Origin of the sequence: Pectobacterium jejuense (assembly GCF_026800125.1) — a bacterium.
GTDB lineage: Bacteria > Pseudomonadota > Gammaproteobacteria > Enterobacterales > Enterobacteriaceae > Pectobacterium > Pectobacterium jejuense.
Genome location: NZ_JAPQKX010000001.1, coordinates 285,868 through 516,553 on the forward strand (window position 1 = coordinate 285,868; position 230,686 = coordinate 516,553).

The window sequence follows — 230,686 nt, forward strand, 5'->3', positions numbered from 1 at the left end:
AATGAATTAAGTGTTCGAGATTCTACCGCATTATCTCTCGTTCCTATAATTGTTCAGGCTGAAATAATTAAAAAATATGATGTCAGAGTAACAGTAGTTGGGAAGACCGTTTTCCCTGTAGCTATTTATTCCCAAATTCATAAAGAGACTGAGGTAGATTGGAGAAAAGGTTCTAGAACGGATTTAAAGCATGAACCAGTGGAATTACCTCCTTCATTGAAATCTAAATGTATAGAGTTAGTTGAATCATTAAATCTTCGATTTGGTGCAATAGATTTTATTTGCGACAAAAATGATAAATTTTGGTTTCTGGAAATTAATCCTAATGGGCAGTGGGCATGGATAGAGAATCAGACAAGTCTTCCTATCGCAAGCGCCATTGTTGATGAACTTATAAGGATTAATGAGCATGAAGCGTAAAGATATAAGAGAGCTTTTTTGGCCCATTTTGGTTGAATTAACTGATGAAGAAAAAACAAAAGATCAAGAAAATCTGAAGAAAGACATCTCAAATATTAAAAATACTGATTGGAGTGAAAATAGTGAATTGGCTCTTGATGAAGCTAAAAAACTTAATGAATTAGAACGTCAGAGAAGGGGGAGTGCTGATAGTAAAGCAGCTATATATTTGACAGCGATCACAGCACTTGCGCCTGTTTTAGTTTCTTTAATACCTAGTGTTATTACCAATGGTAAGAACCCTTTCATCATTGATACCGTATCATTTTGTATATTCGTTTATGCAATGATTAATTTACTTAGGGCTGCACTTTGGGCATTTAATACCCTGAAAGTGTCTGCTTCAAACAGAGTTGATGTTACAGATTTGACTAGAATTTGGAGTGTTAAATATTCTCATAAAGAAAAACTGATAAAAGAAAATCTTTATGCTGTAAGAGCTAACAGGGATGGAGTTAATCGTAAGGTAACGTGTATCAAAATGACACACGAATTACTTCTGAGAACATTTTTGTCTTTTTTCATTTTATTGATGATTCAGACTGCATTTCCTTTCATTACTGGGAACAGTTCAGATAATAAAAAAGATAGTAAAGGTCAGGTAAGTATAAAATGTCACTGTGAACATTTTTTTTATAAAAAAGATGACTTGTGGATTTAAATGAAAATATCATATATATGATCGTTTGTTATATTAATAAAATATAAAGGATAAAATAATGGTGTTTAAAATAGGTAATTCCTATTCTTTCCAAGAAGCCATGGAGTTGTATAAAAATGATAATGTTAATCATCCTGGCCTAACTCAAGGTGGATTCTTAAATCCTGCAAAAGGATCTTCATCTACACTTATTCGTGCTATATTTGCACGAGAAAACATTAATGGTCCATTACCGAATTTTCTTTTTGTCTCTGGAGATAATGAAAATAGAAATTATTTTTTTCGTATGAAAAAAATAATGGATGAGGAGGGCGGTTTTTTATATTTTAATAAAGTTGGTGATAGTTGGATATATCGAGGCGAGAGTCGAATAATAAGGTTGTTAGATCCATCATCTTTTGAAGTTATGCAATCCTTGAATGAGGAAGGATATTGCTTAAATGTGGTTGGATATAAAAATAACGAACCATTTTGGCAACTAATTAAAGATGGTGTTTTTTTATTTGAAAAACCGAGAACAATCGAGTTTATAGCGATTATTGACTTTCAATCTTCCCTATCTTTATTTAATAAGAAAGAAGATGCTGTTATCGGTAGAGTTAGGGAAGCTATTATTAGAGTTCGTTTAGATCAGAAAAAATTCTCGGCATCAGTAAGTAAACTATATAAAAATAAATGTATTATAACTCACGCACCTAAAATTAAAGAATCACTCTATGTCCAAGCATGTCATATTTCAAATGAAAAAGACTCTGACTATAATTTCCTAGATAACTCGTCTGATAATGGGATATTATTAAGAGCAGATCTTCATGCTCTTTTTGATAAAGAATTGCTAAATATTGATGCAAACACTGGAGTCGTTACTTTTGCAAGTAATGAATTGCAATCATTTTACTCTGAGTATCATAACAAACCATGTAAATCATGGGATCTTGTTCCAGATAAAGCAAAGGAAAAATTCTCTAAAGTTAAATTTAAGAATTGAGATTTATTTCTCATAATGACTTTTTATTTTTTATAAATAAGATGGTTTTTTACTTTTTACGTTGAATAGAAATCGTCAATGGTGATTTTTTAAATTGCGAATGTAGCTAACATGAATAAATCAGAAAATAAGTAGTGAGGTTTTCTCATAAATTTATCGATCTTATAATAGCCGGATTTATCTCTGGCTATTATAAGATTTACCAGTGTGGTTGTTTCTAATATTAAATCAGTAGTTTTCAAATTTTACTATTAGTTAATAATGAAAAATAGACTTTAAGTCTAGTAAGAAAGTAATGAATTTCTTTGAAAACTCTACTGTGACGAAAGAATATCGTTGTGATAGTTAAATTGTTATTATTTTTCTCTACTCAGAATTTGGTGTGGGGAACTCTTTAGAGAAAAGTGCTATGGTAATCTGTAAAAAATTTAATGCGTTTACAATATAGGAATGCACTTCTTCAGAACTACATCCTTTTATAGCTAAAAGATAAGTGGAATGAGAATATTTCAATGAAAGAAGTCTATAAACCGAATTGTAGAAAATACTGACTTCAGAGGAGTATGCTGCGTTGTAAATGCTATATCCACTACTCTTTGTAGGGGATTGAGTAAAATCTTCAATGACTTTTTTAAATTTTTCCTTTTTATCTTCGTTAATATTTTCGTAACCATTAGGTTCTAAGTCCGCAGCAAGTATTTTTGTTATCTTTTCTAGCTCTACAGAAGAAGAATTTTTTATTATATCTAAAAATCCTTCTTTTCTTATCAGAGCAAAAATATTGAAAAAATGCTCTATAGATAATCTATGGATAGCAATAGCTTCATTGTAAAACTCACCTTCGATAAGAAGGATCATCGATTTGTTATTTTGTATAAACAACTCAAAAAACGAGATTGCTATTTTTTTTCTTTCTTCTGATTCGTTTTTTTTATGTGAGTAATAATTTTATCTGCATCTTCAATAAGCGTTTTTAGCTTGAGTATTTCAGTTTTCATAAACTCTCCCAATAATTAATGTTTCTAGTTAAATAATTAATTATAAAGCGCAGTGATATGAAATTACACGGCTTCCTAATCCCAAAAAAAATAACACATTCATTTTTATGAGGGATTTTTAATGAAATTTATGATGCTAAAGTTTACATGATTTATCCTCGGTGTATTTTCGTATTTTCGTATTTTCGTATTTTCGTATTTTTAGCTAGCTTTATTAATTTTTATAAAATAAAAGAGTAGTTTGATTTTACTTATAACAAAATTATTTATTGGTAAATAATTTAATCTTGTTATAGTCATAATGGGCGCTATACTATCATAGATATTGGCTGGTATATCTAATGTTTGTGGTGCTTTAAATACATTTCAACAAAAACATCACGAGACTCAACTTCACTACCAAGAAGTTGCTTCTTAAACTCGTATATTAGGGTTATTTCGTTATCTGTCAATGGAGAACGACCATCATAGTTTACGAATGAACAAATCGATTCGCTGAGCTCTTTGATATCCATATCATCCTAATCATTATAATTGCATCAATGGTCTTGAGTGTTCATTAACGATAATATACAAAGCGCAAAACCATTGAAAAGGAAATTTATATGGCTAATTATGCATACATGACTATCGAAGGTAAATCACAGGGATTGATTTCTGAGGGTTGCTCCACATTAGAATCTATCGGTAACCGATATCAGGCAGGGCATACGGATGAAATCATGATCTTGGCTTTTAACCATATGATGAGCAATGACGGTCATGCAGTCCATAATCCGATCACCCTGGTAAAACCTATCGATAAGTCAACGCCGTTACTGGCAATGGCATTGAACGAGCAAGAGAAGGTCAAAGTGCTGCTCGACTTTTACCGCACGACGCAACATGCCAAGCAAGAGAAGTTTTTTTCCATTCAGATCAATGATGGACTCATATCAGATATCAACCTCGTCATGCCTAACATTATTGATGATGGGGCTGGTCTGATATTGGAGCATATCTCAATCAGGTATAAAGATGTGACATGGACGCATCATAAAGCCGGAACGTCTGGCTATGCATTGTGGGAAATGACGAAGTTCATGAACTAAACAAGTGCAGGGGAGACCCTGCATTCATTTTTCATCAAGCCATGTGAAGAATTTCCCTAATCCGAAGCAGACTGCAATGGCGATGACGAGATGAATCGTCTTTTCATTCCACGGAGCATATCCAACCAATAAAATATAGATGATACAAAGAAAGGATATGCTGAAAAGAGCAAATATGATGTTTTTAAATAAAAAATACGCCGATTTTTTTAAGAGATTAAGCATATCATTTCATCCGGTATTCAACTTTATCAATCAGATTGTTAAACATGCCTGCGCCATAAGTTCTTCTCATCTTTATCGCTTCAACCAATGGCTCGACTTGATCTTCGAAAAGAAAGAAAAGAAGATCTAAATCATCTCTTCTTAGTTCTGAATAAACTTCAGAGTTCTGTTCTCTCAACGACCGGGATCTATATATTGCTCTATCCATCATTCCACCTAATAGCAATACATAATACACCATCGCGGTAGACACTTTTGGCATATTACCAATGCGCTTGGATGTGATCATAACCGCCTGAGAAACAATAAATCCACCGACCAATCCACCAGCTACTTTATTATAAATTGCCTCTTTTTTAGCTTCGGAAACATTACGGTTGAAGATATTGAATATGCGGGTTATTGCTTCAATGATCTTATCTCTTGAGACAATCCCTTTATGGATCGCTCTGATCAGCCTTTCTACCTCTCTTTCTCTTGATGAGCGAGAGTCGGTATCTATAAAGCCATATGCGAGATAACCGTAGTTCTTGCCTATCTCTGATATTCCAGATCCCATCCCTTCATAAAAATCCGTAGTAGTTAACATTCTAACTATACGATCAGCCAGCTCATCCAGATCTGCTTCGGTCATTGTTATTCCATCCGTGAATGACAAGATTACTTAGCTTAGATTGTAGTGTAATCAGCGAGTGAGCGGAATACATTCTTATTACATTAATAGCCTGCTATTTATTTGGTGAGGATAACCGCTATTTGATTCATCATAGTTGAAGGTATGCTCATGTATCAAAAAACAATGTAAAAGGCGGTTATCAGAGGGGGATGTGTTGGTTTTCAGATATAGATAACCTTTAGATCGTGAATAACTCAATGAATTTTTAACGAAAGACGGTATCATCTATGCCACTGACTCAAAGAATCCACTGGTCAGTAACTGAGCGTAGAAAATGACTGAGTTACAGAAACTATTTTTATGATTGAATTATTATATGAGGGATTATGAACGGAAATATTTTTCCAGATGATTTCCTGGAACAACTTGGCAAAATAGTAAGCCAAGAAAAACCTGAGACCAACTTCTTTGATGTAGGCGGATGTGGTTATTTAGAAAACCCAACATCGGATCTAATGGCATTGTTTATGGGAGGGGATGAAGAAGTTAAGCCTTGGTTGTTACTTGCATTATTGAAAATCCTTAACGAGGTTACTGACAATATAGATTTATCTTCACTCAGGATTGCAAGAGAGGTTTGCTGTGAAAATGGTGAAAGAATTGATATAGTAATAAGTCATGATGAATTTATTATAGGCATTGAAAATAAAGTTAAATCGGTGATTAATAATCCTTTCGAGGCGTATGAAAAACAACTTAACGAGTATGTTGACAATAATCAGCGTGTCTATAAATGCATTATTAAACCTTTGTCTAATAGCTCATCGGTAAATAATAATTGGAAAATGATTACGTATACTGAGTTAGTTAATGTGGCATTTTCTTGTTTAGATGAAGATATCGTTGATGAATCATCAAATAAATGGATGTTTTTTTATAAAGAATTCCTGTCCCATCTATCAACCTTGAGTGAGGGAGAAATGAGTAATTTACTAAATGATGAACAAATTTCCTTTGTTACGGATAACTTTGATAAGCTAATAAAAGCTAAGAACTTATTAGACTCATTTGAGAATGCTGTCTATCTCGAAGGACATGATATTATCTCAAAAATATTGCCTGACAGCCGTATCACAAAGAGTGTTAATAATTGGAAAGAAGATTATAAAGCATTACATTTTATGCCAAGTGAATGGGGGGAGTCATACATGACCTTGGTATATCGTCCTCAAAAAAATGATGGCGGTATTGAATTTTACGTGAATGCAATAATTAGTAGGAGCCAATATGATGATATAGAATCACTTAAAAATGAAGTAAGAAATAACTCAAAAAAAGGTGATTTTATACCAACTGCTAGTAGTGAAGATTCTGAAATAACAATTACAAATAATGGAAATTATCTAACACTCAGTTTCTGGGGACCATCGAAAGATAAGGAAGGGGCAATGACGCTGCTGCATGATATGACTGTGTGGGTGAATGAAAAAATAAAATCTGTTCTGTAAGTGCGATATTTTTTGCACGATATGGGCTACTTTCCTACAAAATGTAGCCCATCTATGGTGAAGCGCGTTGCCCGAAAAGCCCCAACGACCATGAAGGGGCTAAAAGGGCTGTGGTTATTGCTTCCTGTTGGCAAATTTAGCCAGCGACAGAAACGATGCTCGTTTTACCATATGAAGCTGACTCAACATGCTCTCCCCACCACGCCATCATTTCCCTACGTTGTTCCAGATATTGAGCTCGATTGTAGGCTCTCCTGACTTCATTAGTATCGATATGCGCTAACGCTGCTTCGATCACATCAGGGGGAAATCCTTTTTCATTGAGGATGGTCGAAGCAATGGCTCTCATTCCATGAGCTACCAGCATATCTTTGAAGCCCATACGTTTGAGTGCCATGTTCGCGGTCTGGCTGTTCATTGGCTCAAGCGGGTTACGATATCCGGGGAAAACATAATCCCTGTGCTTACTGATGGGCTTCATGACTTCCAGAATCCCCAGCGCTTGCTCTGAGAGCGGGATAATGTGCTCACGTTTCATCTTCATGCGACCGGCAGGAATACGCCATTCTTTTGCGTTAAAATCGATTTCATCCCAGCGCGATTCGGCGGCTTCGGCTGGTCTGGTCATAGTGAGTAATTGCCATTCGATAAGACAACGGGTTTGTCTCCCAATGCTGGCAAATGACAGTGTTTTCATCAGAAGTGGTAATTGCTCTGGCAAGAGGGCAGGGCGATGCTTCACCTTCGGCTTATGAAAAGTGCGTCCGATTCGTGCGGCTGGATTTACGGAGACCAGACCAGAGTTGAGGGCATAATCCATGACTTCATTGATACGCTGACCCAGACGTTTAACAGTTTCAAGTCTGCCTGCGGCATGAGTGGGTTCTAACGCTCCAATAAATCGTTGAGCCGTGATGTTAGCAATAGGCATAGAGCCAATGTGTGGGAACACATACTTGCTCATGGAGCGCCAGATATCGTTCAACGTATGTGTTGCCAAACCTGCTGATTCTTTAGTTTTAAACCATTCGGCAGCAACTTTTTCAAATGTGTTCTCTGTGGCATTTTTTTGCCGTGATTGCTCTGCTTGCTTGTGCTCCTGCGGATCAACGTCTTTGCCAAGAAGAAGGCGTGCATCTTCACGAAGCTTACGCGCTTCGGCAAGCGATACCGAAGGGTAAGCGCCAAGGCTAATCATTGCACGTTTTCGAGTGAAGGGTTTGTAGTAGCGAAAACGCCAGAGTTTTGAACCGCTCGGAGTGACCTGTAATTCTAAACCGTCTCCATCGTAGAGGATGATAGCACGGTCAGTTGCCTTGGCGCTTTTGACCTCAGTATTGTTCAGGGGCTTTGTCTGACGTGCCATATCGCTCTCCAATCAAATCCGCAAAGCTGTTTAGGCATAGGGTTTAGGCTACATGTTGCATCGTATGCCTAAATCTATGCCTAAAAAGTGTGGATTTCAATGTATCAATATGGAATTCAGTAGACAACAGAAAAACAGCAGGTCTATGCAACCTACTGTTTAATCTGTTCTTTATAGTCTTGTCTGGACTTCAGTAGACAAAACGTTGGGGGGAATTTGGTCGGCACGAGAGGATTTGAACCTCCGACCCCCGACACCCCATGACGGTGCGCTACCAGGCTGCGCTACGTGCCGATGCTATGGGCATTTATACTACCTTTTCCTGACCTTATTGCAATAGCCGGATGGAACGACTGCTTTAGATTTAGGCAGTTAGTTAGCAATAAAGCGCCTTTCGTTCGTTAGTACCTGCAAGAGTAGGGCAAGCTGCGGTTTTTCATCATTCAACCGATTTCCTGCCATGTCGTAAGCCCGGTAGTTGCCGTTGCTTTCCAAGACGATGAGCTGATCCTGCGTGGTGATGAGCAGCGTGCCGCCGTTGCCGTTAATCAACCACGGGTAGCGTCGCTGGGCCGAGAACAAGTCTTCGCCCTGTGAATAATCGTCCGTGCTGTTTTTAACGTGGAGCAGGCGCTGCATCAATGTGGTCATGACGTCTTTGTTGTCCGTCATTTTCGTAATGGTTTGCGTAGGCGTATTCGGCCAGTGAACAATGAGCGGCGTTTGCCAATGGGTACGGGCAAAACGTGCCCCGTTGCTGGCATTAGCATTCTGGTTTTGTGCAGTTGTCACGATGACGACCGTGTTATTCAGAATGTTTTTTTCCTGCAGGGTATTAATGATTTGCCCAATCTGGCGATCAACGTCCTGAATATTCATGCGGCCGCTAGGCCCAGCATCTTTGCCATCTGCGGTTTTGGGTGCGCTGCTCAGTTCAACGTAAGAGAACCAAGGAGCCGGATTATTATCGCGGCTGAGCCATTCCTGCCATTGCGTGATGATGGCATCGCCGCTTTGCTGCTGCGGCGCAGGTAAGGAGAAATCAGAAAGCAGCGCCTGACGATAAAGCGGGCTGTTGAAGCCGTTCGCCGAAAATAGCCCGAACTGATAACCCTGCTGGCTTAACGCGGTGATCAAGGCAGAAGGTTTACGCGCGCTCAGAATGCCGTCCATATAGGTCGTCGAGAGGCCGTAAAACAGGTTAAACAAGGCGGCGTCTGGCTGAGATCCTGAATCGTAATGGTCACTGAAGCGCACGTTTTCCGCGGCGAAACGCGACAGATTCGGCATGCGGTTTTGTATGGCATCGGGCTGCGTGTCGTCGATCATCACCATCAGCAGGTTATAGCCGCTGCCGCTATCGCGGAAGGTGATGTTACTGAGCGGATACTCCACCGTCATGGCTTCAGGATTACCCTGCTGCGTCAGGCGACGCTGATATTCCTGTGCATCCAGCAGGCCATGTTTTTCCAGAAAACGACGTGCCGTCATCGGATAAGACAGCGGCAGGTTGGCGCGCTGCATGGTAATCGGGCGATAGAAGTTCGCATCGGCCCAGATGTACATCAGATGCGATGCGAAGAACGCCGAGATGAAAACGCCCGCCAGCGGTTTGCCAAAGTGGCGACGGTTCAGGCTGCGGAGTTTTTGCCAGCACCAGGTGCCGAACAGCATTTCCGCCATGAAAATCAACGGAATGCCGATAAACATCCACTGCCAGTCGCGGGCAATCTCACCCTGTCCGGGGTTGACGACGAGTTCCCAAACGGTGCTGTTAAGATGCAGGTGAAAGCGTGTAAAGACTTCAACATCCACTAACAGTATCGTCAGCCCGGCCGTTGCCAGCGCCGCAGACAGGAACCGCAGCAGGCGCTGCGACATCACAATAAACGTGAGCGGGAAGATGACCAGCAGATAGGCGGCAAAGACGATAAAACTAAAATGACCAAGCCAGCTAACCAGCGCGTAAAGTCGACCGAACAGGGACGTCGGCCAATCGGCAACAAACAGGTAGCGGCTACCCAGCCCCAAAGTGAGCAAAATGTTGAATAAGGCGAACCAGTGTCCCCAACTGATCATCTGGGAGACTTTTTCGCGGTAGCGCTGACGGTTGGTTACCATACGTTGGTCAAAACTTAGTGAGCTTTATCGGCTTTTTTAATCGAAGCCTGCAGGGCTTCAGCGAAAGAACGCGCCAGAACCTGACGTTGTGCAGGCGCGATGCTGGTGTTAATCAGGTTCGTCACCATGTTACCGAGCACCATCAAAGCAAGATCGGTTGGGGCGTGGTGCTTTTCCAGAACATTGACCATCTCAGAAAGCAGTTGTTCAACGTGTTCGTCACTATAACGGGATGATTGTGGCATAAAATGGCGTATCTCAAGCTGGTAAAGTCGCTTATCTTACCGTATAGGCTTATGCTTTTCTGCACTTTTATCATTAACGTACTTTTATCACTGGCGTACTTTTATCAATAAACGGAATTTTATCAATAAGTAGTGTAGACGCTCAGCGCGCGTACAGATGTAAAGAGCCAGCTTTAATGTGTTGCGGGGCGTTCGTATCAGTGTTTGAATACGCGCCTTGCCAAAAGGAGAGTTTATCATGAGTCTGGATATCGCCCAGATTGCCCTGCATCAGCTAATTAAACGTGACGAGCAAACGCTGGAAATGGTGTTGCGTGATTCCCTGCTGTCGACCAATGCGGCAGTAGAAGAGATGATGGCTGAACTGCATCGCGTCTACAGCGCTAAGAGTAAGGCCTATGGGCTGTTTAATGAGCAAAGCGAGCTGGCGGATGCGCTGCGAGCTTGTCGCAAAGGGGATGAGGACTTCCTGAGTTTCTCACGTGCCGCGACCGGGCGTTTGCGTGATGAGCTGGCGAAGTACCCGTTTGCCGAAGGCGGTATCGTGTTGTTCTGCCAGTATCGTTATCTGGCGGTCGAGTATTTATTGATATCGGTGCTCAATAGCTGCAACAGCATGCGCGTTAATGAACAGCTGGATATCAGCACCACGCACTATCTGGATATCAACCATGCCGATATCGTGGCGCGTATCGATTTGACGGAATGGGAAACCAATCCAGAATCTACGCGTTATCTGACCTTCCTTAAAGGCCGCGTTGGGCGCAAAGTGTCTGACTTCTTCATGGATTTTCTGGCCGCGTCAGAAGGGCTGGACACCAAAGCACAAAACCGTGGGTTGCTGAAAGCCGTTGATGAGTATTGTGATGAAGCGCAGTTAGATAAAAACGAGCGCCAGAATTACCGTCAGCAGGTATATAGCTACTGCAATGAACAGTTGCAGTCTGGCGAAGAAATCGAGCTGGCGTCGCTGTCGCAGGAGCTACCACCGCTGGGCGAGAAAACCTTTCAGCAGTTTTCAGCCGATCAGGGCTATGAGTTGGAAGAGAGCTTCCCAGCCGATCGTGGAACACTGCGCCAGTTAACCAAATTTGCTGGCAGCGGCGGCGGTATCAGCCTGAATTTTGATGCGTTATTGCTCGGTGAGCGAATTTTCTGGGATCCGGCGACGGATACGTTGACGATTAAAGGCACGCCACCGAATCTGCGCGATCAGTTACAGCGTCGGACAAGCAGTGGTAAGTCGTAGACATCGCACCAGAAGACGCGGCCCTTTTTCTGACTTCAGGAAAAGGGCTGCGGCTGATTACGGAACGATAGTGATTAGAAGTATTTAAGCCAGCGGATGTCTCTGCGGCGGGCTTTTAAGCGGGCAAACGCGCGAACCGGCGCAAATAACACGACCATCAGCACAAGAGTGCACACCCACAATTGCCAGACGGCGGAAAAGCCGAACCATTCTCCCTGATTTTTTCCCCAGATCGTGACAGCGGTTAAATACATTCCTTTTAAAACATACAGATGCAGTAGGTAGAAAAACATAGGTGCGGCACCGAAACTCGCCAGTATAACGAGCCAGCGCCGTTGCTGCTGACGCTCAAACACGGCAAGCAGACAAAGCCCGATGCTCAGCGTCAGACAGAGGAACTGCAATGATGGCGGGTATTTCGTGATGTTGAAATAACTCATGAGCGTCTGTGTGATGACATCCCCCTGCTGCCAGGGCTTTTCGCCATACAGATTGATGCTACGCAGAACGAAGAACAGTGCTAGCGTGATCCCTGCCAGAGTGAGCAGGGCTTTCTGGCGCTGAAGCGGAAAGACCTCTTTTCGATATAATGCCCCAGCCACGTAGCCAAGTGAAATGACGCCAATCCAAGGCAATACCGGGTATGAAGTACGCATACGGAATGTATCGCCAATGTCTATCCAACCACGATCGTGCAAAATCGCCCAGGGAATAGACCAGATGGAGTCTGCTGAAGCATGCAGAGGGTCCAGCAGGTTGTGTCCGCCCACGATAATGATACCGATTATGAAAACCAGCCCGGCAGGTAACCAGATCAGCGCGCTGAGGGCGAGCATGCTCATGCCGATGGCCCAGATGACCTGTAAGTAAATGACCTGCGGCGGGAACTGGAACGTCCACGCGAAGTTGATTAGCGTGAGCTCAAGAAGAATGAGAATTAAGCCGCGCTGGAACAGGAAGAGGGCGGTTTGTCGGCGATCTTGCACTTTCTGATGATAAAGCGCAGCAGAAAGCCCGGTTAAAAAGACAAACACGGGAGCACACAGATGCGCCAGCGTACGGTTGATGAATAGCATGGGATCGGTACTGGTTACATCAATCGGATCGGCGAGTTGCAGGTGTAGATAAAAAGTTTCCCGCACATGGTCCAGTAGCATAAGTACCATAACCAGACCGCGCAGGGCATCGATAGCGATAAGTCGCTGTGAGATATCACGAGACATGTTCACATTCCTTTGTGAATGAACCAATGTTTATAAAAAAAACGCCGCATAAGCGGCGTTCTTCTTTTCCGGCGTCCCGGAAAACAACTTCAGCGCAAACTAAACGCGAACGAAGTCGATGTGAGTCAGTTTTGGCTTGTAAACGTGACGTTGTACAGCCTGAACTTTAACTTGAACTTCTTTGCCATCGATAGACAGGATCACTGTTTCACCGTAGAAGCCTTCTTTCGCTTCTTGGTTTTTTACTGAGTCGTGATCCAGTTCGATAGATACTGGTGCTTCTGAACCACCGTAAACGATGGCTGGGAATTTACCAGCTGAACGCAGGCGGCGGCTCGCACCCTTACCCTGACCTTGACGTGCTTCTGCTTTGATAGTAATCATTTTCTTCTCTACTTATATAAAGTAATCCTGCTACAGGCGACCCAGCAGCAGGTTGGGTTATTCAGCTTTTGCGAACAAAAGCGGGCTGAATTCTAGCGGAATATGGCTCTGCGGGCAAATGAATCCCAAAATTACTCGTCATACTTCAAGTTTCATGTGCGTTGGCAGCGTTCTGTCACCCGAATCACTTACCTGAGTAAGCTCATCGGGACTCCCTCACTTGCCGCCTGCCTGAAACTCGAATTATTTAGAGTGTACCTTAGCCGCGGAGCTCGTTGGCGCGGCGGAAGCGTCCCTGATAATCAAAGAGCTTTTCGCGTATTTGCCAGAATTTTCCGTGTTTACGGGCGACGACAAAATCAGGTGCGCGTAATAACAGCTGCTGTGCGATGACGTCAGCGGCATTTTGCCAGTTAAACGGGGTTCCCGGTGCGCGTTGGTGAACACGTAAGAACTGTTGCAGGAAAACGTGGCGCTGAGCGGTAGTGTGCAGACGAAAACGTTCGCTAACTTCGGCACCGTCCTCATCGTGGTAGATGATTTTCAGCCATTCTCCTTTCGCATCCTGTCCCTGCTCGAAACTCATGCCGCTACAGCGTAAAACCAATGCATCTTTCAGCTTCAGCGCCGCTTTCAGCATATCGTCAGGATCGACCAATACCTCGTCACACTGGTGGCAGCGCCGCGCGGCAATGTCGTTTTCAGCGCCGCAGTGCGGACAGACTTTAAACCGAAATCGGAAATCACACTGCTGGCGTTGGCCGCTTTCCGCCATTTCCCACCCCTGACAGCGGCGGCCATAGTGTTCAATGATGTCGCCGTCCGGGGTCGTTTTCCCCCAGAACAGATTGGCAAAGCCACATTCGGGACAGAAGACCTGTACCGGCTGGCTGCCGGCATGCGGTTTGCTGTTGCCGACTTCTGGCGTATAGAGATCGTGCGGGTTGCCAGCGTAATCCAGAATCAGGCAGTCCGTTTTCCCCGGATACAAACGTAAACCACGCCCGACGATTTGCTGATACAGGCTGACGGATTCTGTTGGTCGAAGGATAGCAATAAGGTCGACATGCGGGGCATCAAACCCGGTCGTCAGCACCGCCACGTTGACCAGATACCGCAGCGACTGCTGTTTAAAGGCGTCAATCAGCGCATCACGTTCAGCCGCTGGCGTATCGGCGCTAACCAATGCAGCCTGTCCGGCCGGTAGCAAGGCCGTAATTTCTTTGGCATGTTCGACGGTGGACGCAAAAATCATCACGCCGCGCCGCGTTTGCGCATAATCGATGACCTGGCTGATGATGTGCGGCGTAATACGCTGCTGACGTTTGAGTTCGAGGTTCAGGTCGGCTTCGCTGAATAGCCCGTTGCTGCGGGCGACGAGCTTACTGAAATCATATTGCACCACTGGCATGTCTAGTCGGTCTGGCGGAACCAGAAAGCCATGCTTGATCATATAACGCAGCGGTAGCTCATAGATGCAGTCGCGGAACAAACTGCGTTCGTCGCCACGGATCATGCCGTGATAGTGATACTGGTATATCCAACCTTTGCCAAGCCGGTAGGGTGTCGCCGTTAAGCCGAGCAGCCGCAGCTGTGGGTTAGTCTTTTGCAGATGCTGGATGATTTGTTGATATTGGCTGTTATCGTCGTCGCTAATGCGGTGGCATTCATCAATGATCAGCAGGGAGAAGGCACTATCGAACTGGTCGAGATTACGTGCGACGGACTGTACGCTGCCAAAGACCACCTTTCCCTGACTCTCTCGCTGCTGTAGCCCTGCCGCGAAGATATCCGCTTCCAAATCCAAGGCACAGTATTTGGCATGGTTCTGCGCGACCAGTTCCTTGACGTGTGCGAGCACCAGTACACGACCACGGGCAAGCCGCGCCAGTTCGGCGATAACCAGACTTTTCCCCGCACCGGTAGGCAAAACGATAACGGCCGGTTGGGTGTGACGGCGAAAATAGTCGAGTGTGGCGGAAACAGCCTCACGCTGGTAAGGCCGTAGTGTGAACGACATAACTAGTGCTGGCAGATTTTACTGGCGCTGGTGGTAAAGCCTGCATCATGCGGGATGAATTTCCCACGCTCAGACAGAAATTGCACCAGCATTGAAGCCGTCATATTTTCGGCGGAGCAGGTATGAAAGCGCGCTGCGCTGCCGAAGCGATCTTCTATAGTGGTAATCAGCTGTTCAGTGGTAAACGACTCACCGGACGCGAGCATCATTTGCAAAACTTCATGACCGTGAATAGATGACATGCGGTTGCCCTCAAAAGATAAAAAATTGTCCCTATTATGCCTGCTGATAATACCTGGCGCGAGGGCCGAACAGCCTGAAGGCTGACTAAAAAGAGCCACTTATGGACGGTGAATTGCAGGACGAGCGGACAAAGCCCCGTTATACTACGATCTCACAATTCGCGATCTCACGATTTGAGATCGGTAGTTATTTGAGACAGGCAGTGAGTTTTAATGCGATTGGACAAATTTTTATCCCAGCAATTGGAAATTAGCCGCTCACTGGTAGCGCGTGAACTCCATGCAGAGCGTGTTACCGTTGATGGTGAAGTAGTAAAAAGCGGAGCGTTCAAGTTATCCCCTGAGCATAATGTTGAGTTTGACGGCAATCCGCTGAAGCAACAGAATGGCCCGCGCTATTTCATGTTGAATAAGCCGCAGGGCTACGTCTGTTCAACGGACGATCCCGATCATCCCACCATTCTGTATTTCATGGATGTCCCGGTGGCGTACAAACTGCACGCGGCAGGGCGTCTGGATATCGATACCACGGGACTGGTACTGCTAACTGACGACGGGCAATGGTCGCATCGCATTACCTCGCCTAAGCACCAGTGTGAAAAAACCTATCTGGTAACGCTGGAACAGCCGCTGGCCGAAGATACCGCCGCGCAATTTACAGCGGGCGTGCAACTGCATAACGAGAAGAACCTCACCAAACCCGCTACGCTTGAGAAGATAACGGATTATGTCGTTCGACTGACGATTAGCGAAGGTCGCTATCATCAGGTCAAAAGGATGTTTGCGGCAGTGGGGAATCGGGTCGTTGAGCTGCATCGCGAACGTATCGGTGGCATCTATCTGGATAGCGAGCTGGAACCGGGTGAATACCGGGAGTTAAGTGCTGAGGAGATCGCCAGCGTAAAATAATGCTGCATAGCATGACCTTTTTTCTTATCTGGAGTTATTAGTGCAATTACGCCGCTCTTCTCATTTCGGGCTGATCTTTATTCTCGGCCTGATTTCGATGCTAATGCCGTTAGCTATCGATATGTATTTACCTGCGTTACCGACTATTGCTAACGAATTTGGCGTGGGGGACGGGCATGTCCAAATGACGCTCAGTACCTATGTACTGGGCTTTGCGATTGGCCAGATGTTCTACGGGCCGATGGCAGACAGTCTGGGACGTAAGCCTGTGATTCTCGGCGGTACGCTGGTGTTTGCGTTTGCAGGCGTGGCCTGTGCGCTGGCACAAACGGTAGAGCAGCTGATCTACATGCGTTTTCTGCACGGTGTCTCCGCTGCGGCGGCTGCGGTGGTGATTAATGCCCTGATGCGCGATATGTTCTCGCGGGATGATTTTTCTCGCATGATGTCGTTTGTCGTGTTGGTGATGACCGTCGCGCCGCTCATTGCGCCCATTGCCGGTGGCTGGCTGCTGCTGTGGTTTAGCTGGCATTCCATTTTCTGGACGATCTCTGGTGCGGCTTTTCTGGCGTCAGCGTTGATTTTCTTTTTTATCAAAGAAACTTTACCGCCCGCTAAGCGGCAGAAATTTCATCTGCGTACCACCATCGGGAATTTTGCCATCCTGTTCCGTCATAAGCGGGTGTTCAGCTATATGGTGGCAAGCGGGCTGTCGTTTTGCGGCATGTTCTCCTTCCTGAGTGCCGGGCCGTTTGTGTATATCAATCTGTATGGCGTTTCTCCTCAGAATTTTGGCTACTACTTTGCCCTGAACGTCGTCTTTCTCTTTGTGGTGACGTTGTTTAACAGCCGCAATGTACGGCGGTTGGGCGCGCTGGCGATGTTCCGCGCAGGGCTGGTGATCCAGTTTGCGATGGGAATATGGCTGGTGATTGTCTGCCTGTTCGATCTCGGGTTCTTACCGTTGGTGTTTGGTGTGGCACTCTTTGTCGGCTGTATTGCGATGGTGGCGTCGAATGCGATGGCGGTGATTCTCGATGATTTCCCGCATATGGCAGGGACGGCCTCGTCGTTGGCTGGCACGCTACGCTTCGGCCTAGGGGCGATCGTAGGCGTTATCCTATCGCTGGCCTCATTCAATAGCGCCTGGCCGATGGTGCTATCAATGGCACTCTGTTCGATAGGTGCCTTTCTGCTGTATCTGTACGCAGCCCGCTCCCCCGCATCCTGATTTTCCCTTCTTCTCAGATGCAGGAAAGATGTTCCTGCATCTGAGTCTGTTCTCTCTGATTCCTCATTTTCCTTCTTAAGGCGATACCCTGGCATAGTTTTTTGTTTTGTTAATGTAAAATATTTGACCCAAAAGTGAACAAGTGGGCTGAAAAGGGTTGAGATATTAAATGGAAAAGGTTACATATAGCCGGAAAAGAAGAAAAATTCGTGATCAATTTGGCATTAATAGCCCTTGCAATCAGAGCTGTTAACCACTAGAACGATATGAAAAAAGCGTGTTTGTTGTTTTTTTGTTCACTAAAAGTGGCAAGAAATGGTGTGAACACGCTACTATGATAAATATGTTACTATTTTGTGAATTATTACCTGAGGAAAACAGTAGTGGACAGTTTCCAACTTTCGGTAGTTCATCGTTTGCCGCAAAGTTATCGCTGGTTATCGGGTTTTACAGGCATCAATGTTGAACCGATTCCGCTGAGCGGCAGAGAAGAAGATAACAACCTGATTGGTCTCAAGCTGTTGAGCCATGACGGCGATATTGCATGGAAAATCATGCACCATTTGCATCAGTCTCTGTCTGAAATTCAGGTTGAATGCGCCGTTCTGGAATGGGAAGGCGAACCGTGCCTGTTTTTGCATCGCAATGATGAAAGCACGGCAATGTGCCGTCTGAAGAATGTTGGTGTCGCTATCGCTGAGTCCGTATCAGCACAATACCCCTTTTAAACCGCAGCGTCAGCAGACTGGCGCTGCGGTATTCCCTCATTTATTCTGACTGTGTTTCCACCGTATAGGATGAGAACTGTAGCAGTTCCCGCGTGTAATGTTCGGCAGGGTGCGCGAATACCTGTTTGCATTCACCCTGTTCGACCACTTCGCCTTGTCGCAACACAATAACCTGATGGCACAGCGAACGGATAACCTGTAAGTCATGGCTGATAAACAGGTAGGCGATTTTGTGCTTTTCCTGTAACGATTTCAGCAACGCCAGAATTTGCGCCTGCACCGTTCTGTCCAGCGATGATGTTGGTTCATCAAGGATTAGCAGCTCCGGTTGCAGTATCAGGGCGCGCGCGATAGCGATACGCTGACGCTGACCGCCGGAAAACTCGGCGGGATAGCGGTAGCGGGTCGTGGGATCCAGCCCGACTTCCTGCATCGCCTCAACCACACGCTGGTCGAGTTCCTCTTTGCTCAACTTATGATGGACGGTCAATCCCTCAGCAATAATTTGCTCCACATTCAGCCGTGGGTTCAGCGCGGAGTTCGGATCCTGAAAGACAACCTGAATCCGGTGGCGGAAAGGCAGCATTTGCTTACGGGTTAGCCCTTGCAAGGGTTGGCCGTCAAACCAGATATCGCCGCGTGATTGAATCAGTCGCAGCAGCGCGAGTCCGGTCGTGCTTTTTCCTGAACCGGATTCCCCCACCAGACCCAGGCTTTCGCCGCGTCGTAAGGTGAAGTTGATATTGTTCACTACCTGCTTTTCGTCAACGGTACGGCGTAAAAGGCCGCGTTTGATGGGAAACGAAACGTGCAGTTTTTCCACCCGCAAAAGAGGTTCACCGTCATCCGTTACCGGAAGCGGCTCGCCCGACGGTTCTGCATCCAGCAATTGGCGCGTGTAGGGGTGCTGAGGCGCGCTGAAAAGCTGCTGACAGCGATTGTGCTCCACGGCCTGACCGGCTTTCATGACCGACACGTTATCTGCCAACTGGCGGACAATATTCAGGTTATGGGTGATGAACAGTAAACTCATCCCCAGCTCCTGCTTCAGCTCGTTCAGCAATTTCAATATTTGCGCCTGAACGGTCACGTCCAACGCCGTTGTGGGTTCATCGGCAATCAGTAAATCTGGCTGTGTCAGCAGTGCCATCGCAATCATGACACGCTGGCGTTCCCCGCCGGAAAGCTGGTGCGGGAAATCATTCAATCGGCTTTTAGCCTGCCGAATACCCACGCGATCCAGACAGGTGATGACTTCGCTGCGGGCTGCCTCGGTGCGCATGCCGCGATGGAGCGAAAGCACTTCAATCAGCTGTTTTTCGATGCTTTGCAGAGGGTTAAGCGACACCATCGGTTCCTGAAAGATCATCGCGATCCGATTGCCGCGTATCTGGCGCAGTGTTTTTTCATCAGCATGCAGCAGCGATTGCCCTGCGAAGCGGATATCCCCTTGCGGATAAACCACGGGCGGGGAGGGGAGCAAACGCAAAACCGACAGCGCGGTGACGCTTTTCCCCGAACCTGACTCACCGACCAGTGCCAGCGTCTCACCCGCGTTCACCGCCAGTGAAAGCTGGTCGACAACGCGCTGCTCCTGACCGCCTTTGCGGAAGGCAATGCTGAGATTATCTATCTGCAATAAAGGTGAACTGGACATATTAATGCGCCTTGCTGGGGTCAAAGGCGTCGCGCACTGCTTCGCCGATAAAAATGAGTAAGGAAAGCACAATGGAAAGCACCATAAATACGGTAATGCCCAGCCACGGCGCCTGAAGGTTATTTTTCCCTTCCAGCAATAAAGTGCCTAATGATGGCGAGCCCATCGGCAGACCAAAGCCGAGAAAATCCAGCGATGTCAGCGTAGTAATCGAGCCGCAAAGAATAAAGGGCAGATAGGTCAGCGTAGCGACCATCGCGTTTGGTAGCATGCAGCGGAACATAATGGCGCGGTCACTGACGCCCATCGCCTGCGCGGCACGAATATAGTCAAAATTTCGGGTACGCAGAAATTCCGCCCGTACCACGCCAACCAGACTCATCCAGCCGAACAGGACGGTAATGCCTAATAGCCACCAGAAATCCGGCTGAATCACGCTGGACAGCAAGATAATCAGAAACAGCGTCGGCATGCCGGACCAGACTTCGATAAAGCGCTGACCCCATAGGTCGAGACGCCCGCCGTAATAGCCCTGTGTTGCACCGACGGCGATACCAATCACGCTGGACAGGATCGTGAGCGCCAGACCGAACAGCAGTGAGATACGGAAGCCATACAGCACCTGAGCGACCACATCTTTCCCCTGGCTATCCGTGCCCAGCCAGTTCTGCCAGTTTGGTGCAGAGGGGAAGGATGCGGTAGTGGCGTAGTTTATGGTGTCGTAACTGTAGTGAATCAGCGGCCAGATCGCCCAACCGTGGCTGCTGATACGTTCGGCGATATAAGGATCGCGGAAGTCGGCGGTGGTATCCAACTGTCCGCCGAACGTCCTCTCGCTGTGGTCAATGAGCACCGGCGTATAGAGCTGGCCGTCATACTTCACCAGCAGCGGTTTGTCGTTGGCGATCAATTCGGAAAACAGGCTGACGATAAACAGCACCATGAAAATCCACAGCGACCAGTAACCGCGACGATTACTTTTAAAGCGTGCCCAGCGCGCCTGATTAATCGGGCTTAAGCGGCTCATTGGCGTCCCTCAAAATCGATACGCGGATCCACCAGCGTATAGGTTATGTCACTGACAATATTCAGCAATAAGCCGATCAGCGTGAAAATGTACAGCGTGCCAAACATGACGGGATAGTCACGTTGCAGCGTGGCGTCATAGCCCAATAGGCCCAGCCCGTTGAGTGAGAACATCACCTCAATCAGTAGCGAGCCGGTGAAAAACATACTGATAAACGTGGCGGGGAAGCCGGCAATCACCAGCAACATGGCATTACGGAATACGTGGCGGTAGAGAATGCTCTTTTCATCCAGCCCTTTAGCGCGCGCAGTAACCACGTACTGCTTACGAATCTCATCCATAAAGGAGTTCTTGGTGAGCATCGTCAGCGTGGCGAAACCGCCAATCACGGAAGCCAGAACCGGTAGCGCGATATGCCACAAATAGTCGGTAATCTTGCTGTACCAAGGCAGGGTATCAAAATTGCTGGAAACCAGCCCTCGAAGCGGGAACCAGTCCAGGTAACTGCCGCCCGCGAATAGCACAATCAAAATGATCGCAAACAAAAATGCTGGAATGGCATAGCCGATAATGATTAACGTGCTGCTCCAGGTATCGAACGGCGTGCCATTTTTTACGGCCTTCTTAATGCCAAGAGGAATGGAAATCAGGTAGACGATCAGCGTACTCCACAGCCCCAGCGTAATCGAAACCGGCATGCTCTCCTTAATGAGCTGCATCACCGAAGAACCCCGGAACAGGCTGTCGCCGAAGTCAAAACGTACGTAATCCCACAGCAGTTTAAAATAGCGCTCATGGATCGGCTTATCGAAGCCATAGCGTTTGGTGATTTCTTCGATGACTTCCGGGTCAAGCCCGCGTGAACCCCGGTAAGCGTTCTCGATGTTTGGTGCGCCGCTGGTGCCTGTTCGCGCCATTCCGGCATCCATTCCGCTACTGGCGGTATAACCACTACCGTGGCCCATTTCAATTGCCGCGATGGCTTGATCTACCGGGCCGCCGGGGGCAATTTGCACAATAAAGAAATTAATTGTGATGATTGCCCACAGGGTTGGAATAACCAGCAAGAGGCGGCGTAACAGATACGTTCCCATTTTTATTCCTTAACGTCGCTCTGCGGGCAGCGTAGCCGCCTGTTTGGTATCGAACCACCAGCCATCAAAACCCAGTGAATAGGCCGGGCGTACAGCGGGCATGGCGAACTTGTTCCAATAGGCGAAACGGTCATGATTGGAATACCACATTGGGATCATGAGCTGATTCCAGGTCAATACCCTGTCCAGCGCACGACCTAATGACAGCAGGGGGACTTTCTGCCCTTGATGCTTAACGATTTCCGCGATGAGAGAATCAATCGCAGGGTCGCTGACCCCCGGTCTGTTGTAGGTCGAATCGATATACTGTGAGCTCCAGCGGATTTGCAGGTCATCACTAGGGTAAAGGAATGCGCTGTAAACCGTGGCCGTCATATCGAAATCCCGCTTACGGATACGGTTGTTAAACTGCGTGCTGTCGATGTTACGTACGTTCATGGTGATGCCGAGCTTTTTCAGGCTCTGCTGAAAGGGCAGGACATACTGCGAGTTGCCAGCGCTTGGCAATAGCAGTTCAAATGTAAACGGCTGTCCGGTTTTGCTATTGACCAGCTTTTGATCTTTCAATTCCCAGCCAGCCTCTTCCAGCAGTTTGAGTGCCTTCAGCCAGTTTTGTCGATCATAGCCGCTGCCATCGGAGGAGGGTGGTTGATAGCTGGGGCCAAAGACCTCGGCTGGCACCTTGTCCTTCAGCGGTGTCAACCATGCCAGTTCCTCTGCACTGGGTTCGTCTTTAGCGGCATACTCGGTGTTTTGGAAATAGCTATCGGTACGTTGATAGGCGTTGTAATAGAGCGCCTTGTTCATCCAGTTAAAGTCAAATGCCAGCGCTAACGCCTGACGCACGCGTCGATCCTGAAACAGCGGTCGCTGAATATTGAATGCCAGCCAGCGCGTATCCTGAGCGGATTGGTTGACCTGATCCTGTTTGATGATATAGCCGCGCGCAAAGTTGCCGCCCTGATATTGTGTTGCCCAATGCTTTGGTGAGCCTTCTTCACGCAGGTCGAAAGCGCCGGCTTTAAACGCTTCCAGCGCGACGCTGTCGTCGAGATAGTAGTCGTAGCGGATTCTATCGAAATTGTACTGGCCTTTATTGACCGGCAAGTCGGCACCCCAATAGTCTTTCACGCGTGAATAGGTAACATATTGTCCGGTGCGATAGGCGGTGATGCGGTAAGGGCCACTGGCCGGTGGTGGATACGATAGTGGATCGCTGAGTTTATGATTCTTCCAGAATTTCTCCGACATGATGGGCAATGTCATCAGACTGAACATACGGTTTTTGTCGGATACAGGAAAATCGAAACGTACGGTCAATGGTGCAACGGCTTTGGCGGTGACATCTTTAAAATAGATGCGAAACTGCGGCACGCCCTGAGTCATAAACATATTGTAGGTAAACGCGACGTCAGCTGCGGTGATTGGTGAGCCATCATGAAAGCGGGCTTTGGGATTCATCTCGATTTCAATCCAGCGGAAATCCGCCGAATGGCGTGTTGTCAGTGCGACCAGCGGATAATAACTGCCGGGTTCGTCATCAGAGGAGACAAAGAGCGAATCGTAGAGGCGTTCAGTACGTGCTGCTGCCACGCCACGTAGCGCGTAACGGTTGAAATTGTCAAAGGTGCCCAATGCACTGAGGGTTATACTGCCGCCTTTCGGGGCATCAGGGTTGACGTAATCAAAATGACTGAAGTTCTCGGCATATTTGGGTTCACCCAAAAGTGCAAAGCTGGTGCTGTTTTCAATCGTCTCGGCATGCGCCCCAAAATGGGCCGTGCAAAGCAATACGGCAGCGATAACGCGTTTTAACATCTGACGGTGATCTCCTGCGAGTGGACGTTATCTGGCTGGGCGTCGTTTGATATAGACATGCCAGACCGTAACATCAACAATGCCGATTTCCTCGGCATAAAGTTCTTGAAATAATTAACATTCCCATCGGGAAGCTGCGTGTTTTCTTTTTATCATGAAATTAGGTGATAAACCTACCTTAATCACGGCCTGTTAATGTTTCAGGTTGTTGAACAAGTCATATTTTGCGCAGTGTGCCGCAGAAGGGGAGAAACTCGGTGAGATTCGGGGGAAAAGCAGGCATAAAAAAACGTAGGGAAGGTTCTTCAGTGTTGCGTAGCAACGGCCCGTAGGGTGATGGACAAGGATGTCCATCATAAAAAAACGCCGCTTATGGTGATAAGCGGCGTTGATGTCGTCTGGTTTCGTTGGCTAACAGCAAAGTTCTTTCACTAACAAAACAATACCACAGCAAGGGAGCGATATTGCTTAGCTGGTTTTTCCTTTACTCAGGACACGACGTCCTTCCTGATAACGCTTATTCCAGTAGTCTTCTGTCATTTTAGAAATGATAACACCACTGCTGGTTGACGCGTGGACGAACTGATCGTTGCCGAGATAAATGCCAACGTGGCGACCGGTCGAACCTGCACGGAACAGAACAAGATCGCCAACGCGCAGTTTACTACGCTGAATTTGCTGGCCCATCTCTTGCTGTTCATAGGTTGAACGCGGTAAATCCATACCAAATTGTTCGCGGAACGTGCGCTGAACGAAAGCTGAGCAGTCAATGCCACGGCGACTATCACCGCCTAAACGGTAACGAACACCTTTCCAACTGGCATATTGGTTAAGCAACTTGGACTTGATGTCCACGTTACGAACCAGTGCTTCAAATTCATCCTGAGAGGCTTGCAGTAAAAGACCATCTTTGTCATTAACTGCATGCATATCAGTTTGAGCTTTATTGTTGTATGCACTATTAGTTCCACATGCGGAAAGCATCATTGCTACCGCAACGGCAGGCACTGCCCGCCAGATATATCTCAGAATCGGTTGAGACTTGACCATTATTGTTATGTTCCCTTGCTGTCCTTAACGATAAATATCGCTATGTAGTATCCCCATTTCACTGGGGTATAAATGCCAAACGAAAACGAGACTCAGACTAAATCAGAGTTTCTTCTTAGCCAAACACTCATCGGTGAAAGTGTGCCGGAATGCACATTATTTCTCTTGCCGCTGGTAGTTCAGTGTGCGCTAAAAAGCAAACTTGAACGAGACTACCGCAACAGCAGCAGGATTGCGAGAAGTTTTAACCATTTTATTTATAAGATTTAATGATGTGTTCAGCTAAAAAATGTCGATGTCAAAAATCTGAAATCATAGGGATTTATACTGTCGATTTTTTAGGTAATAGCCGATTTAACAGGGCAATAGTGGCATCGCTTGCTGGCGTTAATAACCACCAGCTTAGTCCGACCAGGACAACCGACAGAGAACCGACGGCAATATCGGTAAACCAATGTGCACCAATCATGATGCGAGGTAATGAGAAAATCACCATGATGGCCAGACCGATAGCGAAAGCGGTACGGGTAAAATAGCGCAGCATAAAAGCCGCAAAGATCATCAACATCATGCCGTGGTCGCCGGGGAAGCTGTCCGATGACGCATCTTTGGTCGGTATACCGGTTAGGTCTGAAACGCGGTTGACGTCACTAAAATAGAGCGTCGGGCTGGCGTGTTGCACAGGTAATAAATGTCCTGCCTGATTCAGCACGACGGCAGTTAACAGCATGATAAAACCGAGGACCAACAAACGGCGGCGCTCTGTGGAGGTCGCTTTTAGATAAAACGACAGATACAGCAATCCCATCGCAACGAGCGCAAAACCGTCAAAAGCGCGGTTATTGGTAATGGCAACCAGATGTAAAAACGTCGGGCTATCAACCAAGAGACGGTTGAAATAGAAAAAGATATGGCTGTCGAGCGTGAGCCAAAAACCATGATTTTCCGGTAGATACCAGGATAAAAACAGACCGATGCCCAACACATTGAGCACTACAATAGAAGAAAAACGGGCAAATGACATAAGGCAAACCATCCAAACAAAGACGAAAAAACTCCAGTTTACTCCACGTTAGCTAAACGAGCCTTTAACAATGAGGCTTGTAACGTGTTCCATTCTGCTGGCGTTTCATTAATGACTTCGATACGGCTATCAATCGGTGCTGCCGATCGGGTTTCTATATGCAGATCGTGTCCTTGACGGTTCACGACGAGCGTCCCTTCCTTTATACGCATCACTCCTTTGACCCGACTCACGGGAGAAAGGCGGACCCAGTCCAGCAGGGCAGCGGTATCAAAAGCGGTTTCAGGTGCGAATATCCAGCCACAGGCGTGGTAGCCCTGTCCCTGATTGAGAGAGCGACGCCAGGGTTGCCCACCCGGTAATTGCAGCGCAGCCAAGCCATTTTGGGGCTGATGCGCGTGGTGATGCGCACCGTCCGGCAGTTCACGCATGTTGTGTCGCGGTTGGTCGAGCAGTTGCCAGCCCACATTTCCCTGACTGGCTTCGATAATTTGTCGACCATCACCATTTGCCTGCTGCCACTGCTGTAAGGCCGCGAGATCGTCGGCGGTATAAGTATCACGCTTGTTAGCGATAATCATATCCGCGGCGGCAAGCTGATCGCGGAAGTTCTCATTTTCCGTATAACGAGTTTCACTTAACTGGCGAGCATCCAACAGACACAGCGTAGCCTGTAATGTCAGCCAGGGCTGATAGATATCACTCGTCAGCAAGGAGAGAATTTGTTTCGGGTGGCCGAGTCCCGTAGGTTCGATGAGCAACCGATGGGGCTTCTTCTGTTGCAGCAGCATATTCAGGCCAACCTGCATCGGCAAGCCGTTTACGCAGCACATGCAGCCGCCGGGAATCTCTTTCAACACCGCACCGCTGTCCGCCAGTAGCGCGCCGTCAATGCCCACTTCGCCGAATTCATTGACCAGCACCGCCCAGACTTCGTCTTCAGGCTTTTGCGACAGAAGATGACGGATCGTGGTGGTTTTTCCACTACCGAGAAACCCTGTAATCAAATTGACTTTCGTTAGCATGGCTGGCTCCTAATGCGGGGGAGAGTTGACGTGTGCCGGATAGATCATCCGGCGACAAGTATTGCGCGGGAAGCACAATGTAGAATGTTAGTCTGCACGACCCATGTAGCGACGTTCTGGAATATGAATACGGATCTTTTCACCCGCGCTCAGATATTCTGGAACGGGGATAACCAGACCGGTGCTCATGGTCGCAGGTTTGTTGCGTGAACTGGCGGAGGCGCCTTTAATGCCCGGTGCCGTCTCAACAATTTCCAGATCGACCGTTTGCGGCAGTTCCAGCGCGATGATTTGGCCGTCCCAGCTCAATACCTGAATCCCTGGCATACCGCCTTCAGGGATAAACAGCAGTTCTTCTTCTATTTGATCTTTTTTGAAGAGGTAAGGGGTGTAATCCTCATCATCCATAAAGACGTACTCGTCGCCGTCAATATAGGAGAAAGTCACCGTGCGGCGCGTCAGCGTGATGGTATCGATAATGTCGTCGCCTTTAAAACGCTCTTCCACTTTCAATCCCGTGCGGACATCAGAAAAACGCATTTTGTACAGCGTGCTGGCACCGCGGGCGCTGGGACTCTGGACGTCGATGTCCTTTACCAGCAATAACTTGTCGTTATAGTTAACGACCATTCCGCGTTTAATCTCGTTCGCTCTTGCCATAAAAATTACCTGCTATAAGGAGTGTGATTTTTGTGGCGACACGTTACTCGCGCCGAAGAGTTCAGGCAAGTATATACTCGTCATCCTTCAAATTTCATGTACGTTGGCTACGCTCACTCACCCGAATCACTTACTTGTGTAAGCTCATCGGGATGCCTTCGCTTGCCGCCTGCCTGAAATTCGAATTATTTAGAGTATAAGGAAAAAGGGCTGATATTGGTTTTTGACGATGAGGCTGCTATCGTGGCGCTCTCTACTTCTTGTCAGCCCACCGGAGAGTTTGCTGATGGACTGTCGCTCCCATTGCGGTGCCTGTTGTACCGCGCCATCGATTTCAACCCCCATGCCGGGGCTGCCGCACGGTAAGCCTGCCAACACACCTTGTATTCATCTTGATGAGGCGATGCGCTGCGGGTTGTTCCATTCTCCACTGCGGCCTGCGGTTTGCGCGGGGCTAAAGCCGCGCGCGGATATGTGTTTCAGCCATCGTGATGAAGCGCTGATTTACCTACTGAAACTGGAAGCCGACACCGCCCCTTAATGTGCAGCGATCAGGCGTCTTTGATGCGCCACATACAATAGATGGAGCCGGCGATCATCAGCAGCGCGAAGAAGAAGACGGCGTGATAGTTCCAGATTTCAGCAACAATCCCAGCCAGTGAACCGGAGATGATCCAGCCAACGCGTGTGGTATTGGTAAACAGCGTGGTTGCTGCGCCTGCCTGTCCGGGCATCAAGTCCTGAAAGTAAAGCATGCCGATTCCTGCCAGAATACCGATGAAAACGGCGTTCAACGCTTGTAACGCCAGCAGCGCTATTTCGCCATCAAGAACCAGTAAGCCGCCGAAGAACAGCAAACCGGAAGCAACGGCAAGCCGCATCAGGAAACGTTTACCGAAGCGTTTAGCAACGTAGCCAGCAATCAGCATCACCGGAATTTCCAGCCCGGCGGCCACCCCCATCATGATACCCGCCAGCTTTTCCGGCAGATGCAGCTCATGCACCAGATACAGCGGCATATTAATGAGGTAAATACCGTTGCAGGTCCACATCAAGGTACAGGCTACGAACAGCAAGAGCGTGTCCCGGCGGTTGCGGCGCGGTGATTCCAGCGTAGAGGTGGTCTTTTCCACGGCTTTGGGCATGGAAGGCAGAAAGAGTTTTACCAGAATGCCGCACAGGATAAAGACGACTGCGGCGGTCAGGTACATCGCCGTGAAGCCGAATCCCAGTGCCAGCGCAAAGGCGATGGGCGGGCCGACAACCCAGGCGAGGGAAATTTGCGCGCGGAGGATGGAGCTGAACATCGCCGCTTCACGACCGGTTTTATCCGCATGCTCCCGCGCCAGCGCAAAAAGCTGTGGGTTCGCGGTCGAGCCAAAGCTGCTCAGCAACACGCCGATAAAGAGCAGAATAAAGTAGTTACGGTTCCAGGCAAACAGCATGCAGGCCAGTGCGCCTAGCAGGCAGCAGACGAAAATCAGCGATTTGCGATCGCCCTGACGATCCGAGCGCGTGGCCAGCATTTGGCTGACGACAATACCGATAACGGCGCTACCGGTATAAAACATCCCGACTAAGAAAGGACGAGCCTGTACTTCGCTGGAAAGAAAGAGGCTGAGCGTAGGCAGCTGTAGGGCGCCAGCCGTTCCGGTCAGGAAGGCAATAACTAAAAATGCTGACGATGTCAGATCGAGCGGACGTCGCGTTGTGTTTGCAGGAGTGAACATAAATTGATGGCGCTTGGAAAATAGGCAGAGGCTGTCGAGCGCGACATACTACTCGGGTTTATAATGAAACAGAAATCTTGTTTCATTATTTTTCGTCAGCACGGCTTCAGCCTTTTGCGGATTTTTGTTGGCGGGCAGCGCGTCATCCACGGTAAAATGTGCGTGATGTCAAAATTCTGTTACGTCAGCAGCGTAGAAAGCTTGCATAAATGGTGTAATAGAATGAGACTTTTGAAACGTTTCAGCGGAATTTTTTTTGAAACGCCCTAACAATCGACACATTTTTTTCTCATAAAAGCTGAAACGATTCAACTTTCAGCAAGAGAGGAGTGCCATGTTCCAGTTGTCACAGCAAGATATTCATTTGGGCGCAGCGGCCAGTACTAAGCAGGAAGCTATCCAGCTTGTTGCTTCAGCACTGACCGAGGCCGGGTGCGTTAACGCAGGGTATGTCGACGGCATGCTCCAGCGTGAACAGCAAACATCCACCTATTTGGGAAGCGGCATTGCTATCCCTCACGGCACAACCGATACCCGCGATCTGGTACTGAAGACCGGGGTTCAAGTATTTCAATTTCCTCAGGGTATTTCCTGGGGTGAAGATCAAACCGCCTACGTGGTGTTGGGGATTGCAGCCCGTTCTGATGAACACCTTGCGTTGCTGCGTCAGCTGACCCACGTCCTGAGCGACGATCGCGTAGCGGCACGTTTGGCAAGTACAACTTCAGCAGAAGAACTGCGTAGCCTGTTGATGGGTGAGCAGCAACTGGCGGAGTTCCGCTTTGATACCTCGCTGATTGCGCTGGATGTGGCGACCGATAATCTGTTGACGCTTCAGGCGCTGAACGCCGGTCGTCTTCAGCAGATCGGTGCAGCAGACGCCAGCTTCGTCAGCACCGCAGTCAGCAACAAGCCGCTGAATCTGGGGCAAGGTGTGTGGTTCAGCGATAGCGCTGTCGGTAACCTCAGCAGCGCGGCTGCGGTGGCACGTCCGGCTACGCCTTTCAGCGTTGATGGCGAAAACGTGGCCTTACTGGTGACAGTAGCCGCGGCTGACGATCAGGCTTTTGCCCCGATCGATTACCTGAGCAACTTACTGATTGCGCAAAAAGCGGAACGTCTGCTGACGGCTGACGCACCGACCCTGCTGGCACTCTTGACCAGCGACGTACCAGAAGAAAGCGAAGTGCTGACGGCAGAGTTCACTATTCGCAACGAACACGGTCTGCACGCGCGTCCGGGCACCATGCTGGTGAACGTGATCAAGCAGTTCAGCAGTGACATCACCGTCACCAATCTGGATGGCACAGGTAAACCGGCAAATGGCCGCAGCCTGATGAAAGTCGTCGCGCTAGGCGTGAAGAAAGGTCACAAATTGCGTTTCACCGCGAGCGGTAGCGATGCAGAACAAGCACTGGCCGCTATTGGCGACGCGATTACGTCCGGTTTGGGCGAGGGGGCAGCATGAGCAGGAGAGTAGCCACAATCACCCTGAATCCAGCTTATGACCTGGTTGGCTATTGCCCGGAAGTTGAGAAAGGCGAAGTCAATCTGGTTCAGACAGCGGGTCTGCACGCCGCAGGCAAAGGTATTAACGTTGCCAAGGTGCTGAAAGATCTCGGGATTGATGTCACGGTAGGTGGCTTTCTGGGTAAAGACAATCAGGATGGTTTTCAGCAATTGTTCAGCGAGCTGGGCATTGCCAACCGTTTCCAGGTTGTGCCAGGACGTACGCGTATTAATGTCAAATTAACCGAAAAAGATGGCGACGTAACCGACTTCAACTTTTCCGGTTTTGAAGTGACACAGCAGGACTGGCAGCGTTTCGTCAATGACTCGCTGAGTTGGCTGGGGCAGTTCGACATGGTCGCGGTGAGCGGCAGTCTGCCTGCTGGCGTTGATCCTGATGCATTTACCGACTGGATGTCGCGTCTGCGCACGCAGTGTCCTTGCATTATTTTCGACAGCAGCCGTGAAGCGCTGGTGGCGGGACTGAAAGCCTCTCCTTGGTTGGTGAAACCAAACCGCCGGGAGCTGGAGATATGGGCTGGGCGTAAATTACCTACGCTGGCTGATGTGGTGGATGCCGCCCACGCGCTGCGTGAACAGGGTATCGCGCATGTTGTGATCTCACTAGGTGCGGAAGGCGCGCTGTGGGTGAATGCATCAGGTGCCTGGCTGGCAAAACCACCGGCTTGTGATGTGGTAAGTACGGTAGGTGCGGGCGACTCCATGGTTGGGGGGTTGATTTATGGCTTATTAATGCGTGAGTCCAGTGAGCACACTCTGCGTTTGGCTACGGCGGTTTCAGCGCTGGCCGTCAGCCAAAGTAATGTTGGTATTACCGATCGTCCTCAGTTGGCCGCAATGATGGCGCGTGTCGACCTCAAACCCTTTAACTGATACAGCAGGAGATAAACAATGAAAACGCTGCTGATTTTGGATAAATCACTGGGCCTGGCGAGAAGCCAACTGGTGAAGAACCTACTCGGCGCTGCCGCTGCGAAAGCAGGGGTGACGTTTACAGAACAGGTTAACGACGCTGAACTGGCGATCGTTCTGGGTGCATCCGCTGCGGCGGACAGCGCACTGAATGGCAAGCGGGTTTATGTCGGTGACATCGAACTGGCAGTTTCGCAGCCGGAAGCCTTTTTGGCGAAAGCACAGGCTGAAGCGACGGTCTATCAGGCCGCTGCGTCAGCACCTGTTCAGCAGCCCGCAGCTGCCAAGCGTATTGTGGCGATAACGGCGTGCCCGACGGGCGTCGCGCACACGTTTATGGCAGCAGAAGCGATTGAAAGCGAAGCGAAAAAACGCGGCTGGTGGGTAAAAGTAGAAACGCGCGGCTCTGTTGGCGCGGGCAACGCGATTACCCCTGAAGAAGTGGAACAGGCCGATCTGGTGATCGTTGCTGCGGACATTGAAGTCGATCTGGCGAAATTTGCTGGTAAGAAGATGTATCGCACGTCGACCGGGCTGGCACTGAAGAAGACGGCGCAGGAGTTAGATAAAGCGCAGGCTGAAGCGAAAGTGTATCAGCCATCTGGGCAAGCCAGTGCGTCAAGTGCTAGCGAGTCTGGCCAGAAAGGCGGAGCAGGCCCGTATCGTCACCTGTTGACCGGCGTGTCTTACATGCTGCCGATGGTTGTCGCGGGTGGTTTGTGTATCGCACTGTCGTTTGTCTTTGGTATTGAAGCCTTTAAACAAGAAGGTACGCTGGCAGCGGCGCTGATGAAGATCGGCGGCGGTTCTGCTTTTGCGCTGATGGTGCCGGTGCTGGCGGGCTATATCGCGTTCTCCATTGCAGATCGTCCGGGCTTAACGCCAGGTCTGGTTGGCGGGATGTTGGCGGTGAGTACGGGAGCAGGCTTCCTCGGTGGGATCATTGCCGGTTTCCTGGCGGGCTATATTGCCAGAGCGATCAACAATAAACTGATTCTGCCGCAAAGTTTGACTGCGCTAAAACCGATCTTGATTATTCCGCTGTTTGCTACGTTGATCACCGGTCTAATCATGATTTACGTCGTTGGCACGCCAGTGGCGAAAATCCTGACTGGCCTGACAGGCTGGCTGCAATCCATGGGCACGGCGAATGCGGTGATTCTGGGTGCGATCCTGGGTGCGATGATGTGTACGGATATGGGCGGGCCAGTTAACAAAGTGGCTTACGTCTTCGGTACGACCTTACTCAGTAGCCAGATTTACGCGCCGATGGCCGCCGTTATGGCAGCCGGTATGGTGCCACCGTTGGCAATGGGTCTGGCGACTGTACTGGCAAGCAAAAAATTCAACCCGACCGAGCGTGAAGGGGGCAAAGCGGCGTTTGTACTGGGCCTGTGCTTTATCTCCGAAGGGGCGATTCCTTACGCGGCGCGTGACCCGATGCGCGTTCTGCCTTGCTGCATCATCGGTGGGGCACTGACGGGTGCGCTGTCAATGGCGGTGGGCGCTAAGTTGATGGCACCACACGGCGGTCTGTTCGTGTTGTTGATTCCTGGCGCGATTACCCCGGTTATCGGCTACCTGTTAGCGATCGTTGCAGGTACTGTCGTCGCTGGCGTGCTGTACGCACTGCTGAAACGCTCTGATGAACAACTGGCGAAAGTTGCGTAAGTTTGATCATCGTCGTGAATAAAAAGTAATGCCATAACACAAGGATGTGGATGAGATAGCGCCAGTTGGTATTTGCCGACTGGCGCTTTTTTACGGGATAAAAACTAGCTAGTGCTGGGCTTCAGATTTGAGCCAGGCGATTTCGTCGGCCCAAATATCGGGGTTGATCGTTTCCAGAATCATCGGGATACCGTCAAAGCGAGCATCTTTCATGATATAGCTGAAAGCGGTTTTGCCGATATTGCCTTCCCCCAGACTATGGTGTCGGTCAACGCGACTAGCGAACGCGCTTTTGGCATCATTCAAATGCATTCCGCGCAGATAGCGAAACCCAACAATGCGATCGAATTCAGCGAAGGTGGCTTCGCAATCTGCTTCCGTCCGCAGATCGTAGCCACCAGCGAAGGCGTGGCAGGTATCGATACAGACGCCGACGCGGCTTTTATCTTCTACGCCATCGATGATGGCCGCCAGATGTTCAAAGCGGAAACCCAAATTACTGCCTTGCCCGGCGGTGTTTTCAATCACCGCGGTGACCCCGTCCGTTTCCGCCAGCGCAATGTTGATGGACTCGGCGATACGTGCCAGACAGTCAGCTTCCTCTATCTGCTTTAGATGGCTGCCGGGGTGAAAATTCAGCAGGCTCAGCCCAAGCTGCTGGCAGCGGGACATTTCATCAATAAACGCGAGGCGTGACTTATCCAGCGCCTCGGCGTCCGGGTGGCCCAGATTAATCAGGTAGCTATCGTGGGGCAGAATCTGTGCTGACGTATACGCGTATTGCTCACAGGCGGTTTTAAAACGCTCGATGACCTCGGCGCTGAGCGGTGCAGCCTGCCATTGGCGCTGGTTCTTGGTAAATAAAGCGAAGGCCGTCGCCTTTATCTCATGTGCGCGAATCACGGCCTGATCGACCCCGCCAGATGCGCTAACGTGCGCCCCGATGTATTTCATGTTGGTCTCCTTTGGTAACGGAGACATTATGGCATCGACCTGCATACCCGTCATACTTCAAGTTGCATGTGCGAAATGCTCGAAGAACAGATTGATGCCCGCACCGCCAACCACCAGCCAGAGAAACAGAACGAGTGCCAGCAGCAGCGGTTTTGCTCCGGCCTGGCGGATGGCGCTGAATCGGGTTGTGAGCCCCAGCGCAACCATCGCCATGGTCAACAGTACATTATCGAGCTGTACCAGATGTGTGACGAGCGCAGGAGAAAGTAGCTGAAAAGAATTGAAGGCAGCTACGGCGATAAACCCCAGTGCAAACCACGGGAACATCAGTGGAATCGCGTCTTGCGCGTCACTTTTGTGCGTCGTTTTTTTCAGGTAAAACCCAAGAATGAGAAGAAAAGGGGCCAGCATCATCACGCGCAGCATCTTGCTGATGACGGCGATGTTTTCCGTCGCGCCATCAATGGCATGTCCGGCAGCAACGACCTGAGCGACTTCGTGTATCGTTGAGCCGAAGTACAGACCGACGATCTGGGGGGGGACGTCAATCCAGTGATGTTCGAGATTGAGCTGATAGATCCACGGATACAAAAACATCGCCGTTGTACCGAAAATCACCACGGTGGAAACGGAGACGGCAATCGCATTGCTGGACGCTTTGACAACGGGTGCGGTTGCCATGATCGCCGCGGCGCCGCAGATGCTGCTGCCAGCGCCGATGAGAATCACGGTTTCATTGTCGAGTTTCAGCCAGCGTTTGCCGACCCAGCAGGCGAGTAAAAACGTCAGCGTGACGACGGTAAGATCGACCGCGACACCGGTAAAGCCAACGGCAGCAACCTGCTGAAAGCTGAGACGAAAACCATAAAGTATGATGCCCCAGCGAAGTAAATGCTGTTTGGCCCACTGCACGCCCGGATCGCACAGCGGATGAAGACGTGGATAAACGCTATTTCCGAGCACGATCCCAATCAAAATCGCCAATGTCAGTGAACCCGGTCCCCAGTGGGCGATTTTCGGAATATTTGCCAGCCAGAGGAGCGAAAAAGTCATTAAACTTACTAACAACAGGCCGGGTAATCGCGCTTTTGCTCCATCGGGCGGGGCTATCGTGTGTAATGTCGCAGGAAGAGCCATGGATTAGGTGCCTATTCTGACCGTACCGAAAATTGAAAGCCAGCTTATAATCCACGAGATTAAAAGAGAAATTGATTATATATTTATAACCTATAAGTATTTCAGATAAAGAGCGCACTATGCATATCACGTTACGTCAACTGGAAGTCTTTGCCGAAGTCCTGAAAAGTGGTTCAACGACACAGGCCTCCGTTGTGCTTGCCCTGTCTCAATCGGCTGTCAGCGCGGCTCTGGCGGATTTAGAAGGGCAGTTGGGGGTTCAACTTTTCGACCGCGTGGGTAAACGTCTGGTGGTTAATGAGCATGGCCGCCTGCTGTATCCCAAAGCACTGGCACTGCTTGAACAGTCGATGGAAATTGAGCAACTGTTCCGACGTGATAATGGGGCTCTGCGGGTGTATGCCAGCAGCACCATTGGCAACTATTTATTGCCTGCGATGATTGCCCGCTATCGTCATGACTACCCTGATATTCCGCTGGAACTGCATGTTGGCAATACGAAAGATGTGATCACGCGCGTATCTGAATTCAGTGTCGACTTGGGCTTGATCGAAGGGCCTTGCCATCACCCTGATTTGATTACGCAGCCCTGGCTGGAAGATGAGCTGGTGGTGTTCTGCTCTCCCGAACATCCGCTCAGCCGGGGTTCTGTTTCATTAACCGCGCTGGCAGATGCGCACTGGATCCTGCGTGAACGTGGCTCAGGCACGCGCGAAGTGCTGGATCATCTGCTGCTGACGCACCTGTCGCATTTTCATCTGGTGATGGAATTGGGTAATTCAGAGGCGATCAAACATGCGGTTCGCCACGGAATTGGCATCAGCTGCCTGTCGCGGCATGTCATTGCCGAGCAGCTGGCGTCAGGTTCGCTGGTGGAGCTAAAGGTGCCGCTGCCTAAACTCACGCGGACGCTGTATCTGGTTCATCACCGACAGAAACATCTTTCAAATGTGCTACAGCGTTTCTTGAGTTATTGCTGCGAAGTGCCATAGCGAAAATATTTTCTGCTGCTAATAATCGGACGCGAGTTATTAACCTCTCTTATAACTCGACGATCTTAACTATTCAGCACAACGCTATTTGCTACAATCCCGCCTCGATTTTTAGCACGAGCATGCAGGATAACAATGGCTCAGCACGATATTCAACAAACTACACAGGGCGCACCGACCCTGCGCCGTGAACTGAAAGCACGGCATTTAACGATGATCGCCATTGGCGGATCGATTGGTACCGGATTATTTGTCGCGTCTGGTGCGACGGTTTCACAAGCAGGCCCAGGTGGCGCACTTCTGTCTTATGCCCTGATTGGGCTGATGGTTTACTTCCTGATGACCAGTCTGGGCGAACTGGCGGCGTTTATGCCGGTTTCCGGTTCGTTCTCCAGCTACGGTTCCCGCTATGTAGAAGAAGGGTTCGGCTTCGCGCTGGGCTGGAACTACTGGTACAACTGGGCGGTGACCATCGCGGTCGATCTGGTGGCGGCACAGCTGGTGATGGGATATTGGTTCCCCGATGTCTCCGGCTGGATCTGGAGCGCGCTGTTCCTCGCGCTGATGTTCCTGCTTAACTACATTTCCGTAAAAGGATTTGGCGAAGCGGAATACTGGTTCTCGCTGATTAAAGTGGTCACGGTCGTCGTTTTCATTGCCGTTGGCGTGATGATGATTACGGGCATCATGAGCGGCGCGGAAAATGCCGGATTCCACAACTGGGAAATTGGTGATGCGCCGTTTGCTGGCGGCTTCTCTGCCATGATCGGTGTGGCGATGATCGTCGGCTTCTCTTTTCAGGGAACGGAACTGATCGGCGTGGCGGCTGGCGAATCTCAGGAACCAAGCAAAAACATTCCGCGTGCCATCCGTCAGGTTTTCTGGCGCATTCTGTTGTTCTACATCTTCGCGATTCTGATTATCAGCTTAATCATTCCGTATACCGATCCGAACCTGCTGCGTAATGATGTAAAAGACATTACGGTAAGCCCGTTCACGCTGGTGTTTGAGAACGCGGGCCTGCTGTCTGCAGCGGCGGTCATGAATGCGGTTATCCTGACGGCGGTGCTGTCGGCGGGTAACTCCGGGATGTACGCTTCTACGCGTATGCTGTTTACGCTGGCATCGGAAGGTAAAGCGCCGCGAATTTTCGCCAGACTGTCAAAAGGCGGCGTGCCGCGTAATGCGCTGTACGCTACCACCGTGGTGGCGGCGTTGTGTTTCCTGTCTTCTTTATATGGCAACCAAACGGTTTACCTGTGGCTGTTGAATACTTCCGGCATGACAGGCTTTATTGCCTGGCTGGGGATTGCGATCAGCCATTACCGTTTCCGTCGTGGCTATGTCATGCAAGGGCATGATCTGAATCGTCTGCCTTATCAGTCGAGCTTCTTCCCGCTGGGGCCGATCTTTGCGTTTGTGCTCTGTCTGATCATTACGCTGGGGCAAAACTATCAGGCGTTTCTGGAAGATAAAATCGACTGGTATGGCGTGACAGCGACGTACATCGGTATTCCGCTGTTCCTGCTGATTTGGTTCGGCTATAAGCTGTGCCGTGGAACGCACTTCATCAAGTATCAAGAGATGACGTACCCCGATCACAAAGACTAAATCGTAAAGCGTGGTTAACGGGCGACTCCCTTATGGGTGTCGCCTTTTTTATTGGTTTTCTTCTGTTCTGCCGTTACGTCTCATGTCTTTCTTTACTCTCGCATGTTGATTTAAATCAAATTTATTCACATTGATTTTTTAGGGGTATTTTACATTAACGCGATTTAATGATTGAAAATAACGATTAATTTATTGTTTATTAATGATTTTATATTAATTTCCATTTGTTTTTATTGCGCATGCAAATGATTTTAATTTTCATTTACAATTATTTCCCGATCATTACAATGTGTCCGACAAAAAAACTCAATGTAAAATATTCGTTCTGAGGACACAGACGCATGGCAATAAATATAAGAAAATCGGTCGCATTGGCACTTGCTACAACCGTATCGACACCCGTTATCGCCGCACAGGACGATACGCTAGTTGTAACGGCTTCTGGCTATGAACAAAAAATCACTGAGGCGGCAGCGAGTATTTCCGTTGTCAGTCAGGATGAACTGACGAAGCGTAAATATAACGATCTTGGCGAAGCGCTCAGCGACGTGGAAGGCGTGGATGTGCGTAGTTCAACGGGCAAAACGGGCGGTCTGGACATCAGCATTCGCGGTATGCCAAGTGACTACACGCTGATTCTGGTTGATGGTATTCGCCAGAATGGTTCATCTGATGTCACCCCGAATGGGTTTGGTACGATGAACACCGGTTTCATTCCACCGTTGGCAGCGATCGAACGTATTGAAGTTATCCGTGGGCCGATGTCAACGCTATATGGCTCTGATGCGATGGGCGGTGTGGTAAATATCATCACCAAAAAAGCGTCGAAAGAGTGGGTTGGGAATATCACGCTGGATCATACCTTCCAGGAGGACAGAGACTATGGTGATGCTTCCAAGTTCTCGATTTATTCCAGCGGTGCGCTGATCGAAGACAAACTGGGACTCGCCCTGCGCGGTAATATTTTACGCCGTGATGCGTCAGAGGTAAGTTCATCCTCGACTGGACAGGAACTTAGTACACGCGGCCCGAATCCAGTTAAGTCAGATAATTATCTCCTCGGTGGCAAGCTATCCTGGCTGCTGGATAGCCGTAATACCCTATGGCTCGATGGTGAAGTCTCCAACCAGAAATATGATAACAAGCAAGAACAGCTTGGCGCGCTGGGAGCGGGTGCCGCAACTCGGGGCGGCGGTTATGAAGATACACTGCGTTATGAGCGTCGCAAGATTACGCTGGGTAGCGATAATCAACTCGATTTTGGTACATGGAATTCAAGCTTGTCCTTCAACCAGACTGAAAATAAAGGACGTTTGATCCCTCGCTCTACGGTACCTGCGGGCTCAGCAACGGCAGGGCAAAAGCGCGAGCTTAAAAACACTAACTACATCCTTGATACGAAACTGGTGAGTCCGCTGGGAGACAGTCATTTACTGACGTTAGGTGGGCAATATTGGAATGCCGTCATGAAAGACGGGATTGTTCTGGCGAATACTGGTGAAAAATTCGAACAGAATTCGTGGTCACTTTTTGCTGAAGATGAATGGCGTATTGTTGATTCGCTCGCACTAACGACAGGTGCTCGTTATGAACATCATGAAGCATTTGGTGGCCATGTAAGCCCGCGTGCTTATTTGGTGTGGAATGCGCTGGATGAATTAACGATTAAAGGTGGGGTGAGCACTGGCTACAAGACGCCATCATTGGCTCGGTTACATAATGGGATCAGTGGCGTAACGGGTCAAGGAACGATCAATACGGTCGGTAATCCTAATCTGAAGCCAGAAGAAAGCGTGAATACGGAACTGGGTGCGTACTATGAGCATTTTAGCGGTTTCTCTACTAACGCTACGCTTTTCCATAACCGCTTCCGCAATAAGATCGATAGTTACGACATTGATACAGTAACGTCTAGCTATCGTAATATCGGTAAAGCTAACACGCAAGGTCTGGAACTGGGGTCGACGATCCCGCTCTGGTCGGATAACTGGACGCTGAATGTGAATTACACCTTTACCGACAGCGAACAGAAAGGCGGAGAAAATCCCGGTGCTCGCTTGACCAATACGCCTAAGCACATGGCAAATGCCCGTTTAAACTGGAATGTGAACGAGCAGTTAAGTACCTGGCTTAAAGCTGAATATAGGGGTAAGACGGCACGCTTTACGGAAAATTATTCCACGCTTGCCGCAGCGAACAATCAAGCAAACAGAGTCGTCTATGACAATCTTGGCTCGGATTTCAAATCATTTACCGTCGTAAATCTGGGCGGGTCGTATAAGATCTCTAAAGATGTAACATTGAACGGGTCAGTCAATAACCTGTTAGATAAAGACTTCACTAAAACCTATGTTTTCCCAGTTGGTACGGGTACCACGACGGCTGGTGATTACTTTACGTCAAGCCAGGTGACTACGGGTTCCGTACTGCCGGGTCGTAACTACTGGATGTCAGTAAACATTAATTTCTGATAACCCTTCTTCCCCAAAGCGGGTTTCCATCCGTTTTGGGGAGCTAACCTGCTACGCTCACAGATTCTTTCATCTACCTTTCAGATTCACGCCGTTTACGCAAATTCAGCCCATTCCTCACTGCACATTTATCCTTTCTATTTTGATTATGGCTTGCTGTTATATTTTTGTGATATTTCTGAATATCGACGCTAACAATGTCGATGAGTGAAATTCATTATATTAAGTATTGTTAATTGCTTTAATGCTGACTACGCTTCACGTTACGGAGTGATGGATTTCCGATGAGGCAGGAAGTGTAACGTTATTAATACGTTCGTTGTCTTGTGTCATACAGAGAATTTAATTCATTATTTTTGTATGAGAATACCTGTCGTGATTGCCGACTGCGGAGCCCTTGATATCTGCAAGCGGAATCAGTGTATGAATAGCAACCAGGGCACGATGATGTTAAAAATTACCTTTTTGGATAAAGGCTCACTGCCTGAAACCATTTTCCTGAAAAAGACGAGTTTTAGGCGTCCACAGTGCCGCCATGAATGGATTGAATATAACTATACCTCGCCCGATCACGTTATCGCCCGAGCAAAAGACACCCACGTTATCATCACGAATAAAGCCCTATTAACGCGAGACACTTTGGCCGCGTTACCTGCGTTGAAGCTGATTGCCGTAACGGCAACGGGCACCGACAATATCGATCTTGTTGCTGCCAAAGAACTGGGTATCACAGTCAAAAATGTACCAGGCTACTCGACGCAAGCCGTATCCGAGCACGTGATTGCCATGATTTTTGCGCTGAAGCACAGCCTGATGGCGTGGTATCGCGATCAACTGGGTGACCGCTGGGCCAGCCAATCTCAATTTGCTTATTTTGATCATCCGGTCAAGGACATCGCCGGTGCTACGCTGGGCATCATCGGTGCGGGTACGATTGGGCGGGAAGTCGCACGTCTGGCACAGGCGCTGGGGATGAAGGTGATTTTTGCCGAGCACCGAGGAGCCGCACAGTGTCGCGCGGGGTATCTGCCGTTTGAAGACGTTCTGCGGTTGGCGAATGTGATTTCACTCAACTGCCCGCTCAATGAGAGCACGCAGCATCTGATTAATGCGGAGACGCTCGCACTGTGTAAGCCCACCGCGTTTATTATTAACACTGCCAGAGGCGGGCTGATTGATGAACACGCTCTGGCAGAAGCCTTGCAGCAGCGCGTCATTGCCGGTGCTGCGCTAGACTGCCTGACGCAGGAACCGCCAGCAAAAGACAATCCATTGATGGTCGCGGCGAAAACCCTGCCTAATCTTCTGATTACTCCACATATCTCCTGGACGTCTGCCTCATCGCTGCAATTACTGATGGAAAAGACGATTGAAAATATTGATGAGTATGCTCAGCAGAACGGATACAAATAACGTGTAGTTTGATTTATCTGGATATAGTTTGATTTAGCCGGGTATGACGGAATATTGCCCGGCAGAGGAATGATGATATTCATCAATTTTAATTGATTATCAAAATTGAACGTTTCATCGGATTGAATCTTTCCCTGTCGATTATCTCTGTCGTTCTCGCTATATCCGCAGGGAATGAAATCGGCGCACGTCAGATCTAAAGTGAAAACGTTATTATTTGTGATTATTCTGAGCCACTCTTGATTGTATGAGCGAATATTTATTTCTTAATAATAACGGAAGTAAATAATAGAGCGAGTGCAGCGACATGTGTCGGCGGCAAACGCCGCTTAATCAGGGAAGGCATTGGTGAGCGGTATTGTGAATCCGCCCCGAATTCGGATGAAGGGGGCGGAAGCGAGACGTTACTGAAAATGAGAGAAATTAGCGCTTTTGGATATACGTCATGGCTAGCGCGAGTGCCAGAACCAGCCCTTTGATGATATCCATCGCGTAATAAGGCACGGAGAGCATCACCAGTCCATTCTGCAAGACGCCAAGAATCACGGCACCGAGCAGCGTACCCAGCGCGTTCGGCTTGCCGGATCCCGCCAGCGAGAAGCCGATGTAGGCCGCGGCAACGGCATCCATCAAATAGCCTCCCCCAGCATTGACCTGCGAAGAGCCGATGCGCGATGCCAGTAAGATGCCGCCCAGCGCTGCGAGTAGTGAAGAAAACACATACGCCTGTACCCGATAACGCGCCGTACGAATGCCCGCCAGTCGCGCGGCTTCTGGGTTTCCGCCGATGGCATACATCCGGCGACCGTGCTTGGTGAGGGATAGGTACAGCTGCACCAGTACCGTTACCGCCAGCATGATGACAACAATGACCGGCACCTGGCCCAGCGTGGCAAAGAACTCAGGAATCACGCCTTCCGCCATTTCGCCGCTAGGCAGCACCATGTTCTGCGTGATGGAGCCGCCATAGCTGTAGGTCATCGCCACGCCCTGAATGACGAACAGGCTGGCGAGCGTCGCCAGCATATCGGGAATCTTCAACACGACGATGAGGAAGGCGTTGAATAGCCCGACCAGCGTACACAGCAGCAGCGTCAGGACAATCGCTCCGGTGGTGCCGAATCCATGCCAGACGAAAAGCGAGATGACCAGCGCATTAGCCAGCGAGGCGGTCGATCCTACGGAAAGGTCGAATCCGCCTACGGACAGCGAAATGGAGACGCCAATGGCAATCACCGTCACGATGGCGATAGAACGCAGAATATTGATGATGTTATACGGATCGAGAAAGTTCTCCGACGCAAGCCCGAATAGGGCAATCAGCGCAACAACCGTGATCAGCATGCCCCACTTATAGAGAAACTCGAAAACATGGTGACGGAAGGGGAGCGCCCCGTTAGATGAAAGTGGGTGACTCACGCGGGAGTTCCTCCAGTTGAATATAAAAGTAGGGTTTCTTCGTCAATCTCAGCGGCATTTAACTCTGCGACAATCCGGCCATCCCATAGCACGCAGATGCGATCGCAGAGCCCGACAAGTTCAGAGAACTCGCCCGACGCATAAATAATGCCTTTGCCCTGACGGGCGAGGCCGTCAATCAGGGTGAACAAGTCCTGTTTGGCCTTGATATCCACGCCTTTGGTAGGTTCGTCAAAAATCAGAACCTGTGCTTCACCGCGTAGCCACTTGCCGATAGCCACTTTCTGCTGATTCCCGCCCGACAGACGCGCCAGCTTTTGCGCCGGACCCGTAGTACGAACCGCCAGTCGCTCAACGATCTGTTTTGCCCAGTTCAACGCCTTGCGACGGCTGAACAGTGCCCAGTGGGAAAAGCTATCGGTGGCAGTGATGCTGAGATTCATGGTGACGGATTCATCGATAAAAATGCCTTCTTTGCGCCGCTCTTCAGGAACCAGCGCCAGACCCTGTTCGACGGACTGGTGCGGCGAATGCGGCCGCCAGGGTTTACCTCGATATTCCCCCTGCGCGATCTGGCAGGGTTCCGCGCCGAACAGCGCTTTACACAGCTCGGTTTTCCCCGCGCCAGCCAGTCCGGCAATACCCAGAATTTCCCCTTTGCGCAGCGTGAGAGAAATATTGTGCAACAGCGTTTCGTCGTGCAAACCCGTAACCTGAAGCAGCGTCTCTGCGGCAGGCGTCGTTCGGCGCGGTGGGAAGATATCGTCAAGCCGGTGCCCCAGCATTCTCTCTACGATCTCTTCGCCGCTGAGTCCCTGCATCGCACCGCTGCTGACAAACTCGCCGTCACGCAGAACGGTCAACGTATCGCAGATTTCGCTCAGCTCATGAATACGGTGGGAAATAAATACGATCCCGATGCCATCGGCCTGTAAACGACGTACCACCTCGAAGAGGCGCGCGCTTTCGGCCTGATCCAGCGGGGCGGTAGGTTCATCCAGAATAAGAAAGCGACATTCGTGAGATAACGCGCGGGCGAGCAGAATTTGCTGTTTCTCAGCGAGCGAACAGGTATCCAGCCGTTGACGAACATTGAGGTGAACGCCAAGCTGGTCAAGCAGCGCCTGCGCCTGACGATAGATCTGCGGCCAACTCAGCAGGTGTCCGTCCTGCGCCAGCGTATCCAGCATAATGTTTTCCGCCACGGACAGCGTGGGAACCAGCGCGACATCGACTTCCTGCTGCACCAGATGAATGCCGTACCGCTTGGCATCACGCGGTGAATGGACATCGACCTGCTTACCATTAATCAGAATATCGCCCTGATAGTGATCGTAAGCGCCTGATAAGATCGTCATGAGCGTGGATTTACCCGCGCCGTTTGCGCCAGTCAGGGCATGAATCGAACCACCTTCCAGTGTGAAATTAACCTGCTTGAGGGCGTGGAAGCCAGAAAAGGAGATGGAAATGTTGTGCATTTCCAGTCGGCTTTGGGAGGTAGGAATCATGGTCGGTAACGCTCTTGGCGGTCAAGGTCATGAAATAACGGAAAAGAAAGGTAGCACATATCCCAGAGAATTTAATACAGCTTCAAGTGTTTGAGAGTTATTGGCTATGAACGAAAAGGCATAAATTAAATAAAAAAGTTCTTAAGCTGGCGCAGGCAAGTGAATAAGATGGGTTTATCAATAGGGTAGCGCAGCAGATTCATCTATCAGACAAACATAATATAGAACCGTGTTCAAGAGAGGGCGCGGCGAGGAAGATTCAAACATGCACACAACGACAGTCCGCGTACAGGTTGGCCCTGCTAACTATTTCTCTTTCTCTGGCGCTATCGATAAGCTGCTGGAGTTTTATCCACCGGACGTGCTGAAAAACGCGCTGTGGATCTACGGCGAACGGGCGATTGCCGCTGCTCGACCGTATTTACCGGCCGAGTTCGATGCGCCTTCAGCCCGCCGCGTTCAGTTTGGTGCGCATTGTAGCGAAGGGGAAGTCGCAAAACTGGTGGCGCAGGCGGGCGATGCATGTCAGGTCGTCATTGGCGTCGGCGGCGGGGCGGTGCTGGATACCGCGAAGGTCGCTGCGCGTCATATCGGCGTGCCGCTGGTGGCTATTCCGACTATTGCTGCGACCTGTGCGGCCTGGACGCCGCTGTCCGTGTGGTATAACGATGCCGGACAGGCGCTGCGCTTCGAGATTTTCACTGATGCTAACCATCTGGTGCTGGTGGAACCGCGGATTATGCTGGCGGCACCGGTGGAATATCTGCTGGCTGGCGTCGGTGATACGCTGGCGAAATGGTATGAAGCCGTCGTTCTCAGTCCTCAGCCGGAAACGCTACCGCTTTCTGTTCGGTTGGGCTTACAGGCTGCGCTGGATATCCGCAATGTATTACTGCAACAAAGTGCAGCGGCGCTGGAAGCCGTTGAGCGTGGTGAACTGACGCAGGATTTTCTGGATGTCGTCGATGCGATCATTGCCGGTGGCGGCATGGTTGGCGGATTGGGTGAGCGCTATACCCGCGTGGCGGCGGCGCATGCGGTGCATAACGGTTTAACGGTGTTGCCACAAACTGAACGCTTCCTGCACGGTACCAAGGTGGCTTATGGCATTCTGGTGCAAAGCGCTTTACTGGGCGATAGCGACACGCTGCTCCAGTTGAAGGAAGCGTTTAAGGCGTTTGGTTTGCCGACCTCTCTGGCGGCTCTGGACGTGGATATTCACGATCGCGCCGCGCTTCAGGCCGTTATTGCCCGCACGTTGCAGGCAGGAGAATCCATTCATTATCTGCCGTTGACGCTTAATGAAGAGGTCCTGCTAGCGGCGTTTAACACCGTTGAGTCTGCTGGAAAATAAGCGGGTAGAAAGCGAAGGGCGGAGAACATTCTCTGCCCTAAAGACGATTGTTTATCTCTAAAAATTACTGCTCTGTTGCCTTTAAAAACTACTGCGTTTTCTCATAGGGGAATGAATTTTTGATAAAGCTGGCGTAGTAACGGTACTTCGTTTTGCTTGCCATCAGCTCTTCATAAATCATGCGTGCTACGCCGCTGTAGAGATAGATGCTCCCGTTCAGCAGTTCGACTTCCAACTGGCTTTTTTCTGCATCGTATCCGACTGAAAACAACTCTGTTGATGAAACTCGTTTTCTCTGCAAAATTAATCACTCCCAACGTATCAATGCCGCATCCTGACGGTATACCACCTTTCGAGCTTTCTAACTACAGTGTGTTATAACCTGAAAAATAGTGTTATAGCCTGAAGAACAGTGTTATAGCTCGAAATATATCGCGGGTAAACAGCAGCATATCGTTATCAGCTCATGAATAATCAGTAAACGCTCACAGAATTTTTGCTCTGTCGTCCAGCGACCAACTTTGTTTGTCGTTGTCGATGAGGTGATATTCCAATCGCACCGTTAATCCTGAGCGAGAGCCCGCTGAAACGCTGGCTGGCTTTCTATCCGCTCGATGTATTGCCCGATGTGTGGGTAGAGATTGAAGTCCAGACGTGTTTTCGCCAAAACCAGTGGGACGGCCATTTGTATATCGGCACCGCTGAGCGACTCTCCCGCAAACCACTCTTGTTTACTCAAATGCTGTTCGATGAACTGAAGTTGCGTCGTCAGTCGCGGTACAATAAAGGCCTGCTCGATGCTTTGCACAATTTTGCGTGCGATGGGGCGGATGAAAAACGGCATCGGCGCGGATTCTGTTTTCGCCAAGACTAAACGCATCACCAGCAGCGGCATGAGTGAACCTTCCGCAAAATGCAGCCAGAAGCGATAGTCCAGCAGTGCCTGCCCGCTCTGTGGACGGAGCCTGCCGTTGCCGTAAGTCTCAATCAGGTATTCCACAATGGCCCCGGATTCGGCAATCGTCAGTTCGCCATCGGTAATCACCGGTGATTTCCCTAATGGATGGATTTGTTTGAGTGATGCCGGAGCGCTAAACGTTTTTGGATCACGGGCGTAGCGAATGATTTCATAGTCAACGCCCAGCTCTTCCAGTAGCCAGGTCGCGCGGGTTGAACGGGATTTCTCGAGGTGATGAACGTGTATCATCAAGGTTTCCTTTTTTTCTTTTTTTATCCGTCATGTTGCACGCGGCAGGTGCGCTCATGTCTTTCAGGGGGTATGACGATTGAGTCATTACAGGGAGAGAAAACGCGCTCAGGAGACTCCTGAGCGCGGCGCTCAACAAGGTAAGCATAGCACCATTATTCGAAGCGCTATTCTTCCAACAACTATTCTTCCAACAAATAGCGAGCGTGGAAGCGCAGATGATCTTCGATGAAACTGGCGATGAAGAAATAGCTGTGGTCATAGCCGGACTGGGTCCGCAGCGTCAGCGGCCAGTCATACTGGCTTGCCAGTTCTTCCAGTTTCGCCGGTTGCAGCTGATCGGGAAGGAACTGATCGCAATCGCCCTGATCGACCAGCATTGGCAGCTTCTTCTGGCTATTTGCCAGCAAATGGCAGCTGTCATACTGCAACCACTGCGTTTCATCCTCACCGAGGTAGGCGGTCAGCGCCTTGCGCCCCCAAGGAACCTGACTTGGGTTAACGATCGGTGCGAACGCCGACGCAGACTGGAATTGATCCGGGTTGCGTAGCGCCAGCATCAGCGCGCCGTGGCCGCCCATCGAATGTCCGCTGATGGACTGACGGCGACTCACGTTAAAATGTTGCTGGATCAGCGCCGGCAATTCGCTGCTGATGTAGTCATACATCCGGTAGTGTGCCGCCCAGGGGGCCTGCGTGGCATTCACGTAGAATCCCGCACCCTGACCCAGATCGTATCCCGCGTCGTCTGCTACGTCATCGCCGCGTGGGCTGGTGTCCGGCATGACCAGCACCAGACCCAGCTCGGAGGCAACGCGCTGCGCACCGGCTTTCGTCGTAAAGTTTTCGTCGTTGCAGGTTAACCCAGACAGCCAGTACAGCACGGGCGGCGGTGTGTCATCCTGTGTCGGCGGCAGATAAATGCTGAACGTCATCGCGGTGTTCAGCGTTTCTGACACATGGCGGTAGCGCTGTTGCCAGCCGCCAAACATACGGTGTTCTTCCAGCAGTTCCAGTGATGAGGTCATCGCTGTACAGCCTCCTTTATTCTGTTCCTGACAGTAGCGCAATTAACCGAAATGAATCACAGAGCGAATCGATTTGCCTTCGTGCATTAAATCGAATGCTGTGTTGATTTCGTCCAGCCCCATGGTATGGGTGATGAAGTCATTCAGCGGGAATTCACCTTTCAGGTAACGATCGACAATGCCTGGCAGCTCGCTACGGCCTTTCACGCCACCGAAAGCAGAACCGCGCCATACGCGGCCAGTCACCAGTTGGAACGGACGAGTGGCGATTTCTTCACCTGCACCCGCTACGCCGATGATGATGGATTCACCCCAGCCTTTATGACAGCACTCTAGCGCAGAACGCATGACATTAACGTTACCGATACATTCGAAGGAGAAATCCACGCCGCCATCGGTCAGTTCAACGATGACGTCCTGAATCGGCTTATCGTAATCTTTCGGGTTGATCAGATCGGTCGCCCCCAGTTTACGCGCCAGATCGAATTTGCTGGTGTTGAGATCGATACCGATGATACGTCCGGCACCGGCCATTTGCGCACCGATAATCGCCGACAGACCAATGCCGCCGAGGCCGAAAATCGCAACGGTATCGCCCGCTTTTACTTTGGCGGTATTCAGCACGGCACCCATACCGGTGGTCACGCCACAGCCCAGCAGGCAAACTTCTTCCAGTGGTGCTTCTTTATTCACTTTCGCCAGCGAAATTTCAGGCACAACGGTGTGCTCTGCGAAGGTAGAGGTGCCCATGTAATGGAAAATCGGCTGGCCGTTTTTAGAGAAACGGGTGGTGCCGTCTGGCATCAGGCCTTTACCCTGCGTGGAGCGAATAGCCTGACACAGGTTGGTTTTGCCGGAGCGACAGAATTTACATTCGCCACACTCTGGGGTGTAGAGCGGAATAACGTGATCGCCAACGGCAACGCTGGTCACGCCTTCCCCGATGGCTTCGACAATCCCGCCGCCTTCATGGCCAAGAATCGCCGGGAACACACCTTCAGGATCTTTACCGGACAGCGTGTAGGCATCTGTGTGGCATACGCCGGTTGCGACGATGCGCACCAATACTTCACCTTTCTGCGGTGGCATCAGATCCACTTCTTCAACCGACAGTGGCTGGTTGGGACCCCAGGCGATAGCGGCACGGGTTTTAATCATTTGCATGGTGGAGGCTCCTAATGGCATTCCGTTATGGGTGGTAAATTAAATGACAGGACGTGGCATTACTCACTGTATCGTCCTCTCTTGAAAAGGGGTGCTCAGGAAAATAATGGGCTCATTCCTGCTGAGCGAGTGGTTCAATAATGCTGCCCTGTTCAATAATGAGCTTTTTAAGCGCCTCGACATTCGGGCCGAAGGCGTCGCGTCTCCAGACAAGCCAGGTGGACGCGGCGGCGATGTCTGGCGGTAATTCATGCACCTGAACGCGCGTGCCCGCGGGCAGCGATTCAAGAACGGCATACGGGAGCATGGCGAGTCCGGCACCGCTGGCTACACAGGCAAGCATGGCATGGTATGAGTGGATTTCCATGATAGTACCGGGCACCACGCCATCCTGCCTGAACCAGTTCTCAAGGCGCTTTCTATAGGAACAACTGGGGCGGAAGGCAAACAGCGTATCGTGGCTGGCATCCCGCGCATGGGTAATCGGCGCGTGCGCAGGGTCAGATATCAGCACTAATCGTTCCGCAAAACACGAACACCCATTCAGCTCATCGTAGACGACGGGTCCATCGACTAACGCGGCAGCCAGCGTTCCCGCCCGCACGCGTTCGATGATCTCCCCCGATGTACCGGTATTCAGGGACAGCGAAACATTGGGGTAACGCTGATGGTAAGCCGCTAATAACGTAGGCAAACGGGTTGCTGCAGTGCTTTCCATCGAACCGAGCGCGAAGTTACCGGCGGGTTCACCTGTGCGCGTCATGCTGATTGCTTCCTCACTCAGCGCCAGAATGCGCTGCGCATAACATAAAAAATTGTGACCAATAGGGGACAGGCGCAGGCGCTGCTTCTCACGGATAAACAGATCGGTGCCCAGCTCTTGTTCCAACTGGCGCAGCCGCGTGGTCAGATTTGAGGGTACCCGATGAAGCTGCTCTGCGGCGCGCGCGACGGAGCCCGTTTCGGCAACGAGACAGAACATGCGGAGCTGGGTCAAATCCATATCTTTCTCTTTTTGTAATGAACTGGCATTTGATTATTCATTTTTTGTGAAGTGTAGCGGCAAGTGGAGCATTTCGCAACTGGCTTACGCCACACGGATGTGAACGTAACGTAAACTCAGCGTGATGGGATGTGCTCTGAATGATAAAAATGACGGACGTAATTATCATCAGGATTAATAATGGAGAGATGAAAAAGAGAAGAAAGCGATAAAATGATCGCGGCCGGAATTAATAGCACCACAATCAACTATTATCTCGAATAGGGGCATATTTTCTAATGAATAGGGCAGAATGAAAAAATAAGAATAATCACAGAAAAATAAAACCGTATTTTACCCTGACACAATAGCGGAAGCGCGAAAATAAATAGATAATTAAAATAGACAGTTAAATGTGAAGATAAATTGTTGTATCGGAGCAATAGCCAGAAACTATCGCAATTCTTCATTTTTATCGCATTTATTGATGGGAAAGCGTAAAGTGCCTGCCTAAAGTGCCGATAATGTTAATGTATCGTAGGAATACTTTATCATTATTGTAAGGAAGTGTTTCTTTTTGTCATTAAAGGAAAATAACTCTAACTAATGAGAGCCTCTGCTCTTCATTAAATGACGTAACACCCGGCGTATTTCCAATTAAAAATGTGCGGCTATCTTGCAGAAAGCGCAGAGGAAAATCGCCAGATAATTTATAGGAGTCTTCTGTGAATTTTTTAAAAAATATCACCATCAGGGCAATGCTTTTAACAATATTGGGTCTGTTTCTGGTTGTATGGGGGGGCGCGTCTTTCTTTACTACCACCTCATTAAGCAGCATGACCAAACTATTGGAGTCCGGCGAAACTCAGCGTAAAAACGTAGAGATGCTGGTGAAAGGCAATGACCAGTATTTTCGTACGGTTACTCGCTTGTTGCGTTCTATGGATTTCCAGCAAACAGGTGAAACTGCGGAAGCAGAAAAAGTATTTACGTCAGCAACAACCGCGTTTAAAAACACGTCAGATCAACTGGCTGCGTTCAAAGCCGTTGGGCATGTCGGCGTCGATAAAGAAACGGCAGACAATATGATCGCTGCGTGGACCCAACTACTGGATAACGGGTTGACGCCGATGCTGAATGCCGCGCGTGAGAATCGTCAAGAAGAGTTTCGCCAGCTTTTCCGGAAAACTTACCCGCCACTGAGCGTGGCGTTTGGCGCGAATATGGATAAATACCAGACCGCGATTATGTCGTCGTCAGAGCGATCAATGAGCGAGGTCTACGGCCTGGTTGACTGGAGTAATCGTATTCTGCTGAGCGCAGCGGTTATTGGGCTGCTTATCCTGCTGTTGACGGATCGCTATCTGGTTAACTATCTGGTCAAGCCGTTGAATATGATCAAAGGCTATTTCCAGGTACTGGCCGCCGGGCAGCTTGGTCACCCACTTGAAGAGTTTGGCCGCAACTGTGCCGGACAGTTGATTCCTTATCTGAAAGAGATGCAGGGCAGTCTGGTTAATACCGTTTCCATTATCCGTGACAGTTCTGCATCGATTCATCAGGGCTCGAGCGAAATCAAAAGCGGTAACAACGATCTGTCGGCACGTACAGAGCAGCAGGCCGCGGCACTGGAGCAGACCGCTGCCAGTATGGAAGAGTTGAGCGCGACGGTGAAACAGAATGCCGATAACGTCCATCAGGCTACCAAGCTGGCGCAGGACGCTTCTGTTGCGGCGAAGAAAGGTGGCGACGTCACGGCTGATGTGATGGCGACGATGGCAAGTATTACGACCAGTTCGAAGAAAATTGCCGATATCACCAGCGTGATCAACGGTATTGCCTTCCAGACCAATATTCTGGCGCTGAACGCAGCCGTAGAAGCCGCCAGAGCCGGTGAGCAAGGACGTGGTTTTGCGGTGGTTGCGGGTGAAGTTCGCAATCTGGCGCAGCGCAGTGCGCAGGCGGCGAAAGAAATTGAAAGTCTGATTACGGAATCGGTTGAACGTATCAACGTGGGTTCGAATCAGGTCACCCAAACCGGCGATGCGATGGATTCCATCATTTCCGCCATTACCCGAGTGAATGATCTGATGGGTGAAATTGCATCAGCATCGGATGAACAGAGTCGTGGGATTACCCAGATTGGTCAGGCTGTTACCGAGATGGATGGCGTCACACAGCAGAACTCCGCACTGGTACAGGAATCTGCCGCCGCCGCTGCATCGCTGGAAGATCAGGCACGTCAGTTAACTGAAGCAGTATCGGTATTCCAGCTGTCGGCCGCAGATGCTCCGCGTCGTTCTCAGCAGCGTTTGGCAGAGAAAGCGCCAGCAGCGCAGAAGCCGATGTTATTAGCAGCCGCTGGTGGTAAGAAAGGCAACGCCAACGATAACTGGGAAACCTTCTGATAACCCGACAACACGCGGTGTTAGGGCACTGACAGCCGCAAAAATCAGGTGATTTATCGTTAAAAGCACTGGGATAGCCTCCTGGTGCTTTTTTATTTATCACTGACTTTTTTGTTTATCACTGAATAGTTAAGACTGAACAGGCGTTTTTTTATGCATATGATTCGGCCTTGTTACTGCGTACGGGCATATCCGCCACGCTTGATAACTTGAATCTATTTCAACAATCATGACATACAATCGCTGGATAATCGTGACTCTCTCAACTAGAGTGTTGACGGCGCTAGGGTCTGACCAAGGCCGTGATAGTGCGATAGGCATAGTTACACCTGCAGGAGAATAATAATGTCATCACTAAGTAAAGAAGCCGTTATGGTGCACGAAGCACTGCTGGCACGCGGTCTGGAAACGCCGCTGCGCGGGGCGTTGTTGGATCGGGATACGCGTAAGCAACGTATTGCCGAGCATATGACGGAAATTATGAATTTGCTGAGTCTCGATCTGAGCGATGACAGCCTGGCTGAAACACCGACTCGTATCGCTAAAATGTACGTTGATGAAATATTCTCCGGCTTGGACTACGCCAATTTCCCCAAAATCACCATCATTGAAAACAAAATGAAGGTCGATGAAATGGTTACCGTGCGGGATATCACGCTGACCAGCACCTGCGAACACCATTTCGTGACGATCGATGGGAAAGCGACGGTGGCGTATATTCCGAAAGATGGCGTCATCGGCTTGTCGAAACTTAACCGAATCGTCCAGTTTTTCTCTCAGCGCCCTCAGGTGCAGGAGCGCTTAACGCAGCAGATTCTGGTTGCGCTACAAACGCTGTTGGGAACCAATAACGTTGCGGTCTCGATTGATGCGGTGCACTACTGTGTGAAGGCACGCGGCATTCGTGATGCGACCAGCGCCACGACCACAACATCGCTCGGTGGTCTGTTTAAATCCAGCCAAAATACGCGTCAGGAATTCTTGCGCGCGGTACGTCACCACAATTAATCCTTCTTATTGACGATGATGAAGAAAATACGCTTTGTCATCGTCAAATCGGTCATCGTCAAATCAGCAAGCATCTTCGCTTTTTCTCTGTATGTGCATACAATCGCTACTTCGATGATTTGAAAATGTAATTTGTATGCCTTCTCACTCTATACCGTCACCTCATTCGCCACCCTCGCGGATCGTTGCGCTGGATTTCGCGCGCGGCATCGCCATCTTGGGCATTTTACTGCTGAATATTACGGCGTTTGGTTTACCGCATGCGGCCTATCTGAATCCCGCCTGGCAAGGGGAACCCACGCTGTCTGATGTCTTAACCTGGGCGGCGATGGATCTGCTTGCGCAGGCGAAATTTCTGACGCTGTTTTCTCTTCTTTTTGGTGCGGGGCTACAGCTGCTGCTGTCGCGGGGGAAACGCTGGGTACATGCACGCCTGTTCTGGTTGATGATCATCGGTCTGATTCATGCCATTTTCCTGTGGGATGGCGACATATTGCTCGACTATGCGCTGATTGGGCTGGTGTGTTACGGCATGATTCGTCATGCGGAAAGCAGCCGATTGCTAATGCGGACGGGAGCGGTTCTGTATCTGGTGGGGATCGGCGTACTGTTTGTATTAAGCCAGATTTTGAGCCTGCAACCGGGGCGATTTTGGCTGCCGGGTATGGCGGATATCGCCTATGAATCTTACTGGCGGGCGTTAGGTGGGCCGGAAGCGTGGAGTAATCGCGTCGGTCTGCTCACGGAAAGCCTGTTGTCGCTGGGCGTGCAGTACGGCTGGCTGCTGGCGGGATCGATGCTGCTGGGGGCAGGGTTGATGCGTAGCGGTTGGTTGAAAGGTGAATTCAGCACGGCGCACTATCGTAAGGTTGCACTGTGGTTGATTCCGCTGGGTGTGGCGATTAACAGCGTTGGCGTAGTGGGGCAGTGGCTGGTGGACTGGGAATATCGCTGGAGCGGGCTGTTATTGCAGATTCCGCGCGAGCTGAGTTCACCTTTGCAGGCGATAGGTTATCTGGCGCTGTGTTACGGCTTCTGGGCCACGCTGTGCCAATGGCGCATCACCTACTGGATTACGGATGTTGGGCGCATGGCGTTAACCAACTATTTGCTGCAAACGCTGATTTGCGTCGCGTTGTTTAATCAGCTTGGCCTGTTTATGGCGTTCAACCGCCTGCAACTGCTGGCACTGGTTCCCGCTATTTGGATCGTCAATCTGGTCTTTTCTCACTACTGGCTGCGCTATTTTCGTCAGGGGCCGCTTGAATGGTTATGGCGCACGCTCACCAATGCGATAGGCAAAACGGCGTAGCGATAGACGCTACGGTGCAGCGTGATCGTGGTGCGGTTCGGATTCGGCTTTTGCTGGTTGCTCCGGTTTAGCCTGATGCGCTGGCGCTGGAACCACCTGTTCCGGCAGGACGGCAGGATAATCTGGGGCATCCTCTGGGATGGTATGCTCGGCGGGAATCGGCACCTGCGGCCCTAAAAAGCGTGGTTCGCGTTTGAGGATATACAGATCGAACAGCGCGCCCAAACGAGCGCCAAATTCACGAACCCGTACGGTCATCATGTTTTTCGGGGAGGGCACAGCGTAACACTGTGCCTGAATGCCAAGGTGCAGTGCGATGAATAGCGCGCGCTCACAGTGGAAACGCTGAGTGATGATGGTGAAATCGTTGGTATCAAACACTTTGCGCGTTCTGATGATGGAATCCAGCGTACGGAACCCTGCATAGTCCAGCACGATATCCGAAGGTGGAACGCCTGCGGCGATCAAATCGCGACGCATCGTCATCGGTTCATTGTAACTTTGCAGCGCGTTATCGCCGCTTAATAGCAGATAGCTGACTTTACCGCTGTTGTAAGCGTTAATCGTCCCTTGCATGCGGAACAGGTAATACTGATTGATTACGCCGGTACGGTAGTATTTCGCTGTCCCCAATACGACGCCGACCTGACGTTTCGGCAAGGTCTGAAGCTCATCGTAAATAAATGGCGCGGTTTTCCAGCTGATCCAACGATCGAGGGCAAAAGCAGAGAGCAGCAGCACGCCAATGAGGGCTAACAAACCGAATGTCAGGCGTTTCCACATGCTTATGCCTCAGGTAAGGCGAGTAGACTAATCATGCCCCAAGGCTACTTTACCTGACAGAGGGACGCAAGACGAAGGCGAGGAACGGGCGGTTTATTGATTGAATTTTCAGCGTTCGGGACGTGATGGCGTAAAAATAAAACGCCAGCCTTTCGGGCAGAAAAGCTGGCGTGATGGATAATACTGGTTACTTAGCCCGTTGTTAGGGGAAACACAGGGGGAGGTTCCCGCAGGGAGGCCTCACCCCTGTGGTCGCCCCGTGTATCTCGATCCTTAAACGAGCGGTATTAGGCGTAATGGGCGCGTTAAACTCGGCTACCCCACAGATCGTACTCGTCTGCGTGTTCGACTTTCACTTTAACGATGTCACCGACTTTCACGCCGGTTTCGCCGTTCAGGTAAACCGCGCCGTCGATCTCAGGGGCATCGGCCATGCTGCGGCCAATCGCGCCTTCTTCGTCGATTTCATCGATCAGCACCAGCACTTCACGGCCAATTTTATCCTGCAAACGCTGGGTAGAAATCGCCTGCTGAAGCTGCATGAAGCGGTGGAAACGCTCTTCTTTGATCTCTTCCGGTACCTGATCTGGCAATTCATTTGCCGATGCGCCTTCGACCGGACTGAATTTAAAGCAGCCTACGCGGTCGAGCTTGGCTTCTGTCAGGAAGTCGAGCAGCATCTGGAAATCTTCTTCTGTTTCGCCGGGGAAGCCGACAATAAAGGTAGAACGCAGCGTTAAGTCTGGGCAGATTTCGCGCCAGCGCTTAATGCGCTCCAACGTTCTTTCTACTGCGCCAGGGCGCTTCATCAGCTTGAGAATTTTCGGGCTGGCGTGCTGGAGCGGAATGTCCAGATAAGGCAGGATTTTGCCTTCTGCCATTAACGGGATCACATCGTCTACGTGCGGATACGGGTAGACGTAGTGCAGGCGCACCCACACGCCGAGCGATGCCAGTTGCTCACACAGGCTGACCATGCTGGTTTTGACCGGTTGCCCGTTCCAAAAGCCGGTACGTTGCTTCACATCCGCGCCGTACGCTGAGGTATCCTGAGAAATTACCAGCAGCTCTTTTACCCCGGCATCCACCAGACGTTTTGCTTCATCCAACACCGAACCGATTGGACGGCTGTCCAAATCGCCACGCATAGAAGGGATGATGCAGAACGTGCAGCGGTGGTTACAGCCTTCTGAAATTTTCAGATAGGCGTAATGGCGCGGCGTGAGCTTCACTCCCTGTTCGGGAACTAAACTGGTAAACGGGTTATGCGTCGGTTTCGGGACGTATTGATGCACGTGCGACAGCACCTGCTCGTAGCTGTGCGGACCGGTAATTTCCAGAACCTTGGGGTGCACTTCGCGTATTTGATTTTCTTTGGCACCCAGACAGCCCGTTACGATGACTTTACCGTTCTCATTCAGCGCTTCGCCGATGGCTTCCAGCGACTCTTGTACGGCGCTGTCAATAAAACCACAGGTATTGACGATCACCAGTTCAGCGTCGTCATAACGTGGGACGACCTGATAACCTTCAGTACGCAGTTCGGTCAGAATCCTCTCGGAGTCGACGAGGTTTTTCGGGCAACCGAGGGAAACAAAGCCGATACGTGGTTGTTGCATATTATTCGCTCACAAAATAAACTGAAAATAAAAACCGGAGGATTCTACACCATAGTTGATTATCCTTATAGTCAGTGGTGTAAAACTCAGCATTTTATCGCCGTGGTGGTGACGCTTTTGTGGAAGGCGCTTCGCAAAGAAGGGCTAAATAGTAAATGCGCACAGAACGTTATGGTATACTTTTTCATCATTACCATGATTCTGGAGGCATGATGGTGCAGCGAATTAAAGTCGTGCGTAAGCATCAGCGTAAAAGCAAAATTGATGATAATCGGACCTTAATGCAGATCGGTGCCCGTGCCTCAAAGCAGGCGATCAAAGAAGCGTTGGATTCCGGTGTATCAATCGCTTATATCAAAGATGGCTGGCTGGTCAGCCAAGCACCTGATGGTACGCTCTCAGAAATTAAACCCGTGGACGGCCAACCACCAATTAAGCTTAGGGAGCTGCTTTGCCGAGCTTGAGACTGGTTGCAGGCCCAAATGGATCGGGCAAAACGACGTTGACTAAAGAATTGAGAGAGACATACGCCGTTCCTTTGGGGCAGTACCTTAACCCCGATGATATTGCAAAGCATATTGATCTCCCTGCGTTGCTGGGGGAAACGGTCGATAAAGCACTGTTGTCTGATGAATCAGCCGCCAGGCTGGCACAGAGAATTTCCTTAGGTTTGAGAGAGGACTGGATTCGCGATCGGCTTTCTTTTACCTATGAGTCCGTGATGAGTCACGAAAGTCACCTCGATTTTGTAAAGACGGCAAGAAAAAACGGCTATAAACCCTACCTTTACTATGTTTGTACGTCAGATCCAGAACTCAACGAGGAGCGAATAACTCAGCGTGTCGCATTAGGCGGGCATAGTGTGCCGAAGGATAAGGTCTTTGGGCGTTATCAGCGTAGCTTGATGTATCTCTCCGAGATGATCCGACTCTGCCATCGCGCTTACTTCTTCGATAATTCAACGACTACACTGACGTTTCTTGGTGAGGTTACGCCGGATGGCTTTCTTGATATCGTCGAGGAAGCGTTTGATAACGTGCAGCCTATGTGGTTGTACAAAAATGTGATGATGTCGTGGGATGAAAATAAAATCAGGACGATTCAGCCGAGATAATCCAACTTATCATTTCCGCCGCTTTAGCTTCTGGTTTCTCTGAATTTCTTCAATAAATGTAAACCTTGCCACGTTTTTTTGCACAAACACGGCCTGCCGCCTAAATTTACAGGACTTTTTGTTGGATGGAGACAACGCTATGCCCTATCGCCTGACGCCTCGCAATTCTGCTTCACATACCCTGTTACGACGATTTTCTGCTGCGCCACATTGGCTGCTGCTTAGTGCAACGCTGCTATTTTCCAGCCAGCTCTTGGCGGCGGAACCGAAAGTGACGGAATTGCAGGATAAGCTGGATCACCCGTGGTCATTAGCGTTTTTGCCTGAAGATCAGGGAATTCTGATTACGGAACGCGCCGGGAATTTGCGCTTATGGAAAGCGGGCAGTGCGCTGTCTGCGCCGATAGCCGGCGTACCGAAGGTCTTCGCTAAATCACAGGGCGGATTGCTGGAAGTCGCGCTATCGCCGGACTTTGCGCAGAATCGACGCATCTACCTGAGCTTTGCCGAAGAGGGGAATGATGGTAAAGCGGGAACCGCTGTCGGCTACGGTAAACTCTCCGAGGATAATAAGCGGTTAGAGAATTTCACGGTCTTCTTCCGTCAGGAACCGAAGCTATCGACGGGTAACCATTTCGGCGGCAAGCTGGCCTTTGATCGACAAGGGCATCTGTTTATCGCACTGGGCGAAAACAACGAACGCCCGACCGCACAAGATTTGGATAAATTACAGGGCAAAATTGTTCGCCTGACAGCAGATGGCAAGGTGCCGTCCGATAACCCGTTTGTGAATACACCTAACGCACGACCGGAAATCTGGTCTTATGGACATCGTAATCCGCAGGGATTGGCGATTAATCCGTGGTCTGGCGTGCTGTGGGAAAATGAGCATGGCCCGAAAGGCGGCGATGAAATCAATATTCCCAAAGCGGGCGAAAATTACGGCTGGCCGATTGCAACGCATGGCATTAACTATTCCGGGCTGAAGATTCCAGAAGCGAAAGGAAAAGAGATCGCCGGTATGGTGAATCCCGATTTTTATTGGGAGAAATCACCGGGCATCAGCGGAATGGCTTTCTATAACAGCGACCGTTTCCCGCAGTGGAAAAACTCAGTCTTTATCGGCGCGCTGGCAGAGAAGAACCTGATTCGGTTGACGCTTGATGGCGATAAGGTGGCTTCCCAAGAGCGCCTGCTGGGCGATCGCGGCGAACGCATCCGCGACGTAAGACTGGGGCCAGACGGCTACCTCTATCTGCTGACCGATCACGACAATGGCAAGTTGCTGAAAGTCGGGCTGGAGTAAGAAATCAGGCACCTTATGGTGCCTGTTTCACTTAAGACAGAGGAATCATGACGTGCTTCTGATACGCCGGGCGCTCGGTGAGCTGCTGATACCAGCGTTCCAAATGCGGATGCGACTGTTGTTCAATCGGCATATTCAGCCAGCCGTAAGCAATACAGCCTAGCGGAATATCGCCAACGCCGAATTGATCGCCGGATAGCCACGGCTGATTAGCCAGAACGGTATCCACAATATCGAACAAACGTTCGCATTCGGCGATACCTTTCTGTACTAACGCCATATCGCGTTTTTCTGGCGCGACGCGCACCATATTAATGAACACTGGCCCGAAAGAGACGGCGAAGGAGGTGGCCCAGTCCATCCACTTCTCGGCACTGGCGCGTTTTCCCGCATCGGCAATATACAGCGAATCCTGACCGTACTGTGCCGCCAGATAACGTACGATGGTATTGGATTCCCACAGCACCAGATCGTCGTCACGTAAACAGGGGATGAGGCCATTAGGATTCATCGCCAGATAGTCGGCTTCATGGTTAAGACCGAATTGTCCGCCTGCCACAATATGCTGATAAGGCAGCGCAAGTTCTTCCGCACACCACAGGACTTTCTTTACGTTGGTCGAGTTATCACGACCCCAAATCGTTATCATAATTGCCCCCTTTCTTCGTGAAGCCTGTCCCGGTTATCCGCGACAGTCGATGAGAAATAATGATATGCCTTTTTAGTCTTTATGATTTAACTCGTCATTCTTAATAATGACAGCAAGTTACATTCAGACAGGAAAGTTACACAATGAAATTGACGCATTCTGTTCGCGCCGCGCTGGGCATCACACTGCTTGCCGCCGGTATGCAACTGGCGCTGGCCAGCAGCGATCCACAGACGATCACGTTTGGCGTAGCACCCGGGCCGTATGGCGACATGGTGAATCTGGCCATCAAATCTGAGCTGGTGAAAAAAGGCTACAAGGTCGTCGTGCGTGAATTCAGTGATTACGTTCAGCCCAATCTGGCGCTGGCCAACGGCAGTATTGATGCCAATCTCTTCCAGCATACGCTGTATCTGGAAAAATTCGCCGCTGATAAAGGGTTAAAAATTTCCCCGCTGATTACCGTACCGACAGCCAGCATGGGCTTCTACTCGAAGAAAATCAAATCGCTGGATGAGCTGAAAAAAGGCGATGTAGTCACGCTCTCTAACGACGCCACTAATCTGGCGCGCGGTCTGCGTTTCCTGCAATCGATAGGGTTGGTTACGATCAAGGCCGATATCGATCCGACCAAAGCATCTGAGAAAGATATTCTTGAAAACCCGCGCGGCTTGGTCTTCAAACCGATGGAAGCGGCGCAGTTACCCCGCACGCTGGATAGCGTGACGGCATCGCTGGTGAACGGTAATTTTGCGCTGGCGTCCGGTATGAAACTGTCATCGGCTATCAAGCTGGAAACGCTGGATGAGAACCTGAAAAATATTATTGCCGTGCGTACCGACGATCTCGATAAGCCCTTTGTTAAAGATACCAAAGCGATTGTGGAATCACCGGCGTATGCTGCGGTGATCAACGATCCTGCGTTGATGTATAGCCAGTTCCAGAAACCAGAGTGGATGCAGGCGAAAACGCCAGCGCCCGCACAGTAAGTTTTAGGCTAGACAGAATATCCTTTGGCCGGTCTATGACCGGCTTTCTTCTTTTCCGCTCAGGCCAGGAGTTTGCGGATAATGATTCAGCTAGAAGGGGTAAGCGTTGACTTCTCACAAGGGAAGCAACCAGAAAATCTTGCGGTGGACAACGTGTCGTTGCACATCCAACGTGGTGAGGTCTACGGGATTGTCGGCACCAGCGGCGCGGGGAAAAGCACGCTGCTGCGGACCATTAATCTCTTGCAGCGACCGACGGCTGGCCGCGTGCTCGTCAATGGCGTGCTCATCAGCGAATTAGCGGGGCAGCCGTTGCGGGAACAGCGGCAGAAAATCGGTATGATCTTTCAGCATTTCAACCTGATGCAGACGCGTACCGTGGCGGAAAACGTGGCGTTCAGCCTGAAAGCCGCTGGGAAATCCAGTGCGGATATCGCGGCACGCGTGCCGGAAATCCTGAACGTGGTAGGGCTGACGGATAAAGCATCGTCTTATCCGGCGCAGCTCAGCGGCGGTCAGAAACAGCGTGTGGGTATCGCCAGAGCGATTGCCAACGATCCCGAAGTGTTGCTGTGCGATGAACCGACCTCGGCGCTCGATCTGGAAACCTCAGCCGCTATTCTGGCGCTGCTGAAAGAGATTAACGAGACGCTGGGCATTACCATCGTGCTGATTTCTCATGAGATGAGTGTGATTAAGGCCGTCTGCGATCGGGTGGCGGTAATGACGGGTGGGCGGGTTGTAGAAGAGGGCGATGTTTTTGATATTTTCGCGACGCCGCAGCACGCATTTACGCGTCAACTGGTATCCCACACGCTCGATCTTGCATTGCCGCCTCGCTTGCTGGTGGATTTGCAGGGCACACTACTGAAAATTCTGTTCGTTGGCGAATCGGCGGAGCAACCCGTGCTGTCGGACGTTGCAACGCGCTTTGGCGTGTCTGTTAACATTCTGCACGGCAAGATTGAATACATCGGCAATCGTGCGCTAGGCATCCTCGTCGCGCTACTGACTCATCCATCCGATCCCGGAAAAGTGACCGAAGCAGTGGAACATATTCAGGTAAGAACGGCGAACGTGGAGGTGCTGCATGGCTGATTTATGGATCGATCTGGTCGCGGCGTTTGGCGAAACGTTCCAGATGGTGGGAATCTCCACGCTGCTCGCCGTGATTGGCGGTTTACCGCTGGGGCTGCTGATTTATGTCACCGACAGGAACCTGTTCTGGCAAAACCGCGCCGTTTATCTGTTTGGTACGGTGCTGGTGAATATTATCCGTTCTATTCCCTTCGTGATTCTGCTGGTCTTGCTGTTACCGCTGACGCAGTGTCTCTTAGGCAACACGATTGGACCTGTAGCGGCGGCGGTGCCGATGTCGGTCGCTGCTATCGCGTTTTATGCGCGTTTGGTGGATAGCGCACTGCGTGAAATCGACCCCGGTATCGTGGAAGCGGCCGAAGCATTTGGAGCCAGCCCGATGCGTATTATCGGCACGGTGCTGCTGCCAGAGGCGAAAGCGGGATTATTGCGTGGCCTGACGATCACGCTGGTGAGCCTTATTGGTTATTCGGCGATGGCGGGCATTGTCGGCGGCGGCGGGGTGGGGGATTTGGCGATCCGCTTCGGCTATTACCGCTATGAAACCGAGGTGATGGTGATTACCGTTATTGCGCTGGTTATTCTGGTTCAGGTGGTACAGACGCTGGGCGACTGGCTGTCAAAACGTGCAGATAAGCGCGAACGCCGCTAAGGAAATGTCCATCACTGGCACGAGGGAAGCTACGCTGCTATGTCCCTCGTGCTATCCGCTATTTTTCTGGTAGTCCTGCTGTCTGAATTTTCAGACATTCCTTAATTTCCCCTAAGTCCTTTTTTTATCTGCGTTTTTTTAGAAACTTTCATTTCTTTGACTATCTTTACAGAATGAACGGTTTTCATCCCACAGATGACGCGTTACCTTTGTATGTTACTAAAGTTTTCAAAACATATTGAAAATTAAGAATTTTTAACGACTGATGGATATCGCGGCGAACTCATGAAAACAACTCCTTTCCTGACCAGACTCACATCTTTCTCTGTAGGTACGGTATTGCTTGTTGGTTTAGTGCCATTCACCTATGCCGAACAGTTGCCAGCGGTGCCGCAGATTGATGCTAAAGCCTATATCCTGATCGATCACCACAGCGGTAAAGTGCTGGCGGAAAGCAATGCTGATGAGCGTCTTGACCCTGCCAGCCTGACAAAAATTATGGCGAGCTATGTGATTGGGCAGGCGATCAAATCCGGTAAAATTCGTCCGACGGATGAAGTGACCGTCGGAAAAGATGCCTGGGCAACGGGCAACCCGGCGCTGCGTGGTTCGTCGCTGATGTTCCTTAAGCCGGGCGACCGTATCCCCGTTTCTGAGTTAAATAAAGGCATTGTCATTCAGTCAGGCAATGATGCCAGTATCGCGCTGGCGGATTACGTCGCGGGTAGTCAGGATGCGTTCGTTAGCCTGATGAACAATTATGCGAAGGCTCTTAACCTGACGAATACGAATTTTCTGACCGTGCACGGTCTCGATGCGCCGGGGCAGTACAGCACCGCACGTGATATGGCGCTGTTAGGGCAGGCGCTAATTCGCGATGTGCCGGAAGAATACGCGTTGCATAAGGAAAAAGAGTTCACCTTCAATAACATTCGCCAGCCTAACCGTAACCGTCTGCTCTGGAGCACTAACCTGAATGTAGACGGTGTGAAAACCGGCCATACCAACGGAGCGGGGCACAATCTGGTGGCCTCGGCCACCGAAGGCAATATGCGCCTGATTTCCGTGGTGCTGGGGGCGCAAACGGATGCCATTCGCTTCCGTGAAAGTGAAAAACTGCTCACCTGGGGCTTCCGCTTTTTCGAAACGGTAACGCCTATCAAGACGGATGCGCCTTTTACTACGCAGCGAGTCTGGTTTGGTACTGAGAAAGAGGCACGGCTCGGCGTCGCACAGGATGCTGCGCTGACCATCCCGAAAGGGCAAATGAAGAACCTGAAGGCCAGCTTTACGCTCAATCAGCCGCAACTTTCCGCACCACTGATTAAGAATCAGGTTGTCGGCACTATCGACTTCCAACTGGACGGTAAAAGTATCGGACAGCGCGAACTGGTCGCGATGGATGATATCCCCGAGGCTGGCTTCTTTAGCCGCCTCTGGGATACGGTGGTGATGAAGGTGCAACAGTGGTTCGGTGGGATATTCGGTTAAGAGTCTATCCCATTAGGGCTATTTTATTTGCCATTTTGAACCTGGGCAGTACTCAAACAAACGCAATTGCGTTTGAACGCCCCTTGGGGCGGCCCGTAGGGTGAGCGTAGCGAATAATCCTCACGTACTGCGTGTACGCTCCGGTTTTTGCGCGCTGTCCGTGTCCAAACTGGCTGCACTAATAACGCCTACTCGGACAGACTCTAATTTCCGGGGTGGATTAACTGAATGCCGTTGTTGGAAAAATAGCGTAAGTAGGCGTCGCTCGGGGCGCTGTCGGAAATGACGGTATCAAACAGCGTCATCGGGCCGATGCAGGCGCGTTTAATCTGACCGAACTTGCTGCTGTCCGCCACAATAATGATTCGCTGTGCGGTTGCCATCGCGCGTTGCTTCATGCCCAGTTCGGCAAAGTTAAAGCAGGTGGCACCCGCAGTCAGTTCGATACCCGCCGCAGAGATAAAGGCTTTGTTCGGACAGACGTTGTCCAGCTCGCTTCGCTGGTTGAGTGGGGTAAAAATCGCGTTATCTGGATGGTATTCCCCGCCGCATAAAATTACTCTGCACGCCTTTTTTTCCTGTAGTGCTAAAAAGGTGTTCAGGGAATAGCAAATCGCGGTAAAGGGCAACTCATCAGGAATGGCATCAATGATGAAGGGGATCGTGGTGCCACAGTCGAAAAAAACGGTATCGTTTGCTTCCACCAGATAGGCAGCCGCAGTACCGATAGCCTGCTTCTCTCTTACGTGCTTGGTCTGCTGGTCGGAGACAAAATAGTTCGTGACACCGTTATTCTTCAGGTCGCTAACAACGTAGCCGCCGAGCAGCATGACGCTGGTGGAATCTGCATTCAGATCGCGGCGCACGGTCATCTCGGACACGCCGAGTAGCTGTGCGGCGTCTTTAAGATGGAGTTTATCGGTTTTCTTTAATGCCTGAGCCAGTCTGCCGATTCGTTCGTCGCGCCGCGTTTCCATAAAATTCCCTGCTAGTAAGCTATTTTTGTTGTTAGTAGTTTCCTGCTGCGGCCGTTTCACCTGAAACGATAGCGACGCCTGAACTGGTGCCGATACGTGTGGCGCCTGCTTCAATCATACGCTGTGCCGTTTGGCGATCGCGAACCGCGCCGGATGCTTTGACACCCATCTCGCTGCCGACGGTGCTACGCATCAGTCGAACGTGTTCTTCACGTGCGCCGCCGGTGCTGAAACCGGTAGACGTTTTGACGAACGCGACATCCAACTGACGACACATTTCACACACCAGGACAATCTGTTCGTCATCAAGCAGACAGGTTTCCAATATTACCTTCAACGGTATAGCGGCGCAAACCTCACGCACGGCCTGAATATCCGCTTTGACGGCGGCAACATTCCCGCTTTTCAGCCAGCCGACGTTAATCACCATATCGATTTCTTGCGCACCGGCATCAATCGCCGCTTTCGCTTCAAAAGCTTTGCTGGATGTCAGGCCTGCACCAAGAGGGAAACCGATAACAGAACATACCTGTACTTCAGTACCTTTCAGCTTTTCGGCCACTAAGGGAACGTAACCTGAGTTAACACAGACGGCATAAAAACGGTGAGCGATCGCTTCATCACACAGGGTGGCGATTTGCTGTTCGGTGGCATTGGCTGCCAGCAGTGTGTGGTCGATATAGCGTGCGTAATCAGTCATGGTAAATCCTTGGGGTGTATACCCGTCATACTTCAAGCTGCTTGTGCGTTGGCAATACTCGGCTCATCTCTGAGCCTCGCCCTGAAGGGCCGCCGCAAGCGGCGTTCAAATCAGCTAAGCTGATTTGTCCTTACTTACCCCAGTCACTTACTTGTGTAAGCTCCTGGGGATTAATGAGCCTCATAAATGAAGCTCACCCTTCGGGCCAGCGCTAGCGCTGTTCAAATCGGTAAGACCGATTTGTCGCGCGGTTGCCGCGTTACAAGGCCATGCGGCCTTGTCCTAAAGGACCAACGCAGAGCGTTGTTCAAAACGCTCACGTTTTGTCACGCAACTCAAATTATTTAGGGTAGAGATAAGAAATCAGATAGCGTGATTATGACACTCAATGATTTTTATGTCACAAAAATAACAATAAAATTAATTTTTGTTATTTTAATAACAAAAAATGAAGCGAATGTGATAGTGGATGTGTGGATATCGGGCAATAGGGAAGAGGTATACTCTAAATAATTCAAATTTCAGGAAGGCGGCAAGCGAAGGAATCCCGATGAGCTTACACAGGTAAGTGATTCGGGTGACTGAACGTAGCCAACGCACATGCAATTTGAAGTATGACGAGTATAAGCAGAAAAGAAAACGCCCATCGTTCTTGAACCTGAAAGGCGGGAACGATGGGCTCCTCAATAAGGGGAATCAAAGAAAAGCAGTGGCACTTATTCAGACTGTAGGGCAAAGAAAAAGTTCTGGCGTTTAGAAAATAATATTGACGGTTTTTTACACTTTCTCAGCCGGGCAGTTCAGGCCAGATAACCACGATAAGTGAACCTGCTAAGGTGAGTAGCACGTTAGCGATGGCATAGGTGCCTGCATAGCCGAGCGCAGGGATGTTACTGCGCGCCGTATCGCTGATAATTTCCATCGCAGGGGCGCAGGTTCGTGCTCCCATCATGGCGCCAAACAGCAGCGCACGGTTCATTTTCAGCACATACGCACCAAACAGAAAACAAATCACCACCGGCAGCAGGCTAACAATTAGCCCTGAAGCCAGCATCTGAATACCGACTTCTCCCAGGCTACTGTTGATGGTGCTACCTGCGCTCAGGCCAACGCCGGCCATAAAAACCATCAGGCCGAATTCTTTGACCATGTTAAGTGCGCCTTGCGGAATATAGCCGAAGGTCGGGTGGTTGGCGCGCAGGAACCCGAGCATGATACCGGCGAACAGCAACCCAGCCGCGTTACCGATGCCAAAGGTGAAGTTGCTGAATTGGATGGTGATCAGCCCGACCATCACGCCGATAACGAAAAAGGCGCAGAAGGCCAGCAGGTCGGTGACCTGGCTATGAATAGAAATGAACCCGATTCTGTCAGCAATGCTTTTGACCCGGCGGGCGTCACCGCTGACCTGCAAGACATCGCCTTTATTCAGCACGACGTTATCGTCAATCGGCATTTCAATTTGGCTACGGACAATACGGTTGAGGAAGCAGCCGTGATCGGTCAGTTTCAATTGGCTTAGGCGTTTGCCGACGGCATTGTGGTTCTTGACGACGATCTCTTCCGTTACGATGCGCATATCCAGCAAATCGCGGTCGAAAACCTCTTTGCCATCGCGGAAATTGGAGTTCAGGCGAGAATGGGCGTCGGGATAGCCGACCAGCGCGATCTCATCGCCGATTTGCAAGACGGCGTCACCATCAGGGCTAGCCAAAATCCCGTTGCGTCGGATGCGCTCGATGTAGCAGCCAGTCTGGCGATAAATCCCCAGCTCGCGCAGATTCTTGCCGTCCGCCCAGTCAACCAATTCCGGCCCAACGCGGTAGGCGCGAATCACCGGCAGATACACTTTTCTCTGGCTGTCTGGGTCTAATCCGCGCTCGCGTGCAATCTGCTGAGCGCTGGTAGGCAAATCTTGATGCTGGAGTTTGGGCAGGTAGCGTGCGCCAAAAATGAGGCTGACCAACCCGACCAGATACGTCAGCGCATAGCCCAAACTCAGATGATCTTGCTCAATACCGAGCTGATTACCCAAGCTGGCCGTGTTGCGCAGCGTGTCGCCCGCACCGACCAGCACCGGCGTTGAGGTCATGGACCCGGCCAGCATCCCCGCCGTCAGGCCAATTCCCCAACCAAAGAATTTACCTAAGCCTAACGCCAGTAACATAGCGCTGCCGACCATCACCAGCGCCAGCATGAAATAATTTTTTCCGTCGCGGAAGAAAATAGAAAAGAAATTCGGCCCGGCTTCCACGCCCACGCAAAAAATAAATAACATAAAGCCGAGGCTCAGCGCTTCAGTATTAATCGAAAAATGCTGTTGGCCGAGTAATAAAGAAACAACTAAAACTCCAATAGAATTACCGAGTTGTACTGGCCCAAGGCGCAATTTCCCCAGGCAGAGTCCTAATGAAAGAACCACGAATAAAAGTAGAATGTAATTCCCATTTAACAAATCAGCGACGTTTATATTCATGGAATGTAACTTGTTGTTTACCAGTAAGTTCTTGATGTTATTCATTATAGCGGCTAGATTTAGCCATGAAATTCATGAATTCCCGTGACGGTATCAATACGCGTCAGCTGAAAGGAATCAGCCTCGTTCAGTATAATTTATCCGATAAAAATTGTTCAGTGTAATTATTGTTTAATTTGATGATTGTGGTGCCGCTGTTGAAGAAATGCGTTGGGTTATCGTCTTTTTCTGTAGATGGCCAGCGTGTCGAATAAATCGTAGCGAAGCCTCATGTTTTTCATATCGGGGAATAGATACACCAATCATTTTTACCATGCCGCATATTTTCGGTATCTGGCTGATGTAGGTTGGGAGGCATATTGAGTGGGGGCGATTTATGGCAAGAAATAAAGGCTGGGTTGGTGCGACCTGCTGTTTTTTATTGTTCACCGTCGTGTTTCTGAGCCAAAAGATTGAGGTATCAGAGGTTGCGGTGAGTGATGGGCTACGCGGTAGTCCAGGGATGTTGCTTTTTCTGTTGCCCGGTATGGTGGCCTGTTTTCTTTCCGCGCGCGGTCGCCTGCTTTACCCGCTGTTTGGCGCACTGGCGGCAATGCCCGTGTGTTTGCTGGTGCTCCACCTTTGGAATACCCCAATGCGCTCTTTCTGGCAAGAGCTGGCCTACGTGATGAGTGCGGTCTTTTGGTGCGTGCTGGGGGCGATGGGCGTGTTGTGTTTACGGAGTCTGTATCGACGCTATCTTCGTTGAGAGCCTATCCCATTAGGACTATTTCACTTGCCATTTTGGCCCTGGGCAGTGCTCTAAATCCTCACGTACTACGTGTACGCTCCGGTTTCTGCGCGCTGTCCGTGTCCAAACTAGCTGCGCCAATAACGCCTACTGGAATAGGCTCTAAGTGGTGTTCTATTCCGAACCCATAAAAAAGCGCGGACTGTCGCCGCGCTATTGTTCTGATCAGTTTGATGATTATGACTGGAACAGGGCCAGATGCTCTTTAGCATAGGCTTCAAAGTCGGTGCAGCCGCCGATGTGTTTTTCATCCAGGAAAATCTGCGGTACGGTTTCAACCGGTTTTCCTACCGTCTTGGACAAATCTTCTTTCGAAATGCCTTCTGCGTGGATGTCTACATAGCGGAAGCTGAAGTCATCACGTTGCTCGGCCAATTTCTCTGCCAGTTCTTTCGCACGTACACAATAAGGGCAAGCGGGGCGCCCGAAAATTACAGCGAACATGTAAACTCCTTTGTAAAATTAGAAAAATGTTCTCATTCTTGAAACGCATAGCGTGACGCCTATTACAGACAAGGTCACGGCTAAAAGTGTTACGGTTAATGAGGTTACTGCGAATCGCGCTACTATGCCCGTATTCATTGATGAAAAAAAGTAGTCATTACCTGTTACAACGATTTGCTGAAGCTATTAGGCGGTGGGGTAATGCAGATTCCACCCGAGCTACGATATAATTTCGTCATACTTCAAGCTGCCTATGAGATGTACTTTACCGACTGAAGGATGCCAGTGTGACACCAACGATTGATTTGCTACAGCGCCACCGTTCTATTCGCGCGTTTACGTCTCAGGCCATAACGGATGAGCAACGCCACGCCATCATTACCGCCGCACAAAGTGCGTCCAGCTCCAGTTTTTTACAATGCAGCTCAATTATCCGTATTACCGATCCTGCGGTGCGTGAAACGCTCGTTCACTATACTGGCGAGCAAGGCTATGTGGCGCAGGCGGCAGAATTTTGGGTCTTTTGTGCCGATTTCCATCGGCATGTGGCGATCTTCCCACAGGCAGAAACCGGGCTGGCTGAGCAATTGCTGATTGGCTGCGTCGATACCGCGCTCATGGCGCAGAATGCACTGGTTGCCGCCGAATCGCTGGGGTTGGGTGGGGTATTTATCGGCGGGATCCGCAATCGCATCGCTGACGTGACGCAGTTGTTGCAACTGCCACCGTTAGTTCTGCCGTTGTTTGGTCTGTGCTTAGGGTACCCAGACGCGGAACCCATGCTGAAACCGCGCATGCCAACCGCGATGATGCTGCATGAAAATGTCTATCAGCCGCTTGACCGTGATGTGCTGGCGCAATACGACCAGCAGATGGTGGAATATTATCTGCAACGTACCGGTAGTCGTCGTGAAAGCTGGAGTGAGCACGTGGAACGGACGCTGAAAAAGGAGTTACGTCCATTCATGCTGGACTACTTACATCAACAAGGATGGGCGATACGCTAGTATCCGTAGGATATTTATGAAGATAGCCATTCTGTCTCGTGATGGGGCGTTATATTCCTGCAAACGTCTGCGTGAAGCGGCTGAGGCGCGCCAACACAGCATTGAGATTATCGACCCGCTTTCTTGCTACATGAATATCAATTCGGCGGCGCCATCGGTGCATTACCGCGGGCGTCGGCTGGATAAATTTGATGCGGTTATTCCGCGTATCGGTTCACAGATCACGTTTTATGGTACGGCGGTATTGCGCCAGTTTGAAATGCTGGGCAGCTACCCGCTGAATAATTCTGTCGCCATCATTCGCGCTCGCGACAAGCTGCATTCATTGCAACTGCTTGCACGTGAGGGGATTGACCTGCCGATCACCGGATTTGCCCACTCGCCGGATGATACCGGCGATCTGATTGCGATGGTGGGCGGTGCGCCACTGGTTGTAAAACTAGTGGAAGGCACGCAGGGAATCGGGGTGGTATTGGCCGAAACGCGACAGGCGGCGGAAAGCGTGATTGATGCCTTTCGCGGGCTGAATGCGCACATTCTGGTGCAGGAGTACGTGCATGAAGCGCAGGGTAAAGATATCCGCTGTTTTGTGATCGGCAACCGCGTTGTTGCGGCGATTGAGCGACAGGCGAAAGCGGGGGAATTCCGTTCAAACCTGCATCGCGGCGGATCGGCGAATAAAGTGAAAATTACGGCGAAGGAGCGTGCGATTGCTATCAAGGCGACAAAAACGCTGGGGCTGAATATCGCGGGCGTCGATATCTTGCGTGCCGAACGGGGGCCGTTGGTGATGGAAGTTAACGCCTCGCCGGGGCTGGAAGGGATTGAAACGACGACCGGACTCGATATTGCCGACATGATGATTGAGTTTATTGAGCAAAATACCCAGAGGCGCTTCGCAATATCGGCAACAATAAGCAAAAGTTAGCTTTCTGAAACAGGGACCGCGCCGTAAAATACGGCGTTCCTTATTTTGGCGTGACGTACCGGACAGCGGCGCTATGCGGTACGTTACGTGTCGCGGAACGAGGAAAGCGGCACATGGGGCGCTTTTATCATGGCATCGTCGCGCAATATTCCGTAAGCTATGGGCCGTTTTTAAGGCTGTTTTTGTTTCAACATCGCTTCTGTGTAAACGGTGTTTTCTTTTCAACAACGCTGTCTGTACGGCGGCAGGTATGAGGCAAACATGATGGATTCACTCATCGTCCCGGATTTGGCTATGCTACGGCGGTGGCTGGATCAACTGAACATTCTGTATTTCGAATGTGATTCCTGCCAGGCGCTCCATCTTCCTCATATGCAAAATTTTGATGGCGTGTTCGATGCGAAAGTTGATCTGGTAGATAACGTGATCCTGTTTTCTGCCCTTGCCGAAGTGAAGCCCAGCGCGTTGATTCCTCTGGTTGGCGACCTGAGCCAAATCAATGCCAGCTCGTTGACCGTCAAGGCATTTATCGACGTTCAGGACGATAACCTGCCGAAGCTGATTGTCTGCCAGTCATTCAGCGTGGCCGCTGGCATGACGCTGGAACAGTTCAGACATTTCATGCAGCAGTCCGAAGAACAAATCTCAATGGTGATCCTTGAGGCCGGCGCTAATAATCTGCTGTTTATCGGCGAGGAAGAAGAGGGCTCTGCTGCCAGAGTCAATACCTCTCATCTGCATTGATACGGTTGCTGCCAACGGCAGCAATTGGTTTTACTTATTTTCCTTTCACCGCCATTTATTCTGGTTATTTCGCATTATTGCCAGATATTTCTCTTTGTTTGCCGCTAAACGCCTTCATCACATCGATAAAATGTGAATAAATAATCGTTAAAACCCATTTTTTACGTTCAAGTATGGTGCACACGATGTTGTGGGGTTATGCTTTATTCCTGTAAGACTCAGACAGCGGAATCAGTGCTATGTCTGTGTCTGGGCGAATAAAAATCGGTGCATACTCATTCACCGCTTGGATAGCGCGGCAGGACATATTTTGTATCGGAACGATACATACTACTCCCATGAATCACCCCCTTGAATGGAGGAAGGAACGGATGTTCACCCAACGTAAAAAATGGCTATCGGGTGTTGTTACCGGCTTGCTGATGGCCGCGTCCGTCACCGCATCTGCGGAAGAGAAAACGCTGCATGTTTATAACTGGTCCGACTATATCGCGCCGGACACGTTAGCCAATTTCCAGAAAGAAACCGGCATTAAAGTCGTCTATGACGTGTTTGACTCCAACGAAGTGTTGGAAGGCAAGCTCATGGCGGGCAGCACGGGTTTTGATCTGGTGGTACCTTCTGCCAGCTTCCTGGAGCGCCAGCTCTCTGCGGGAGTTTTTCAGCCATTAGACAAGAGCAAGTTACCGAATTACAAAAATCTGGATCCTGAGCTGATGAAGTTGATTGCACAGCACGATCCAGACAATAAATATGCCCTGCCTTACCTGTGGGCGACCACGGGCATCGGCTATAACGTTGAGAAAGTGAAAGCCGCGCTGGGTGCTGATGCACCGGTTGACAGCTGGGATCTGGTTCTGAAGCCAGAGAATCTGGAAAAACTGAAAAGCTGCGGTGTCTCCTTCCTGGATGCACCGGAAGAGATCTTCGCAACCGTGCTGAACTATCAGGGTAAAGATCCGAACAGTACTAAGCCGGGCGATTACACCACGTCAGCGACCGATCTGCTGCTGAAACTGCGTCCGAGCATTCGCTACTTCCATTCATCACAGTACATCAACGACCTGGCAAACGGCGATATCTGCGTCGCAGTAGGCTGGGCGGGCGATATCCTGCAGGCAGGAAACCGTGCGAAAGAAGCGAAGAACGGGGTGAATATCCAATACAGCATTCCGAAAGAGGGCGCACTGGCATTCTTTGATGTGCTTGCCATTCCAAAAGATGCTAAAAATCTTGATGAAGCTTATGCGTTTCTGGATTACCTGATGAAGCCGGAAGTGATGGCGGGAATCAGTAACCACGTGTATTACGCGAGCGGTAATCTGGCCTCCTTGCCGCTGGTGAACGCAGAGATTCGTAATAACCCAGGCGTTTATCCGCCAGCGGATGTGCGTGCCAAACTGTTTACGCTTAAGGTGCAATCTCCTCAGATTGACCGTACGCGTACGCGTGCATGGACTAAGGTTAAAAGCGGCAAGTAGCCTCTTGGATCTGAACCGTTACCCAAACGCTTGACGGTTGCTGGTTTCGGCAACCTGAGAATAGATGGGTATAAAACGTGGCAAAGAACAGGCGGATAATCCGCCTGTTCGCGCTCTATATTGTGTCACATCGCTGAATGCAAAAAGCGCCGAATGGCGGCATCTGCGGTGTGGCTTGTTCTGCTTTTGCCGGAGAGCAATGCGAAGTGAATGACGCGATCCCCCGCCCTCAATCAAAACCTCAAAAAGCAGCCACACCGCTGCTGGAAGTGCGTAACCTGACGAAGTCGTTCGACGGTCAGGCCGCCGTCGATGATGTCAGTCTGACTATTTATAAAGGCGAAATTTTTGCGCTGCTGGGGGCATCCGGCTGTGGGAAATCCACGCTGCTGCGTATGCTGGCGGGTTTTGAGCTTCCCACGCAAGGGCAGATTGTTCTGGATGGTCAGGATTTGTCATTGGTGCCGCCTTACCAGCGTCCCATCAATATGATGTTCCAGTCTTATGCGCTGTTCCCACACATGACGGTGGAAAAGAATATCGCGTTTGGTCTGAAGCAGGACAAACTGCCGCGTGCAGAAATCAAAGATCGTGTGGAAGAGATGTTGTCGCTGGTGCACATGCAAGAGTTCGCCAATCGTAAACCGCATCAGCTTTCCGGCGGTCAACGTCAGCGTGTTGCGCTGGCTCGCAGTCTGGCGAAGCGTCCCAAATTGCTGTTGCTGGACGAGCCGATGGGGGCGCTGGACAAGAAACTGCGCGACCGCATGCAGCTTGAAGTCGTCGATATTCTGGAACGCGTGGGTGTGACCTGTGTGATGGTGACGCACGATCAGGAAGAAGCCATGACGATGGCGGGCCGTATTGCGATTATGAATCGCGGTAAGTTCGTACAGATTGGCGAGCCGGAAGAGATTTATGAGCACCCGAACACGCGTTTCAGCGCGGAGTTCATCGGCTCGGTCAATATGTTTGAAGGGATCTTGCAGGAGCGTCAGGACGATGCGCTGATCATCAAAAGCCCTGGGCTGGTCCATCCGCTGAAGGTGGATTCGGATGTCTCGGTGATCGATGGCGTTCCGGTCTACATCGCGTTGCGTCCTGAGAAAATCATGCTGTGCGAAGAGGTGCCGGCTGATGGCTGTAACTTCGCGGTAGGGGAAGTGGTCCACATCGCCTATCTGGGCGACCTGTCGATTTACCACGTCAGGCTCAACAGCGGGCAAATCATCAGCGCGCAGTTACAAAATGCCTACCGCTATCGCAAGGGCACGCCGACCTGGGGAGATGAGGTCCGGCTGTGTTGGGATGCGGATAGCTGTGTGGTTCTGACGGTGTAGCGAGGAAGAATGTCATGACTCTATTTCCCGAACATAACACGGCGGAACCACCGGGCAAGGCCAGACTCTGGCTCCGTGTGCTGATGGCGCGCTGGCGTCAAAAACACGGACGCAAGCTGGTCATCGCGCTGCCATATCTGTGGCTGCTGCTGCTGTTCATGCTGCCGTTCCTGATCGTGTTCAAAATCAGTCTTGCAGAGATGGCGAGGGCGATCCCGCCTTATACCGATCTGGTTTCGTGGCTGGACGGCAAGCTGGATATTTCCCTGAACCTTGGGAATTACCTGCATCTGTTGGACGATCCGCTGTATTTCGATGCCTATATGCAATCGCTTCAGGTTGCTGCCGTGTCGACGCTGTGCTGCCTGCTTATCGGCTACCCGTTAGCCTGGGCTGTGGCACACAGTAAACCGTCGACGCGTAATATCCTGTTGTTGCTGGTGATTCTTCCATCGTGGACGTCATTCCTGATTCGCGTCTACGCCTGGATGGGGATTCTGAAAAATAACGGTATCCTGAATAACTTCCTGCTGTGGCTGGGCGTGATCGATGAACCGCTGGTTATTCTGCATACCAATTTGGCGGTGTATATCGGCGTTGTATATTCCTATCTGCCGTTTATGGTGCTGCCGATCTATACCGCGCTGATGCGTCTGGACTATTCGTTAGTGGAAGCGTCGTTGGATCTCGGCGCGCGACCGCTGAAAACCTTTTTCAGCGTGATCGTCCCCTTAACGAAAGGCGGAATTATCGCGGGCTCGATGCTGGTCTTTATCCCCGCGGTGGGGGAGTACGTGATTCCAGAACTGCTCGGCGGGCCGGACAGCATCATGATTGGCCGTATTCTGTGGCAGGAATTCTTCAATAACCGCGATTGGCCAGTGGCATCTGCCGTTGCCGTCGTCATGCTGCTGCTGTTGATTATGCCGATTATCTGGTTCCACAAACATCAGAGTAAAACGGCGGAGGGTGAAGCGTGAATAATTTACCTGTTGTTCGCTCACCGTGGCGTATTGTGATTTTGGTGCTGTGCTTTACGTTCCTCTATGCGCCGATGCTGATGCTGGTGATCTACTCGTTCAACAGCTCCAAGCTGGTGACCGTATGGGCTGGCTGGTCGGCACGTTGGTACGTCGAGCTGTTCCACAATACGGCGATGATCAGCGCAGTGCTCCTGAGCCTGACGATTGCTGCCGCCTCGGCAACGATGGCCGTGATTCTTGGGACGATCGCCGCCGTGGTCATGGTGCGTTTTGGCCGTTTCCGTGGCTCCAATGGGTTTGCCTTTATGCTGACAGCGCCGCTGGTTATGCCAGATGTGATTACCGGCCTGTCGCTGCTATTGCTCTTTGTGGCATTAGGGCATGCCATTGGCTGGCCAGCGGAAAGAGGGATGTTCACCATCTGGCTGGCACACGTCACGTTCTGTACCGCGTATGTCACCGTGGTGATCAGCGCGCGCCTGCGTGAGCTGGACCGTTCAATTGAAGAAGCGGCGATGGATCTGGGGGCGAACCCGCTCAAGGTGTTCTTCATTATCACGGTGCCGATGATTGCTCCTGCGCTACTTTCCGGCTGGCTGCTGGCGTTTACGCTGTCGCTGGACGATCTGGTTATCGCCAGCTTCGTAGCAGGGCCCGGCTCGACAACGCTGCCAATGCTGGTGTTCTCCAGCGTCAGAATGGGCGTTAATCCACAAATTAACGCATTGGCTTCCCTGATATTGTTAGTCGTTGGTATTATTGGGTTTATCGCCTGGTGGTTTATGGCGAGAGCAGAAAAGCAGCGCTATCGCGATATGCAAAAAGCGAGACGCGGCTGATTCGATCTCTCACCGTAATTTATTAGCCTAGCGAAGATGACCAGCAACGCCGCCAGAGTATGGGGGCGTTGCTGTTTTGTATGACAATCAAGTTTTGCATGACTATCAAGTTTTATATTGGCATCAGACTTTATATTGATGCTGTATTTTGGGCGGGTAAATGCCGCATGAAGGGAGAGCGTTGAAATTCTGTATATGAAGAAGGAAATAACACAACGCAAAGTTTATACCCCGGTGCCTGTGATGGTGGCGGGGATTGCGATTATTGCTACCCGCATTTTGGGGATTTTGCTGCTTGTCTGGGAGCTAGGGTTCAGCGATTTGAGCGGCTGGATTGGCAGTAACGCGGAAGCCTGGGATTCAACACTGGTGCTACTGCTGTCGCTGGTTGTCGTCGGCGTTGAAATTCGCTGTGGCTTTGCCGTTTTGGCCGGCGTGAACTGGGGGCGGTGGGGCTATGTGGCCTGTCAGGCCGTCGTGGTGTGTTACCTGCTGCTGGCATCGCTGAGTGAATTTATGCCGGCGATATTTCATATCTCAGGCGAGAACAATGCTGCCGTGCTGCATCAGCTCCTGCTGCAAAAGATCCCCGATCTTCTGGTGATTGTTTTACTGTTTCTGCCACGACGCAGTAAGCGTTTTTTTCTGCGGCAGAAATAGACATTTCTCTCTTATAAGCTACTCTGGCTGCAGGCGTCGCCCATAAATCGGCAAAAGGTCGCAGGGTGACGCCATCAGAGTGATATAATCCTCGCATTCCGTATTATTTTAATAGTTAGATTTCTATGCATTGTGCCCGCTACAGCACGGGAACCTGTCGTTCCTGCCAATGGCTGGAAAAAGCCTACCCGCAGCAATTGTCTGATAAACAGCAGCATCTTGAAGGTTTGCTACAACCGCATGCCGTGCAGCGCTGGTTGCCCGTGCAGCCTTCTGCGCAGTCTGCCTTTCGTAATAAAGCCAAAATGGTGGTGAGTGGCAGCGTGGAACGCCCGCTGCTGGGGATGCTACATCGTGATGGAACGGCGGTGGATCTCTGCGATTGTCCGCTTTATCCGTCCAGCTTTGCACCGATTTTCGACGTGCTTAAAGTCTTCATCGCTCGGGCGGGGCTAACGCCTTATAACGTGGCTCGACGCCGCGGGGAGCTGAAATACCTGCTGCTGACGGAAAGTACGCAGCACGGCACATTCATGCTGCGCTTTGTCTTACGCTCGGAAACCAAGCTGGCGCAGCTGCGTGCCGCATTGCCCTGGCTACAGCAGCAGTTGCCTCAGCTTGAGGTGATATCCGCCAATATTCAGCCCGTGCATCAGGCGATTATGGAAGGGAAAACGGAAATTATCCTGAGTGATGCTGCCGCGCTGGCTGAACAGTTCAATCAGGTGCCGTTGTATATCCGGCCACAAAGCTTTTTCCAGACGAACCCGCAGGTGGCAGCCGCCCTGTATGCGACGGCTCGCGACTGGGTGGCAGAGCTGAATATTACCAGCATGTGGGATCTGTTTTGCGGGGTAGGGGGTTTTGGCCTGCATTGTGCGTCATCGGAGATGCGTCTGACGGGGATTGAAATCAGCGCTGAGGCGATAGCCTGCGCGCGTCGCTCTGCGGAACAGTTAGGATTGAAGCAGGTGGAGTTTCAGGCGTTGGATTCAACGCAGTTTGCGACCGCTAAAGCGGAAATCCCGGATCTGGTGCTAGTCAACCCGCCGCGCCGTGGTATCGGCAGTGAACTGTGCGCCTACCTGAGCCGCATGGCACCGGACTATATTCTCTATTCCAGCTGTAACGCGGAAAGCATGGCGAAAGACATGACCGAGCTGACGAATTACCGTGCGCTGCGCGTACAGCTGTTCGACATGTTCCCGCACACGGCGCATTACGAAGTGCTGACGTTACTGAAACGCGCTTGATAAGCGATAACTATATGTAATAAAACAATATATTGATGACAGTTTACTACGTTATTGTATCCATGTTCGACAGTATGAAAGTTTCGGGCGTGTCAATTCTGGTGCTTTTCTATGATTTCATCACACGCCCGACAAGGAGCGCTCAACTGCCGCAGCTCCTTGACCACTGGCTTTTGGCGTGAATTGCGCCGCTGCGCGGTGCCTTCGGTGGTCGTTCCCGTTTTTCGAGCCGCCAGTGACGCGTTCCCGACGCGGCACTGTCTTTCGCGGCGTCCTGCCGCTCACTCGACGGTAACGATCACCTCAGCGCAATTTCTTACGCCTGGACGACAAAAAAGCGGCGTTATATGCATGATTTCATGCGATATCATACCGCTCAGATCGAACCTTATTGCGGGAACCACTTGTCGTTGATGGTTTTGTACGTGCCGTCCGCTTTGATGGCGTCCAGCGCTTTATTCAGTTTCTCCAGCAGCGCTTTGTCATCAGGACGAACGGCAATGCCAAGTCCGGTGCCGAAGTATTCCGCGTCAGTTACATGCTCGCCAACCGTTGCCAGTTCAGGGTTCGTTTTAATCCACTCGTTGACGACGGCGGTATCACCGAATACGCCATCAATACGGCCGTTTTTCAGATCCAGTACCGCGTTCTGGTAGCTGTCATAAGAAACGGTTTGCACTTCTGGGTGCTTATCATGCATGTACTTCTGGTGTGTCGTGCCGTTTTCCATACCAATGCGTTTGCCCTTCATCGCGGCAAAGTCGCTGAATTTCCCTTTCTGCGCGATAACCACGGCTGAGTTGGCATAGTACGGCTGCGTGAACGCGACCTGCTTGCTGCGCTCTGGCGTGATGTCCATACCGGAAATCACGGCGTCATAGCGACGGAATTTCAGCGCCGGGATCAGGCTGTCAAACGCCTGATTGGTGAACGTACAGGTCGCCTGCATTTGCTTACACAGCGCTTTCGCCAGATCCATATCGAAACCGACGATTTCGTTGCTGGCGTCCAGTGACTCAAATGGCGGGTAGGTAGCTGATGATGCAAAACGGATGGTGTCTGCGGCGGTGGCGCTGAAGGCGATTCCTGCCAGTAACGTGGCGAGCACTAATTTTTTCATTACCTACTCCTGTCTGTTTTTCTTATTGTTCATCAATAGACTTGCGGAAGGGTTCCGACGTCATGGCGATTACCATGCCATTGATTGAATTTATATGCAATTAAAATGATTAATGATTCGATTTATTGCATGTTTTTACATCAACTGGCAATAAAAAAAGCAGGCTATCAAAGCCTGCTTTCTAAGTAGATAAATGTGCGGATAAATGCAATAAGGATTAATTGCGGCGTTCGAATGCCAGCGAACGACGCTCGACCCAGCGCATCAGCAGCGTCAGTAACCCGTTGACGCACAGGTAGATAATCCCAGCGGCACCAAACACCATCACGTCATACGTCCGGCCGTACATCAACTGGCTGTAGCCCATGACTTCCATCAGCGTGATGGTGTAAGCCAGTGAGGTACTCTTAAACACCAGCACCACTTCATTTGAATAAGAAGACAGCGCGCGTTTAAACGCAAACGGCAGCAAAATACGTAATGTCTGCTTCTGGTCCATGCCCAGCGCGGCACAGGATTGCCACTGCCCGGCGGGAATCGCTTTTACCGCGCCATAGAACAGCTGCGTAGTATAAGCCGCGCTATTGAGCGCCAGTGCCACCATCGCACATAGCCACGGCTGTGAAAGCAGGTTCCACAGCCAGGGGATTTGCTGGATAGAGGTAAATTGCCCAGGGCCGTAGTAAATCAGAAAGATTTGCACCAGCAGCGGCGTACCGGTAAACAGCGTAATGTAGCCTTTCGCCAACAGCGATATGACCGGCGTTTTGAGCGTCAGCACCACAGTCAGCAGCAGCGACAACACCAGTGCCACGACGATGGAGACCGCCGTTAAGGTCAGGCTGGTATGCAGGCCTTTTACGAGCTCAGGTAAATAAGCGAGCATCAGGAAGGCCTCCGCTCAAAACGTGTGGTGCGCAGTTCAATGCGTTTCAGCACGTACTGACTTAACAGCGTAATAATCAAATAGATCGCCGCCGCGACAACGTACCAGGTAAAGGGCTCCTGCGTCCGTGTCGCAATGCTTTTAGTTTGCAGCATCAAATCGTTCACGCTGATCAGCGACACCAGCGCGGTATCTTTCAGCAATACCAGCCACTGATTACCCAATCCCGGCAGGGCGTGACGCCACATCTGCGGCATAATCAGACGGAAAAAGATCGCGGCTTTGCTGAGTCCCAGCGCCTGACCCGATTCCCATTGCCCTTGCGGAACGGCTTTCAGCGCGCCGCGTAGCGTTTGGGAGGCGTAGGCCGCATACAGCAGCGCCAGCGCAATCACGCCGCACAGGAATGGGCTGATTTCAAACATGCCGATATCCAGTTTTACCGGAATATGCACGATGAAGAGATTCAGGGTAAACCCGTCTGCCAGCATCATCAGCAGCTGAGAAGAGCCGAAATAGATGAACAGCACGACCAGAATTTCTGGCAGGCCGCGCAGCAGCGTCACGACGGCGGTTCCCGTCCAGCTAACGGCTTTCCAGCGGACAGTTTCCCAAACGGCAAACAGCATCGCCAGCACGAGGCCGAGCACCAGTGCACAAACGGCAAGGCCGACGGTCATCCCGGCGGCGCTTGCAAGAGGTTGAAATTCAATCATTGAGCGTCAGATTACTGCTGGAACCATTTTTTGTAGATGGTCTCGTAAGTACCATCCTGCTTGATTTTGTTGAGCGCAGTGTCGAATTTCTTCAGCAGCTCATCGTTGTTCTGGCGCACGGCGATGCCCAGACCGATACCGAAGTAACCTTTATCCGTCACCTTCTGGCCTACGGTGCTCAACGTATCGTTTTGTTTCAGCCATTCGTTAACTACGGCGGTATCACCGAACACGGCATCCAGACGACCATTTTTCAGATCCAGTACGGCATTCTGGTAGCTGTCGTAAGGCACGGTTTTGATATCGCTATGCTTTTCCATCAGGTATTTCTGGTGGGTGGTGCCATTCTGTACGCCAACGCGTTTGCCTGTCAGCGCGGCGATATCGGCCACTTTCCCTTTCTGGGCAATAAACTGCGCGGAGTTATCATAGTAAGGCTGGGTGAACGACACCTGCTGCTGACGTTCAGGCGTAATATCCATTCCCGCGATGACGGCTTCGAAGCGACGGAATTTCAGGCCAGGGATCAGGCTGTCGAAAGCCTGATTGCTGAACGTGCAGGTTGCCTGCATTTCTTTGCACAGCGCATTGGCCAGATCGATATCAAAACCCTGGATCTGGTTATTAGCATCGACAAATTCGAACGGAGGGTAGGAGGCTTCCGTCGCGAAACGGATAGTGTCTGCGGCATTAGCAGAGGCGGCACCAACGGCGAATAAGGCTGCAACAATCAATTTTTTCATTATCATTTTCCTGATAGTAATCAATGTGACAAATAACCAGCGAATTCAGGCGTCTGCGGCTGGGTAAAGTGCGTCGCATCCCCTTGTTCAACGATGCGGCCGTTTTCCATATACACCACACGGCTGGCCGTTTTACGGGCAAATTCAACTTCGTGGGTCACAATCACCTGCGTAATGCCGGTTTCTGCCAATTCACGGATGATGTTGACGACCTGAGCGGTAATTTCTGGATCCAGCGCGGCAGTCGGTTCATCAAACAGTAGAACCTGAGGTTCCATCATCAGCGCACGGGCAATCGCGACACGCTGTTGCTGTCCGCCAGAAAGATGAAGAGGGAAGCGATCGGCAAAGTCATTGAGGCGCAGGCGCGTCAGCAGCTTGTCGGCCCGCGCTTTCGCTTCTTCCTTACTCAGCCCCAGCACACGGCAGGGCGCTTCGATCAGGTTCTGCACCACGGTCAGATGCGGCCACAAATTATATTGCTGGAACACCATCCCGACATTCTGACGCAATTCACGGATCGCGCTGTCGGATGGCGTGCGCTGAAAATCAAACTGATTACCGGCGATGGAAAGCTTGCCAGAACGTGGCATTTCCAACAGATTAAGAACGCGTATCAGCGAGCTCTTTCCCGCACCGCTGGGACCAAGAAGCACCAGCGTTTCACCCGCAGGACAATCGAGGGTGATATCAAATAGCGCCTGGTATGTGCCGTAGAAACAGTTAATGCCGTTTAGTTGAATACTCATGCGTAAGAATTGAATAGACATTGATGCGGCGAATGTTAACGTCGGCAGAATAGTTATGCAATCACCGTGGGTTAAAATTTGCCAATAAGCGATTTGTTGGTTAAATAATAGCACAAAATAGTGACTTACGACTGAGCACGCGCTTTCTCATCAGCAGCGCTGAGTATTGACATTAAAACGTAGTGAAAGGAGACGACATGCAATTATCCACTACGCCGAATCTGGAAGGCTTCACCATTACTGAATATTGTGGCGTCGTGACTGGCGAGGCCATTCTGGGTGCGAACATCTTCCGTGACTTTTTTGCCAGTATCCGCGATGTCGTCGGCGGCCGCTCCGGTGCCTATGAGAAGGAACTGCGTAAGGCGCGGCAGATTGCGTTCAAAGAATTACAGGAGCAAGCCGAAGATTTAGGGGCGAACGCCATTGTGGGCATTGATCTTGACTATGAAACCGTCGGGAAGGACGGCAGTATGCTGATGGTGACCGTTAGCGGTACTGCAGTAAAAGTTCGCCGCTAATCGCTTATACTCGTCATACTTCAAGTTGCATGTGCGTTGGCTGCGTTCACTCACCCGAATCACTTACTCAAGTAAGCTCATCGGGATTCTCTCTCTTGCCGCCTTCCTGAAACTCGAATTATTTAGAGTATATATAGTGGGTTGGCGAAGAGATGGTGTGTAAAGCGTATATAGTGGAATAACGATGTTGAAATGGATGGTCTGCATAGCGCTGGGGTTGTTGGCGGGTTGCCAATCAGCCTCTTCGTTGAAAGAACAGAATAATTATGTGCTGGAGACGGCATTGCAGTCGCGAGCGCAGGAATCGCGTATCCGCTTTCTGGTGATTCACTATACGGCGGAAGACTTTGCCACCTCGCTGAATATTCTGACGGATGAGCACGTCAGCGCCCATTATCTGATTCCAGCCCACCCACCTTTGCAGCGCGGCAAGCTGCTTGCCTGGCAACTGGTGCCGGAATCTCAGGCAGCCTGGCATGCTGGAGCCAGCAGCTGGCGCGGATTTAGTCGACTGAATAATTCCTCAATTGGTATTGAGATTGAAAACGCAGGCTATCAACGCACGCTAACGGGCTATACGTGGGAGCCGTTTACCGCCTCGCAGATTCAGCTTGTGACTGCGATCGCCCGCGATATTGTCGACCGCTATCAGATTGCGCCGCAGAACGTGGTGGCGCACAGCGATATTGCCCCACAGCGCAAACAAGACCCTGGGCCGCTGTTCCCCTGGCAGGCGCTGGCGCAAGCAGGCATTGGTGCCTGGCCGGATGCGCAGCGGGTAGCATTTTATTTAAACGGACGACCGACGATGCATCCGGTGGATGAAGCGGTTCTGCTGGAAAAGCTCGGGCGCTATGGCTACTCGGTGCAGGACACGATGACCACGCGTGAGAAGCGGCAGGTGATCGCCGCTTTCCAGATGCATTTCCGCCCCGAGAACTATCAAGGCCAGCCGGATGCGCAGAGTGAAGCGATTGTCGACGCGCTGCTGGAGAAATACGGCAGCCGCTAAACCGTTTCCTTCTCTGCCAGTTTCGCAATACGCGCCGCCATACCACGGAAGATAAACAGGTGAGCAGGCATCATCAGGAACCAGTAGACTAGCCCGTTGAACCCAGAAGGGTGCCAGCGGGCGCGGACGTCGACGGTTCGGTGAGTGCCTTTGTCCGTGATAGTAAAGTTGAGTTTCCCCAGCCCCGGTGCTTTCATGCCGAATAACAGCACCAACTGACGTTGTGGCTTGATCGAGATAACCTTCCAGCCGTCAATCTTGTCGCCCACTTCCAGCGTTGGACGCTCGGGGCGTCCATAAGTGACGCCGTTACCGCAAAGATCGTCCAGCCGGGCGCGGATGTTCCACAGCGTATTCGCGTAAAAATAGCCTTCCTTGCCGCCGACCTGCTGGATGACTTGCCAGAGCGCCTGACTGGAGGCTGTCGTCTCTATCGTATGGCCTGCCTGTTTAGGGTAAAAACCGTAATTTGGCTTCCAGCGTGCGCGGACCTCTGTATCATCGCCCCAGTCGGCCTGCTGTACGCTCTCCATTTCGCTTTGCAGCGTGAGGCGCACGGCGTCATCAAAGCTCATCAGCGTTTGTGGGATTAATGCCTGCAATTCGCTGCCATCGGCCTGTAAGTCGTGTTTTAGCCCCTGAATGAGGGCGCGGGCTATGGAGGGAGGAACCGAGGTCACCAGATGCAAGAACCAGACGGACACCAGATGCGTCGGCATGGGAACGGGAATCAGCAACCGGCGTTTGCCGCTTATCTGGATGAAACGCTCGAACATGGTCTGGTAGCTGATGTATTCGGGGCCTGCGGCATCCATGATGCGGTTTTCTGTCGCGGGATGCTGCGCGATGCCGATCAGATACACCAGCAGGTTTTCCAGTGCAATGGGGGACGATTTAGAACGCACCCAGCGCGGCGGCGTCAGTATCGGCAGGTTATAGACCATATCGCGCATGATCTCGAACGCCGCAGAACCGGTACCGATAATAATGCCTGCACGCAGTTCTGTGACGGGAATACCGCTGCTGCGTAAAACATCTCCCGTGATCTGGCGTGCCTGCATGTGCGGTGAGGTATCGTCTTTCGCCTGAAGCGACCCCAGATAAATAATCTGTTTTACATTGCTGGAGGCCAGTGCCAGCAGCAGGTTCATGGCGGTCATTCGTTCTCTTGCGACGAAGTCCGCACCGTCCCCCATGCTGTGCACCAGATAATAGATCGTCTCCGCGCCCCACAGACCATCAGGCAGGCTTTCTGGCTTAGCGAGATCAACCTGCTGGCAGTCGACGCCCGGCCAATTGCGTGACGCGAGGGATTCGATATTCCGACCGGCAGCGATGACTCGGTTGCCTTGTTTGCTCAAGCGTTCGGTTAAATGGCGGCCAATGTAGCCAGTTGCGCCCAGAATCAGGATCGGGGCTGAGGGGGATGTCATGTGCCAGCGGCTCCACAGCAAAATATAACCATGGCTTACTATAATCGGGAAAAGGCAAATCTGGAAAAGACAAATCGGGAAAAGATGAATAGGGAAAGGGCAAAAAGCGATGAAAACTATGGCGTTAATGCTCGTCTGAAACCAAGCGTGATTTAACATAGCCTACCTGCCCGATAGCTGAAGCTATCGGGCAGAAGGGGGTAAAACGCGGGCGTATCAGGCCAGAACGGTGTCGCCTTGCAGCTGGCAACTACAGGCTAAAACATAACCCTGTTCGATCTCGGCTGGTGTTAGCGTCATGGTACTGCTGGTGGTGTAATTACCAGATAGCACGCGGGTTTTACAGCTCCCGCAAACACCGGCGCGGCAGGCGGCGACAACTGGCACCTTATTGGCTTCCAGTGCGGCCAGCAGACTGATGCCGACCGGAACGCGCAGGTTTTTCAGCGGACGGCTGATGGTCAGCGTGAGCTGATCGGCATCTTCATCCAGTACTTCATCTGCCGGGCGGAACTGTTCTTTGAAGATGCGGTTTGAGGCAACGCCAAGCTGCTGACTCAGGGTTTCAATCTGGTTCATGTAAGGTGCTGGGCCGCAGGTCATCACGGTGCGGCTGGCGATATCCGGCACGTGTTCGACCAGCAGGTCGCCGCTGATACGTCCAGAGAGGAAACCGGGCGCAGCGTCAAACTCTGCCATCAGCGTCAGATGCAACTGCTGCGGATAGCGCTGCACCAGATCCTGCCATTCTTTGGCGAAGATCACCTGCAACGGATTGCGCACGTTGAAAATAACGTGGATATCGGTTTGCGGTTTGTTTGCCAGCAGCCAGCGGCACATCGACATAATCGGCGTGACGCCACAGCCTGCTGCCGCCATCAGGTAACGATCGCTGACCGCGTTGGCGCAGGTAAACTCGCCCTGTGCATCGGACAGCCACAGATAATCACCGACTTTCAGCGCTTGGGTCAGCCAGCGGGAACCGACGCCGTCGTCCAGTCTTCTGACCGTCAAGGTAATAAAACGGCTGAGGCCTGGTGAAGATGAAATCGTATAAGCCCGTAGCGTCTCCGCGCTGTTGGCAATGCTGACTAACGCATACTGACCCGGCTGATACGGATAAAAATCATGATTAACCAGTGAAATCGTCCAGACATCAGGCGTTTCCTGAGTAATCGAATGTACCTGCATGCGGTTAGAGCAAAGCGGTGTCGGCCCAATCTGTAGTGCGGGCATAGTCATAATCAATCTCCATAACAAACGGGTACGGTGAAGCGTGTAAAAATGGCGGCCCATAAGACAGTGGGCTTAGCGTGAGGCATCAATGCCGACACCTCACGCTGCGTGACGAGGAACGCGCTCCTCCGTCCGCATTGATTTATCAAGCGGCCAGAATGGTGTTCATGTCCTGTTCAACGGTGGTAATCGCTCGCATACCGAATTTGTCGTTCAGAATGGCAAGCAGGTTGTCCGTCAGGAAACCCGGAGCCGTTGGCCCGGTGTAGATATTCTTCACGCCGAGGGACAGCAGGGTGAGCAGGATGACAATCGCTTTCTGTTCAAACCAGGACAGCACCAGACTCAGCGGCAGGTCGTTCACGCCACAGCCCAGTTTCTCCGCCAGCTTAACGGCCAGAATAATTGCCGCGTAGGCGTCATTACACTGGCCGACATCTAGCAGACGTGGCAGGCCTTCCAGCGTACCGAAGTCCAGTTTGTTGAAACGGTATTTACCACAAGCCAGCGTCATGATCAGGCAATCTTGCGGAACGTTCAGCGTAAAGTCAGTGAAGTAGCTACGTTCTTCACGGCTACCGTCACATCCGCCAACCAAGAAGACGTGGCGCAGTTTTTTCTGTGCAACCAGATCGATTACGGTATCCGCGGCGCTCAGCAGGGTTTCACGACCAAAACCGACGGTGATCATGTGCTCGATTTCGCTGTATGGGAAACCAGCCAGACCCTGTGCCTGTTCGATAACCGGGCTGAAATCGTCGCCTTCCAGGTGGTTCACGCCCGGCCAGCCAACGATGCTACGCGTCCAGATGCGGTCGCCGTAGTTGCCTACGTTTGGATCGATAATGCAGTTGGAGGTCATGACGATTGCGCCAGGGAATTTGGCAAACTCAGTCTGCTGGTTCTGCCAGCCGCTGCCGTAGTTACCTGCCAGATGCTTGAATTTTTTCAGCTCTGGGTAACCGTGTGCAGGCAGCATTTCACCGTGGGTATAAATATTCACGCCGGTGCCTTCGGTTTGCTCCAGCAGCATGCGCAGATCTTTCAGGTCATGACCCGAAATCAGAATCGCTTTACCCGCAATTGGGCGGACGTTAACGGAGGTTGGCTGTGGATGGCCGTAAGCATTAGTCTCGCCATGGTCGAGGATCGCCATAACGTTGAAGTTCATTTTGCCGATGCCCATTGCGTTGTTCAGCAGGGTGTCAACATCGGATGGCTGTGTACCCAGCCACGCCATGAAGGCGTGATATTCGGCATAGATCGCGTTGTCATACTGACCGAGAACGTGGGCGTGCTCCATATAAGCTGCCGCACCTTTCAGGCCGTAAAGGTTGAGCATGCGCAAACCGTGAACGTCGTCACCAACGCTGGCTTTATCGCTGTCCAGCGCAAAATCCGCCGCCTGTTGCAGTAAGGTCGGAATATCGTTACCCGCCAGTTGCAGGGCTGCCATTGGATGATCTACGGTCGCGGTGGCATCGTGCAGACGGCAGCGAACAGCCAATGATTCACGCAGTGTAATGGCTTCCTGTGCGTAGCCAATAATGCGCTGGGAATCGAAGTTAACATTAGTCAGCGTAGAGAAGAAGGCGCGTGGCGCAAAGTTGTCGACATCGTGATCAATGATATCCAGCTCGCGCGCTTTCAGCGCCCAGGCAGAAAGCCCTTGCAGCACAGCGACCAGCAGGTCTTGCAGATCGGAGGTTTCTGCGGTTTTGCCGCACATGCCCTGCGCGTAAGAGCAGCCGTTTCCAACAGGGGTACGAATCGTTTGTTCACATTGCACACAAAACATAATGACTTCCTTTTTTTAAGTTGCATTTTAAATGCTTGTTTAAAGCATAGTGTTAGCCGAGGCAGGTAAAAAGGCTTTTTTACTGCAACTTTAGGTAAATTTGATTTAGCGCAAGTTTGGCGATGGGCAATGAAAATCACTCTCAATCACAGCCCATAAACGAGGGGGGAAACGGTGCTCAGTGTGCGCTTATGAAGAAAATAACGCCATCAATATGGGAGCTGCGAGGCTTAATAAGAAACCATGTACGATGGCAGCAGGTACGACATCGATACCCGCGCTGCGCTGCAAAACGGGCAGCGTGAAATCCATCGAGGTGGCGCCGCAAAGGCCTAATGCACCGGAGCGATTACGCTGTGCTAGCACGGGAACCAGCATAATCGCCAGTAGCTCGCGAGTCAGGTCGTTGAAAAACGCGGTGCTGCCGATGACAGGCCCGAGGGCATCGGTCAGCAGAATGCCCGACAGCGAATACCATCCATAGCCGGATGCCATCGCCAGACCGGTTTTCAGCGGCAGACCCAGAATCCATGCGGCCAGCAGGCCACCACCGAGCGCACTGATACCGACGATAAGTGCGATGACCAGACCGCGACGGTTTAATACGATTTGGCGCAGCGTCATCCCGCTGTTACGCAGTTGAACGCCCACGAGAAAGAGCAGGAATATCAGGGCATATTCGCTACCTTTACTGGCGTAGGTGAACCCCGGCCATTGCGTTAAGCCCAGCAAAAAACCACCGAATACCACGCCACAGAGTTTGAACGATTCAAGGATCATTCGCAGTCTGGACGGCGGAGTCGCGTCTTTGTACTTGCTACGCCATGCGCTGCGTTTTTCCCACAGCCACAAGGCAATGCCGTTTGCCGCGACAATACAGAAAGCGAAGACGGCGGTGTAACGGAAGATCAGTAACAAATTGCTGCTGAGATTTTCCAGAAAAGCCAGGCTTATGCCCATCAAAAACAGAATAACGTACACCATCCAACTCAGCAGTTGGTTAACCCGCTGTAATCCTTTTTTGCCGCGCAGCGGTACCAGATAGCCAATGATGAGCGGTAATAAAATAATTAATAATCCTGAATACATCACAGAATTGATGTCCTTACGCGAGAAAAACGGCGCTAACCCGTATTTTAGGATTGGCGGGGGTTGCCGTAGTTAAACCATGAGGCTTTTCTTCTTCAGTTCTAACCCGATAGGCATCGACACGGCAGAAACACAAACCGTGCGTTGATAACATCGTCATTAACAGCATCGTGGGATTCATCGGCTACACTTGGCGGGAAGAAAAACGATAATCTATTAAAATTAAACAAATTATCGGAGTGAGTAAAGCGCTGTCTGGCAGGATATTCTATACAGTGAGCATTTTTGCAGCATAAACTCGCAGGCAGCTGCTACAGGAGAGAAAGATGCATCTGGAAAGTATTGAAATCCTGGGATTTCGGGGAATCAATCGTTTGTCGCTGGCGCTGGACGAGAACAACGTACTGATTGGTGAGAACGCCTGGGGGAAATCAAGCCTGCTGGATGCGCTTTCGCTGCTGCTGGCACCGACGTTGCCGCTTTACCATTTTGATATGCAGGATTTTCACTTCACGCCGGGAGATGAAAATAGTCGGGAAAAGCACCTTCAGGTTATTTTCACGTTCTGCGAGACGGCACCTGGCCATCATCTATCTCCTCGCTACCGTTCGCTTAGTCCCGTTTGGGTGGAAGGCGAGGCGTCGCTATACCGCGTTTTTTATCGATTAGAAGGTGAGGTGGACGAAAGTCAGTCGGTCTTCACCTGGCGCAGCTTTCTGGACGCCGACGGGCACCCGATACCGCTGGATGATATTGATGAACTGGCCAGAGAAATTATCCGCCTGCATCCGGTGCTGCGGCTGCGTGACGCACGTTTTATGCGGCGTTTGCGCTCAGGGACGCTGGCTGCGACGTTAGATAGCAGCAATGAAAAGCTGGCTCAGCAGTTCGAGCAACTGATGCGTGAACTGGTGCAAAATCCGCAGAAGCTGACGGATAAAGAGCTGCGTCAGGGGCTGGTGGCGATGCGGCAACTGCTGGAGCACTATTTTTCCGAGCAGAATGCCACAGGTAATGACCGGCGCCATCATCGGCATGCGCGAACGCATAACGGTAAATCGTGGCGATCGCTGGACAACATCAATCGCCTGATTGCTGATCCCAATAGCCGCAGTCGCCGAATTATCCTGCTGGAGTTGTTTTCTACGCTGTTACAGGCGAAAGGAGCGGTTGCGTTGGATCCCCATGCGCGTCCGCTTTTGCTGATTGAAGACCCGGAAACCCGGCTGCACCCGATTATGCTATCCGTCGCCTGGGGGCTTTTGGTGCAGTTGCCACTCCAAAAAGTCACCACAACGAATTCAGGCGAGCTGCTGTCGCTGGTGCCGATGGAGCAGGTGTGCCGTCTGGTGCGGGAATCCTCACGGGTGGCGACATACCGCATTGGTCGCCAGGGGATGAGTGCGGAAGATAGCCGACGCATTGCATTTCACATTCGTATGAATCGACCCGCGTCACTCTTTGCCCGCTGCTGGCTGCTGGTGGAAGGGGAAACCGAAGTTTGGATGCTGAATGAACTGGCGCGCCAATGTGGACATCATTTTGAGGCAGAAGGGGTGAAAGTGATTGAATTTGCCCAGTCTGGGCTCCGGCCATTGCTGAGGTTCGCACGTCATATGGGGATTGAATGGCATGTGCTGGTCGATGGCGACGATGCAGGGAAAAAATATGCCGCGACGGCAAAAAGCATGTTAACCGTACAGGACGAGCGCGAGCGCGATCATTTGACCGTCTTGCCCGCATCGGACATGGAACACTACATGTACCGTGAGGGATTCAGCCACGTTTATCACCGCATCGCGCAGTTGCCGGAAAAAGTGCCGCTCTCGATGCATAAAATCATCATCAAGGCTATCCATCGTTCATCCAAGCCCGATCTGGCGATTGAAGTAGCGATGGAAGCCGCGGCGATGGGCAGCGAGGCAATCCCACCGCTTATTCGCAGCATGTTCTCCCGCGTACTGTGGCTAGCCCGCGGGCGTGCGGATTAGTGTAAACATATAAAAAAATGCCGTTCGATATAACGAACGGCATTTGTCGCATTATAGTCATTTTACGGTTTAGCGTAGCGTGTTCTGAGTAGACGTGTAGGGTGTAGCAGGGGTCAGGATGCGGCCTCGGCGACTTGCGGGACGATCAGGCAGGCATGATTGCCTTTCGGCCCTTGATGAACATCAAACCTGACAACCTGTCCGGCTTTCAGAGTCCGGTAGCCATCCATTTGAATGGTTGAGTAGTGCGCGAAGATATCGTCACCGCCCCCTTCTGGACAGATAAAACCAAACCCTTTGGCATTATTGAACCATTTAACAGTACCTGTCTCCATGCATTGACATCCTTCGCAAGAGTATTCTTTTCAGTAAGGTGTGGTTATTTGGTTACTACGAATACGAATTGATTAAAACCCCATCAATTCATCCGTACACTTTAGTGAAATCGATCCCGGCGTCAAGCGATCCACCGCGTGGTAAGGAGGGCAGTGTGTCAAAGTTTGATGCAGATAACGCTATTGATGAACCCACGATCGTGTTGCGTAATCAAGATATCGGTTACAGGCCTTGAATTTTGCTTTCCGGGAACCATTTAATCCCTCAGGTGGTAAAATAAAAAGCAGACGTGCTACTGTAAATGTAGAGATACCCGTCATCTTTCAAGTCGCAGGCGCTCACCTCCTGCTTCTCGGATCTATTAGGAATAAACAGACCAATGTCGTGAGTCGCGATATTCGTTACATGATGTGGATAGAGAATGGGAAACAACAGTACGTGGTCACAATCTGAGAACCTGACCGCCGATAAACAGAAAGAAAAATTGCAGCCGCCTTCCATGTATAACGTGGTGTTGAATAACGATGATTACACCCCGATGGAATTTGTTATTGACGTTCTGCAAAAGTTCTTTTCTTATGATATTGAACGTGCCACACAGCTTATGTTAACCGTGCATTATCAGGGTAAAGCGATTTGCGGCGTATTCAGCGCTGAAGTGGCTGAGACCAAGGTCGTACAAGTCAATCGTTATGCCAGAGAAAATGAGCACCCGCTGCTCTGTACGCTGGAAAAAGCCTGAAGTCAGGCGATTTATTGGGAGAGGTGCCTATGCTCAATCAAGAACTGGAACTCAGTCTCAACATGGCTTTCGCCAGAGCGCGTGAGCACCGACACGAGTTTATGACCGTGGAGCACCTGCTGTTGGCTCTGCTCAGTAACCCAGCCGCCCGTGAAGCATTGGAAGCCTGCACGGTAGATTTAGCTGCGCTGCGTCAGGAACTGGAAGCGTTCATTGAGCAAACCACACCAACATTACCGCAGAGTGACGACGAGCGCGAAACTCAGCCCACGCTCAGCTTCCAGCGCGTACTCCAACGCGCCGTCTTCCACGTGCAGTCCTCTGGCCGCAGCGAAGTGTCCGGTGCCAACGTCCTGGTCGCCATTTTTAGCGAACAGGAGTCTCAGGCCGCCTACCTGCTGCGCAAGCATGACGTCAGCCGTCTGGATGTGGTGAATTTTATTTCTCACGGCACGCGTAAAGAAGAATCCGATCAGGCGCCGAACCCTGAAAGTCCCGTCAATGAAGAACAGGCAGGAGGGGAAGATCGTATGGAAAACTTCACCACCAATCTGAATCAACTGGCTCGCGTTGGCGGTATCGATCCGCTCATTGGCCGGGATAAGGAACTGGAGCGCACGATTCAGGTATTGTGCCGCCGCCGTAAAAATAACCCGCTGCTGGTCGGCGAATCTGGCGTCGGTAAAACGGCGATTGCTGAAGGGCTGGCCTGGCGTATTGTGCAGGGTGATGTACCGGAAGTGATGGCGGAGTGCACGCTGTACTCGCTGGATATCGGCGCGCTACTCGCAGGCACCAAATACCGCGGTGACTTTGAAAAACGCTTCAAGGCGCTGTTGAAACAGTTGGAACAGGATAAAAACAGCATTCTGTTCATTGATGAAATCCACACGATTATCGGCGCGGGTGCGGCGTCTGGCGGTCAGGTTGATGCGGCTAATCTGATTAAACCGCTGCTTTCCAGCGGCAAGATTCGCGTTATCGGCTCGACCACCTATCAGGAGTTCAGCAATATCTTTGAAAAGGATCGGGCGCTGGCGCGTCGTTTCCAGAAAATCGATATCACTGAACCTAGCGTGGAAGAAACCATACAAATCATTAATGGCCTGAAGCCGAAGTATGAGGCTCACCATGATGTTCGCTATACGTCGAAAGCGGTTCGTGCGGCGGTAGAGCTGGCGGTGAAATACATCAACGATCGTCACCTGCCTGATAAAGCGATTGATGTGATCGATGAAGCGGGCGCGCGCAGCCGTCTGGTGCCGGTTAGCAAACGTAAGAAAACGGTCAACGTGAGTGACATCGAATCGGTTGTCGCTCGTATCGCCCGTATTCCTGAAAAAACTGTCTCCGCCAGCGATCGCGATGTGCTGAAAAACCTCAGCGATCGCCTGAAAATGCTGGTGTTTGGGCAGGACAAGGCAATCGAAGCGCTGTCCGAATCGATCAAGATGAGTCGTGCAGGGTTGGGTCAGGAGCGTAAACCGGTTGGTTCCTTCCTGCTTGCTGGTCCTACCGGTGTCGGTAAGACGGAAGTTACGTTACAGCTGGCCAAGGCGCTGGATATCGAACTGCTGCGCTTTGATATGTCCGAATACATGGAACGCCATACGGTTAGCCGTTTGATTGGTGCACCTCCGGGCTATGTGGGCTACGATCAGGGCGGTCTGCTAACGGATGCCGTGATTAAGCATCCTCACGCGGTGCTGCTGTTGGATGAGATCGAAAAAGCGCATCCTGACGTCTTTAACCTGCTGTTGCAGGTGATGGATAACGGTACGCTGACGGACAACAATGGCCGTAAAGCGGATTTCCGCAATGTCATTGTTGTCATGACCACCAACGCAGGCGTGCGGGAAACACAGCGTAAATCCATTGGTATCATCCATCAGGACAACAGTACGGATGCGATGGAAGAGATCAAAAAGGTCTTTACGCCGGAGTTCCGCAACCGTCTGGATGGCATTATTTGGTTCAACCATCTGTCGACTGACGTCATTCAGCAGGTTGTCGATAAGTTTATCGTAGAGCTTCAGGCGCAGTTGGATGCGAAAGGCGTATCGCTGGAAGTGAGCGATGAAGCGCGCGACTGGCTGGCAGAAAAAGGCTACGACAAAGCGATGGGTGCCCGACCAATGGCACGCGTGATGCAGGAAAGCCTCAAGAAACCGCTGGCCAACGAGCTGCTGTTTGGTTCGCTGGTGGACGGTGGCTCTGTTACGGTGGAACTGGATAAAGAGACGCAACAGCTGACGTACGGCTTCCAGAGCGCACAGAAGCGGAAAGCAGAAAGCGTTAATTAATCAATACGTGTGATCTAAGAGGGATGCTGAGGCATCCCTTTTTTATTGGACCGCAAACCGCTCTTGGTGCGCTATTTTGCATTATGGTCCAGTTAAAAACACGATTCTTGGATCTTTTCGGATAGGCCAAGATTTTGCACAATTCTGGCTACCGAGTAGTCGCCCTGTGCGTTGTCACTGGCATGCGGCTGTCGCTCTTCTCTTTCATCCCGTCTCGTTTTGGAGTTCACTATGAGCCAACGTCTTGATTACTACAGCAAGTCTCCCGATGCTGCCAAGAAGTATCTGGAGTTCAATAACATTCTGCACAAGAAACCATTTCTGGCTGAAATAGGCCATCTGGTTACGCTGCGTGCCTCTCAGCTTAACGGCTGTGCATTTTGCGTTGATATGCACGTTAAAGAAGCCAAGATTAATGGGGAGCGCGAACTACGCCTGCATCATGTGTCTGTCTGGCGTGAATCACCGCTTTTCTCCCCGCGTGAACGTGCTGCGCTTGAGTGGACTGAAGTATTGACTCATCTTCCGCCGCACGGTGTGCCGGACGAGGTGTTTACGCGCGTTCGTGAACAGCTGTCAGAAGAAGATCTGGCTGACTTATCTTTCATGATTATCGCGATTAATGGCTGGAATCGTTTGGGCGTCGCGTTTCAGGTCGTTCCCGGCTCCGCAGATAAGCTGTACGGTCTGGAAAAAGCCAATCTGAGCTAATTAACGCCTGTGCTGTTCAAGCTCGACCAGAATCAGCGTGGCAAGCCGCTCTGGTTCTGCCATCGTGGCGCAGTTGGTGAAGCTGGCGAGTAGTGCGTTGTCACCGTTTCCTGATACAGCCCAACGTGATAGTGGCTGGACGGCAATCCCCTGAGCCAGCAAGCGGTCGGCAAGCAGCCGATCGCTTATGTTATCCGGCAGGCGTAACACTAAATGCATGCCGCCGGGCTGCGCGTCGATATGTATGCGGTTCCCCAAAATACCTTGTAGCGCAGCGATGGTGGCGGTGCGACGTTCTGCATAAAGGCGTCGTGTGCGCTGAATGTGTCGGGCAAAATGGCCTTCAGCGATGAAGCTGGCAACGATAGACTGCGTCATGGTTGGCGATGCGGAAGCGAAGAAAATGCGGCTGATGTGTTCAAAGGTGGCAATCTGCGCCAGCGGTACAACCAAATAAGCCAACCGAATCCCCGGAAATAACACCTTGCTGAAGGTGCCTGCATACAGCACCCGACCATTGCGATCCAGACTGGCTAGCGCGGGAAGTGGGCGACTGACGTAGCGATATTCCCCATCATAATCATCCTCTACTATCCAGGCATTCTGCTCGGTTGCCCATTGCAATAATGCCTGTCGCCGAGGAAGCGATAACGACATCGACAAGGGGCTTTGATGCGCGGGCGTGACAACGGCCATACTGGCATCATTCGCCAGCGCGATACCGCGCTCCACGTTGAGTCCTTCACGATCGACGGTGACCGGAACCGGACATAACCCAGACTGTGATAGCAACTGGCGAGTCGGCGGATAGCCGGGATCTTCAACCCAGATGCGCTGCCCGGATTTCAGCAAGGCCAGAACGGCGAGTTGTAAATTGGTGCGCCACCCAGAGGTGATGAATACCTGACTGGCGGTACAGTCAATGCCACGCGCTACTTGTAGATAAGAGGCGATAGTGTTTCTTAGTGCTGGCAAGCCATAAGGTACAGGGTAATCCCAATCCGGTAACTGCATGCTGCGAAGATAGCGTGCACCCAGTCGAGCCCAGAGTTTGCGCGGAAAGGCGTCAAAAGCGGGAACGCCCATTTGGAAAGGCAACAGTTGCGATGGACGCCACAGTATGTTCTGTTCATCGTCTGGCGCTGAGGGGGATACCGCCGCATCGGTAATGGACGTTGGCGCTAAGGGTAAATCGGGATTCACCAGCGTTCCTGCCTGCCCACGAGCTTGCAGATAACCTTCGGCAATCAGCAACGAGTACGCCTGTTCTATCGTTCCGCGTGCGACGCCGAGCTCTTTCGCCAGCATACGTGCGGAAGGCAGACGGTCACCCGGTGACAATAAGCCTGTGCTGATAGCCCGATGCACGCGCTCGTAAAGCTGACGATAGAGCGGCGTACTCTCCTGAAAGGAAAGGGGAGAAAATAGGGGAGAGTCAGGTTTCATATAGGGAATCCATGACAAGCAGGCTGTTGCCCCTGAAACTGTTGGCTCCCCGGAAAATGTTTTAAAAAACAAAAGCCCTTGCCATGAAGGGAAGGGCTGGGGAGGGAGTCACATCCTCATATATCGCTGTGATCAGCGATGAGCGAACCGGTTAGCGGCTGCGGAAGACAATGCGGCCTTTACTCAGGTCGTACGGGGTTAACTCTACAGTGACTTTGTCACCCGTCAGGATGCGGATATAGTTTTTACGCATTTTACCGGAGATATGAGCGGTAACCACGTGCCCGTTTTCCAATTCAACGCGGAACATGGTGTTGGGCAGCGTATCAAGCACGGTGCCTTGCATTTCAATATTGTCTTCTTTGGCCATCGAATCCTCTAGGTCTAACTACCTTTATTTTTTAACCGCAAGATAATGCCGAAAAACCGACATTATGTAAAGAAGCGTTCACGTTTGGGGCGTTATTTACCCGATTTCTCTATCAAAATGCGGGTTCTGCGAGCAGTTGTGGTAGCCAACAGCCGTTATCGACAGCAAGATCCTGCCACTGAGAAAGCTGTTGCAGAAAGCGATCGCGGGGTATTTCACTCACGCCCAGAGAAGCCGTATGGGCGTTAAGCACCTGACAATCGATCAGCTCACCACCGTGGCGAATAAAATGCTGTTGAAATGCCAGCAGCGCGTATTTTGACGCATTATCCGTGCGGCTGAACATCGACTCGCCACAAAACAGCCGTCCTTGCTCAATACCATATAACCCACCAACCAGTGCGCCATTCTGCCACACTTCGACAGAGTGCGCTTTTCCGGCCTGATGAAGTTGGCGATAAGCCGAGATAATGTCTGGCGTAATCCAGGTGCCGTCATGGTGCTCATGTGCACAGGCGTGAATGACATCATCAAAGGCCTGATTCAGCGTCGCGTGGAACGTATGGCGCTTCAGAAATTTTTTCATGCTGCGGCTGAGATGGAGTTCACCAGGAAACAGGACCGCGCGTGGATTTGGAGACCACCATAAGATCGGCTCACCGGGAGAGAACCAGGGGAAAATGCCCTGTCGGTAAGCTGCCTTTAGGCGGGCAACGGAGAGGTCGCCGCCAACGGCCAGCAGGCCGTTGGGGTCATCTAGCGCATGATTCGGATCAGGGAACTGAAGCGATTGAAGCGAAAGTTGGTATAGACGCATGTTTTTCAAACGTTATGTTTCAACAGAGTTTGCCCTAAACGTGTTGGCGGAACTGCCAATAACGACCTTGTTGTGCCATTAAGTCCTGATGGCTCCCCTGTTCGATCACTTTGCCATCATCCAGAATACAGATGCGATCCATTGATTCTAAACCATATAGCCGGTGAGTGATGACGATCAGCGTTTTATCGGCACAGTGCTGGCGGAGCAGTTGCAGAATACGCTTTTCGGTTTCTGCATCCAACCCTTCAGTCGGTTCATCCAATAGCACGAGCGGTGCGTCGTGCAATAAGGCGCGTGCTAATGCGATACGGCGCTGCTCGCCACCGGACAGCTGTCGACCGCCTTCGCCCAGCCAGGCATTCAGCCCTTCGTTTTCCAGCAGTTTTTCTAACCCAACCTGCTGTAATACCTCGGCCAGTTTTTCATCCCGTGCGGCTGATGCTGCTAGCAGCAGGTTATCACGCAGTGATGCGCTGAAAATATGCACGCGTTGTGGCACCACGCTCATCATGGCGCGGAGATCTTCTTCGCGCCAATCGGCAAGAGGATGCCCATTCAGCGTAATTTCTCCGTATTCACAATTCCATGCACGGGTCAGCAATTGCAATAGCGTCGATTTCCCGCATCCGGTACGCCCCAGCAGCGCCAGATGCTCACCCGGTTGAATGGAAAGCGTAATATTCTGCAATACGGGTTGTGGCTGGCCGGGATACGTGAAACCGACATGTGAGACATCAAGTGACGCCTCGCGCGACGTTTCTGGCCCATGCTCTGGGAACGTGACGTCAACGGGCTGGCGAATGATTTGATCGACCCGAGCGGCAGAGGCAATCACTTGCCCCATATGCTGGAAGGCCACCGTAACGGGAGCCAGTGCTTCAAAAGCAGCAAGTGAGGCGAACACGAATAGCGCAATCAACGCGCCGGGCTGTGGATTACCGCCAACGCCATCCGCTGCCAGCCACAGAATCAAAGTAACGGTCAGTCCGCTGCATAAAATCATCACTGCCTGAGACAAGCCGGTAAGATTGGCCTGCTGACGCTGGCGGCGCAGCCAGTTAATTTCCACCAGCGCCAGCTGTTGACGGACGCGACTGAGTGCGCCGAAGACGGTGAGTTCCGCCTGACCTTGCAGCCAGGTCGTTAACTGCAGGCGGTATTGTGCACGCAGCGCGGTCAAATCCTGTCCGATGCCGTTTCCCGCCCTATAGAAAACAATCGGCAGGCACAGCAACAGTGTCAGCATAATGGCACCCAGCGTCAGAGCCAGTGAGGCATCAATGAAACTCAGGCCATAGCAAACGATAAGAATGACGGCAAAAGCGCTGACGATGGGGGAAATCACGCGGAGATAGAGGTGGTCGAGCGTATCAACGTCCGCTACGAGCCGGTTTAGCAGTTCAGCCTGACGAAATTGCGCCAGTCCTCCCGGAGAGAGCGGCAGAATGCGAGAAAAGGTGAAAACACGTAAGCGCAGCAAAACGCGGAAGGTGGCATCGTGGCTGACGACTCTTTCCCCGTAGCGTCCGGCCGTACGTGCAATCGCTGCGCCCCGCACGCCAGCGGCGGGCAGCATATAGTTAAAGGTGAGCAGCCCGACGATCCCTGCCAGCGCGGCACCCGCCAGAAACCAGCCGGATAGCGCGAGTAGACCAATGCTGGCCAGCAGCGTAGCAATGGCCAATACCACGCCCAGACTCAAATACCAGAAGTGCTGACGATAAAGTGCCAGAAACGGTTTTAATACCTGCATCGTTTTCATCTGAGCCATTACAGCGCCTCCTGTCGTTGTGCCAGCAGCGTTGCGAAGGGACCCGCTTCGGCTCGGAGTGTTTGGTAGTCACCCTGTTGAACTAACCGACCGCCGTCCATGACCCAGATCGTGTCATACTCGGCGATCTCGGTGAGCTGATGCGTGACCAGCAGCGTGGTCTGCGAACGCGCCGCGTCGTTCAGCGCCGTCATAACTAGCTCCTCGCTATGAGCATCCAGGCTGGCTGAAGGTTCATCCAGCAGCAGTAAGTTGCAAGGGTGAATGAGCGCGCGGGCAACGGCAACGCGCTGTGCCTGTCCGACGGAGAGGCGTGCCGCACCGTCACCGACGGTCGTTTCCAGCCCTTGCGGAAGTTGCGGTAAAAATTCCTGTACATACGCGCGCTCAATCGCACACTGCAATTCCAAGGGGCTGGCCTGCGGATTACCCAGCAGAATATTGCTGCGTAGCGTCTGTTCCGGCAAGTGGGGATTTTGTCCGACCCAACTTAACTGCTTACGCCATGATTCAGGCGTCAGCGTGTTTAATGCCTGACCGTTGACGGTGAGTGAACCGCGGTAGGGCAGGAATCCCAGCAGTACATTAAGCAGTGAGCTTTTTCCTGCTCCGCTGAGGCCGACTAGTGCGATACGTTCACCTGCGCGAATATCGAACGTCAACGGTTGGGTCAGCGGTGTGCCATTCGGCGCGAGGACAACCAGATCTTCCGCTCGGATGGCAATGGCGGTATTGCTGCTGAATTCGTGTGTGCCAAAGCCGACTGTTTCGCCTTCCTCTGACAAAAACGTCACCAGCGATTCCGCTGCCCCGATAGCCTGAGCCTTGGCATGATAGAAGGTGCCTAGATCGCGTAAAGGCTGAAAGAATTCTGGAGCCAGAATCAATACGAGAAAGCCAGCGAAGAGCGTCACCCCCATGCCGTAATGACCAAAATCCAGTTCCCCGAGATAAGAGAAACCGAAATAAACGGCGACAACGGCAATCGAAATAGAGGCGAAAAACTCCAGTACGCCCGAAGAGAGAAACGCCATGCGTAGCACTTCCATCGTACGACTACGGAAATCTTCGGAAGCATGACGGATTTGTTCGGTTTCAGCTTTGCCACGGTGGAACAGGCGTAGCGTCTCCATCCCGCGCAGGCGATCGAGGAAGTGCCCACTCAGGCGTGCCAGCGCCAGAAAGTTACGTCGGTTGGCATCCGCAGCGCCCATGCCAACCAGCGCCATAAAAAGCGGGATGAGCGGGGCAGTGAGAAACAGAATCAGGCCCGCAGCCCAGTTGAGCGGGAAAATCGTGATTAAGATAAGCAGAGGAATCAGCGCGGCAAGATACATCTGCGGCAGGTAGCGGGCGTAATAATCCTGCATATCATCAACCTGCTCAAGAATCATTGTTGCCCAACTGCCAGCGGGTTTGCCCTGTACCCAGGCAGGGCCAAGCTGTTGCAATCGATCCAGTACCAGCTTACGAATTTGCTGTCGCACGGCTTGTCCACAAAGAAAGCCAACACGCTCGCGTAACACACTGTTGAGTGCGCGCAGAATAAATGTGGCAATCAGCAGAAGGAAAGGGGAGAGCAACGATTCGCGCGTGGCATGCTCGATGATCAAGGCGTGAAGCAGCGTAGCTAACAGCCAGGCTTGTGCCACGATTAACGCGCCGCTCAGGAACCCAAGCAGGAGTGAAATCCGTAGCCAACGTTGCGCCAGCTTACTCTGTTGTTTCAGCCAGGCGGTCAGTTCTTGCTGTCTGGTTTTTTTCATCAGGCACCAGTTCGTTGTATTGCAGAAATGGACTTAACAGAAAATAACTCTCATGTAACTGTTAGTTAACAAAATTATCTTCTATCACGCAGAATGACGCCATGTTACCGCGACAGGGGCGCGCTGCAAACGAAAAGGAGAGGGGAAATGGGGGAGGCGATCAATTTTGTGTTGCGGAAGGTAAGCCAGACGTAAAGAAAACGGAACGGCTGTCGCCGCTCCGTTATCAGCAACGTATTACTTGTTGACGGTCAGCCCGTCAAGGTAACGCTCAGCATCCAGTGCTGCCATACAGCCGGTACCTGCGGAGGTAATGGCCTGACGGTAGATGTGATCCATGACGTCACCTGCGGCAAAAACGCCAGGAATGCTGGTTTGTGTCGCGTTGCCATGAATACCGGACTGCACTTTGATATAACCGTTTTCCAGTTCCAACTGACCGCCAAATACGGCGGTGTTCGGACTGTGGCCGATAGCGATAAACACGCCAGCCAGCTCCAGTTCTTCTGCTGCGTCGCTCTGCGTATCGCGGATGCGGACACCGGTTACACCCATGTCATCGCCCAACACTTCGTCCAGCGTACGATTGGTATGCAGGATGATGTTGCCGTTTTTAACTTTGTCCATCAGGCGGTCGATCAGAATTTTCTCAGAACGGAACGTCTCGCGACGGTGGATCAAATGCACTTCCGCCGCAATGTTAGACAAATACAAGGCTTCTTCTACTGCGGTATTCCCGCCGCCAACGACGGCGACTTTCTGGTTACGGTAGAAGAAACCGTCACAAGTTGCGCAGGCAGAAACCCCTTTGCCTTTAAATGCCTCTTCAGAAGGCAGGCCGAGATAACGAGCCGATGCCCCCGTGGCAATGATCAGCGCGTCACAGGTGTACTCGGCGCTATCGCCGAATAAACGGAAGGGACGGTTCTGCAAATCAACACGTTCAATATGATCGAAGATCACTTCGGTATTGAATTTGGTCGCGTGTGCGTGCATACGCTCCATTAACAGCGGGCCAGTTAAATCATCGGCATCACCCGGCCAATTTTCGACTTCGGTCGTGGTTGTCAGCTGACCGCCTTTTTCCATACCCGTGATTAATACTGGCTGTAAATTCGCCCGTGCAGCATAAACAGCGGCAGTGTAGCCAGCCGGGCCTGAACCCAGAATCAATAACTTGTGATGTTTAACAGTACCCATGCTTTCCTCATTTCATGACGGCGGATAATGCTCATATGAACGGTCTCTACAACAAACCTGCTTCCTTACTACGAACAGTCTCTACCACGGACAATGCGAACGATTGTAAGGAAATTACAAGAGTAAAAAAAGTATGCAGAAAAGTTGCTGGCTATTTGTTTAATCGTTAATGACGATGAGGATGACAAATCGCTGAAAAATCAGCCACATTCATAAGTAAAATGATTGAAGTCACCTCGGAGAATGGCTCTGGCTTATCCAATCTGGCAGTTTCTTCTGATTTTCGTTGTTTTGCTTTGACAATCGGCTGTGCATTTGCGAAAACATCTGGGTAAGAGGAAATTTTTTGTATGTGAACAGTTAAAAGCTCGGCTTTTTATTCGTTTTTGCGCAGGTAGTAGGCCTTTGGGCCACGGATATGACGTGATGGTCTTTTCGCGGGTGAGCAATACGTGGGGCGAGAACGAGAAGTTAATGACTGTTGATATACAAAATGGGCAGCGTGTCTTCTTTAAGGGTAACTCTGATACATGAGGTCTATCGGGGTAAAGCGGGTGCAGGGAAAAGTGAAGAGAGACAATAATAATGGTAGACACTAAAAAACGACCAGGCAAAGATCTCGATCGTATTGATCGTAACATCCTGAACGAATTGCAAAAAGATGGACGTATTTCCAATGTCGAGCTTTCCAAACGTGTTGGGCTGTCGCCAACGCCTTGTCTGGAACGTGTACGTCGTCTGGAAAGACAGGGTTTCATTAACGGTTATACAGCGCTGCTAAACCCGCATTATCTGGATGCGTCACTGCTGGTTTTTGTTGAGATAACGCTAAACCGCGGCGCGCCTGATGTATTTGAACAGTTCAATGCTGCGGTGCAGAAGCTGGAAGAAATTCAGGAATGTCATCTGGTTTCCGGTGATTTTGACTACCTGTTGAAAACGCGTGTGCCAGACATGTCCGCTTACCGTAAGCTCCTGGGCGAAACGCTGCTGCGTTTGCCGGGCGTAAACGACACCCGTACCTACGTGGTAATGGAAGAAGTGAAGCAAAGCAACCGTCTGGTCATTAAGACGCGATAAACGTGTGGGTGCAAAACCCGATAAATTCAGCTACACTCCTGTGAATTTATACAGTCCCAGCGCCGGGTTTTCTCGGCGCTTTGTCATAAACCTTACAGGCCCCTGGAGAGACTCTTGAGCCAGGAATATACAGAAGATAAAGACGTTACCCTGAAAAAGCTCAGTGGAACACGTCGTTTGCTTGAAGCGATTTTAATCGTTGTGGCACTTTTTGCGGTTTATCTTAGTGTCGCACTACTCAGTTTCAGCCCCTCCGACCCCAGTTGGTCACAGACTGCATGGCATGAACCTATTCACAACCTTGGTGGTGTAGCAGGTGCATGGCTGGCGGATACGCTGTTCTTCATTTTTGGTGTGCTGGCCTATGCCATTCCGCCGATTATGTTATCTCTGTGCTGGGCGGCTTTCCGCCAGCGTGATAACAACCAGACGATAGACTACTTTACCTTTTCACTTCGCCTGATTGGGACATTGGCGCTGATCCTGACCTCTTGCGGTTTGGCTGCGTTGAATATTGACGATCTCTACTATTTTGCTTCCGGTGGTGTTTTGGGAAGCCTGTTGAGCAGCTCAATGATCCCGCGCTTCAACAGCATGGGCGCAACGCTGATTCTGCTGTGCGTGTGGGGGGCAGGGTTAACGCTGTTTACCGGCTGGTCATGGTTAACGATCGCTGAAAAAATTGGTGCGGGTGTCTTGGGTTGTTTGACGTTTATGTCAAACCGTTCGCGCCGCGATGAGGACTACCGTGAAGAACACGATCGTGAAGACGATGAGCGTGATGCGCTTAATCTGCGCCACGATGAGGCGTCGGGTGAGGCAGTAACACAACAGCGTGATGACGATGACGTTCTGTTTTCTGCGCCTTCCGTGGCTGATGCGTTAAACGACACGGCGGCAGACAATACGATAGAAGCGTCATCACCGCTCGCTGAGAACGCACCGACAGTGACACAAACGGCTCTCTCCGCTGAAACGCCAGTGGCAGGGTCAACATTGTCTGATGTGGCAGCGTCTGATTCAGCATTACCAGGATCAGCATTATCCGGCTCATCGGCTGGCATTGTGCCGCCTGTTACTCCCTCTGCGATTGATTCGACGCCGTCGCTAAATCCGCCGCTGTATTCGTTTGAAGTCCCTGAAACTCCAGCGACAATGCCAGAGATCGCAAGCTCGCCTGACCTCCATAGCAGTGCGTATGCACCTTACGGCAATAGTTACGGAGAGAGTGCCGTACCGCCAATTGTCACAGCACCGGTGGTTCAACCGTTTGCTGAGCCGCCACAACCTGCACGCGATACAGGTTTCGACGAGAATAACACCTTTATGCCGGCGTTCAGTGCCGATGGGGATGATAACCCGCAGATTAAACGCGGCGTAGGGCCTGAACTGCCGCGCCCTAATCCAGTACGTATCCCTACTCGCCGCGAGCTGGCGTCATACGGAATCAAATTGCCGTCGCAGCGGCTGGCTGAAGAGCAAGCCCGGCTGCAGGCGCAGAACGGTAGCGAAGAAGCGGAAGTGGCGAATGACGTGTATCAGGAAGAGACACCGGATGATATCGCCCAGCAGGAAGCCGCATTGCAGCAAGCGTATCTGGATCAGCAACGCCAGCGTTACGGTGATGAATACCCGTTACAGGAAGACGATGAAGACGCACTTCTGCAAGCGCAGCTAGCCAGAGATTTTGCGGCACAGCAGCAGTCACGTTATGATGACAGCGCATCGCAGCGCGCTGAGGAAATCCCTGCTCCGATAGCACCGCCTGTGGTCAGTGCGCCCGTTCAGCCAAATCCTGTTACATCGCATAACGCTTTTTCATTCTCGCCGTTTAGTGCGGAGAATGAACGCGAGCCTGAGTCGCATACGTTCAGTGAATCCACCTATTCGCAGCCGTCCTACCGTGTTGAACCCGAGCTTCCGCCGATGCATGCTGGTGAAGATGAGAACGACGAGGATGAGCACAACCCGTTGACGTTTAGTCAGCCAGCGCAACCAACGTCAGCGCCTGTTGAGGTCGCAAAACAGGAAACTGCGGCAACACCAACGCATCATCCGGCAATGGATGGCTTGATTCACCCGTTCTTGATGCGTAATGAACAACCGCTGCAGAAGCCAACTACGCCGCTGCCAACGTTGGATTTGTTGACCCCACCGCCGGCTAGCGAAGCGCCTGTTGATAATTTTGCACTGGAACAGACGGCGCGATTGATTGAAGCGCGCCTGGCTGATTTCCGGGTAAAAGCCGATGTGGTCGATCACTCCCCTGGGCCGGTGATCACACGATTTGAATTGGATCTGGCTCCGGGTGTTAAAGCCGCACGTATCTCGAACCTGTCGCGCGATTTGGCACGTTCACTGTCGGTTGTTGCGGTGCGTATTGTTGAAGTTATCCCCGGCCGACCGTACGTCGGGTTGGAGTTACCGAATGCGCATCGCCAGACAGTTTATCTGCGAGAAGTGCTGGACTGCGATCAGTTCCGTGATAATCCATCGCCGCTGTCGATTGTGCTGGGTAAAGATATTGCGGGCGAACCTGTCGTTGCCGATTTAGCGAAAATGCCACACCTGCTGGTTGCGGGTACGACCGGGTCGGGTAAATCGGTCGGCGTCAACGCCATGATCATCAGTATGTTGTATAAAGCCACGCCGGAAGACGTACGCTTTATCATGATCGACCCGAAAATGCTGGAGCTCTCGGTGTACGAAGGCATTCCGCATTTGTTGACGGAAGTCGTGACCGACATGAAAGATGCGGCCAATGCGTTGCGCTGGTGTGTCGGTGAAATGGAACGTCGTTACAAACTGATGTCGGCGCTTGGCGTACGTAATCTGGCGGGATACAACGAACGGGTGATGACGGCAAATGCGATGGGCCGTCCGATCCCCGATCCGTTCTGGAAGCCGGGTGACAGCATGGATATGACGCCACCAGTGCTGGAAAAGCTGCCGTATATTGTGGTTATGGTCGATGAGTTTGCTGACCTGATGATGGCGGTGGGTAAGAAGGTTGAAGAATTGATTGCCCGACTGGCACAAAAAGCGCGTGCGGCGGGGATTCACTTGGTGCTGGCGACGCAGCGTCCTTCGGTTGATGTCATCACCGGATTGATCAAGGCGAACATTCCGACGCGTATCGCGTTTACCGTTTCCAGCAAGATCGACTCACGGACTATCCTCGATCAAGGTGGTGCAGAGTCGCTATTGGGGATGGGGGATATGCTGTATATGGCACCTAACTCCTCGATACCCGTCCGTGTTCATGGCGCTTTTGTGCGTGATGAGGAAGTTCACGCTGTTGTTCAGGACTGGAAAGCGCGTGGTCGCCCTCAATATATCGATAATATTGTCAGCGGTGGCGACGATGCTGAAGGCGGAAGCCTCGGTCTTGATGGCGATGAAGAACTCGATCCGCTGTTCGATCAGGCGGTAGAGTTTGTGGTCGATAAGCGTCGTGCATCAATCTCTGGCGTACAGCGTCAGTTCCGAATCGGTTATAACCGTGCTGCGCGAATCGTTGAGCAAATGGAGGCCCAGGGTATCGTCAGCTCTCCAGGGCACAACGGTAACCGTGAAGTATTGGCTCCGCCATCGATGGAATAAGCATGCTGTACTGATTGACGTCAATCCACTAAGGGCTGCTCGCGCAGCCCTTATGCAAAGAAGCGTAAAAGCGGCAATAAGCAGATAATTCACCTATCACCGTCCGAGTGGGTTCAGATAACATAGATCTATAGATACCGTAGCTTGACGAATAACACCGATCTGTAAAGAACATAGGCGCTATGAAAAGCGTCTGACTTCGATAGATGAAGGTTCGTTATATTAAGAAATTCAAAGGATTATGCGTATGAAAAAGTGGTTAGCTATCAGTTGCCTGATTGCCGGTGTTACCTCAACCGCTGTCTATGCGGACGCGGCAAAAGATTTGCAGGGTCGCCTCAATAAAGTAAACAGTTTCCACGCCAATTTTAGCCAGAAAGTCACCAGCGCTGACGGCGCAGCGGTGCAGGAAGGGGAAGGCGAACTGTGGTTGAAACGTCCAAACCTATTTAACTGGAAAACCACATCACCTGACGAAAGTACGTTGATTTCTGACGGCAAAACGCTTTGGTTCTACAATCCGTTTGTTGAACAAGTCACGGCAACCTGGCTGAAAGATGCGACAGGGAATACGCCGTTCATTCTGATTACGCGTAACGATGCCAGCGACTGGAATAAATACGATGTGCGCCAGAAAGGCGATGATTTTGAGCTTACGCCGAAGTCAGCGAGCGGCAATCTGAAGCAGTTTGCGATTAATGTGACGACAAGCGGCACAATCAAACAGTTTACCGCGACGGAACAAGATGGGCAGCGGAGCACTTATGTGCTGAAGAACCAGCAAAACGGCGCCGTTGATGCCGCGCAATTCACGTTCACACCGCCGAAAGGCGTCACGCTGGATGACCAGCGTCAGTGAGGCCAGAGTGAGCAACCTGTCACTTGATTTTTCCCATAATGAATTCCAACCGCTGGCCGCGCGCATGCGGCCAGCGACGTTGGCACAGTATATCGGCCAACAGCACCTGTTAGGGGCCGGTAAGCCTCTGCCACGAGCCATTGAGGCAGGGCAGTTGCACTCCATGATTCTCTGGGGGCCGCCAGGAACGGGAAAAACCACGCTGGCAGAACTGATTGGGCATTACGGGCAGGCCGATGTTGAACGTATTTCTGCCGTGACGTCCGGCATTAAAGAAATTCGCGAAGCGATTGAGCGTGCCCGACAAAATCGCAATGCGGGGCGCCGCACTATTTTGTTTGTCGATGAAGTCCATCGTTTCAACAAAAGTCAGCAGGATGCGTTTCTGCCACATATCGAAGATGGAACGATCACCTTCATTGGTGCGACAACGGAAAACCCCTCTTTCGAACTCAATTCCGCGTTGTTATCGCGCGCCCGCGTCTATTTGCTAAAAGCGCTGACGGCAGAAGATATCGAGCAGGTCTTGCAGCAGGCCATGAGCGACAGCGAGCGAGGATATGGCGGACAGAATATTGTTCTGCCTGACGAAACCGCTCGGATGCTTGCCGAACTGGTCAACGGCGATGCCAGACGTGCGCTGAATAGTCTGGAAATGATGGCCGACATGGCGGAAATCGACGCGCAGGGCATGCGTGTTCTGACGCCAGCACTCCTCAACGAAATCGCTGGCGAGCGCAGTGCCCGCTTTGATAACAAAGGGGACCGCTATTACGACCTGATTTCGGCGTTGCATAAATCGGTAAGAGGCTCCTCACCGGACGCGGCGCTTTATTGGTATGCCAGAATCATTACCGCCGGTGGCGATCCGCTGTATGTTGCCCGACGGCTGTTGGCTATCGCGTCGGAAGATGTCGGCAACGCCGATCCGCGTGCGATGCAGGTGGCTATCTCCGCCTGGGATTGCTTCACTCGTGTCGGCCCCGCAGAAGGGGAGCGCGCCATTGCTCAGGCGATTGTTTATCTGGCCTGTGCCCCTAAAAGTAACGCCGTCTATAGCGCGTTTAAAGCCGCGATGCAGGATGCACGCGAGAAGCCAGACTATGATGTTCCCGAGCATTTGCGCAATGCGCCTACCCGGTTGATGAAAGAAATGGGGCTCGGTGCAGAGTATCGGTACGCACACAACGAACCCAATGCCTATGCCGCTGGCGAGAGCTATTTTCCGCCGGAAATGGCCGATACACACTATTACGCGCCGACCTCACGCGGCCTTGAGGGCAAAATTGGTGAAAAGCTCGCCTGGCTTGCCACTCAGGATCAAAATAGCCCGACAAAACGCTACCGTTGAACTAAGCGTTGCGGTAAGGTTATTGCGGTATTTTCTGAAACCGGCCGCGTAGCGCGCCGTGTACGCCACTATTTCATTTGATAATCATAAGCACAGGATTAGCATGCTCGATCCCAATTTACTGCGCAATGAGCTAGACGCAGTCGCCGAAAAGTTACTGGCTCGCAGAGGCTTTAAGCTGGATGTTGAGACCCTGCGTAAGCAGGAAGAACGTCGTAAAGTATTGCAGGTAGAAACTGAAAACCTGCAGGCAGAGCGTAATTCCCGATCGAAAGAGATTGGTGCAGCGAAAGCACGCGGTGAAGATATCGAGCCTTTGCGTCGTGAAGTTAACACATTAGGCGAAAAACTGGATGCCGCAAAAGCCGAGCTGGACCAGTTGCAGAATGACATTCGCGATCTGGCGTTAACAATCCCGAACCTGCCGGACGACTCTGTGCCGCTTGGAAAGGATGACACGCAGAATCAGGAAGTAACTCGCTGGGGTGAGCCACGTAAGTACGATTTCCCCGTACGTGACCATGTTGAACTCGGAGAGATGGCTGCCGGGCTGGATTTTGCCGCTGCGGTGAAATTAACCGGTGCGCGTTTTGTCGTGATGAAAGGACAGATTGCCCGTCTGCATCGTGCGCTTGCCCAGTTCATGCTGGATTTGCACACACAGCAGCATGGCTATCAGGAAGCGTACGTCCCTTATCTGGTCAACCACGCCACGTTATACGGTACAGGCCAACTGCCTAAGTTTGGTGAAGACCTGTTCCATACCACTCCGCTGAGCGAAGAAGCGGAAAGCAGCAGCTATGCGCTGATTCCGACGGCTGAAGTTCCGCTGACCAACCTGGTGCGTGACGAGATTCTTGATGAAGAATCCTTACCGTTGAAAATGACTGCACACACGCCGTGCTTCCGTTCAGAAGCGGGCTCGTACGGTCGCGATACACGTGGGTTGATTCGTATGCACCAGTTTGACAAGGTTGAACTGGTACAAATCGTCCGCCCTGAAGATTCCATGCAGGCGCTGGAAGAGTTGACTACTCACGCCGAAACCGTGCTGCAACTGCTGAAATTACCTTATCGTAAGGTCTTGCTGTGTACGGGCGATATGGGCTTTGGCTCCACAAAAACTTACGATCTGGAAGTCTGGTTGCCGGCGCAGGACACGTACCGTGAAATCTCTTCTTGCTCAAATATGTGGGATTTCCAGGCGCGCCGTATGCAGGCTCGCTGCCGCAGTAAGTCCGATAAGAAGACTCGACTGGTTCACACATTGAACGGTTCTGGTCTGGCAGTCGGTCGTACACTGGTTGCTGTTCTGGAAAACTACCAGCAGGCTGATGGCCGTATTGAAGTTCCAGAAGTGTTGCGTCCGTATATGGGCGGACTGGAATTTATTGGCTAATTGCGGTTATCTGAATAAAGCGCCTAAGGGCGCTTTTTTTATGCCATAGCATCGGTAATATTTTTTCATCGTAAAAATAACTTATCAACTCGAGCGACTTAATTTTTCAGTTAAAAATGATTTAAAATCAGCGAAATAGCAGCGTCCTGTTTTTAAACGTGACGGCCTTCCTATGGACGTTGATGAATACTTTCAATCCATAATTTGGGAAAGGACTTTTAGCACTTTTTGCCCGGATTGACTTTTATATACGCAGTGGCATGATGCGCTCACTCTTCTCCGGTTGTTTGGTTATCCACTTCGCTATGTCTGCTTATTCCCGCCCAGTGCTGTTATTGCTCTGCGGACTTTTGCTGCTGACGGTTTGTATTGCGGTATTAAATACCCTGGTACCACTGTGGCTGAGTTATCAATCTCTTCCTGTCTGGCAGGTTGGCCTTGTTGGGTCATCCTACTTCGGCGGCAATTTGGTTGGCACGTTATTAGCCGGTAAGTTAATCAAACTTTATGGATTTAACCGTAGCTATTATTTCGCGGCTTTATTATTTGGTATCGCGATCGTTGGCCTCGGTATTTCTGGGGATATCGGTAGCTGGCTGTTCTGGCGCTTCCTTGCCGGTATCGGCTGTGCATTAATCTGGGTCGTGGTCGAAAGCGCTTTGTTATGTAGCGGAACACCGACGCAGAGAGGGCAACTACTGGCTGCCTATATGATTGCCTATTACCTCGGTAGCGTAGTTGGACAGCTCCTGCTTGGCATATTGCCGAGCGCATTGCTGAACGTGCTGCCGTGGATGGTAGCGTTAGTTATTTTGGCTGTATTACCGCTGCTGTTTACTCGTCTCCCTACGCCACCAGAGCAGCAAGAAAAGCATGTCAACATGTGGAAAATGCTGACGTACCGCAGTGCCCGTTTAGGTGTTCACGGCTGTATTATTTCCGGCGCAATTTTAGGATCGCTGTATGGTCTGATGCCGCTGTATCTCTCCCATCAGGGAATGAATGATGCGCAGGTCGGATACTGGATGGCGCTGCTGATCAGCTCCGGGATTATCGGGCAATGGCCTGTTGGACGTATGGCCGATCGTTATGGTCGATTGTTGGTTCTGCGGGTATTAGTCTTTGTGGTGATTATTGGCTGTATTGCTATGCTGAGCATTAGCCACTATGCCATGGCACCGTCGCTGTTCCTGCTGGGATGCGCAGGGTTTACGCTGTATCCCGTTGCCATGTCTTGGGCATGTGAAAAAGTGCGCCCTGACGAACTGGTCGCGATGAATCAGGCGTTGCTCCTCAGCTATACGCTTGGCAGTCTTTGCGGACCAAGCGTTGCTGCGGTATTGATGCAGAGCTACTCCGATCGCTTGCTGTTTGTCCTAATCGCTGTTGTCGCCATGATCTACCTGATGATGTTGCTCAGAAAGGCCGATCACCACCCAACGCCATTAGCTGCTGCTTGAGCTAACGACATCGAGGCTGGCCAGCGAACTTTGTCCAGCTTCCACCATGTTATTCCACAGCGCTTCGGCCACTGGGCTAAGGCGCTGTTTCGCGTTTCGCACCAGATAAAATATGCTGGTGAGCTTTAAACGGTCTGGAGCGACTGCAGCAAGCTTTCCTTTTTCAACCCAGGCGTTGGCATAATGATCGGGAAGAAAGCCAATATGCGTTCCTGCCAGCAGAAGCAGTAGGCTTCCCTCAAGATGCCAGGCTGTTTGATGGAAACCTTGCTTTGATACAGGGCCTAGCTGTTTAGATATTTCGTTGAAGGCATGTCCACCGATTAGCAGTCGACGAGGATTTAATTCACCACTGAGCCATTCACGCTCTATAATTTCAGCATTTTCTGCTAGTGAATAAAAGTAACTGTGTTCAACGAATACAGGCTCATAAAAAATGTCTGAGGGAATATCATCGGGCAGGGCACTGAGAACGATGTCGAGATGTCCGTTTTTTAACCGCTCCATGAGTGGAAGGTATTCCATAATTTCAAGTTCGACATTAACTTCTGGGCTTTGGGCATAAAGCTGAGTTATCGCCTGAGATACAACATTATTGGGGTGGGTTGCAATGTTATCCAGACAGCCTAATTTGACTTTACCTATCAGTTGGTGCTTGATACGGGCTAGCCTGTTCGCAAAGTCATCAAGTGTGGAAATGACAGATTTTGCCTCCTGATAGACGACCTCACCTTCGGTTGTTAAGGCAAAACCACCACGGCCACGTTCGCACAAGACAAGCCCGAGCGTATCCTCGAGGCGAGACAGGTAGTGACTGAGTACAGGTTGGCTTAAGCCTGTTGCGGCTTGTGCGTTGGTAATTCCTTGTTTTTCAACGATTTTACAAAAAAGCTTTAACCAGCGGATCTCCAGTTTATCTAAGCGCATAGCATGTCCTTCGCATACATTACATATCTGAATGTTAACATCAAAATATATCTGTATTAATCGATATGAAACCCATTTATCTTGTTGTCACGCCACATCACTGATGTGGTTGCCACGAAAAGTGTGGTTTTATGCGTCACATCAGGGTCTCTCATAAGCACAATGGTGTTGTTAGCTTGCTGACGGCACCATTGTTCTATACGCCGCCAGGCAACCTCTATAAAATATCACAACGATACAATAATTATTTGCTGCTTATTTAATGGAGGAAATATGTCTCAAGGGAAAGCTGTACCTGAAAAAGAACAACAGGAGCGGCAAATCTATGATTACGAATACGAAAAAGTTCCTGTCGAAGCAAGGAAAAGTTGGTATGTCACTGCCTTAATATGGCTGGCCGTAGGGATCGACATTTCTGGTTTGTTTCTCGGATCTTTTCTAAGTAGCGGATTACCGTTTTCTCAGGCTGTCAGCGCCACACTTATTGGCTCCGCCTTACTGGGTATTCTTGCCGCATTATGTGCGAATGTTGGTTATGGCTGTGGGCTGTCAACAACGCTACTGAGTATCTCTGTTTTTGGGCGACTAGGTGGAAAAGTGATCGGCGTATTCTCCGCTGTTTCACTGGTTGGATGGTTTGCCTTTCAACTCGATTTCTTTGGCGTGATGCTGCAAAAAGCATTATTACATTATCAATTTGAACCTGGACGTTTTTTTATCCTGCTTTTCGGCATGATATTAATGGCACTGACGGCCATTTGGGGCGTTAGGGCGTTAGGGAAGTTAAGCGTATTAAGTGTCCCGCTAATGCTTATACTCATCGTTTCAGGAATATATCTCGCCGCTAACGGCCATTCTTCTCCTGCTGAAGTTGTCATTAAAAATCCGATAAGTTTAGGAAGCGCTATTTCTTACGTTGTTTCTATCTGGATAGTGGCGGCCAGTATCGTATCACCTGATATCGCTCGTTATTCCAGAACGCGTAAAGATGCCATATTAGGCTCAGGCTTGGGATTCTTATTGGGAAACAGCGCAACGATTCTTGTCGCACTCGTATTGACTCATATGGTTGGTAGCGACGATTTAGTTGAAATATTTTTTAGCATTGGACTCGGTATTTCAGCGATTGTGATTTTAATTTTCGCTCAATGGACGACGAATAGCTCTAATCTAATTTCCGCCTCATTAGGTTTATCTGTTGTTATCAGAGTAATATCTCGGCCAAGACTAGTTGTGTTGATGGCATTTGCGGGTCTGTTTCTGGCCTATTACGGGATGATTAATAACTTCACCCAGTTTCTCTCGTTACTCGGTGTTCTGATTTCCCCTATTGCAGGGGTTTACCTTGCTGAATATTACTTTTTTGATTCCTCGCGCCTAAAGCAGGATGCATCACAACCACCTTTACTGAATATTTGTGCCTCTATCGCATGGTTATGTGGCAGTTTTGTAAGCTTATTAACCGCTACAGATTTCTTTGATTTGTTTACGATCACATCCGTTTCTACATTGGATGGCATAATAATCAGCCTGGTGATGTATATCGCTATGCGGAAAATGTTCCCGCAGTTGGCAGAGTCTGCCCATTCGTTCTCTAAATCCTAGGTTGCTCAGTGGTTATTGGATAAGTAATGGTCCGCTATATTGATTTTGAAATGATAGATGATATCGCTCTGGGAGCGTCAATCCTTGGCACCGGCGGTGGTGGAGATCCTTATTTAGGATCGCTAATTGCGAAAAATGCTTTGCGCCATGGAAAGCCTGTAACGTTGTGCAATCTGGACGACGTAAAGGATAACGAGCTCTTTATCCCGTGCAGTACGATGGGTGCACCGACGGTTTCCGTAGAAAAAATCATTTCACCGCGGCAAATTCTCTTGGCATTTGAAACAATGGAGAATTATCTCGCTGAATCAGCATCTGGGACTTTTTCTATCGAAGTCGGCGGCATCAATTCACTAATACCCTTAGTGGTTGCGGCCGCAAAAGGGCTACCTGTTATCGACTGTGACGCGATGGGGAGAGCCTTCCCCGAAGCGCAGATGGTGACCTTTTTTCTCGATGATTTAACCTCCGCACCGAATACATTGGCAGATGAGAAGGGCAATACCGTCATTCTTAATCCCATAGATGGTATGTGGTCGGAACGGTTGGCCCGCGCGATTGTTGAACAAATGGGCGCTGCTTGCGCGATGTGTGATTACCCCTTACGCGGTAGTCAACTTAAGCGTAGCGCCATCAAAGGCACGCTGACGCTGGCGCAGGATATCGGAAGAATGCTGCGTCAGGCTCATCAGTCAGGCAGCCATCCGGTACAGTCCCTACTGACGGTCTTGAATGGCCATATCGTTGCATCTGGCAAAATTGTTGATGTAGGCCGGCGCACAACGGGCGGTTTTGCTCGGGGTAAAGTTGTGCTGGATGGCTTGGGAAGCGACAAAGGCGAATCGTTTACGGTGCTTTTCCAGAATGAGCTCCTGCTGGCTTATCGTTCTTCACAGACGGTAGAACCTACGCAGGATAATCTGCTGGCCGTTGTGCCTGATTTAATCTCCATAGTAGATAGTGAAACCGGACGTCCGATCATCACGGAACATTTACGTTATGGGCAGCGAGTTGATGTGATTGCCTATCCGTGCAATGACAAGTGGCGCACGCCAAAAGGGATTGACGTTGCGGGGCCGGAGTATTTCGGTTATCCGGTGCAGTATGTACCGATAGAACTGCTTGCGAATCGCTGAGGCTTTCCCGATGTTACATAAAAATGATTACCGACTCGGGATTGATGTCGGCGGCACCAACACGGATGCGGCAATTTTAGATGCAAACCTACGCTGCGTCGCGACGGCCAAATTTCCTACCAGTCTGGATATCTACAGCGGCATTGAGCGTGTTATTGCTGAGGTATTGGCGCAGTCTGGCATTGCACCGCAGCATATTCGCTATGCGATGTTGGGCACAACTCAATGTACCAATGCGATTGTTGAGCGCAAAGGGCTGGATCGCGTTGGGTTACTGCGCCTGAGCCTGCCAAGTAGCGATAGCGTCCCACCGCTGTGTGGCTGGGATGACGAGTGGCAAAGGGTGTTAGGCGAGCATTTCTACCAGATTCATGGCGGCTATGAGTTTGATGGTAGAGAGATTCATCCCGTACTGCGGGATGAAGTGATCGCGGTTTGTGACAAGATGCGCGGGCATGTCGATAGCGTGGCTATCTGTGGCGTATTTTCTCCCGTAAATAATGAGCAGGAACTGCGGGTTGCCCAGTGGGTGAATGCGGCACTACCGGATGTCTCCCTATCGCTATCCCACCGGATAGGCAGTACGGGACTATTGGAAAGGGAAAACGCGACCATCCTCAATGCATCGTTGCAAAGTACCGCGAACCGCTTTGTTAACGGTTTTACGCAAGCGCTAGTTCGGCACGGTATCAAAGCTACGCCGTTCTTCGGGCAAAACGATGGCACATTGATGTCCGAGAGCATGGTGAAGCAATATCCCATTCTGACGATGGCCTGTGGGCCAACGAACTCGATTCGCGGGGCATGTCACCTTTCGGGGTTGGATAATGCGCTGATTATCGATGTCGGCGGCACGACGACGGATATTGGCGTGTTGGTGAATGGCTTTCCACGTGAATCGGCAATTGCTGTTGAAGTCGGCGATGTGCGGACGAATTTCAGAATGCCAGACATTATTTCTATCGGCATTGGCGGTGGAACCTGCGTGCGGCAGTCTCAGGATGGAAAACTTACCCTTGGGCCGGATAGTGTCGGCTATCGCCTGCTTGAACAGGGCGTCAGCTTTGGTGGGGAGACGTTAACGCTCAGCGATATCATGCTGCAACTTCATCGTGAACGATGGATTACGGCTCTTCCTCATACGCTGCCCGAACTGGATAAAGCACTTTGCCAGCAGGCTTATCGTCAGATGATTGAGAAAGTGGAAAGTGCTATCGACCGGATTAAATCGTCAAGCGCAGCTATTCCCGCCGTGCTTGTGGGCGGCGGCAGCATTTTACTGCCTGACGTTTTATCCGGTGTCAGTCAGGTCATGCGTCCGCAGAACTTTGATGCAGCCAATGCGGTTGGTGTGGCGTTAGGAGCGGTGGGCGCACAGATCGAACGTGTGGTTAAAATGCCGGATAACGATCGTGAAAAGATAAAAAACGAATTGCAGCAGCAAAGCATTTGCCTTGCAGAAGAGATGGGAGCGAGGCCGGGCAGCGTTGAGATCATCGATTATCAGGAAATTCCGTTGGCGTATCTGCCGGGGAATGCGGTACAGGTGAAAATCAAGGCAGCAGGAAATCTGGCTTAGCGCAGGGTATTAACACTCCAATGATATCTACCCGCTAAAATGCAAATAGCGCGCCCTGAGCGCGCTATTTTTCCAGAAAGTGTCAGAGGTTGTTAGTACATGACCTTGTGACCATAGCTTTCAAGAATCGATTTAACGCGATCCATCGTATCGGCCTTCGGCGGTTTAACGCCGTCTAATTTGTACTCTTCACCCATCGCGATCCACTTGTGTTTCCCAAGCTCATGGTAGGGGAGAAGCTCAATTTTCTCGATGTTCGTCATATCTTTGGTGAATTCGCCCAGCTTGTGTGCGGACGCATCATCGTCAGACCAACCGGGAACGACCACGTAACGTATCCAGGTGCGCTGGTTGCGCTTTGCCAAATAGCGAGCGAAATCCAGAGTACGGTGATTGGATACGCCAACTAAATTCTGGTGTATGTCGTCATTCATTTGCTTCAGGTCGAGCATCACTAAATCGCTGACGTCCAATAGCTCGTCAATGACGGGGTCGTAACGACGCACGAACCCATTGGTGTCCAGACAGGTATTGATGCCTTCTGCCTTGCAGGCACGGAACCAGTCGCGCACAAATTCGGCCTGGAGAATAGCCTCGCCGCCGGATGCTGTAACGCCGCCGCCGGATGCATTCATAAAGTGGCGGTAGGTCACGACTTCTTTCATAAGTTCTTCAACCGTCACTTCCTTACCGCCGTGTGTATCCCAGGTATCACGGTTATGGCAGTACAGGCAGCGCATCAGGCAGCCTTGAAAGAAGATGATGAAACGGATGCCTGGGCCATCGACGGTGCCACAGGATTCAAAGGAGTGGATGCGACCGATAAGTGACATTGCGAGGTTTTCTCCAAATTTGACCGAACAATAGCGGTCTTTATGAGCGCAGTCATAAGAAAGCAAGTATCAATCTGACAGGGATTGCTGACAGAAAAACACCGTGTGACAGATGCTGCGTCGAATCTGTTTTGCGAGCCATCCACATGAAGGGAGCAACATAGCGGGCTGGCAAAACAGGCTAACAACCTGAACGACAAGCGAGGGTGAGAAAAAGGCCCCACTGACGTGGAGCCTTTATTTTACGCCTTTTCAGACAGTCATGGAAATTACATTGACTGGGTGAAAGTACGAGTAATGACGTCTTGTTGCTGTTCTTTCGTCAGTGAGTTGAAACGCACTGCGTAGCCAGATACACGGATAGTCAACTGCGGATATTTCTCCGGGTTTTCCATCGCATCAAGCAGCATTTCACGGTTCATGACGTTGACGTTCAGGTGCTGACCGCCTTCGATGCTGGCTTCGTGGTGGAAGTAACCATCCATCAGGCCGGCAAGGTTAGCTTTACGCACGTTGTCATCTTTACCTAACGCGTTAGGTACGATGGAGAAGGTATAAGAAATACCATCTTTCGCGTAAGCAAACGGCAGTTTGGCAACGGAAGTCAGAGAAGCCACGGCGCCTTTCTGATCGCGACCGTGCATTGGGTTAGCACCTGGTCCGAATGGCGCACCTGCGCGGCGACCATCTGGAGTGTTACCCGTTTTCTTACCATATACCACGTTAGAGGTGATGGTCAGAACAGACTGCGTTGGTGTTGCGCCACGGTAGGTATTCAGTTTCTGAATTTTCTTCATGAAACGTTCAACCAGGTCACAAGCCAGTTCATCTACGCGAGCATCGTTGTTACCGAACTGCGGATATTCGCCTTCGATATCAAAGTCGATAGCCAGGCCGTCTTCATCACGAATTGGTTTAACTTTGGCATATTTGATGGCAGACAGGGAGTCAGCAGCAACAGACAGACCTGCGATACCACACGCCATAGTACGGAACACGTCACGGTCATGCAGTGCCATCAGCGACGCTTCGTAGCTGTATTTGTCGTGCATGTAGTGAATGATGTTCAGAGAGGTGACGTATTGTTTAGCCAGCCAGTCCATGAAGTGATCCATACGATCCATCACTTCGTCGAAGTCCAGAACATCGCCTTTGATCGGTTCTGATTTCGGACCAACCTGCATTTTCAGTTTTTCGTCCACGCCGCCGTTAATCGCGTACAGCATGGTTTTCGCCAGGTTTGCACGAGCGCCGAAGAACTGCATTTGTTTACCAACGATCATTGGGCTTACGCAACAAGCAATCGCGTAGTCATCGTTGTTAAAGTCAGGACGCATCAGATCGTCATTCTCGTATTGCAGAGAAGAGGTATCGATGGAGACTTTAGCCGCATAGTTTTTAAAGCTTTGTGGCAGTTTTTCAGACCACAGAATGGTCATGTTTGGCTCTGGAGACGGCCCCATGGTGTACAGGGTGTTCAGGAAGCGGAAGCTGGTTTTGCTCACCAGTGTACGACCATCCAGACCCATACCAGCCAGAGATTCTGTTGCCCAAATTGGGTCACCAGAGAACAGTTCATCATACTCAGGCGTACGCAGGAAACGTACCATGCGCAGTTTCATGACCAGGTGGTCAATCATTTCCTGAGCTTCTTCCTCAGTGATTTTGCCTGCAGCCAGATCGCGCTCAAGGTAGATATCCAGGAAGGTAGAGACACGTCCGAAGGACATTGCCGCACCATTCTGTGATTTCACCGCAGCCAGGTAACCGAAGTAAGTCCACTGCACGGCTTCCTGAGCTGTTGCTGCTGGGCCTGAAATGTCACAGCCATATTTAGCGGCCATTTCTTTAATTTGGCTCAGTGCATGATGCTGATCGGCAATTTCTTCACGCAGACGGATTGTTGCTTCCAGATCTTCGCCGTTTTCCAGTTTGGATTGCAGAGAAGTGAACTGAGCAAACTTGTCTTTCATCAGGTAGTCGATACCGTACAGCGCAACGCGACGGTAGTCACCGATGATACGGCCACGACCGTAGGCATCTGGCAGACCCGTCAGAACGCCTGATTTACGACAACGCAGGATGTCTGGAGTGTAAACATCGAACACGCCCTGATTGTGCGTTTTGCGGTATTCGGTGAAGATTTTTTTCAGTTGAGGATCCAGTTCACGACCGTAAACTTTGCATGAACCTTCAACCATTTTGATGCCGCCGAACGGAATTAACGCACGTTTCAGCGGAGCGTCAGTTTGCAGACCAACGATTTTTTCCAGACCTTTGTTGATGTATCCCGCGTCGTGAGACGTGATAGTTGCAGCAACATTGGTATCAAAATCAACAGGCGCGTGAGTACGGTTTTCCTGTTTGATGCCTTCCATGACGCTGTCCCACAGCGCTGAGGTCGCTTTGGTTGCGCCAGCCAGGAAAGACTCATCACCTTCATACGGCGTGTAGTTTTTCTGGATAAAGTCACGAACGTTGACGTTATCCTGCCATTCACCTTTGCTAAAGCCTTGCCATGCATTGGCCAATTTTTCATTCAGCTCGGTCATTTTACACCTACCTTTGATATGGATTTCTTAAAACCCGACGTTGCGGCCGATTGCACCTTAGTGGTGCTTGTCTCCACCGCGCAAATAAATTACCCAATATGTCAAACCGACCATTACGCCGCCGCCGATGATGTTCCCCAGGGTGACGGGAATCAGGTTATCGGTAATGAAGTGGCTAACGGTTAAATGTTCAAACTGAGACGGCACCATGCCAATGGCATTCCAGAATTCCGGGGCCGCAAAATTTTTGATAACGATGCCCATAGGAATCATGAACATGTTGGCGATACTGTGCTCAAATCCGCTGGAAACGAACATGGCGACAGGCAGAATCATGGCAAACATTTTGTCTGTAAGCGTACGGCCTGAATAGCTCATCCACACGGCCAGACAAACCAGCAGGTTGGCGAGAATCCCCAGACACAGCGCTTCAACAAACGTGTGTTCAAGTTTGTGTTCAGCTGTTTGCAGGACGTTAAGACCCCACGCACCGTTTGCGACCATATGCTCTCCCGAGAACCAGATAAGTCCAACGAAGAAAAGCGCGCCAATAAGGTTGCCGACATAGACATTTGCCCAGTTACAGGCTAGTTGCTTCCAGGTAATACGTCCACTGGCTTTGGCAATCACGATGAGAACGGTTGAGGTAAACAGGTCCGCACCGCAGACGACTACCAACATGAGGCCAAGGGAGAAACAGATACCACCGATCAATTTCGCAATGCCGAAAGGCATCGTCGCGGTTCCCGTGGTGGCCGTAATATAAAAGACGAAGGCGATCGAAATAAACACACCCGCTGTGATCGCTAAATAAAACGTCGTACACGGTTGTTTAGTAGCTTTATAGACTCCGGCGTCTTCAGCAACTTTTGCCATCGCAGCCGGGAGTAATAGAGTAAAGGGGTTGTCAGCTTTCACACTAACTCTCTCTTAAAAATTATCAGCATTGAGATACTAACAAAGCAGTATACGGTAAAAATTGACGTGGATCATATTGCAAGAAATTAACAAGGTGGTGAAGAGGGTCGGATACCGTGTTTTTAAGGGTAAATATTTGAATTTTATGATAAAAAAATATTTTAAATTTTGCAAAAAGAGTTGAATGGGATACGTTAAACCTACCGATTTAGCGTTAATAAAAATCACGTTTTGTAGAATTTCAGTACCACCTTGTCGAAGTAATTTAATTAAAACTTCACTATTCAATAACAATGTTCTGATTATGCATTACGAATAATAAATATTGCCCTTTGGATAATAAAATAGCCCTTTAAAATAAAGGGCCATTTGTCGGTGTTATTTGTACGCGATCGCACTCATCGATATAAGACGCGTGCTGACTGCATCACTCTGGCATTATTTTGCTTGCCAATAACGACGTTTCGCCTGTTGCAGTTTTTCATAGGCTGCCAGCAGCGACTGGTGCGCAGGTAAAGAGGCAAAAGTGTCATCCACGGCAAACAGACCATAGAAGCACGCTTCGCCAGCAACAGCGGCGCTAGCGGCATCGACGGCTTCACTGCCGTACATTTTGGTAAAGGCATCGTAATATTCTGCCGGATCGCGCTCAGGCTCTTGCGCCAGTAACAGCAGCGTTTGCAGGCAACGGTAGTAGTTGCTGCGCTGTGCCGTAAAGACGGAGTCGTTGAAGTCCTGTGTCCATTCTGTCCAACTTAACGCCTGATCCAGATCGCCGCCGGCCAGTGCCAGCATGGCTTTTAGTTCGCCAACGCGCAGAGTGAACCAGCCGTTATCTTTGCCGGTGGCAATGCCGAGCAGCTCGCGTACGCGGGTGAAGTCATCCAGCCCTTCGTCATCCAATTGTTGCAACAGCGCCAGATAGTCTTCTTGTTCCCATTTGCTGTCAGGCAGCGCCAGCAGTGTGTCACGCAGGTGAGCGCCCATGCTGTTATTGGCTAACAACAGATCGTCGGCAGGGTAGATGTCCGACATTCCCGGCACGATGATACGGCAGGCATAAACGGCCAGATGCTCATAGTCAGCAATGTAGACTTCTTTATCTTCCTGCTTGAAGATCGCCATCAATGTAGCGAATTCTTCTTCCGTCGATCCTTTAAAGCTCCAGTCGACAAATTCATAATCCGCTGTTTTCTTGAACGTATCCCAGGAGATCAGACCGCTGGAATCGATAAAGTGGGTTTCCAGATTGGCATGCTCGGCCACTTCTTCATCATCAAACGTTGGTGGGGTGAACACGTCCAGATCTTTCAGGCCACGACCTTGCAGCAGTTCGGTGACGGTACGTTCCAGCGCTACGCCGAAGTCAGGGTGTGCGCCGAAGGAGGCAAAACAGGTGCCGTTAGCCGGGTTAAACAGCACCACGCAGATGACCGGATATTTCCCGCCCAGTGAGGCATCGTAAGAGAAAATCGGGAAACCTTCTTTTTCCAGCGTCGCAATTGCTTCGACCACACCTGGGTAGCGATTTAGCACCTCTTGCGGAATTTCTGGCAGGCTGATGGATTCGGCAATGATGCGGTTCTTGATGCTGCGCTCAAACACTTCAGACAGACCCTGAACGCGGGCTTCGTTGGCGGTGTTACCTGCGGACATCCCGTTAGAAACGTACAGGTTACCGATGATGTTCATCGGAATATAGACAGTTTGCTGATCGGACTGACGCGTAAATGGCAGTGCGCAAATGCCTCTGTCGGCATTGCCAGATTGCAGATCGATCAGATCGCTGGCGCTCAGTTCCTGCTCAGGATCGTAAAACTGGTGCAGACGGGCATCCAGAATACCTTCCGGCAAGGCATCATCTTCTGGAATCGGGAACCATTTTTCATTCGGGTAGTGAACGAAATCGCCGTTAGCGATGTTTTTGCCGAGATAGAAGTCAGCAAAGAAATAGTTGGTGGACAGACGCTCGAAATACTCGCCTAACGCAGAGGCCAGCGCCGCTTTCTTACTGGCACCTTTACCGTTAGTAAAGCAGAGCGGGCAATCGCGGTCTCGAATATGGACAGACCAGACGTTTGGCACCGGGTTCAGCCATGACGCTTCTTCGATGTTAAACCCCAGGTCCTGGAGCTGTTGTTGAAAACGGGCGATGGAATCTTCCAGGGCGGCGTCTTTGCCTGGGATAAACGTTTGAGTCATGGTGTTCACTCTTATCGAGATTAGCGGAAGCGGCATGATACGGATTTTTCTGTTCAGACTCTATTTATTCATAACCGATCGGCAACAGTGAAAAAGAACAGACTGCGTAACGTGCCGTTTTGCATAATGAAAGCGCAATAAGCGTTGCAGCCGCGATTGACGAGTGATAAAACCGATAGCAGGGTAAAAGTAGTGTGGTTATAGCGGTCGTTCCGTTATAACTACTATCTTGTAACAGCGGTATTTTTATAACCGTCAGGTTTATAAAAATGGTATTTGTAACAACGGTGATAAAAAGAGCCGCTATTTTTCAGGTGTGGTGAGGGGAAATGACTCAGATTTTTAATTTTAGCGCCGGTCCAGCAATGCTGCCGGTTGAAGTACTGCGTCGTGCTGAACAGGAATTGTGTAATTGGAATGGCCTGGGCACATCGGTTATGGAAATCAGCCACCGCAGTAAAGAGTTTATGCAGGTTGCCGCTGAATCCGAACAAGATCTGCGTGATTTGCTGAAAATCCCCTCCAACTACAAAGTGCTCTTTTGCCACGGCGGTGCTCGCGCGCAATTCGCCGCAGTGCCGTTAAATCTCTTGGGCGAACGCTCAACGGCTGACTACATCGACGGCGGATATTGGGCACACAGTGCAATCAATGAAGCAGAAAAGTACTGCACGCCTAACGTGATTGACGTGAAAACGCGCGTAGGCGATCTGCGCGGCATTAAGCCGATGCGTGAATGGAAATTGTCTGATGACGCGGCGTTTGTGCATTACTGCCCGAATGAAACCATCGACGGTATTGCGATCGAAGAAGAGCCGGACTTTGGCGATAAAATTGTGGTCGCCGACTATTCTTCCAGCATCCTGTCTCGCCGTATTGATGTCAGCCGTTACGGCGTGATTTATGCTGGTGCGCAGAAAAACATCGGCCCGGCCGGTCTGACGCTGGTTATCGTACGTGAAGATTTGCTGGGCAAAGCGCGCCGTGAACTGCCATCGATTCTGGATTACCAGGTTCTGGCGGACAATGACTCCATGTTTAACACGCCGCCAACATTTGCCTGGTACCTGTCCGGTATGGTCTTCAAATGGCTGAAAGAGTACGGCGGTCTGGCTGAAATGGAAAAACGTAACCAAGAGAAAGCCGACCTGCTGTATAGCGCGATTGACGGTAACGATTTCTATCGTAATGACGTCGCAGTAGCGAACCGTTCTCGCATGAATGTGCCATTCCTGCTGGCGGACTCTGCGCTGGATAAAGTCTTCCTGGAAGAATCCGTTGCTGCAGGTCTGCACGCGCTGAAAGGCCATCGCGTAGTGGGCGGCATGCGTGCTTCTATCTACAATGCGATGCCGTTGGAAGGCGTGAAAGCGCTGACGGAATTTATGGCTGACTTCGCTCGTCGCCACGGTTGATTAAGACCGTCCCTCGATACATTTTGTTAAGCCCCGGACTTTCCGGGGTTTTTATGTCCACGTTGAAAGAATAGGCTTTACATGCAGGAATCCCTGACGCTACAACCCATCAAACTGATTAACGGTACCCTTAACCTTCCTGGCTCAAAAAGCGTCTCTAACCGTGCGCTGTTGCTGGCGGCGTTGGCTGAAGGAAAGACCCGGCTGACTAACCTGTTAGACAGTGACGATGTCCGCCATATGCTTACCGCTCTAGCGGCGTTGGGAGTGGACTACCACCTGTCGTCTGACCGGACCGTGTGTGAGATTACGGGGCTGGGTGGTGCGTTTACAGCATCGCAACCGCTGGAACTGTTTTTAGGGAATGCAGGTACAGCGATGCGCCCACTGGCTGCCGCGCTGTGTCTGACCGATGGCGACATTGTGCTGACAGGCGAACCGCGGATGAAAGAGCGCCCGATCGGGCATCTGGTCGATGCACTGCGTCAGGGCGGGGCGAAAATTGACTATCTGGAGCAGGAAAATTACCCACCGCTTCGTCTGCACGGTGGTTTTCAGGGCGGCGAAATCAGCGTAGATGGCAGCGTATCAAGCCAGTTCCTGACTGCACTGCTGATGACTGCGCCTCTGGCCGTGCAGGATACGCACATCAGCATTCAGGGCGATCTGGTTTCCAAACCGTATATCGATATCACGCTGCATATGATGAAAGCGTTTGGTATTGAAGTGCGTCATGAAAACTATCAACGCTTCTTCGTGACGGGTCGCCAGCAGTATCGTTCACCGGGTGATTATCTGGTGGAAGGCGATGCGTCATCGGCTTCTTACTTCCTGGCCGCGGCGGCGATTAAAGGCGGTGTTGTGCGTGTGACCGGCGTAGGCCGTAATAGCGTACAGGGCGACATTCGCTTTGCTGATGTGCTGGAAAAAATGGGGGCAATCGTGCGCTGGGGTGACGATTATATTGAATGTGAACGCGGTGAATTGCACGCGATTGACATGGATATGAATCACATTCCTGATGCTGCGATGACTATCGCGACGGCGGCGCTTTTCGCTCAAGGTGGCACCACTACGCTACGTAATATCTACAACTGGCGCGTGAAAGAAACCGATCGTCTGGCTGCAATGGCGATTGAACTGCGTAAAGTTGGCGCGGAAGTGGAAGAGGGTAATGACTACATTCGCATTACGCCACCGACCAAGCTGAAAGTGGCAGAAATCGGCACGTACAACGATCACCGTATGGCGATGTGTTTCTCGCTGGTTGCGCTATCGGATACGCCAGTTACGATTCTGGATCCGAAATGTACGGCTAAAACCTTCCCTGACTACTTTGAACAACTGGCGCGCCTCAGCGAGCTGGCTTGATTCCTCTCTAAGGCACGGCTTCCGTGCCTTTTTCCTTTATCGATTTTCCCCGAGCTACGCTCAGCTTTTCTTCTGAAATTGCGCACCGCGTTCAGAGAATGCCTTATTTTTCCCGCCATTCCGGCATTGGGGTAACCTTTCTCTGTATTGATGCGTATAATGAGGCTCCGTGATGCCATAAAACGGCATAAGCGGAACTTCCCAGTATTAAAGGAGAGAGAAATGACGGTGATGGCACCGGTAATTACGGTTGACGGACCGAGCGGCGCAGGCAAAGGTACTTTGTGTAAGGCATTGGCTGAAGCTTTACAATGGAACCTGCTGGACTCGGGGGCTATCTATCGTGTTTTGGCTCTGGCGGCATTGCACCACCATGTGGATATCAGTTCGGAAGACGCACTGGTTCCGTTAGCCTCTCATCTTGATGTACGCTTTGTTGCAGAAGACGGGCAGCTGAAAGTCATCCTGGAAGGTGAAGACGTTAGCCATGAAATTCGTACTGAAGCGGTAGGCAACACGGCGTCTCAGGCCGCGGCTTTCCCTCGCGTTCGTGAAGCATTATTACGTCGGCAGCGCGCATTTCGCGAGGCCCCAGGGTTGATTGCTGATGGCCGAGACATGGGAACGGTAGTCTTTCCTGATGCGCCAGTGAAGATTTTTTTGGATGCCAGTGCGGAAGAACGTGCACAACGTCGCATGCTACAGTTGCAGGGGAAGGGCTTTAATGTTAACTTTGAACGTCTTTTGTCTGAGATAAAAGAACGGGATGAGCGCGATCGCAGCCGCCCCGTTGCGCCGTTAGTGCCTGCTGCCGATGCGTTGGTGCTGGATTCAACGGAAATGACAATCGATGAAGTGATAGCGCGCGCGTTGGCTTATGCCCGCGAAATTTTAGCGTAATCACAGAAAACTGAATTTTTACCTCGCTGTAAGGATGCACAGCGGGGCATGTTAAACAACCCCATCGAGCAGGATGCCAGATGGACGTTAAATTGAAACCCTTAAGATTATCAAACATGACTGAATCTTTTGCTCAACTCTTTGAAGAATCCCTGAAAGAAATCGAAACCCGTCCTGGTTCCATCGTACGTGGTGTTGTTGTTGCTATTGATAAAGATGTCGTACTGGTTGACGCCGGTCTGAAATCTGAATCTGCCATTCCGGTAGAGCAATTCAAGAACGCACAGGGCGAACTGGAAATTCAGGTTGGTGATGAAGTTGACGTTGCTCTGGACGCTATCGAAGATGGCTTCGGTGAAACGCTGCTTTCTCGCGAAAAAGCTAAACGTCATGAAGCATGGCTGACGCTGGAAAAAGCCTACGAAGAAGCTGCAACTGTTACTGGTATTATCAACGGTAAAGTTAAAGGCGGTTTCACTGTTGAGCTGAACGGCATTCGTGCGTTCCTGCCAGGTTCTCTGGTAGACGTTCGTCCGGTTCGCGATACGCTGCATCTGGAAGGCAAAGAGCTTGAGTTCAAAGTTATCAAGCTGGATCAGAAACGCAACAACGTTGTTGTTTCCCGCCGTGCAGTTATCGAATCTGAAAACAGCGCTGAGCGCGATCAACTGCTGGAAAACCTGCAGGAAGGCATGGAAGTTAAAGGTATCGTTAAGAACCTTACTGACTACGGTGCATTCGTTGATCTGGGCGGCGTTGATGGCCTGCTGCACATCACTGATATGGCTTGGAAACGTGTTAAACACCCAAGCGAAATCGTCAATGTGGGCGACGAAATCACTGTTAAAGTGCTGAAGTTCGACCGCGAGCGTACTCGTGTGTCTCTGGGTCTGAAACAGCTGGGCGAAGATCCATGGGTCGCTATCGCTAAGCGTTACCCAGAAAGCACTCGTCTGACTGGCCGCGTGACCAACCTGACTGACTACGGCTGCTTCGTTGAAATCGAAGAAGGCGTTGAAGGTCTGGTACACGTTTCTGAAATGGATTGGACCAACAAAAACATCCACCCATCCAAAGTTGTTAACGTTGGTGATGTAGTGGAAGTAATGGTTCTGGACATCGACGAAGAACGTCGTCGTATCTCTCTGGGCCTGAAACAGTGTAAATCCAACCCATGGCAGCTGTTCGCAGAAACCCACAACAAGGGCGACCGCGTTGAAGGTAAAATCAAGTCTATCACTGACTTTGGTATCTTCATCGGTCTGGATGGCGGCATCGACGGTCTGGTGCACCTGTCCGACATCTCTTGGAACGTGGCTGGCGAAGAAGCCGTTCGCGAATTCAAGAAAGGTGATGAAATCGCCGCTGTTGTTCTGCAGGTTGACGCAGAGCGCGAGCGTATCTCCCTGGGCGTGAAACAACTGGCTGAAGACCCGTTCAATAACTACCTGTCTGTTAACAAGAAAGGTGCTATTGTTACTGGTAAAGTTACAGCAGTTGACGCCAAAGGTGCTACAGTTGAATTAGCAGACGGTGTTGAAGGCTATCTGCGTGCTTCTGACGCTTCACGTGACCGTGTTGAAGATGCAACTCTGGTACTGAGCGTTGGCGACAGCGTTGAAGCTAAATACACTGGTGTTGATCGTAAAAACCGCGTTGTTAGCCTGTCTGTTCGTGCGAAAGACGAAGCTGACGAGAAAGATGCAATCGCAACTGTTAACAACAAGCCGGAAGAAAACAATTTCTCCAGCGCGATGGCAGAAGCGTTCAAAGCAGCTAAAGGCGAGTAATCACTACGGTGGAATGAGCAACGTAAGTTGCTCATTCTTGTAACGGTAGTCAGTTATCCTGGTTATTGATAACCGCACTTGGAGGAGCTATGACCAAGTCTGAACTTATTGAAAGGCTTGCTGGACAGCAATCTCATATCCCAGCCAAAGTGGTTGAGGATGCAGTGAAAGAAATGCTCGAACAAATGGCTTCTACGCTAGCCGAAGGCGACCGTATTGAAATCCGTGGGTTTGGCAGTTTTTCACTTCACTACCGTGCACCTCGTGTAGGTCGTAATCCGAAAACGGGTGACAAAGTTGAGTTGGAAGGTAAGTACGTCCCTCACTTTAAACCGGGTAAGGAACTCCGCGACCGCGCTAATATTTACGGCTAATCGTTAGTCTTAAATACCAGCCTTATAAAAGCACCCACCTCGGGTGCTTTTTTACATTTATGGCCTCTTTTCCTCTCCAAATTTTCTCATGATTGACGATTAGGTCTGATTACTTATCAGAGTGCGATCTCACGTAATACGCTTTCCTTTTTGCCCTTCACGCTGCTAAGTGATCGTCAGCACACGAAATATGAATTTTTTGATTTTCAACTGCTTGGACGTTGAAGTTTCTAATGTTATTGCCTATTTTTTATTCGGTACATTAACATTTCTAATGCGTTACCTCTAAATAAGGAAAGTGTATGAGTGAAGCGTGTAGTCATTCTGGCAGCATAAGCTGTTCCTGCTGTAGCCCTCTGTGGAAATCGTTTCTTCCCGATACCTCTATCGATGTCCCAGAAAGTGAGAACAGTCTGTTCATCGAAACGAAGTTATTCCGTTCCGCGCTAAATAAGGATGGTAGCCCTGGAAAAGCGATTCTGACATTGGAGGATGGGTTGGAGGTTGCGGTTGAAGCTATGGGCATTCATGGTGGACTGGTTGTGGCGACGGGTTCATATCAAGACGTGAAGGCCAAAATGCCGAAAAACACCTCGGAACATCAACTCTCAGGTAAACAAACACTGTTACCGGGGCTGATCGAGCCGCATGTGCACATCATTAATACTGCGTTGGTTTCTGCTATCGGCCATGATGTTAGCCCGTTTGATGAACAGAGATTACGCAAAAATTATAATAAGAACTGGGTGACATCCGATCTTAAGGCTAAGGCGAAACCGGATAAAAAAAAGGAATGGCTTATTGGATTTGGTGCCGATCCCTCATTATTTATTGACGGAGATAAGGGATTTGATGCTGATGATCTCGATCACATCACGAATACACAACCGGTGTTCGTCATCAATGCTTCAATGCACCTAGCCTATATCAATCATACGGCGATTAAGTGTGTTAGAGACTATTATGCAGATAAAAAACTCCCTATTCCGCCGATTAATGAAGATGGCATCCTTAAAGAAATAGAAGGTATACAGCCCGTCGTGAATGTCATTGTTAATAGTTACCCCAAAGCGGAATTGGCGGTAAAGCTCATTGCGGCGGTCAGCAAGCTGTTTGGTGTGGCGAGTCAGCGCGGCGTAACGTATATGCTCGATGCTGGCGTTGAACCCAAAGGGGCTCAGCCGGGCTTCGATCAAGTTAACTTTCTGGACAAATGGGCGCATCTGCCGATCTGTCCGGTGCGGATAGGTGGGGCGCTGATCGTTACGAGTAGTGACGATTTCAATAATAAAGTGGTGGACCATTACTCTCCAGGCTATGGAGATGAACATTTTCACTTGCCGTATATCAAGATTATTTCAGATGGTTCAAACCAAGGGCTGACGGGGTATCAATCCACGCCGTACTGCTGTGATAACCACTATCAAAAAACGCCGAGTGAGACAAATGTCGGTGCTTTTAACTTTGCTCCGCCAACTGAGATCGATAGGCTGGTAGGTAGCGTTGTGCAGCATGAATGGCCGTTGATGATTCATACGAATGGCGACGAAGCCATTAGGCTGACGTTAGAATCATTTAGAGAGGCTGGTGTGACATCGGCTACCTATGAACAGCGCCGCGATCGTCTGGAACATGCATCCCTGCTGACTGATGACAATCTGTCTGAAATGAAGCAACTTGGTATTTCTCCCAGTTTCTTAATTGGTCATGTGGGATATTGGGGCTGGGCGTTTCAGCAAACCATATTGGGAGAGGAGCGGGCTGCTCGCCTTGACCGCTGCCAGTCCGCTCTTAATAACGAGATGAGGATTACACTACACAGCGATAACTGTGTTACGCCGCTTGGCCCGCTGCGTATGATGGAACAAGCCATTTCTCGCGTAATGGAAGGTGTACCTCAGGATGCTCCTTCAGCTGTGCTGAATGTTCATGAACGGATTTCTCGTTTTGCCGCACTTAAAGCCGCGACCTATGATGCAGCCTGGCAGTGTCATGCGGAGCAATGGGTTGGTTCGCTGGTTGCAGGTAAATGTGCGGACTTTGTTATTCTGGCGGATTCTCCTCTGACCTATGACTCAGCAGATAAGAATAACCCAGTTAAAGATATGCGTGATATTCCGGTTCTGGAAACCTGGAAAGGCGGGCGTAAGGTACATTCAGGTGACGTTCATTCCTAACGCCGTAATATCGCAGTGATAAAGCCCGCGTTATCAACGACTGATAACGCGGGAACAGGTTTACTTATTGTGACGCGCTTTCAGGCGATTAATGATGGTCGCCAGATCTAAATCCTGATCCTGCAACAGCACCAGCAGGTGGTACATTAAATCCGCGGCTTCGTTGGTCAGTTCCTCGCGGTCATGCACCGTGGCTGCTAATGCCGCTTCCAATCCTTCCTCACCGACTTTCTGCGCAATGCGCTTGGTGCCGCTGGCATACAGCCGTGCAGTGTAAGAACTATCCGGGTCAGCATGCTTACGCTCGGCCAGCAGTTGCTCTAACTGATAGAGGAACGTCCAGTCGCTGGCTGCAGGTGAGAAACAGCTGCTGGTGCCAAGGTGACAGGTTGGGCCGATAGGATTAACCAGAATCAGCAGCGTGTCGTTATCGCAGTCTGGCGTGATAGAGACGACATTCAGGAAATGGCCGGAAGATTCGCCTTTCGTCCACAACCGCTGCTTGGTACGCGAGAAAAACGTGACCTTTCCGCTTGCTTCCGTGGCCTGCAAGGCATCCTGGTTCATGTAGCCCAGCATTAACACTTCACCGGACACCGCATGTTGCACGACAACTGGCAGCATGCCGTCTGTTTTTTCCCAATCGAGTTGGTTTCGTTGTTCGTCGTTTAGAAAAACTGCTTCGCTTAACACACTCGAATCTCCACACCCTGTTGCTTAAGATATTGTTTCAGTTCGCCAATATTAATAATTTGCTTGTGAAACACCGATGCGGCCAGCGCGCCATCAACGTGGGCGGTTTGGAACGCATCCAGAAAATGCTCCATGGTGCCTGCGCCGCCGGAAGCGATAAGCGGGACATGGCAGACATCACGCACCAAATTTAACTGGTGTAAATCGTAGCCGTTGCGCACGCCGTCCTGATTCATCATGTTCAGGACAATCTCACCCGCACCGCGTTTTTGCACTTCTTCTACCCAATCCAGCGTTTCCCAGGTCGTGACTTTGGTGCGCGCTTCATCGCCGGTGTACTGATTGACATGGTAGCGGCCTGTCGCCGCATCGTGCCAGGTATCAATCCCGACGACGATACACTGCACACCATAACGATCGGCCAGGCGAGTAATCAACTCAGGGTCGGCCAGCGCCGGTGAGTTGATGGAGATTTTATCCGCGCCGAAAGAGAGAATTTGACCTGCTTCTTCCACGCTTTTAATGCCGCCCGCCACGCAGAAAGGAATATCAATTACTTCCGCGACACGGGATACCCAGCTTTTATCGACCACTCGGCCGTCGGAAGAGGCGGTGATATCATAAAAGACTAACTCATCGGCCCCTTCCTGCGCGTAGCGCTGCGCCAGCGGAACGATGTCGCCGATGATTTCGTGGTTGCGGAACTGTACGCCTTTGACGACCTGACCGTTACGCACGTCCAGACAGGGGATTATCCGTTTTGCCAGCATGAAATAGCCTCCGCGACGTTAAATTTACCTTCCAGCAGCGCACGACCCACGATAACGCCTTGCACACCGCTACCGCGCAAATTGGCGATATCTTCCAGGTTGCCGATGCCGCCGGATGCCTGAAAGGCGATCTGCGGGTAGCGCTGGCTGATTTCACGATAGAGCTCGACGTTGGAGCCGCTCAGCGTACCGTCACGGGAAATGTCGGTGCACAGTACATGTTTCAGACCGAACGGCAGATATTGTTCGACGACCTGCTCAAGCGTGGCGTCTGAATTTTCCTGCCAGCCGCTGATGGCGACGAACTTTGTGCCGTTGGCGTCGATACGCACGTCTAGCGCCAGCACCAGTGCTTCTGCGCCGTAGCGGGTGAACCATTGCTGAACGAGTTCCGGCTGCTTAATCGCGGTGGAGCCGATAACGACACGGCTGGCACCGGCTTTTAATAACGCTTCCACGTCCTGTTCGGTGCGGATACCGCCGCCGATTTGAACCGGTACGCTCACGCCTGCTAACAGCGTGGTTAACAAGGGGATCTGGCGGGCAGAAGGATCTTTTGCACCGGTCAAATCCACCAAATGCAGCACGCCTGCGCCTTGTTGCTGGTAATCCTGTAAACGAGGAAGCGGATCGCTGCCGTACTGGCGCTGTTGGCCATAATCACCCTGATGCAGACGGACAACCTGTCCATCAATCAGATCTAATGCGGGAATAATCATGACGTTCTACATCTCCAGAAAGTTTTTCAGCAGCTGCGCGCCCGCAGCACCCGAACGCTCAGGGTGGAACTGCACGCCGAAGAAGTTATCTTTTTCCAGCGCGGCGGTGAAGGCTTCGCCATAGTTGGCTTGTGCAATCGTGTTTTCGCAGACCGGCATGGCATAGCTGTGAACGAAATAGAAATAGGCACCGTCATCGATATCGCGGAACAAACGATGTCCGGCCTTCGGAATGACCTGATTCCAGCCCATATGCGGCAGTGGTAAACCGTGGTCAACCATCTTTTTCACTGGTGTATCGACAATCCCCAACGTGGGGATGCCACCGTTTTCGTCGCTGTTTGTGCCCAGCAACTGCATGCCGAGGCAAATGCCGAGAACGGGCTGGGTACAGGCCTTGATCAACGCAATCAGGTCGCGCTCTTCCAGTTGGTTCATCGCGGCCTGTGCGGTGCCAACACCCGGTAGAAACAGCTTGTCCGCTTGCAGGACAATCTCGGCCTCACGGCTCACCACGGGCGTATACCCCAGCCGCTGCACGGCGTAGGTCACCGAAGAGAGGTTAGCGCAGCCGGTATCAAGAATGACGACCTTCATCAGAGCACTCCTTTCGAGCTCGGCAGCGTATCACCCTCGACGCGAATGGCCTGACGCAGCGTACGTCCGAAGACTTTAAACAGGCTTTCCACACGGTGATGATCGTTACGCCCCTTGGTTTTCAGGTGCAGCGTACAGGCCATGGAATAAGACAGCGATCGGAAGAAGTGTTCGACCATTTCCGTACTCAGATCGCCGACGCGCTGGTAGCTGAATTCCGCTTTGTATTCCAGATGCGGACGCCCGGAAATATCCAGCGCACAGCGCGCCAGACACTCATCCATCGGCAGGACGAAGCCAAAACGGCCAATACCGCGTTTGTCGCCCAGCGCTTTATTCAGGGCTTCGCCCAGCGCCAGACCGGTATCTTCCACCGTGTGGTGATCGTCAATGTACAGGTCGCCTTTCACTTCAATGTTCATGCGGAACCCGCCGTGGGTGGCGATTTGATCCAGCATGTGATCGAAGAAACCGACGCCGGTGTTGATTTTGCTGCCGCCTTCCTGATCCAGCCAGACGTTCACATCAATCGCCGTTTCACGCGTGACGCGGTTGACGTGCGCATGACGGTCACGTTTGGTCAGTTGGTTGGTAATGGCTTGCCAGTTCAGTCCACCACGTTGGTAAAGCAGGCCGGTTATGCCCATATTCTGTGCCAGTTGAATATCGGTCTGGCGGTCGCCGATGACGTAGCTATTCGCCACATCCATCAGGCCACTATTTAAATAGGCCGTGACCAGTTCGGTCTTGGGCTTGCGGCAGGTGCAGTTATCCGCTGGCAAATGCGGGCAAATCAGCACATGCTCAAAATTGATGCCCTGCGATGTTAGAATCTGCATCATCAGGTTGTGCGGTGGATCGAAGGTTTCCTGCGGAAAACTATCGGTTCCCAGACCATCCTGATTGGTGATCATCACCAGCGTATAGCCCGCTTTTTGCAGCGCCAGCAGTGAGGGGATGACATCTGGTTCCAGCGCCAGTTTATCCAGACGGTCAACCTGAAAATCCTCAGGCGGTTCAGCAATCAATGTTCCGTCACGGTCGATAAAGAGGTATTTCTGGCCCACGTGAGCTCCTTAAAATTAAGCGTTGATGCCCGGCAATGATTGTAATGCAGCAACAACGCGTTCACATTCGTAGCGGTTGCCGATAGTAATGCGCAAACAGCCTGCGAGGCTCGGTTGCTTATTTTGGTCACGCAGAATAATGCCTTGATCCCACAGCGTTTTAAATACAGAAGGAGAGGCGGTAAAGCGCACCAGCAAATAGTTACTCTCGCTGGGGAAGATTTCTTCAATGCAGGGAATGTCTTTTAAGGCATCGCTCAACCAGCGGCGAGCGGAGGTAATTTCCTCAACATTCGCCTTCATTTTGGCGATCCCTTCGTGACTCAGCGCCTGCGCGGCGATATCTGCCACCGGGGTAGACAGCGGATAAGGGGCAATCACCTTCAGCAGAAGCTGAATCACTTCAGGGTTTGCCAGCGTGAAGCCACAGCGCAATCCGGCGAGTGAGAAGGCTTTGGACAAGGTACGCAGAATCACCAAATGAGGAAACTCGGCCAGCCAGACTGATGTGGTCGCCTGCGGACAGAATTCAATATAGGCTTCATCGATAACGACCAGCGCTTTGCCCTGTGCCAGCGTGAGCAGCTGGCGTAAATCTTCCCGTGCAATCAGGTTGCCGGTCGGGTTGTTCGGACTGCACACGTAAATGACCTTCGTACCGTCCAGCTGTGCTTCAATCGCATCGAGATCCAACTGCCAGTCTGATTTGCTGGCTACGGTGCGACGTTCCACGCCAAATGTTTCGGCGCTGACGGCGTACATGCCGTAGGTTGGCGGACAGAACAGGATGGCATCTTTCCCCGGTTCGCAGAACGCGCGGATCAGCAGCTCGATACCTTCGTCGGCACCGCGGCTGACCAGAACCTGCTCCGGCGTGACGCCAGAATACTCGGCGTAACGGTTGATCACGGTGACTGGCTGACATTCTGGGTAGCGATTCAGCGTTTGCCGCGTTAACTGAAACTCTGGTGCTTCAGGATATTCATTGGCATTCAACCAGACATCGCCGTTACCGCCCAGACGACGGGCAGATTGGTAGGGGGTCAACGCACGGACGTTGGCACGTGCCAGTTCTTCAATGCTGCTCATGCTTGCTCCTTCAGTGCTGCAACACGCAGGGTAACGGCGTTTTTGTGGGCGGTCAGCTGTTCGGCCTGTGCCAATATTTCTATGGTCGGTGCCAGTTGCAGTAACCCCTGCGGCGTGAGCTGCTGTACGGTCATGCGTTTCTGGAAATCGGCTAAACCCAGGCTCGAATAGGTTGAGGTATAGCCATAGGTCGGCAGAACGTGATTTGTACCGGAGGCGTAGTCGCCAGCGGATTCCGGCGACCAGTCGCCAAGGAAGACTGAACCCGCGCTGGTGATGCTATCAACCAGTGATTCGGCGTCGCGTGTCTGAATGATCAGGTGTTCTGGACCATATTGATTGCTGATTTCAACGCACTGCGCTAAATCACGCGCGACGATGACGCGGCTGCTGGCAAGCGCCTGACGCGCGATGTCCGCACGGGACAACTGCGTGAGCTGCTCTTCAACGGCGTCGGCCACGGCTTTGGCCATTGCTGCGTCTGGCGTGAGCAGAATGACCTGAGAATCCGGGCCGTGCTCTGCCTGTGACAACAGATCGGAGGCGACAAACGCGGGTGTCGCACCGCTGTCGGCGATCACCAGAACTTCGGATGGGCCGGCTGGCATATCAATGGCCGCACCATCGAGCTGCTGACTGACCTGACGCTTGGCTTCCGTGACGTACGCGTTGCCGGGGCCAAAAATTTTATCTACTTTCGGCACGCTCTCGGTGCCAAATGCCATCGCAGCAATCGCTTGCGCGCCACCGAGCTGAAAGACTTCTTTAATGCCGCACAGCTGGGCGGCATACAGGATTTCATCGGCAATCGGCGGCGGCGAGCACAGCACCACGCGACCACAGCCAGCGATGCGCGAAGGCGTTCCCAGCATCAGCACGGTTGACGGCAGCGGGGCAGAGCCCCCGGGAATATACAGCCCGACGGTCGCGATAGGGCGGGTGAGCTGCTGGCAGCGTACGCCCGGCTGCGTTTCGATATCGACAATCGGCAGTTTTTGCGCGTTGTGGAATGTCTCGATATTACGCACGGCGATCGCCATCGCCTGTTTGACGTCATCGCCCAGACGGGTGGAGGCGGCGGCGATCTCAGCCTCGGTGACGCGAATCGCATTCACCTGAACCTTATCGAACTGCGCGCTGTAGTCGCGCAAGGCGCTATCACCACGGCTTTTTACGTTTGCCAGAATATCGCTCACGATGGCGGTAATACGGTCTGACGCAGAAATGGCCGGGCGAGTCAGTAACTGACGCTGCTCTTCTGCGGAACAGCGCTGCCAGTCAACGAGCGTGCTGAAACTGCCGGTGCTGTTGGTGTTATCAGCCATCGTCATCACTCCATCATTTTTTCAATAGGCAGAACCAGAATGGAGCTGGCGCCCAACGATTTCAGCTTTTCCATCGTTTCCCAGAACAGTGTTTCGCTGCTGACCATGTGCATGGCAACGCGGCTTTGATCGCCAGCCAGCGGCAGAATGGTCGGGCGTTCGGCGCCAGGCAACAGGGCGATGACTTCTTCCAGACGTTCGCTAGGCGCGTGCAGCATGATGTATTTCGATTCACGCGCCTGAATCACGCCTTGCATACGGGTCAGCAGTTTATCGATCAGCAGTTGTTTCTCTTCTGGCATTTCGCCGTCGCGCTGAATCAGGCAGGCTTTGGAACGGTAAATCACTTCCACTTCGCGCAGGCCGTTGGCTTCCAGCGTGGCACCGGTTGATACCAAATCGCAGATGGCATCGGCCAGACCGGCGCGCGGTGCGACTTCGACGGAACCGTTGAGCAGACAGGATTTGAAATTGACAGATTGTCTGTCGAGATATTGTTTGAGCAGGTGAGGATAAGAGGTGGCGATACGTTTGTTTTGCAGACATTCAGGACCGGTATAGGCTTCGTCCAGCGGCATCGCCAGCGACAGGCGGCAGCCGCCGAAATCCAGACGGCGCAGCGTGAAGTAACGCGGGTCTTCGCCCTGTGCACGGCGGTTTAACAGCTCTTCTTCCAGCACGTTTTCGCCGATGATGCCCAGATCGACCACACCATCCATGACCAGACCGGGGATATCGTCATCGCGTACGCGCAGGATATCAATCGGCATATTCTCTGCGAACGCGATCAGACGCTGTTGCTGTAAGTTGATTTTGATCCCACAGCGTGCCAGCAGTTCGCGTGAATCGTCGCTCAGGCGGCCTGACTTCTGCATTGCTATCCGTAAACGTGTTTTATCCAGCATGGAAACCTCATTAACCTGTCAAATTTAAAATTTTTAGAAACATTGGGCCATAAAAAAACCCTCGGAAGTTGATCTTCCGAGGGCTCTCTTTGTGTTCTGCGCCACTGGAAGATCTTAACGTCTTCCAGCACCAACTGCCCGAAAGACTAATCAGGATGATGGTGATGATGGTGGTTAAACAGAACGCGTGTCATAAATTGTCTCTTTGTTGTGTCAGTATTGATTAAATCAGTAACGATTTCTGTCGAATAACCTAAACCATGTTCGGGTTGTTGTGCAACATTTTTTTAGCAGATGTGGGAAGTTCGTTTTGGTTGCGTGATGTGCTTGCCAAATCGCACGCGTTATCGGCTTGTGATAGACAGAAAACGTTACTGAAATCGAACAGGCAGCCGTAGCGATGGGTGTAAAAGCCGTTTACTCTGTTGTTGGTGCATGATGTTAATTAACAGGCTCCTTGCAGGGGAGAACAGCTGATGAAAAAAGTATCGATTGTTGGATTGGGCTGGCTGGGTATGCCGCTGGCTCTGGCGCTGAATGGGCACGGTTACCACGTGACAGGGACGAAAACCACTCAGGATGGCGTGGAAGCAGCGCGCATGAGCGGCATTGAGTGCTATCAACTGGCGCTGACGCCGGAGCTGGAATGTGACGCAGACGAGCTTAGCGCGATACTACAGGTTGACGTGCTGATCGTGACATTGCCCGCCAGCCGAACGGCGGAAGGGGGCGAAGGGTATGCGCAAGCGGTACAGCAGTTGGTGAATATGGCGCGTGTGTTTCATGTCCCGCGTATTATCTTCACCAGTTCAACCTCGGTTTATGGCGATAGCAGCGGCACAGCAAGAGAAAACTCGCCGCTACAGCCGACGACGGTAGCAGGGAAAACGCTGGTGTCCCTCGAACAGTGGTTGCAGCATCTACCTGATACCTCAGTGGATATCTTGCGTCTTGCGGGGCTGGTCGGCGGTGAACGCCATCCTGGGCGTTTCCTTGCGGGCAAAACCAATCTGCCACGTGGTAATCAGGGCGTGAATCTGGTGCATCAGGAAGATGTGCTGGCGGCGATCCTGTTGCTGCTTAAGCTTCCGAACGGTGGGCATATCTATAACCTGTGTGCGCCAGAACATCCGGCCAAACAGGATTTTTATCCTGAGCAGGCGCGCAGATTACACCTGTCTCCGCCGCAGTTTGCACCCGTAACCGACAACGATCAGGGGAAGATTGTTGATGGGCAGCGTATCTGCCATGAACTTGGGTTCGAGTATCAGTACCCTAATCCCTCAACGATGCCGCTGAATGAAGGCTTGTAGCGCTAACCGAAATCGGTGCTGCTTTTGATACCGCGACAGGGTTCTGATGCGCCCGGATGTGTGTGAAGCATCCGGGCGTGAGGTGTTAAAACGACGTCCAGTCGCCTTCTGACGACGTAGCTTTTTTGTCTGCCGTTGACACACGTTTTGGCAGCGCGTGTCGTGGCGTAGAGGATGAGGCGCGTGAACCCGCGCGGTTGTCAGATTGGGACACGCGGAAGTGCTCAAGCAGCTTCTCTAACAACACGGCCTGTTCTTCCAGCGAGTTGGCGGAAATCGAGGATTCCATCACCAGCGAGGCGTTCTGCTGCGTCGTGGTGTCCAGTTCACTGATCGCCTGCGCGATTTGCCCAATTCCCCGACTCTGTTCCTCAGAGGCGGAAGAAATTTCCCCCATGATGTCGTTCACGCGGGAAACGGAATCGACGATTTGCTCCATGGTTTCTCCCGCAACCGCCACAAGATGACTCCCCGCATTGGTACGCTCTACGGACTCTGCGATCAGGGACTCGATGTCTTTGGCGGCCTGAGAACTGCGCTGCGATAAACTGCGTACTTCACCGGCGACCACGGCAAAACCACGTCCTTGTTCACCGGCACGTGCGGCTTCTACCGCCGCGTTCAGCGCCAGAATGTTGGTCTGGAAAGCAATACTATTGATGACGGTAGTGATATCGGCGATTTTTTTGGAGCTGGCCGCGATATTGTCCATAGTCGTCACAACCTGTTTCACGACTTCGCCGCCTTTCAGCGCATTCTTGGAGGCATCGGCAGCGATCTGGCTGGCATGTTTGGCGTTGTCGGCGTTGTTTTTCACCGTTGACGTCAATTCTTCCATGCTAGCCGCGGTTTCAACGACGGCTGCTGACTGCTGCTCGGTGCGCGATGACAGATCGCTATTGCCTGTGGCAATTTTGCTTGCTGACTGGCTGACGCTACCGACGCTGTCCCGCACTTCGGAGATAACGTGGCGCAGCTGTTCATTCATCGTCCCCATCGCGTGGGTAAGCCGTCCCAACTCATCGTGGCGATCGGTCTGAATCGAGGTAGTCAGATCGCCACTGGCAATGCGTTCCGCCAGCGATAGATTATGGATGATGGGTCTGGTGATAATCCGGGTGATGTAGATCGAAATGATGATACCGATGATGACGGCGATGAGACCGATAATCATGGTAACGGTGGCGGAGTGATAGGCCAGTTCATCGTTTTTCGCTTTGATAATGGCCGTCAGCGCGTTGATGTCTGCGCTGCTTTTCGTTCCTGCTCTCATGACCAGATACTCTGCTTTTTTCACGTCATCGAAAGCGGTGTAATAGTCTGCGTTAATCTGTTGATATTGCTTGATGTAATTGCGTAACGCGTCAGCCTGGCTTTTCAGGTCGGCAGGTAAAATCGGTAAGGCCTGATAGGCTGATTCCGTTTCCGCATAACGGTTATTCAGTGCAGTGATTGTTTTCTCATCTTTTGTTATTTGCAGCTCATAACTCAGCTTTTGCACTTCACTTAACAAGAAAGCCAGTCTGCTCATCGCGTAATAAGCATCGTTATCGGGAAATGAACTTGTGCTCTGAATGGTCTGTGCAACAGGTTCTAGCGTGGCTTGTGCATGGAGTTGATTCATTTTTCCCTGAATCTCAACCGCTTTTTGTGTTGCAACAGACATAGCGGATACTGAGGTCTGAAAGCCCTCTAAGTTTTCTTTTAAGCTGTTGATGTGGCCTAATTCATCGGCGCTCCAGGCCAGAGTTTTTGCGCTGTCTGTTAAATCTGTCGCGCTTTTAACAAATTTCGCCAGAATATCTTTTGTCTTCTCATCGGGGGCGTATAAATATTTAACACGATTTATTTTTGCCTGAAATACCTCAATATTGATGCTGTATATAAGATTGGTTTTCTCATAGATATCTTTGATGTCTTTAAATCTTTTTGTACTAAGCGATGAGGCAACAATAACGAGTAATAAAATAATGCCAAATCCCGCATACAGTTTATGAGCGATTTTTGTGTTACGGATTCGACTAGCAAGATTCTGCATTACAACTCTCCATGTATAACGATTTTAATAATAATGACTACGGTTTTATTGCTAACGATTATTTCGCGGTTAACGACGATGTCGTTTCTAACTACTGTAACTACTATGAGTTATCGGGTTTTCTTATCACGATGTTAGAGCCAAAGTAGGGGATAATAACATTTTGTGATGGGTATCAAGGCGGGCTGTGCAAATGCATAGTGTTTTATGGGAATACGGCCAAAATAACGTAGCTTACTGATTATTTAACGATTTATTTATCGTTGGAAGAATATTCTATTGATGAACTCAGCCCTGACGTCATATCAGGGCTGAGGGATCGAACGTTAGAAGTTAGAAGTTAGGAGCTAGAACGTTGTCCAGCCGGAATCCTGCGATTGTTTTGATGCAGGCGGCAGGCGTTTCTGCTGTGGCGGTAAACCGGAGAGACCCGCTTTGGGTTTGCGCCCCTCGTGATCGGATAGGCGGAAGTTCGCTACCATGCTTTCCAGTATCGCAGACTGTTCTTCCAGCGAGTTAGCGGAGATCGAGGATTCCATCACCAGCGCCGCATTCTGCTGTGTGGTGGTGTCCAGTTCGCTGATGGCACGCGAGATTTGCTCAATACCGCGGCTTTGCTCATCGGAGGCGGAGGCAATTTCCCCCATGATGTCGTTAACCCGCGAGACAGAGGAAACGATCTGATCCATCGCCGTTCCCGCATTGGCCACCAGCTGCGTGCCCACATTGATACGCGACACTGATTCAGATATCAGGCTGGCGATTTCTTTTGCCGCTTGTGAGGTGCGTTGAGAAAGCGTCCGCACCTCGCTGGCAACCACGGCGAATCCACGGCCTTGCTCACCGGCGCGTGCGGCCTCTACCGCGGCGTTCAGCGCCAGAATATTGGTCTGGAAAGCAATGCTGTTGATGACTGCGGTGATGTCGGCAATCTTCCGCGAGCTGTCTGAAATGCCTGACATAGTATCGACAACATCCCGTACCACTTCGCCGCCTTTATGCGCATTTTGCGAGGCTTCAGTACTGATTTGGCTCGCTTGTTTGGCGTTTTCGGCGTTGTTTTTCACGGTCGACGTCAGTTCTTCCATGCTGGCGGCAGTTTCTACCACGGCGGCAGACTGCTGCTCGGTGCGCGAGGAAAGGTCGCTGTTACCCGCGGCAATCTTGGCCGCAGAGGTTGACACGCTGTCCACGCTGTCACGCACATCGCTGATCATATGGCGCAGTTTCTCGTTCATTCTCCCCATGGCGGCCGTTAGCTGACCCAGCTCATCATCGCGGTCAGCCACGATGGTTGACGTCAGATCCCCTGCGGCGATTTTTTCCGCCAGAGAAAGGTTGTGAATCACAGGGCGGGTGATTTGGCGGGTAATCAGCAGCGAGATGATAATGCCGATCACGACGGCGATGAGGCCAATGATCATCGTGATGGTCGCGGAACCGTATGCCAGTGCGTCATTCTTCTCTTTGACGATAGCGATAAGCGCTTTAATAGAGGCGCTGCTTTTATCCCCGCCGACCTTCACGCCGTCTTCGGCTTTTTTCAGATTGCTGACGCTCTGGAAGTAGTCAGCGTTGAGCTTTTTATAGCTGGTGACATAGCTTCGCAGGCCCTCTGCGGCGACCTGCTGTTCAGGCGACAGTGCCGCAGTGGCGGCCTGGTAGCTGCTGTCAAAGCGGCTAAAAGCCTCATCGAGCTTCTTTGCAGCATCGGCATTTTGCTTAAGCTGTAACTCATAAGATAACTGCTTGAGATCTGAAACCTGCGCTGCCAAATCTTCAGCCTGATATTGCGTTGCGCTATCAGAAGGCTGCTGACGCAGTTTGGCGTAAAAATCCGTGGTAATGTTTTGCCCGTTAGCGGCGCTGATTTTGTCGCGATTTTCTACCACGCGCTGCGTGGCTTTCCCCATCTCGGTGATCGCGTTCTGGAATTCGGTCAGGTTCTGGCCGAGATCGTTGACGAGGGGTGTGCCTTCTGGACTCCATGAGAGCGTTTTTGCTTCTGTGGTTAACTCTGAAGCATGTTTAACGAAGCCCGCCATGGTTTCACGGGACTTCTCTTCATACGAATAAAAATACTTCAGGCGGTTTATTTTGGCCTGAAAGACTTCGATGTTGATGTTGTAAATAAGATTGGTTTTCTCATAAATATCACGAATTTCTCTGAAGCGACCTGCGCTCAGTAGCGATGCAATGATGACCAGTAGCAGGATCACCCCAAACCCAAGATACAGCTTTTGGGATATTTTAAGATTTCTGATTTTTTTGGCTAAGAACATGACGTCTCTCCGGGGATGAATTACTGGTGTCAGGTAAAAAATTAATGAAGGAATGACCCATAATGCTTATCGGGTTTATAGTGATTTTTTTTAGTGTGAGTGAAGAAACTAATAATAATTTGTGAGGCTTCTCTCTTATTTTTGGACAACTGCACAGCAGGCGCCGGTTGAATTACCAATCTGCGTTATGCTAACTGCTATAAGAATAAACACAGAAAATTGTGATTGTTTTTTAATTTTTAAAAACTTGAGAGGGAATAGGTTAATTTAGACATATATTGAAATATAAATAGGATAAAAATAACGAATGGTTAAGTTTGGCAGTAATACGGGGGAGGCGTACCCAAGTCGTGAATGACGTTATTACTTTATCTGACTTTGATCACAATTTTATCGCACACCGTCGTCTAACTGTGCCGCATGCCCTATGACGGCTAACCTCGCCGCCATAGGATAGGGGCGGGATCTAGCCGGTGCTTTTTGTGCGATACAGCCGGCGTGGATGACCAATCTTGCCGTAACGCATTTCGATGTCGAGGAACTGGTTTTCAACGCAGAACTCCAGATAGCGGCGCGCCGTCGTTTTACTGAGTCCGGTTTTATCGACGATATCATCAACAGAATAGGGGGTATCGCCTCCATCGTTGGCAAAAATCTGCTTGATCAGCCCCAGTGTGTTCTCTTCAATGCCTTTTGCTGACGAGGAGGTGGCTGTGCCGGACGATTGCAGTTGATAGAGAATATCGACGTTCTGCTGATCGACAATTTTGTAGGTGTGCTGGGTTTTCACGAATTGAATAAATCGCTCCAGCGAAGAACGCAGCCGTGGGTAGGAGAGCGGTTTGATAATGTAATCAAAAGCCCCGCAGCGAATCGCCTGAGCACAGGTATTCATATCGCTGGCGGCGGTAATAAAGATGACGGAACAATCCATCCCTTTGAGCAGTTGGCTTTCAATTAGCGAAACCCCTTCGCCGTCGGGCAAATAGTTATCCAGCAAGATCAGGCGCGGCCTGTGCTGCTGAAGGAGCTTTTTAGCTTCAAAAAGCGTAGCGGCAATCCCGACGACACGCAGATTGAAATGTTTCTCAATAAATTCAGCATGAATATTTGCCAGCTTACTTTCATCTTCAACGATTAAGACATCGAAATGTTCAGTGTGCTGCATGGTGTAAATCCCTGTTAGTCTCTGAATTATAAAATAGTGTGTCCGCTATACCTCAAGCGGCCTGTGCGTTGTTCACTACGCGCCGCTCAAATTATGGGAGGGACATCGGAATAAATAGGGAAAATATGCTGCCATTCGGCTGGTTGGCCGAGACCTCGATCATTCCCTGAGCCTGATTGACGTAGCTGGCCACCAGATGCAGCCCCAGCCCGTGATCGCCCTGTGTTTTGCTGGTCACGCCCATTTCAAACAGGCTATCGGCAATGGCTGGATCGATACCCGTTCCCTGATCGGCGATTTCAATGACCAGCTCTTGTTCGCTGTTATAGATGTACACCTCGACAGGATAATGTGGCGCGGTGGTGGCTAATGTGGCTTCCATCGCGTTATCCAGCAAATTACCAATGATAGACATCAGTTCCGTTTCGCTCAGCGCGGGGGGAATGTGGGTGAGCTGGCAGCGTGGGTCGAAAACAATCTCAATGCCTTTTTCCCGTGCTGTCGCGTACTTGCCCAGTAGCAGCCCGCACAGCGCGGGCGAACAGAAGCGGCGAGAAACAAAATCCAGCACTACCTGCGCGCTTTCCGACTGCGCTTCAATATATTTGATGGCTTCGTCATAGCGTTTTAGGTGCAGCAGTCCGGCCAGCGTTGCCGTCCAGTTCAGCTGCTCGTGGCGCAAAATGCGCAGACTATTCGCGTAACGCTTCACCTGACTGAGCTGCATGCTAAGCGTATGAATATCGTTTTTACCGCGGAAGCTGATGACCCAGCCCTGAAGCTCATCTTCCAGCATGATCCGCACCCGGCTGGCAATCACGGTCGCGTGGTTAAAACGGCAGATTTCATCGTGGGTGTCGCTGTTCCACATGGCCTCGCCGGAGAAAAAGGGCACGGGCTTAATGACGGTATCAATCGGCTTGCCGCGCAACAGATAGGACGGTTCGTTCAGCCCGAGGATTTCTTTGGCGGCATGATTAATGGCGGCAATGCGGTGCTGCTTATCGATGGCGATCACCCCTTCGTAGATCGATTCGAGCAACGCCTTCTGCTGCCTGACCAGCATACGAATCTCAAGGGGTTCGAGGCCAAACATCTGTTTCTTTAGATTACGCGAGAACCACCAGGAAAAGAGAAACAGTGCGACAAACATCGCCAGAATCGCCAGCAGGATATGCGCCAGTTTACTGAACGTCAGGTTATCGATATGGGTTTTCAGATAGCCGACGGAGACAATACCAATGACCTGACCGTCAGCCACGATTGGTGCTTTGCTGCGTAGCGAGATGCCAATGCCGCCCCGGCGCACGGTGATAGTGCTTTTCCCGGCCAGCACCTCAACGTTATCACCGCCCACCATCTGCGTGCCGACAAGGCTGGCATCTTCAGAATGAAACAGGTGATGCGCTTGATTATCCCCGACTACGATATAGCTGGCGTCGCTGCGCAGCTTCAATTGCTGGACGAGCGTGCTTATCTGCTTGATGTCTTTATGCTTCACCGACTCAATCAGGGACGGAATGATGGCGATTTCTCTGGCCTGTACCTGCGCTCGTGTACCCAGCTCGGAATAGAGCTGCTTATCGATATCGTGATAATAATAAATACCTGTCATCAGAAGTAACGAAGAGAAGAAGACGATCAAATAGATAAATAATTTGATATGAAAGGAAAGTCTCACTCTCATGATGTGCGGTAGCCTGCTGGTGAACGAAAAATAGCTGATGAATTTATCACGAATGGTAATAAGAATGGGCTGAGAGGAAAAAACTTGTGAGCAATAACACGTTTAAATAGGTTGTTACCAATATGATGGCGGTAATAAATAGATAAAATTAAACGCATCTGTTTTCTTTAATAAACAACTTAATTACGTTTTATCAACATAGTCATTTTTAGGAAATAAAAACCATAAACTCCATAGAAACCGTAAAGTTTATTTTGATCGTAAAATCATCTAACCGCCTGCGTAATAAACGATTTTTGAATATAAACCATAAAAACCATAAACGCCTTTAAAACTCATTTTTTAATTTGAAGGGAATCACATAATAATAGGCAGTCGACCCCTATCATTCGCGGACAAAATAAAACGGGGACAGAGTTATGAGTACGACTGATGATTCATATATTGTGGTAAATAATGAGGCGGCTGGGAAGGCCTCATTAAAGGAAAAATGGTGGCACGTTCTGGATACCTATAAAGTAGGTATTATCCCTGTGCCACTCTTTATGCTGGCGGGGGTATTAATCGGCATCGACTGCCTGAGTGGCAAGTTGCCGAGCGACATTGTCGTGATGGTGGCGACGCTGGCATTCTTCGGGTTTGCCTGCGGTGAGTTTGGTAAACGTCTGCCGATTATCGGCAAGATGGGGGCGGCGGCAATCTGTGCGACCTTTATCCCTTCGGCGATGGTGCATTATGGCCTGCTGCCGGACGTTGTCGTTGAATCCACGACCAAGTTCTATAAAAGTACCAACATCCTGTATCTCTACATCTGCTGCATTATTGTCGGCAGCATCATGAGTATGAATCGGCAGACGCTGATTCAGGGCTTCCTGCGTATTTTCTTCCCTATGCTGTGCGGTGAAGTCGCCGGCATGCTGGTGGGCATGGGCGTCGGTATTGCGCTTGGCCTGGATCCGTTCCAAATCTTCTTCTTCCTTATTCTGCCGATTATGGCGGGCGGGGTGGGGGAAGGTGCTATCCCGCTGTCTATCGGCTATGCCACGATTCTGCATATGGATCAGGGCGTTGCGCTGGGGCGCGTCTTGCCTATCGTCATGCTGGGCAGCCTGACTGCGATCATTCTTGCCGGTGTTCTGAATCAGTTGGGTAAACGCTATCCACACCTGACCGGTGAAGGCGAACTGATGCCGAATAAAGACAATAATCTGGGCGGCGGCGCAAGCAGCACACCGGCTTCAGCCTTTAGCGGCAAAGCCGATGTCACGACGATTGCCTCTGGCGCGCTGCTGGCAATCCTGCTGTACATGGTGGGCATGCTTGGCCACAAAGTCATTGGCCTGCCTGCACCGGTTGGCATGCTGTTCGCGGCGGTGCTGGTGAAGCTGGCTCACGGTGTTTCACCGAAAATGCTGGAAGGTTCTCAGGTCGTTTACAAATTCTTCCAGACCTCTGTGACGTATCCGATTCTGTTTGCCGTTGGCGTGGCGATTACGCCGTGGCAGGAACTGGTGAACGCTTTTACGATTCAAAACCTGCTGGTGATTATTTCTACCGTGGTGACGCTGGTCGCGACCGGTTTCTTTGTGGGTAGAAAAATCGGTATGCACCCGATTGATGTTGCCATTATTTCCTGCTGCCAGAGCGGACAGGGCGGTACCGGTGACGTCGCGATTCTGACGGCAGGTAACCGTATGGTGCTGATGCCCTTCGCGCAGATTGCGACGCGTATCGGCGGGGCGATTAACGTTTCGATTTCACTGCTGGTGCTCGCCAACTTTTTAGTCTGATGTCATTCAGAAAATAAAAAGGCGCTGAGCTAAATAAGTATTACGTTGAGAAATGAGCTGAGTTAACAGAATAAAAACCGCCACTGCGCGTGGGTTTATTTTGCACAGGAAATATTATGAAACTTGCAAGCTATCGTTATAACGGTAAGGACAGTTACGGCATTTATACGCCAACGGGATTAATCGATCTCGGCGGTAAAATTGGCCACCGTTACCCCGATCTGAAAACACTGCTGGCGCAGAATGCGCTACATGTGGCACACGAATTGAGTATGAGCACGCCGGATATTCCGGTCGCAGATGTGACGTTCTTACCGGTTATTACCGCACCGGGGAAAATACTGTGCGTGGGGATGAATTACGCCGCTAAACGTCAGGAATTTAATGAAGAGAATCCCGCACCAACATTATTTGTGCGCTTTGCTGATTCGCAAACCGGACATGCGACGCCGGTGATCAAACCGCATTACTCCAGCGAGTTCGATTATGAAGGCGAGCTGGCAGTCGTTATCGGTAAAGGTGGACAGAATATAGCTCAGGATGTCGCGCTCTCTCATGTTGCAGGCTACAGCTGCTACATGGATGGTTCTGCGCGTGACTGGCAGCACAGCTGGTTTACCGCTGGCAAGAACTGGCAGAAAACCGGCGCATTCGGCCCCTATCTGACCACCACGGATGAAATTCCCGATCCGCATGTGCTGGCAATCCGCACGTATCTGAATGGCCGCATGGTGCAGGACGACAATACCAGCAGCATGATCCACAAAGTCGCGGAATTGATTGAGTACATCAGTACCTTCACCGAGCTGAGTGCCGGCGACGTGATCATTACTGGTTCACCGGGCGGCGTGGGTAAAAAACGCAATCCGCCGCTGTTTATGAAAGCGGGCGACTGTATTGAAGTTGAAATCGAAAACATTGGCCATTTGCGTAACACGATCGTGGATGCCGCTGCGCCAGTGAAATCAGTTCCGGCAGCCGCTGAAGCCGTCGCGCACTGAATATCCGTGTCAGTACCAGGCTGTCGGCACTAAACCGGCAGCCTGCAATAGATTGTCTAAATAATTCGAGTTGCAGGAAGAACCGTGATGTATGCCAATGATTCCGTCTTTTTTGACACGCTGGATGTGCGCCTTCGGGAGCAGGAGAGGAACGCGGTGCGCCAGTTCCTTGCACATTGCCAGCTCGGCATGGATGACGATATTGACATCGTGGTGGTTGGCAAACGTGGCGGGCGGCTGATTGCCTGCGCGGGGCTGGCCGCCAACACCATTAAGTGCGTTGCGGTCGATCCGGAATTCAGACACCTCAATCTGGGCGTGCAGGTGGTGAATGAAGTCATGCAGCAGGCGGCGCTGCGCGGCCACTTCCACCTGTTTCTCTATACCCGACCGGAAAATGTCGACATCTTTCGCGGATGTGGCTTCTACCCCCTGGCGTGCTATCAGGATAGCGCGGTGCTGATGGAAAACACGCCGATTGGCATCCAGCAGTATTGCCAGTCTTTGGCGGCCTTTGCGCACTCTGAACCGCTTGCTACGCGAACAGATAAAAAGATCGGCGCGATTGTGATGAACGCGAACCCTTTCACACTGGGTCACCGCTATCTGGCGGAGCATGCGGCACAGTCGTGTGACTGGCTGCACGTATTCGTAGTGCGGGAAGATGTGTCCTTTTTCCCGTTCAGTGAACGTCTGGATATGGTGCAGCGCGGCGTGGAACACATCCGCAATGTGACGGTACATGCTGGTTCGAACTACATGATCTCTAAGGCGACCTTTCCCGGCTATTTCCTGAAGGAAGAGAAACTCATCACCCGTGCCCATGCGGCGCTGGATTTAATTATTTTCAGGAAATATATCGCGCCGGCGCTCGGTATTACCCAGCGCTTCGTCGGCACCGAACCCTTTTGCCCAGTGACGTATCAGTACAACCAGGACATGCACTACTGGCTGGAGAAAGACCAGACGGTGTCTTCCCCGGCGTTAAACGTGGTTGAAATTGAACGTAAACGGCAAACCTCAGGACTGGCTATTTCCGCCTCGGAAGTCAGGAAATTACTCAAACTTCGGCAGTACAGCCGTATTCAGGACATCGTACCGGCCTCAACCTTTGCGCATTTACAGCACTACTACGAACCCGAATACGCGTAATTAAAATTAATCAGGATAAGTCTATGAAGATTGTTAAGGAGTCCCTTGCAGGCACCTTTGAATCCAGCGATTTGCTGGTCAAAGTGGCACCGGCAGACGGGAAACTCACCGTGGTCATCAACAGTGAAGTGATGAAACAGTTCGGTCACCAAATCAAACAGGTCGTGAATGACACGCTGAAAGAGCTGGGCGTACAGGAAGGGACGATCATTGTGGATGACAAAGGCGCGCTGGATTGTGTCATCCGTGCTCGCGTGCAAAGCGCGGTACTGCGTGCCGCAGACGGACAGCAGATTGAATGGGAGAAATTGTCATGAATAAACTTCGCCGCAGTATGTTATTCCTCCCGGGTGCGAACGCCGCCATGCTGTCCAATGCGTTTATCTACAAGCCTGACTCCATTATGTTCGATCTGGAAGATGCCGTTTCCCTGCGCGAGAAAGATACCGCGCGCCTGCTGGTTTTCCATGCGCTCCAACACCCAATGTACCGTGATATTGAAACCGTGGTACGTATCAACCAGCTCAGTACGCCGTTTGGCCTGCTGGATCTGGAAGCGGCCGTGCGCGGCGGTGCCGATGTGATTCGCCTGCCGAAAACTGACTCTACTGACGATGTCGATGAGCTGGAACACCATCTGGTTCGTATCGAAAAAGCCTGCGGTCGTGAAGTTGGCTCTACGCGCATCATGGCCGCGATTGAGTCGGCGGTTGGCGTGATTAACGCCGTCGCGATTGCACGCTCTTCCGAACGCATGATCGGCATTGCACTAGCGGCGTTCGACTATGTGATGGATATGCAAACGGAACGCGGTGACGGCACGGAGCTGTTTTATGCCCGTTGTGCGGTGCTGCATGCGGCTCGCGCTGCCGGTATCGACGCTTTTGATGTGGTCTATCCCAACGTTAATGACGATGCGGGCTTCCTGAAAGAAGTCGATCTGATCCGCAGGCTGGGTTTCAACGGTAAATCTCTGATCAACCCACGTCAGATTGAGCTGTTACACAACGCTTATGCCCCGACACAGGATGAAGTGGACTATTCCCATCTGGTGATCAAAGCCGCCGAAGAGGGCGAACGTGCCGGTCTGGGCGTGATTTCCCTGAACGGGAAAATGATCGACGGGCCGATTATCGACCACGCCAGAAGCGTGCTGGGACGTGCTCAGGCCTCCGGCGTTCGCAAATAGCCATTGCGTGATTGCACCGCAATTGCCGCTCTCAGGAATCACAGGATTAGACAATGAGTCATTTTATTGAAGCACTGCAAAAGCAGTACCCGGAAAAACGCAATCTGCAACCCTTCGTCAACGCTAATCAACATACGCCGTGGCTGAATGATGTCGCACAAAAGCATGAACGCAAACTGTGCGCCGATCTGGAAGAGGCGATTCGTCATAGCGGACTGAAAGACGGGATGACGATCTCTTTCCACCACCATTTCCGCGAAGGCGATAAAGTCATTAATCGGGTGATTGATACGCTGGCACGGATGGGGTTTCGCGATCTGACGCTGGCATCCAGCTCGCTGATGAGCTGTAACGCATCGCTGATCGACCATATTAAAGCGGGCGTAGTCAGCCGGATTTACACCTCGGGGATGCGCGGCAAACTGGCCGATGCCATTTCTCATGGGTTAATGAAAGAACCGGTACAGATTCATTCCCACGGCGGTCGCGTCCATCTGCTGCAAAGCGGTGAACTGAATATTGACGTTGCGTTTCTGGGGGTGCCGTGCAGCGATGAATTTGGCAATGCCAATGGCACCGCCGGGAAATCAAGCTGCGGTTCGCTGGGCTATGCGATGGTCGATGCGCAGTTTGCCCGTAAAGTGGTGCTGTTGACCGAAGCGCTGGTGCCATTCCCGAACATGCCGGCCAGCATTGTGCAGGATCAGGTGGACTACATCGTTCAGGTCGATGAAGTTGGCGATCCGGCCAAAATCAGCGTCGGTGCGGCGCGCGTCACCAGCAACCCACGCGAGCTGCTGATTGCCCGTTCCGCGGCAGACGTGATTGAACATGCCGGTTATTTCAAAAATGGTTTCTCGATCCAGACCGGTTCCGGTGCGGCTTCGACGGCGTGTACGCGTTTCCTCGAAGATAAAATGCGTCAGCAGAATATCGTGGCGCGCTTCGCCCTCGGCGGTATCACCGGCGGTATTGTCGATCTGCACGAAAAAGGGCTGATCGAAAAACTGATCGATACCCAGTGTTTCGATGCCAATGCAGCGGCGTCGCTGGCGAAGAACCCAAATCACGTCGAGATCTCCACTAACGTTTACGCCAACCCCAGTTCTAAAGCGGCCTGCTGCGATCAGCTTGATATGGTGATTCTCAGCGCGCTGGAAATTGACACCGACTTTAATGTCAACGTGATCACCGGTTCAGACGGCGTGATGCGCGGTGCGTCCGGCGGGCACTGTGACGTCGCAACGGCAGCGAACCTGACCATCGTTGTTGCGCCGCTGATTCGTAGCCGCATCCCGACCGTGGTGCGTCAGGTGACGACGCGGGTTACGCCGGGAGAAAGCATTGACGTACTGGTGACCGATCACGGCATTGCCGTCAACCCGGCGCGCCCTGAGGTAGCTGAACGCCTGAAACAGGCGGGGCTGACAGTGATGACGATTGAAGCGCTGTATCAGCGTGCGATTGCGCTGGTGGGTGAACCACGCGCTATCGAGTTTCACGATCGCATCGTCGGTGTGATTCGCTATCGCGATGGCAGCGTGATTGACGTCGTTCGTCAGGTGAAAGAAGCCGACGAATAAGCGGTAAACGCATGAGGGAATCGACGATGACAAAGACTGTTTCCATCTCGCTGGAAACCCTACTCGCGGCGAAGGAACGCCGCGCAGTTCGCCAACAAGAATGGCTTGCCCGCCACGGTGCGACGCTGGTGTCGCTGACGCTGGTCACGCCGGGGCCGATAAAAGATAGCGAAAGCTATCGGCAGGTGATGGCCGAAGCCATTACGTCATTTGCCTTGCTGTGTCAGATGCGGGGGTGGACGGTGCTGGAGCAGCAAACACTCTGGCTGGCAACGGGCGCGGAAGGGCTGTGGGCGATCACCAAAGATGCGCTGTCTGTAAAAGCCGCGACTATTGCGCTGGAAGATAACCATGAGCTGGGACGGCTATGGGATTTCGACATCTTCAGCCCGGAAGAGGGATCGATTGGCCGGTCGATGCTGGCGCACAGCGGGCGCACTTGCCTATTGTGCGACCAGATGGCACACGCCTGTAGTCGTTCGCGCCGCCATTCGCTGCCTGAGCTACTCGAGCACATTGAGGAAAAGGTCAATGCCTACTTTACGCCAGCCTGACGGTGTACTGTCGGTTGCGGTATCCCGTTCCGTAGTCGGCGATTATCGGGAGCGCGACTCGTTACCGGATATCGACCGGCGCGTGGCGAATGCGCTGATGATGGAAGTGATGCTGACGCCGAAGCCCGGACTGGTGGACCGCGCCAATAACGGATCTCACCGCGATATGGATGTCGCGCTGTTTCAGATCAGCATTCAGGCGATCTCCCCCTGGTTCCGGCATTTTACCGACGCGGGTTATCAGCACGCTAACACACCGCTAGCGCAGTTGCTGTCTCTGGTTCGGCCTATCGGTATAGCCTGCGAACAGGCGATGCTGTCAGCGACGAAAGGTGTGAATACCCATAAAGGTGGGATTTTCGCGTTTGGCCTGCTGTGTACCGCCGCTGGTTGGCTGGCAGGGCGGGGAGAGCGTGTAACGCAGCGCAGCCTGTGCGATAGCGTGGCAGCAATGTGTCACGATTTAGTGCGAAATGAGCTGGAGACGTGTTCTGGAGCGGCGACGGCGGGTGAACATCTCTATCAGCGTCATGGCCTGACGGGGGCGAGGGGAGAAGCTGCCAGCGGTTTCAATACCGTATGCCAGTATGCGTTGCCTGCCTTGCAGCAGGCAATGGCTGCCGGGGCGGATGACGACACCGCGTTGTTACACACGCTACTGGTGTTGATGGCTCACAATCCTGACACCAATGTCGTTTCACGCGGCGGCATGGATGGACTGGCGTTTGTGCAAGATTACGCACGGAGATTGCTGATTGGTCCGCTGGATCGTCAGGCGTTGAGAGAAATGGACGCCGCGCTGATTGCCAAAAATCTTAGCCCCGGCGGCAGCGCCGATCTACTGGCGTTAACCTGGCTGCTGTATCACTATCCTGCCGAATAGCAAATGAACGGGGCGATAAAAGACGCTGGCAGCGACGCGCTGGTAGCCGCGGCACATTTTATTATTTGACCGCGCCTTAACACTTTTCCTCTTGTTCCACTAAAGTTATTGAGAAAATTGCCGATATCGTTTTCACCAACTTCTACCCGTCATACTTCGAGTTACGTACGTGCTGGCTGCTCAAATTCCTTTCTACGAGTTTGTTCTTCGCTTGTCACGTGACGAGGCGCATAAGCGTGCCTCGCCCTAAGGGCCAACGTTTTACGTGGTTCAAAACGATAGCGTTTTGTCCTGTCATTCGATGTATTTAAGGTAGGTTTCATGCTGTTTTAGGTACTCCGAGTAATCGTTTTCAATATGCAGCCAGTGCAGTGCATCGTGTTGGCACACATGGGACTTGAAAGATAACGAAGAGGCGTGCATCAATATAAGCCATTGACACATACTCTGTGTAAACAATGGTGGGGATGAAAGCGGTGAATGAAAATTTGAAAGAGCAGTTTGTTAAGCGCAACAAACTGGCCATCTGTGCAACACTGCGCGAGTTAAAGAAGAATGATACGTCTTTGATGGTTCATCATTCTCACGGACAGTTCATCAGTAAAATTCTTGACGTTGTACCCGATAACAACCTGTTTGTCTTCGATTTAGGCGGCATTGAGCGTGAGAATAACCGCGCGCTGTATGCGGGGGCGCTGTCTTTTGTTGCAGAACCTGCCGGTGCAAAAGTTGAATTCAATGCTGAAATTGCGAAAACGGTAACTTACGACGGGCTGCCAGCCTTTAGCGCGCAGATTCCTGAACTGCTTTATCTTATCCAACGCAGAACCTATTTCCGCATCAACACGCCGCTGTGGCCACCGTTGACGTGCCGTGGTGAACTGCCGGATGAGAGCGTTTTCCTGTTCACCATCAAAGATCTCTCTTTGGGTGGATTGAGTCTGTATACCGACCGTGATACCACGGGGCTGTTGACCGAAGGCGACATCATTAAGAGCGTGGAGATGGATCTGGCTGACCACGGTTTTTTCTGTGTTGATTTGCAGTTCGTCGGTCAGGCAATGGTGAAGATCGTCGATAACAAAGGTGAATTGAAACTGACGCAGCGTTTGAGCTTCAAGTTCCCTTCACTGAACGCGTCGCAGGAACGGGATCTTCAGCAGGTGATTTTTGAGTTGGAAAGATTACAAAACGAAAAGAAAAAGCGATTCCAGGAGTTGTAATTTTTAAGCACAACGTTTTGTTTGGGCTTCACACATAACAGCAACGTTTTTATAACGAGTATTCGCTTATTTATCCTACTTATTACCCATAAGTCATGCGAAAAGCCAACGTATGGGCTTCTCGAAGAAGGGTAGGGATAAATAAATGGTTTCCAACGTTCTCAGAGCCTTGTCAGATGAGATCGAGTGGTGCAGAATACGCGCCTTGCAAATAACCGACGTCTAATAGCGTCGGTTATTTTTTTACATTTATGCTCGTCAACCTTCAAGGTTACAGGGGTATTGGTGTGGTTTCTTACCTTCTCTGTAGCTCAAGTTTGCTGGGTATAGGGTCTTCAACCAAAGAGGCCGGACAACGATCCGGATAGATAATTTTGTGTGTGCCTGTGAGCACAGTGAGGAAAGGAAAGATGGGGCAATTAACACGTTTCGCACCGGTGCCCGCCGGTTTGTGCTGCAAAGGTATTGGTTATGGCGCGACGCAGTCGCAAGTTATCTCTGGTGCTATTACAGCCACCTCTTCTCATCGTGATTCAGGCGAGTCCTGTATCCATTCATTTGTTTCCGGTGCGTATGCGCCTGCCGTGATGAACGGAGGTGTGCGCCATGTCGCTTGATTCTCAGCTGCCTAATGCTGGCGCAAAACGTGCTCAGTTAAAAAGAACGCTCACGCTGTGGCCTGTCGTTATGATGGGGCTGGCGTACATGCAGCCGATGACCATCTTTGATACCTTCGGTATCGTGTCTGGCCTGACCGACGGTCATGTGGCGACGGCCTATGCGTTTGCGCTGGTCGCCATTCTGTTCACGGCGCTGAGCTATGGCAAATTGGTAAAACGTTTCCCATCTGCGGGTTCTGCTTATACCTATGCGCAAAAAGCGATCAGCCCGCACGTTGGGTTCATGGTCGGCTGGTCATCACTGCTGGACTACCTGTTCATGCCGATGATCAATATCCTGCTGGCGAAAATCTATCTGGAAGCGATCTTCCCCGGTGTACCGTCATGGATTTTTGTGGCGGCGCTAGTCGGCTTGATGACGCTGTTTAACCTGCGCGGCATCAGTCTGGTTGCTAACCTGAACTCCATTATCGTGGTGGTGCAGGTTGCGATCATGGCGGTATTCCTCGGTCTGGTGATTCACGGTGTTTATCTGGGCGAAGGGGCTGGTACGCTGGCCAGTACGCGTCCGTTCTGGTCTGAGAACGCCCACGTGGTGCCGATGATTACCGGTGCAACCATTCTCTGCTTCTCGTTCCTTGGTTTTGACGGCATCAGCTCGCTGTCGGAAGAAACGCAGGATGCCGGTCGGGTGATTCCAAAAGCCATCTTCCTGACGGCGCTGATCGGCGGCGTGATCTTTGTTGCCGTGGCGTACTTCCTGCAACTGTATTTCCCGGATATCTCGCGCTTTAAAGAGCCAGATGCATCTCAGCCGGAAATCATGCTGTACGTTGCGGGTAAATTCTTCCAGTCCGTTATTCTGGTGTTCTCCTGCGTCACCGTACTGGCATCTGGTATGGCGGCACATGCAGGCGTGTCTCGCCTGATGTATGTCATGGGTCGTGATGGTGTATTCCCAGAGCGTTTCTTCGGCTATATCCACCCGAAATGGCGTACGCCGTCTTTGAACGTCTTGCTGGTTGGCGTGATTGCACTGTCTGCGGTGTCGTTCGATCTGGTGACGGCCACTGCGCTGATCAACTTCGGTGCGCTGGTGGCGTTTACGTTCGTGAACCTGTCGGTCATTTCACAGTTCTATATTCGTGAGCGCCGTAACCGCACGGTGAAAGACACCATTAACTTCCTCGTGATGCCTGTGCTGGGCGCGTTGACGGTAGGTGCACTGTGGGTGAATCTGGAAGCCAGCTCGATGACGCTGGGTCTGGTATGGGCAACGATTGGATTGCTCTATCTGGCATTTGTGACGCGCAGTTTCCGTCAGCCAGTACCGCAATGTAGCGAAGAGCCGGTTTAAATAAACCGACGACTTGCATGAAAGAAAAAGCGGAGCCCATGTGCTCCGCTTTTTTTATGGCGCTAGGTGGCTATCTTAGCCCACCAGCTCCTGCGCATAGGCGTACAGCGCTTTTAGCTGTGCCATCTTCTCTTTATCATCTTCGTGCAGTTGATACAGATTGCTGAGTTCTGACAGATAGTCCTGCAAGCGCTCCGGCGTAAATACTGCACGCCGATGCTGTAACCAACGCTGCTGTTCGCGGTCGTCCAGCGTGCCGGGGAAATTACGGGCGCGATAGCGGAAGAGCAGCGGTTCCAGACGATTATCGGCAAACGTGAGATCTAGCGCGGGCAGGTTCTGCGGGGCGGTCTCCTGAATAATCTTCATCGCCATGCGGTCGGCATCGCCAAAGAAACCATCATAAAGCCGTAAATCGACATCATCAGATGCGGCGAACGCGGGGGCTTCAGCAAACAGCTCCACCACTTTTTCTCTGACGCTCGCGTTGTTGCGCAGCAGCGTCAAATTGTCCAGACAGCGCTGACGATCGATGCCCAATCTTTCCGCATCTTCCTTCCGTAAGGTATTGGCCGGTGCTAAGACCGGACATTTATTGATGTGCACCAGCTTGAGTGGAACGGCACTCTGATTCGCTTCCAGCGCATCACGGCGGGTATATAACCGCTCGCGTAATGCTGCGCTGTCCAGCTCCAGCAGCGGTGTCATATCGCCAGCCAGATCGCACATGATGACCGCATTACGGTTGTCCGGATGCCAGGCGAGCGGCACAACCCAACTGGTATTGCTCCTCGCCGCGCCAAACATGCCAGACACGTGAACGAGCGGCTTCATTTGCGGGATATCAATCAGCGCGGAAATTTTGTTTTTGTTACGCAGCGGGAACAGATATTCAAACAGTTTAGGCTGCGCCTGCTTGAACAGCTTCGCCATAGCGATGGTGGCATAAACGTCGGACATCGCATCATGCGCCTGTTCGTGCGAAATACCGTTGGCTTTCGTCAGATGCTCAAGGCGGAAACTGGGCAGGCCGTCATCGTTTTCCGGCCACACGATACCTTCCGGTCGCAGGGCATAGCAGGCACGTAATGCATCCAACAAATCCCAGCGGGAATTGCCGTTTTGCCAGCTGTAGGCGTAAGGATCGTAGAAGTTGCGATAGAAAATGTTGCGGCTGACTTCATCATCAAAGCGAATGTTGTTGTAGCCCATAATGCAGGTGCCGGGCACGCTGAACGCGTCGTGGATCTGACGGGCAAATTCCGCTTCATTGACGCCTTTTGCCAGCGCGACCTGTGGCGTAATGCCGGTGATCATCACCGCTTCTGGTTCCGGCAGGTAATCATCCGCCGGACGACAATAAATGACGAGCGGCTCACCGATAATATTGAAATCCATATCGGTACGGACACCCGCAAACTGCGCGGGGCGATCGCGTGCTGGATGTTTACCGAACGTCTCGTAGTCATGTATGAAAAAAGTGGGTTGTGTTTTCTCGGCCATATATGCAGTTAGCTACGTGTGCGCGCTGAGCCTGAAATCAGGCAAAACAATCTGGAAAACGGCAAGGATACCATTGAATCCACTTTTCTGTGGCGCTTTCCTGATTTGCATCACTTCCCTGATTTGCATCACTTCCCTGACTTACATCAATAGGGGGTAGACAGAATCGCTAGGCATGACTGTGTCCATTCGGTTACAATTTTCGTTCTAATGCGAATGATAATTAAATTCTTTATTACCCCGTAGATCACTCTGCGAGGTGGCATTCGGCAACAAACAGCGAAATGGAGAACACACTTATGCGGTTAAATGCGGTGCGATTGAATGCAGCGTTTGCAGTGAAGGCGACGTTATTGGCATCTATGTTTGTTCTGGCCGGCTGCGATCAGCAGGCATCGTCTTCAGAAGGAAGTCACACGGTCAGCATTGAGCATGCGCAGGGCACCACTCAGGTTCCACAGCCGCCGAAGAAAGTGATTGTGTTTGATCCTGCCTCATTGGATACGCTGGACGCGTTGAAGGTTGAAGGGATTGCCGGTGTACCAAAAAGCAGCACGCCGCTGCCCGCGTTCTTATCAAAATATAACAGCGATACTTACCTGAACGCCGGGACGCTGTTTGAACCTGCCTATGAAGCGCTCAGCAGTGCGAAGCCCGATCTGATTATTGCCGGTGGACGTACGCGCGATGCCTACGACAAGTTGAGCGGTATTGCGCCGACGATCTCAATGGATGTGGATGAGCACCAGTTTATGACGAGCTTTATCCAACGCATCGAGCAACTGGGCACCATCTTCGGCAAAGAAGATGAAGCGAAGAAACAGATTGATGATTTCAAACAGCAGATCTCCCAAACGCGCGCTAAAACGGAAAATGCAGGCAATGCGCTGGTTCTGATGGTCAGCGGCGGCAAAATGTCTGCCTACGGTCCTAAGTCGCGCTTTGGCTTCGTGTTTGATGAGCTGGGCTTTAAACCCGCGACCGAGTTCCCTGAATCCGGCCGTCATGGCAACGTGGTGACCTCAGAATTCTTGCTGAGCGTGAACCCAGAGTGGCTGTTCATCCTCGATCGTGACAGTGCGATTGGTCGCCCAGGTGGCGAATCGGCACAGCAGGTGCTGGATAATCCGTTGATTCACAAAACAAACGCCTGGAAAAATAATCGCGTGATCTATCTGGATTCTGCATCGCTGTATATCGCTGGGGGGCTGCAAAGCTATAAAAACCTCGTGACTACCGTCAGTGTCGCGTTAGATAAGCAATAACGGCAGGTTACGGCAGAATCAATGAAGTCTCTTTACTATTCGCTGGGCCTCGTTTTTCTGGCCTGCATGATCGTTGTCAGTCTGTTTGTTGGGGCAGGGCAACTGAATATGCAGGCTGTGTGGAACGACCCGGAAATGCGCGATATTTTCTTTATCAGCCGCGTTCCTCGCACGCTAGCTTTGCTGCTGGCAGGCAGCGCCATGAGTGTGGCTGGTCTCATCATGCAGCTGCTGACGCAAAACCGTTTTGTCGAACCGTCTCTGGCGGGGACCACACAGTCGGCTAGCTTAGGTTTACTGGTGGTGATGATCGCCGTGCCCGGTGCGACGATTTTCACCAAGATGGTGGTGGCGAGCCTGTTCGCTTTAGCGGGTACCTTCCTGTTCATGATGCTGCTCCAGCGGATTGTGCTGAAATCTGCGCTGGTAGTGCCGCTGGTTGGCATTATGCTGGGTGCGGTGATCAGTTCAATCACCACGTTTGGCGCGATGTATTTTGATCTGCTACAGGCGCTCGGCAGTTGGGAGTCCGGCGATTTCTCCGGTGTCTTGCAGGGGCGTTACGAGCTGCTCTGGCTGGTTGGGGCGTTAACGCTGGTGGCCTGCTGGATTGCTGACCGCTTCACGGTCGCAGGCATGGGGCGCGAGTTCTCCGTTAATGTCGGCCTTAATTATCGGCAAGTGATGATGATGGGGTTGAGCATTATCGCCATCGTCAGCGGTGTGGTAGTCGTGGTGGTCGGCAGCTTGCCGTTTATCGGGCTGATCGTGCCGAATCTGATCAGCATGATGATGGGCGACAATGTGCGCAAAACGATCCCGTGGGTGTGCCTGCTCGGCGGCGGTCTGGTGCTGTGCTGCGATATCATTAGCCGCGTGATTCGCTATCCTTTCGAGATTCCGGTGAGTGTGATTCTTGGCGTCATTGGCGCTGCCGTTTTCCTTCTCTTATTGCTAAGCCAGAAACGCCATGTCAGTCAATGAACGTAATACGGTGCTGACCGGACCCGTCAGCGAAGAACGTGCAGGGTTATCGCCGACGCAGCGGTTGATGTGGCTGGTTATCGCTGCTGCTGTGGTGATCGTACTGTTTATGACCATCAATCTAGGCAGCAACCTGCGCTACATTTTGACGCACCGCGGGCTGATGTTGACGACGATGCTGCTGGTAGCGTTTGCCGCCAGTGCGTCGACGGTGCTGTTTCAAACGGTGACGAATAACCGGGTGCTGACGCCGTCGATTATGGGGTTTGAAGCCCTGTTTATCCTGATTCAGACCTCGCTGGTATTTGTTTTCGGCATTAGCGGCATTCCGGGGCTGGGTGTTGAAGGCAAGTTCGTTCTTGAGACGCTGCTGCTTATTCTCTTCTCCGCGCTGCTGTATCGCTGGCTGTTTACTGGCAGTCGAAATAACCTGCATCTGGTTTTACTGGTCGGGATTATCTGCGGCACGCTGTTTCGCAGCATGGCGGGCTTAATGCAACGCCTGCTGACGCCCGGCGAGTTCGCCATCTTACAGGGGCGGATGTTTGCCACCTTCACCCGTACTGTGCCTGAACTGGTGGCGCTGTCGGTTGGAATTACGCTGGCGGTCGCGGTGGTGATCTGGCGTATGCGCTTTCGGTTTGATGTACTGGCGCTGGGGCGTAATAACGCGATTAACCTGGGTATCGACTACAAGCGCAGCGTCACGATCATTCTGCTTCTGGTTTCCGTGCTGGTTGCCATTTCAACGGCGCTGGTCGGGCCGCTCACCTTTTTGGGCTTTATGGTCGCAAACCTTGCCTATTTAGTGATTGGTTCAAGCCAGCATCGCCTGTTACTGCCAGCGGCTTTCCTGCTGGGCGTCATTTCACTGGTTGGTGGACAGTTGGTGCTTGAGCATCTGCTGGATATGTCTGGGGCGCTGTCGGTCGTGATCGAATTTGTGGGTGGATCGCTGTTTATTGTGTTGCTACTGAAAAAGGTTTCCGTGTGATTGAGATCGGCAATGTAACCAAAGCGTATAACAACGTTAAGGTATTAGATAATGTCACCGCGACGGTGCCGCGCGGTGGCGTCACGTCGATTATCGGCCCGAATGGTGCAGGGAAGTCGACATTGTTGTCCATCATCAGCCGCCTGCTGGACGCGGATCGCGGACAGGTAAAGGTCAACGGCATGGACGTGATGACCACGCCAAGCGATAAGCTGGCGACGTGTTTGTCCGTGCTGCGTCAGGAAAACCAGTTTACCAGCCGCTTAACGGTAGCAGAGCTGGTAGGTTTCGGTCGCTATCCTTATACCAAAGGGCGACTAAATGCTGACGATCGTGAACGCATCAGCGCCGCGCTGGCATTCCTCAACCTGACCGAATTGAAAGATCGCTTTTTAGATGAGCTTTCCGGCGGCCAGCGTCAACGAGCCTATGTCGCGATGGTACTGTGTCAGGACACGGAATACGTGCTGCTGGATGAACCGCTGAATAATCTGGATATGAAACACGCGGTGGCGATGATGAAACAGATTCGCCGTGCGGCCGATGAACTAGGCAAAACCATCGTGCTGGTTATCCACGATATCAACTTCGCGTCTGCCTATTCGGATTACATTATTGCGATGCGCAAAGGGCAGATCATCTACACGGGAAAACCGGAAGACATCATGGTACCCGAGGTGTTGGAGGATATCTTCGATACGGAAGTGGCTATCGAGCAGGTTCATAACCAGCGTATCGCGGTATATTATCGTTGATGGTTGATGACAGATTATCCGCTCAGCGAGGTGTTAGCGCAAAGGGCGTAAGCACTGCTTGAAAGACGCTGGGTATAACCTGTATGGTGAATGCATAAAGAATTTATGTATGACTTAAGGTAAGGGTAAAAGATGGATAAGGACACTAAGCCGTGTTTCCAGGATGTGCTGGAATTCGTGCGCATGTTTCGTCGTAAAAACAAACTTCAGCGTGAAATCGTCGACAACGAAAAGAAAATTCGTGATAACCAGAAGCGTGTTCTGCTGCTGGACAACCTGAGCGAATATCTTAAACCTGGCATGTCCATTGAGGACGTACAGAATATCATCGCCAACATGCGCGGTGATTATGAAGACCGCGTTGATGACTACATCATCAAAAACGCCGATCTGTCGAAAGAACGCCGTGAGCTGTCTAAAAAGCTGAAGGCGATGGGCGAAGTTAAGTAACCTGACGCACCATTTCTTATGGTAAACAGCTATGGTAAATAGCTACTGTAAACGGCTCCGCTGTAAAAGGATCGCTTCTGCGGTCCTTTTTCTTTTGGCTCTTACGCCACATCCTGCTTTTTTGCTTATCCACTTATTTGACGGTCTGTGGTGACCGTTAATGATTTTGTCGCTGCTGATGATGTCAAACGCCCCGAGAATTGGAATCCAGCTCGCATGCCGAATGCCGTTTTTTGCAAGTTAACCACTTTCTTGCGAGGCACTTTCCTACCTGCGTTTTTTGTTCTGTTGCATGAGGTTGAGTTATTGCAACATTCCTGAGCGAACAACAAGGGAAGAGGGAAGGATGTGGCATGGCAAAGGACGATGTCAGTAACAGGGATGATGTCAGTAAATAGTCTGGCTTGGGCGAGCGTGCTGGGTATTCTGCCGTTGCTTTTCTTACCACAGATTCCCGCGCAAATGCTGCTGTGGTGGGGTATTGGGCTATCCACCTGTGTGATGCTTATTGGATATCGTCACGCGGGGATACGGTGTGTGGCGCTTGTTGCCATGAGTTTTTGCTGGGCATCGTTGAATGCTCAAACCTTACTGTTACAGATTGAGCGCGTTACGCAGGGTCAGGTTAACGCTGTCGTGACGATCAGCAGCATACGGTTCAATGAGCATGATGATGATTGGATCACGGTTCGGCTGGAAGAGATCAATCAGCGCCGGATCTTCCCTCCGTTATATGCCCAACTGACCTTATCACCGGCTATGGAAAACTGGTGTGGTGGTCAACGTTGGGCAATCACCGCCAGCTTACGGCCTATTCACAGTCGACTCAATGAAGGCGGCTTTGATAGCCAACGCTGGGCGATAGCCAAACGGCAACCGTTGTCGGGTCGTGTGATAACGGCAAAGGCGGTTGATAGCCATTGTGACTTTCGCCAGCGCACAATTGTACAGGCGGAGCAGCAGGTACAGGGACTAGCGTGGCGTTCTATTTTACTGGCGCTGACGTTTGGTGAGATGAAAACAGTTAGCCCAGAACTCAAGACGCTGCTTCAGAATACTGGGACGATGCACCTGATGGCGATCTCTGGCCTCCATATTGTGCTTGCGGGTCTGGTTGGTTGGGGAATGGCGCGGGCGTTACAGTACGGCTTTCCTGTGCAGTGGATTGGCTATCGTTTCCCATTGCTGACGAGCGCTGTGGTTGCCTGGGGATATGTCTGGCTGGCAGGGGGAAATCCGCCTGCGGTGCGATCTGCTCTGGCGCTTAGCGTATGGGTCTGCCTAAAAGTGTGGAGCGTCAACGGCTCAGCCTGGCAGGTCTGGCTATGGTGTGTCGCGTTGATTCTGGTCAGCGATCCATTGAGCGTACTGTCAGACAGTTTTTGGCTATCTTGCCTTGCTGTCGCATCGCTAATTTTCTGGTTTCAATGGGCACCGCTTCCTCATCGGCTGCAGACCCGACGGCGTTGGTTCTGGCTGCGCTGGATCCACCTGCAAACGGGAATCACGCTGCTATTAATGCCCTTGCAGCTTCATATTTTCCACGGCTTCAGTATCACTTCACTGCCCGCAAACCTTTGGGCTGTGCCTTTGGTATCCTTCGTTACCACTCCGCTCATTTTGCTGGCATTGAGCACGCTGGAATTCGCACCGCTGAGTGAAATGCTCTGGTGGCTGGCGGATATTTCGCTGCGTGTGGTATTTGCTCCGTTGACCTATTTACAGACGGGGTGGGTGTATCTTGACGCATCGCTGCTGCTCGTGAGCGTCGCGGGCTGGGGCGCGGTTGTGATATGGCGCTTTAGCTGGTGGCGCGCCTATCCGACAAGTGTCAGTGCCCTGATTGTGGTTTTACTGGTCTTTCGCATAAAGACTGATGAGCCGGATTGGCGTGTGGACATGTTGGATGTCGGTCATGGTCTGGCGATTGTGATCGAACAGCGTGGAAAAGCAGTGCTATACGACACGGGAAACCGCTGGGAAGGGGGCGATATGGCGACGCGAGAAATTCTACCCTACCTGCGATGGCGGGGAGTTAACGTGGAAAACATTATCCTGAGCCATAGCCATATGGATCACATCGGGGGGCTGGAAACACTACAGCTTGCTTACCCTGAAGCAACGATATATAGCGCGACCAACGCGATGAATCATCGTTCTTGCCTACGCGGCGAGCGTTGGCGCTGGCAGGATCTCACGTTTACCGTGCTGTGGCCCTTAGCGCTTGTCGAGAGAGCAGAAAATAACGACTCCTGCGTTATCCGTGTTGATGATGGAAAATACAGCGTCTTACTGACGGGCGATCTGGAGTCGGATGCGGAAAACGCATTGATTAGGCTAGAGCGCGGTGCGCTGCGTGCGAATTTGTTACAAATCCCTCACCATGGCAGTAAGACATCATCATCGCCTCCCTTCATTCGTGCGGTTAATGCCGAGTTTGCTATGGCTTCTGCGGCGCGTTATAACCCGTGGCGGTTGCCTTCAGTAAAGATTGTTGAACGATATCGACAATATGGCTACTCATGGCTGGATACCGCGTCATTTGGGCAGTTAAGTGCTCGTTTTTTCAGCGATTCATGGCGCATTTTGCGGTTTAGGGATCACATATCGTCTCGTTGGTATCATCAGTGGTTTGGCGTAGAGCGGTATAATGAGTAAAATGGTCGGCTATTTCTTCCCGATTCAGGTTCACTACATGCTGAATGATAAAGATCTCTCCACCTGGCAGACGTTTCGCCGCCTATGGCCGATGATCTCTCCTTTCAAGGCAGGGCTTGCTGCTGCTGCAATCGCACTCATTATTAACGCCGCTGGCGATACATTGATGCTCTCCCTGCTTAAGCCCTTGCTGGATGAAGGGTTTGGCAAAGCGGAACGTTCCGTATTGCTCTGGATGCCGCTGGTCGTCATTGGGTTGATGCTAGTAAGAGGGCTCTCTGGCTTTGTCTCCAGCTACTGTGTTGCCTGGGTTTCCGGCAAAGTGGTGATGAATATGCGTCGCCGCTTGTTCTCCCATATCATGGGAATGCCCGTGGCGTTCTTCGATCAACAGTCAACTGGTACGCTGCTTTCTCGCATCACCTATGATTCGGAGCAGGTTGCGGCGTCGTCATCTGGTGCGTTGATTACGGTTGTCAGAGAAGGGGCCTCAATTATCGGCCTGTTTATTCTGATGTTCTACTACAGCTGGCAGTTGTCCATCATTCTGATTGTGATTGCGCCAATCGTATCGATTGCCATGCGTGTGGTATCCAAACGCTTCCGCAATATCAGTAAAAACATGCAGGATACGATGGGGCATGTCACCACCAGCACGGAGCAAATGCTTAAAGGCCACAAAGAAGTGCTGATGTTTGGCGGTCAGGAAGTTGAAACCAAGCGTTTTGATCAGGTCAGCAACCGGATGCGTCAGCAGGGCATGAAAATGGTATCCGCGTCGTCGATTTCCGACCCTATTATCCAGTTGATTGCTTCGCTGGCGTTGGCCTTTGTGCTGTATGCCGCCAGCTTCCCCAGCGTGATGGAAACGCTAACTGCGGGGACAATCACAGTCGTGTTCTCTTCCATGATCGCCCTGATGCGTCCGTTAAAATCACTGACCAACGTTAACGCGCAGTTCCAGCGTGGTATGGCCGCGTGCCAGACGCTGTTTGCGATTCTTGACATGGAGCAGGAACGTGACACGGGCAAACTCGAGATCGAGCGTGCGAAAGGTGAACTCGAATTCCGTCAGGTGAATTTCGCTTATCCGGGAAGAGAAAATCTGGCGCTTAAGAATATCAATCTGCATATTCCCGTGGGTAAAACGGTAGCGTTGGTTGGTCGCTCTGGTTCCGGTAAATCAACGATTGCCAGTTTGATCACGCGTTTTTACGACATTCAATCAGGTGAAATCCTGCTCGATGGTCACGACCTACGTGAGTATCGCCTGGCCTCCTTGCGTAATCAGGTGGCGCTGGTTTCTCAAAACGTCCATCTGTTCAACGATACGGTAGCGAACAACATCGCCTATGCACGCAATGAGCACTACAGCCGTGAGGAAATTGAGCGTGCGGCGACAATGGCGTATGCGATGGATTTCATCAATAAGATGGAACACGGTCTGGATACGATCATTGGTGAAAATGGCGTGATGCTTTCTGGCGGACAGCGGCAGCGTATCGCGATTGCCCGTGCGCTATTGCGTGATAGCCCGATCCTGATATTGGATGAGGCGACGTCGGCACTGGACACGGAATCTGAACGTGCCATTCAGTCTGCATTAGACGAGTTGCAAAAAGATCGTACCGCGCTGGTGATTGCACATCGCCTTTCCACGATTGAAAAGGCGGATGAGATTCTGGTGGTGGAAGACGGCAGAATCATTGAACGTGGTGGCCATGCTGCGTTACTGGCGGCGAACGGTGCTTATGCTCAGTTGCATAAAATGCAGTTTGGCGAATGATTGAGCGCATCTGGTCTGGACGGTCGCCGCTCTATTGGCTGTTGCTGCCGCTTTCGTGGCTATACGGACTCATCACGTTTCTGATTCGCCAGAGCTATCGATTGGGATGGCGGAAAAGCTGGCGATCTCCCGTGCCCGTCGTGGTGGTGGGGAATTTGACGGCGGGTGGCAACGGGAAAACACCGGTAGTCATTTGGCTCGTCGAACAGCTGCAACGCAGGGGCTATCGTGTTGGCGTGGTATCACGCGGTTACGGTGGGAAAGCTGAACGTTACCCGCTGCTGCTGGATGAGTCGGTAACGACGGCGCAGGCTGGCGATGAACCGGTGCTGATTTTCCAGCGTACCGGTGCGCCCGTTGCGGTCGCTCCCCGTCGGCGAGATGCCGTGAGTGCGTTATTGGCACAGCACTCGCTGGATATGGTGATCACCGACGATGGATTACAGCACTATGCGTTGGAAAGAGATATTGAGCTGGTTGTGATTGACGGAGTGCGGCGTTTTGGCAACGGATGGTGGCTACCTGCTGGTCCAATGCGGGAAAGAGAAAGTCGTCTGGCGTCGGTGGATGCCGTTATTGTTAACGGCGGCACGCCGCGAACAAACGAGATAGGCATGACATTAACGGCGGGTATGGCGATTAACTTACTTTCTGGAGAGTCACGGCCGCTGAGCCAACTGCATGATGTCGTTGCGATGGCAGGCATCGGACATCCTCCGCGTTTTTTTGCCACGCTGCGCGATGCTGGTGTTAGCATTTCACGTGAAGTCGCTTTTGCTGACCATCAATCGTACCAGCCAGAACAGCTCAACTCGCTGACCCAGGATGCGACACAGCCGCTGCTGATGACGGAAAAAGATGCCGTAAAATGTAAGGCATTTGCTCAGGATAACTGGTGGTACTTGCCCGTCGATGCGGTGCTGGCTGAGCCCTACGGCACGCAATTGCTCGACAAACTGGAAAATGTGCTTAATCGGAATACGGGCAGCAGAGCATGAATTGGTCTGCTACCACGGTTTCAGATATCCCTTGTGGATATCACCTTATTAGATCGCTGTCATAGCGAGAAAGAATATGCCGGTCATCGATCGGCCAAAGATGGAGGAAGCATGGATCACCGTTTACTTGAGATTGTTGCCTGTCCTGTTTGTAATGGTCGGCTGTACTTTAATAAAGAGAAACTGGAACTGATCTGCAAGGTTGATGGTTTGGCCTATCCGGTTCGTGATGGTATCCCTGTGCTGCTGGAAAACGAAGCGCGTAAACTCGGGGCTGATGAGATAACACAATGACCTTTACTGTGATCATTCCTGCGCGTTTTGCGTCAAGCCGACTGCCGGGTAAGCCGTTGGCGGACATCAATGGCAAACCGATGGTCGTCCATGTGATGGAGCGGGCGCTGGAATCGGGGGCGCAGCGCGTTATTGTGGCCACCGATCATCCCGACGTCGAAGCTGCCGTGCAGCAAGCCGGTGGGGAAGTGTGCCTGACCCGCGCCGATCATAATTCTGGCACAGAGCGTCTGGCTGAAGTCATCGAGCGTTACGGTTTTACCGATGATGACATCATCGTGAACGTTCAGGGCGATGAACCGCTCATTCCTTCCGTTATCATTCGTCAGGTGGCAGAAAACCTCGCTGCCAGTAAAGCAGGGATGGCGACGCTGGCGGTGCCGATTGAAACCAGTGAAGAAGCATTCAACCCGAATGCGGTAAAAGTCGTTACTGACGCTGAAGGATACGCGCTCTATTTTTCCCGTGCGACTATCCCCTGGGACAGAGAGCGTTTTGCTCAGTCTAAGGAAACCATTGGCGATCACTTCCTGCGCCATATCGGCATCTATGCTTACCGTGCGGGCTTTGTGCGTCGTTATGTCACTTGGGCGCCGAGCCAGCTGGAACAAATCGAATTATTGGAGCAACTGCGGGTGCTGTGGTACGGCGAGAAAATTCACGTTGCGGTCGCCAAAGCTATTCCTAGCGTCGGCGTGGATACCCCAGAAGATCTGGCCCGTGTACGACACGTCATGGCGAATCAGTAAGATCTATCACGCTATGCTGTGATGAATACGTCATGGGGGAATCTATTCTTACCGGAATAGATTTTCTCCATGACGTTTTTTCTTTATGCGATATATTATCTTTTAAATTATTTAGCACTTATTTAGATAACTATTCTTAAAAACTCTAAAATTACGCTGTGCCGCTTTATTTATGCGGATGGCTTATTCCCATTCTGAATTGATTCGTTGCGAGTGGAACTTTTATTTTCATAGTTAAATGCTACTATCAATTCGCCATGTTTTCGCATGGCGTTTTTGTTATTTCAACTAAGGACGGTAATGATATGAGTGCTAAACGTTATATCGCAAAAATTTTTCTCGGCGGTATGTTAATGGGGGCTGCCGCGGGCAGCAGCGCGGCGGTTTATTACATGGCCCCCAACGGCAACGACGCGAATAACGGCAGTAAAAACTCCCCCTGGAAAACAATCGACCGCGCACAGAAAACATTAAACCCTGGTGACCGCCTGTGGATCCGTGGCGGTAAATATGTGTTTACCAAAGGGCTAAATGTCTGTACGACGCGTACCGATGTGGTGAATGCGATCACGCTGAGTAAGAGTGGTACTGAAGGTAAGCGCATTGAGTATTGGGCATCTAGCGGGGAAGTGCCGATTTTTGATTTCAGCCAGATGCAAGATGATTGCCGGGTTAAAGGGTTCAACGTCGTTGCAGATTGGGTTTCCGTAAAAGGACTCGAAATAACGGGTGTCCCACAGCGTAATAACCTTAACCATGAGTCCTGGGGCGTGTGGATAAGGGGCAGCAATAATATATTCGAGCAGTTGAATATTCACCATATTATGGGGACGGGATTGTTCATCCAGCGTGGAGGGAATAACCTGGTATTGAATAGTGACTCTCACCATAATTACGATCCACTGACCTCTAATGGTGCTGGCCAAAGCGGAGATGGTTTTGGTGCGCATATCCCTGCTAACCAACCGGGTAATATCTTCCGAGGTTGCCGGGCGTGGTCAAACTCGGATGATGGCTTCGATTTAATTAATGCCTATTCTCCGGTGTTGATTGAAAATTCCTGGGCCTGGTCGCACGGTTATTTACCGGGGACGACACAATCACTGGCTGCGGGTAACGGTAACGGTTTTAAAATCGGCGGCTACGGTGGTGTTTATGTGGCGAATGCGGTGAAACATACCGTGCGTAACTCGGTTGCGTTTTTAAATAAAGCGGCCGGTTTTTATGCCAATCACCATCCGGTAGCGAACGATTTCTTCAATAACACGGGCTATAAAAATAACCCGAACTTTAATATCCGTGGAATCGATGCAAACGGAAAAGCGATTGGGTTGGGTACGCTGCGCAACAACGTTTCTCACGGTGGTAAAGACCTGTCGTTCTCCGATGGTGCGAACATGCGCTATAACTCGTGGGATCTGAAAATTGCGGTATCAGATTCTGACTTCGAGAGCGTTTCCGTGACCGGATGGGATGCACCGCGTCAGGCTGACGGCAGCTTGCCTGTACTGAAAAGCCTGCGTCTTGCGTCAGGTAGTGCGCTGATCAACAAGGGTGGGGATGTCAAACTGCCTTACAAAGGATCAGCCCCAGACCTGGGTGCCTTTGAGCGCGAATAATGGCAGTGTGTTAACACGCTAGCCTGTCACTCACGATATTCCCTGCTGACGAGTAGGGAATATCGCTGCAACAGCTCCGGTAGGGCGTACTCCCTGCCGTCATTGATCCCCTTTTATTTGATCTGCGTTGAAGTATTTATTGCCTGCTCGCCGCATCATGGTGAGTGGAGCTATTTGGCTCAACTGAGGTATCGCCGTTTATGGAACAGTTGAAATCAGAACTCAGTACGGTGTTGGGGGAAAGCCTCAGCCGACTTGAGCGCATAAGCGAGCAGCCGTATGCGGATCTGTATGCCTTGTATGATAAAGAAGGCAACGCCATTCCTTTGTTGGCTAAAAGTTATGTTTGTCAGGGCGTGGCGCAGCAGGAAGCCTACAAACTTTCGATGCTGGCGCGTGAGGGCGACGTGCGTCTGCCAACCGTTTATGGGCTGGTACTGACGCAACAGCAGCCTTATCGGGAACTGCTGCTGATTGAGCGCTTGCGCGGTGTGTCGGTGGAAGCGCCGCCAAGAAACGGCCAGCGTTGGACGCTGCTGATGGATCAGATTGTTGAAAATGTATTGGCCTGGCACCGAATTGATAGTCACGGCTGCGTCGGTTCTGTGGACAGCACGCAGGATAATGACTGGTTTAGCTGGTATCAACAGCGTCTGGAAGTCCTGTGGTCCACGTTGCTCAATGTTAATGCGCCGCAGCTTACGCAGCAGGATCGGAGCGTGCTGTATCGTTCGCGTCAGTGCTTAGAGATGCTGTTTGACGATTTCGAGGATGGCTGTGTGTTGGTACACGGTAACCTGTCGCTGCGCAGTATGCTGAAGGACGCACGTAGCGATCAGCTATTGGCAATGATCAATCCGGGAATGATGTTATGGGCGCCCAGAGAGTATGAACTCTTCCGGCTTTGTGAATCTGGCATGCCGGAGCAGCTGCTTTATCACTACCTGAAACAGGCACCGGTATCTGAATCCTTTGTCTACCGGCGCTGGCTATATGTCATTTGGGAAGCCGTCTCCCGCTATATCCATACGGGACAGCTAGACCGTCAGCTATTTGATGTCGCTTCCCGAGAGCTATCTCCCTGGCTGGAGTGAGCCTGCGGTGGTTCGGCATCGTGCGGTGCTGCCGTGGTTCCCTTCAGTGCCTGCCAGAGGCGACCAAGCGTTTCGTACCAGGCGCGCTCGCTGTGCGATAAATAGTAAGCGGAAGGGAACACTTTTTCCCACGGGTTGAGCGCGGAGGTAATTGCCATCTGATTTGCTGGCGCGGGAATCGGCGCTAGCCCTTGAGCCTGGAAGAATCGAATGGCACGAGGCAAATGGTTGGCCGAGGTCACCAGCAAGAAAGGGCGTTCGCCAACAATCTTGGCGGTTGCAGCCGCTTCTTCTTCCGTATCCCTTGGCGTATCCAGAATGATGATATCCTGCTGGGGAATGCCCAGACTTTCGGCGACCAGCGCCGCAGTTTTTGCGCTGCTGACAGGGTTACCCTGCGCGGCTCCACCGGTAAAAATCAACTTTGCGCCGGGATTGGCATGATAAAGGCGAACACCTTCCGTGACGCGCGGGAGACTGTTGCTGATGAGATTAGAACTGGGTGCCCATTCCGCGTTATAGGTATATCCCCCGCCTAGCACGACAATATACTCGGCTTTGCTCGCCTGCGGCGTTTGTCGCCAGGTTGGGTAGTGTGATTCCAGTGGTAATAGCAACCGATCGGCTACAGGCTGCAAGCTGAGCAGAATAAGCATCAGCCAACTGGCGAGTATTATTGCTTTCCCCGTGCGCTGTCGCTGGGTAAACCAGAGCAGCAACAGGCCAACACCCATCAGAAGCAATAGCAATGGAAGGGGCTGAAGAAGGCCACCGACGAACTTTTTGAGTGTGAAAAGCATAAAATTGCATTCCTTTTGAGTGAAAAACCCGCATCCGGGAAGATATCATGCGGTAAGGCCATTTATTCTAAGCCAGCCTGTGCCAAAATGGCAGGCTGGAAAAAATCGCATCGCGCAGACATGTCCTGCACGAGATCCCCGTTTATATGATGCGGAACAATGACTGATGCAGGATCGCAATTTTAACGATATCGCCGAAAAATTTGCTCAGAATATCTATGGCACGACGAAGGGGAGACTTCGGCTGGCGGTATTGTGGCAGGATCTTAGCAATCTTTTGACCCAGCTCCCGGCACGGCCTTTGCGCATCCTTGATGCGGGAGGCGGCGAAGGGCAGATGGCCTGTCGTCTGGCGGCTTTAGGACATCAGGTATTGTTGTGCGATGTTTCCGGTGAGATGATTCAGCGCGCCAAAAATGCGGCAGCGGCGCAGGGCGTTACCCATAATATGCGTTTTGTGCAGTGTGCCGCACAGGATATCGCGCAATATATGGATAGTCCCGCCGATCTGATATTGTTCCATGCGGTGCTGGAGTGGGTCGCGCAACCGCAGCAGGTACTGAAAATACTGTACGATAGCCTGTCGCCGGGTGGCGCATTGTCCCTGATGTTCTATAACCATCATGGGCTGTTGATGCGTAACATGGTAGTGGGCAACTTTGATTATGTTCAGGCCGGGATGCCTAAGGGTAAACGGCGCTCGCTCTCGCCAGATCACCCGCTGAACCCGCAAGAGGTGTACGGCTGGCTTGATGAGATGGGGCTGACCATTAGCGGGAAAACTGGTGTGCGCGTGTTTCATGACTACTTGAAAAATAAACAGCAGCAAGTTGAGAAATTTGACGACATTCTGGAGATTGAACAGCGGTATTGTCGGCAAGAGCCTTTTGTGAGTTTGGGCCGTTATATCCATGTCATGGCGCATAAACCCCATTTGAAGGATGCATTATGAGTGATTTTTCCCAGACTGTACCCGAACTGGTCGCCTGGGCACGAAAAAACGATTTCTCCATTTCCCTCCCCACCGAACGCCTGGCGTTTTTGATGGCGATTGCCACGCTTAACGGCGAACGCATGGATGGTGAAATGAGTGAAGGTGAGCTGATTGATGCCTTCCGTCATGTGAGTCAGGGATTCGATCAGACAAACGAAACCATTACCCTTCGCGCCAATAACGCGATTAACGATCTGGTGCGCCAGCGCTTGCTTAACCGCTTTACCAGCGAGCAGGCCGAAGGTAATGCGATTTATCGTCTGACGCCGCTGGGGATTGGCATTACCGATTATTACATTCGGCAGCGTGAGTTCTCAACGCTGCGCCTTTCTATGCAGCTCTCTATCGTGGCGCAAGAACTCAGTCGCGCAGCCGATGCGGCGGAGGAAGACGGTGATGAGTTTCACTGGCACCGCAATGTATTTGCGCCGCTGAAATACTCCGTTGCAGAAATTTTTGACAGTATCGATCTGTCACAGCGCGTGATGGATGAGCAGCAGCAGGGCGTTAAAGACGATATCGCCGCGCTGTTAAATCAGGACTGGCGAGCGGCGATCAGTAGCTGTGAGCAACTGCTGACGGAAACGTCATCGACGCTGCGTGAGCTACAGGATACGCTGGAAGCCGCAGGCGACAAATTGCAGACGAGCCTGTTGAGCATTCAGGATGCGATTATGAATAATCCGCATAACCTGGAGTTTGTCGACAAGCTGGTGTTTGACCTGCAAAACAAACTCGATCGCATTGTGAGCTGGGGACAGCAGACGATCGATCTGTGGATTGGTTACGACCGCCACGTACATAAGTTTATCCGTACCGCGATTGATATGGATAAAAACCGCGTCTTTGCCCAGCGGCTGCGTCAGTCGGTGCAGAGCTATTTCGATAGCCCTTGGGCGCTGACCTTCGCTAACGCCGATCGCTTGCTGGATATGCGCGACGAAGAGCTGACGTTGCGTAGTGAAGAAGTCACCGGTGAACTGCCGCCGGAGCTGGAATACGAAGAGTTTAGTGAAATGCGCGAGCAGCTGATCGCGCTAGTCGAGCAGGCGCTGCATAAATATAAAGCGCAACAGATTCCGCTGGATTTGAGTGAAGTGATGCGTGAGTACCTCGCGCAGCATCCTCGCTCGCGGCATTTTGATGTTGCCCGAATCGTGGTCGACCAGGCAGTGCGTCTGGGCGTAGCCGAAACAGATTTCACCGGATTGCCTGCATTGTGGCAGGCGATCAATGATTACGGAGCCAAGGTGCAGGCCCATGTCATCGACAAATATTGAACAATTTATGCCAGTGAAGCTGGCAACCGCGCTGTCGAATAACCTCTTTCCTGCGCTGGACAGCCAATTGCGCGCCGGGCGTCATATTGGCATTGAAGAGCTGGAGAACCACGTATTTCTGATGGATTTCCAGGAAGTGCTGGAAGAGTTCTACAGCCGTTACAACGTGGAGCTGATCCGCGCGCCGGAGGGATTCTTCTATCTGCGACCGCGCTCTACCACGCTGATCCCGCGCTCGGTGCTGTCTGAGCTGGATATGATGGTAGGGAAAATTCTCTGCTACCTCTATCTGAGCCCGGAGCGTTTGGCGCACGAAGGCATTTTCAGCCAGCAGGAGCTGTATGAAGAGCTGCTGAGCCTGGCGGATGAAAGCAAACTGCTGAAGCTGGTTAACCAGCGTTCGACCGGTTCCGATCTGGATCGCCAGAAGCTGCAGGAGAAAGTCAGAACCTCGCTTAACCGCTTACGTCGGTTAGGCATGATCTACTTTATGGGCAATGACAGCAGCAAATTCAGAATTACCGAATCAGTGTTCCGCTTCGGGGCTGACGTGCGCAGCGGCGATGATGCCCGCGAAGCACAGCTACGTATGATTCGCGATGGTGAAGCGATGCCTGTTGAAGGTAGTTTGTCGCTGAAAGATGACAGCGACGATAACGATCGCACCGATGATACCGCGCCAGAAACGGGCGAGGATGAATAAGTGTTGAGGATGAACAGGAATGATTGAACGCGGTAAATTTCGCTCACTAACGCTGGTCAACTGGAACGGCTTTTTCGCCCGCACCTTCGATCTGGATGAACTGGTTACCACGCTATCCGGCGGTAACGGTGCCGGGAAATCCACCACGATGGCCGCCTTTATTACGGCGCTGATCCCTGACCTGACGCTGTTGCACTTCAGGAACACCACCGAAGCCGGTGCCACCAGCGGTTCACGCGATAAAGGCTTGCACGGTAAACTGCGCGCTGGCGTCTGCTACTCCACGCTGGATGTCGTTAACTCGCGTCATCAGCGCGTGCTGGTTGGGGTTCGTCTCCAGCAGGTTGCAGGGCGCGACCGTAAAGTCGACATCAAGCCTTTCACCATTCAGGGATTACCGACGGCGATACAGCCAACGCAAATTCTGACGCAAGTGGTCGGCGATCGTCAGGCGCGCGTGCTCTCATTGCAAGAGCTGAAAGAGCGCGTAGAAGAGATGGAAGGCGTTCAGTTCAAGCAGTTTAACTCCATCACCGACTATCACTCGCTGATGTTTGATTTGGGTGTGGTGCCGCGTCGCCTGCGTTCGGCTTCCGATCGCAGTAAGTTCTATCGCCTGATCGAAGCTTCGCTGTACGGTGGTATTTCCAGCGCCATTACTCGCTCGCTGCGTGACTACCTGCTGCCGGAAAACAGCGGCGTGCGTAAAGCGTTTCAGGATATGGAAGCCGCGCTGCGTGAAAACCGCATGACGCTGGAGGCGATTCGCGTCACCCAGTCCGATCGCGACCTGTTTAAGCACCTGATCTCTGAAGCGACCTCCTATGTTGCCGCCGACTACATGCGGCACGCCAATGAGCGTCGTATTCATCTGGATGGCGCGTTAGAACTGCGTCGCGACCTGTTCTCCAGCCGTAAGCAGTTGTCGAGTGAGCAATATCGTCATGTAGAAATGGCGCGGGAGCTAGCAGAGCAGAGCGGTGCCGAAGGCGATCTGGAAACGGATTATCAGGCGGCCAGCGATCACCTGAATCTGGTGCAGACAGCGATGCGTCAGCAGGAAAAAATTGAGCGCTATAACGCCGACCTGGAAGAATTGAGCTATCGCCTCGAAGAACAGAACGAGGTGGTGGAAGAAGCGCGGGAGCAGCAGGCGGAAAACGAAGAACGCGCCGATGCTGCCGAACTGGAAGTGGATGAGCTGAAAAGCCAGCTTGCCGACTATCAGCAGGCGTTGGACGTGCAGCAGACGCGCGCCATTCAGTATCAGCAGGCGCAGCAGGCGCTGGAACGCGCCCGCTCGCTGTGTCAGTTGCCAGATTTAACGGCAGACAATGCGGATGAGTGGCTGGACAGCTATCAGGCGAAAGAGCAGGAAGCGACAGAAATCCTGCTGATGCTGGAGCAGAAACTGAGCGTGGCCGATGCGGCGCACGGCCAGTTTGAACAAGCCTATCAGCTGGTGACTAAGATTGCCGGTGCGGTGAATCGCAACGAAGCCTGGCAGGTTGCACGCGACCTGTTGCGCGATAGCTCTTCACAACGCTATCAGGCAGAACGGGTACAGCCGCTGCGGATGCGCCTGTCTGAGTTGGAACAGCGCCTGCGCGAACAGCAGGATGCCGAGCGGTTATTGCAGGATTTCAGTAAACGCAACGGCCAGGATTATCAACCGGAAGAGCTGGAATCACTCCAGCAAGAACTTGATGCCCGCATCGAAACGCTGTCATCACTGGTGGCAGAAGCGGGTGAGCGTCGCATGGCGCTGCGTCAGGAGCTGGAGCAGACTCAACAGCGTATTCAGAAGCTGACGGCACGTGCGCCAGTCTGGTTGGCTGCACAGGAAATGCTGACGCAGCTGAGTGAGCAGAGCGGCGAAACGTTTGAAGATAGCCGTCAGGTGACGGAATTCATGCAGCAGTTGCTGGAGCGCGAGCGTGAAACCACGGTTGAACGTGACGACATCGCGGCCCGCAAGCGGCAGATCGAAACGCAGATTGAGCGCCTGAGTCAGCCCGGCGGTTCGGAAGACCCGCGCCTGAACGCGCTGGCGGAACGCTTTGGCGGCGTGCTGCTGTCTGAGATTTATGATGACGTGACGTTGGATGATGCACCGTACTTCTCGGCGCTTTATGGTCCCTCCCGCCATGCCATCGTGGTGTCCGATCTTTCGCTGGTGCGCGATCAGCTTGCCGGTCTGGAAGATTGCCCGGAAGACCTGTATCTGATCGAGGGGGATCCGCAGTCGTTTGATGACAGCGTATTTGCCGTTGAAGAGCTAGAACGTGCTGTCGTGGTGAAAGTCGCCGAGCGCCAATGGCGTTATTCGCGCTTCCCAGAAGTGCCGCTGTTTGGTCGCGCCGCGCGGGAAATGCGTCTGGAAAGCTTGCGTGATGAGCGAGAAACGCTGGCGGAACAGTACGCGACGATGTCGTTTGACGTGCAAAAAACGCAGCGCCTGCACCAGTCTTTTAGCCGCTTTATCGGTACGCATCTGGCCGTCGTTTTTGATGAAGATCCCGAAGCGGAAATTCGTACGCTCAGTTCTCGTCGCGGCGAGCTGGATCGCGCGATGGCCAGCTTTGATGGCGAAAACCAGCAGCAGCGTCAGCAGTACGATCAGGCGAAAGAAGCCAGCGCACAGCTGAATAAACTGATTCCGCGCATTAGCCTGCTTTGCGATGAGACATTGCAGGATCGCGTGGAAGAGATTCGTGCGGAACTGGATGAAACCGAAGAGTCTGCGCGCTTCATTCAGCAGCACGGTGCAACGCTGGCTAAGTTGGAACCGTTGGTTTCTGTCCTGCAAAGCGACCCGCAGCAGCATGAGCAGTTGCAGGAAGATTATACGCAGGCGCAGAACGCACAGCGGCAGGCAAAACAGCAGGCGTTTGCACTGACTGAGGTTGTGCAGCGTCGCGCGCACTTCAGCTACGCCGATTCGGCTGGAATGCTGGGTGAAAACGCGGGTCTGAATGACAAACTGCGTCATCGTCTGGAACAGGCTGAAACGGAACGAACAAAAGCACGTGAGCAGCTACGCCAGCACCAGGCACAGCTGACGCAGTACAGCCAAGTTCAGGCATCGCTGAAAAGCTCTTACGATGCCAAGCAGGACATGCTGAAGGAACTGACGCAAGAGCTTCAGGATATCGGCGTACGTGCGGACGCTGATGCCGAAGCGCGCGCCCGTCAGCGTCGTGATGAGCTGCATGCCGCATTAAGCACCAACCGCTCACGCCGGAATCAGTTGGAAAAACAGATTACGTTCTGTGAAGCGGAAATGGACAGCTTGCAGAAGAAATTGCGCAAGCTGGAGCGTGATTATCACCAGATGCGTGAGCAGGTTGTGACGGCGAAAGCGGGTTGGTGTGCCGTCATGCGTTTGGTGAAAGACAACGGTGTCGAGCGTCGTCTGCACCGTCGTGAACTGGCGTACATGGAAGGCGATGAACTGCGTTCCATGTCGGATAAGGCGCTGGGTGCGCTGCGTTTGGCGGTTGCGGATAACGAACATCTGCGCGATGTGCTGCGGCTTTCCGAAGATCCGAAGCGGCCGGAACGCAAGATCCAGTTCTATATCGCCGTTTACCAGCATCTGCGCGAGCGTATCCGTCAGGATATTATCCGCACCGATGATCCGGTAGAAGCGATTGAGCAGATGGAGATCGAGCTTAACCGTCTGACTGAAGAGCTGACGGCGCGTGAACAGATGCTGGCCATCAGCTCACGCAGCGTGGCAAACATCATTCGTAAAACGATCCAGCGTGAGCAGAACCGCATTCGGATGCTGAACCAAGGGCTGCAAGCGGTCGCGTTTGGTCAGGTGAAGAGCGTTCGTCTCAACGTCAACGTGCGCGAAACGCATACCACGTTGCTCAACGTGTTGTCCGAACAGCAGGAGATGCATCAGGATCTGTTTAACAGCAACCGTCTGACCTTCTCGGAAGCGTTGGCAAAACTGTATCAGCGCCTGAATCCTGAGATTGATATGGGACAGCGCACGCCGCAAACTATCGGTGAAGAGCTGCTGGATTACCGAAACTACCTTGAAATGGAAGTTGAGGTTAACCGTGGCGCGGATGGCTGGCTGCGAGCGGAAAGTGGGGCGCTGTCGACCGGGGAAGCCATCGGTACCGGGATGTCGATTCTGGTTATGGTGGTGCAGAGCTGGGAAGAAGAGTCTAAGCGCCTGCGTGGCAAAGATATTATTCCATGTCGTCTGCTGTTCCTCGATGAGGCGGCGCGTCTGGATGCCAAGTCGATTGCGACGCTGTTCGAGCTTTGCGATCGTCTGGAAATGCAGCTGGTCATCGCGGCACCAGAAAATATCAGCCCCGAGAAGGGAACCACCTATAAGCTGGTGCGTAAAGTCTACCAGAACAACGAGCACGTCCATGTGGTCGGGCTGCGCGGTTTCGGAGCGGAAGCACCAGAGACAGAGACACAAGAGCAAGCCTCGTAGTGGGGAGCGGTAAATTTTATCGTTGTAAACCTTGCCGCTATTTTCCTCTATAATGATAAAGCCGCTTTTTTAAGCGGCTTTATTTTTTCGTAAAGCGTGGCGCAAAGGGAATGTTGAATGCGAATAGCTTCATCAAACGCGTAAGATAATAACCAGAAGAAGAAGCAAAAATATTTTTCTCTTTATATACTGACGATAAAACGATTGCAGGCCGTAGAAGGATTTGCGGTTTTATGTTGCAAGGTGGCGTACCGTAATAACGGGCGCGATATAAAAATGCTCATATTTCATTCTTTCTCGTTTTCTACACAAGAAAACCTAAAGAATGTGCTTACGCGAGTATGACCGTATACGAGCGAATTCGGTTTGTTATTTCCATATCCAACGTGGATTGTCGTGAAAGCATAGTGATTAATGAGTACAGGGGATAAATGGATGTTGTTGTTACATAAGCGAAAAATGGTCAGGCTGCTGTTACGCGTAGGTTGTATTTGGGTCGGAAGCCTGTCTCCTTCGTTTTCGGTGCTGGCAGCATCTCCGACGGTGGTATCCGGCTTATCGCAAAGCTCGGGCGTGGTGTCTGTAGAAAATAGCCGTGCAGGGCTTCTGGCAGCGCTGCCGCACGGTATGACGTTACATTATCTCTCTGATTTATCATCGCTTTATGCCCAACATCAGATGCAACCTATGTGGGCAGATAACCGTGCGGTTCAACAGTTTCAGCAACAGCTGGCCGAATTGGCGATAGCTGGCGTACAGCCGCAGTTCACTACGTGGGTAACCTGGCTGACCGACCCGCAATTGACCGGATTTGCGCGTGATATCGTGCTATCGGATGCGATGCTGGGCTATTTGCAGTTCGTCTCGGGCGTAGAACGCAGCGGTAACGACTGGCTGTACAGCAGCGTACCTTACCGTTTGCAATCGCCAGCGCTCAATATCGTTTCGCAATGGCAACAGGCCGTGAAATCCGGTACCAGCGCGGCTTATGTGGTTTCGCTGGCGCCACAGCATTCGCAATACGCCAAAATGCATGAAGCGCTGAAGACGATGCTGGCTGACAATCGCCCGTGGCCGAGTTTGAATCTGGCGGAGTCTCTGCGCCCAGAGCAGCAGAGTCGGGAACTGGCGGTGCTGCGTGAAATTCTGCAACGTACTGGCATGCTGTCTTCAACGGAGAGCATTACGCTATTTAACGAAAATACCGCAGCGACGACAGTATCGACAGGACAGGCTCCGCTGGTCGAGGGCGGTGCTATCGACGATCGTTATACTGGCGAACTGGTTGACGCGGTTAAACGCTTCCAGCACTGGCAAGGGCTGGACGATGATGGCGTTATTGGTAAGCGTACGCGCGATTGGCTCAATGTGTCCCCGCAAATGCGCGCAACCCTGCTGGCGCTGAATATCCAGCGTCTGCGCCTGTTACCGGACAATGTTCACACCGGTATCATGGTGAACATCCCCAATTATTCGCTGATCTATTATCAGGATGGCGCTGAACGCTTATCATCGCGCGTCATTGTGGGGCAGCCTAAACGCAAAACGCCATTGATGAGCAGCTCGCTGTATAACGTGGTGGTCAATCCGCCGTGGAATGTCCCTACGACGCTAACTCGGCAAGACATCATCCCTAAAGTGGTGCGCGATCCCGGTTATCTAGAGCGTCATGGCTACACGGTGTTGTCCGGCTGGAGCCAGGATGCTGAAGCGATCGATCCTTCCATGATCGATTGGCCGATGGTCTCAGCAGAGCGCTTCCCTTATCGACTGCGTCAGGCCCCAGGTGCGAATAACTCGCTAGGACGCTATAAATTTAATATGCCCAATTCAGAAGCGATTTATCTGCACGACACGCCTAATCACAATCTGTTCCAGCGTGATATCCGGGCGCTGAGCTCCGGCTGCGTGCGAGTTAATAAGGCATCGGAACTGGCTAGCATGCTATTGCAGGATGCGGGATGGAATAATAGTCGTATTTCTTCCACGCTGGATCAGGGAAATACCACCTTCGTGTCGATGAAACATCGGATTCCGGTCAACCTCTATTATCTGACCGCGTGGGTGGCTGAAGATGGTAGACCACAGTTCCGAACAGATATTTACAATTACGATGACACCGCTCGTGCCGGGACGAAAGTGCTGTCCAGAGCAGGGCTGTTGCTTCAGTAAGTATTGAAAACACGAGCATTAGCGGTATCGGTATTTGATCGTTTTGCGGGTGATCGATGCGATCTCCCGCAAACCTGTAAGCAAAGCGGGTTGACTCACTTTTCTCTGGCAGTTAAGGTTCAAGGCGGCACGTTTTGTGCCTCCTTTTATACCGTTCTTTAGCCAGGGTACTTGTTCTATGGATCACATTGACAATCATCGCCGTAAGTGGCTTGCACTGGGTGGTGCCGCGTTGGGTATCGCACTGCTTCCCGGTCAGGCATTTGCGACGTTATCTACACCCCGACCACGAATTTTGACGCTGAACAATCTGAATACCGGAGAGCGACTGAAAACGGAATTCTTTGATGGCAAACGGTATAACAAGTCAGAACTTTCCCGCCTGAATCACTTTTTCCGCGACTATCGCGCCAATAAAGTCAAAACGATTGATCCCCAACTCTTCGATCAGCTCTATCGCTTACAGGTGATGTTGGGCACCAACAAGCCCGTACAGCTGATTTCTGGTTATCGCGCGATAGATACGAATAATGAATTACGCGCGCATAGCAGAGGTGTGGCAAAGCAGAGCTACCACACGAAAGGGCAGGCGATGGATTTCCATATTGAAGGTGTTCAACTCGCTAACATTCGTAAAGCGGCGATGAAGATGCGTGCCGGCGGCGTCGGCTACTACCCCCGCAGCGATTTCGTTCACATCGATACCGGCCCAGTCCGCACCTGGTAATTCGCTACCGCAGCGTTAAATTTTTTTCTGATACGGTTCGCTAATGCAGAGCGAACCGCTCAGTTTATTCAACATGGAGTGATATGAAATATCAAATTGTCCCGGTAACGGCATTTAGCCAGAACTGCACGTTGTTATGGTGCGAAAAAACGAATGAAGCGGCGATTGTCGATCCCGGTGGCGATGCAGAAAAAATCAAACGTGCCGTCGCGGATGCAGGGATTTCAGTTAAACAGATTCTGTTAACGCACGGCCATCTGGATCATGTGGGTGCGGCTGCCGAGTTGGCCGAGCACTATCAGGTATCAATTATTGGCCCGCAGATTGAAGATGCGTTCTGGCTGGAAGGGCTACCGGCACAGAGCCGGATGTTTGGTCTGGAAGAATGCGCGCCGCTGACACCATCGCGCTGGCTACAGGAAGGCGATGAGGTCAGCGTGGGTGAGACGACGCTGGCGGTTTTCCACTGTCCAGGCCATACGCCGGGCCACATTGTTTTCTTTGATGCGGAATCGCGTCTGGCGCAGGTGGGCGATGTGATTTTCAACGGCGGTGTAGGGCGTACCGATTTCCCACAGGGGGATCATCAGGCGCTGATTGCGTCCATCAAGAATAAGCTGTTGCCGCTGGGCGATGATGTGACGTTTATTCCGGGGCACGGCCCGATGTCGACCTTAGGACATGAACGTAAAACGAATCCTTTCCTGCGTGAAGATGCCGCGATTTGGTAGTTTGCTGCCTCTTAGTAAGCCGTTGTTATAAATAAGAGAGCATAAATGAAAAAGCCGACACAGGGTGTCGGCTTTTTTGATCGCAGAACGATTAGAGTACGGCAACAATCGCTTCGCAGAGCGGAGCCATGTTTTCCGGCGTCATTCCTGCAACGTTGATACGGCCAGAATTTACTGCGTAAACGCCGAATTCGTCACGCAGACGCAGAACCTGCTCCTTGGTCAAACCGCTAAATGAGAACATCCCATTCTGGTCGATGATGAAGGAGAAATCCTGCTGCGCGCCTTTTTCCTGCAAGGTATTCACGAACAGCTGACGCATACGTTGAATGCGTTCACGCATCGCCGTCAATTCCTGCACCCAAATGGCCTTCAGTGCGTCGTTGCCCAAAATGGTCGCAACAACGGTCGCGCCGTGTGACGGCGGGTTAGAGTAGTTTGCACGAATAGCGGCTTTCACCTGGCTGAATGCTTTATCTGCCGTTGCGGCATCGGCTGCAACCAGCGTACAGGCCCCGACGCGCTCGTTGTACAAACCGAAGTTTTTAGAGTACGAGCTGCATACGATCAGCTCATCGTGCTTCGCAGCGAAGAGACGCAGGCCTTCCGCATCCTCTTCGAGCCCACGAGCAAAGCCCTGATAGGCGAAGTCAAACAGCGGCAGCCAGCCTTTTGCTACTGATAGTTCGGCCAGTTTAGCCCACTGCTCAGCGGTAGGATCGATACCGGTTGGGTTGTGGCAACAGCCGTGGAACAGCACCACGTCACCGGCTTGTGCGGCATTCAGGCTGTTCAGCAGGCCATCAAAATCCAGCGCGTGGTTCGCAGCATCGTAGTAGTCATACTGGCATACTTCCAGACCGACAGCAGAGAAGACGTTATTGTGATTTGGCCAGGTTGGATTGCTGATCCAAATGCGTTTTGCAGACGTCTGATTTGCAATGAAATCAGCGGCTACGCGCAACGCACCTGTTCCGCCTGGTGTTTGCGCCGTGCGGGCACGTTTGTCGGTAATGATGGCATTCTGCTTGCCAAACAACAGCTCCTGCGTGCACTGGCCGAATGCTGGCAGACCGTCAATGCCCAGATAATTTTTGGTGGTTTCATTTTCCAGCAGATAGTGTTCTGCTTTTTTTACGCTGGTCAGAACCGGAGTTTTACCGGTTTCATCTTTATAGACACCAATACCCAGATTGATTTTATTCGCGCGGTCATCGGCGCGGAAAAGATCGGTCAGCCCGAGAATAGGATCGGCCGGTGCGGCAGAGATATTTTCAAACATTGCCAGAATGTTCCATAACTGAGATGAAATAAGAATTCTCAGAGTACCGTCAGTAAAAGGCTTTGCCAACCGTTGATGTCAAAAAGAAAGGGAAATAACAGGGAGAAGGAGAGAGACGAAATAAAAGACTGGTTAGGCGAGAATAATTGGCGCAGCGTGGCGTAAAGCAGAAACAAAAAATGCCGGGGAGCGTTTTTCAACGTCGCGGGCGACGGCCCGTAAGGGGCTCTGTTCAGCACGCAATAAAAAAGACAGAGCCGAAGCCCTGTCTTTTCATGCAATACGAACGATTAACTCGTTACGTTATGCTGCGACAACTTAGAACTGGTAGATTACACCAACGTTTACAACATCGTTGTTTTCGATACCATAAGCGTTGTCTTTATCGATCAGGCTGATATCGTATTCAGTGTAAGCAGAGAAGTTTTTGTTGAATGCATAAGTTGCACCAATACTTGCGTATTTCACTGCGTAGTCATTGCGGCCAGTGTTGGTAGCGCTCGAGCTATCAACTTTGTCTTTACGAGAAACGTAGGCCAGAGTTGGAGTCAAACCGAAGTCGAAGTTATATTGAGCAACAACTTCAAAAATCTGGCTCTTATCAGCGATACCGTTGGCACCGTTGATTCTGTAGAAGTTGCTGGCTTCGCCATAAACTGCTGCCAAATAAACATTGTTCGCGTCATATTTCAGACCAGTAGACCATACGTCAGCTTTGGCACCGCCAACAGCACCAGTAGTTACGCCCTGCTGTGTTGCTGTACGGCCATAAGAACCGTAAGAAGCAACCACGCCTACACCGAAATCAGTGTCATAGGACAGAGAGGTTGACCATGCATCGCCATGGCGACGATCCAGTCTGTCAACTGATGTACCAGCGCTATTTTTCTCTTCGTCTTTAGCAACGTATTGCAGACCGAAACCCAGGTTATCAACTAAACCAAACAGGTTGGTGGTACGGTAAGTTGCTGCGTTACCGATACGACCAGTCAGGGTATCAGTGATGCTGCTGTCGCCGCCATTTTCTGGCAGAACGTCGGTATAAGCCAGACCGTCATAAGCAACGCCCAGGTTACGACCGTAATCGAAAGAACCGAAATCACCGAATTTCAGACCAGCAAAAGCGTAACGGGTTTTTTCTTTGCCCGCGCCACCGTTCAAATCTTCAGTTGAGTTAGCATCGAACTGGTATTCGAAGCGGCCAAAACCAACCAGTTGGTCAGCGATCTGAGTTTCACCTTTGAAGCCCAGACGAGCGGTAGTATTATCTGCGTTCTCTTCGCTTTGGTTATTGAACGTATAACCTGCGTGCACACGACCAGTCAGATTCAGCTTGTTGCCGTCTTTGTTATAAACTTCAGCGGCGTTTGCTGCGCCTGCGACTAACAGAGCTGGGATTACTACTGCAAGAATGTTGCGTTTCATCATTATTACCCTCATTGGTGTTATTTAGACACCTGCCACTGCCATAAATAATTCTTTACGGAACTATTCCTGAAAGTTTGGTGTCTTCCTGTGTCTGAACGCAGTTTTCCATTCACTCGCCAGTTAATCCACCCTAAAGATGCTACAAAGTTCGTAATCGAGTAACAAATGGAAATAATGTGTTTCTAAATGTAAAAGCTAGGGAACTTTGTGAGGCATAACAAAAATTAAAAAAAAAGAGCCGGGAAACCCGACTCTTCTTTTCTACATATTTGTTTTACTTATATTAAATTTTTATTTAGAAACTGGCGTTCCGTGGTGTGCGTGGGAAAGGAATGACATCGCGCACATTTTGTACACCGGTAACATAGGCAATCAATCGTTCAAAACCTAAACCGAAACCGGAATGTGGAATGGTGCCGTAACGACGTAAATCACGATACCACCAGTAGTCTTCTTTATTCAGTCCCATCTCTTCCAGACGGCTATCCAACTGCGCCAGACGCTCTTCACGCTGAGAACCACCGATGATTTCGCCGATTCCCGGTGCCAGAACATCCATTGCGGCAACGGTCTTACCGTCGTCATTCATACGCATATAGAAGGCTTTGATGTCTTTCGGGTAGTTTTTAACGACAACCGGTGCTTTGAAGTGTTGCTCTGCCAGATAACGCTCGTGCTCGGAGGAGAGATCAACACCCCAGTAAACCGGGTTCTCGAATTGCTGTCCACAATTCAGCAGGATCTCGACGGCATCGGTGTAATCCACCTGTGCGAAGTCGGAGCTGACGAATTTTTCCAGTCGGGTGATGGCTTCTTTATCGACGCGCTCAGCAAAGAATGCCATATCATCGGCACGCTCGTTCAGGACGGCCTGGAAAACATATTTCAGCAGGTTTTCGGCCAGACCCGCGACGTCATCCAACGTAGCGAAAGCGACTTCCGGTTCGATCATCCAAAACTCAGCCAGATGGCGGCTGGTGTTAGAGTTTTCTGCACGGAACGTTGGGCCAAAGGTATAGACGTTGGACAGTGCACAGGCGTAGGTTTCGCCATTCAGCTGGCCGGATACGGTCAGGAACGCTTCTTTACCGAAGAAGTCTTCGCTGAAATCTACTTTACCTTGTTCGGTACGCGGCAGGTTTTCCAGATCGAGGGTAGAAACGCGGAACATCTCACCCGCGCCTTCGGTGTCGGATGCGGTAATCAGCGGGGTAGATACCCAGAAGTAACCGTTCTCGTGGAAGAAGCGGTGAATTGCCTGCGCCAGTGTATGGCGAACGCGGGCAACAGCACCGATCAGATTCGTACGCGGACGCAAATGCGCCACTTCACGCAGATACTCAATGCTGTGACGCTTTGCCGCCATCGGGTAGGTATCAGGATCGTCAACCCAGCCGACAACATTGACGTTGGTGGCTTGCAGTTCGAAGCTCTGGCCTTCACCCGGAGACGCGACGACGTTACCGGTGATTTCAACGGAGCAGCCAGTAGTCAGGCGCAGTACGTCATCCTGATAATTGGAGAGATTATTATTAACGACAGCCTGTAATGGATTAAAGCAGGAGCCGTCATAAACGGCGATAAAGGAGATACCGGCTTTAGAATCTCTCCGGGTACGTACCCAGCCGCGCACGGTGACTTCGCTGTCAACGGCGACACGGCCTTGCAGTACATCGACTACAGGCACTACGCTCATAAAATTCTCTCTTTAATTAATCGTGTTGTAAGAAATATATCGTGGTTAAAACGCTAAATGGCCCAATCCGAGCCATTTGCTATGTTACTTGCGATGCAACAGGACACAAGCAGAAATCACCGGAATGGCGCGAAGTTTTCGCTCATGCTGGTGAATCTGCTGCAAAGTTGGTCAATACCCGTCATCCTTCAAGTTGCATATGCGTTGGCTGCGCTCAAATACTCGGCCCATCGTGGGCCTCGCCCTGAAGGGCCGCTGCAAGCAGCGTTCAAATCTGCTCCCGGCAGATTTGTCACTCGAATCACTTACCTGAGTAAGCTCATCGGGATGCCTTCTCTTGCCGCCTGCCTGAAACTCGAATTATTTAGGGTATTAGGGGATAAGAGGGACGTTTCAGCTGGCCTTTTTCACCCGGGGTAAGTCAAACGCTTTGCGCAGTTCACACACGAAGTTCTGATCCTGGCAGATGGTTTTCCCCGGACTATCGGAGAGCTTTGCCACCGGTTTGCCGTTGCATTCCACCAGCTTGATCACGATATTCAGCGGTTTCACGCTGGGGATATCACATGTAAGGCGCGTGCCGATACCAAACACCAGATTCACGCGCTGCCCGAAATGGCGGTACAGCGTCAGCGCTTTATCCAGATTCAGGTTATCGGAGAAGACCAGCGTTTTGCTCATCGGATCGATGTTCAGTCGCTGATAATGTGCAATGGCTTTTTCGCCCCAATCGACCGGATCGCCAGAATCGTGACGCAGCCCCTGATAGGCTTCGGCGAACGGTAAATCGAAATCGCGCAGGAAGGCATCCATAGTGATGCAGTCGGTCAACGCAATACCCAAATGTGTGGGATATTCCCGTAGCCACATTTGTAGCGCGGCGCGCTGGCTGTTTGCCAGCGTCGGACTAATCTGCTGATGTGCCTGAAACCACTCATGCGCCTGCGTACCGACAGGCGTGATATCCAAACGACGTGCCAGATCGTAATTGCTGGTGCCGATGAGATAAGGGAAATCGGCTCGCAGCGTCGTAACAATCGTCTGTTGGACATCACGAGAGAAACGCCGGCGCGTGCCGAAATCCATTAGCTTGAATTGGCTGAGATCCACATCTGCGCTGTTCTGGCGGAAGCTCTCCAGTGAGGCAGACAGTTGGGTGAGTGCCTGCTCGGCTGTGATGTCGGGCGAACGATCGCGATGCACGACTTCACTGATCACGGCCAACAAGGGAACTTCCCACAAAATCACTTCACGCCATGGCCCTGTGATGCGGATATCCAGCTTGCCAGCATGATTCTTGATCGAAACCTGCTGCGGATTAAAACGGAAGTCCCGCAGCCAGTGGAGATAATCCGGCTTAAAGAACGGCAGAGAAGAAAGATAGGTGAACTCATCGTCACTCAATGACAAGAAACGCATCAGATCGACCTGATGGGCTATCTCATCAGCGTAAACGCCTAATAACTCATCACCGCGACAGCGAAATTCAGCCGCAACGTCGACATCATAATAATGATGATACACCGCCTGTTGCATGTGCAGCTTGTAGGCATCGGTATCCAGCAATGAGTGCAGAATCGGGGAAGTGTGCAAAGTCATAATGCGTTACAGCATCCTTGTAAGATGCCTATCCACCATTGGGACAATCAGCAATGTTCAGTCAGTATACCTTGATTATCCGTTTATTACATTACGACAACATAGCGAGACGTGCGGGAGTGAACCGCGGTACGATGATTATCCTCATTATTTTGTCGTGGTAACATTAAGATAACAGGCTTAGACTTGATCTTTGATGCTTATGACGAGGTGGAAACTTTATATGAATCAACAGCCGCAAATAAAATATCGCCATGACTACCGTGCGCCGGATTACACCATTACTGATATTGCACTGGATTTCGATCTCCATGCCGAAAAAACTCACGTAAAAGCCGTTAGTCAGGTGGTGTTGCAGGGGGACGCTGGCGCGCCGTTGAAGTTGGATGGCGAAGGGCTGAAACTGATTAGCCTGAGCGTCGATGGTCAGCCGTGGACACATTACCAGCAGCAGGATGATGGCCTGACTCTGACGCAATTACCCGCACGTTTTACGCTCAGCATCGAAACGGAAATCAATCCCGCCGCCAATAGCGCGCTGGAAGGGCTATACCTCTCTGGCGATGCGCTCTGTACGCAGTGTGAGGCCGAAGGATTCCGCCACATTACTTATTATCTCGACCGACCGGATGTGCTGGCGAAATTCACGACGCGCATCATAGCGGATAAAGCTCGCTATCCTTATTTACTCTCTAACGGCAATCGTATTGCGCAAGGAGAGCTGGAAGGCGGCCGCCACTGGATTGAGTGGCAGGATCCCTTCCCGAAACCCGCTTATCTGTTCGCGCTGGTTGCTGGCGATTTTGATGTCCTTGAGGATCGCTTTACGACACGTTCTGGTCGCGATGTGGCGCTGGAGCTGTATGTTGACCGTGGCAACCTCGATCGTGCCGGTTGGGCGATGACCTCGCTGAAGAATTCGATGAAGTGGGATGAAGAGCGTTTCGGTCTGGAATACGATCTCGACATCTATATGATCGTCGCTGTTGATTTCTTCAACATGGGGGCGATGGAAAACAAGGGGCTGAACGTATTCAACTCTAAATACGTGCTGGCCAAGGCGGAAACCGCGACGGATAAAGACTATCTGAATATTGAAGCGGTGATCGGTCATGAATATTTCCACAACTGGACAGGTAACCGCGTCACCTGCCGCGACTGGTTCCAGCTTAGCCTGAAAGAAGGGCTGACGGTGTTCCGCGATCAGGAGTTCAGCTCCGATCTGGGTTCGCGCCCGGTGAACCGTATTGATAACGTGCGTGTGATGCGCGGGGCGCAGTTTGCTGAAGATGCCAGCCCGATGTCGCATCCGATTCGTCCCGATCAGGTGATCGAGATGAATAACTTCTACACGCTGACGGTCTATGAAAAGGGATCGGAAGTGATCCGCATGATGCACACCTTATTAGGTGAGGAAGGCTTCCAGGCCGGTATTCGTCTGTATTTTGAGCGTCATGACGGCAGCGCAGCGACCTGTGATGACTTTGTGCTGGCGATGGAAGATGCCTCTGGTGTCGATCTCACGCAGTTCCGCCGCTGGTACAGCCAATCGGGCACGCCGGTGCTGACTGTGCGTGATGATTACGATCCGCAGACGCAACAATATCTGCTGAGCGTGAGCCAGATGACCCCAGTCGGTGCCGACAAACAGCCGAAGCTGCCGCTGCACATTCCGTTAGATATCGAACTGTACGATCCGCAAGGGCAGGTCATTCCGCTACAGAAAGATGGTCAACTGTTGGCGTCGGTGCTTAATGTGACCGAATCCGAACAGACGTTCATTTTCGATCAGGTGCCTTGCCGCCCGATTCCTTCTTTATTACGTGAGTTCTCTGCGCCGGTAAAACTGAATTATGCCTGGAGCGATGAACAGCTGACATTCCTGATGCGCCACGCCAGCAATGCGTTCTCGCGTTGGGATGCAGCACAGAGCCTGCTGGCTAACTATATCCGTCTGAACGTTTCCCGCTATCAGCAGAAACAGCCACTTTCCGTGCCGATGCATGTTGTGGATGCTTTCCGTGGCGTGTTGCTGGATGAAAAACTGGATCCGATGCTGGCTTCTCAGATTCTGACATTGCCGAGCGAAAACGAGATTGCCGAGCTGTTTGACATCATCGATCCGACGGCGATCGCTGCGGTGCGCGAAAGCATGACGCGTACGATGGCGAAAGAGATGGCGGACGAGTGGCTGGCGGTATACCACGCGAATCACGCGCCGCAATATCGCATCGAACACGCAGATATGGGCAAACGCGCACTGCGCAACGTCTGCCTGCACTATCTGGCATTCAACGATGCCGATCAGGCGGATAAACTGGTGCAAGCGCAGTTCCGTCAGGCGGATAACATGACAGATTCGCTGGCGGCGCTGTCGGCGGCGGTTGAGGCTCAGCTGCCGGTGCGTGATGAACTGTTGACGCAGTTTGATAACCGCTGGCATCAGGATGGTTTGGTCATGGATAAGTGGTTTGTACTGCAAGCGACCAGCCCGGCAGCCGATGTGCTGACCCGCGTGCGTGAGCTGCTGCAACACCGTTCATTCAGCCTGAACAACCCTAACCGTCTGCGCTCGTTGGTGGGGGCGTTTGCAGCCTCGAACCCGTCGGCGTTCCATGCTGAAGACGGCAGTGGCTATCGCTTCCTGACGGAGATCCTGAGCGACTTGAACACCCGCAATCCGCAGGTCGCGGCGCGAGTGATCGAACCGTTGATCCGTCTGAAACGCTATGATGCTAAACGTCAGGCGCAAATGCGTCAGGCGCTGGAGCAACTGAAGACGTTGGAAAATCTGTCTGGCGATCTGTTCGAGAAGATCAGCAAGGCATTGCAAGACTAATCCTGCCACGCGATTAGCACAGCCACACGCGGTATCCTGCCGCGTGTGGCGATAATTCCCGCATCACGATTCCCCGTTTCCGCAAACGTTTTACTTTCCGCAAAGATGGAATTACCATCACCGACCGTGAATTCACAATCTTAGATTGTGACGATTATTTTTGCGGAATGATAACGGTGGTAGGGGATAGAAGAGTAAAGCGTCCGCGCCAGGGATGGCGCGGCTCGAGCTTACAGGGATGTACTTGCAGCGTCTTTACGATCTATCCCTTACCACAGCGTGACGTACGTTATTATCAAGCGCTAATCCACTATTGCTTACTTCCAGCGTAGGCAAGATACCTTTGCGATAGGGATCTCAGGAGACAATATGTTCTATCCCGTTATCAAAAAAGCCCTGTTTCAGCTCGATCCAGAGCGAGCACATGAGCTGACCTTCCAACAATTACGCCGTATTACCAACACGCCTTTTGAATTTCTCGTCCGCCAATCCGTTCCTACTAAGCCCGTTACCTGCATGGGATTATCTTTTAAAAACCCACTCGGTCTGGCGGCGGGATTAGATAAAGACGGCGAATGTATTGATGCGTTAGGCGCAATGGGATTTGGTTTTATTGAAGTGGGGACGGTAACGCCGCGTCCACAATCCGGTAATGACAAACCGAGATTATTCCGCGTAGTGGAAGCGGAAGGATTAATCAACCGGATGGGTTTCAATAATAAAGGCGTGGATTATCTGGTCGAAAATGTAAAGAAAACACGTTTTGGCGGTGTATTAGGGATCAACATCGGTAAGAATAAAGATACGCCGGTTGAGCAAGGTAAAGACGATTATTTGATCTGCATGGATAAGGTTTACCCTCACGCAGGTTATATCGCGATCAACATTTCGTCACCCAATACGCCGGGGTTACGCAGCTTGCAATATGGTGAAGCGCTGGACGATCTTTTGCTGGCGATAAAGAACAAGCAGACAGAATTAAAAGATAAGCATCAGAAATATGTTCCCGTGGCGGTAAAGATCGCTCCGGATCTTTCTGAAGAAGAATTGATCCAAATTGCCGACAGTCTGGTTCGTCATAACATCGACGGCGTGATTGCCACCAATACGACGCTCGACAGAAAACTGATTCAGGGATTAAACCATTGCGGGCAGACAGGGGGATTAAGTGGACGTCCGTTGCAGACAAGCAGCACGGAAATTATCCGCCGTTTGTCACAGGAATTAGCGGGACGTTTACCGATTATTGGCGTTGGCGGAATTGATTCTTTGGTCGCCGCACGCGAAAAAATGGCGGCTGGCGCATCGCTGGTACAGATATATTCAGGCTTTATTTTCCACGGTCCGCGCCTGATTAAAGATATCGTTACACATATTTAATCCGAAATGCCTTTCATTTTTAGCTGGGGGTTTATTTATCCCCCTGGCTAGTCTATATTTTATCCGTTTGCGTAAATAATCTATCAACGGATGACTGATCTTCTTACCGCAATGTTTGTGACGATGAACGATTATTGTGATGTGAGAAAACACAATCGGCCATTTCTGATATTTCTACTATGAAGGCGAAGGGTAAATAATATGAAGTTAAAACCTGACGATAACTGGCGCTGGTATTTTGATACCGAACACGACCGCCTGATGTTGGATTTGGCTAACGGCATGTTATTCCGTTCTCGTTTTCCGTCTAAAATGCTAACGCCGGATGCATTCAATGAATGTGCATTCTGTGTCGACGATGCCGCGTTATTTTTTACCTATAACGACAAATGTCAGAAAGCGGCACTGCATCGTGATCTCCAGGGCGAATTAGTGCTGAATGCGCTGGTTGCAAGTCGGTTCCTAAAACCGCTGATGCCAAAAAGCTGGCACTTCATCCAACAGCCGGATGCCGTAACGTATTCGCCGCAGGCGGGTGATGTTGTACAAGTACAGCTCACTGAAACCCATGAAACGGCCTGTTTTCTGGTAGCAGAAGCAGGGGATAAAGCCTGCCTCTGTTTGCTGGCGCAAGAACAGCTGTCATTAAGTGGAAAAACCATGGGGCTGGGTGACGCCATAAAAATCATGCACGACAGACTCATGCCTGCCGTCGTTCAGAATAGGGCTGAGTGGGAAACCACGTTGGGCGAGGGCACGTCGGCGTTTGAGTACGCTAAGGTCGTCTAAACCACCTCGGCGTACTTCAAACTGCATGTACGCTATTTTTTGGCTATTGCAGATGAACGTCACTCTGAGGAATACAGCTACAGGTAAGAATTTCGCCGTTTCCTTTAATCGCACTTTGCTTCAGTGCGGAAACCTCTCCGCTGACTAACGTCAATTTACAGCAACCGCACAATCCTGCCCGACAAGAATAGGGAATTCGAATCCCTTGTTGCTCCAACTGCTCCAGTAAAATCTGCTGATTGTTCCCTTGTAACGCTTTTCCCTGATAGTGGATGGTGACGACTTGTTCGCTTTTTTCGGGAACCACAAGACTTTCGACCACCTGACCAGAACCATAAGGACGCGGCGCTTTGGTTGCTAACACTTCCAATGTGTCGCCCACGCGAATGATGCCCGTATTTCTGGCGACCAGATTTTGTCCAAAATCGACGTCGCCGTTCTCGGCAGTACGGAAAGATTGCAGCGTGGCCAGCGGTTCTCCTGACGGGTGCTTACGGCCCCGTTCGATGCTGACCGTGGTGAAAATGCAGCGGCTACAGGGTTTGACGACGTCAAAAATAACCTCGCCAATCCGAATGGTCTTCCAACTGTCTTCGGCAAAGGCTTCCGCGCCTGTTACGACCAAATTGGGGCGAAATTGTTCGATTTTAATGCCGGCGGAACAGCGCTGGCGCAGCGCCTGAAATGAGGCATCATTAATTAACAGAAACGGATAGCCATCGGCAAATGCCAGAGGAACATCAGGATAATGCTTAACTCGCCGCGATGGTTCATTGCCTACCCAGCGAAGCTGTACGGCACGCTGAAAATAGTGGCTTAACCAGAGGTTGATGGCTTCAGGGGCGACGAGCGCCGTAAAGTGCGTTCCCCAGACTTCTGTCGGCTGAGGTGCCTCGGTGAAGTCGGCAAAACGTATCGTGGCCGTTTGACCATCTGGCGCGGCAATAAACAGTCCATCGGGTAACAAGGCGGGGGTAAATAACACCATCTGCGGATACTGGCGAGCAGTAATAAATGTGCCATCCGATTCGGTAATCATGAAGGCACGATCGTTCGCCAAACCGCTAACAGACGCCATCGCGTGGGACAGCTGTAACCCCCGCATCGATTTTACCGGATGAATATAAAGCCGCGTTACGCCAATCACTGACCTGTTCCTTGCCAAACTAAAACGGCAACTTTATGACAAGCGTCTCGGATTAGCTATAATGCGCCTCAATTTCTTTTATGAATCTATTTTTTGGTGATAGTGACGACATGAATGCTTTGTTTGCCAGTACGGCGCGGGGATTGGAAGAGTTATTAAAAAGCGAACTCGAATCATTGGGTGCGCAGTCCTGTGCGGTTGTGCAGGGCGGTGTCCATTTTGAGGGTGACAATCGCCTGCTGTACCAGAGCCTGCTGTGGAGCCGTCTGGCATCGCGCATTCTGCTGCCGCTGAATGAATTCAAGGTACACAGCGATCTGGACTTATATCTGGGCGTGCAGGCGATTGACTGGTCAACGATCTTCAGCATCGATAAAACCTTTGCCGTGCATTTTACCGGTACCAATGAAGATATCCGCAACAGCCAGTACGGCGCATTAAAAGTTAAAGATGCGATTGTGGATAGCTTCACACGCAAAACCGGGCAGCGTCCAGACGTAGCGAAACAGCAGCCGGATATTCGCGTTAATGTCTTTTTACAGCGTGATATGGCCAGTGTGTCGCTGGATTTAAGCGGCGACGGCTTACATCAGCGTGGTTACCGCGATCTGGCTGGGCTGGCACCGCTAAAAGAGAATCTGGCGGCGGCGATTGTTTTACGCTCCGGCTGGCAGAACGGCACGCCGCTGGTCGATCCAATGTGTGGTTCCGGTACGTTGCTGATCGAAGCGGCGATGATCGCATCCGATCGCGCGCCCGGTTTACATCGTACGCACTGGGGATTTAACGCCTGGTTAAAACACGATGCCGAACTGTGGCGAGAAGTGACGTCGGAAGCGCAGCAGCGCGCCCGTCAGGGGTTGCAGGCAACGACATCCCGCTTTTTCGGATCGGATAACGATCGTCGAGTGATCGAGATCGCCAAAGCTAATGCGCGTCGTGCAGGCGTGGCCGAACTGATTTCTTTCGACGTGAGGGATGCCGCACAGCTAAAAAATCCACTGCCGGAAGGTCCGAAAGGCACGGTTGTCAGCAACCCGCCTTACGGTGAGCGTCTGGAAAGTGAACCTGCGCTGATCGCCCTGCATAATATGTTGGGTCGTAAGATGAAAAGCGACTTTGGTGGCTGGCAGCTCTCGCTGTTCAGTGCATCGCCAGAGCTGCTGAGCTGTCTGCAACTGCGTGCTGAGCGCCAATTCAAAGCGAAAAACGGCCCGCTGGACTGCGTACAGAAGAACTACCAACTGGCGGAAACGCAGGGTGAATCTGCGGGACAAATCGCGGAAGACTTTGCCAACCGTCTGCGTAAAAACCTGCGCAAGCTGGAGAAGTGGGCGAAGCAGCAGGGGATTGAGTGCTATCGTATTTATGATGCCGATCTGCCTGAATATAATGTGGCGGTTGACCGCTACGGCAGTTGGGTCGTCGTACAAGAGTATGCGCCACCGAAAACCATTGATGCGCAAAAAGCCCGTCAGCGCCTGTTTGATGTGATCAACGCGACGCTGAGCGTGCTGGAATTACCGTCGAACCGTTTGGTGCTGAAAACGCGCGAACGTCAGAAAGGGAAAAATCAGTACGAGAAACTGGCGCAGAAAGGCGACTTCCTGCTGATGGAAGAGTTTGGTGCCAAGCTGTGGGTCAACCTGACCGACTACCTCGATACTGGCCTATTCCTCGACCACCGTATTGCCCGCAAAATGCTGGGTGAGATGAGCCGTGGCAAAGATTTTCTCAACCTGTTTGCCTACACCGGCACGGCGAGTGTGCACGCGGGATTGGGCGGTGCACGCTCAACGACCACCGTTGATATGTCACGCACCTATCTGGAATGGGCAGAAAAAAACCTGCGGGTGAATGGCCTGACCGGGCGTCAGCATCGCCTGATTCAGGCGGATTGCCTGTCATGGTTACATAACTGCAATGAACAGTTTGATGTGATCTTCATTGACCCGCCGACCTTCTCCAACTCAAAACGTATGGAAGAGTCGTTTGATGTCCAGCGCGATCATTTGGCGCTGATGAAAGGTCTCAAACGCTTGTTGCGCCGTGGCGGCACCATCATGTTCTCGAATAATAAACGCGGCTTCCAGATGGATACCGCTGGCCTGACCGCGCTGGGGCTGAACGCCAAAGAAATTACCGCGCAGACCCAATCGCAGGATTTTGCCCGCAATCGTCAAATTCATAACTGCTGGCTGCTAACGCATGCCGGTGAGGAAAAGTAACCGATGTCTTTAATCAGTGTTTCAGGTGCGTGGCTGTCGTTCAGCGATGCGCCGCTGTTGGATAACACCGAACTCCATATCGAAGAGAATGAACGCGTTTGTCTGGTTGGCCGCAACGGTGCCGGAAAATCGACCCTGCTGAAAATTCTGGCCAAAGAGGTCCCGCTGGATGATGGCCGTATCACCTATGAACAGGATCTGATTGTCGCGCGCCTGCAACAGGATCCCCCGCGGGATGTTGCCGGTAGCGTCTTTGATTTTGTCGCTGAAGGGGTCGCCGCACAGGCGGATCACCTGAAAAACTATCACGCTATGCTGCGTCTGGTAGAAAGCGACCCGAGCGAAAAGAACCTGAATCAACTGGCTAAGTTGCAGGACGTTCTGGAGCATCAGGGTCTGTGGCAGTTGGAAAGCCGCATTCACGAAGTGCTGGAACAGCTTGGTCTGTCCGCCGATGCTCCGCTGGCTTCACTTTCCGGTGGCTGGCTGCGTAAAGCCGCACTCGGCAGAGCGCTGGTGAGTTCGCCGCGTGTGCTGCTGCTGGATGAACCGACTAACCACCTGGATATTGAAACGATTGACTGGCTGGAAACCTTCCTGAAAACGTTCCAGGGCAGCATTATCTTTATCTCCCATGACCGTTCGTTTATTCGCAATATGGCGACCCGCATTGTCGATCTTGACCGCGGCAAGCTGGTTTCCTGGCCGGGCAACTACGATAAATATCTGGAAGGGAAAGAAGAAGCGCTGCGGGTGGAAGATCTGCAAAATGCGGAGTTCGATCGCAAATTGGCGCAGGAAGAAGTGTGGATCCGTCAGGGCATCAAAGCTCGTCGTACCCGTAACGAAGGCCGTGTACGAGCGCTGAAAGCCATGCGTCAGGAACGTGCGCAGCGCCGTGAAGTGATGGGCTCGGCGAAAATGCAGGTTGAAGAAGCTGCCCGCTCCGGCAAGATTGTGTTTGAGCTGGAAGACGTGAACTATCATGTTGACCAGGGTTCTCTGGGTGAAAAGAAAGTGCTGACGCGCAATTTCTCCGCTCAGGTACAGCGCGGCGACAAGATTGCGCTGGTGGGGCCGAATGGCTGCGGTAAAACCACTCTGCTAAAATTGATGCTGGGTGGATTGGAACCGGTCAGCGGTCGTGTGCACTGTGGCACGAAGTTGGAAGTTGCCTATTTCGATCAGCACCGCGCTGAACTCGATCCAGAACGTACGGTGATGGACAACCTGGCGGAAGGCAAACAGGAAGTGATGGTCAACGGCCGCTCGCGCCATGTGTTGGGCTATCTGCAAGACTTCCTGTTCCATCCTAAACGCGCCATGACGCCAGTCAAAGCGCTGTCGGGTGGGGAGCGTAACCGTCTGCTGTTGGCGCGCTTGTTCCTCAAACCTAGCAACCTGTTGATTCTCGATGAACCGACCAACGATCTGGACGTGGAAACGCTGGAATTGCTGGAAGAGTTAATCGAAAGCTATCAGGGTACGGTTCTGCTGGTCAGCCACGACCGTCAGTTCGTCGATAATTCGGTGACCGAATGCTGGATCTTTGAAGGTGACGGCAAAATTTCTCGCTTCGTCGGTGGGTATTACGATGCACAACAGCAGCGAGCCACAGCCACGCCACTGCGCACGACGGCTGCGCCGGCAGTAACCACGACAGCGACAGCAGCGAGCACCGCACCGTCCGCTAAACGAAGCGCGGGGAAATTAAGTTATAACCAGCAGCGCGAATTAGATCAGTTGCCGCAGCGTCTTGAGCAACTGGAGCAGGACATTGCGTCGCTGCAAGCGCAGATGAGTGACGCGGGTTTCTTTAACCGCCCACGCGAAGAGACGCAGCAGGTCTTAAGTGCGCTAGCGGAAGCGGAAAGCGCGCTGGAAACCTGTTTCGAACGTTGGGAAGAGCTGGAAGCACAGAAAAACGGCTAATCCACGTTGCTGTGTAGCACCATCAATACGGGCGTAACGTCTCGTATTGATGGTTTTTTGGTTATAAGCTGACGAATTTTGAAGGAGAGAATGCGTGTGTTCCCATCACGATCGGCATGACCCTGATCTTCAACACAAGCACGATCTTCAACATGACCCTGCGCATGGGCATAGCCCTGAACAGGGTTCTGAACACGAACATCATCACCATGATGACTATATGCTGTGCCCGCAGTGCGACCTGCTGGTGGAATTACCTGAGCTGTTACACGGCCAGAAAGCGACTTGTCCACGCTGTAAAACTGCGCTAACCAGCCACCAGACGGAACCGCGTAAACGACCGGTTGGCTATGCGGTGAGCGCGTTATTCATGCTATTACTGGCAAATCTCTTCCCCTTCGTTTCTATGCGTGTAGCGGGAATCACCAGCGAAATTACCCTGATACAAATACCTAAAGTGATGGTGGTGGAAAACTACGCCAGCGTCGCGACGCTGTTTATGCTTTTTGTCCAACTGGTCCCGGCTTTCAGTATGGCGACCCTCATTCTGCTTTGCCTGCATGCCTCGCTGCCGCTGGCGTTGAAAAAAAACCTGGGCAAAATGCTGTTCCACCTCAAAAGCTGGGGGATGGCAGAGATTTTCTTGGCTGGCGTGCTAGTCAGCTTTGTCAAACTAATGGCCTATGGTGACATCGGCATCGGCACCAGCTTTATGCCTTTTGTCCTGTTCTGTCTGCTACAGCTGCTGGCCTTCCAAAGCCTTGACCGCCGCTGGTTGTGGAATGACATCGTGCCGCCGCCCGCGCTGCCTGCGCCACCGGTTCTGGGACAAAGCGGGCTATCGCAAGGGCTGCGCTCGTGTTCATGCTGCACCGCCATTCTGCCTGCGAGTCAGTTAGTATGCCCGCGCTGCCACTCACGCGGACATGCTCGCAAGAAGCACAGCCTGCAATGGACGTTGGCCCTGCTGATCACCTCTATCATGCTGTATATCCCCTCGAATTTGATGCCGATTATGGTGACCGAAGCCTTCGGCGATCGCATGGGATCGACGATTATGTCGGGCGTCGTCTTGCTGTGGGGAATGGGATCTTACCCTGTCGCGCTGGTGATTTTTGTCGCCAGCGTCATGGTGCCATCGCTAAAAATGCTGGCGCTAGGCTGGCTTTGCTGGCATGCCAATGGCAAAACCAAAAAAAAGGAAGACAGCGAGCGTATGCATGTCATCTATGAGATGGTGGAGTTTGTTGGACGCTGGTCGATGATTGATGTGTTCGTTATTGCCGTCTTGTCGGCGATGGTGCGCATCGGTCGCCTGATGAGTATTTATCCCGCCGTTGGGGCGGTATTGTTCGCGGCCGTGGTGATTCTGACCATGTTTGCCGCGATGATGTTTGATCCCCGTTTGTTGTGGGATCGTCGCGATGATGTTCTTCATAAGGAGCCTGCCGTTGGCGAAAGATAACCATGCCATTGCGGATGTAGAAACGATTAAACGCTGGTCTCCGGTCTGGATTGTGCCGATTGTCACGGTACTGATCGGTGCCTGGATACTGTTTTACCATTTCAGCCATCAAGGGCCGCAAATTACGCTGATTACCAGCAACGCAGAAGGCATTGAAGCGGGAAAAACGGCCATCAAAAGCCGTAGCGTAGACGTCGGGGTGGTAGAGAGCGTCGTACTGAGTGACGACCTCCATCAAGTGGAGATCAAAGCACGTCTGCATGATGGTATGGATAAACTGCTCAAGCAGGATTCCGCTTTCTGGGTGGTGAAGCCGCAAATTGGTCGCGAAGGCGTTTCCGGTCTGGGGACGCTGTTATCCGGCGCTTACATTGAGCTACAGCCCGGAGCCAGTAAAGAGGGTAAAAGCGAGTTTACTCTGCAGGATGCACCGCCGCTGGCCTCACCGGATGCGAAAGGCATCAGAGTGATATTGGACAGTGAGCAATCCGGGCAGCTGAATGCGGGCGATCCGGTCCTGTTCCGCGGCTATCGGGTGGGGTCGGTGGAAACCAGCGAGTTCGATCCGAAAGCACGCAAGATGCGCTATCAGCTGTTTATCTCTGCGCCGTATGACGGCTTGGTCACGACCAACGTCCGTTTCTGGAAAGACAGCGGCGTAGCGTTCGATATGTCGGCGCAGGGCATGCGTGTCGAAATGGGCTCGCTGACTACGCTATTCAGCGGTGGCGTCAGCTTTGATGTCCCTGCCGGGTGGGAGCTGGGCGATGCGGCCAAGACAATGGCACAGTACCGACTGTTTGATAGCCAGCGCAGCATTCAGGACTCGCTATACACCGAATATAAAGAGTATCTGCTGTTCTTCAGCGAATCGATCCGTGGTCTACAGGCGGGTGCGCCGGTTGAATTCCGCGGCATTCGACTGGGAACGGTTGCCGAAGCGCCGTTTTTCCCGCGCAATATGAAGCAGGAACTGGATGATGACTATCGCATTCCGGTGCTGATCCGTATTGAACCCGATCGATTCGAGAAGAAGATTGGCGGCTCGTTCGATTTTGAACAGCATCTGAAGCAAGCTCAGTCGCTGGGGCTGCGCGCATCGATGAAGTCGGCGAACCTTCTGACGGGTGCGCTCTATATCGATCTCGATTTTTATCCAAAAGAGAAAGTGGATAAACAGCTGTTCGTTCTGGACGGCTACCCGGTTCTGCCCACCATTGACGGTGGCCTGTCACAGATTCAGCAGAAGCTGATGGCCGTACTGGATAAGGTGAATAGCCTGCCGCTGAACCCGATGGTCAATGAAGCAACGAAGACGCTGACGGAAAGTCAGGCAACGCTGCGTGAAATGCAAAAAACGATGGCCGCGCTGAACAAGCTGACATCCAGCAAAGCGATGCAGGATTTGCCGGAAGATATGCAAAAAACGTTGCTTGAATTGAATCGCAGTATGAAAGGCTTCCAGCCCGGCTCACCGGCGTATAACAAGATGGTGGCGGATATGCAGCGGTTGGATCAGGTGCTGCGAGAGCTACAGCCTGTGCTGCGTACCCTAAACGAGAAAAGTAATGCATTGGTCTTTGAGGCCTCGGGTAGTCAGGATCCTCAGCCGAAGAGGGCAAAATAATGATGAAAGCATGGACACTGGTTCTGGCTTTGGTATTGAGCGCGTGCAGCAGTAGCAATACGCAGAAAACGTACTATCAACTGCCGACAATCGCGGAGACCAATACGACGCAAACTGCGGTGACTCAGGGGCATCCGCTATGGGTGGAACATGTCAGCGTGGCGGATTACCTCGTTAATGCAGGCTTGGTGTATCAGACTAACGATGTGCAGTATGTCATTGCCAGTAACAACCTGTGGGCCAGCCCGTTGGATCAGCAATTGCAGCAGGCGCTGGTGACGAACCTGGGAAATAAACTGCCCGGTTGGATCGTGACTACACAGCCGCAGGGAAGCGAGCAGGCTGTGCTGAATGTGGCGGTTACAGGCTTTCACGGCCGTTATGATGGCAATGTCATCGTCAGTGGTGAATGGATGCTGACCTATCAGGGAAAAGTGGTTAAACGCCCCTTTAGCGTAGTGCTGCCACAAAAAGAAGATGGCTACGACGCGTTGGTAAGAACGCTGGCGCAAGGCTGGCAGCAGGTTTCCCAGTCGATTGCCCAGCAGGCGGGTACGCTGAAATAACGATGACAGGGACTCGGTATTATCCGGTCACGGTTTGACACAAACAGCGTGCTAAGAAATCAGGCCTCTAAAGATGTAATGCTGTGATTGCATTACGTTTTTAGAGGTTTTTTATTGTTTTCAATCAGTTAGGGTTTTGCGTTTTGTAGTGGGGAAAATTCCTATTTTGGATCACAAATATGACACTGGCGTGAATTTTGCGCCTTGACCTTTGGCGACAGAATCGGTATTGATAGTCTGTGATTGCTTACAAAGTAATCATTGTTTTCTTTCCACCAGATAAATAATGAGGGAAATAAGGCATGAAGAGACAGAAACGCGATCGCCTGGAACGGGCTCATTCACGTGGTTATCAAGCAGGTATTGTCGGTAGACCAAAGGAATTTTGTCCTTATCAATCAATTAATGCCCGGTCTTACTGGTTGGGAGGCTGGCGAAAAGCCATGGAGGACAGGGCTGTTACCGCTTAGCGCGCCTTGTCGTTAGAGGGAACGCCTCCGCTTTTGCGGAGGCTTTTGTTTTTAGGGGCTAAGCGCCCTGATTCTGCTTCTCGGTTCAATCGATACCGAGTTCACCGTCGACAGACACGTTCAACACGCACGATCAATACGTACAATCAATAAACACGTTCAACAGATATATCGGGCTTTGAGTCATGATCCGAGGCTTTGCTATTCCTGTAACGTTATTTACCTATTAATTTCGATTTCGATCATTTTTCCTCTATTTTTTATCGTTATTGCTCGATATTGACTTTAAATTGAGCGATTAGGGTAATTTTTCATTATTTTTTGTTAAAAAATCCATCATTACTACCTGGATGGTATGGCTCAAGGCGGCAATGTAGTGTAGTTTTTTGCTCGGAATTTTCTGAAAAGTGGTTAGAGAGAAGAATATCGTGAAATTACGAACCAGAATTGCACTGCTATGCGGTACGACCTTGTTAGGGATGTTAATTTTATCTGCGGTGGCGCTGAATACGCTCTATAACACGATGATGAGCGAACGCACTGGCCAGCTTTCTACGCTGGTTCAACTGGCCCACGCGGCAGCACAAAAGGCATATGACCTTGAGAAAAGCGGTCAGCTGTCACGTGAGGATGCAGAGAAAGAGGCCAAACGGGCAATTAGCAGTTTCCATCAGGACGATCGCTATTTCTTCGTACGCGGCTATACGAATGATGTGAACTACGTTCACCCTAACCCTAAACGCATTGGCATTATCGACGCCAATGGCGGTAAAGAAGCGGGAGAGCGCTACCGTGCGTCGCTTCAAGGCAATACGATTGGCACGGTGATCGCGGAAGGGACGCGTCCAGGACAGCAGAATAAAGTTGAGAAGCTTTACGCCGTCATTAAATTTGAGCCTTGGGATTGGACGATTGGCTACGGTGACTATATTGACGATATCCAACAAACGTTCTGGCGCAATGCGCTGATCCTGCTGTCTTTAGGGCTGGTTCTGCTGTTAATCATTTCCGCGTTTGCATGGAATATGCTGCGTACGCTGATGCGCCAGCTTGGCGGTGAGCCGCAATATGCGGTGGAGGTTGTGCGTGAAATTGCGGAAGGCAATTTGCGCGTCGATGTTGAAACGAAGCCGGGCGATCAAACCAGCATTCTTTACGCTATCCGTGCGATGCGCGACAACCTGTCGCATCTGGTTAATCAGGTTCGCAGCAGTACCAACTCGATTGCCACTGCTTCAACGCAGATTGCATCGGGTAACGGCGATTTGTCATCTCGTACCGAATCGCAGGCCAGCGCTCTGGAACAAACGGCCGCAGCAATGGAGCAATTGACCGCGACGGTGAAGCAGAATGCAGATAACGCGCGTTATGCGAATGAACTTGCGGTGTCGGCATCGGATGTAGCGGTGCGCGGTGGGGATGTTGTCAGCCGGGTCGTGGTGACGATGGACTCCATCAGCACATCATCGCGTAAGATTGTGGATATCATCGGTGTTATTGACAGCATTGCTTTCCAGACGAATATTCTGGCGCTGAATGCGGCGGTAGAAGCGGCACGGGCCGGTGAGCAAGGCCGCGGCTTCGCCGTCGTTGCGAGTGAAGTCCGCACGCTGGCGCAGCGCTCGGCATCCGCCGCTCGGGAAATTAAAGGCTTGATTGATGATTCCGTTGCCAAAGTGGGCGAGGGCACGGATTTCGTGAAGCAGGCTGGTGATACCATGAGTGAAGTGGTTGAAAGCGTACACCGCGTCACGTCCATGATGGGTGAGATTAGCGTGGCGAGTGCAGAGCAGCGTTCTGGTATTGAACAGGTCAATCTCGCGATATCGCAGATGGATCAGAGTACCGAACAGAATGCGGCATTGGTTGAAGAAGCGCTGGCCGCGGCGAGATCGCTGAATGAACAGGCACAGGAGCTGTCACGTACCGTTGAACAATTCCGCGTCGATGAATCTGCGGGCAACTATCTGGCGCTGGGGACAAGATAACAGAAACAACAAACGGCAGGGTTCAGGTATCAGCGTGAACTCTGCCGCTGTCTCATGATGCTAAAAAACCACCTTGATGTAAGGTGGTTTTACAGGATAACAAAATATCTTTATTCACTTTTATTGGTATTAGCTGCTGTTGTGACATATATGTCATTTAATGAGCTAAATAACATGAATATATAGTCTTTGTTGTCGTGGTGAATAGCTTTTATCTCATCTATTCTGCTTAATGGTGTAGTGTGTGTTAACGTTTTGGCTTGTTGATTAACTTGCCAAATGCCAGCCATGCCATGATGGTTGATAAAGTAACATGCATTTTTGTGAGCGCATGTTGGTTCCCAAAACAAATACCAGGTATCCCTGTTATCATCATTCTCTTTTAATATCGTGTTAACTTCGCCATTATCGTTAACATAAAATAGACTATCTGCGAAAGAAGCATCATAGCCGGTATAATTATCAGATGGTTTTTTTCTGGCAATGTTAGGGTAATGCAATGCATAATGTGCTGAATTGTCTGACCCAACTCGGCTTTTACATTCGACATCGCCACACTTACCGGTCCATGACCATATTCCGTTATCTGGGTGTTTGTTTTTATACTGAGAAAACTCATCATCGGAAAGCGTTTCGAGTTTCTGCTGAAGGGTTGACCATTTTTTTAATGTCGGATGTGCATTGTCATTATTAATGAAGTAAATATTCCCTGCGTCATCGATTTCAAAACTATTTAACCGATAATTCATGTTTTGATCTTTGGGGATGTTTTCATCACTGCTATTGTCAACGATCCTGAGATCGCCTTGCTCGGATATTTGAATTAATTGCGATGTGTTATAATATTTATTCTTTCGCAATGCTTTGTCATAGTAATGAATACCATTGTAATGAAGAATATAGAGGTAAGTTGTTTTGTTTTCGATAATGCTTCCTACAATTTTTTCTATTCGAGTGTCATTCGTTGAATGTGGGATGGTTTCTTTCAGCATATCTCGTAATTTTATACGCTCTTTATTTGTATAGAACGGTTTATAGACCCAATCTTCCGCTTGGAGAGCGTATTCAGAACCACTGTATGAAACGGGATTTTCCTCAGATACATATGGCATGACCTGAGTCATTCTGACCTGATCCAGAGTACTGGCGACAGTTCTGGTATCGCTGTAGCGCTCAATTTCTCTCAGCTGTGAGAGGCGAAACTTGTATGAAGCAATGAGACACGATTCATCAGTACACTGATCGCGTTGCTGTAACCAATTCTTTTCATCCTCATGAAGTCTTTCAGGATTGATCTGTGATTTTTCTACCTGATAAAACCATTTGTTTAATGCAGCATCCAGTTGCATGAGAGGTTCAGAAGAACATATTTTCTTTTCTACATCACTTTGCGCCGCAGGGCAAACAATGGCCTGTGGTGCGCTTGAAAATGCCAGTAAAGATAATAGTATCAATTTATTTTTTGTCATTTTATTTTCCTGCCTAATCAATCCATTGCTCTTGCGCAGCTACTTTTATCAATCAGAAAGTAAAGCTTGTTGTTAGTATATTTAAAGTTATTCTCTTTGGTGTTGTCTCTGGGCGATGAGCACGGGATAGTAATGTTCACCTCGTTTCCTTGGGTGTTGTCAAATATGGATAATAAACCATTTGTTTGCTTATTGTAGGAAATTCTTACTTTGTTATCACTGTACTCGGTAAAGAAATAGGCGCGAGGTAAATAAATGACCTGTGTGATTAACTCTGTCGTGGTGTCTTTAACGGCCAGATATCCATTTGACTCACACCATGCTCCGTCTGAACACCCCGTTGCTTTCATATAAACTTCAGCCAGGTATGGCCATTCAGGATGCGCAATATCAAACCGTATGTAAGTTTTCTTGATATTCATACTAAACTGGAAGGTGTCTATATCTATGCTTTTTGGTATTTGGTGATATTCATTAATAATCTCTTGATAACGATTGTCCAGGCATGTCGCTAAATGCCTTTCGCGCATGCAATTATTTCTTTTTGAAAGGAATGCTCTCTGCCTTATCTTGAGGTCTTCAGGAGGAATGATAGGATCGTTTTTTATACTAAAATACAATGCGCTCATTTCTTCATCCAGAGAGGAAAGCTCAGGGTTCTTGCATATTGTACGATCCAGTTTTCCTTCTGCTTTCTTACAGTCGAAGCTTGCAGCACTTACTGAACTGGCAAAAAATAAGCTATATATTATCCCTGCGCAGAGGCTATAAAACGAAATATGACGCATGATGTTATCCTTTTATCAGAGTGGCTATATCCTGCCGTTTTGTCACTCTTCGTCAAGGTTTCTCGTCCTTTCCATCACGATAAAAGGACACCCCTTGATTTACGTCAAGGGTGCTTGGTGTGAGTAGGTAGGGGGATTGACTCGTGAGTTCTGCTTCTCATTCGTTCCAACGATATAAAAGAAAACGCCCCTGACTTGCGTCAAGGGCGTTTTCTTTTATATGGCGGTGAGGAAGGGATTCGAACCCTTGATACGTTTTCACGTATACACACTTTCCAGGCGTGCTCCTTCAGCCTCTCGGACACCTCACCGTGGTCTCGCTGTATCGCATAGCAGCGGACGGCGCTAATGTAGGGAAATTGCCGAACAGCGTCAACAAACTTCTGCACTCAATGCGCGCAATTAGCTAAAGTTAACGCAATTTGTTGCTTTGCTCACCGCTTTTGCGCTCGCCTTCATCCATTTCCCCGTCGCTACGCAAAAAGACGATGTTTCAGTTGTGTTAATCATGCGTTGTAATTTCGTTCGCTGGCTGCGGAATAGCCCTAGAAATGGTATGCTGATTTGCAAACGTTGACCCAGGAGAACCTATGTATCCCGTCGATTTACATATGCACACCGTTGCCAGTACGCACGCTTACAGTACCCTGCATGATTACATCGTCGAAGCACAGCAGAAGAATATCCGGCTGTTTGCCATCACCGATCATGGCCCGGATATGGCGGATGCGCCCCATTACTGGCACTTCATGAACATGCGCGTTTGGCCGCGTCTGGTTGATGGCGTCGGCATCCTGCGCGGTATCGAAGCGAATATTAAAAACATCGAGGGCGATATCGACTGCACCGGACCGATGTTGGGTCAGGTGGATGTGATTATTGCGGGCTTTCATGAGCCGGTTTTTCCACCACAGGATAAAGACACGCATACTACGGCGATGATCGCGACCATGGCACGTGGCGACGCGCATATCATTAGCCACCCCGGCAACCCGAAATTTCCTGTCGATATCCGCGCGATTGCGGAAGCCGCTGCGAAATACAACGTGGCGCTGGAGCTAAATAACTCCTCTTTCATGCATTCACGCCAAGGCAGTGAGCCAAACTGTCGGGCGATTGCGGAAGCTGTTCGTGATGCGGGGGGATTACTTTCTTTAGGTTCCGATTCCCATATTGCGTTTTCTCTGGGAGACTTTACCCACTGCGAACGTATTTTGCAGGAAGTGAATTTCCCACAGGATCGGATATTAAACGTAAGCCCTCGGCGCGTGTTGGATTTCCTCGAACAGCGTGGAATGCCGGCTATCGCTGAGCTTGCCGATTTGTGACAATGTCACTTAAAGGTAATGTCACTTAAAAGCCAATATCACTTAACAATAAATAGGGTTATGAATGAACGAGTTTTCTATTGTGTGCCGCCTATTGGGCACTCTGTTTTATCGCCAGCCGCAGGATCCTTTGCTGACACCGTTATTCACGCTGATTAAAGACGGGAAACTGGCGCAGCACTGGCCACTGGAGCAGGATGCATTGTTGGAGCGTTTGCAAAAGGGGCTGGATTTGCCCGCAATGGCGGCGGATTATCAGGCGTTGTTCGATAGCGAAAATGGCTCGGTGTCACCGCTGCGTTCGTTCTATGAAAGCGATGCTGATGACGCGGAAATTCGTACCTTTTTGCAACAGCGTGGCATGCCGTTAAATGATGGTGGTACGGTTGGTCATTTTGGTAGCTTGCTGCTTGCCGCGTCATGGCTGGAAGATCAGGCACAAGAAGACGAAACAGCGGCACAGATTACCCTGTTCGATGAGTATCTTTTACCGTGGAGCGATCGTTTTCTCGGGAAAGTAGAAAGTCACGCCACCACCGCATTTTATCGTACGTTGGCGATAGTGTGCCGTGAAGCGCTGGAAGCGATGCGAGATGAACTGGGTGAAAGCGACGAAGAAGACGAGTCGGAAGCGGAAGAATAATACCGCGGTATGAAACCTCGCAGTATGAAAGCTATTACGCCGATAGCAAACATGACGTGTGCTATCGGCGAGTCAGTGTTAGTCGGTAAACAGGATAACGATCTGGCCAGGTTTGATTTCGATGCCTTTTGCCATCTTCTTCGCCATCGATTCCGTTGTGCTCTTATCCGCATCCAACACGTAAGCTGGTTTTTGGTCAAAATAGCTTTTTAGTGATTGATTAAGATACGGGCTTAGCGTTTTCATTACCGCCTGCATTTTTTCTGGCTGTACGGTGTAATCAACCAGTTCCATATCTTTCAGATAAATCGCGCCCTGCGTTTTATCAAAGACTGGCTGTGCTTTCAGTGTCAGCTTCATGTCGGCAGCCTGATTGCCCAATAGAGACGAAATATCGACCTTCGCGTTGCCCGTCAGAGTCACTTTCCCCGGTTCTGCCCGACCAATCTGGCTGGACAGTTCGGTCAACACGATGTGGGCATCCACCACGCCAGGCACGCCCAGCTGTTTCTGATAATCATTGTGTTTTTGCAGGTACTCATTCACTTCTTGCTCGCTGAGCGTGTATTGCGTGAGTTTATTACAGCCACTGAGTGTAAAAGCCAGCAGCACTGCGGCCGCTGCCATCCATCCTGATTTTTTCATTATTCTGACCTCTTGATGCTATTGACGCGCACAATTCATTCCTACGGTGGTCTATTCACATGAACGAGCGCTTTATGTGAATAATCAACACGATTCTGCACGGGCAGCGTGCGCCTGATGCGCAGGATAAACAATAGGATAGCACTGAAATGGCGGATAATGCCGCTTCAGGACGAAGCGGCGGAGTAAAACTAAACGGTTAAATTGCCAGACTGCTGAGTAGCGTGACCTGAGTCTGTTTCGCCATGTTATCCCGATAGTCCGCAACACGGGAAGGCGGCGTAACACCCGCAACGATGGACAACGAGCGGAGCAGCGGGAAGAGGTTGATGTCGTCCGTTGATAAGGTGCCGTTACAGGCATTCGGTTGAACAATCAGCGGATCCAGATCCTGTAAATCATTGTTCAATTTCTTAATCAGCCCCTGAGAGTGGCTCAGGTGGTCAGCAAAATTGCCTAGCTGAGCTTCCTTCTTATTAATAAAATATTGCCGGGCGGAAGCGGAGGCAAACTCTTCAAAGGCTGCCTGAGCAAAACGAGGGATAATCAGACGTGGCGTATACTCGGTGACTTTACGCAGCCAGGCGGCGATGGCCGGATTGGTTGAGCCAGTCAGCAGCGGTTTGCGGTCGTAATTATCGATGTAATGAACGATGTCCATGCTTTCTGGCATATAGCTACCATCGTCTTTTTGCAGAATGGGCACCATTTTCTGGCCAATCAGTCTCTCTGGCGTTGCAGCGTCATCGTTCGCCAGTATTTGCAGTTCGACAGGGAGATTTTTCAGGCCAAAGATCATGCGCGCTTTAACGCAGTAGGGACAGTGATCGTAAATGTAGAGCTTCATACATCGTCTCCTAAATCACAGGTTGTATACCCGTCATACTTCAAGTTGCAAGTGTGTTGGCTGCGTTCAGTCACCCGCATCACTTACTTGAGTAAGCTCATCGGGATTCCTTCGCTTGCCGCCTTCCTGAAACTCGAATTATTTAGGGTATAGACAAAGGCCGCAGGGCGACCACGCGTGTAACCCATCATCAAACAAGATAAGTCGAGTGTGCGAGAAGGCTCGCGACGAAACAATTGTTTGAATGTATTAGGAAAGTATAGGAGGGCTTTACCGACGAGATCAAACTCGTCGGTAAAATTCAGACTAATGACCACCCAGCATCGCGGGCTCAATGCGGCGTTGGTTGAACTGCCAATACAGTGCGGCTAACGTCAGGAACCCGATGGTGCCGAGCATGAACCACGGCAGTTCCGGTTGATTCAGTGCGTGTCCGGTATCGAATAACCAGCCACCGCCGCTGTAACCAATCGCGCCACCAAGTGCCAATCCAAGGCGGCTGAACCCCATATAGCTGCCTCTGGCTCTGGCATCTGCCAGCGAGGCACTCAAGGTTTCACGCGCAGGTTCGGCGATAATGGAGCCAATATAAAACAGGCTGATCAGCAGCAGCAGAGTTTGCAGCTCCGTCGTCATCCCGATTGGGAACATGCTGACGGACATGATGAAAAGCCCCGCCATCAGGCGCTGTTCCAGCCGGAAGCGTTTCTCGCTCCAGCGGGCGATAGGGTACAGCAGCGTCAGCGACAGCACTGCTTCAATGGCGTACATCCATTTCACCGCAGACGGCGTCCCGGCGAGCTCGTTGACCATAATGGGCAGCATCAGCAAAACCTGAACGGCCAGCATGTAGTAGCCCGTCAGCGTTAAGACATACATCAGGAAACGGCGGTCGCGAATCACGCGCATCAGGCCTTCCCGGATTGGCGTCTTGACCGTTGAGATTCGGTAGGCTGGCAGCAGCCAGGCATTGAGCGCAGCGGCAAGCACAAAAATGACCGCGCCCGCCCAGCAGACGATCTCGAAATCGTACTGGAGCAGCCAACTGCCGATGAGGGCACCGATAACGGCACCGGCGCTATCTTGCATCATTAACAGGGAGTAGAACCGACCGCGTTCCTGCGGACGAACCAGCTTGATGACCAGCGCGGTACGTGGCGGATCGAATAGCGTGCCGCCAAGGCCGGATAGCGCACAAGACAACCAGAGCAGCCAGGGTTCATCGGCAATCGCCATGAATACAAAACCGGAAGCACGTAGCAGCATCCCGGTAATAATCATCGGTTTGGCACCAAAACGGTCAGCAATGGCCCCGCCGAAAATACCGAGCCCTTGCTGAATAAACTGGCGCAATCCCAATGCGATACCGACTAATAATGCGGCCCAGCCGAGATCGTCGACAAAGCGAATGGAAATAAGGGGAAAGACAACGAAGAATCCCAGAACCACCAGCATATTATCGAGTAATAAAAAATATTTACCCAAGCTCCGAGCTTGCGACATCAGAGGCATGTTTCACCACAAAGAAGAAAGGAGGAAAATAACAGACGTGACTATTTTGTACTCTAATTCGACTTTGGTATAGCCTATTGTTGGATAATATTTTTTTATCGATTTAACGTTATCTTAGTAGCATTTCGGCGAGAAAAAATGCCTTCCCTGACTCAACTGCGCAATAACTCGGCGACGGGGATTTTACGTCTATGAATTTATGTGGTTATAGTAAGGATTATCGGAAATACCGATATTTTCTGCTTATGCGGAATAGTCACTTTTTCAGCGGCGATGAATTTTACTTATCGATAACATGGAGAGGCAGGGGGAAAAATGTTTGGCTACCGTTCAACGCCAGCAAGAGTGCAATTGACAACTGACAGGCTGGTGGTGCGTCTGGCCCATGAACGCGATGCATGGCGTCTGGCCGAATACTATTCTGAAAACCGTGAATTTCTTAAGCCGTGGGAGCCCGTGAGAGACGCGAGCCATTGCTATCCATCAGGCTGGCAGGCGCGGTTGAGCGTGATTAACGATATGCATAAGCAGGGCAGCGCCTATTACTTCCTCCTGTTGGATCCGAATGAAAACGAGGTGTACGGCGTGGCTAATTTCAGCAACGTGCTGCGGGGATCGTTTCACGCCTGCTATCTGGGTTATTCACTCGGCCAAAAATGGCAGGGGCAGGGGCTGATGTATGAAGCATTGCAGCCGGCAATACGTTATATGCAGCGTCAGCAGCATATGCATCGCATCATGGCTAACTATATGCCGCATAACCAGCGTAGCGGAGGGTTACTGACACGTTTGGGGTTTGAACGTGAAGGTTATGCGAAGAATTATCTGCTCATTGATGGCAAATGGCAGGACCATGTATTAACCGCGCTGACCAACGCCGAGTGGAAGTCTCCGCGTTAAGGAAAAATGATGAAATACCAATTGGATGCTCGTGAAGCCCGCGTGATTGGTTGCATGCTGGAAAAGCAGATCACTACGCCGGATCAATACCCAATGTCGTTAAACGGCATCACCACAGCCTGTAATCAGAAAACCAATCGCGAACCCGTGATGGAACTGAGCGAAAGCGAGGTCCAACAAACGCTGGATTTGCTCGTGAAGAAGCATTTCCTGCGCACGCTCAGCGGGTTTGGTAACCGTGTCGTGAAATATGAACATCGTTTTTGCAATTCTGAGTTTGGTGACCTGAAGCTCTCGCCTGCGGAAGTAGCGCTGGTGACGACGCTGCTTCTGCGCGGCCCACAGACGCCGGGCGAACTGCGTACGCGTGCGGCCCGATTGTATGAATTTTCTGATGTCGGTGAAGCGGAGTCTACCCTTGAACAGCTGCAACAGCGTGAGGATGGGCCGTTTGTCGTTCGGCTGGCGCGTGAAGCAGGGAAGCGGGAAAGTCGCTATCAGCACCTTTTCAGCGGCGAGGCCAGTGATGTTGCTGCTCCCGAAGTGGACAGCGGAAGCGATCATTCACCGCTAGCTGAGCGCGTTGAGGCGTTAGAAAAAGAGGTTGCTGAACTCAAACGCCAGCTTGCTGCGCTGTTAGCGTAATAAATCTGTATCAGGGAGAACACTCGTCATGAAGCCTCAATTTACGTCTGCGGAAAACGTTGCAGAACATCGTATTTCAGAACATAACGCCTCCACCCGACGTCCTCGTATCGGTGTCGTCGGGCTGGGATCCATCGCGCAGAAAGCCTATTTGCCGATTCTCAGTCTGGCTGAACGCTGGGAGCTGGTTGGCGCGTTTTCTCCCGACCAGCAAAAAACACAGCGGATTTGTCAGCAGTATCGGATGACGAGTTTTTCTGCACTGGATGAACTGGCAGCACAGTGCGATGCCGTTTTCGTGCACAGCAGCACCGCCAGCCATTTTTCCGTTGTGAGCCAATTGCTTAATGCCGATGTCGATGTCTATGTAGATAAACCGCTGGCAGAGACGCTGGAGCAGGCGGAAGCGCTGGTCGAATTTGCAGAGCAACGACAAAAAATTCTGATGGTCGGTTTTAATCGTCGTTTCGCGCCGTGTTATCAGCAGCTAAAACAGCGGCTGGATCAGCCAGCCTCGTTGCGCATGGATAAACACCGTATTAATGGCGTTGGGCCGCAGGATGTCCGTTTTACTCTGCTGGACGATTATCTGCACGTAGTGGACACCGCACTTTGGCTAGCGGGCGGCGACGCTCAACTGATTGATGGCGTGCTGCATGCGAATGCGGACGGTCAACTACTGTATGCCGAGCACCATTTCCAGAGCGGCGGTTGCCAGGTGACGACCAGCATGCATCGTCATGCCGGAAGCCAACGTGAATGGGTTCAGGCTGTTACCCAGGGCGGGCTTTATCAGGTAGATGAGATGCGTGAATGGCGCGAAGATCGTGAAGGAATAACGATCCGCCCGACCGTGCCATCCTGGCAAACGACGCTGGAACAACGCGGATTTGTCGGTGCAGTGCAGCATTTCATCGCTTCCATTGAACAACGGAAACCAGCGGAAACATCAGGTAACCAGGCGTTGCTGTCCCAGCGTATGATTGAAAAATTGCTGGGAAAAAGCTGAAAAGTTCGACGGTTATGACAATGTGCGGTAGCTATTACACGTGCAATGCGTAGACTAGTCGCACCTCGCAATCAGGATAACCTCAACGGGTTAATAATCGGTCCTGAACCGTTCAGAACATAATCGGATGAATCTACTTAAATCACTGGCTGCCGTCAGTTCCATGACCATGTTATCGCGCGTTTTAGGCTTTGTGCGCGATGCTATCGTCGCCCGTATTTTTGGTGCAGGTATGGCGACGGATGCCTTCTTTGTGGCGTTCAAACTGCCCAACCTGCTCCGGCGAATTTTCGCGGAAGGCGCATTTTCACAGGCCTTTGTGCCGATTCTGGCCGAATATAAAAGCCAGCAGGGCGACGAGGCTACGCGGACGTTCCTCGCTTATGTCTCTGGTATGCTGACGCTGATTCTGGCGTTAGTCACCGTGGCGGGGATGGTCGCCGCACCGTGGGTCATCATGGTGACTGCGCCCGGTTTTGCCGCGACGCCAGAGCGCTTTGCGCTCACTTCGGATCTATTAAGAGTCACGTTTCCCTACATCCTGCTGATCTCGCTGACTTCTATGGTCGGTTCGGTGCTAAATACCTGGAACCGTTTCTCGGTGCCCGCATTTGCTCCGACATTGCTTAACGTCAGCATGATTGGCTTCTCGTTGTTTGCTGCCCCGTATTTTAATCCACCGGTGATGGCGCTGGCCTGGGCAGTCTTGGTTGGCGGTTTATTGCAGCTCGGCTATCAGCTACCGCATCTGAAAAAGATTGGCATGCTGGTATTGCCGCGTTTGAAGTGGCGTGACCCGAGCGTCTGGCGCGTCATGAAGCTGATGGGGCCTGCGGTTCTTGGCGTCTCGGTGAGCCAGATTTCGCTCATCATCAACACTATTTTCGCCTCTTTCCTCAGTGAAGGCGCTGTGTCATGGATGTATTACGCCGATCGCCTGATGGAGTTTCCTTCCGGCGTTCTCGGCGTGGCCTTAGGGACGATCCTACTGCCGTCGCTGGCGAAGAGTTTTGCCAGTGGTAATCATGACGAATACTCCCGCCTGATGGATTGGGGGCTCCGCCTGTGTTTCCTGTTGGCGCTGCCTAGCGCGGTGGCATTAGGCATTTTGGCTAAACCCTTAACCGTGTCGCTGTTCCAGTACGGCAAATTTAGCGCTTTTGACGCGCTGATGACCCAGCGGGCGCTGATTGCTTACTCGGTTGGGCTGATGGGACTGATTGTTGTCAAAGTACTCGTGCCCGGTTTTTATTCTCGGCAGGATATCAAGACGCCCGTCAAAATAGCGATAGTCACGCTGATTCTGACGCAAGTGATGAACCTGATCTTTATCGGCCCGCTGCAACATGCGGGTCTTGCGTTGTCTATCGGCTTGGCTTCCTGCCTGAATGCAGGGTTGCTGTATTGGCAACTGCGTAAGCAGGACATTTTCCAGCCGCTGCCGGGTTGGCGGGGATTTCTGGTTCGCCTGTTGACGGCTGTTATTGTGATGTCGCTGGTGTTACTGGGTATGCTGTGGTGGATGCCTGAGTGGGATGACGGCAATATGACAATGCGAATCCTGCGCTTGTTGCTGGTCGTGGTTGCGGGGGCGGGTTCCTATTTTGCCACGCTGGCGCTGTTGGGATTCCGCCCTCGGGATTTCGCCCGCCGTAGCGTGTGACACCGCTAAGCATTACGGAATAAAAAACGTAGGGAACGTTTTTCAACGTTGCACAGCAACGGCCCGTAGGGTGATGGACAAGGATGTCTGTCATAAAAAAACGCCATTGGTGGCAGCACCAATGGCGTTTTTGTTGTCAATCGACGGTTCGATTTTCAGTCGATGGAGAATTACATCTTCTCGACGGTTTCGATGCCGAGCGTATCCAGACCTTGCTTCAGCGTTTTCGCAGTTAGCAGAGCCAATCTCAGACGGCTTTGACGCACGTCGTCGCTTTCGGCATTGAGAATCGGACAGTGCTCGTAGAAACCGGAGAACAGACCCGCCAGATCGTACAGGTAGCTACACATCACATGCGGCGTGCCTTCACGGGCGACGGAGGTGATGGTTTCTTCAAATTGCAGCAGACGCGTGGCAAGCGCAAATTCACGCTCATCGCTCAGCGTAATTGGCTGCGTTAAGCTGTCCTCCTGGATACCTGCACGCTTGAAAATAGACGCGACGCGGGTGTAGGCGTATTGCATGTAAGGCGCGGTATTGCCTTCAAACGCCAGCATGTTATCCCAATCGAAAACGTAGTCCGTGGTACGGCTCTTCGACAGGTCGGCGTATTTGATCGCACCGATAGAAACCACTTTCGCCAGCGCGGTTAATTCATCGCTTTCCATCTGTGGGTTTTTCTCTGCGATGAGTTTCAATGCGCGATCGTAGGCTTCATCCAACAGCTCGGACAGCTTGATCGTTCCGCCTGCACGCGTTTTGAATGGTTTCCCGTCTTTGCCCAGCATCATGCCGAACATATGGTGTTCCAGACTGACGGAATCAGGGACATAGCCGGCTTTGTGCACGATGGTCCAGGCCTGCATCAAATGTTGATGTTGGCGGGAGTCGATGTAGTAAAGCACGCGATCGGCGTTCAGGGTTTCATAACGGTATTTGGCGCAGGCGATGTCCGTTGTGGTGTAGAGGTAGCCGCCATCCTTTTTCTGGATGATAACGCCCATCGGTTCGCCTTCCTTGTTTTTATATTCATCAAGGAAAACAACCGTTGCGCCTTCGCTCTCAACTGCCAGACCTTTTGCTTTCAGATCGGCAACGATGCCCGGCAGCATGCTGTTATACAGGCTTTCACCCATCACATCCTGTTTGGTCAGCGTGACATTGAGGCGCTCATAGTTGATCTGATTTTGCGTCATGGTGATATCGACGAGCTTGCGCCACATCTGACGGCAATATTCATCGCCGCCCTGCAATTTCACCACGTAAGCGCGCGCGCGTTCGGCGAAATCGGCATCTTCATCGTAGTGTTTCTTCGCTTCACGATAGAACGCTTCAAGATCGGAGAGATCCATCTCGCTGGCGCTTTCGTTTTGCATTTTTTCAAGGTAGGCGATCAGCATGCCGAACTGCGTACCCCAGTCGCCAACGTGGTTCGCACGAATCACGTTGTGGCCTAAAAATTCCAGCGTACGGGCTGATGCATCACCAATAATGGTTGAGCGCAGGTGACCGACGTGCATTTCCTTCGCGACGTTAGGGGCGGAGTAGTCAATCACGATCGTTTGAGGCTCAACTGGGGTTAAACCCAGTTTTGGTGCATTCAGGGCGTTCTCAACCTGGCTCGCAACCCACTGCTTATCGAGAAAAATATTAATAAATCCCGGGCCTGCGATTTCTGTTTTTTCCGCAATGCCCTCCAGCGCCAAAAGTTGGACGACTTTTTCGGCCAATTGTCGCGGCGGCATGCCCAGTTTTTTTGCCACGGCCATGACGCCATTGGCTTGATAATCACCAAACTGTGCTTTTGCCGACTGACGAATCTGAGCTTCGCTGTCTGCTGGCGCGCCCGCGGCGGTTAACGCCTGGCTGACTTTTTCGGAGAGAAGAGCCTGAATATTCACCGGTTTACCTTAAATAAAAAATTAAGCCTTGCTTATACCATATTTGCCTTTCCTCGTCAGCAGACGGGGCGAGGCAAAGGGATATTCAGGCGAAAAAATACCCGACAAGCGGGAGGTAAAAGAAGGAGTGATGATATGAAAAAAATGGATAAGGAGAACACGACAAAAAAGAAAAGTAGTTTTAGGTAGAATAAAAATAAATAAAATCGCGATCTTAACGTTTTTTTGACCGACTATTTGCACCAATTTTATGTGAGTCTCTGGTTTTAAAATGACGAAAAATAGCATATGCCGCAATAGCGATAAGTGCGATGGATATAATGAGTAAAACCATGATGATATCTCTGCGTTATTATTTGTTTTCTTAATTTATACGTTTTCTTTTCGGCGTTCAATGGGGCGGTTATTATTTAAGATTCCTCCCAGAATAGATTGCGAGAAGTATCGCAGATTACACCAGGTAAAAAACATTTCCGTTTATTAATCAAACAGCATGGTTACCTTTTCTTTGCATTTAATGCGTTTCACGTAATGAAGGTGTAAATAAATGTACTCGGGGAAAAATAGAATTTAATTAGAATATGTCACGGGTGTGATATTCTCACTACGCAAATGGTGATTGATAATGTGAGATGCTGCGAGGAGTGTTACTCGATATGTTACCCGATGATTTGATAACGGATTTAGCGCGTTTTGAGCAGGCGTTACAGGAATTGGCCGATGTGTTACAGCTGGATTTAGACGCATTTCATGCGGATCATATTTCGTTGCGCTGTCATCAGAATACGACGGCTGAATCATGGAAAGCGGCGCTGCTTAAGGTTGGTAAGCTGCTGTCTGAAAACCAAATCAATGGCCGCACAATCTGCTTGTTTATTCTGGACAATGCCATCGCGGTCGGCCCCTGGCTGATTACCTGTATCGAGCTACCGTGGCCGGGGAAAAAGCATTATCCGCATGAAGGATGGGAGCATGTGGAACTGGTGTTGCCCGGGGAGGCGGAAACGCTGCATCAGCGTGCGCTAGCCTGCTTGTCTGATGATGCGCTGCGTACGCCGGGCATCAAGCTTAAATTCAGTTCTCCGCAGGGCGAAAAAGAGCGCATTCCTAATCCTACGCTGGCGGTAACCGACGGGAAAGTGACAATAAAGTTTCATCCATTTGATATACGCGATGTTGTCGCAAGCGAAATGTCGACGCTATAAAATAGCGTATGGCTCGCACGTAACGTAATCAGAAAGATAACATTGGCGGAAAGATAAAATGGTGTGCCACGTTATTCATGCCATTTTCTTTTACTGCGGAACAGATTAATAAAACTGTGGTTTATGTCATGTTTATTTCGGCAATGTATCGCGTTCATTGTGACTCCTGTCTCCTCACGATATGAATGCGAATGCCATAGTTATTACTTTAATCGGCGTGATGATTCGCCGATTTTTCGATAATTAAGAAAAGTGGTCTGGGAGTTTACATGGAGGAGCAGCGATGACGAAACTGGAAGTATGCTGTTATAGCGTTGATTGCGCGATAACAGCAGCGCAGTCTGGGGCTGACAGGATTGAACTCTGTGCAGGACAGCGAGAAGGCGGGTTAACGCCATCTTATGGTACGTTGCGCGGCGCGCGCGAAAAGGTCGCGATTCCTGTCCACCCGATTGTGCGCCCGCGAGGGGGCGATTTTTGCTACAGCGTGACGGAATTTGCTGCCATCAAATACGACATTGAGCAGATTCGTGAGATGGGTTTTCCCGGCGTTGTTGTCGGTGTACTCAATGAGGAAGGGCACATTGATTTGCCCAAAATGCGTGAAATTATGGCGGCAGCGCAGGGGATGGCGGTGACTTTCCATCGCGCGTTCGATATGTGTCTGAACCCATACATTGCACTGGAGCAGCTCACTGAGCTTGGCGTATCGCGCATATTGACCTCTGGGCAGCAGCAGACGGCGGAAAATGGGCTGCGGTTATTACGTGAACTAACACAGGCCAGTCGCGGTCCAATTATTATGGCGGGTTCCGGCGTGCGGCTGACTAACGTGCACAAATTTCAGCAGGCTGGTATCCGGGAACTGCACAGTTCCGCAGGTCAGTGGACACCCTCTCCGATGCGCTATCGCAAAATCGGCGTGTCGATGTGTTCTGATACGGAATTAGATGAGTTTAGCCACTATTGCGTGGATGGTGATGTGGTGGAAGCCATGAAGCGGGCAGTTAGCCCGGACCGTGAAATGCAGTACGTGTCATGACGTAAGGCATTTAATGGCTTGGCGGTAGATAGACAACGTTGTTCTACACACCACATCGTCATTCTTCAATTTTGCCGCGCCGCATACCATCAGGTGTGCATGGCAAGTACCAAGCCCCAGCGTGTTGCTGGGGCTTTTTTTGTCGAGCGCGGTAATTTAGGACTGGTAGACCCCAGGTTTACGGGCAACCAGAACGGCCCGTACCGGAGCGGGGTAGCCTTCCACCGTTTTCGTCGGATCTTCCGGATCGAGGAATTCAGCCAGTGATTCCGTGATCATCCAGTCGGTTCGGCGTTGTTCCTGCGTTGTCGTGGTGCAGATATCGACGACACGGACATCAACAAAGCCGCATTTCTCAAGCCATTTCGTCAAGGCCGCGGCAGAAGGGATGAAATACACATTGCGCATTTGGGCATAGCGTTCTCCCGGTACCAGCACCTGATTTTCATCGCCTTCAATCACCAGCGTTTCCAGCACCAGTTCGCCACCTGCCACCAGCTGATTCTTCAATTGCCACAGGTGATCGAGCGGGGAACGGCGATGGTAGAGCACGCCCATCGAAAACACGGTGTCAAACGCGGCAAGTTCGGGGAGTTGCTCAATGCCGAGCGGTAAAACGTGCGCACGCTGATCGTCGCCGAGCAACTTACGCACGGCTTCAAACTGGCATAAGAACAGCTGCATGGGATCGATGCCGACTGCCATCGTGGCGCCTTCACCAACCATCCGCCACAGGTGATAGCCGCTGCCGCAGCCTACATCCAGAATCAGGCGATTCTTCAGCGGGCTGATATGGGGCAGAACGCGCTGCCATTTCCAGTCGGAACGCCATTCCGTGTTGATATCCACGCCGTAAAGCGAAAAAGGGCCTTTACGCCAGGGCATCAGGTTACGCAGCAGTTTTTCAATGCCTTCACGCTGGCCCTCGGAAATATCGGGCACCATGCGTGCTGTGACGCTGTCGTTCAAATCCAGAGAGGTTGGCGTCAGGGACGGAAGATGTTCCAGCGAGTTAAACCAGAGTTTGAACTTACCGTGCAAGGATTCCTGCTGCCAGCTACTGAGCTGTGAAGGCAGCGTGTTAAGCCAGTGGCTGAGCGGACCTTTTGCGATTTGCTGATAAAAATTGCCGAAATCGATCACGCCTTTTCCTCTGCTTTCACGGCTAATAACGAACCAAAATTAAAACACTGAAACCAAATTTCGCTGTGCTCAAAACCGGCATCTGCCAGTCGGGCCTTATGGGTTTCTACCGAGTCGGTCAGCATGACGTTTTCCAGCATACTGCGCTTCTGACTAATTTCTAACTCGCTGTAGCCATTTGCCCGTTTGAAATCGAGATGCATGTTGAACAGCAATTCACCGACGTCTTTGTCCGCAAAATTGAATTTCTCTGAGAGCACGAGCACGCCGCCGGGATTCAAGCCCTGATAAATACGCTTGATGAGCACCTGACGCTGGGAAGGTTCCAGAAACTGAAGGGTAAAGTTCAGAACCACCATGGACGCATTTTCGATATCAATATTCAGAATATCGGCTTCTATAATCTCGACGGGCGTATCGGAACGGAAAGCGTCAATGTGGCTGCGGCAGCGTTTCACCATTGCCGGAGAATTGTCTACCGCGATAATTTTGCAACCCGGCACAGAGATATTACGTCGCATAGACAGCGTGGCGGCGCCCAACGAGCATCCTAGATCGTAAACGTGGCTATCCGGGCGGACGAAGCGTTCTGCCAGCATGCCAATCATCGAGATGATGTTGGAATAGCCGGGCACGGAACGTTGGATCATATCGGGGAATACGTCGGCAACGCGTTCGTCGAATGTCCAGTCGCCTAAATTGGCAATTGGCACAGAGAAAAGCATATCGCGGTTTGGCATGGCAGAAAGTGCACTGAGAGTAATAAAGAAGCGCGTATTCTAGCAGAATACGCCATACCCGTCATACTTCAAGTTGCATGTGCGTTGGCTGCGCTTACTCACCCGAATCACTTACTTGAGTAAGCTCATCGGGACTCACTCGCTTGCCGCCTGCCTGAAACTCGAATTATTTAGGGTATATGATCTTCGCCTTCCACATGGGGACGCGGTTTTTGATTCCCGGACGCATAATGTCTGTGCGTCCGAGAGAGGCGGGGATAGTTTTTGCCTCACGCCATCAGTACAGCGTGAAAACCAGATCCCAAGGGAGGTAGTAGAGGTTTGCTGCAATCATCAGGATGAGCGAGGCATAGGTTGCCGCCATACCTGAACGCCGCCAGCGGAATTCGCGATGCCGAAGGCCGTAGTAGTGAACTAAACGTCCCGTAATCAATAAAATGCCGCAGAAGTGGATCATGATGATAAGGGCGCCGTTCATTTCCATCAGCACCAGCAGAATCGCCGCAATCGGAATGTATTCCACCGCATTGCCATGTACCCGGATCGCCGTTTGCAATTCATAAAACCCGCCGTCGCCATACGCCACGCGATACTGCATTCTGAGTTTCACAACATCAATCGACAGCTTTATCAACAAGATTGCGCCAAGCACGATATAGAGCGCACTTACCATTTTTTACTCCGTGACCTAACCGAAAACGGCTTGCAGAATAATAGCTTTACCTAACGCAACTGTCGCCTGGAAAGGCCGATTTTTTTAGCGGAAATGGATGACGTTGCGAAATTGCTTATAACCAAACGAACTAACTCATAGGAATATTGAGTGGTTCAAAAGAGTGTCGCCTGCTGTGGCCAATCCGGCTGAGGCGGCAGGGTCGGATCGATCTCGGCGAGTAATGGCCAAAGCTGCTGCGCCAGCGGTGGGGCATCGCCGATATCCGGTGTATGGATAAAGAAGAAGGGATTTGCCTCACGCCATTGCGGCAACTTGTTACGCCATGACTCGAACCAGCGAAGATTTTCTTCCTGCTTTTCACTGCCGATAAAGCGAATCAGTGGCTGCGTAGCGGTCAGCACGGCATGTACCGGCACGCGAGGTTTCTTCCGCTGGGCTTCACGCATCGCTGCACTGTCTGGCGCGGCGTTGTGAACCGGGCGGCTGTCGAGAATCACGCGGTTGATACCGCGTTGCTGTAGCCCCTGATTCAGCGATCGCTCCTCGTCGCCTTTGGCAAAAAACAGCGGGTGACGGACTTCCACGCCGTAGCTAAACCCCTTTGGCAAGGCATCAAGAAAACGCCATAAAACGGGCAACTGTGTGGGGCCGAAGGCGGCGGGAAGCTGTAGCCAGAGCTGTCCGATACGGTGGGCAATCGGCTCAAGGCATTGATAAAAAAGCCCAACATCGCTATCACAATTCTGCAAGGCTGTTTTATGACTGATCGTTGAGGGAAACTTGAAGCAAAAGCGGAAGTCATCATGCGTCATATCACGCCAGCGCTCGACAACCTCGCGTGAAGGCAACGCATAAAAGGTCGTGTTACCTTCAACACAGGTAAAATAGCGGCTGTAGTCGGCAAGATCGTTTAATCCTAGCCGACTCCAGGCGGGATGCTGCCATTGCGGTAATCCGATATACATCATCGCACCATAACGTCACTGAATCTCAAGCAGAATGGCGGTGATTATCGCGTAATTGTCAGGGCAGCGCGAGTGAACCGAGAGAAATCGTTTATAAAATCTCGTCCGCCCACTGTGTTGCCTCCATGATCATGGTAAAGAAGTTTTCCTCATCGATACCCAACTGGGTTAACAGTTGCTCAAGTTCTTCCCATTCCTGCTGTTCGTATTTAGTGATTAACGTCAGATAAACCGCGAGTTCACCGGTATGATCCAATAAGCTCTGGTTAATTTTTTCCGATAGGGCGATTTGCGAAAGCAGCAACGGCATCGGTGAATCTAATACGGCATCGAGCAGAGACAATAATCCACACAGAAACGCCTCGGTGGTATCGTCCTTCACATTAAAAGAGGCATGCAATAATTCAAAGAATCTGGCGCGAATTAAGCTGGTGCGATAAAGCTCGCTGGGTTTATTTTCATTGCTGTTGGTAATGCTAATTAACGAGACAAAACGTTTAAGCTCGCGTTGTCCAAGCAGCATCGCCATGGAACGGAAAGACATCGACGTTGCCGTGATACCAAAGCGGGTGTTGTATTTGATATTGGTGATGTGGCGCATCAATTTATAATAAAGCGACAGATCGGCACAGACCAATTCTTCGATCGTGGCATAGTTGATCTCTGGTTTATTGACCTCTCTCAGCAGCCTGATGGTATTGCTGGAGTTACTGACCAATTTTTTCGATTTGATCATTTCAGGACGACTGAAAAAATATCCCTGAAACAGAGAGATACCCAGCTTCTTACTTTGCAGGTATTGCTCATGTGTCTCTACCTTCTCGGCCAGATAGATTAATTTGCGCTGCGTGGTTCTTTTGATGAAATTTTCGATGTCACCAAAGGTCGACAGGGTTAAATCGAATTTGATGATATCAACGTAAGGCAAAAACCGATCCCATTCTGAATCCATCGAAAAATCATCAAGTGCAATTTTGAAGCCCTTCCTTTTTAGCTTTTTTACGGCAGCGAAGAGATCATTATTGGGGATCGAATTTTCAAGGATCTCAATAACAACCTT

At 51.2% G+C, this 230,686-nt stretch carries 194 protein-coding genes, 2 tRNA genes and 1 other annotated feature (2 of these 197 running past the window's edge); of the genes, 108 read left to right on the forward strand and 88 right to left on the reverse strand.

The genetic code is table 11. The annotated features are described in order from the left end of the window. The 3 genes in view from NXT09_RS01330 to NXT09_RS01340 are tightly spaced (at most 58 nt apart) and all read left to right on the forward strand, a layout consistent with a single transcriptional unit that may run on beyond the window. On the forward strand, positions 1–420 hold the 3' portion of the coding sequence (locus tag NXT09_RS01330; RefSeq protein ID WP_268578594.1) for an MvdC/MvdD family ATP grasp protein. Its footprint begins 543 nt before the window's first position; 420 of the gene's 963 nt are visible here — the last part of the coding sequence; its start codon lies beyond the left edge, outside the window; it ends in the stop codon at positions 418–420. Continuing rightward, positions 410–1,120: a hypothetical protein gene (locus NXT09_RS01335; protein ID WP_268578595.1), complete on the forward strand. Its 711-nt coding sequence runs from the start codon at positions 410–412 to the stop codon at positions 1,118–1,120. Before NXT09_RS01330 ends, NXT09_RS01335 begins: the two co-directional genes overlap by 11 nt. Positions 1,121–1,178: 58 nt before the next feature. Beyond that, positions 1,179–2,108 carry an HNH endonuclease signature motif containing protein gene (locus tag NXT09_RS01340; RefSeq protein ID WP_268578596.1) on the forward strand — a complete coding sequence of 310 codons (930 nt, stop codon included), beginning with the start codon at positions 1,179–1,181 and terminating at the stop codon, positions 2,106–2,108. 366 nt (positions 2,109–2,474) lie between these two features. Here NXT09_RS01340 and NXT09_RS01345 read toward each other — a convergent pair whose 3' ends face one another. Continuing rightward, positions 2,475–3,011, reverse strand: coding sequence for a DUF5677 domain-containing protein (locus tag NXT09_RS01345; protein ID WP_370690892.1), 537 nt, complete (start codon positions 3,009–3,011; stop codon positions 2,475–2,477). A gap of 700 nt (positions 3,012–3,711) precedes the next feature. On the opposite strand from NXT09_RS01345, the gene NXT09_RS01350 reads away from it, so the two are divergent. Next, positions 3,712–4,197, forward strand: coding sequence for an Hcp family type VI secretion system effector (locus tag NXT09_RS01350; protein WP_014699424.1), 486 nt, complete (start codon positions 3,712–3,714; stop codon positions 4,195–4,197). Positions 4,198–4,423: 226 nt separating this feature from the next. On the opposite strand, the gene NXT09_RS01355 is transcribed toward NXT09_RS01350, so the two are convergent. After that, positions 4,424–5,056 (reverse strand): Ssp6 family T6SS pore-forming effector, encoded by a 633-nt coding sequence (locus tag NXT09_RS01355; RefSeq protein ID WP_268578597.1) that lies wholly within the window; start codon positions 5,054–5,056, stop codon positions 4,424–4,426. A 368-nt stretch (positions 5,057–5,424) separates the two neighbouring features. Between NXT09_RS01355 and NXT09_RS01360 the strand changes: the two genes are divergently transcribed. Beyond that, on the forward strand, positions 5,425–6,546 hold the full coding sequence (locus NXT09_RS01360; protein WP_268578598.1) for a PD-(D/E)XK nuclease family protein: 1,122 nt from the start codon (positions 5,425–5,427) through the stop codon (positions 6,544–6,546). 136 nt (positions 6,547–6,682) lie between these two features. On the opposite strand, the gene NXT09_RS01365 is transcribed toward NXT09_RS01360, so the two are convergent. The 4 genes from NXT09_RS01365 to NXT09_RS01380 all read right to left on the reverse strand — a co-directional run bounded on the left by NXT09_RS01365 (position 6,683) and on the right by NXT09_RS01380 (position 10,278). After that, the gene (locus tag NXT09_RS01365) at positions 6,683–7,912 is read right to left on the reverse strand and encodes an integrase domain-containing protein (RefSeq protein ID WP_268578599.1); all 1,230 of its coding nucleotides are present in this window, start codon (positions 7,910–7,912) and stop codon (positions 6,683–6,685) included. Between the two features lie 217 nt (positions 7,913–8,129). Then, positions 8,130–8,206 (reverse strand) — tRNA-Pro (locus NXT09_RS01370). Between the two features lie 78 nt (positions 8,207–8,284). Then, positions 8,285–10,033 carry an LPS biosynthesis-modulating metalloenzyme YejM gene (gene yejM / locus NXT09_RS01375; RefSeq protein WP_268578600.1) on the reverse strand — a complete coding sequence of 583 codons (1,749 nt, stop codon included), beginning with the start codon at positions 10,031–10,033 and terminating at the stop codon, positions 8,285–8,287. Between the two features lie 14 nt (positions 10,034–10,047). Continuing rightward, the gene (locus tag NXT09_RS01380) at positions 10,048–10,278 is read right to left on the reverse strand and encodes a YejL family protein (protein WP_005967239.1); all 231 of its coding nucleotides are present in this window, start codon (positions 10,276–10,278) and stop codon (positions 10,048–10,050) included. Positions 10,279–10,516: 238 nt separating this feature from the next. Between NXT09_RS01380 and yejK the strand changes: the two genes are divergently transcribed. Next, positions 10,517–11,527, forward strand: coding sequence for a nucleoid-associated protein YejK (gene yejK / locus NXT09_RS01385; protein WP_205542090.1), 1,011 nt, complete (start codon positions 10,517–10,519; stop codon positions 11,525–11,527). A 74-nt stretch (positions 11,528–11,601) separates the two neighbouring features. Here the strand turns inward: yejK and NXT09_RS01390 are convergent, their stop codons facing one another. From NXT09_RS01390 to NXT09_RS01405, 4 genes are all read right to left on the reverse strand, one after another. Continuing rightward, on the reverse strand, positions 11,602–12,750 hold the full coding sequence (locus NXT09_RS01390) for an acetyltransferase domain-containing protein (RefSeq protein WP_268578601.1): 1,149 nt from the start codon (positions 12,748–12,750) through the stop codon (positions 11,602–11,604). Positions 12,751–12,849: 99 nt separating this feature from the next. After that, entirely contained in the window at positions 12,850–13,134 is a 285-nt protein-coding gene (gene rplY, locus NXT09_RS01395; RefSeq protein ID WP_205550943.1) for a 50S ribosomal protein L25, read from the reverse strand. Positions 13,135–13,393: 259 nt separating this feature from the next. Then, complete coding sequence (gene radD, locus NXT09_RS01400) at positions 13,394–15,154, reverse strand: DNA repair helicase RadD (RefSeq protein WP_268578602.1); 1,761 nt, start codon at positions 15,152–15,154, stop codon at positions 13,394–13,396. Between the two features lie 2 nt (positions 15,155–15,156). Further along, positions 15,157–15,396: a YecH family metal-binding protein gene (locus tag NXT09_RS01405; protein WP_039485634.1), complete on the reverse strand. Its 240-nt coding sequence runs from the start codon at positions 15,394–15,396 to the stop codon at positions 15,157–15,159. Between the two features lie 213 nt (positions 15,397–15,609). On the opposite strand from NXT09_RS01405, the gene rsuA reads away from it, so the two are divergent. The 3 genes from rsuA (at position 15,610) to NXT09_RS01420 (ending at position 18,264) form a co-directional block, all read left to right on the forward strand. Further along, positions 15,610–16,305, forward strand: coding sequence for a 16S rRNA pseudouridine(516) synthase RsuA (gene rsuA, locus NXT09_RS01410; RefSeq protein ID WP_205550940.1), 696 nt, complete (start codon positions 15,610–15,612; stop codon positions 16,303–16,305). Between the two features lie 40 nt (positions 16,306–16,345). Then, a complete protein-coding gene (locus NXT09_RS01415) occupies positions 16,346–17,536 on the forward strand; it encodes a Bcr/CflA family multidrug efflux MFS transporter (protein ID WP_205550938.1) in 1,191 nt (396 codons plus the stop codon). Positions 17,537–17,919: 383 nt separating this feature from the next. Further along, the gene (locus NXT09_RS01420; RefSeq protein WP_240585090.1) at positions 17,920–18,264 is read left to right on the forward strand and encodes a YejG family protein; all 345 of its coding nucleotides are present in this window, start codon (positions 17,920–17,922) and stop codon (positions 18,262–18,264) included. A 40-nt stretch (positions 18,265–18,304) separates the two neighbouring features. On the opposite strand, the gene yejF is transcribed toward NXT09_RS01420, so the two are convergent. From yejF to yeiP, 8 genes are all read right to left on the reverse strand, one after another. Then, positions 18,305–19,921 (reverse strand): microcin C ABC transporter ATP-binding protein YejF, encoded by a 1,617-nt coding sequence (yejF, locus tag NXT09_RS01425; RefSeq protein WP_268578603.1) that lies wholly within the window; start codon positions 19,919–19,921, stop codon positions 18,305–18,307. A gap of 1 nt (position 19,922) precedes the next feature. Beyond that, the gene (locus NXT09_RS01430; RefSeq protein ID WP_095699174.1) at positions 19,923–20,948 is read right to left on the reverse strand and encodes an ABC transporter permease; all 1,026 of its coding nucleotides are present in this window, start codon (positions 20,946–20,948) and stop codon (positions 19,923–19,925) included. Next, entirely contained in the window at positions 20,945–22,042 is a 1,098-nt protein-coding gene (locus tag NXT09_RS01435; protein WP_039475625.1) for a microcin C ABC transporter permease YejB, read from the reverse strand. The genes NXT09_RS01430 and NXT09_RS01435 overlap by 4 nt, the downstream gene beginning before the upstream one ends. Positions 22,043–22,051: 9 nt before the next feature. Next, complete coding sequence (locus NXT09_RS01440; RefSeq protein WP_268578604.1) at positions 22,052–23,860, reverse strand: extracellular solute-binding protein; 1,809 nt, start codon at positions 23,858–23,860, stop codon at positions 22,052–22,054. A gap of 468 nt (positions 23,861–24,328) precedes the next feature. Continuing rightward, positions 24,329–24,910: a bifunctional murein DD-endopeptidase/murein LD-carboxypeptidase gene (gene mepS / locus NXT09_RS01445; protein ID WP_205550928.1), complete on the reverse strand. Its 582-nt coding sequence runs from the start codon at positions 24,908–24,910 to the stop codon at positions 24,329–24,331. A gap of 322 nt (positions 24,911–25,232) precedes the next feature. Continuing rightward, a complete protein-coding gene (locus tag NXT09_RS01450; RefSeq protein WP_268578605.1) occupies positions 25,233–25,934 on the reverse strand; it encodes a phosphatase PAP2 family protein in 702 nt (233 codons plus the stop codon). Between the two features lie 38 nt (positions 25,935–25,972). Further along, positions 25,973–26,959 (reverse strand): CobW family GTP-binding protein, encoded by a 987-nt coding sequence (locus tag NXT09_RS01455; protein ID WP_268578606.1) that lies wholly within the window; start codon positions 26,957–26,959, stop codon positions 25,973–25,975. 87 nt (positions 26,960–27,046) lie between these two features. Then, positions 27,047–27,619, reverse strand: coding sequence for an elongation factor P-like protein YeiP (gene yeiP, locus NXT09_RS01460; protein ID WP_010277377.1), 573 nt, complete (start codon positions 27,617–27,619; stop codon positions 27,047–27,049). A 286-nt stretch (positions 27,620–27,905) separates the two neighbouring features. On the opposite strand from yeiP, the gene NXT09_RS01465 reads away from it, so the two are divergent. Then, positions 27,906–28,160, forward strand: a complete 255-nt coding sequence (locus NXT09_RS01465; protein WP_205550920.1) for a YkgJ family cysteine cluster protein — start codon at positions 27,906–27,908, stop codon at positions 28,158–28,160. A 10-nt stretch (positions 28,161–28,170) separates the two neighbouring features. Here the strand turns inward: NXT09_RS01465 and setB are convergent, their stop codons facing one another. Further along, the gene (setB, locus tag NXT09_RS01470) at positions 28,171–29,349 is read right to left on the reverse strand and encodes a sugar efflux transporter SetB (protein WP_268578607.1); all 1,179 of its coding nucleotides are present in this window, start codon (positions 29,347–29,349) and stop codon (positions 28,171–28,173) included. A 334-nt stretch (positions 29,350–29,683) separates the two neighbouring features. Between setB and fruB the strand changes: the two genes are divergently transcribed. Genes fruB through fruA form a run of 3 tightly spaced genes read left to right on the forward strand, consistent with a single transcriptional unit; the run spans position 29,684 to position 33,462 of the window. Continuing rightward, a complete protein-coding gene (gene fruB, locus NXT09_RS01475; protein ID WP_119870457.1) occupies positions 29,684–30,817 on the forward strand; it encodes a fused PTS fructose transporter subunit IIA/HPr protein in 1,134 nt (377 codons plus the stop codon). Next, complete coding sequence (gene fruK / locus NXT09_RS01480; RefSeq protein WP_005967280.1) at positions 30,814–31,752, forward strand: 1-phosphofructokinase; 939 nt, start codon at positions 30,814–30,816, stop codon at positions 31,750–31,752. Before fruB ends, fruK begins: the two co-directional genes overlap by 4 nt. A gap of 18 nt (positions 31,753–31,770) precedes the next feature. Beyond that, positions 31,771–33,462: a PTS fructose transporter subunit IIBC gene (gene fruA / locus NXT09_RS01485; protein WP_205550916.1), complete on the forward strand. Its 1,692-nt coding sequence runs from the start codon at positions 31,771–31,773 to the stop codon at positions 33,460–33,462. A 108-nt stretch (positions 33,463–33,570) separates the two neighbouring features. Here fruA and nfo read toward each other — a convergent pair whose 3' ends face one another. Both nfo and NXT09_RS01495 read right to left on the reverse strand, forming a co-directional pair. Next, the gene (gene nfo, locus NXT09_RS01490) at positions 33,571–34,416 is read right to left on the reverse strand and encodes a deoxyribonuclease IV (protein ID WP_268578608.1); all 846 of its coding nucleotides are present in this window, start codon (positions 34,414–34,416) and stop codon (positions 33,571–33,573) included. A 57-nt stretch (positions 34,417–34,473) separates the two neighbouring features. Continuing rightward, the gene (locus tag NXT09_RS01495; RefSeq protein ID WP_268578609.1) at positions 34,474–35,553 is read right to left on the reverse strand and encodes a YeiH family protein; all 1,080 of its coding nucleotides are present in this window, start codon (positions 35,551–35,553) and stop codon (positions 34,474–34,476) included. Between the two features lie 119 nt (positions 35,554–35,672). Between NXT09_RS01495 and yieE the strand changes: the two genes are divergently transcribed. The 4 genes from yieE (at position 35,673) to NXT09_RS01515 (ending at position 42,040) form a co-directional block, all read left to right on the forward strand. Then, positions 35,673–36,545 (forward strand): DNA-binding transcriptional regulator YeiE, encoded by an 873-nt coding sequence (gene yieE / locus NXT09_RS01500; RefSeq protein ID WP_268578611.1) that lies wholly within the window; start codon positions 35,673–35,675, stop codon positions 36,543–36,545. Positions 36,546–36,680: 135 nt separating this feature from the next. Then, positions 36,681–38,156 (forward strand): amino acid permease, encoded by a 1,476-nt coding sequence (locus NXT09_RS01505; protein WP_268578612.1) that lies wholly within the window; start codon positions 36,681–36,683, stop codon positions 38,154–38,156. Positions 38,157–38,497: 341 nt separating this feature from the next. Continuing rightward, positions 38,498–40,627, forward strand: coding sequence for a TonB-dependent receptor (locus NXT09_RS01510; RefSeq protein WP_268578613.1), 2,130 nt, complete (start codon positions 38,498–38,500; stop codon positions 40,625–40,627). A 423-nt stretch (positions 40,628–41,050) separates the two neighbouring features. After that, positions 41,051–42,040 (forward strand): 2-hydroxyacid dehydrogenase, encoded by a 990-nt coding sequence (locus tag NXT09_RS01515; protein ID WP_240585103.1) that lies wholly within the window; start codon positions 41,051–41,053, stop codon positions 42,038–42,040. 423 nt (positions 42,041–42,463) lie between these two features. Here the strand turns inward: NXT09_RS01515 and NXT09_RS01520 are convergent, their stop codons facing one another. Together NXT09_RS01520 and NXT09_RS01525 are read right to left on the reverse strand one after the other, a co-directional pair. Then, positions 42,464–43,384 carry an ABC transporter permease gene (locus tag NXT09_RS01520; protein WP_207193806.1) on the reverse strand — a complete coding sequence of 307 codons (921 nt, stop codon included), beginning with the start codon at positions 43,382–43,384 and terminating at the stop codon, positions 42,464–42,466. Between the two features lie 71 nt (positions 43,385–43,455). Beyond that, entirely contained in the window at positions 43,456–44,967 is a 1,512-nt protein-coding gene (locus NXT09_RS01525) for a sugar ABC transporter ATP-binding protein (RefSeq protein WP_268578614.1), read from the reverse strand. 265 nt (positions 44,968–45,232) lie between these two features. Here NXT09_RS01525 and NXT09_RS01530 point away from each other — a divergent pair, with 265 nt between their 5' ends. After that, positions 45,233–46,321 (forward strand): oxidoreductase, encoded by a 1,089-nt coding sequence (locus NXT09_RS01530; RefSeq protein WP_268578615.1) that lies wholly within the window; start codon positions 45,233–45,235, stop codon positions 46,319–46,321. An 88-nt stretch (positions 46,322–46,409) separates the two neighbouring features. On the opposite strand, the gene NXT09_RS01535 is transcribed toward NXT09_RS01530, so the two are convergent. The 5 genes from NXT09_RS01535 to ptrR all read right to left on the reverse strand — a co-directional run bounded on the left by NXT09_RS01535 (position 46,410) and on the right by ptrR (position 50,723). Next, complete coding sequence (locus NXT09_RS01535; RefSeq protein WP_039275478.1) at positions 46,410–46,622, reverse strand: KTSC domain-containing protein; 213 nt, start codon at positions 46,620–46,622, stop codon at positions 46,410–46,412. Between the two features lie 261 nt (positions 46,623–46,883). Beyond that, positions 46,884–47,528: a glutathione S-transferase gene (locus NXT09_RS01540; RefSeq protein WP_268578616.1), complete on the reverse strand. Its 645-nt coding sequence runs from the start codon at positions 47,526–47,528 to the stop codon at positions 46,884–46,886. A 182-nt stretch (positions 47,529–47,710) separates the two neighbouring features. Continuing rightward, on the reverse strand, positions 47,711–48,556 hold the full coding sequence (gene fghA / locus NXT09_RS01545; RefSeq protein WP_306417420.1) for an S-formylglutathione hydrolase: 846 nt from the start codon (positions 48,554–48,556) through the stop codon (positions 47,711–47,713). A gap of 42 nt (positions 48,557–48,598) precedes the next feature. Next, positions 48,599–49,720, reverse strand: coding sequence for an S-(hydroxymethyl)glutathione dehydrogenase/class III alcohol dehydrogenase (locus NXT09_RS01550; RefSeq protein WP_010294737.1), 1,122 nt, complete (start codon positions 49,718–49,720; stop codon positions 48,599–48,601). Between the two features lie 112 nt (positions 49,721–49,832). After that, positions 49,833–50,723: a putrescine utilization regulator PtrR gene (gene ptrR / locus NXT09_RS01555; RefSeq protein ID WP_268578617.1), complete on the reverse strand. Its 891-nt coding sequence runs from the start codon at positions 50,721–50,723 to the stop codon at positions 49,833–49,835. 704 nt (positions 50,724–51,427) lie between these two features. Here ptrR and NXT09_RS01560 point away from each other — a divergent pair. The 3 genes from NXT09_RS01560 to yeiB all read left to right on the forward strand — a co-directional run bounded on the left by NXT09_RS01560 (position 51,428) and on the right by yeiB (position 55,430). Then, complete coding sequence (locus tag NXT09_RS01560) at positions 51,428–53,110, forward strand: methyl-accepting chemotaxis protein (RefSeq protein ID WP_240585108.1); 1,683 nt, start codon at positions 51,428–51,430, stop codon at positions 53,108–53,110. Positions 53,111–53,455: 345 nt separating this feature from the next. After that, complete coding sequence (folE, locus tag NXT09_RS01565; protein ID WP_005967317.1) at positions 53,456–54,118, forward strand: GTP cyclohydrolase I FolE; 663 nt, start codon at positions 53,456–53,458, stop codon at positions 54,116–54,118. 136 nt (positions 54,119–54,254) lie between these two features. Further along, positions 54,255–55,430 (forward strand): DUF418 domain-containing protein YeiB, encoded by a 1,176-nt coding sequence (gene yeiB / locus NXT09_RS01570; protein ID WP_268578618.1) that lies wholly within the window; start codon positions 54,255–54,257, stop codon positions 55,428–55,430. Between the two features lie 9 nt (positions 55,431–55,439). On the opposite strand, the gene sanA is transcribed toward yeiB, so the two are convergent. Then, entirely contained in the window at positions 55,440–56,213 is a 774-nt protein-coding gene (sanA, locus tag NXT09_RS01575; RefSeq protein ID WP_268578619.1) for an outer membrane permeability protein SanA, read from the reverse strand. Positions 56,214–56,518: 305 nt separating this feature from the next. After that, the gene (gene rimO, locus NXT09_RS01580) at positions 56,519–57,832 is read right to left on the reverse strand and encodes a 30S ribosomal protein S12 methylthiotransferase RimO (protein ID WP_039468904.1); all 1,314 of its coding nucleotides are present in this window, start codon (positions 57,830–57,832) and stop codon (positions 56,519–56,521) included. A 155-nt stretch (positions 57,833–57,987) separates the two neighbouring features. Here rimO and NXT09_RS01585 point away from each other — a divergent pair, with 155 nt between their 5' ends. The 3 genes from NXT09_RS01585 (at position 57,988) to NXT09_RS01595 (ending at position 60,252) form a co-directional block, all read left to right on the forward strand. Further along, positions 57,988–58,296, forward strand: coding sequence for a hypothetical protein (locus tag NXT09_RS01585; protein WP_127156872.1), 309 nt, complete (start codon positions 57,988–57,990; stop codon positions 58,294–58,296). After that, positions 58,284–58,946: an ATPase gene (locus NXT09_RS01590; protein WP_268578620.1), complete on the forward strand. Its 663-nt coding sequence runs from the start codon at positions 58,284–58,286 to the stop codon at positions 58,944–58,946. The genes NXT09_RS01585 and NXT09_RS01590 overlap by 13 nt, the downstream gene beginning before the upstream one ends. A gap of 139 nt (positions 58,947–59,085) precedes the next feature. Beyond that, positions 59,086–60,252, forward strand: coding sequence for a PQQ-dependent sugar dehydrogenase (locus NXT09_RS01595; protein WP_268578621.1), 1,167 nt, complete (start codon positions 59,086–59,088; stop codon positions 60,250–60,252). Positions 60,253–60,283: 31 nt separating this feature from the next. Here the strand turns inward: NXT09_RS01595 and NXT09_RS01600 are convergent, their stop codons facing one another. Next, entirely contained in the window at positions 60,284–60,901 is a 618-nt protein-coding gene (locus tag NXT09_RS01600) for a glutathione S-transferase family protein (RefSeq protein WP_268578622.1), read from the reverse strand. A gap of 143 nt (positions 60,902–61,044) precedes the next feature. On the opposite strand from NXT09_RS01600, the gene NXT09_RS01605 reads away from it, so the two are divergent. From NXT09_RS01605 to NXT09_RS01620, 4 genes are all read left to right on the forward strand, one after another. Further along, positions 61,045–61,890 (forward strand): MetQ/NlpA family ABC transporter substrate-binding protein, encoded by an 846-nt coding sequence (locus NXT09_RS01605; protein ID WP_268578623.1) that lies wholly within the window; start codon positions 61,045–61,047, stop codon positions 61,888–61,890. Between the two features lie 81 nt (positions 61,891–61,971). Beyond that, positions 61,972–62,988 (forward strand): methionine ABC transporter ATP-binding protein, encoded by a 1,017-nt coding sequence (locus NXT09_RS01610; RefSeq protein WP_268578624.1) that lies wholly within the window; start codon positions 61,972–61,974, stop codon positions 62,986–62,988. Beyond that, entirely contained in the window at positions 62,981–63,640 is a 660-nt protein-coding gene (locus NXT09_RS01615; protein ID WP_014915042.1) for a methionine ABC transporter permease, read from the forward strand. Before NXT09_RS01610 ends, NXT09_RS01615 begins: the two co-directional genes overlap by 8 nt. Positions 63,641–63,925: 285 nt before the next feature. Next, entirely contained in the window at positions 63,926–65,131 is a 1,206-nt protein-coding gene (locus NXT09_RS01620) for a serine hydrolase (protein ID WP_268578625.1), read from the forward strand. 203 nt (positions 65,132–65,334) lie between these two features. Here the strand turns inward: NXT09_RS01620 and deoR are convergent, their stop codons facing one another. The 3 genes from deoR to NXT09_RS01635 all read right to left on the reverse strand — a co-directional run bounded on the left by deoR (position 65,335) and on the right by NXT09_RS01635 (position 69,284). Beyond that, positions 65,335–66,108: a DNA-binding transcriptional repressor DeoR gene (deoR, locus tag NXT09_RS01625; RefSeq protein ID WP_205550876.1), complete on the reverse strand. Its 774-nt coding sequence runs from the start codon at positions 66,106–66,108 to the stop codon at positions 65,335–65,337. Between the two features lie 31 nt (positions 66,109–66,139). Then, entirely contained in the window at positions 66,140–66,808 is a 669-nt protein-coding gene (gene deoC / locus NXT09_RS01630) for a deoxyribose-phosphate aldolase (RefSeq protein ID WP_095994332.1), read from the reverse strand. A 787-nt stretch (positions 66,809–67,595) separates the two neighbouring features. Beyond that, on the reverse strand, positions 67,596–69,284 hold the full coding sequence (locus tag NXT09_RS01635) for an aspartate:alanine antiporter (RefSeq protein ID WP_039288083.1): 1,689 nt from the start codon (positions 69,282–69,284) through the stop codon (positions 67,596–67,598). A 376-nt stretch (positions 69,285–69,660) separates the two neighbouring features. Between NXT09_RS01635 and NXT09_RS01640 the strand changes: the two genes are divergently transcribed. Further along, complete coding sequence (locus NXT09_RS01640) at positions 69,661–70,032, forward strand: inner membrane protein YbjM (RefSeq protein WP_010306649.1); 372 nt, start codon at positions 69,661–69,663, stop codon at positions 70,030–70,032. Positions 70,033–70,251: 219 nt separating this feature from the next. Here NXT09_RS01640 and NXT09_RS01645 read toward each other — a convergent pair whose 3' ends face one another. Beyond that, entirely contained in the window at positions 70,252–70,518 is a 267-nt protein-coding gene (locus NXT09_RS01645; RefSeq protein WP_010277298.1) for a GrxA family glutaredoxin, read from the reverse strand. Between the two features lie 287 nt (positions 70,519–70,805). Here NXT09_RS01645 and nfsA point away from each other — a divergent pair, with 287 nt between their 5' ends. The 9 genes from nfsA (at position 70,806) to rlmC (ending at position 79,753) form a co-directional block, all read left to right on the forward strand. Beyond that, positions 70,806–71,525: an oxygen-insensitive NADPH nitroreductase gene (gene nfsA / locus NXT09_RS01650; protein WP_205550872.1), complete on the forward strand. Its 720-nt coding sequence runs from the start codon at positions 70,806–70,808 to the stop codon at positions 71,523–71,525. 16 nt (positions 71,526–71,541) lie between these two features. Further along, complete coding sequence (gene rimK, locus NXT09_RS01655; protein WP_205550870.1) at positions 71,542–72,453, forward strand: 30S ribosomal protein S6--L-glutamate ligase; 912 nt, start codon at positions 71,542–71,544, stop codon at positions 72,451–72,453. Between the two features lie 264 nt (positions 72,454–72,717). Next, the gene (locus NXT09_RS01660; RefSeq protein ID WP_010277290.1) at positions 72,718–73,197 is read left to right on the forward strand and encodes a type III secretion system chaperone family protein; all 480 of its coding nucleotides are present in this window, start codon (positions 72,718–72,720) and stop codon (positions 73,195–73,197) included. Positions 73,198–73,568: 371 nt separating this feature from the next. After that, complete coding sequence (gene potF / locus NXT09_RS01665) at positions 73,569–74,678, forward strand: spermidine/putrescine ABC transporter substrate-binding protein PotF (protein ID WP_095994334.1); 1,110 nt, start codon at positions 73,569–73,571, stop codon at positions 74,676–74,678. A gap of 206 nt (positions 74,679–74,884) precedes the next feature. Beyond that, a complete protein-coding gene (gene potG / locus NXT09_RS01670; protein WP_240585705.1) occupies positions 74,885–76,018 on the forward strand; it encodes a putrescine ABC transporter ATP-binding subunit PotG in 1,134 nt (377 codons plus the stop codon). A 14-nt stretch (positions 76,019–76,032) separates the two neighbouring features. Then, the gene (gene potH / locus NXT09_RS01675; protein WP_010277280.1) at positions 76,033–76,998 is read left to right on the forward strand and encodes a putrescine ABC transporter permease PotH; all 966 of its coding nucleotides are present in this window, start codon (positions 76,033–76,035) and stop codon (positions 76,996–76,998) included. Continuing rightward, positions 76,995–77,840: a putrescine ABC transporter permease PotI gene (gene potI / locus NXT09_RS01680; protein WP_039357800.1), complete on the forward strand. Its 846-nt coding sequence runs from the start codon at positions 76,995–76,997 to the stop codon at positions 77,838–77,840. The genes potH and potI overlap by 4 nt, the downstream gene beginning before the upstream one ends. 207 nt (positions 77,841–78,047) lie before the next feature. Continuing rightward, complete coding sequence (locus NXT09_RS01685) at positions 78,048–78,500, forward strand: YbjO family protein (protein WP_268578886.1); 453 nt, start codon at positions 78,048–78,050, stop codon at positions 78,498–78,500. Positions 78,501–78,625: 125 nt separating this feature from the next. After that, positions 78,626–79,753, forward strand: a complete 1,128-nt coding sequence (gene rlmC, locus NXT09_RS01690) for a 23S rRNA (uracil(747)-C(5))-methyltransferase RlmC (RefSeq protein WP_268578626.1) — start codon at positions 78,626–78,628, stop codon at positions 79,751–79,753. Between the two features lie 388 nt (positions 79,754–80,141). Here the strand turns inward: rlmC and artJ (NXT09_RS01695) are convergent, their stop codons facing one another. The 5 genes from artJ (NXT09_RS01695) to artP form a co-directional block, all read right to left on the reverse strand. Continuing rightward, the gene (gene artJ / locus NXT09_RS01695) at positions 80,142–80,873 is read right to left on the reverse strand and encodes an arginine ABC transporter substrate-binding protein (protein ID WP_010306608.1); all 732 of its coding nucleotides are present in this window, start codon (positions 80,871–80,873) and stop codon (positions 80,142–80,144) included. A gap of 217 nt (positions 80,874–81,090) precedes the next feature. Next, positions 81,091–81,759, reverse strand: coding sequence for an arginine ABC transporter permease ArtM (gene artM, locus NXT09_RS01700; RefSeq protein WP_010277266.1), 669 nt, complete (start codon positions 81,757–81,759; stop codon positions 81,091–81,093). Beyond that, the gene (gene artQ, locus NXT09_RS01705) at positions 81,759–82,475 is read right to left on the reverse strand and encodes an arginine ABC transporter permease ArtQ (protein ID WP_240585124.1); all 717 of its coding nucleotides are present in this window, start codon (positions 82,473–82,475) and stop codon (positions 81,759–81,761) included. Before artQ ends, artM begins: the two co-directional genes overlap by 1 nt. Before the next feature lie 11 nt (positions 82,476–82,486). Further along, the gene (artJ, locus tag NXT09_RS01710; RefSeq protein WP_010306421.1) at positions 82,487–83,218 is read right to left on the reverse strand and encodes an arginine ABC transporter substrate-binding protein; all 732 of its coding nucleotides are present in this window, start codon (positions 83,216–83,218) and stop codon (positions 82,487–82,489) included. Positions 83,219–83,238: 20 nt separating this feature from the next. Further along, positions 83,239–83,967: an arginine ABC transporter ATP-binding protein ArtP gene (artP, locus tag NXT09_RS01715; protein ID WP_280927623.1), complete on the reverse strand. Its 729-nt coding sequence runs from the start codon at positions 83,965–83,967 to the stop codon at positions 83,239–83,241. Positions 83,968–84,164: 197 nt separating this feature from the next. Between artP and NXT09_RS01720 the strand changes: the two genes are divergently transcribed. Continuing rightward, positions 84,165–84,488, forward strand: coding sequence for a heavy metal-binding domain-containing protein (locus NXT09_RS01720; protein ID WP_005967367.1), 324 nt, complete (start codon positions 84,165–84,167; stop codon positions 84,486–84,488). Positions 84,489–84,672: 184 nt separating this feature from the next. Next, on the forward strand, positions 84,673–85,500 hold the full coding sequence (locus tag NXT09_RS01725) for an N-acetylmuramoyl-L-alanine amidase (protein ID WP_268578627.1): 828 nt from the start codon (positions 84,673–84,675) through the stop codon (positions 85,498–85,500). On the opposite strand, the gene NXT09_RS01730 is transcribed toward NXT09_RS01725, so the two are convergent. The 4 genes from NXT09_RS01730 to NXT09_RS01745 all read right to left on the reverse strand — a co-directional run bounded on the left by NXT09_RS01730 (position 85,497) and on the right by NXT09_RS01745 (position 91,056). Next, the gene (locus tag NXT09_RS01730) at positions 85,497–86,933 is read right to left on the reverse strand and encodes a DUF2867 domain-containing protein (RefSeq protein WP_268578629.1); all 1,437 of its coding nucleotides are present in this window, start codon (positions 86,931–86,933) and stop codon (positions 85,497–85,499) included. The two genes, NXT09_RS01725 and NXT09_RS01730, sit on opposite strands and share 4 nt — an antisense overlap. Positions 86,934–87,149: 216 nt before the next feature. Beyond that, the gene (gene hcr / locus NXT09_RS01735; protein ID WP_268578630.1) at positions 87,150–88,175 is read right to left on the reverse strand and encodes an NADH oxidoreductase; all 1,026 of its coding nucleotides are present in this window, start codon (positions 88,173–88,175) and stop codon (positions 87,150–87,152) included. A 139-nt stretch (positions 88,176–88,314) separates the two neighbouring features. Beyond that, positions 88,315–89,967 (reverse strand): hydroxylamine reductase, encoded by a 1,653-nt coding sequence (hcp, locus tag NXT09_RS01740; RefSeq protein ID WP_039532868.1) that lies wholly within the window; start codon positions 89,965–89,967, stop codon positions 88,315–88,317. 189 nt (positions 89,968–90,156) lie between these two features. Beyond that, positions 90,157–91,056, reverse strand: a complete 900-nt coding sequence (locus tag NXT09_RS01745; protein WP_268578887.1) for a LysO family transporter — start codon at positions 91,054–91,056, stop codon at positions 90,157–90,159. A 326-nt stretch (positions 91,057–91,382) separates the two neighbouring features. On the opposite strand from NXT09_RS01745, the gene NXT09_RS01750 reads away from it, so the two are divergent. Next, positions 91,383–93,047, forward strand: coding sequence for an ATP-dependent endonuclease (locus tag NXT09_RS01750; RefSeq protein WP_268578631.1), 1,665 nt, complete (start codon positions 91,383–91,385; stop codon positions 93,045–93,047). A 113-nt stretch (positions 93,048–93,160) separates the two neighbouring features. On the opposite strand, the gene cspD is transcribed toward NXT09_RS01750, so the two are convergent. Continuing rightward, positions 93,161–93,382 carry a cold shock-like protein CspD gene (gene cspD / locus NXT09_RS01755; RefSeq protein ID WP_010277240.1) on the reverse strand — a complete coding sequence of 74 codons (222 nt, stop codon included), beginning with the start codon at positions 93,380–93,382 and terminating at the stop codon, positions 93,161–93,163. Between the two features lie 422 nt (positions 93,383–93,804). Between cspD and clpS the strand changes: the two genes are divergently transcribed. From clpS to NXT09_RS01770, 3 genes are all read left to right on the forward strand, one after another. After that, entirely contained in the window at positions 93,805–94,125 is a 321-nt protein-coding gene (gene clpS / locus NXT09_RS01760) for an ATP-dependent Clp protease adapter ClpS (protein ID WP_005967385.1), read from the forward strand. A 29-nt stretch (positions 94,126–94,154) separates the two neighbouring features. Further along, positions 94,155–96,428, forward strand: a complete 2,274-nt coding sequence (gene clpA, locus NXT09_RS01765) for an ATP-dependent Clp protease ATP-binding subunit ClpA (RefSeq protein ID WP_268578632.1) — start codon at positions 94,155–94,157, stop codon at positions 96,426–96,428. A 231-nt stretch (positions 96,429–96,659) separates the two neighbouring features. Further along, positions 96,660–97,139 (forward strand): carboxymuconolactone decarboxylase family protein, encoded by a 480-nt coding sequence (locus tag NXT09_RS01770; protein ID WP_268578633.1) that lies wholly within the window; start codon positions 96,660–96,662, stop codon positions 97,137–97,139. On the opposite strand, the gene pdxR is transcribed toward NXT09_RS01770, so the two are convergent. The 6 genes from pdxR to trxB all read right to left on the reverse strand — a co-directional run bounded on the left by pdxR (position 97,140) and on the right by trxB (position 104,512). Beyond that, complete coding sequence (gene pdxR / locus NXT09_RS01775; RefSeq protein ID WP_268578634.1) at positions 97,140–98,585, reverse strand: MocR-like pyridoxine biosynthesis transcription factor PdxR; 1,446 nt, start codon at positions 98,583–98,585, stop codon at positions 97,140–97,142. It abuts the gene before it with no gap. Positions 98,586–98,736: 151 nt separating this feature from the next. Further along, positions 98,737–98,955, reverse strand: coding sequence for a translation initiation factor IF-1 (infA, locus tag NXT09_RS01780; protein ID WP_002211347.1), 219 nt, complete (start codon positions 98,953–98,955; stop codon positions 98,737–98,739). Positions 98,956–99,067: 112 nt separating this feature from the next. Next, on the reverse strand, positions 99,068–99,772 hold the full coding sequence (gene aat, locus NXT09_RS01785) for a leucyl/phenylalanyl-tRNA--protein transferase (protein ID WP_240585130.1): 705 nt from the start codon (positions 99,770–99,772) through the stop codon (positions 99,068–99,070). A gap of 34 nt (positions 99,773–99,806) precedes the next feature. Next, positions 99,807–101,546, reverse strand: coding sequence for a heme ABC transporter ATP-binding protein/permease CydC (gene cydC, locus NXT09_RS01790; protein WP_268578635.1), 1,740 nt, complete (start codon positions 101,544–101,546; stop codon positions 99,807–99,809). Continuing rightward, positions 101,546–103,312: a heme ABC transporter permease/ATP-binding protein CydD gene (gene cydD, locus NXT09_RS01795; protein WP_268578636.1), complete on the reverse strand. Its 1,767-nt coding sequence runs from the start codon at positions 103,310–103,312 to the stop codon at positions 101,546–101,548. The genes cydC and cydD overlap by 1 nt, the downstream gene beginning before the upstream one ends. 237 nt (positions 103,313–103,549) lie before the next feature. Beyond that, the gene (trxB, locus tag NXT09_RS01800; RefSeq protein WP_039315633.1) at positions 103,550–104,512 is read right to left on the reverse strand and encodes a thioredoxin-disulfide reductase; all 963 of its coding nucleotides are present in this window, start codon (positions 104,510–104,512) and stop codon (positions 103,550–103,552) included. A 585-nt stretch (positions 104,513–105,097) separates the two neighbouring features. Here trxB and lrp point away from each other — a divergent pair. The 6 genes from lrp to NXT09_RS01830 all read left to right on the forward strand — a co-directional run bounded on the left by lrp (position 105,098) and on the right by NXT09_RS01830 (position 114,264). Further along, the gene (lrp, locus tag NXT09_RS01805; RefSeq protein WP_010277211.1) at positions 105,098–105,592 is read left to right on the forward strand and encodes a leucine-responsive transcriptional regulator Lrp; all 495 of its coding nucleotides are present in this window, start codon (positions 105,098–105,100) and stop codon (positions 105,590–105,592) included. Positions 105,593–105,706: 114 nt separating this feature from the next. After that, the gene (locus NXT09_RS01810) at positions 105,707–109,195 is read left to right on the forward strand and encodes a DNA translocase FtsK 4TM domain-containing protein (RefSeq protein ID WP_268578637.1); all 3,489 of its coding nucleotides are present in this window, start codon (positions 105,707–105,709) and stop codon (positions 109,193–109,195) included. A gap of 247 nt (positions 109,196–109,442) precedes the next feature. After that, positions 109,443–110,054, forward strand: a complete 612-nt coding sequence (gene lolA, locus NXT09_RS01815) for an outer membrane lipoprotein periplasmic chaperone LolA (protein WP_010277204.1) — start codon at positions 109,443–109,445, stop codon at positions 110,052–110,054. Between the two features lie 7 nt (positions 110,055–110,061). After that, positions 110,062–111,405, forward strand: coding sequence for a replication-associated recombination protein A (locus tag NXT09_RS01820; RefSeq protein ID WP_268578888.1), 1,344 nt, complete (start codon positions 110,062–110,064; stop codon positions 111,403–111,405). A 103-nt stretch (positions 111,406–111,508) separates the two neighbouring features. After that, the gene (serS, locus tag NXT09_RS01825; protein WP_039357860.1) at positions 111,509–112,804 is read left to right on the forward strand and encodes a serine--tRNA ligase; all 1,296 of its coding nucleotides are present in this window, start codon (positions 111,509–111,511) and stop codon (positions 112,802–112,804) included. A gap of 305 nt (positions 112,805–113,109) precedes the next feature. Further along, positions 113,110–114,264 carry an MFS transporter gene (locus NXT09_RS01830; protein WP_039286987.1) on the forward strand — a complete coding sequence of 385 codons (1,155 nt, stop codon included), beginning with the start codon at positions 113,110–113,112 and terminating at the stop codon, positions 114,262–114,264. Here NXT09_RS01830 and NXT09_RS01835 read toward each other — a convergent pair. Further along, the gene (locus NXT09_RS01835; protein ID WP_205550838.1) at positions 114,250–115,191 is read right to left on the reverse strand and encodes a LysR family transcriptional regulator; all 942 of its coding nucleotides are present in this window, start codon (positions 115,189–115,191) and stop codon (positions 114,250–114,252) included. The genes NXT09_RS01830 and NXT09_RS01835 overlap by 15 nt on opposite strands. 273 nt (positions 115,192–115,464) lie before the next feature. Here NXT09_RS01835 and NXT09_RS01840 point away from each other — a divergent pair, with 273 nt between their 5' ends. From NXT09_RS01840 to NXT09_RS01850, 3 genes are read left to right on the forward strand one after another with little or no spacing between them, the layout of a single operon-like run. Continuing rightward, positions 115,465–116,796 (forward strand): cytosine permease, encoded by a 1,332-nt coding sequence (locus tag NXT09_RS01840; RefSeq protein WP_268578638.1) that lies wholly within the window; start codon positions 115,465–115,467, stop codon positions 116,794–116,796. Positions 116,797–116,822: 26 nt separating this feature from the next. Beyond that, positions 116,823–117,932: an S-methyl thiohydantoin desulfurase family protein gene (locus NXT09_RS01845; protein ID WP_268578639.1), complete on the forward strand. Its 1,110-nt coding sequence runs from the start codon at positions 116,823–116,825 to the stop codon at positions 117,930–117,932. Between the two features lie 10 nt (positions 117,933–117,942). Then, positions 117,943–119,511: a hydantoinase/oxoprolinase family protein gene (locus NXT09_RS01850; protein WP_268578640.1), complete on the forward strand. Its 1,569-nt coding sequence runs from the start codon at positions 117,943–117,945 to the stop codon at positions 119,509–119,511. Positions 119,512–119,603: 92 nt separating this feature from the next. Here NXT09_RS01850 and pflA read toward each other — a convergent pair whose 3' ends face one another. From pflA to ycaO, 4 genes are all read right to left on the reverse strand, one after another. Continuing rightward, positions 119,604–120,344, reverse strand: a complete 741-nt coding sequence (gene pflA, locus NXT09_RS01855) for a pyruvate formate lyase 1-activating protein (RefSeq protein ID WP_010277183.1) — start codon at positions 120,342–120,344, stop codon at positions 119,604–119,606. 269 nt (positions 120,345–120,613) lie between these two features. After that, positions 120,614–122,896, reverse strand: coding sequence for a formate C-acetyltransferase (gene pflB / locus NXT09_RS01860; RefSeq protein ID WP_110163036.1), 2,283 nt, complete (start codon positions 122,894–122,896; stop codon positions 120,614–120,616). Between the two features lie 57 nt (positions 122,897–122,953). Then, positions 122,954–123,814: a formate transporter FocA gene (gene focA / locus NXT09_RS01865; RefSeq protein ID WP_039481374.1), complete on the reverse strand. Its 861-nt coding sequence runs from the start codon at positions 123,812–123,814 to the stop codon at positions 122,954–122,956. Between the two features lie 438 nt (positions 123,815–124,252). After that, complete coding sequence (gene ycaO / locus NXT09_RS01870) at positions 124,253–126,016, reverse strand: 30S ribosomal protein S12 methylthiotransferase accessory factor YcaO (protein WP_268578641.1); 1,764 nt, start codon at positions 126,014–126,016, stop codon at positions 124,253–124,255. A 329-nt stretch (positions 126,017–126,345) separates the two neighbouring features. Here ycaO and serC point away from each other — a divergent pair, with 329 nt between their 5' ends. From serC to NXT09_RS01900, 6 genes are all read left to right on the forward strand, one after another. Continuing rightward, positions 126,346–127,431, forward strand: coding sequence for a 3-phosphoserine/phosphohydroxythreonine transaminase (gene serC, locus NXT09_RS01875; RefSeq protein ID WP_039472681.1), 1,086 nt, complete (start codon positions 126,346–126,348; stop codon positions 127,429–127,431). Positions 127,432–127,512: 81 nt separating this feature from the next. Further along, positions 127,513–128,802: a 3-phosphoshikimate 1-carboxyvinyltransferase gene (gene aroA / locus NXT09_RS01880; RefSeq protein WP_268578642.1), complete on the forward strand. Its 1,290-nt coding sequence runs from the start codon at positions 127,513–127,515 to the stop codon at positions 128,800–128,802. A 222-nt stretch (positions 128,803–129,024) separates the two neighbouring features. Next, positions 129,025–129,702 (forward strand): (d)CMP kinase, encoded by a 678-nt coding sequence (gene cmk / locus NXT09_RS01885; RefSeq protein ID WP_039544520.1) that lies wholly within the window; start codon positions 129,025–129,027, stop codon positions 129,700–129,702. A gap of 116 nt (positions 129,703–129,818) precedes the next feature. Then, entirely contained in the window at positions 129,819–131,492 is a 1,674-nt protein-coding gene (gene rpsA, locus NXT09_RS01890) for a 30S ribosomal protein S1 (RefSeq protein ID WP_010277167.1), read from the forward strand. 89 nt (positions 131,493–131,581) lie between these two features. Then, positions 131,582–131,866, forward strand: a complete 285-nt coding sequence (gene ihfB, locus NXT09_RS01895; protein WP_005967571.1) for an integration host factor subunit beta — start codon at positions 131,582–131,584, stop codon at positions 131,864–131,866. 302 nt (positions 131,867–132,168) lie between these two features. Continuing rightward, the gene (locus NXT09_RS01900; RefSeq protein WP_268578643.1) at positions 132,169–134,043 is read left to right on the forward strand and encodes an amidohydrolase; all 1,875 of its coding nucleotides are present in this window, start codon (positions 132,169–132,171) and stop codon (positions 134,041–134,043) included. Positions 134,044–134,103: 60 nt separating this feature from the next. Here the strand turns inward: NXT09_RS01900 and hisIE are convergent, their stop codons facing one another. From hisIE to hisL, 9 genes are all read right to left on the reverse strand, one after another. After that, positions 134,104–134,736 (reverse strand): bifunctional phosphoribosyl-AMP cyclohydrolase/phosphoribosyl-ATP diphosphatase HisIE, encoded by a 633-nt coding sequence (gene hisIE / locus NXT09_RS01905; protein WP_205550826.1) that lies wholly within the window; start codon positions 134,734–134,736, stop codon positions 134,104–134,106. Beyond that, complete coding sequence (gene hisF, locus NXT09_RS01910) at positions 134,730–135,506, reverse strand: imidazole glycerol phosphate synthase subunit HisF (protein ID WP_010277156.1); 777 nt, start codon at positions 135,504–135,506, stop codon at positions 134,730–134,732. Before hisF ends, hisIE begins: the two co-directional genes overlap by 7 nt. Beyond that, positions 135,488–136,225, reverse strand: a complete 738-nt coding sequence (hisA, locus tag NXT09_RS01915) for a 1-(5-phosphoribosyl)-5-[(5-phosphoribosylamino)methylideneamino]imidazole-4-carboxamide isomerase (protein WP_268578644.1) — start codon at positions 136,223–136,225, stop codon at positions 135,488–135,490. Before hisA ends, hisF begins: the two co-directional genes overlap by 19 nt. 6 nt (positions 136,226–136,231) lie before the next feature. Next, entirely contained in the window at positions 136,232–136,822 is a 591-nt protein-coding gene (gene hisH / locus NXT09_RS01920) for an imidazole glycerol phosphate synthase subunit HisH (RefSeq protein ID WP_014915086.1), read from the reverse strand. Beyond that, positions 136,822–137,889: a bifunctional histidinol-phosphatase/imidazoleglycerol-phosphate dehydratase HisB gene (hisB, locus tag NXT09_RS01925; RefSeq protein WP_205550824.1), complete on the reverse strand. Its 1,068-nt coding sequence runs from the start codon at positions 137,887–137,889 to the stop codon at positions 136,822–136,824. The genes hisH and hisB overlap by 1 nt, the downstream gene beginning before the upstream one ends. A 15-nt stretch (positions 137,890–137,904) precedes the next feature. Beyond that, positions 137,905–138,978 (reverse strand): histidinol-phosphate transaminase, encoded by a 1,074-nt coding sequence (gene hisC, locus NXT09_RS01930; RefSeq protein WP_268578645.1) that lies wholly within the window; start codon positions 138,976–138,978, stop codon positions 137,905–137,907. Further along, positions 138,975–140,303 carry a histidinol dehydrogenase gene (hisD, locus tag NXT09_RS01935; protein ID WP_268578646.1) on the reverse strand — a complete coding sequence of 443 codons (1,329 nt, stop codon included), beginning with the start codon at positions 140,301–140,303 and terminating at the stop codon, positions 138,975–138,977. The genes hisC and hisD overlap by 4 nt, the downstream gene beginning before the upstream one ends. A gap of 5 nt (positions 140,304–140,308) precedes the next feature. Then, a complete protein-coding gene (hisG, locus tag NXT09_RS01940; protein ID WP_010277135.1) occupies positions 140,309–141,208 on the reverse strand; it encodes an ATP phosphoribosyltransferase in 900 nt (299 codons plus the stop codon). Between the two features lie 49 nt (positions 141,209–141,257). Next, positions 141,258–141,379: a sequence feature (His leader region), on the reverse strand. Further along, positions 141,355–141,402: a his operon leader peptide gene (gene hisL / locus NXT09_RS01945; RefSeq protein ID WP_106389040.1), complete on the reverse strand. Its 48-nt coding sequence runs from the start codon at positions 141,400–141,402 to the stop codon at positions 141,355–141,357. (Overlaps the previous feature by 25 nt.) 282 nt (positions 141,403–141,684) lie before the next feature. Here hisL and NXT09_RS01950 point away from each other — a divergent pair, with 282 nt between their 5' ends. Next, the gene (locus NXT09_RS01950) at positions 141,685–142,521 is read left to right on the forward strand and encodes an SDR family oxidoreductase (RefSeq protein WP_268578647.1); all 837 of its coding nucleotides are present in this window, start codon (positions 141,685–141,687) and stop codon (positions 142,519–142,521) included. Positions 142,522–142,606: 85 nt separating this feature from the next. Here NXT09_RS01950 and NXT09_RS01955 read toward each other — a convergent pair whose 3' ends face one another. From NXT09_RS01955 to NXT09_RS01970, 4 genes are all read right to left on the reverse strand, one after another. Further along, entirely contained in the window at positions 142,607–144,559 is a 1,953-nt protein-coding gene (locus NXT09_RS01955; RefSeq protein WP_268578648.1) for a methyl-accepting chemotaxis protein, read from the reverse strand. 347 nt (positions 144,560–144,906) lie between these two features. Next, positions 144,907–146,841, reverse strand: a complete 1,935-nt coding sequence (locus NXT09_RS01960; protein WP_268578649.1) for a methyl-accepting chemotaxis protein — start codon at positions 146,839–146,841, stop codon at positions 144,907–144,909. 466 nt (positions 146,842–147,307) lie between these two features. Further along, positions 147,308–148,009, reverse strand: coding sequence for a response regulator (locus tag NXT09_RS01965; protein ID WP_205550812.1), 702 nt, complete (start codon positions 148,007–148,009; stop codon positions 147,308–147,310). A gap of 91 nt (positions 148,010–148,100) precedes the next feature. Next, positions 148,101–149,696 carry an ATP-binding protein gene (locus tag NXT09_RS01970; RefSeq protein WP_268578650.1) on the reverse strand — a complete coding sequence of 532 codons (1,596 nt, stop codon included), beginning with the start codon at positions 149,694–149,696 and terminating at the stop codon, positions 148,101–148,103. Between the two features lie 419 nt (positions 149,697–150,115). On the opposite strand from NXT09_RS01970, the gene NXT09_RS01975 reads away from it, so the two are divergent. The 11 genes from NXT09_RS01975 to NXT09_RS02025 all read left to right on the forward strand — a co-directional run bounded on the left by NXT09_RS01975 (position 150,116) and on the right by NXT09_RS02025 (position 161,048). Then, entirely contained in the window at positions 150,116–151,486 is a 1,371-nt protein-coding gene (locus NXT09_RS01975) for a 2-hydroxycarboxylate transporter family protein (protein ID WP_205550808.1), read from the forward strand. Positions 151,487–151,602: 116 nt separating this feature from the next. Further along, positions 151,603–152,487, forward strand: a complete 885-nt coding sequence (locus tag NXT09_RS01980) for a fumarylacetoacetate hydrolase family protein (protein ID WP_268578651.1) — start codon at positions 151,603–151,605, stop codon at positions 152,485–152,487. Positions 152,488–152,574: 87 nt separating this feature from the next. Continuing rightward, positions 152,575–153,639 carry a [citrate (pro-3S)-lyase] ligase gene (gene citC / locus NXT09_RS01985; RefSeq protein WP_268578889.1) on the forward strand — a complete coding sequence of 355 codons (1,065 nt, stop codon included), beginning with the start codon at positions 152,575–152,577 and terminating at the stop codon, positions 153,637–153,639. Positions 153,640–153,662: 23 nt separating this feature from the next. After that, the gene (gene citD / locus NXT09_RS01990; protein WP_040031959.1) at positions 153,663–153,956 is read left to right on the forward strand and encodes a citrate lyase acyl carrier protein; all 294 of its coding nucleotides are present in this window, start codon (positions 153,663–153,665) and stop codon (positions 153,954–153,956) included. Then, on the forward strand, positions 153,953–154,828 hold the full coding sequence (gene citE, locus NXT09_RS01995; RefSeq protein WP_174870446.1) for a citrate (pro-3S)-lyase subunit beta: 876 nt from the start codon (positions 153,953–153,955) through the stop codon (positions 154,826–154,828). Before citD ends, citE begins: the two co-directional genes overlap by 4 nt. Positions 154,829–154,881: 53 nt before the next feature. Continuing rightward, the gene (gene citF, locus NXT09_RS02000) at positions 154,882–156,411 is read left to right on the forward strand and encodes a citrate lyase subunit alpha (protein ID WP_268578652.1); all 1,530 of its coding nucleotides are present in this window, start codon (positions 154,882–154,884) and stop codon (positions 156,409–156,411) included. Positions 156,412–156,437: 26 nt separating this feature from the next. Continuing rightward, entirely contained in the window at positions 156,438–156,965 is a 528-nt protein-coding gene (gene citX, locus NXT09_RS02005) for a citrate lyase holo-[acyl-carrier protein] synthase (RefSeq protein WP_268578653.1), read from the forward strand. Continuing rightward, the gene (citG, locus tag NXT09_RS02010) at positions 156,943–157,848 is read left to right on the forward strand and encodes a triphosphoribosyl-dephospho-CoA synthase CitG (protein ID WP_268578654.1); all 906 of its coding nucleotides are present in this window, start codon (positions 156,943–156,945) and stop codon (positions 157,846–157,848) included. Before citX ends, citG begins: the two co-directional genes overlap by 23 nt. A 467-nt stretch (positions 157,849–158,315) precedes the next feature. After that, the gene (locus tag NXT09_RS02015; protein WP_014915103.1) at positions 158,316–159,071 is read left to right on the forward strand and encodes a flagellar brake protein; all 756 of its coding nucleotides are present in this window, start codon (positions 158,316–158,318) and stop codon (positions 159,069–159,071) included. 410 nt (positions 159,072–159,481) lie between these two features. Continuing rightward, positions 159,482–159,688 (forward strand): hypothetical protein, encoded by a 207-nt coding sequence (locus tag NXT09_RS02020; protein ID WP_205550794.1) that lies wholly within the window; start codon positions 159,482–159,484, stop codon positions 159,686–159,688. Then, positions 159,678–161,048, forward strand: a complete 1,371-nt coding sequence (locus tag NXT09_RS02025) for an APC family permease (RefSeq protein ID WP_205550792.1) — start codon at positions 159,678–159,680, stop codon at positions 161,046–161,048. The genes NXT09_RS02020 and NXT09_RS02025 overlap by 11 nt, the downstream gene beginning before the upstream one ends. A 75-nt stretch (positions 161,049–161,123) precedes the next feature. On the opposite strand, the gene sbcB is transcribed toward NXT09_RS02025, so the two are convergent. Then, entirely contained in the window at positions 161,124–162,551 is a 1,428-nt protein-coding gene (gene sbcB / locus NXT09_RS02030; protein ID WP_268578655.1) for an exodeoxyribonuclease I, read from the reverse strand. A 320-nt stretch (positions 162,552–162,871) separates the two neighbouring features. Between sbcB and NXT09_RS02035 the strand changes: the two genes are divergently transcribed. The 12 genes from NXT09_RS02035 (at position 162,872) to NXT09_RS02090 (ending at position 176,197) form a co-directional block, all read left to right on the forward strand. Then, positions 162,872–163,816 carry a siderophore ABC transporter substrate-binding protein gene (locus NXT09_RS02035; RefSeq protein ID WP_370690893.1) on the forward strand — a complete coding sequence of 315 codons (945 nt, stop codon included), beginning with the start codon at positions 162,872–162,874 and terminating at the stop codon, positions 163,814–163,816. A 21-nt stretch (positions 163,817–163,837) separates the two neighbouring features. Continuing rightward, positions 163,838–164,800, forward strand: a complete 963-nt coding sequence (locus NXT09_RS02040; RefSeq protein WP_174868240.1) for an ABC transporter permease — start codon at positions 163,838–163,840, stop codon at positions 164,798–164,800. Then, a complete protein-coding gene (locus NXT09_RS02045) occupies positions 164,787–165,794 on the forward strand; it encodes an iron chelate uptake ABC transporter family permease subunit (RefSeq protein WP_370690889.1) in 1,008 nt (335 codons plus the stop codon). The genes NXT09_RS02040 and NXT09_RS02045 overlap by 14 nt, the downstream gene beginning before the upstream one ends. Further along, the gene (locus tag NXT09_RS02050) at positions 165,791–166,549 is read left to right on the forward strand and encodes an iron ABC transporter ATP-binding protein (RefSeq protein ID WP_268578657.1); all 759 of its coding nucleotides are present in this window, start codon (positions 165,791–165,793) and stop codon (positions 166,547–166,549) included. The genes NXT09_RS02045 and NXT09_RS02050 overlap by 4 nt, the downstream gene beginning before the upstream one ends. A 132-nt stretch (positions 166,550–166,681) precedes the next feature. Continuing rightward, positions 166,682–166,999 (forward strand): PTS system regulator TmaR, encoded by a 318-nt coding sequence (tmaR, locus tag NXT09_RS02055; protein WP_005967626.1) that lies wholly within the window; start codon positions 166,682–166,684, stop codon positions 166,997–166,999. Positions 167,000–167,383: 384 nt separating this feature from the next. After that, positions 167,384–169,657, forward strand: coding sequence for a ComEC family protein (locus NXT09_RS02060; RefSeq protein WP_268578891.1), 2,274 nt, complete (start codon positions 167,384–167,386; stop codon positions 169,655–169,657). A gap of 37 nt (positions 169,658–169,694) precedes the next feature. Next, positions 169,695–171,443, forward strand: a complete 1,749-nt coding sequence (gene msbA / locus NXT09_RS02065; RefSeq protein ID WP_240585713.1) for a lipid A ABC transporter ATP-binding protein/permease MsbA — start codon at positions 169,695–169,697, stop codon at positions 171,441–171,443. After that, positions 171,440–172,441, forward strand: a complete 1,002-nt coding sequence (lpxK, locus tag NXT09_RS02070; RefSeq protein ID WP_268578658.1) for a tetraacyldisaccharide 4'-kinase — start codon at positions 171,440–171,442, stop codon at positions 172,439–172,441. The genes msbA and lpxK overlap by 4 nt, the downstream gene beginning before the upstream one ends. A gap of 111 nt (positions 172,442–172,552) precedes the next feature. Next, on the forward strand, positions 172,553–172,735 hold the full coding sequence (locus NXT09_RS02075) for a Trm112 family protein (RefSeq protein WP_005967647.1): 183 nt from the start codon (positions 172,553–172,555) through the stop codon (positions 172,733–172,735). Then, positions 172,732–173,484 carry a 3-deoxy-manno-octulosonate cytidylyltransferase gene (gene kdsB, locus NXT09_RS02080; protein ID WP_205550783.1) on the forward strand — a complete coding sequence of 251 codons (753 nt, stop codon included), beginning with the start codon at positions 172,732–172,734 and terminating at the stop codon, positions 173,482–173,484. The genes NXT09_RS02075 and kdsB overlap by 4 nt, the downstream gene beginning before the upstream one ends. A gap of 305 nt (positions 173,485–173,789) precedes the next feature. Beyond that, the gene (pelN, locus tag NXT09_RS02085; RefSeq protein WP_205550781.1) at positions 173,790–175,103 is read left to right on the forward strand and encodes a pectate lyase PelN; all 1,314 of its coding nucleotides are present in this window, start codon (positions 173,790–173,792) and stop codon (positions 175,101–175,103) included. Positions 175,104–175,303: 200 nt separating this feature from the next. Next, the gene (locus tag NXT09_RS02090; RefSeq protein WP_010277054.1) at positions 175,304–176,197 is read left to right on the forward strand and encodes a YcbJ family phosphotransferase; all 894 of its coding nucleotides are present in this window, start codon (positions 175,304–175,306) and stop codon (positions 176,195–176,197) included. Here NXT09_RS02090 and elyC read toward each other — a convergent pair. Further along, positions 176,149–176,997 (reverse strand): envelope biogenesis factor ElyC, encoded by an 849-nt coding sequence (elyC, locus tag NXT09_RS02095; protein WP_240585158.1) that lies wholly within the window; start codon positions 176,995–176,997, stop codon positions 176,149–176,151. The two genes, NXT09_RS02090 and elyC, sit on opposite strands and share 49 nt — an antisense overlap. Positions 176,998–177,163: 166 nt before the next feature. Between elyC and cmoM the strand changes: the two genes are divergently transcribed. From cmoM to NXT09_RS02130, 7 genes are all read left to right on the forward strand, one after another. Next, positions 177,164–177,949: a tRNA uridine 5-oxyacetic acid(34) methyltransferase CmoM gene (gene cmoM, locus NXT09_RS02100; protein ID WP_268578660.1), complete on the forward strand. Its 786-nt coding sequence runs from the start codon at positions 177,164–177,166 to the stop codon at positions 177,947–177,949. Next, positions 177,946–179,271, forward strand: coding sequence for a chromosome partition protein MukF (gene mukF, locus NXT09_RS02105; protein ID WP_095699264.1), 1,326 nt, complete (start codon positions 177,946–177,948; stop codon positions 179,269–179,271). Before cmoM ends, mukF begins: the two co-directional genes overlap by 4 nt. Continuing rightward, a complete protein-coding gene (gene mukE, locus NXT09_RS02110) occupies positions 179,252–179,974 on the forward strand; it encodes a chromosome partition protein MukE (protein ID WP_010277044.1) in 723 nt (240 codons plus the stop codon). The genes mukF and mukE overlap by 20 nt, the downstream gene beginning before the upstream one ends. A 19-nt stretch (positions 179,975–179,993) precedes the next feature. Next, positions 179,994–184,439, forward strand: a complete 4,446-nt coding sequence (mukB, locus tag NXT09_RS02115; protein ID WP_268578661.1) for a chromosome partition protein MukB — start codon at positions 179,994–179,996, stop codon at positions 184,437–184,439. Between the two features lie 435 nt (positions 184,440–184,874). Beyond that, the gene (gene ldtD / locus NXT09_RS02120) at positions 184,875–186,611 is read left to right on the forward strand and encodes a L,D-transpeptidase (protein ID WP_268578662.1); all 1,737 of its coding nucleotides are present in this window, start codon (positions 184,875–184,877) and stop codon (positions 186,609–186,611) included. A gap of 178 nt (positions 186,612–186,789) precedes the next feature. Next, positions 186,790–187,338 carry a peptidoglycan L,D-endopeptidase MepK gene (gene mepK / locus NXT09_RS02125; RefSeq protein ID WP_010277035.1) on the forward strand — a complete coding sequence of 183 codons (549 nt, stop codon included), beginning with the start codon at positions 186,790–186,792 and terminating at the stop codon, positions 187,336–187,338. Between the two features lie 83 nt (positions 187,339–187,421). Further along, positions 187,422–188,069: an MBL fold metallo-hydrolase gene (locus NXT09_RS02130; RefSeq protein ID WP_205550770.1), complete on the forward strand. Its 648-nt coding sequence runs from the start codon at positions 187,422–187,424 to the stop codon at positions 188,067–188,069. A 91-nt stretch (positions 188,070–188,160) separates the two neighbouring features. Here NXT09_RS02130 and NXT09_RS02135 read toward each other — a convergent pair whose 3' ends face one another. The 4 genes from NXT09_RS02135 to pncB form a co-directional block, all read right to left on the reverse strand. Next, positions 188,161–189,351: an amino acid aminotransferase gene (locus tag NXT09_RS02135; protein WP_268578663.1), complete on the reverse strand. Its 1,191-nt coding sequence runs from the start codon at positions 189,349–189,351 to the stop codon at positions 188,161–188,163. A gap of 318 nt (positions 189,352–189,669) precedes the next feature. Beyond that, entirely contained in the window at positions 189,670–190,779 is a 1,110-nt protein-coding gene (locus NXT09_RS02140; protein WP_275901592.1) for a porin, read from the reverse strand. 295 nt (positions 190,780–191,074) lie between these two features. After that, entirely contained in the window at positions 191,075–192,475 is a 1,401-nt protein-coding gene (gene asnS, locus NXT09_RS02145; RefSeq protein WP_268578664.1) for an asparagine--tRNA ligase, read from the reverse strand. A gap of 393 nt (positions 192,476–192,868) precedes the next feature. Further along, entirely contained in the window at positions 192,869–194,074 is a 1,206-nt protein-coding gene (pncB, locus tag NXT09_RS02150) for a nicotinate phosphoribosyltransferase (protein WP_268578665.1), read from the reverse strand. 223 nt (positions 194,075–194,297) lie between these two features. On the opposite strand from pncB, the gene pepN reads away from it, so the two are divergent. From pepN to NXT09_RS02165, 3 genes are all read left to right on the forward strand, one after another. Beyond that, positions 194,298–196,913 carry an aminopeptidase N gene (pepN, locus tag NXT09_RS02155; RefSeq protein WP_268578666.1) on the forward strand — a complete coding sequence of 872 codons (2,616 nt, stop codon included), beginning with the start codon at positions 194,298–194,300 and terminating at the stop codon, positions 196,911–196,913. 369 nt (positions 196,914–197,282) lie between these two features. Next, the gene (gene pyrD, locus NXT09_RS02160) at positions 197,283–198,293 is read left to right on the forward strand and encodes a quinone-dependent dihydroorotate dehydrogenase (RefSeq protein ID WP_010277017.1); all 1,011 of its coding nucleotides are present in this window, start codon (positions 197,283–197,285) and stop codon (positions 198,291–198,293) included. Positions 198,294–198,494: 201 nt separating this feature from the next. Further along, positions 198,495–199,082: a cell division protein ZapC gene (locus tag NXT09_RS02165; protein ID WP_014915124.1), complete on the forward strand. Its 588-nt coding sequence runs from the start codon at positions 198,495–198,497 to the stop codon at positions 199,080–199,082. Positions 199,083–199,125: 43 nt separating this feature from the next. Here NXT09_RS02165 and NXT09_RS02170 read toward each other — a convergent pair whose 3' ends face one another. Beyond that, positions 199,126–200,229 (reverse strand): YcbX family protein, encoded by a 1,104-nt coding sequence (locus tag NXT09_RS02170; RefSeq protein ID WP_268578667.1) that lies wholly within the window; start codon positions 200,227–200,229, stop codon positions 199,126–199,128. A 110-nt stretch (positions 200,230–200,339) separates the two neighbouring features. Here NXT09_RS02170 and rlmKL point away from each other — a divergent pair, with 110 nt between their 5' ends. The 7 genes from rlmKL (at position 200,340) to NXT09_RS02205 (ending at position 210,505) form a co-directional block, all read left to right on the forward strand. Next, positions 200,340–202,457: a bifunctional 23S rRNA (guanine(2069)-N(7))-methyltransferase RlmK/23S rRNA (guanine(2445)-N(2))-methyltransferase RlmL gene (gene rlmKL, locus NXT09_RS02175; RefSeq protein ID WP_268578668.1), complete on the forward strand. Its 2,118-nt coding sequence runs from the start codon at positions 200,340–200,342 to the stop codon at positions 202,455–202,457. 3 nt (positions 202,458–202,460) lie between these two features. Then, positions 202,461–204,389 (forward strand): ABC transporter ATP-binding protein, encoded by a 1,929-nt coding sequence (locus tag NXT09_RS02180; protein WP_268578669.1) that lies wholly within the window; start codon positions 202,461–202,463, stop codon positions 204,387–204,389. 94 nt (positions 204,390–204,483) lie between these two features. Next, a complete protein-coding gene (gene pqiA, locus NXT09_RS02185; protein WP_268578670.1) occupies positions 204,484–205,854 on the forward strand; it encodes a membrane integrity-associated transporter subunit PqiA in 1,371 nt (456 codons plus the stop codon). Next, on the forward strand, positions 205,814–207,481 hold the full coding sequence (gene pqiB / locus NXT09_RS02190) for an intermembrane transport protein PqiB (RefSeq protein WP_370690890.1): 1,668 nt from the start codon (positions 205,814–205,816) through the stop codon (positions 207,479–207,481). The genes pqiA and pqiB overlap by 41 nt, the downstream gene beginning before the upstream one ends. Next, positions 207,481–208,047: a membrane integrity-associated transporter subunit PqiC gene (gene pqiC / locus NXT09_RS02195; protein WP_268578672.1), complete on the forward strand. Its 567-nt coding sequence runs from the start codon at positions 207,481–207,483 to the stop codon at positions 208,045–208,047. The genes pqiB and pqiC overlap by 1 nt, the downstream gene beginning before the upstream one ends. A gap of 302 nt (positions 208,048–208,349) precedes the next feature. Continuing rightward, a complete protein-coding gene (rmf, locus tag NXT09_RS02200) occupies positions 208,350–208,517 on the forward strand; it encodes a ribosome modulation factor (protein WP_010276992.1) in 168 nt (55 codons plus the stop codon). A gap of 428 nt (positions 208,518–208,945) precedes the next feature. Next, a complete protein-coding gene (locus NXT09_RS02205; protein WP_268578674.1) occupies positions 208,946–210,505 on the forward strand; it encodes a methyl-accepting chemotaxis protein in 1,560 nt (519 codons plus the stop codon). Positions 210,506–210,615: 110 nt separating this feature from the next. Here NXT09_RS02205 and NXT09_RS02210 read toward each other — a convergent pair whose 3' ends face one another. The 3 genes from NXT09_RS02210 to NXT09_RS02220 form a co-directional block, all read right to left on the reverse strand. Further along, positions 210,616–211,974 (reverse strand): lysozyme inhibitor LprI family protein, encoded by a 1,359-nt coding sequence (locus NXT09_RS02210; RefSeq protein WP_240585171.1) that lies wholly within the window; start codon positions 211,972–211,974, stop codon positions 210,616–210,618. A 17-nt stretch (positions 211,975–211,991) separates the two neighbouring features. Next, the gene (locus NXT09_RS02215; protein ID WP_268578675.1) at positions 211,992–212,762 is read right to left on the reverse strand and encodes a lysozyme inhibitor LprI family protein; all 771 of its coding nucleotides are present in this window, start codon (positions 212,760–212,762) and stop codon (positions 211,992–211,994) included. 221 nt (positions 212,763–212,983) lie between these two features. Continuing rightward, positions 212,984–213,073: transfer RNA gene (locus NXT09_RS02220), tRNA-Ser, on the reverse strand. Positions 213,074–213,352: 279 nt separating this feature from the next. Here NXT09_RS02220 and NXT09_RS02225 point away from each other — a divergent pair. Both NXT09_RS02225 and NXT09_RS02230 read left to right on the forward strand, forming a co-directional pair. Next, entirely contained in the window at positions 213,353–214,090 is a 738-nt protein-coding gene (locus tag NXT09_RS02225) for a phosphatase (RefSeq protein WP_039480392.1), read from the forward strand. 64 nt (positions 214,091–214,154) lie between these two features. Continuing rightward, a complete protein-coding gene (locus NXT09_RS02230; protein WP_268578678.1) occupies positions 214,155–214,733 on the forward strand; it encodes a TorD/DmsD family molecular chaperone in 579 nt (192 codons plus the stop codon). Between the two features lie 78 nt (positions 214,734–214,811). Here NXT09_RS02230 and NXT09_RS02235 read toward each other — a convergent pair whose 3' ends face one another. From NXT09_RS02235 to mdtH, 3 genes are all read right to left on the reverse strand, one after another. Next, complete coding sequence (locus NXT09_RS02235) at positions 214,812–215,378, reverse strand: lipoprotein (protein WP_240585174.1); 567 nt, start codon at positions 215,376–215,378, stop codon at positions 214,812–214,814. A 199-nt stretch (positions 215,379–215,577) separates the two neighbouring features. Continuing rightward, the gene (grxB, locus tag NXT09_RS02240) at positions 215,578–216,225 is read right to left on the reverse strand and encodes a glutaredoxin 2 (protein ID WP_205550747.1); all 648 of its coding nucleotides are present in this window, start codon (positions 216,223–216,225) and stop codon (positions 215,578–215,580) included. Between the two features lie 306 nt (positions 216,226–216,531). Continuing rightward, positions 216,532–217,737: a multidrug efflux MFS transporter MdtH gene (gene mdtH / locus NXT09_RS02245; RefSeq protein ID WP_205550745.1), complete on the reverse strand. Its 1,206-nt coding sequence runs from the start codon at positions 217,735–217,737 to the stop codon at positions 216,532–216,534. Positions 217,738–218,052: 315 nt separating this feature from the next. Between mdtH and rimJ the strand changes: the two genes are divergently transcribed. The 4 genes from rimJ to murJ all read left to right on the forward strand — a co-directional run bounded on the left by rimJ (position 218,053) and on the right by murJ (position 221,954). Beyond that, a complete protein-coding gene (gene rimJ / locus NXT09_RS02250; protein WP_014915138.1) occupies positions 218,053–218,637 on the forward strand; it encodes a ribosomal protein S5-alanine N-acetyltransferase in 585 nt (194 codons plus the stop codon). A 9-nt stretch (positions 218,638–218,646) separates the two neighbouring features. Continuing rightward, positions 218,647–219,282, forward strand: coding sequence for a YceH family protein (locus NXT09_RS02255; RefSeq protein ID WP_268578892.1), 636 nt, complete (start codon positions 218,647–218,649; stop codon positions 219,280–219,282). Positions 219,283–219,310: 28 nt separating this feature from the next. Continuing rightward, complete coding sequence (locus NXT09_RS02260) at positions 219,311–220,291, forward strand: Gfo/Idh/MocA family protein (protein WP_268578679.1); 981 nt, start codon at positions 219,311–219,313, stop codon at positions 220,289–220,291. 127 nt (positions 220,292–220,418) lie between these two features. Beyond that, the gene (murJ, locus tag NXT09_RS02265; RefSeq protein ID WP_268578680.1) at positions 220,419–221,954 is read left to right on the forward strand and encodes a murein biosynthesis integral membrane protein MurJ; all 1,536 of its coding nucleotides are present in this window, start codon (positions 220,419–220,421) and stop codon (positions 221,952–221,954) included. A gap of 170 nt (positions 221,955–222,124) precedes the next feature. Here murJ and argS read toward each other — a convergent pair whose 3' ends face one another. After that, entirely contained in the window at positions 222,125–223,855 is a 1,731-nt protein-coding gene (gene argS, locus NXT09_RS02270) for an arginine--tRNA ligase (protein ID WP_268578681.1), read from the reverse strand. Between the two features lie 656 nt (positions 223,856–224,511). Between argS and NXT09_RS02275 the strand changes: the two genes are divergently transcribed. Both NXT09_RS02275 and cutC read left to right on the forward strand, forming a co-directional pair. Continuing rightward, positions 224,512–225,060, forward strand: a complete 549-nt coding sequence (locus tag NXT09_RS02275) for a VOC family protein (RefSeq protein WP_268578682.1) — start codon at positions 224,512–224,514, stop codon at positions 225,058–225,060. A gap of 283 nt (positions 225,061–225,343) precedes the next feature. Beyond that, the gene (gene cutC, locus NXT09_RS02280; protein ID WP_268578683.1) at positions 225,344–226,102 is read left to right on the forward strand and encodes a copper homeostasis protein CutC; all 759 of its coding nucleotides are present in this window, start codon (positions 225,344–225,346) and stop codon (positions 226,100–226,102) included. Positions 226,103–226,258: 156 nt separating this feature from the next. On the opposite strand, the gene cmoB is transcribed toward cutC, so the two are convergent. The 5 genes from cmoB to NXT09_RS02305 form a co-directional block, all read right to left on the reverse strand. Then, positions 226,259–227,245 carry a tRNA 5-methoxyuridine(34)/uridine 5-oxyacetic acid(34) synthase CmoB gene (cmoB, locus tag NXT09_RS02285; RefSeq protein WP_205550734.1) on the reverse strand — a complete coding sequence of 329 codons (987 nt, stop codon included), beginning with the start codon at positions 227,243–227,245 and terminating at the stop codon, positions 226,259–226,261. Continuing rightward, positions 227,242–227,985: a carboxy-S-adenosyl-L-methionine synthase CmoA gene (cmoA, locus tag NXT09_RS02290; protein WP_039273264.1), complete on the reverse strand. Its 744-nt coding sequence runs from the start codon at positions 227,983–227,985 to the stop codon at positions 227,242–227,244. Before cmoA ends, cmoB begins: the two co-directional genes overlap by 4 nt. Positions 227,986–228,262: 277 nt before the next feature. After that, positions 228,263–228,658, reverse strand: coding sequence for an MAPEG family protein (locus tag NXT09_RS02295; RefSeq protein ID WP_014915147.1), 396 nt, complete (start codon positions 228,656–228,658; stop codon positions 228,263–228,265). 155 nt (positions 228,659–228,813) lie between these two features. Continuing rightward, entirely contained in the window at positions 228,814–229,626 is an 813-nt protein-coding gene (locus NXT09_RS02300) for a DUF72 domain-containing protein (RefSeq protein WP_268578893.1), read from the reverse strand. A 91-nt stretch (positions 229,627–229,717) separates the two neighbouring features. Continuing rightward, positions 229,718–230,686, reverse strand: the 3' portion of a protein-coding gene (locus NXT09_RS02305; RefSeq protein WP_268578685.1) for an EAL and HDOD domain-containing protein. Its footprint extends 249 nt past the window's final position; only the last 969 of its 1,218 coding nucleotides appear in the window; the start codon falls outside the window, past its right edge; the stop codon is at positions 229,718–229,720.

Excerpts from the sequence above, each read along its gene's own strand:
- NXT09_RS01335 (WP_268578595.1), top strand. The coding sequence starts at position 410 with ATGAAGCGTAAAGATATAAGAGAGCTTTTTTGGCCCATTTTGGTTGAA.
- NXT09_RS01340 (WP_268578596.1), top strand. The coding sequence starts at position 1,179 with ATGGTGTTTAAAATAGGTAATTCCTATTCTTTCCAAGAAGCCATGGAG.
- NXT09_RS01350 (WP_014699424.1), top strand. The coding sequence starts at position 3,712 with ATGGCTAATTATGCATACATGACTATCGAAGGTAAATCACAGGGATTG.
- NXT09_RS01355 (WP_268578597.1), bottom strand. The coding sequence starts at position 5,056 with ATGACCGAAGCAGATCTGGATGAGCTGGCTGATCGTATAGTTAGAATG.
- NXT09_RS01360 (WP_268578598.1), top strand. The coding sequence starts at position 5,425 with ATGAACGGAAATATTTTTCCAGATGATTTCCTGGAACAACTTGGCAAA.
- NXT09_RS01365 (WP_268578599.1), bottom strand. The coding sequence starts at position 7,912 with ATGGCACGTCAGACAAAGCCCCTGAACAATACTGAGGTCAAAAGCGCC.
- yejM (WP_268578600.1), bottom strand. The coding sequence starts at position 10,033 with ATGGTAACCAACCGTCAGCGCTACCGCGAAAAAGTCTCCCAGATGATC.
- NXT09_RS01380 (WP_005967239.1), bottom strand. The coding sequence starts at position 10,278 with ATGCCACAATCATCCCGTTATAGTGACGAACACGTTGAACAACTGCTT.
- yejK (WP_205542090.1), top strand. The coding sequence starts at position 10,517 with ATGAGTCTGGATATCGCCCAGATTGCCCTGCATCAGCTAATTAAACGT.
- NXT09_RS01390 (WP_268578601.1), bottom strand. The coding sequence starts at position 12,750 with ATGTCTCGTGATATCTCACAGCGACTTATCGCTATCGATGCCCTGCGC.
- rplY (WP_205550943.1), bottom strand. The coding sequence starts at position 13,134 with ATGATTACTATCAAAGCAGAAGCACGTCAAGGTCAGGGTAAGGGTGCG.
- radD (WP_268578602.1), bottom strand. The coding sequence starts at position 15,154 with ATGTCGTTCACACTACGGCCTTACCAGCGTGAGGCTGTTTCCGCCACA.
- NXT09_RS01405 (WP_039485634.1), bottom strand. The coding sequence starts at position 15,396 with ATGTCATCTATTCACGGTCATGAAGTTTTGCAAATGATGCTCGCGTCC.
- rsuA (WP_205550940.1), top strand. The coding sequence starts at position 15,610 with ATGCGATTGGACAAATTTTTATCCCAGCAATTGGAAATTAGCCGCTCA.
- yejF (WP_268578603.1), bottom strand. The coding sequence starts at position 19,921 with ATGTCCAGTTCACCTTTATTGCAGATAGATAATCTCAGCATTGCCTTC.
- NXT09_RS01430 (WP_095699174.1), bottom strand. The coding sequence starts at position 20,948 with ATGAGCCGCTTAAGCCCGATTAATCAGGCGCGCTGGGCACGCTTTAAA.
- NXT09_RS01435 (WP_039475625.1), bottom strand. The coding sequence starts at position 22,042 with ATGGGAACGTATCTGTTACGCCGCCTCTTGCTGGTTATTCCAACCCTG.
- NXT09_RS01440 (WP_268578604.1), bottom strand. The coding sequence starts at position 23,860 with ATGTTAAAACGCGTTATCGCTGCCGTATTGCTTTGCACGGCCCATTTT.
- mepS (WP_205550928.1), bottom strand. The coding sequence starts at position 24,910 with ATGGTCAAGTCTCAACCGATTCTGAGATATATCTGGCGGGCAGTGCCT.
- NXT09_RS01450 (WP_268578605.1), bottom strand. The coding sequence starts at position 25,934 with ATGTCATTTGCCCGTTTTTCTTCTATTGTAGTGCTCAATGTGTTGGGC.
- NXT09_RS01455 (WP_268578606.1), bottom strand. The coding sequence starts at position 26,959 with ATGCTAACGAAAGTCAATTTGATTACAGGGTTTCTCGGTAGTGGAAAA.
- yeiP (WP_010277377.1), bottom strand. The coding sequence starts at position 27,619 with ATGGCAAGAGCGAACGAGATTAAACGCGGAATGGTCGTTAACTATAAC.
- NXT09_RS01465 (WP_205550920.1), top strand. The coding sequence starts at position 27,906 with ATGGACTGTCGCTCCCATTGCGGTGCCTGTTGTACCGCGCCATCGATT.
- setB (WP_268578607.1), bottom strand. The coding sequence starts at position 29,349 with ATGTTCACTCCTGCAAACACAACGCGACGTCCGCTCGATCTGACATCG.
- fruB (WP_119870457.1), top strand. The coding sequence starts at position 29,684 with ATGTTCCAGTTGTCACAGCAAGATATTCATTTGGGCGCAGCGGCCAGT.
- fruK (WP_005967280.1), top strand. The coding sequence starts at position 30,814 with ATGAGCAGGAGAGTAGCCACAATCACCCTGAATCCAGCTTATGACCTG.
- fruA (WP_205550916.1), top strand. The coding sequence starts at position 31,771 with ATGAAAACGCTGCTGATTTTGGATAAATCACTGGGCCTGGCGAGAAGC.
- nfo (WP_268578608.1), bottom strand. The coding sequence starts at position 34,416 with ATGAAATACATCGGGGCGCACGTTAGCGCATCTGGCGGGGTCGATCAG.
- NXT09_RS01495 (WP_268578609.1), bottom strand. The coding sequence starts at position 35,553 with ATGGCTCTTCCTGCGACATTACACACGATAGCCCCGCCCGATGGAGCA.
- yieE (WP_268578611.1), top strand. The coding sequence starts at position 35,673 with ATGCATATCACGTTACGTCAACTGGAAGTCTTTGCCGAAGTCCTGAAA.
- NXT09_RS01505 (WP_268578612.1), top strand. The coding sequence starts at position 36,681 with ATGGCTCAGCACGATATTCAACAAACTACACAGGGCGCACCGACCCTG.
- NXT09_RS01510 (WP_268578613.1), top strand. The coding sequence starts at position 38,498 with ATGGCAATAAATATAAGAAAATCGGTCGCATTGGCACTTGCTACAACC.
- NXT09_RS01515 (WP_240585103.1), top strand. The coding sequence starts at position 41,051 with ATGAATAGCAACCAGGGCACGATGATGTTAAAAATTACCTTTTTGGAT.
- NXT09_RS01520 (WP_207193806.1), bottom strand. The coding sequence starts at position 43,384 with ATGCTGATCACGGTTGTTGCGCTGATTGCCCTATTCGGGCTTGCGTCG.
- NXT09_RS01525 (WP_268578614.1), bottom strand. The coding sequence starts at position 44,967 with ATGATTCCTACCTCCCAAAGCCGACTGGAAATGCACAACATTTCCATC.
- NXT09_RS01530 (WP_268578615.1), top strand. The coding sequence starts at position 45,233 with ATGCACACAACGACAGTCCGCGTACAGGTTGGCCCTGCTAACTATTTC.
- NXT09_RS01540 (WP_268578616.1), bottom strand. The coding sequence starts at position 47,528 with ATGATACACGTTCATCACCTCGAGAAATCCCGTTCAACCCGCGCGACC.
- fghA (WP_306417420.1), bottom strand. The coding sequence starts at position 48,556 with ATGACCTCATCACTGGAACTGCTGGAAGAACACCGTATGTTTGGCGGC.
- NXT09_RS01550 (WP_010294737.1), bottom strand. The coding sequence starts at position 49,720 with ATGCAAATGATTAAAACCCGTGCCGCTATCGCCTGGGGTCCCAACCAG.
- ptrR (WP_268578617.1), bottom strand. The coding sequence starts at position 50,723 with ATGGATTTGACCCAGCTCCGCATGTTCTGTCTCGTTGCCGAAACGGGC.
- folE (WP_005967317.1), top strand. The coding sequence starts at position 53,456 with ATGTCATCACTAAGTAAAGAAGCCGTTATGGTGCACGAAGCACTGCTG.
- yeiB (WP_268578618.1), top strand. The coding sequence starts at position 54,255 with ATGCCTTCTCACTCTATACCGTCACCTCATTCGCCACCCTCGCGGATC.
- sanA (WP_268578619.1), bottom strand. The coding sequence starts at position 56,213 with ATGTGGAAACGCCTGACATTCGGTTTGTTAGCCCTCATTGGCGTGCTG.
- rimO (WP_039468904.1), bottom strand. The coding sequence starts at position 57,832 with ATGCAACAACCACGTATCGGCTTTGTTTCCCTCGGTTGCCCGAAAAAC.
- NXT09_RS01585 (WP_127156872.1), top strand. The coding sequence starts at position 57,988 with ATGCGCACAGAACGTTATGGTATACTTTTTCATCATTACCATGATTCT.
- NXT09_RS01595 (WP_268578621.1), top strand. The coding sequence starts at position 59,086 with ATGCCCTATCGCCTGACGCCTCGCAATTCTGCTTCACATACCCTGTTA.
- NXT09_RS01600 (WP_268578622.1), bottom strand. The coding sequence starts at position 60,901 with ATGATAACGATTTGGGGTCGTGATAACTCGACCAACGTAAAGAAAGTC.
- NXT09_RS01605 (WP_268578623.1), top strand. The coding sequence starts at position 61,045 with ATGAAATTGACGCATTCTGTTCGCGCCGCGCTGGGCATCACACTGCTT.
- NXT09_RS01610 (WP_268578624.1), top strand. The coding sequence starts at position 61,972 with ATGATTCAGCTAGAAGGGGTAAGCGTTGACTTCTCACAAGGGAAGCAA.
- NXT09_RS01615 (WP_014915042.1), top strand. The coding sequence starts at position 62,981 with ATGGCTGATTTATGGATCGATCTGGTCGCGGCGTTTGGCGAAACGTTC.
- NXT09_RS01620 (WP_268578625.1), top strand. The coding sequence starts at position 63,926 with ATGAAAACAACTCCTTTCCTGACCAGACTCACATCTTTCTCTGTAGGT.
- deoR (WP_205550876.1), bottom strand. The coding sequence starts at position 66,108 with ATGGAAACGCGGCGCGACGAACGAATCGGCAGACTGGCTCAGGCATTA.
- deoC (WP_095994332.1), bottom strand. The coding sequence starts at position 66,808 with ATGACTGATTACGCACGCTATATCGACCACACACTGCTGGCAGCCAAT.
- NXT09_RS01635 (WP_039288083.1), bottom strand. The coding sequence starts at position 69,284 with ATGAATATAAACGTCGCTGATTTGTTAAATGGGAATTACATTCTACTT.
- NXT09_RS01640 (WP_010306649.1), top strand. The coding sequence starts at position 69,661 with ATGGCAAGAAATAAAGGCTGGGTTGGTGCGACCTGCTGTTTTTTATTG.
- NXT09_RS01645 (WP_010277298.1), bottom strand. The coding sequence starts at position 70,518 with ATGTTCGCTGTAATTTTCGGGCGCCCCGCTTGCCCTTATTGTGTACGT.
- rimK (WP_205550870.1), top strand. The coding sequence starts at position 71,542 with ATGAAGATAGCCATTCTGTCTCGTGATGGGGCGTTATATTCCTGCAAA.
- NXT09_RS01660 (WP_010277290.1), top strand. The coding sequence starts at position 72,718 with ATGGATTCACTCATCGTCCCGGATTTGGCTATGCTACGGCGGTGGCTG.
- potF (WP_095994334.1), top strand. The coding sequence starts at position 73,569 with ATGTTCACCCAACGTAAAAAATGGCTATCGGGTGTTGTTACCGGCTTG.
- potH (WP_010277280.1), top strand. The coding sequence starts at position 76,033 with ATGACTCTATTTCCCGAACATAACACGGCGGAACCACCGGGCAAGGCC.
- rlmC (WP_268578626.1), top strand. The coding sequence starts at position 78,626 with ATGCATTGTGCCCGCTACAGCACGGGAACCTGTCGTTCCTGCCAATGG.
- artJ (WP_010306608.1), bottom strand. The coding sequence starts at position 80,873 with ATGAAAAAATTAGTGCTCGCCACGTTACTGGCAGGAATCGCCTTCAGC.
- artM (WP_010277266.1), bottom strand. The coding sequence starts at position 81,759 with ATGCTCGCTTATTTACCTGAGCTCGTAAAAGGCCTGCATACCAGCCTG.
- artQ (WP_240585124.1), bottom strand. The coding sequence starts at position 82,475 with ATGATTGAATTTCAACCTCTTGCAAGCGCCGCCGGGATGACCGTCGGC.
- artJ (WP_010306421.1), bottom strand. The coding sequence starts at position 83,218 with ATGAAAAAATTGATTGTTGCAGCCTTATTCGCCGTTGGTGCCGCCTCT.
- artP (WP_280927623.1), bottom strand. The coding sequence starts at position 83,967 with ATGAGTATTCAACTAAACGGCATTAACTGTTTCTACGGCACATACCAG.
- NXT09_RS01720 (WP_005967367.1), top strand. The coding sequence starts at position 84,165 with ATGCAATTATCCACTACGCCGAATCTGGAAGGCTTCACCATTACTGAA.
- NXT09_RS01725 (WP_268578627.1), top strand. The coding sequence starts at position 84,673 with ATGTTGAAATGGATGGTCTGCATAGCGCTGGGGTTGTTGGCGGGTTGC.
- NXT09_RS01730 (WP_268578629.1), bottom strand. The coding sequence starts at position 86,933 with ATGACATCCCCCTCAGCCCCGATCCTGATTCTGGGCGCAACTGGCTAC.
- hcr (WP_268578630.1), bottom strand. The coding sequence starts at position 88,175 with ATGACTATGCCCGCACTACAGATTGGGCCGACACCGCTTTGCTCTAAC.
- hcp (WP_039532868.1), bottom strand. The coding sequence starts at position 89,967 with ATGTTTTGTGTGCAATGTGAACAAACGATTCGTACCCCTGTTGGAAAC.
- NXT09_RS01745 (WP_268578887.1), bottom strand. The coding sequence starts at position 91,056 with ATGTATTCAGGATTATTAATTATTTTATTACCGCTCATCATTGGCTAT.
- NXT09_RS01750 (WP_268578631.1), top strand. The coding sequence starts at position 91,383 with ATGCATCTGGAAAGTATTGAAATCCTGGGATTTCGGGGAATCAATCGT.
- cspD (WP_010277240.1), bottom strand. The coding sequence starts at position 93,382 with ATGGAGACAGGTACTGTTAAATGGTTCAATAATGCCAAAGGGTTTGGT.
- clpS (WP_005967385.1), top strand. The coding sequence starts at position 93,805 with ATGGGAAACAACAGTACGTGGTCACAATCTGAGAACCTGACCGCCGAT.
- clpA (WP_268578632.1), top strand. The coding sequence starts at position 94,155 with ATGCTCAATCAAGAACTGGAACTCAGTCTCAACATGGCTTTCGCCAGA.
- NXT09_RS01770 (WP_268578633.1), top strand. The coding sequence starts at position 96,660 with ATGAGCCAACGTCTTGATTACTACAGCAAGTCTCCCGATGCTGCCAAG.
- pdxR (WP_268578634.1), bottom strand. The coding sequence starts at position 98,585 with ATGAAACCTGACTCTCCCCTATTTTCTCCCCTTTCCTTTCAGGAGAGT.
- infA (WP_002211347.1), bottom strand. The coding sequence starts at position 98,955 with ATGGCCAAAGAAGACAATATTGAAATGCAAGGCACCGTGCTTGATACG.
- aat (WP_240585130.1), bottom strand. The coding sequence starts at position 99,772 with ATGCGTCTATACCAACTTTCGCTTCAATCGCTTCAGTTCCCTGATCCG.
- cydC (WP_268578635.1), bottom strand. The coding sequence starts at position 101,546 with ATGGCTCAGATGAAAACGATGCAGGTATTAAAACCGTTTCTGGCACTT.
- cydD (WP_268578636.1), bottom strand. The coding sequence starts at position 103,312 with ATGAAAAAAACCAGACAGCAAGAACTGACCGCCTGGCTGAAACAACAG.
- trxB (WP_039315633.1), bottom strand. The coding sequence starts at position 104,512 with ATGGGTACTGTTAAACATCACAAGTTATTGATTCTGGGTTCAGGCCCG.
- lrp (WP_010277211.1), top strand. The coding sequence starts at position 105,098 with ATGGTAGACACTAAAAAACGACCAGGCAAAGATCTCGATCGTATTGAT.
- lolA (WP_010277204.1), top strand. The coding sequence starts at position 109,443 with ATGAAAAAGTGGTTAGCTATCAGTTGCCTGATTGCCGGTGTTACCTCA.
- serS (WP_039357860.1), top strand. The coding sequence starts at position 111,509 with ATGCTCGATCCCAATTTACTGCGCAATGAGCTAGACGCAGTCGCCGAA.
- NXT09_RS01830 (WP_039286987.1), top strand. The coding sequence starts at position 113,110 with ATGTCTGCTTATTCCCGCCCAGTGCTGTTATTGCTCTGCGGACTTTTG.
- NXT09_RS01835 (WP_205550838.1), bottom strand. The coding sequence starts at position 115,191 with ATGCGCTTAGATAAACTGGAGATCCGCTGGTTAAAGCTTTTTTGTAAA.
- NXT09_RS01840 (WP_268578638.1), top strand. The coding sequence starts at position 115,465 with ATGTCTCAAGGGAAAGCTGTACCTGAAAAAGAACAACAGGAGCGGCAA.
- NXT09_RS01845 (WP_268578639.1), top strand. The coding sequence starts at position 116,823 with ATGGTCCGCTATATTGATTTTGAAATGATAGATGATATCGCTCTGGGA.
- NXT09_RS01850 (WP_268578640.1), top strand. The coding sequence starts at position 117,943 with ATGTTACATAAAAATGATTACCGACTCGGGATTGATGTCGGCGGCACC.
- pflA (WP_010277183.1), bottom strand. The coding sequence starts at position 120,344 with ATGTCACTTATCGGTCGCATCCACTCCTTTGAATCCTGTGGCACCGTC.
- pflB (WP_110163036.1), bottom strand. The coding sequence starts at position 122,896 with ATGACCGAGCTGAATGAAAAATTGGCCAATGCATGGCAAGGCTTTAGC.
- ycaO (WP_268578641.1), bottom strand. The coding sequence starts at position 126,016 with ATGACTCAAACGTTTATCCCAGGCAAAGACGCCGCCCTGGAAGATTCC.
- serC (WP_039472681.1), top strand. The coding sequence starts at position 126,346 with ATGACTCAGATTTTTAATTTTAGCGCCGGTCCAGCAATGCTGCCGGTT.
- aroA (WP_268578642.1), top strand. The coding sequence starts at position 127,513 with ATGCAGGAATCCCTGACGCTACAACCCATCAAACTGATTAACGGTACC.
- cmk (WP_039544520.1), top strand. The coding sequence starts at position 129,025 with ATGACGGTGATGGCACCGGTAATTACGGTTGACGGACCGAGCGGCGCA.
- rpsA (WP_010277167.1), top strand. The coding sequence starts at position 129,819 with ATGACTGAATCTTTTGCTCAACTCTTTGAAGAATCCCTGAAAGAAATC.
- ihfB (WP_005967571.1), top strand. The coding sequence starts at position 131,582 with ATGACCAAGTCTGAACTTATTGAAAGGCTTGCTGGACAGCAATCTCAT.
- NXT09_RS01900 (WP_268578643.1), top strand. The coding sequence starts at position 132,169 with ATGAGTGAAGCGTGTAGTCATTCTGGCAGCATAAGCTGTTCCTGCTGT.
- hisF (WP_010277156.1), bottom strand. The coding sequence starts at position 135,506 with ATGCTGGCAAAACGGATAATCCCCTGTCTGGACGTGCGTAACGGTCAG.
- hisA (WP_268578644.1), bottom strand. The coding sequence starts at position 136,225 with ATGATTATTCCCGCATTAGATCTGATTGATGGACAGGTTGTCCGTCTG.
- hisH (WP_014915086.1), bottom strand. The coding sequence starts at position 136,822 with ATGAAGGTCGTCATTCTTGATACCGGCTGCGCTAACCTCTCTTCGGTG.
- hisC (WP_268578645.1), bottom strand. The coding sequence starts at position 138,978 with ATGAGCAGCATTGAAGAACTGGCACGTGCCAACGTCCGTGCGTTGACC.
- hisD (WP_268578646.1), bottom strand. The coding sequence starts at position 140,303 with ATGGCTGATAACACCAACAGCACCGGCAGTTTCAGCACGCTCGTTGAC.
- hisG (WP_010277135.1), bottom strand. The coding sequence starts at position 141,208 with ATGCTGGATAAAACACGTTTACGGATAGCAATGCAGAAGTCAGGCCGC.
- NXT09_RS01950 (WP_268578647.1), top strand. The coding sequence starts at position 141,685 with ATGAAAAAAGTATCGATTGTTGGATTGGGCTGGCTGGGTATGCCGCTG.
- NXT09_RS01955 (WP_268578648.1), bottom strand. The coding sequence starts at position 144,559 with ATGCAGAATCTTGCTAGTCGAATCCGTAACACAAAAATCGCTCATAAA.
- NXT09_RS01960 (WP_268578649.1), bottom strand. The coding sequence starts at position 146,841 with ATGTTCTTAGCCAAAAAAATCAGAAATCTTAAAATATCCCAAAAGCTG.
- NXT09_RS01965 (WP_205550812.1), bottom strand. The coding sequence starts at position 148,009 with ATGCAGCACACTGAACATTTCGATGTCTTAATCGTTGAAGATGAAAGT.
- NXT09_RS01970 (WP_268578650.1), bottom strand. The coding sequence starts at position 149,696 with ATGAGAGTGAGACTTTCCTTTCATATCAAATTATTTATCTATTTGATC.
- NXT09_RS01975 (WP_205550808.1), top strand. The coding sequence starts at position 150,116 with ATGAGTACGACTGATGATTCATATATTGTGGTAAATAATGAGGCGGCT.
- NXT09_RS01980 (WP_268578651.1), top strand. The coding sequence starts at position 151,603 with ATGAAACTTGCAAGCTATCGTTATAACGGTAAGGACAGTTACGGCATT.
- citC (WP_268578889.1), top strand. The coding sequence starts at position 152,575 with ATGTATGCCAATGATTCCGTCTTTTTTGACACGCTGGATGTGCGCCTT.
- citD (WP_040031959.1), top strand. The coding sequence starts at position 153,663 with ATGAAGATTGTTAAGGAGTCCCTTGCAGGCACCTTTGAATCCAGCGAT.
- citE (WP_174870446.1), top strand. The coding sequence starts at position 153,953 with ATGAATAAACTTCGCCGCAGTATGTTATTCCTCCCGGGTGCGAACGCC.
- citF (WP_268578652.1), top strand. The coding sequence starts at position 154,882 with ATGAGTCATTTTATTGAAGCACTGCAAAAGCAGTACCCGGAAAAACGC.
- citX (WP_268578653.1), top strand. The coding sequence starts at position 156,438 with ATGACAAAGACTGTTTCCATCTCGCTGGAAACCCTACTCGCGGCGAAG.
- citG (WP_268578654.1), top strand. The coding sequence starts at position 156,943 with ATGCCTACTTTACGCCAGCCTGACGGTGTACTGTCGGTTGCGGTATCC.
- NXT09_RS02015 (WP_014915103.1), top strand. The coding sequence starts at position 158,316 with ATGAAAGCGGTGAATGAAAATTTGAAAGAGCAGTTTGTTAAGCGCAAC.
- NXT09_RS02020 (WP_205550794.1), top strand. The coding sequence starts at position 159,482 with ATGGGGCAATTAACACGTTTCGCACCGGTGCCCGCCGGTTTGTGCTGC.
- NXT09_RS02025 (WP_205550792.1), top strand. The coding sequence starts at position 159,678 with ATGTCGCTTGATTCTCAGCTGCCTAATGCTGGCGCAAAACGTGCTCAG.
- sbcB (WP_268578655.1), bottom strand. The coding sequence starts at position 162,551 with ATGGCCGAGAAAACACAACCCACTTTTTTCATACATGACTACGAGACG.
- NXT09_RS02040 (WP_174868240.1), top strand. The coding sequence starts at position 163,838 with ATGAAGTCTCTTTACTATTCGCTGGGCCTCGTTTTTCTGGCCTGCATG.
- NXT09_RS02045 (WP_370690889.1), top strand. The coding sequence starts at position 164,787 with ATGTCAGTCAATGAACGTAATACGGTGCTGACCGGACCCGTCAGCGAA.
- tmaR (WP_005967626.1), top strand. The coding sequence starts at position 166,682 with ATGGATAAGGACACTAAGCCGTGTTTCCAGGATGTGCTGGAATTCGTG.
- NXT09_RS02060 (WP_268578891.1), top strand. The coding sequence starts at position 167,384 with ATGTCAGTAAATAGTCTGGCTTGGGCGAGCGTGCTGGGTATTCTGCCG.
- msbA (WP_240585713.1), top strand. The coding sequence starts at position 169,695 with ATGCTGAATGATAAAGATCTCTCCACCTGGCAGACGTTTCGCCGCCTA.
- lpxK (WP_268578658.1), top strand. The coding sequence starts at position 171,440 with ATGATTGAGCGCATCTGGTCTGGACGGTCGCCGCTCTATTGGCTGTTG.
- NXT09_RS02075 (WP_005967647.1), top strand. The coding sequence starts at position 172,553 with ATGGATCACCGTTTACTTGAGATTGTTGCCTGTCCTGTTTGTAATGGT.
- kdsB (WP_205550783.1), top strand. The coding sequence starts at position 172,732 with ATGACCTTTACTGTGATCATTCCTGCGCGTTTTGCGTCAAGCCGACTG.
- pelN (WP_205550781.1), top strand. The coding sequence starts at position 173,790 with ATGAGTGCTAAACGTTATATCGCAAAAATTTTTCTCGGCGGTATGTTA.
- NXT09_RS02090 (WP_010277054.1), top strand. The coding sequence starts at position 175,304 with ATGGAACAGTTGAAATCAGAACTCAGTACGGTGTTGGGGGAAAGCCTC.
- elyC (WP_240585158.1), bottom strand. The coding sequence starts at position 176,997 with ATGCTTTTCACACTCAAAAAGTTCGTCGGTGGCCTTCTTCAGCCCCTT.
- cmoM (WP_268578660.1), top strand. The coding sequence starts at position 177,164 with ATGCAGGATCGCAATTTTAACGATATCGCCGAAAAATTTGCTCAGAAT.
- mukF (WP_095699264.1), top strand. The coding sequence starts at position 177,946 with ATGAGTGATTTTTCCCAGACTGTACCCGAACTGGTCGCCTGGGCACGA.
- mukE (WP_010277044.1), top strand. The coding sequence starts at position 179,252 with ATGTCATCGACAAATATTGAACAATTTATGCCAGTGAAGCTGGCAACC.
- mukB (WP_268578661.1), top strand. The coding sequence starts at position 179,994 with ATGATTGAACGCGGTAAATTTCGCTCACTAACGCTGGTCAACTGGAAC.
- ldtD (WP_268578662.1), top strand. The coding sequence starts at position 184,875 with ATGTTGTTGTTACATAAGCGAAAAATGGTCAGGCTGCTGTTACGCGTA.
- mepK (WP_010277035.1), top strand. The coding sequence starts at position 186,790 with ATGGATCACATTGACAATCATCGCCGTAAGTGGCTTGCACTGGGTGGT.
- NXT09_RS02130 (WP_205550770.1), top strand. The coding sequence starts at position 187,422 with ATGAAATATCAAATTGTCCCGGTAACGGCATTTAGCCAGAACTGCACG.
- NXT09_RS02135 (WP_268578663.1), bottom strand. The coding sequence starts at position 189,351 with ATGTTTGAAAATATCTCTGCCGCACCGGCCGATCCTATTCTCGGGCTG.
- NXT09_RS02140 (WP_275901592.1), bottom strand. The coding sequence starts at position 190,779 with ATGATGAAACGCAACATTCTTGCAGTAGTAATCCCAGCTCTGTTAGTC.
- asnS (WP_268578664.1), bottom strand. The coding sequence starts at position 192,475 with ATGAGCGTAGTGCCTGTAGTCGATGTACTGCAAGGCCGTGTCGCCGTT.
- pncB (WP_268578665.1), bottom strand. The coding sequence starts at position 194,074 with ATGACTTTGCACACTTCCCCGATTCTGCACTCATTGCTGGATACCGAT.
- pepN (WP_268578666.1), top strand. The coding sequence starts at position 194,298 with ATGAATCAACAGCCGCAAATAAAATATCGCCATGACTACCGTGCGCCG.
- pyrD (WP_010277017.1), top strand. The coding sequence starts at position 197,283 with ATGTTCTATCCCGTTATCAAAAAAGCCCTGTTTCAGCTCGATCCAGAG.
- NXT09_RS02165 (WP_014915124.1), top strand. The coding sequence starts at position 198,495 with ATGAAGTTAAAACCTGACGATAACTGGCGCTGGTATTTTGATACCGAA.
- rlmKL (WP_268578668.1), top strand. The coding sequence starts at position 200,340 with ATGAATGCTTTGTTTGCCAGTACGGCGCGGGGATTGGAAGAGTTATTA.
- NXT09_RS02180 (WP_268578669.1), top strand. The coding sequence starts at position 202,461 with ATGTCTTTAATCAGTGTTTCAGGTGCGTGGCTGTCGTTCAGCGATGCG.
- pqiB (WP_370690890.1), top strand. The coding sequence starts at position 205,814 with ATGATGTTCTTCATAAGGAGCCTGCCGTTGGCGAAAGATAACCATGCC.
- pqiC (WP_268578672.1), top strand. The coding sequence starts at position 207,481 with ATGATGAAAGCATGGACACTGGTTCTGGCTTTGGTATTGAGCGCGTGC.
- rmf (WP_010276992.1), top strand. The coding sequence starts at position 208,350 with ATGAAGAGACAGAAACGCGATCGCCTGGAACGGGCTCATTCACGTGGT.
- NXT09_RS02210 (WP_240585171.1), bottom strand. The coding sequence starts at position 211,974 with ATGACAAAAAATAAATTGATACTATTATCTTTACTGGCATTTTCAAGC.
- NXT09_RS02215 (WP_268578675.1), bottom strand. The coding sequence starts at position 212,762 with ATGCGTCATATTTCGTTTTATAGCCTCTGCGCAGGGATAATATATAGC.
- NXT09_RS02225 (WP_039480392.1), top strand. The coding sequence starts at position 213,353 with ATGTATCCCGTCGATTTACATATGCACACCGTTGCCAGTACGCACGCT.
- NXT09_RS02230 (WP_268578678.1), top strand. The coding sequence starts at position 214,155 with ATGAACGAGTTTTCTATTGTGTGCCGCCTATTGGGCACTCTGTTTTAT.
- NXT09_RS02235 (WP_240585174.1), bottom strand. The coding sequence starts at position 215,378 with ATGAAAAAATCAGGATGGATGGCAGCGGCCGCAGTGCTGCTGGCTTTT.
- grxB (WP_205550747.1), bottom strand. The coding sequence starts at position 216,225 with ATGAAGCTCTACATTTACGATCACTGTCCCTACTGCGTTAAAGCGCGC.
- mdtH (WP_205550745.1), bottom strand. The coding sequence starts at position 217,737 with ATGCCTCTGATGTCGCAAGCTCGGAGCTTGGGTAAATATTTTTTATTA.
- rimJ (WP_014915138.1), top strand. The coding sequence starts at position 218,053 with ATGTTTGGCTACCGTTCAACGCCAGCAAGAGTGCAATTGACAACTGAC.
- NXT09_RS02255 (WP_268578892.1), top strand. The coding sequence starts at position 218,647 with ATGAAATACCAATTGGATGCTCGTGAAGCCCGCGTGATTGGTTGCATG.
- NXT09_RS02260 (WP_268578679.1), top strand. The coding sequence starts at position 219,311 with ATGAAGCCTCAATTTACGTCTGCGGAAAACGTTGCAGAACATCGTATT.
- murJ (WP_268578680.1), top strand. The coding sequence starts at position 220,419 with ATGAATCTACTTAAATCACTGGCTGCCGTCAGTTCCATGACCATGTTA.
- NXT09_RS02275 (WP_268578682.1), top strand. The coding sequence starts at position 224,512 with ATGTTACCCGATGATTTGATAACGGATTTAGCGCGTTTTGAGCAGGCG.
- cutC (WP_268578683.1), top strand. The coding sequence starts at position 225,344 with ATGACGAAACTGGAAGTATGCTGTTATAGCGTTGATTGCGCGATAACA.
- cmoA (WP_039273264.1), bottom strand. The coding sequence starts at position 227,985 with ATGCCAAACCGCGATATGCTTTTCTCTGTGCCAATTGCCAATTTAGGC.
- NXT09_RS02295 (WP_014915147.1), bottom strand. The coding sequence starts at position 228,658 with ATGGTAAGTGCGCTCTATATCGTGCTTGGCGCAATCTTGTTGATAAAG.
- NXT09_RS02300 (WP_268578893.1), bottom strand. The coding sequence starts at position 229,626 with ATGTATATCGGATTACCGCAATGGCAGCATCCCGCCTGGAGTCGGCTA.